The following is a 177,841-nucleotide window of genomic DNA, read 5'->3' on the forward strand; positions in this document are numbered from 1 at the left end:
AACCCCTGAACAGTTACTATTTCCGCTGCCCGCATTTCGCGGCGTACAGCCCCGCATAAACAAAAGGAGCCGTGGCGCCCGGAATTCGGGGCGCCACGGCTCCGTCGCGATTTATTCGCCCGGCCGAGTAGTCAGACCGTCTCGGGAAGCTCGTCCAGGCCCTCGGAGACCAGCTTCGCCAGGCGGTCGAGAGCGGCGTCGGAGCCGTCGGCCTCGGAAGCCAGCACGATCTCTTCGCCACCCTGCGCGCCCAGGCCGAGCACCGCGAGCATGGAGGCGGCGTTGACCGGGTTGCCGTCGGCCTTGGCGATCGTCACGGGCACACCCGAGGCGGTCGCGGCGCGAACGAAGATGGAGGCGGGCCGGGCATGGAGGCCTTCGGCCCAGCCGACGGTGACACGGCGCTCAACCATGGTGTTGCCCTTCATGTTCTAACGGTTGTCTAGACCAGTCTCTCACGGTGCGCGGAGCAGCCGTGCCCTCGGCCCTGTGCCGCCTCGCGCCGAGGTCCAGTCTGCCGCCTCAGCCTGCCTCGCCCCGACCGGGGTCGCGACCCGTAGGCTTTCGTCATGCAGCCCCCGCTGGAGCAGGCCCCGCCGGATCGGAACGGGCACCACGCGTACCCGGCTCACTGGGAAGCCGACGTGGTGCTGCGTGACGGGGGTACGGCGCGGATCCGGCCCATCACCCCCGACGACGCCGAGCGCCTGGTCAGCTTCTACGAGCAGGTGTCGGACGAGTCGAAGTACTACCGCTTCTTCGCGCCGTACCCGCGACTCTCCGCCAAGGACGTCCACCGCTTCACCCACCACGACTACGTGGACCGGGTGGGCCTGGCCGCCACGGTGAGCGGTGAGTTCATCGCCACCGTCCGGTTCGACCGCATCAACGCGCAGGGGCGCCCCTCCTCCGGCCCCGACGCCGACCTGGCCGAGGTCGCCTTCCTGGTCCAGGACGCGCACCAGGGGCGCGGTGTCGCCTCCGCCCTCCTCGAACACATCGGCGCGGTCGCGCGGGAGCGCGGCATCCGGCGCTTCGTGGCGGAAGTACTGCCCGCCAACTCCAAAATGATCAAGGTCTTCACGGACGCGGGCTACACGCAGAAGCGCAGCTTCGAGGACGGCGTCGTCCACCTCGAATTCGACCTTGAGCCGACGGACCGTTCCGTCGCGGTGCAGCGCGCCCGCGAGCACCGCGCCGAGTCCCGCTCCGTGCAGCGCCTCCTCGGACCCGGTTCCGTCGCCGTCGTCGGGGCGGGGCGCGCGCCGGGCGGCGTGGGGCGCACGGTCCTGCGCAATCTGCTCGCCGCCGGATTCACCGGTCGCACGTACGCCGTGAACCGGGCCTTCCCCGAGGACCTCACCGAGCTGGACGGCGTGCCCGCCCACCGCTCCGTCGCCGGCATCGGCGAGGCCGTCGACCTCGCGGTCGTGGCCGTACCGGCCGAACGGGTGCCGGAGGTGGTCCGGGACTGCGGCGAGAGCGGTGTCCAGGGGCTGGTCGTCCTGTCCGCCGGATACGCCGAGAGCGGGGCCGAGGGGCGGGCGCGCCAGCGGGAACTGGTGCGGCAGGCGCGTTCGTACGGCATGCGGATCATCGGCCCGAACGCCTTCGGGATCATCAACACGTCGGAGGCGGTACGCCTCAACGCCTCGCTCGCGCCGGAGCCGCCGGCGCGGGGCCGCATCGGGCTGTTCACGCAGTCCGGCGCGATCGGGATCGCTCTGCTGTCGGGGCTCTACCGGCGGGGCGCGGGCCTTTCGTCGTTCATCTCGGCCGGTAACCGGGCGGACGTGTCGGGCAACGACTTCCTCCAGTACTGGTACGACGATCCGGACACCGACGTCGTCCTCCTCTACCTGGAGTCGATCGGCAACCCGCGCAAGTTCACGCGCCTTGCCCGGCGCACGGCGGCGGAGAAGCCGGTCGTCGTGGTGAAGGGCGCGCGCCACAGCGGGAGTACGCCGCCGGGGCACGCGGTGCCCGCCACGCGCATCCCCGACGCGACGGTGTCCGCGCTGCTGCGGCAGGCGGGGGTCATCCGCGTCGACACGGTGACGGAACTCGTCGACGCGGGGCTGCTGCTGGCGGGCCAGCCGCTGCCGGCCGGGCCGCGGGTCGCGATCCTCGGCAACTCGGAGTCCCTGGGCCTCCTGACGTACGACGCCTGCCTGGCGGAAGGCCTTCGCCCGCTCCCGCCGCTCGACCTCACGACGGCCGCGACTCCGGCGGACTTCCGCGCGGCACTGGCCGAGGCGCTGGCGGACGGGGCGTGCGACGCGGTCGTGGTGACGGCGATCCCCTGGGTCGGCGAGGGCGGAGTGACGGAATCCGGCGACGGAGAGGTGCTGGCGGCGGCGCTGCGGGCGGGGGCGGCGACGGGGCCGGCGAAGCCGGTGGCGGTGGTGCACGTGGAGATGGGCGCGCTGGCGGACGCGCTCGCCGCGGCGACGAGCACGGTACGCCAGGCTCCTGCGGCGGGTGCGGGGGCCGCCGCGCGGGGCTCTTCCCCTACCCGCCCCTTCCCGAACCGGGGCGCTGCCCCGGACCCCGGTCCTCAAACGCCGGACGGGCTGGATTCGGCAGCGGGGGAAGATTCGCCCGCCGGGCGGCGCATCCCCGCCTACCCCGCCGCCGAGCGCGCCGTGCGCGCCCTCGCCGAGGCCGTCAAGTACGCGCAATGGCGGCGCCAGGCCGCCGAGCCCGGGCGGGTGCCCGAGTACGACGACATCGACGAGGCCGGGGCGGCGGACCAGATCCACGCACTGCTGGGCGCGGGCGGGCGCGCGGACGGCACCGGCCCCCGCTCCATGCCCCTGACCGGCGACGCCGCCCGCGAGCTCCTCGGGCGGTACGGCATCGACGTACGGCCCACCCTGCCCGCGCCCCGGCCCGACGACGCCGTCGCGGCGGCCGGCCGGATCGGTTACCCCGTCGCTCTCAAGACCACCGCCCCGCACCTGCGCCACCGCCCCGACCTCGGCGCCGTACGCCTCGATCTGGCCGACGAGACGGAACTTCGCAGGGCCTACGACGAGTTGACCGGAGCCCTCGGCAAGCCGGAAGAGCTCCAGCTCGTCGTCCAGGCCATGGCCCCCCGCGGCGTCGACACCGTCGTCAAGGCGTCCATCGACGCGGCGGCCGGCGCCGTCCTGTCCTTCGGGCTCGCCGGAGCCGCCTCCGAGCTGCTGGGAGACATCGCGCACCGGCTGGTTCCGGCCACCGACCGGGACGCCGCCGAGCTCATCAGGTCGATCCGGACCGCTCCCCTCCTCTTCGGCTGGCGCGGCTCCGACCCCGTCGACACCGCCGCACTCGAAGAGCTCCTGCTGCGCGTGTCACGGCTCGTCGACGATCACCCGGAAGTGGTCGGGGTCGCCCTGGAGCCCGTGGTCGTCGCCCCGCACGGCCTGTCCGTCCTCGGCGCGACCGTACGTCTCGCACCCCCGCCCGCCCGCGACGACCTCGGCCCCCGCCGCCTCCCCAGCTACTGACCGGGACCGCTCATCCACAGACCCGGCATCGGGGCCCCCGGAGCCCCGTAGGATGGAGGGCATGGCGAAGACCGGTACGACGACCCAGGGGCTGCGCGCGGCGATCGAGCGCAGCGGCTACTACCCGGCCCTCGTGGCCGAAGCGGTGGAGGCCGCTGTCGGCGGCGAGCCGGTCTCTTCATACCTGGTGCACCAGGAGACGACCTTCGACTCCAACGAGGTCCGCCGGCATGTCACGGTCCTCGTCCTGACCGGCAACCGCTTCATCGTCAGCCACACCGACGAGCAGGCCGCCGACACCACCTCCCCGGCGCCGTACGCCACCACCTCCACCGAGTCGGTCAAGCTCGACCGCATCTCGTCGGTCGTGGTCAGCCGCGTCGTCGCCAACCCGGAGAAGTACGTGCCGGGCACGCTGCCCCGCGAGGTCGTCCTGACCATCGGCTGGGGCGCCGTATCCCGTATCGACCTGGAGCCCGCCGCCTGCGGCGACCCCAACTGCGAGGCGGACCACGGCTACACCGGCAACAGCACCGCCGACGACCTGAGCCTGCGCGTCAGCGAGGCCGGTGACGGGCCGGACACCGTGCGCCAGACGCTCGCGTTCGCCCAGGCGCTCTCCGAAGCGACCGCCGCGGCCGACCGCTGATGGCACTGCCCGCCTGGTCCGACCCGGTTCCGCTCGCCCTGGGCACCGCGCCCGTGCCCGAGTACGGCAGCGGTTCGCTCGCGGACCTGCTGCCGACCCTCGCGGCAGGCATGGACGTACCAGGGATGACGGCGACGATCCCCGAGCTGACGCCCGCCGACCGGAACTGCGTGTTCCTCATCGACGGTCTCGGCTGGGAGCAGATCAAGGAGCACCCGGAAGAGGCCCCGTACCTCCACTCCCTCCTCGGCAGCTCGCGCGGCGGTACCGGCCGCCCGCTCACGGCCGGGTTCCCCGCCACGACCGCGACCTCGCTCGCCTCGGTCGGCACCGGACTGCCGCCCGGCGCGCACGGCCTGCCCGGTTACACCGTCCGGGATCCCGACACCGGCTCGCTGATGAACCAGCTGCGCTGGAAGCCGTGGACCGACCCGCACCTGTGGCAGCCGTACCCCACGGTCTTCCAGCTCGCCGACGCCGCGGGCGTGCACACCGCGCAGGTGTCCTCGCCGGACTTCCAGCACACCCCGCTCACCAAGATCGCGCTCAGCGGCGGCACGTTCCGCGGCAAGCTGACCGGCGAGGAGCGCATGGACCTGGCCGCCGGGCAACTGGCGGCGGGCGACCGGTCGCTGGTCTACACGTACTACAGCGAGGTCGACGGCAAGGGCCACCGCTTCGGCATGGACTCCGACGCCTGGCGCGGCCAGCTGATGTACGTCGACCGGCTCGCCCAGCGCCTGGCCGAGCAGCTGCCGCCCCGCGCCGCGCTGTACATCACCGCCGACCACGGCATGATCGACATCCCCTTCGACGAGGAGTCGCGCATCGACTTCGACGAGGACTGGGAGCTGAGCGCCGGCGTCGCCCTGCTGGGTGGCGAGGGACGGGCCCGTCATGTGTACGCCGTCCCCGGTGCCGAGAACGACGTGCTCACCGTCTGGCGCGAGGTGCTCGGCGAGCAGTTCTGGGTGGCGAGCCGGGACGAGGTGATCGCGGCCGGCTGGTTCGGCCCGGTGGTCGACGAGCGCGTGTACGGACGCATCGGTGACGTCGTCGCCGCGTCCCACGACGACGTCGTGGTCATCGCGTCGCGCCGTGAGCCGCACGAGTCCGCGATGGTGGGCATGCACGGTTCCATGACGGCCGCCGAGCAGCTCGTTCCGCTCATCGAAGTCCGCTCGTAACCTCAGCAGCAGCACGCGCGCCCCGCCCCGCACAGACCCGAAAGGCCCCCAACCCCTCATGCCCGAGCTGGTGTTCTTCTCCGGAACGATGGACTGCGGAAAGAGCACCCTCGCTCTTCAGATCGAGCACAACCGGTCCACGCGCGGCCTCCAGGGCATGATCTTCACGCGCGACGACCGGGCCGGCGAGGGCAAGCTGTCCTCCCGCCTCGGCCTGGTCACCGACGCCGTCGAGGCCGCCGAGGGCTTCGACTTCTACGCGTACCTCGTCGCCCACCTCTCCCAGGGCAACCGCGCCGACTACGTGATCGTGGACGAGGCGCAGTTCCTCGCCGGCGAGCAGATCGACCAGCTCGCCCGCGTCGTCGACGACCTCGACCTCGACGTCTTCGCCTTCGGCATCACCACCGATTTCCGCTCCAAGCTCTTCCCGGGATCGCAGCGCCTGGTCGAACTCGCCGACCGGGTGGAGGTGCTGCAGGTCGAGGCGCTGTGCTGGTGCGGGGCGCGGGCCACGCACAACGCCCGCACGATAGGCGGTGAGATGGTCGTCGAGGGCGCCCAGGTCGTCGTCGGTGACGTCAACCAGTCGCCGGACGAGGTCGGTTACGAGGTGCTGTGCCGCCGCCATCACCGGCGCCGGATGACTGCCGCGGCCGCGCACGCCGGGGCCCTGTCGCCCGACGTGCTGCCCGTCGACCCTTTCTCCCCCGCCGACCCCGTCAGCCGCTCGGCGTCGTCGCAGTAGCCGTAGTGGCCGTAGCGGCCGACCGTACGATCGTGAACACCGCGCCCTCCGGATCCGATACGGTCGCCACCCGGCCGGCGGCCGCGTCGTGGGGCGGCTCCAGCACATGCCCGCCGAGCTCCGTCACCAGCCGGGCCCACTCGTCGGTGTCCTCGACCTCGAAGTACGTCATCCAGTGCGCCCCCCTGTCGCGCGGCAAGGCCTGTCCCACACCGCGCACGGAGGCCACCGGCCGGCCGTCGAGGCGCAGCGTCAGATGGCCGAAATCGGCCGGTGCCCCCGCTGCCCCCGCTTCCACGGCGTAGCCGAACACCGCCTCGTAGAACTTTCCGACCGTCGACGTCTCGCGTGTCAGCAGCTCGTTCCAGACCGGCGTGCCATGGGTGCCGGCCAGCGCGGTACCGAGATGGGACGAGGCCTGCCAGATGCCGAAGACCGCGCCCGCCGGGTCCGAGCCGATCGCCATCCGGCCGGCGTCCGCCGCGTCGAGCGGCCCGACACCGACGGTGCCGCCGTGGCTCCTGATGGACTCGGCCGTGACATCGGCGTCGTCGGTGGCGAGGTACGGCGTCCAGGCGATCGGCAGATGCCGGTCGGGCGGCAGCTGTCCGATGCCCGCGATCTCCTTGCCGTCGAGCATCGCCCGTACGTACGGGCCCAGCTGCTGCGGTCCCGGCCGGAACTCCCAGCCGAACAGCGCTCGGTAGAACTCCTGCGTGGTGGCCAGGCCGTGCACCATCAGGCTCACCCAGCAGGGCGCACCGGGCGTCGGCCGCCGGGTCGCTGCCTCGGTCATCGTCACTCTCTCCTCGGACCATCGTGGTGGTGGCCGTGCGGGAACGGGCGCCCTGTTGTGAAGCCGTGAAGCAGTGGAGGGGCGCGCCCGTGCAGATGCTTGCACCAACCGTCGTGCCGCGCGTCCCGGCCGCGCCGCTTTCTGTGAGTTCCCGTGGGAGAATGCCCGATTTGGCATTTCCCCACTCGTTTCGGCGCCATGGCCGTACGGTGCCGGTCGTACTGGAGGCTGCGCGAGGATGGCACTTATGAATGCCATCATCACCGCAGCCGAACTCGCGGGCGAGCTCATGGGAGACCGGCCGCCGGTCCTCCTGGACGTCCGCTACCAGTTGGGCGGACCGCACGGCCGCGCCGCGTACGAGGCCGGTCACATCCCCGGAGCGGTCTTTGTCGACCTCGAAGCGGAACTCGCCGGTCCGCCCGGCTCCGGCGGCCGCCACCCGCTCCCCGACGTCGAGGCCTTCGGCGCCGTCATGCGCCGCGCGGGCGTCCGTCACGACACCCCTGTCGTCGTGTACGACGGCGGGCAGGGCTGGGCAGCGGCGCGCGCCTGGTGGATGCTGCGCTGGACGGGCCACCCCGGCGTAAGGGTCCTGGACGGCGGTCTCGCGGTGTGGGAGGGCCCGGTCGAGTCCGAGGTCCCGGTCCCGGCCACCGGCGATTTCCAGCCAGTTCCCGGCGCCGTACCGCTTCTTGACGCCGACGGCGCCGCCGAGCTGGCCCGCGCCGGGCTGCTGCTCGACGCGCGGGCGGGGGAGCGGTACCGGGGCGAGGTCGAGCCGATCGACCGGGTCGCCGGCCACATCCCGGGCGCGGTCTCCGCCCCCACCACGGAGAACGTCGGTCCCGACGGCCGCCTGCTCCCCGCGCCGGAGCTGGCCGCCCGCTTCAAGTCGCTGGGCGCCGAAGAAGCCCCGGCGGTCGGCGTCTACTGCGGCTCGGGTGTCTCCGCGGCCCAGCAGGTGCTGGCGCTGGAGGTCGCGGGCATCCCGGCGGCGCTGTACGTGGGGTCGTGGTCCGAATGGTCGGCCGACGAGTCCCGCCCCGTGGCGACCGGAGCCGACCCCCGGTAACCCGGCGGGCCGTAACTCAGGCCGTAACCCGGGATGTAACTCCGCATGCCGAGGGGCCCGTACGCGATCCGTACGGGCCCCTCCGCTCAAAGCCTCTAGTCCTGCTTCTTGCGGCGCGTACCGAAGACGATCTCGTCCCAGCTCGGTACGGCCGCCCGCCGCCCGGGGCGGACCCCGTCGGCCTCGGCCTGGCGGTCCGTCGTGCCGGTGAGCCGTTCGCGGTGGCCGGCGACAGCGCGCGGCATGAGCACGTCGGCGTACGCCGAACCGGCTCCGGAGGCGGCGGACGCCGCGGGCTCCTCGGCCTCCGGTTCCTGCGCGGCGTCGGGTTCGGTCGTCGGCGGCTCCGGCGGCGGCGCGGGACGTTCGGGCACCACCATGTCGCCGCGGAAGCTCGGTACCGCCTCCAGCAGGCTGGTCAGCGAATCCCGCTCCTCCTCAGGATCGGGCACGGGCGCGGTGGGCCGCTCCAGTTGCCGGTCCATCTGCCGGTCGAGCGCACGGTCCAGTGGCCGGTCGCGGGGCAGCCTGGCGATCCGCGGTACGAACGGGAAGCTCGGCTCGGGCGCTGCCGCCATCGCCGTGTCGTCGGTCTCGCCGATCAGCGCGCGCGCCTCGTCGTCCACGGCCTGTACGAGCCGCCGGGGCGGGTCGTACGTCCAGCTCGCGGAGTGGGGCTCGCCCGCGACGCGGTAGACCAGCAGCACTTCCCACGTACCGTCGTCGCGCCGCCAGGAGTCCCACAGGACCGTTTCCTTGTCGGCGCCGCGCAGCAGCAGCCGCTCCTGCACCGCCTCACCGAGCTGGGGTCCGGTCCCGGTGTTCTCACCGGGGCGGCGTACGGGCGTCTTCCTGGCGCGCTCGGCCATGAAGGCGCGCTCGGCGAGTACGGGTCCTTCGAACCGGCGGACCCTGTCCACCGGGATGCCGGCGTGCTGCGCGACCTCTTCAGCAGAGGCACCGGCGCGTATACGCGCCTGGATGTCGCGAGGACGGAGGTGGCTCTCCACCTCGATCTCGATCTGGCCGAGACGTGCGCGGTCGTTGCGCACCGCGGCACGCAGCCGCTCATCGATCGGAAGCGTGTACTCCGTGCTGTCAGCAGCCTTCAGCACCAGTCGTGTGCCGTCATTCGAGACGGCCACGACACGCAGTTCGGGCATGGGAACCTCCCGGGTGGTGCCTGCCGACGTCACGTGCGTCGCTGCTTCCGCTAGTCGAGTGTGGCCTGCCCGGGTGCAGCCTGCCACAACCTTGCCCAGTTGCCCGGCGTGTCGGGCATCAACCCGGGATTGCCGTTATGGCACGGTTACCATTTCGCCACTCATAGTGACCACCTCGTCACTATCAGCGGCGGGCGTCCGCGATGAAGGCCGGACCCAGGGCTCGCCACAGTACTCCATTCGGGCCATGGGGGTGGACCGGCGCGCCACCGAAGTTCTCATGGGGTACGGGAGTTGAGCCCGCCGGTTTGCCGCCGAGTGCCCTCTGTGGTGGCCTGCTTCACAGAATCGCCCGAAACGGAACTGTCTACTTCCCCCAAATGTCCCTTCATGTTGTGAGGTTGAACAAATGGGCCAGATGGGTGAGGCAGGCGAGATGGGCCTAGTCGCCCAGGACTCGGCGCAGGTAGTCGTTGGCGAAGAGCCGCTGCGGGTCCAGCCGGTCGCGCAGCGCCGTGAACTCCGCGAAGCGTGGGTAGGCCCCGGCCAGGTACTCGGAACCCCGCGTGTGCACCTTCCCCCAGTGCGGACGGCCGCCGTGCGCGATCATGATCCGCTCCACCGCGGTGAAGTACGCCTTGTACGGGGTGCCCCGGCTGAGGTGCACCGCGATGTACGCCGTGTCCCTGCCGTATGCCGTGGACAGCGTGATGTCGTCCGCCGGGGCCGTGCGCACCTCGACCGGGAAGCTGACGCGCAGCGGCGAGCGTTCGACCATCGCCTTCACCTCGCGCAGCGCCGTCACCGCCGCCTCGCGCGGAACGGCGTACTCCATCTCCATGAAGCGCACCCGGCGCGGGCTTGTGAAGACCTTGTAGGGAATGTCCGTGTAAGTACGAGCGGACAGCGCGCGGCTGGAGAGCTTGGCGATTGCGGGCACGGCTGCGGGGATGGCCCGGCCGACCGAACAGGCCACCTGGAAGAGCCCGTTGGAGAGGAGTTCGTCCTCGACCCAGCCGCTGATCCGGCCGGGTGGCGCCGCGGGGCCCGCGCTGCGGTTGTTGCGCTTGGTGTTGCAGTTGTCGGTGTGCGGAAACCAGTAGAACTCGAAGTGCTCGTTCTCGGCGTGCAGTGCGTCGAAGTCGGCGGTGACCCGGTCGAAGGTCATCGGCTCTTCGCGGGCCGTCAGCAAGAAGACGGGCTCCACAGCAAGGGTGATCGCGGTGGCGACGCCCAGGGCGCCCAGACCGATCCGGGCGGCCGCGAAGACGCCGGCATTCTCCTCCTCGGAACAGGTCAGCAGCGACCCGTCCGCCAGGACCAGTTCCATGGCACGGATCTGCGCGGCCGTCGAAGCCGAGTCGCGGCCCGTGCCGTGCGTACCGGTGCTCGTCGCACCGGCCACCGTCTGCTCCATGATGTCGCCCATGTTGGTGAGCGACAGGCCCTCCCGAGCCAGGGCCACGTTCAGGCGCTTGAGCGGAGTGCCGGCCTCCACGGTCACCGTCCCGGCCGCGCGGTCGATGTCGCGGATGCCGGTCAGCAGGTCGGGGCGGATCAGCACACCGTCCGTCGCGGCGGCCGCCGTGAACGAGTGGCCCGTACCGACCGGCTTCACCCTCAGGCCGTCCTGCGCGGCCCTGCGTACGGCCTCCGCGAGCTCCTCGGCCGAAGCGGGCGTCACTTCGCGCGCCGGACGGGCGGTGACGTTCCCCGCCCAGTTACGCCACGTGCTCGCCGTCCTGGACGCCGCCCTTGATGTGCTCGCCATCTCTGCCGTGCCCTCCCCGTGTCGGCGCCGGCGTCCGAAGCCGGCGGTACCCCAGGAACGCCACCAGGGCCGCGAGCGCTCCCGCCGCGACGGGCACCGCGTACCCCGCGTCCGCCCCCGCCGCGTCGATCACCCAGCCTGCGGCCGAGGAACCGAGAGCGACTCCGACGGCGAGCCCGGTTCCTGTCCAGGTCATGCCCTCGGTCAGTTTGGTGCGCGGTACGTGCTGCTCGACGAGAGCCATGGTGGTCACCATCGTCGGTGCGATGGAAAGGCCCGCGACAAAGAGCGCCACGGCCAGCAACGGCAGGTTCCCGGCCAGTTGGAGGGGGATCATACTCACGGCCATCGCGCAGACGCCCACCAGCCACCTGGTGGACGCCCGGCCCTTGAGATGCAGCAGCCCGAAGACCGCTCCCGCGAGGCAGGAACCGAGCGCGTACACGGCGAGGACGAGGCTGGCCGCCGCCTTGTGGCCCTGCTCCTCCGCGAACGCCACCGTCACCACGTCGATCGACCCGAAGATCGCGCCGACCGCCACGAAGGTGGCCACCAGCACCTGGAGCCCGGGGGAGCGCAGCGCCGAGCCGCCGGTGTGCTCGTCGCGCGGGTGCGCGACGGGCTCGGTGGCGCGCTGCGCGGTCAGCCAGAAGACGCCGACGGCCAGGAAGACGGCGGCGAGCAGCGGACCGGCCTCGGGGAACCACGCGGTCGACAGCCCGATGGCGATGATCGGTCCGAAGATGAAGCAGACCTCGTCGGCGATCGACTCCCAGGAGTACGCCGTGTGCAGCTCGCGCGGGGAGCCCCGGTAGATCTCCGCCCAGCGGGCCCTGACCATCGAGCCGACGCTCGGTACGCAGCCGGCGCCCGCCGCGAAAACGAACAGCGTCCAGTCGGGCGCGTCCTGCTGGGCGCAGATCAGCAGCCCCGCGACGGCCGCGACCGCGACCAGGGTGGCGGGGCGCAGGACGCGGCGCTGCCCGTACCGGTCGACGTACCGCGATATCTGCGGACCCATCACGGCGGCCGCCATGGCGAGGGTGGCGGAGAGGGCGCCCGCGAGCCCGTACCGGCCGGTGAGCTCGGAAATCATGGTGACGATGCCGATGCCCATCATGGAAATCGGTATCCGGCCGAAGAAGCCGGCGACGGAGAACGCCTTGGTGCCTGGGGCGGCGAAGATCGCGCGGTACGGGCTGGGCAAGCTGGCGCTCCGGTAAGGCGTACAGATGGGACCTGCATCTTACGGCTGCCCTGCGGCGTGCCGCACGGCGTTTTACCGCCGCCGCGCGCGAGTGGCAGGATCGTTCCCATGCCCGATCAGCGCGATCCCGCCCCTTATGACGCCCTGCTGCTTCTCTCCTTCGGCGGTCCCGAAGGCCCGGACGACGTGGTCCCGTTCCTGGAGAACGTCACCCGTGGCCGCGGCATCCCCAAGGAGCGGCTCAAGGAGGTGGGGCAGCACTACTTCCTGTTCGGCGGAGTCAGCCCGATCAACGAGCAGAACCGCGCGCTCATCGACGCCCTGCGCAAGGACTTCGCCGAGCACGGTCTGGACGGCCTGCCGGTCTACTGGGGCAACCGCAACTGGGCGCCGTACCTCGTGGACACCCTGCGCGAGATGGCCGCGGACGGCCGCCGCCGGATCGCCGTGCTCACCACGAGCGCGTACGCCTCCTACTCCGGCTGCCGCCAGTACCGGGAGAACCTCGCCGAGGCGCTCGCGACACTGGAGGCGGAGGGGATCGAACCGCCGCGCGTCGACAAGCTGCGGCACTACTTCAACCACCCGGGTTTCCTGCGTCCGATGGTCGACGGGGTCGTCAGGTCCCTGGCGGAGCTGGACGAGGGCGTCCGGGCGGGGGCGCACCTCGCCTTCACGACGCATTCCATCCCCACGGCGGCGGCGGACACGTCCGGGCCCGTGGAGGCGCACGGTGACGGCGGCGCGTACGTCGCCGAGCATCTGGACGTCGCACGGGTGATCGCCGAGGCCGTGCGCGAGGAGACCGGGGTGGCGCACCCCTGGCGGCTCGTCTACCAGTCGCGCAGCGGGGCGCCGCACATTCCGTGGCTGGAGCCGGACATCTGCGACCACCTGGAGGAGCGGCACGGCGCGGGTGTGCCCGCGGTGGTGATGGTTCCGATCGGGTTCGTCTCGGACCACATGGAGGTGCTGTACGACCTCGACACCGAGGCCACCGCCAAGGCCGCCGAACTCGGCCTGCCGGTGCGCCGGTCCGCGACCGTCGGCGCCGATCCGCGCTTCGCCGCCGCCGTGCGGGAGCTGCTGCTGGAGCGGGCGGCCGCCGAGCGGGGGCTGCCGGTGGAGCGGTGCGCTCTGGGGGCGCTGGGCCCCAGCCACGACCTCTGCCCGGTCGGGTGCTGCCCGGCCCGGGCCCCCAGGCCCGCGGCGGCGGGTGCCGACAGTCCGTACGCCTGACCTTCGCCCTTTCGCCAGCTAGGAGAGCCGTGACTGATCCCCTCTTGTCCGAGCTGCTCGAACTCGCCCTGGAGGCCGCACGGCGGGCCGGTGCGCTGCTGCGGGACGGGCGGCCGGCCGATCTCGGGGTGGCCGCGACCAAGTCGAGCCCCATCGATGTCGTGACCGAGATGGACATCGCCGCCGAGAAGCTGATCACCGGCTTCCTCGCCGAACACCGGCCCGATGACGGCGTCCTGGGCGAGGAGGGTGCGAGCAGCGAGGGCACGAGTGGGGTGCGGTGGGTGATCGACCCGCTCGACGGCACGGTCAACTATCTGTACGGGCTGCCGACTTGGGCGGTGTCCATCGCGGCCGAGCGTCGTGACGGCGAGACGTTGGCGGGGGTGGTGGAGGCGCCCATGCGGAGTGAGACGTTCCGTGCCGTGCGGGGTGGTGGGGCGTACTGCAATGGCGCCGCGCTGCGGGTGCGGCCTTCGCCGCCGCTCGACCAGGCACTGGTCTCCACCGGCTTCAACTACGTCGCGACGGTGCGCAGCCATCAGGCGGATGTCGTGCAGCGGCTGATTCCGAGGCTGCGGGACATCCGGCGGGGCGGGTCGGCGGCGATCGACCTGTGCGATGTGGCTGCGGGGCGGCTGGACGGGTATTACGAGCGGGGGCTCAGGCCCTGGGATCTGGCCGCGGGGGACCTGATCGCGCGGGAAGCGGGGGCGTTGACGGGTGGGCGGCCCGGTGAGCGTCCGTCCGGTGAGCTGGCCATTGCGGCGTCGCCGGCCGTGTTCGAGCCGTTGCAGGCACTGCTGGAGGACTTCGGGGCTTGGCACGACTAGCAAAATCAAGCCCGTCCGGCGATTGAGGACCGGGGTCCGGGGCGGAGCCCCGGGGGACGCGCAGAGGCCCCGGCGCCTTCCCCGGCGCCGGGGCCCTGCTCGCACTCCGTACGGTCGACCGGCAGGGGGTCACGCGCTCGGGGCGGTTACCTTTACGCCGTGTTCCGCGGCGAGGCGGTGCAGGTCGTCCAGCTCCGCCTGCTCCACCTCCGCCAGGAAGTCGTCGCCCGTTTCTCGAGCCATCGTGAGGTCGGATTCCGTGGCCTTTATGCGCTGCAGCAGGCCTGCGGTGAAAGCGTCCATGGGTTGCGCCCCCTCGTCATGGGTCGGTGGCACGGGGGTGTGCCGGGGGTGGGTGGTTCGATCACGTGGCGTGCCGAATACAGGGCGTGATCGCGGGGTGTGAAGTCGTCCTCCCCACCCCCCGCCTCAGGAAAACCTCAACTCGCCCAGGAATCATAGAAATCCCCACCCATGTCAGCCCTCCGGCCCCTTCGCGGTGTATCGCCTTACCGCCGGTTTATGGCCGAAAGGGGCAGGATGGCTGCACACAGCCAACGGGAGACACCTGCCCGCCTGGGCAAATCAACGGAAGGACTGCGACGTGCGCGTACTCGTCGTCGAGGACGAGCAGCTGCTCGCCGATGCGGTGGCCACCGGACTGCGCCGGGAGGCCATGGCCGTCGACGTCGTGTATGACGGCGCGGCAGCCCTGGAACGTATCGGGGTCAACGACTACGACGTCGTCGTGCTCGACCGTGACCTCCCCCTCGTCCACGGTGACGACGTCTGCCGGAAGATCGTCGAGCTCGGCATGCCCACCCGTGTCCTGATGCTCACCGCTTCCGGTGACGTCAGCGACCGCGTGGAGGGGCTGGAGATCGGCGCCGACGACTATCTGCCCAAGCCGTTCGCCTTCAGCGAGCTGACCGCACGCGTACGCGCCCTCGGACGGCGTACGACCGTTGCTCTGCCGCCCGTGCTGGAGCGCTCCGGCATCAAGCTCGACCCGAACCGTCGCGAGGTCTTCCGCGACGGCCAGGAGATCCAGCTGGCGCCGAAGGAGTTCGCGGTGCTTGAGGTGCTGATGCGCAGCGAGGGTGCCGTCGTGTCCGCCGAGCAGCTGCTCGAAAAGGCCTGGGACGAGAACACCGACCCGTTCACGAATGTGGTGCGCGTCACGGTCATGACGCTGCGCCGCAAGCTCGGTGAGCCGCCGGTCATCGTCACGGTGCCCGGCTCCGGCTACCGGATCTGACGCGCGATGGCATCCACCCCGGCACCGCCCCTGGCGCCACCGAAACCGACCTGGGACCCGAGGGAGCAGGAACCGTCGTTCCCCTGGTTGCGCCCGACCATCCGGATACGGCTCACGCTGCTGTACGGCGGCATGTTCCTGATCGCGGGCATTCTGCTGCTCTCGATCATCTACCTGCTCGCCGCCCAGGCTCTGGCGGTGGGCAGTGAACTGCCGTTCAAGATCGTGAGCGGTCAGGTCAAGAGCACGGTCTGCGACCTGCCCGACGAGGCCACGCCGGACCAGTTCAACGCGGCCATGAACGACTGCGTCAACCACCAGCGCCAGCAGGCGCTCGACGAGCTGCTCAGCCGTTCGCTGCTCGCCCTGCTCGGGCTCAGCGTCATCGCCTTCGCCTTCGGATACGCGATGGCGGGACGCGTCCTTTCGCCGCTCGGCAGGATCACGCGTACGGCCCGCAGGGTGGCCGGCACGGACCTGACCCGGCGGATCGAGCTGGACGGCCCTGACGACGAGCTCAAGGAGCTTGCCGACACCTTCGACGAGATGCTCGACCGCCTGGAGCGGGCGTTCACCGCCCAGCAGCGGTTCGTGGGCAACGCGTCGCACGAGCTGCGCACACCGCTGGCGATCAACAGGACGCTGCTGGAGGTGCATCTTTCGGACCCCGAGGCGCCCCCGGAGCTTCAGCAGCTCGGCAAGACGCTGCTGGCCACCAACGAGCGCAGCGAACAGCTGGTGGAGGGCCTGCTGCTGCTCGCCCGCAGCGAGAACCAGATCGTCGAGCGCAAGCCGGTGGACCTGGCCGAGGTCGCCTCCCGCGCCATCGACCAGGCGCACGGCGAGGCGGCGGCGAAGGGCGTGGAGATCCGTGGCGAGCGCGCTCCCGCCGTCGTGCAGGGCAGTGGCGTACTGCTGGAGCGGATCGCCCTTAACCTGGTGCAGAACGCCGTGCGCTACAACATCCCCGAAGACGGCTGGGTCGAGGTCACCACCGAGATTCAGCACGGCCAGGCCCTCCTGGTGGTTTCGAACACGGGTCCAGTGGTTCCCGCGTACGAGATCGACAACCTCTTCGAGCCGTTCAGGCGCCTGCGTACGGAGCGAACCGGCAGCGACAAGGGCGTCGGTCTCGGCCTCTCCATCGCGCGCAGCGTCGCGCGGGCCCACGGAGGCCGTATCATCGCGGAGCCCCGCGAGGGCGGTGGCCTCGTGATGCGTGTGACGCTCCCGATCTGAGACGTTTCGCGCAGCCACGCGGCTGTTCGCTTTAAGCGGAATTTTCGGGACCCGGCGCTGACCGGTCTGTGTGTGATCGATCACAGGCTCGAATTTTCCTCCATCCACTCTCCGTGATCGCGAACTTCCCCGGAAAACCGGGAAAAGTCCGGGTTTCCTGGGGGTGAGATGACGGGAAGTACACGAGGTGGCGCTCGTGAAGTGCGACATTCGGACCGTGTACGGTCCCGATCGCCATCCAAACCGATCACCCCAGAGGGGATCGGTTGGGTGTCGATTGAGTAACAGACCTTGATGTGAGGCAAAATCTCCGCCTCAGGTCGGGCACAAGTCCGGCCTCTCACGCGTTACGTGCGCTGAGACACCGCAACTACCCAGAGGGGGAGAGCGACAGTGGCAACGGATTACGACACCCCACGCAAGACCGATGACGACGTCGATTCGGACAGCCTTGAAGAGCTCAAGGCGCGTCGGAGCGACAAGACCGCATCGGCCGTTGACGTGGATGAATTCGAGGCGGCGGAAGGGCTTGAACTGCCCGGCGCCGACCTCTCCAACGAAGAGCTCGCCGTACGTGTCCTGCCCAAGCAGGCCGACGAGTTCACCTGCATGAGCTGCTTCCTCGTGCACCACCGCAGCCAGCTGGCCAGGGAGAAGAACGGTCAGCCGATCTGCCGCGACTGCGACTAGGTCGGGCCGGCCGTGGCAGGCGCGACACCGTCCAGGAGGAAGCGCTTCCGGCGGAAGGACTCCCCGGAGGCGCCGCACGGCGTGAGCGCGGCCGTCGGCGCACGTGACGACGAGCGGGGCCTGCCGGCCTCGCTCGAAACGGCGGAAGGGCCCCCGGCACGGGCCCGGCGTCTGGCGGCTGTCAGGCAGGGCGTACGGAAGGGCGGCGAGAGCGCGAAGGCCGGCATCGGCTATCTCGCCGACCGGGTCATCGAGACCGCGCCGCGCGTTCCCGTACGTGACCTGCCGACCCTGCGCAAGCAGTTCCCGGGCCTCGGCCCGGAGCAGATCGCCGACAAACTGGTGGCGGGTGCGGCCAACGGCACCTCCACCGTGGGGGCGGGCATCGGCGCGGCGGCCATGCTGCCCGTACCCCCCGCCATGCCGGCCGAGCTGGCTGCCGAGATCATCGGCGTCGCCGCGATCGAGCTGAAGCTCATCGCGGAGCTGCACGAGGTCTACGGACTGCGGCCGCCCGGCGGGTCGGCCCAGCGCAGCACGGCCTACCTCACGTCCTGGACCCAGGAGCGGGGCATCGACGTGACGAAACCGGGCACGTACAACACGGCGCTCGGCACTCAGATGAAGCGCCAGCTGCGGCAGCAGATCATGAAACGCATGGTCCGCAATCTGCCGAACCTCATGCCGTTCATGGTCGGCGCCGTCGTCGGCGCCGCGATGAACCGGCGCGACACCAGAGCGCTCGCCGAGCGGGTCCGCAAGGACCTGCGCAGCCACCAGATCCCCTGGGACGCGCTGTCCGAGCTGCCTCCCCTTGAGAAACCGGAAAGACCCGAGGAGCCGCAGGCCGAGCCGAAGCCCGGCCGCAAGGAGCTGGGGAGCTAGCGCGCCCGTACGGCCGCGAGAGCCGCGGCCAGCCCCTCGGGATCGCGCGTCGAGAGGTAGAGGTACGGCGTCGGGTCGTCCGGGTCGGTGACCTCCACGCGCAGCGCCCCCGGAATGTAGCTGCGCAGCAGCATGTGGGCGCGCGTATCGGCCTTGTACGACCGCCAGGCGCGGGCCTCTTCGGCGTCCAGCACCTCGGCCTCGCCGAGCGCGGAGACCGGGATACGGGCGTCGCCGGCGATCAGCGCGTCCCCGACCACCCGGATCCGCTGGGAGCCGTACGAACTCACCGCGGCCGCGGCGAGCGCGCCGGCGCAGATCAGTCCGCCCAGCATCGGCAGGACGCCCAGGGGCAGCAGCATCAGCCCGCCCGCGACACCGAGAAGCCCGGCGATGATCCACCAGGAGCGGGGGACGGTCAGACGTTCTGCGTACTGCGGGGCGGAAGGCTGCATGAAACCAAGCTTGGCACGGCGCGACCTGCGCGTACCCGCGCGGGTAAGGTCTGCGCCTGTGAGTACTGAGAACTCCCGGGAGACGGCCCCCGGGTCCGCGGCCCTCAAGCCCCCGGCCGACGCCATAGCCCCGGTCAGGCACCCCGGCGCACCCCCGCCCGGAGAGCTGCTCGGCGCGCACTACGAGCACTGCTTCGGCTGCGGCGGCGGCCAGCCCCACGGGCTGCACCTCCAGGCACGCGCCGGTGAAGGCGTCCGCGTCTCGGCCGAGTTCACGGTCAAGCCCGCCCACCAGGGCGCCCCCGGCCTCGCGCACGGCGGCGTACTGGCCACGGCACTCGACGAGACGCTCGGCTCGCTGAACTGGCTGCTGCGGGTCATCGCGGTGACCGGCCGGCTGGAGACCGATTTCGTACGTCCCGTGCCGGTGGACACCGTGCTGCACCTCGACGCCGAGGTGACCGCGGTGCACGGCCGCAAGATCTACTCCACGGCGACCGGCCGGATCGGCGGGCCCGACGGGCCCGTGGCCGTCCGCGCCGACGCCCTCTTCATCGAAGTCAAGGTCGACCATTTCATCGAGAACGGACGCCCGGAGGAGATCCGGGCGGCGATGGCCGACCCCGACCAGGTCAGGCGTACTCGCGCCTTCGAGGTGAACCCGTGACCCGTAACCCTGTCGACGTGCTGATCCGCCGGACCGACCCCGGCGTCCCCATCCCCTCGTACGGACATCCGGGCGACGCGGGAGTCGACCTGGTGACCACGGAGGCCGCCGAACTCGCTCCGGGTGAGCGCGCGGTCCTCCCGACCGGGGTGTCTGTCGCACTGCCGGACGGGTACGCGGCCTTCGTGCACCCGCGATCCGGTCTCGCCGCCCGCTGCGGAGTCGCCCTCGTGAATGCCCCCGGGACGGTGGATGCCGGGTACCGTGGGGAAATCAAGGTGATCGTGGTCAATCTCGACCCGCGCGAAAGCGTGCGGTTCGAGCGCTTCGACCGGATTGCCCAACTGGTCGTCCAACAGGTCGAGAAGGTGCGCTTCCACGAGGTCGCGGAGCTTCCCGGCTCGGCGCGGGCCGAGGGGGGCTTCGGTTCCACCGGCGGTCATGCCGCCGTGGACGGCCGGGCGGGTGGGAATCGATACGCATCGGTCGTATCCGACCGGGAAGGACAGTGACGTGTTCGGACGTCGCAAGAAGAGCGAATCCGCCGACGAAGTAGTGGCGGGCGAGGCCGAGCAGGTCGTCGACGACGTCGAACCTGACGAGGCCGCCGACGGCGACGGGTCGCTGCGCAGGGTGAACCTGCCGCCGGCACCCCGCCCGGACGGTCCGTGGGACGTGTCCGAGGTGATGGAGCCCGGCGAGGGCCGGGTCGACCTGGGCGGAATGTTCGTGCCCGGGGTCGAGGGCATGGAACTGCGGGTCGAGGTGGCGGGCGACGCGATCGTCGCGGCGACCGTCGTACTGCGCGACAGCGCCGTACAGCTCCAGGCCTTCGCGGCGCCCAAGAAGGAAGGCATCTGGGGCGAGGTCCGCGAGGAGATCGCGTCGGGCATCACCCAGCAGGGCGGCGTCATCGACGAGATCGAGGGCCCGCTGGGCTGGGAACTGCGGGCCCAGGTGCCCGTACAGCTGCCGGACGGCACGGGTGGCGTGCAGATGGTGCGCTTCGTCGGCGTCGACGGGCCGCGCTGGTTCCTGCGCGGAGTGATCTCCGGTCAGGGCGCGGTGCAGCCCGAGGCCGCGGGGGTGCTGGAGCACGTCTTCAAGGACACCGTGGTCGTACGGGGCGAGGGGCCGATGGCGCCGCGTGACCCGATCGTGCTGAAGCTGCCGGACGACGCGCAGATGGTGCCCGAGGGCGTCCAGCAGGAGGAGCAGGAAGGCTCGCGCTTCTCCGGCGGGATGGGACAGCTGCAGCGTGGACCGGAGACCACTGAGGTGCGCTGACCCGAACCGACGTGAACCGACGTGGCCGGTGGGCCGTACTCCCCGAGACGGGAGTGCGGCCCACCGGCTTTTCGCCCGTCAGGGTCGGGGCCGTCAGAGTTGCGTCAATACGCCCGTGAAGTAGGCCCCCGCGTCCGTTTTGCCTGGAGGCGGCGCAGACAATGGGGCCATGGGACGCGGCAAGCTTCGGATATACCTGGGTGCGGCGCCCGGTGTAGGCAAGACGTACGCCATGCTCTCCGAGGCCCACCGGCGGGTGGAACGCGGCACCGACTGCGTCGTCGCGTTCGTCGAGCACCACGACAGGCCGCGCACCGAAGTGATGCTGCGGGGACTTGAGCAGGTCCCGCGCCGCGAGATCGAATACCGCGGCTCCGTCTTCGCCGAGATGGACGTCGACACCGCCCTCGAACGCCGGCCCGCCGTCGCACTGGTCGACGAACTGGCCCACACCAACGTCCCCGGATCGCGCAACGCCAAGCGCTGGCAGGACGTCGAAGAGCTGCTCCAGGCCGGCATCGACGTCATCTCGACCGTCAACATCCAGCACCTGGAGTCCCTCGGCGACGTCGTCGAGTCGATAACCGGCGTACGGCAGCGGGAGACCGTACCGGACGAGGTCGTACGGCGCGCCGACCAGATCGAGCTGGTCGACATGTCGCCCCAGGCCCTGCGCCGCCGCATGGCCCACGGCAACATCTACAAGCCGGACAAGCTCGACGCCGCCCTGTCCCACTACTTCCGGCCGGGCAACCTCACCGCGCTGCGCGAGCTGGCGCTCCTGTGGGTCGCGGACCGCGCCGACGAATACCTCCAGCAGTACCGCGGTGAGCACAACATCCGCTCCACCTGGCAGGCCCGCGAGCGCATCGTCGTGGGCCTCACCGGCGGGCCCGAGGGCCGTACGCTCATCCGCCGCGCCTCGCGCATGGCGGCCAAGGGCTCCGGCAGCGAGATCCTCGCCGTCTACATCGCCCGCAGTGACGGCCTGACCTCGGCCTCGCCCAAGGAACTCGCCGTACAGCGCACCCTCGTCGAAGACCTCGGCGGCACCTTCCACCACGTCATAGGCGACGACGTGCCCTCCGCGCTGCTGGAGTTCGCGCGCGGCGTCAACGCCACCCAGATCGTGCTCGGCTCCAGCCGCCGCAAGGCGTGGCAGTACATCTTCGGGCCCGGCGTCGGCGCCACGGTGGCCCGCGACTCCGGGCCGGACCTGGACGTACACATCGTCACGCACGACCACGTCGCGAAGGGGCGGGGCCTGCCGGTAGCCCGCGGAGCCCGTCTGAGCCGCGCCCGGATCGTCTCCGGATGGCTGGTCGGTGTCGCGGCGCCCGTCCTGCTCTCGCTGCTGCTCACCAGCCTGGAGAACGGTCCCGGCCTCGCCAACGACGTCCTGCTCTTCCTCTTCCTCACCGTGGTCGCGGCCCTGCTCGGCGGGCTGCTGCCCGCGCTCGCGTCGGTCGCCGTCGGCTCGCTCCTGCTGAACTACTACTTCACGCCGCCCACCCACACCCTCACCGTCAGCGACCCCGAGAACCTCGTCGCCATCGTGATCTTCTTCGCGGTGGCCGTTTCGGTCGCCTCCGTGGTCGACCTGGCGGCCCGCCGCACCCACCAGGCCGCCCGGCTGCGCGCCGAGTCCGAGATCCTCTCCTTCCTCGCGGGCAGCGTGCTGCGCGGCGAGACGACCCTGGACGCCCTCCTGGAGCGGGTCCGCGAGACCTTCGCCATGGAGTCGGTGGCGCTGCTGGAGCGCGCGAGCGACGTCGACCCGTGGACCTGCGCGGGCAGTGTCGGCCCCAGGCCGGTCAGCCGCCCCGAGGACGCCGACGTGGACATGCCCGTCGGCGACCACATGGCGCTCGCGCTGTCCGGCCGCGTGCTGCCCGCCGAGGACCGCCGGGTGCTCGGCGCCTTCGCCGCCCAGGCAGCCGTCGTACTGGACCGGCAGCGCCTGGTGGGGGAGGCCGAGGGGGCGCGCAAGCTCGCCGAGGGCAACCGCATCCGCACCGCCCTGCTCGCCGCCGTCAGCCACGACCTGCGTACGCCGCTGGCCGCCATCAAGGCCGCAGTATCGTCCCTGCGCTCCGACGACGTGGCCTGGTCGGACGCCGACGAGGCCGAGCTGCTCGCGGGCATCGAGGACGGCGCCGACCGCCTCGACCACCTCGTCGGCAACCTGCTCGACATGTCCCGGCTCCAGACCGGCACCGTCACCCCGCTCATCCGCGAGACCGACCTCGACGAGGTGGTCCCGATGGCGCTCGTCGGCGTACCCGCGGAAAGTGTCGGCCTCGACATCCCCGAGAGCCTGCCGATGGTGGCCGTCGACCGGGGGCTGCTTGAGCGCGCCGTCGCCAACATCGTCGAGAACGCCGTCAAGTACAGCCCCGGCGACACCCCCGTCTCGGTCGCCGCCAGCGCGCTCGGCGACCGCGTCGAGCTGCGCGTCGCGGACCGCGGGCCCGGCGTCCCGGACGACGAGAAGGACCGGATATTCGAACCGTTCCAGCGCTACGGCGACGCCCCGCGCGGCGCCGGAGTGGGCCTCGGCCTCGCCGTCGCCCGCGGCTTCGCCGAATCCATGGGCGGCACCTTGACCGCCGAGGACACGCCCGGGGGCGGCATGACGATGGTTCTCACCCTCAAGGCGGTCCCCGGTCATGCGCCGCCGGTACGCCCGGATCCTGCCGACGTCCGGGTCACCGCTTCATGACCCCGGACTCCATTTCCTTCCGTACGTCCCGTAGAAAGGCAGGCACTCCATGACCCGGGTGCTCGTGGTCGACGACGAGCCGCAGATCGTACGCGCCCTCGTGATCAACCTGAAGGCGCGCAAGTACGAGGTGGACGCGGCCCCCGACGGCGCGACCGCGCTCCAGCTCGCCGCCGCCCGCCACCCCGACGTGGTCGTCCTGGACCTCGGCCTGCCCGACATGGACGGCGTGGAGGTGATCAAGGGGCTGCGCGGCTGGACCCGTGTACCGATCCTGGTGCTGTCCGCCCGCCACACCTCCGACGAGAAGGTCGAGGCGCTCGACGCCGGGGCCGACGACTACGTCACCAAGCCGTTCGGCATGGACGAGCTGCTGGCCAGGCTCCGCGCGGCGGTCCGCAGGGCCGAGCCGGCCGGCGCCGCCGAGGACGACGTGCTTGTCGACGTGGGGGGCGACTTCACCGTCGACCTGGCCGCGAAGAAGGTGCACCGCGAGGGCAGGGACGTACGGCTGACGCCCACCGAATGGCACCTCCTGGAGGTGCTCGTACGGAACACGGGCCGCCTGGTCAGCCAGAAGCAGCTCCTCCAGGAGGTCTGGGGCCCTTCGTACGGCACCGAGACGAACTACCTGCGGGTCTACATGGCGCAGCTGCGCCGCAAACTGGAGGCGGACCCCTCGCACCCCAGGCACTTCGTCACCGAACCCGGAATGGGCTACCGCTTCGAGCGGTAGCGGCGGCCGTGGCGGTGGCCGGGTCCGGGGTGATCCAGGCGGGCCCGCTCCCCGGTACCCTTCGGGTATGAGTGCCGTACCACGTTCGGAGAAGCCTGCCGGCCGGTTCCGCCGGATGCTCGACCGGCTGTCCACCTCGCAGGAGGACCTGCACCACGCGGAGCTGCAGGAGGACGCGCAGGCCGCGGGGTGCTCACGCATCTGCGACTGCGACGACCGCCAGGTGGTGAAGGTGACTGGTACGTTGCGCACGGTCACCCTGCGACCGCGGGCCGGTGTGCCCGCCCTGGAGGCGGAGCTGTTCGACGGCACCGCACCCCTGGACGTGGTGTGGCTGGGCCGCCGTTCCATTGTGGGCATAGAACCGGGCCGCAGGCTCATCGCCTCGGGCCGGATCTCCATGAGCCACGGCCGCCGGGTGCTTTTCAATCCCAAATACGAGCTCCGACCGCTCGGACAGGAGTAGCCGGTGACGTCTCTCGACAAGCCGACCGCGACGGACCACGACAGCAACGACAGCGGCGAAGAACGGCCCGAAGCCGGCGCCGCCCAGGACACGAAGGCCGTCACCGAGGCGGCCCTGTTCGAGGCCTTCGGCGGCCTCAGGGGCGTGGTGGAGACCGTCCTGCCCGGTCTGCTGTTCGTGACCATCTTCACGATCAAGAAGGACCTGCACGTCTCGGCCATCGCCGCCCTCGCAGTGTCCTTGCTGCTCGTCGCCGTACGGCTGATCCGCCGGGACACCGTCAAGCACGCCTTCAGCGGCGTCTTCGGAGTCGCCTTCGGTGTCGTCTTCGCGATGATGACCGGCAACGCCAAGGACTTCTATCTGCCGGGCATGATCTACACCCTGGGTCTCGCCCTCGCGTACATCGTGACCACGCTCGCGGGCGTCCCGCTGATCGGCCTGATCCTCGGCCCGATCTTCAAGGAGAACCTCTCCTGGCGGACACGGAACCCAGGACGTAAGAAGGCGTACGCCAAGGCCAGCTGGGCCTGGGGCCTGATCCTGCTCGCCAAGTGCGCGATCCTCTTCCCGCTGTACTGGTGGGCCGACACCGCCCAGCTCGGCTGGGTCCTGGTAGCGCTGAAGATCCCGCCGTTCCTGCTCGCTGTCTATCTGACGTGGGTCTTCCTGGCGAAGGCTCCGCCGCCCATCGACGTATTCGCGGAGATGGAGGCGCAGGAGAAGGCCGAGAAGGAGCGCAAGGCGGCCGCTGCCGCCGCCGCTGCCGCTTCGGCGCAGCGCGAGGCCTGATTTCCCGTACGCACATGAGTGGGGCCCGGAACCGTCTTGCCGTCTCGGTTCCGGGCCCCACTTACGTAGCCAGTACGTACCGCCGTCAGCTCGCCGCGTCTTCCCTGCGGACCGACAGCAGGTCCTCCAGCTGCTCCTCGCGCGCCTGAGCGGCCACGAACAGCAGCTCGTCACCCGCCTCCAGCGTCTCCTCCGCGCCGGGAGTGAGCACGCGCGAACCGCGGATGATGGTGACCAGCGAGGTGTCCTCGGGCCATGCCACATCGCTGACCTGCGTGCCGGCCAGCGCCGACTCCGGCGGCAGCGTCAGCTCGACGAGGTTGGCGTCGCCGTGGCTGAAGCGGAGCAGCCGTACGAGATCGCCCACGCTCACCGCCTCCTCGACCAGCGCCGACATCAGACGCGGTGTGGAGACCGCGACATCGACGCCCCAGGCCTCAGTGAACAGCCACTCGTTCTTGGGGTTGTTGACGCGGGCGACGACCCGCGGCACGCCGTACTCCGTCTTCGCGAGCAGCGAGACGACCAGGTTGACTTTGTCGTCACCGGTCGCCGCGATCACCACGTTGCAGCGCTGGAGCGCCGCCTCGTCGAGCGAGGTGATCTCGCAGGCGTCGGCCAGCAGCCACTCGGCGAGCGGCACGCGCTCCACCGAGATGGCGGTCGGCGCCTTGTCGATGAGAAGGATCTCGTGGCCGTTCTCCAGCAGTTCGCCCGCGATGGAACGTCCCACCGCGCCCGCACCGGCAATAGCGACCCTCATGCGTGACCGCCTTCCTCAGGGCCCTGCGCGCAGGCCGCCTCGACCTTCGCGATCTCGTCCGTACGCATCATCACGTGGACGAGGTCGCCCTCCTGGAGCACCGTCTGGGAGGTCGGCAGTACGGCCTCGCCCAGCCGGGTGAGGAAGGCGACGCGTACGCCCGTCTCCTCCTGAAGCCGGCTGATCCTGTGGCCGATCCAGGCGGGAGAGGTGTGCACCTCGGCGAGCTGCACACCGCCGCTCGGGTCGCGCCACAGCGGCTCGGCCCCCGACGGCAGCAGCCGGCGCATCATCTGGTCGGCGGTCCAGCGGACCGTGGCGACGGTGGGGATGCCCAGGCGCTGGTAGACCTCGGCGCGGCGCGGGTCGTAGATACGTGCCGCGACGTTCTCGATGGCGAACATCTCGCGGGCCACCCGGGCCGCGATGATGTTCGAGTTGTCACCGCTGCTCACCGCCGCGAACGCGCCGGCGTCCTCGATGCCGGCCTCGCGGAGGGTGTCCTGGTCGAAACCGACGCCGGTGACCCTGCGGCCACCGAAACCGGACCCCAGGCGGCGGAAGGCCGTGGGGTCCTGGTCGATCACCGCGACCGTATGCCCCTGCTGCTCAAGGTTCTGCGCGAGAGCGGCTCCCACTCGCCCGCAGCCCATGATGACGACGTGCATCGTCCCGTTACCCCGCACTCCTGGTCGCCCCGCTGACCCGCACAAACACCCTGCTCACATCTTCCTTCTCGGCTCACCGGGGGAGGCGCGGGCACCCGTGCCCGGTACTGCCTCGCCCCTGTCTTCGTCCACCGTAGCGGCAACGCCGAACGCGCCATCGATCACCTCGGGCATCTCCGGGTTCATTCAGGGGTACGGGCGGTGGTTCGCGGGTGGTTCACGTGGCGGACTTGTGGCGGACCGGGAAGTTTCCGCAGCCAAGAGGGGTGGTGGGTGGGCGGTGTCCTTTTCGAACGCTTACGATCCTCTGCGTGTCCAAACTGACCGACGTGCCCAAACGGATCCTGATCGGCCGGGCGCTGCGCAGCGACAGGCTGGGAGAGACTCTTCTCCCCAAGCGCATCGCACTTCCCGTCTTCGCCTCCGACCCGCTCTCGTCCGTGGCGTACGCACCGGGAGAAGTGCTCCTCGTGCTCTCGATCGCGGGCGTGTCGGCGTACCACTTCAGCCCGTGGATCGCGGTCGCTGTCGTGGTGCTGATGTTCACCGTGGTGGCCTCGTACCGCCAGAACGTGCGCGCGTACCCGAGCGGAGGCGGCGACTACGAGGTCGCCAACACCAACCTCGGTCCCAAGGCGGGCCTGACCGTCGCCAGCGCCCTGCTCGTCGACTACGTCCTCACGGTCGCCGTGTCGATCTCGTCGGGTGTGGAGAACCTGGGCTCGGCGATTCCCTTCGTCGTCGAGAACAAGGTGTCGTGCGCCATCGGCATCATCGTGCTGCTGACGCTCATGAACCTGCGCGGCGTGAAGGAGTCGGGCAAGCTCTTCGCGATCCCGACGTACGTCTTCGTCACGGGCGTCTTCCTCATGATCGCCTGGGGCGCCTACCGCGGAATCGTCGCGGGCGAGACCATGCACGCCCCGACCTCCGACTTCGAGATCAAGGCCGAGCACCAGGGCCTGGCCGGCTTCGCCCTCGTCTTCCTTCTGCTGCGGGCGTTCTCCTCCGGCTGTGCGGCGCTCACGGGTGTCGAGGCGATCAGCAACGGTGTGCCGGCCTTCCGCAAGCCGAAGAGCAAGAACGCGGCGACGACGCTGGCCCTGATGGGCGGCCTGGCCGTCACGATGTTCTGCGGCATCATCGGTCTCGCCATGGCCACCGACGTGAAGATGGCCGAGAACCCTGAGCACGACCTGCTCCACAACGGCACCGCCGTCGGCCCCGACTACGTACAGGACCCGGTGATCTCGCAGGTCGCGGCCGCCGTCTTCGGTGACGGTACGTTCTTCTTCGTGCTGCTCGCGGCGGCCACCGCGCTCGTGCTGTTCCTGGCCGCGAACACGGCGTACAACGGCTTCCCGCTGCTCGGCTCGATCCTCGCGCAGGACCGCTACCTGCCGCGCCAGCTGCACACCCGAGGCGACCGCCTCGCCTTCTCCAACGGCATCGTGCTGCTGGCGGGCGCGGCCATCCTGCTCGTGTGGATCTACGGCGCCGACTCGACCCGGCTCATCCAGCTCTACATCGTCGGCGTCTTCGTCTCCTTCACGCTCAGCCAGATCGGCATGGTGCGGCACTGGAACCGCCACCTGCGGACGGAGAAGGACAAGGCCACGCGCGGCCGCATGATCCGCTCCCGCGCGATCAACACCTTCGGTGCCTTCTTCACGGGCCTGGTGCTCGTCGTCGTACTGGCCACGAAGTTCACGCACGGCGCGTGGGTCGCGCTGCTCGGCATGGTGATCTTCTACGGGACGATGAGCGCGATCCGTAAGCACTACGACCGCGTCGCCGAGGAGATCGCCGCCGACGAGGGCCCGTCCGACGACAGCGTGCGCCCGTCGCGCGTCCACTCCATCGTCCTGGTGTCCAAGGTCCACAAGCCGACGCTGCGGGCGCTCGCCTTCGCGAAGCTGACGCGCTCGGACAAGCTGGAGGCGCTCAGCATCAGCGTCGACCCGGCGGAGACGAAGGCGCTCAAGGAGGAGTGGGAGCGGCGCGGCATCAATGTGCCGCTGAAGATCCTGGACTCGCCGTACCGCGAGATCACGCGGCCGATCATCGATTACGTGAAGGGGCTGCGGCGGGAGAGCCCGCGGGACGCGATCAGCGTGTACATCCCGGAGTACGTGGTCGGGCACTGGTACGAGCACCTGCTGCACAACCAGAGCGCGCTGCGGCTCAAGGGCCGACTACTGTTCACGCCGGGGGTGATGGTGACCTCGGTGCCGTACCAGCTGCGGTCCTCGGAGGTCGCGAAGGAGCGGGCGAAGAAGCGCCAGGAGTGGAACCCGCCGGGTGCGGTGCGGCGCGGTCCGGTGGACGACCGCCGGCCGAAGGAGCCGACCGGCAAGCTCTGACGTGGTGAACGGCCGGACGACACCCACGTAGACTGGAGGGCTGAAGTCCGGCCGTACCCCTTAGATCCCTGGAGTCACCCCGTCATGCAGTCAGAATCCAAGGAAACGGCCGACACCTCTCTGGTCGGTACCGAGTACGAGGTCGAGGTCGGCCCCGTCGCCCACGGCGGCCACTGCATCGCCCGTACCGACGAGGGCCGGGTGCTGTTCGTACGGCATGCGCTGCCCGGCGAGAAGATCCGCGCCCGCGTGACGGACGGCGGGGAGACCTCGCGCTACCTGCGCGCCGACGCCGTCGAGGTCATAGAGGCGTCGAAGGACCGCATCGAGGCGCCGTGCCCGTACGCCGGACCCGGCATGTGCGGCGGCTGCGACTGGCAGCACGCCAAGCCGGGCGCGCAGCGGCGCCTGAAGGGCGAGGTGGTCGCCGAGCAGCTCATGCGCCTCGCCGGCCTCACGCCGGAGGAGGCGGGCTGGGACGGCACCGTCATGCCGGCGCCCGGCGACAAGCTGCCGCAGGGCGAGGTGCCGGCGTGGCGCACGCGCGTGCAGTACGCGATCGACCCCGACGGCCGCGCCGGACTGCGCAAGCACCGCTCGCACGAAGTGCAGCCCATCGACCACTGCCTGATCGCCGCACCGGGCGTGAGCGAGCTCGGCATCGAGAAGCGCGAGTGGCCGCAGATGGCGTCGGTCGAGGCGATCTCGGCCACCGGCTCCGGCGACCGCCAGGTCGTCCTCACCCCGCAGCCGGGCGGCCGCCTGCCCCTCGTCGAACTGGACAAGCCGGTCTCGGTCCTGCGCGTGGAGGAGAAGGACGGCGGGGTGCACCGGGTGCACGGCCGCGCCTTCGTGCGCGAGCGGGCGGACGGGCGTACGTACCGCGTCGGCATGGGCGGCTTCTGGCAGGTCCACCCGCAGGGCCCGGACCTCCTGATCAAGGCGGTCATGCAGGGCCTGATGCCGAGGAAGGGCGAGTCCGCGCTCGACCTGTACTGCGGCGTGGGCCTCTTCGCGGGTGCGATCGCCGAACGCATCGGCGACAAGGGCGCGGTGCTCGGCATCGAGACCTCGAAGCGCGCCGTCGAGGACGCCAGGCACAACCTCCAGGACATGGAGTACGTACGCATCGAGCAGGGCAAGGTCGAGCAGGTGCTGCCGCGCACGGGCATCACCGAGACCGACCTGATCGTCCTGGACCCGCCGCGCGCGGGCGCGGGCAAGCAGACGGTGAAGCACCTGGCGTCCCTGGGCGCCCGCCGCATCGCATACGTCGCGTGCGACCCGGCGGCGCTGGCACGGGACCTGGCGTACTTCCGCGACGCGGGCTACAAGCCGCGCACGCTGCGCGCGTTCGACCTGTTCCCGATGACGCACCACGTGGAGTGCGTGGCGATCCTTGAACCGGCCTCAAAGGGCGTCTGACCTGCTGTTTCTTCTGTTCTTCAGGTTTCGGGCGGGGCAGGTCGGCCTGTTTTCATGGGTGCACAGCGTGGACCGTGCCGAGGGGGTGGCCAATATCGAGCACGACGTAGGCCGCCCACTCATCTCCTTGACCGCCCTCGCTGGGCGATGCTCCACGTCACGGAGGTTGTCCGGTCCTCGGGTTCATGACCGGACATGACGTGGCGTCGGTTTCAGGTGTCGTTCCGACGAGTGCGCACTTTCACTGCTGGAGATTGGGCTTCAAGCAATCCAGCCTTGGCCATATCGTGCGGGTCTCGCGGCACCCCGCCCCGGACAGGTGAGTACAGGTGACCCAAGAACCTCCCTCCGAGTTCCGCCCGACTGCGTAGGGGATACAACGAAGCGCCTCACGGCGCACACCCGCCGTACGAGTTTCCCCGTAACGGGCTCTCCGATGACCTATTTCTCGATGCTGCTGGGTCCGCAGCCGGCCCGGCCCGAGGCGGGGCACGCGTAGCGATTCCATCACCGCGGTGACCGGCCGCAGTCGTTGGTGTTCCCGCCGGTCAGGACGAACGCAAGCGGGCGGCTGGCCCCGTCATAGGCCAAGTCCATCTGCTGGTCAGCTCGCCCCGGGACCGGCCGAGGGCCGGGCTGTGGTGCCCTCTCAGGCGCCAGCCGCGTGCTGGTGGGCGCGGAGATGCTGGAATCGACCGACACCAGCCAGTCGATGTCGCCCGCCGCGTCCCCGTTGGCGACCCCGGTCCCGTACTTCACACGATCCGGTTCAAGACCATCCGGTCCTCCAGCTGTGGCCGCCCCAGCGCGATCCGCGTCGACGACTGGCCCGTGTCAGAACGTCGACCTCGCCGCTGAGGACACCCGCCACACATGGCGACAGTGGTCGTCCCCCTGGACGGCTGCTCCGGGCACGCACATGCGCCAGCGGATGGCACTCCGTCGTCGTCACCGCCGCGAAGTGCGCCCCCGGAACGCGCCGGGCGTACTCCTCCGTACCACGAATGGGGGAAGCTCGATTGGCCTCAGGCAGGACAGGATCAGGGTTGGAGATCTTGTCCGGTGGGCGTTCTGCCTGCTGCCCACCATGAGTCCTGCGTAGGTGCGACGCGGAACGCGTCCGGCCTGCGTGTGGGTCGCGGTCGGTCCTGGCACAAGCTTCGAACGTACTCGGTCATCACAGCCCAAGAGCAACCATCCCAGCACAGCAGGAGGAAATTCATGACCAAGGGACTGTCGATCCACATCGGTGTCAACGAGATCGACGAGAAGAGGTACGGCACCAAGGCCGAGCTGAAGAATCCCGAGAACGACGCCGTCACCATGACGGACCTCGCCAAGGCCAACAACTTCGACGTCGTCGCCACGCTGCTGACGAACGACGCGACGAGCGAGAAGGTGACGGCCGCGCTGAAGGAGGCGGCTTCGCAGCTCTCCTCAGGGGACAAGCTGCTGCTCACCTATGCCGGGCACGGTGCTCAGGTGCCGGACAAGAATGGTGATGAGCCGGACCGGCGGGACGAGACCTGGGTGCTGTACGACCGTCAGCTGATCGACGACGAGCTGTACGCGCTCTTCGGTACGTTCGCGGAAGATGTGCGGATCGTGCTGCTCTCTGACAGCTGCCACAGCGGCACGGTCGCGCGGGATCTGTCCCTGTTTCTCAACGGCGCTGAGCTCGAGCGGAACTTCGACACCAGCGAGCCGGCACAGGTCCGGGCCCGGGTAAGGGCCCTGCCGCAGGACGCGCAGTTCCGGAATTACCAGCGCGACCAAGAGCTCTACGACGAGATCCAGCGCACCGTACCAGCCGCGGAGCAGCAGGAGATCAAAGCCGATGTGCTGCTGCTCTCCGGTTGCCAGGACAACCAGAGCTCCAGCGACGGCACGGGCCCCAACGGCCTGTTCACCGAGACACTGCTCCGGACCTGGAAGAACGGCGCCTTCCGGGGCACGTACTCCAGCCTGCACCGGCAAGTGGTGGAACAGATGCCGTTCTACCAGAGCCCGAACCTGTTCCAGACGGGCAAGTCCAGTGCGGGCTTCCTCGCCCAGAGGCCCTTCTCCATCTGACATCCGCCCGTCCCGCCAGTCGGGGCTCTTCGGGGCATCCAGGAATGCCCCGGCTCAGAACAGGCTGCACAGTGCGACACAACTCCGGTGTGTGACACCGCGCGGCCTCGCATCACGGGGGCTTAGGCAACGTGGGATCTCCGCCACCGAAGGGGGTCCGCTGCGCGGAGCGCTTTCCGGTAGCAAGAGGCCAACAAGTGGGAGGGGTCTACATCTCTTGCGCATCACCTACGTGACTGCCTCGCGCCGAGCAGCGGGGATCGCGATGGTCACACCCGTACCGACGTGCGTGCGGCCGGACTCCTCGATTCCGGCGGCGAGCCCTCGAGAAGCCACACGGCTCTCGACATGTGCGGTGGGTCCGGCGGTGGGGCACTGCCAGAGCGCCAGTGGCGGGCTGGTGGGCTGGGTTGCCCGTGGTTTGGGAGCCGCAGTCCGACCTTGGGCTCCGCCGCGCGGCAGGTGGGTGTACTGCCTCGCAGCAGTCCGGGTAGGGCCTCTCCGCTCAGTGGCTGTGACGCCGGCAGGCCGCTGGCGGGACCGCAAAAACCGGCCTGACCTGTGCGTTCAAGCGGGGGCGGCCGTGTCGGCCCATTCGCCGGTCCAGCTGCCTTGCCGTCCCCACGCTCGGCAAGGAGTTCCCCGCCCGGAAGTGACCGGCGCCAAGCTGTCCGTTGCGCGGGGCAGCTCGCTGCTCAGATCTTGATCACGGTGGCGCGTGCGCCGCACAGTGTGACGATGTCCTCCGGGTCGGAGGTGAGGATTGTGACGGGGCCAGGTGCGGCGAGGGCGGCGGCGCTGAGCATGGCGTCGATGGCGTACTTGTGCCCGTGTAGTCCGGCATCGGCGAGCAGTGTGCCGGCGTGGCGGGCGATCGGCTCGGTGACCGGCTCGACCACGAGGCGGGACAGTGTCCATTCCAGGGCCGGGCGGTTGATCCGGGGGTGGACCACCTCGACGAGGGTGGCTGCGGATGTGATCACCCGCAGGTCGTCGGCGCGGGCGAGGGCCAGCCACGCGGTGACCGTGCGGTCGCGCAGTACGGCCTTGGCCAGCCCCTCGCTGTCCAGGACGAGGGTGCCGCCCGGCGTGGAGGCGGGGGCGCGGGTCACGCGGCGTTCGCCCCGCCCTGTTGTGCCTGCGCCTGGTGGAGTTGATCGCGCAGAGCCTGGATCTCCTCATCGGTGATGGTGCCGTGTTCCGCCTCGGCGACCGTGATGAGTTCGTTGAGGTTGTCGCGTTCGATCTGGCGGGCGACGGCGGCGGTGACGTAGGCGGACAGGCCGGAAGGGCCGCCGCGAGCGCGGGCGGCTTCCGCGATGTCTCGGGGCATCGTGATCGAGTACTTGCCGGTAGCCTCACTCATGCTACCTATCCTACCCCTCATCCTACTTCTGGATGCTCGTCGGCGTGGACTGGGCGGTGTCGCTGGTCACCGCCATGTGCCCGGTGCGCGGAACGCCGGGTGTGGCCAGGGGGGTCGGCCCGGGTCGGTTCCGGTGCGTGCGGTGGCGGGTGTGTGCGGGGCGCGGGCGCGGGCGAGCAGGACGGCGGTGAGTGCGGCAAGTTCGGTGGCATCCGGGGCGCCGCGTTCCACGGTGAACAGCGGTATGTCGTTCAACTCTCCTCCAGGCGGGCTATACGGGCGGGTTGCCGTGCTTGCGCTCCGGCAGGGGCGCGTGCTTGGCACGCAGCATGGCGAGTGAGCGGATGAGGATCCGGCGGGTGTCGGCCGGGTCGATGACGTCGTCAACCAGCCCGCGCTCTGCCGCGTAGTAGGGGTGCATCAGCTCGGAGCGGTACTCCTCGATGAGCCGGGTGCGCGTGGTTTCGGGGTCCGGTGACGCGGCGATCTCGCGGCGGAAGACGACGTTTGCGGCGCCTTCCGCGCCCATCACCGCGATCTCGTTCGATGGCCAGGCGAAGGAGAGATCGGAGCCGATCGAGCGCGAGTCCAGGACGATGTACGCACCGCCATAGGCCTTGCGCAGGATCACCTGGATGCGTGGCACCGTCGCGTTGCAGTACGCGTACAGCAGCTTCGCACCGTGGCGGATGATGCCGCCGTGCTCCTGGTCGCGGCCCGGGAGGAAGCCCGGCACGTCGACCAGCGTGACGAGCGGGATGGAGAACGCGTCGCAGGTCTGCACGAAGCGCGCGGCCTTCTCGCTCGCGGAGATGTCGAGCACGCCGGCGTAGGACGACGGCTGGTTGGCCACGATGCCGACCACCTGTCCGTCCAGCCGGGCCAGCGCGCACACCACATTGGCGGCCTATTGCGCGTGCACCTCGGTGTAGTCGCCGTCGTCGGTGATCTCGGTGATCACGTCCTTGACGTCGTAGGACCGGGCGGGGTCGGCCGGTACCAGGTCGAGGAGGGCCTCGGTGCGGCGGTCTGCGGGGTCGTCGGTGCTCTCGTGGGGCGGGAGTTCGCGGTTGTTGGAAGGCAGCAGTGACAGCAGGTGGCGTACCTCCTCGAGGCAGGACTCCTCGTCATCGTGGACGAATGCTGCCACTCCTGTAGCAGTGGCGTGGATGTCGGCGCCGCCGAGGCCGTTGTGGTCGATCTTTTCGCCGGTGACGGCCTGCACCACATCGGGTCCTGTGATGAACATCTGCGAGGTGCCCCGCACCATGAAGACGAAGTCGGTGAGCGCGGGAGAGTAGGCCGCGCCGCCGGCGCAGGGGCCGAGCATCACGCTGATCTGCGGAATCACCCCGGAGCAGCGGGCGTTGCGGCGGAAGATACCGCCGTATCCGGCGAGCGCGGTGACGCCTTCCTGGATCCGGGCCCCGGCACCGTCGCAGAGCGCCACCAGGGGTGCGCCGGCCGACTCGGCCAGGTCCATCACCTTATGGATCTTCTCCGCGTGCGCCTCGCCGAGTGCTCCGCCGAAGATGCGGAAGTCATGGGCGTAGACGAAGACCGTACGGCCGTGCACCGTGCCCCAGCCGGTGACGACGCCGTCGGTGTACGGGCGTTTGAACTCCAGGCCGAAGCCGGTGGCCCGGTGCCGCCGCAACGGCTCCACCTCGGTGAATGAACCCACGTCGAAGAGGAGGGCGATCCGCTCGTGGGCGGTCAGCTTGCCGCGGGCATGCTGGCGCTGGGTGGCTTTCTCGTCCGGGCCGCGCCGTGCCTCCTCGTGGCAGCTGCGCGATTCGGCGGTGCGCGTGGCAAGGTCCGGCCTTTCGGCGAGCTGGGGCAGCGGCGGACCGATGGACGGCTCTGCGGCGAGGGTCATGCCGGGTGCTCCTCGGAAGAGTTGACGGTGCACATCAGCATTCAGGGAACAGGCCCTCACCTTTACTTCTTCTACAAACGGCGTTCACGGCGGTCCCTAAGCGGAACGAGCCGAATCGAATGAACCGGTGTCAGGCTACTGCCAACGCAGCACCCTGACACACATTTCCCCTGGTGGGAGGTGTGGGAGCCCGACAAGAATCTCATTCATCGGGAGGCGCCCACCGAAGGGTGTCGACTCAGTGATCGAATTCGGATGAATCCGCAGAAGCTAAATGGGGGGTGCTTCTTCATGAATCTAAGGAATATGCACATGAGAATTGCCGTCGTGGTCGCCGCCGCCGCCGTGCTCGGCGGGACGGCCGCCACGACGGTTGCCCAAGCTGCGTCGGGGGGCATTGTGGCGACGCTGTCGGCGAGCGCGGAGGATCCGAGCTGGGACAGCCGCATGCTCCTGCCGGAGGACCCCAGCTGGGACTGAATGCACGATTTCGGCAAGCCGGTTTTCACCAGTAAGCCCGCCCTCCTTGAGGGGCGGGCTTACTGCTGTCTATCCTCGCCCCACGCTGCGGCTGTCTGCGCGGTATTGTTGACGAGTCTCGCACTCGGGCTTGCCGGGGGGCGGCCGCGGGACGCACTGGGGGGTAACGCATGCTGGAACTGCTGGGATTGGGGACGTACCCGGCAGCGCTCTACCGCACCGTACTGGCCCACCCCGGAGCCTCGGTCGAGGACCTGGTCGAGTACCTGCACTGGCCCATCGAGCGAGTCCGTTCCGCCCTCGACGAATGCGTACGACTGTCGCTGATCAGACCCACCTGGGAGGCTCCGGGAAGTCTGAGACCCGTCCATCCGGATATCGGATTGCAGGCGCTGCTGTTGCGTCAGGAAGCCGAGATTCTGGAGCGGCAGAAACAGTTGGCTGAGGCACGTATCGACGTCGCCCGGCTCGTGGACGAATATTCGGGGCAGCAGCGGGACTTGCGGCACAGCGAGATCGAACGCCTCGACGGTATCGAGGAAATCCGGGACCGCATCGAAGAACTCACTCATTCCTGCAAGTCCGCGCTGATGGCGTTTCACCCCGGAGGCGGCCAGTCCGCATCGAGCCGGGCCGCCGGCCGGCCGCTGAGCGAGGTACTCGGGGACCGCGGTGTCGTGATGCACACCGTCTATCTCGACAGCATCTACAACGACCCGGAATCCGTGGACTACGCGCGCTGGCTGGTGCGTTCCGGCAACCATGTGCGGACCGCGGCCTCGCTGCCCTGCCGACTGATCATTTTTGACCGGGAGTACGCCATCGTCCCGGTCGACCCGGACGCCTCCGCGTCCGGCGCCATGGTGTTCCACAGCGCGGGAATCCTCGCCAGCCTCTGTGAACTCTTCGATCACGTGTGGGAGAAGGCCGTGCCGCTCACCGGCGGCAAGCGGGTGCGCCAGCCCGTGGACGAGGAGGAGCTCACCAGCCAGGAGACTGCCGTTCTGCGGTTGCTCGGTGAGGGCTTCACCGACGAAGTCGTCGCCCGCAAGCTGGGCGTCTCGGTCCGTACGGGACGACGGATCACCGCGGATCTGATGGGGCGACTCGGCGCGAAGAGCCGGTTCCAGGCCGGTATGCGCGCCGTCGAGTCCGGCTGGCTCGGCGAGGAACAGGACGCGGGGCAGGACCGGGAACAGAACGAGGAGCCTGGCCCCGAGCTGCGGGAACCGTCCGTATAGAGATGGCATAGCCCCCCGCTTCAACATCGACTCACCGAACAGACGGCCGGAGTCGCACGACTCCGGATCATCACCGATCTCTCAGGGAGTCGACATGACCAAAGTGACCGCAGGCCTGGATGCCGCTCGTAAGCAGGAGATCAAGGAGATCGTCTGCGACATCCTCGAGATCGACGAGGACGAGGTCAGCGAGACCAGCCTGTTCAAGGAGGATCACGACGCCGACTCTCTGCGCGCCATCGAGATCCTCGCTGCCCTGGAGCGCACCCAGCACGTCACGATCGACCAGGCCGAGCTGAGCCGCATGGTCAACCTCACCGGCGTCTACACCGTGGTCGACGAGGCCTCCCGCAACTGACCGGTGCCCCGATGAGTCAGCCAGAGGGTGAGCTTCGATGAACACAGATTTGCCAGGCACCGGCGTCGCGCCCCGCAGGGTGGTCGTCACCGGTCTCGGCGTCATCACCAGCATCGGGATCGGTATCGAGGGGTTCACCGCCGGACTCCGCGAAGGGCGCGGCGGAGTCAAGCCGATCACCGCGTTCGACACCACCGGATTCGATTACGCCAACGGGTGCGAGGTCACCGACTTCGACCCGGCGCGCTGGATCCACCGGCTGGACCCCGACGAGCTCGGCCGGGCCAGCCAGTTCTCCGTCGCCGCCACCCGCATGGCCATCGAGGACGCGGGTCTGACCGTGGACGATGTGCGGGCCCGCCGTTCCCTGGTGTCCGTGGGCACCACGGACGGCGAGTCCCGCGACCTCGACCAGTTGGTCGAGACCGGCCTGGAGACCGGCCCCGAAGGATACGACCCGGTCATCGCCGGCCGTGTGCCGGCCGGCCGGCTCTCCTCCGGCATCGTCCGCGAGTTCGCTCTGGAGGACGTCGAGGCCGTGACCATCCCGACCGCCTGCGCGGCGGGCAACTACGCCGTCGGATACGGGTACGACGCCCTGCGCAGCGGCGATGTGGAGCTCGCCCTGGTCGGCGGCGCGGACGCGCTGTGCCGGAAGACCTTCACCGGCTTCTACCGGCTGGGCACCATCGCCCCGGAGGTCTGCCAGCCCTTCGACAAGGACCGCAAGGGCATCCTCACCGGCGAAGGCGCGGGCATCCTCCTCCTGGAGAGCCTGGACTCCGCGCTCGCCCGCGGCGCCCGGATCTACGCCGAAGTGCTGGGTTACGGGCTCGCCTGCGACGCCCTGCACCCGGTCGCCCCCGACCGGGACAGCATCGCCCGTACGATCGAGATCGCCCACCGCAACGCGGGCGTGACCCCCGACCAGATCGACTTCGTCTCCGCGCACGGCACCGGCACCAAGGCCAACGACATCACCGAGGCCGGGGCCATCCGCCAGATATTCGGCGCCGACACCATGCCGCGGACCGTCTCCATCAAGTCGATGATCGGCCACAGCATGGGGGCCGCCAGCGCGGTCGCCGCCGCGGCCTGCGCCGTCGCCCTCACCGAGGGCTTCATCCCGCCGACCGTCAACCACCACGAAACCGATCCCGAGTGCGGCGTGGACTGCGTCCCGAACGAGGCCCGCACCGCTGAACTCGACATCGTCCAGAACAACGCCCTGGCCTTCGGTGGCAACAACGCCGTGGTCGTCCTGGGCAGGTACCGGCCGGAGCGCCGCCGGGCCGAGCGGGACCGGAGCGTGGCATGAGCTGGATCGTGACCGGGATGGGTGCGATCGCCAGCATCGGCGCAAGCACCACCGAGATATACGAATCGCTGGTCGCCGGCCGCAGCGGTCTGGCCGGGCTCCGCGGCTACGACCGCGCCAAGTTCCGCGCCCAGGTCGCCTACGAGATCGACGACCGGCCGGCGCCGGGCGTCGACGAGCCGCTGCGCGCCACCCGCTGGCTGGAGCAGGCCGTCGCCGCCGCGGCGGTGGACGCCGGGCTCGGTGACGACCTGTCCCGTACTCCGGTACTGATCGGCACGACCCTGCGCGAACTGCGCTCCGTCGAGTTGTCCTGGCGTGACTCCGTTCCGGTCGAGGTCTCGGATCTGCACTTCGGCACGATGCTGAAGGCGCGCTTCGGCGCCGCCGACACGCACACCGTCGCCAATGCCTGTTCGGCCTCGCTCTACACGCTCGCGCTCGCCGCCGACATGCTCGACCTCGGCCACGCGGAGACGGTCGTGGTCGCCGGCGTCGACACCATCTCGGAGAGCACGTACGGACTGCTCGACCGCTGCTACCCCGAAGCCCCCGACCGGGTACGGCCCTTCGACCGGGCCCGGCGCGGGATGCTGCAGGGCGAGGGCGCCGTCGCCATCGTGCTACGCAGGGAGGCGGACGGTCCGGGACCCGCGACCACCGTGCACGCCAGAGTGCGGAGCGTGGCCGTCAACTGCGACGCCCACCACCCCTCCGCGCCCGAGCCGAAGAGCATCACCGCGGTGGTGCGCGAGGCGCACCAGCGGGCCGGGGTCCGCTCCGGCGACATCGACCTGGTGATGCTGCACGGCACCGGCACACCGCTCAACGACGAGGCGGAATCGGAGGCACTGGGCGCGGTCTTCGCGGGCGTCGAGCCGTCCCCGTACATGACCGCGATCAAGTCGATGACCGGACACACCGCGGGGGCGTCCGGGCTGCACAGCCTGGTCGCCGCCGTCGATGTGATGCGGCGCGGCAGTGTGCCACCGGTCGTCGGACTCGACGACCCGGTGGAGTCGGTGGCCGGATTCCGGCTGGTACGCGGTGAGGCGGCGCGACCCGATGAGCCGATGCGGCTCGCGCAGATCGACTCCTTCGGTTTCGGCGGGCTCAACGCCGTCGCGGTCATCGAGCGGTACGAGACAGCAGGGGAGGGACAGTGAACACCGTACGCATCGTGGTCACCGGACTCGGTGCGGCGGTCCGCGGCCTCCACGCCCCCGAGGAGCTGCTGAAGCCGTCGGCGGCCGGCGGGCCGGGAACGGATCCGGTCGGGCGGCTCACCGGACGCGGGCTGCGCTACCGCGACCGTGCCACCAAGCTCGCCATGGTTGCCGGGCGCGATGCGCTCGCCTCGGCCGGCCTGACCGGCGCGGACGGCGGGCTGACCGTGCCCAGCCAGTCCGTCGGCACCGTGGTCAGCACCAATTTCGGCAACGTCGACACGGTCTGCGAGACGGTCGAGACCATCGCCCGCGAAAGCTATCTGGGCACCAGCCCCATGCTGCTGCCGGCCACCTCCAGCAATGTGGTCGCCTCCTGGCTCGCCATCACGCACTCACTGCGCGGGGCCAATCTGACGCTGTGCAACGGCCGTACCTCCGGGCTCGACGCGGTCAACTGGGCCCGGCTGCTGGTGGGTTCCGGCCGGGTCGAGCGGGTGCTGGTGGCCGGAGTGGAGCCCGACAACCCCGCGGTGCGCCATCTCGCCCCGGAACAGACCGAGTTCTTCGACGGTGCGGCTGCCCTGGTCGTGGAGTCCGTCGAGTCCGCGGCCTCGCGCGGGGTGCGGCCGCTTGCCGAACTCGGACCCTATGCGCGGCGGGCCGGGCATGCCGGCGCCGTCGCGGACGTACGGGAACAAGATCCCCGCACCATCGGGCTGTGGTGCGTGCCCGAGCATCCCGAAGGCATCGGGGCCCCGGCCCCCACGCTCGGCGCCGGTGCGGGTACGGCGCAGGTGCACGATCTGTCGCAGCTGTTCGGACCCAGCTCGGGCGCGCTCGGCGTGCTGCAGTGCGTGGCCGCCACCGCCTGGCTGGATTCCGCGGACAGCTCCGGGCGGGACGCCGGCTCCGTGGTGCTCGCCACCGCCGGAACCGGCGACGCGGGCCAGGACGACGCCGCTGCCGCGCTGATCCTCGCACCGGCGGGGAGCGCGTGATGGACAGTGTCCCGGTACGGCTGCGCAGGGCCGCGCGCGCCACGGACCGCCGTCCCGTGCGGGTGCTGATGCTCCACGGACTGGCCGGATCCACCGCCGTCTGGCGGCGCTTCACCGAACTGGCCGCCGACGAACTGGAACTGTGGGAGGCCGCACTCCCGTGGGCCGCCGACGGCGACACCCGCTGGAGCCACGACCCGGACCCGGTGGCCCTGGTGGCGCAGGCGCTGGCCGGAGTGCCGGACGGTGTCGATCTGCTGATCGCGCACTCCTTCGCCGCCAATGCCGCACTTGAGCTGCTCGCCGGCCGTCCGGCCCCGCGGCCGGGCGCCGCGGTGCTGGTGTCTCCGTTCCACCGCAGGTCGCCCGAGGACTTCGACTGGGACACCGCCACGTATTACCTGGGCGGCTTCCAGCGCATTGTCGACGAGGGGCTGCGGGTCGGATCCGACGGCAGGCTTCCCACCGAACTGCGCGCGGCGATGGCCCTGCGGGTACGGGACCGGATCGGCCCGTACGGCTGGATGCGGTTCTTCGACGCCTATCTGCGCAGCCCCTTCCTGGACACCGCCGCCATCGGTCTGCCCGCGCTGGTCCTGACCGGTGAGCACGATTTCGCGGCACCGCCCGACGACGCCCGCGCGCTGGCCGGGGCGCTGCCGGACGCCCAGCTGCGGGTGTTCGAGGAGTCCGGGCACTTCCCGATGGCCGAGCAGCCCGAGTTGTTCGCCGAGAGCGTGCGCTCTTTCCTTCCCGCCCTTCATTCCTCCTACGTACCGGAGTCGACGTGAGCACGAACAATCCCGCCCTCAGCCTCCAGGAGCCGAGCACCCTGGAGATACGCCCCCGCTACGAGGGCTCCAACATCTGCACCTGGATCGGCTTCAAGCACGTCAACTACCTCGTCGAGGAAGCCGTGCTGAACCATCTGAGACAAGGCGGCCTGCTGCCGGGCACGGTCTATGAGACGTACGGACTGTGCACCGACATCGTCGACATCGACACCCGCATCCTGCACGCCTTCCACATCGACGACGTCGCCGTCGCCGAGGTCCGGCCGCACCGCAGGGCCAAGGACGGCGAGCTGCTGCTCTCCGTGGTGCTGCACGTCCAGCGCGAGACCCTGCTCAAGGCGGTCACCTCCACCGTCCGCGTACAGCTGCGTCTGGACCCGCGCGGTGGCGGCGCCGAGCCGGTGCCCGCGCAGCTGGCACCGTACGCCGTCGAGCGGCTGGCCGCCGTCCCCGGCTGGGAGCCGGAGCCGCCCGAGGCCAACGCGGACTCCGCGGACCTGGTGAAAGAGCTGACGGCGGGGCGCAACGCCCACGCCTGGAGGTTCCGGATCCCGTACTGGTACTGCCACTTCACCGAGCGCATGCAGATGTCCGGCTATCTGCGGCTGATGGAGGAGGCCAAGGACCGGCTCGTCGCCGACCGCGGCGTCTCCATCAAGACACTGCTCGACGAGCAGAACTGGATCCCCGTCGTCCCGCATTCGCGCATCACTGTCCTCGACGAGGCCCGGATGGAGGAGGACCTGTACGTCGTCTTCACCGTCGAGGACGTCTTCAAGGGCTTCACCTACACCTCGCGGATGGACACCTACGTGGTGCGCGACGGGGCCCTGCTGCAGACCGCGACCGGGCGGATCACGCACGGCTACGCGGTGATCGAGAACCGCCGTGACTGGAGTCTGGTCTCCTTCGACGACCGCATGAACGCGGCACTTGAGGGTCAGTCGGCATGACGAGGGAGGTCGTGGTCACCGGAGTCGGCGCCGTCACCTGCCACGGTGCCGGTGCGGACACGCTGTGGCAGGCCATGAAGGCGGCCGGGGTCCGCCGGCCGGACCGGCCGGCGGACCCGCTCGCCCGGATGGAGCTGCCGCTCATCAACCTGGTGCCCGACCCGGATCTGTCTGCGGCGCGCGCCACCCGGTTCGCCGTGGCGGCTGCCCGGGAGGCGCTGGCCGACGCGGGCCTCACGGCTTCGCGGGCCGCCGTCGTGATCGGCAGCTGCATGGGCGAGGCGGGACTCAACGAGCGCGGCCGGGGTGGCGAGGAGTGGGTGGCGCCGTTCCGGCTGGCCTCCGAAGTCGCCACGGAACTCGGCCTTGTGGGCGCCGCCCACGATGTCGGCAACGCCTGTTCGGCCGGAGGTTACGCCCTCGGCATGGCGCTGGACATGGTCCGTGCGGGAGAGGCCGACGTGGTGCTGGCAGGCGGCTCCGACGCGTACTCCCGCGTGGCGCTCGGCTGTTTCAACCGGCTTGGCGCGGTCGACCCGGTGAACTGCCGGCCCTTCGAGGCCGACCGGGCCGGCACGGTGTTCGCCGAGGGCGCGGGGATGCTGGTCGTCGAGTCGGCCGAGCACGCACGGGCGCGCGGAGTGGCCCGGCCGCTGACTCTGGCCGGCTCCGGATGGAGCTGCGACGCGGGCCATGTGACGGCCCCGAACGCGGACGGCGAGCAGATCGTACGGGCCATGCGCGAGGCCGTCGGCGGCGATGAAGGCGCCGGACGCATCGGGTGCGTGGTCCCGCACGGGACCGGGACACGGCTGGGCGACGAGGTGGAGAGCCAGGCCCTGCACAGCGTCTTCGGCGCACGGACCGGGCGGGTACCGCTCTACAGCCTCAAGGCGCTGCTGGGCCACGCGGGCGGGGCATCGGCCGCGCTCGGCGCGGTCGCCGCCGCGCTGATCCTGCGGCACGGGCACGTACCGCGGAACATTCGCCTGGAGCGGCAGGACCCCGGCTGCGCCGTGTGGCTGCCACAGGACGGAGCGGTGCCGCTGCGGGCGGACCGGCGGCGGGTGCTGGTGAACGCGTACGGCTTCGGCGGGAGTAATTCCTCGGTCGTACTGGAAGGAGCGGCGCCATGATCGGGGCGGCGCTTGCCGTGACGGGCGCCGGGGCGGTCCTGCCGCCGCCGGACGCCGGGGGCGAGGAGTGGTTCGACCACCGCGAACGGCTCGGGCCGCGCGGCTACAAGTACCTTCCGGCAGCGGCCCAGTACCTGCTGGCCGCCGCGCGCGAGGCGGTCGAGGACGGTGGCCGGCTCGATGGGGTGCCCTGCGACCGCAGGGGCGCGGCGCTGGCACTCAACGGCGGTTTCGCGGAGCTCTTCGACACCATGGACCGGCAGGTCGCGGTGGACGACGGCGCGGCCGCGCTGTCCCCGGCGACCGCACCGTACTTCGCGGTGAGTCTGCTCGGCTCCCGCCCGGCGGCCGAACTCGGCCTCAAAGGCTTCGCGCTGACCCTGGCGACACCGCGGGTCGCGGCGCTGGAGGCGCTGGAGGCGGGCAGCCGGGCGGTTGCTGCGGGGCGGTGCGATGTGCTGCTGATCGGCGCGGCGGAGCACCGCGTGCCGGGGGCCTTGACGGGGGGCTGCGCCCCCGGCCCCCCGGACGGTCGATCGCCGGACGGGGTTGAAGCGGAACAGGGCTCCGTCGCTCTTGTCCTGGAGCCGCAGGCCGCCGCCGACGCGCGCGGCGCCCGCGTGCACGGGACGGTCCGGGCACGGTCGCTCTTCGTGCCACCCGGGCGCCCGTTGCCCGGGGATCTCATCGCCGGGGCCCTGGAACGGCTCGGCGCTCCGCCGGCCCTGGATGTCCACTGCGTCCTGGACGACTCCGAATTCTCCGACCGCATCGCGGACGCGGTGGCAGCGGCGACGGGCACCGGCTCCCTCACGACCACGCCCGCCGGGCCCGGAAGCCTCGCGCCCGCCGTCCGGCTGGTGCGGCTGCTCACCGGACCGCCCGGAGCACGGCTGCTCGTCGCCGCCACCCGCGAAGGTCATGCCGCGCTGGCCCTCGTACGCACCGGCTCCGACACGCCCCTTCCGCCCCAGAAACGGGAGATCCACTCATGCTGAAGTCCCTTGAAGGCAGCTGGTGCCTCGTACTCGGCGCCTCCAGCGGAATCGGCCGGGCCATTTGCCTCGGCCTGGCGCGCGAGGGGGTCAATGTCATCGGCGTGCACTTCGACACCGCCGCCCGGACCGACGAGGTCGCGGCGCTCGTCGAAGAGATCCGCGGATACGGCGTCCAGGCGTCGTTCCACAACACGAACGCCGCGGCCCGCCGGTCCCGCGAGCAGATCCTCCCCGAGATCGCCGAACTGACCGGCGCCACCGGCGGGGTACGGATCTTGGTCCACTCCCTTGCCTTCGGCACCCTGGTGCCCTTCCTGTCCCGCGAGGGCTGGGAGAAGCCGATCGCGTCCCGGCAGCTGGAGATGACCCTCGATGTGATGGCGCACAGCCTCGTCTACTGGACCCAGGACCTGACCGAGGCGGGCCTCCTGCGCAGCGGATCCAAGATCTACGCGATGACCAGTGCGGGCGTGGTCCAGGCGCTGCCCAGCTACGGCGCGGTGTCCGCCGCCAAGAGCGCGCTGGAGGCCCATGTCCGCCAGCTCGCCTGCGAGCTGGCGCCGCGGGGCATCGCCGTCAACGCCATCCGGGCCGGGGTCACGCTGACGCCCGCCCTGCAGGCCATCCCCGAGCACGCCGGCTACGTCGCGCGCGTCGCGGAGAACAACCCGCACGGCCGGCTGACCCGGCCCGACGACGTGGCCGAGGCGATCGCACTGCTCTCGCGCACCGATTCGTCGTGGATCAGCGGCAACACCATCGGCGTGGACGGCGCCGAACTCCATGCCGCCGCAGGGGCCTGGGGCCCCGACGGCGCCGACCAGAGGGGCGAAAGGCAGTGACCACAGTGACCGGAGACAGTCTCGTCGTGTCGGGGTGGTCCGCCGGATCGCCCTACGGACTCGGCGCCGAGGCGTTCGCCGACGGGGTCCGCGAGAACCGGGACGCGACCAGCGCATCGGGCCAGGGGCCGTACGAACGGGCCGGTACGATCCCGGACTTCGACATCCGGGGGATACTCGGCCGCAAGGGCACCCGCTCCATGGACCGGGCCACCGCCATCGCCGTGGCCACCGCGGGCATGCTGCTTCGGACGGCCGGACCCGGGCTTGCCCAGGACCGGCCGGAGGACGTCGGCATGGTGCTGGGCACCGGGCACGGCAGCGTACAGAGCATCATGGACTTCACCCGCGACGCGCTCACCGGGGAGAAGCCCTTCCACGTCGACCCGGCGCTGTTCCCCAACACCGTGATGAACCGGGCGGCCGGGCAGAGCGCCATCTGGCACACCCTGCGCGGTCCCAACACGACCGTCGCGGGCGGCGCGCTCACCGGGCTGCTCGCCCTCAACTACGCTTCCCGGCTGCTGCGGCAGGGCCACTGCGAGGCCGTGCTGTGCGGAGCGGTGGAGGAGTACTCGGCCGAGCGTGCCTGGCTGGAGTACCACGGCAGGCGCGACGAGACGCGGCGCTCGGCGGGCCCGCTCGGCGAGGGCTGCGCACTGTTCCTGCTGGAGCCGCGCCGCCGCGCCGAGTCGTACGGCAGGACACCCGTCGCCACCCTCCTGGGCAGCCGTTTCATCGGCTTCCCGGAGCCGGAGCAGGCCCAGCACGCCGTCGTCAGGGCCGTGACCGAGGCGCTCAAGGAGGCCGACGTCCGGCCGGAGGACGTGGCGCTGATCGTGCCCAGCGACAACGGCGGCAGCCTCGGCGGACGCGAAGAGGTCGCGCTGAGCGAGGTGTTCGGCCCGCACCGGCCGCCCCGGCTCCGGCTGCGCCGGCTCATCGGCGACGCCTCCGCCGCGGCCGCCGCCTTCCAGGTGGCCGCCGCGCTGTCGGTGGCCGGCCCCGGCGACCTGGCACTGGTCACCTCCGTCGCCCCGGACGGGCAGGCGGGCTGCACCCTGCTCCGGCTCGGGCGGACGTGACCGGGCGGTGATCCGCGCCACCCGCCGCCGTACCTACCGCACGCGCCGACTGCTCGTACAGGCCCTGTACGCCAACCACCTCGACCAGGAACGGAAGACCGACATGTCCGAGATCACCGTCACCACCGGCAGTCAGACCCTCGACAAGGAAGAACTGCGCCTCCTCGTGGCCGACATCCTCGACCTCGACCCCGCCGAGGTCACCGACGAGGCCCACTTCGTCGACGACCTCGACGTCGACTCGCTGATGGCCCTGGAGATAGCCGTGCGCCTGGAGCGCGAGTACGAGGTGAAGCTGGCCGAGCCCGAACTCGCCTCCGTCACCTCCCTCCAGAGCACCCACGCGCTGCTTCAGGACAAGCTGCAGGAGAAGGCGTGAGCCCGCAGGGCGCCGGGGCGGGCGCGAGTGCGCTGGGTGTCGACGGGCTGAAGCTGCTGCACAGCGATTTCGCCGGCGCCGTCTGCGAGTTCACCGCGGAGTCCGACGACCCTGTGCTCATGGGGCACTATCCGGGCTTCCCGGTGCAGCCCGGCGTCTATGTGATCGAGGCCGCCGACCGGACCGCCCGGCTGTGGGCGGCGGGCGCGGGAATCACCGACGGCCTGGAGCTCGTCTCCATGGACCGCTGCCGCTTCCACCGGCCGGTCTTCCCCGGCGAGACGGTCTCCACCGAGGTGGCGGTCGTGGCGGCCGAGGACGGGGAACGGCTGACCGCCAAGGCCGCGGCCGTCACCTCGGGCGGACGCGTCGCCGACATCAGGCTGCGCTACCGGCGCAGGACTTCGCGAGGAGAGACCCAGTGAACGTGTCCGCAGCCGAGCCGGATCACGGGCTCCACCGGATCAAGAACACCATTCCGCACCGCACCCCGATCCTGCTCGTCGACCAGGTCGTCGAGGCCGTGCCGGGGGAGCGGATGAGCACCCGCAAGGCCGTGTCCGCCAACGAGCCCTGCTACGCGGCGCTCGACCCGGACGCGTCACCCGCCGCCTACGCCTATCCGACGGCCTTCGTCGTCGAGTCCTGGGCACAGTCCGCGGTACTCCTGTCCACCTGGGAGAACCCCAACCCGGACGTACTCGCCGGAAAGGTCGAACTGGCCGGCTCCATCAGTGATGTGGCCTTCGACGGCCACGCCTATCCGGGCGACGTCCTGGAGCACACCGTGCGCTTGGTGAAGCAGGCCGGGGACACCGCGATCCTCGCGGGCGAGACCCATGCCGGCGGCCGCAGGCTGCTGAGCGTCGGCTCCTTCGTCGTCACGCTGAAGGACGTCACCGAACTGCTGCCCGCGCCCGCGGCGCTGAGCATGTGAGAGGAGGACCCCACCATGACCGCTGCCGAAGCAAGCGAAACGAAGGTCGCGCTGGTCACCGGCGGTTCGCGCGGCATAGGCCGCGCGATCGTCGACCGCCTCGCGCGGGACGGCTACGACATAGCCTTCTGCTACCGCTCCGACGAGGAGTCCGCCGCCCTGGTGGCCAAGGACGTCGTGGCCACCGGACGCCGGGTGCTGGCTCGCCGGGCCGATGTCGCCGACAGAGCTCAGGTCAAGGACTTCGTGACCGCGGTGGAGGACGAACTGGGGCCGGTCACGGCCGCGGTGACCTGCGCCGGGATCACCCGTGACAATCCGCTGGTGCTCATGGCGGACGAGGACTGGGACGCGGTGATACGGACCAACCTGGACGGCACGTACCACGTCTGCCGCTCGGTGATCTTCCCGATGATCAAGCGGCGCGGTGGCTCGGTCGTGACTCTTTCGTCCATCGCCGGGGTCACGGGCAATTACGCACAGACCAACTACTCCGCCTCCAAGGCCGGGATCATCGGCTTCACCCGCTCCCTCGCCAAGGAGGGCGGCCGGTTCGGCATCCGCGCCAACACCGTCGCGCCCGGCATGATCGAGACGGACATGACCTCCGTTCTCCCCGAGAAGGTGGCCAAGGAGCTCCTCGGACGGATTCCGCTGGCGCGCTTCGGCAGGCCCGAGGACGTCGCGGCGCTGGTGTCCTTTCTGGTCTCCGACCAGGCGTCGTACGTCACCGGGCAGGTGTTCCAGGTGGACGGCGGGATCGCACTGTGACCGGCGGCCGGGCGAGGAAGCGGGTGACGCCGCGTTTCTACTTCTCGCTGCGCAGCCCGTACTCCTGGCTCGCCTACCGTGAACTGCTCGCCAGTCACCAGGAGCTGGCGGAGCGGATCGAATGGATCCCGTTCTGCGAGCCGGACGAGCTGAGCCGGAAGATGCTCGCGGCGGCGGGCGGAGAGTTCCCGTACGTTCCCATGTCCGCGGCGAAGCACCGCTACATCCTCCAGGACGTGCGGCGGCTGGCGGCGCGACGAGGGCTGCGGTTCGGCTGGCCCGTGGACCGGGCCCCGGTGTGGGAGGTGCCGCACCTGGCCTATCTCGCCGCCGTACGGCACGGCAAAGGGCCCGAGTTCATCGCTCTGGCGGCCCGCGCCCGCTGGGAAGAGGGCCGGGACATCTGCGATCCGGCGACCATCGGCTCCTTCGGACCGGAACTCGGCATCCCCGGCGAGGAGCTGGCAGGGGCGGCCGACGACCCCGAGCTGCGCGAGGAGGGTCTGCAGGCACTGCTCGCGGTGCACCGCGACGGGGTCTTCGGGGTGCCCTTCTTCACCGTCCACTACGACAAGTTCTGGGGCCTGGACAGGCTGGCGGACTTTGCCGCGGCGGTTGCCGCGCGCGAGACCGACGGCGCCGGGTCCCCGCCCAAAGCAGCCCCGGGCCACCCCCCGGACCTGGGGCTCCCGCACGGCCTGTCGGCGGACGACGGCCATGCGGGCGGCTGCGGCTGACGCGGCCGGGCGGCCGCCGCACGGGAACCCCCTTGTCGTGCGGCGGCCCTGCGCCATGGGGCGTGGGGGACCTCTCAGCCCTCGGTCGCCGGGCGGGCCGGCCTTCGGCCCAGCCCGGCGACCGAGGACCCATCCAGCCAAGGACGGACCGTCATGACCGCGATCAGCAATCGTGCCGTCGCCAACGCCACCGACCTCGAAGTCATCCGGCTGGGCGCGGACAGCGCCGCCGTCGCCTTCTCCGTCGCCGCCGCATCGGCGGACCCGGCCGTCGCCGGCCACTACCCCGGTTTTCCGGTCCTCCCCGGCCTCTTTCTCGTCGAGGCCGTCGACCACGCCGTCCGGCAGTGGGCCCCGCCCGGTCGGATCCCGGAGCTCGCGGGCATGGACCGCTGCCGGTTCCACCAGCCCGTCCACCCGGGCGACCGGGTCTTCGCGGAGGCGGCGGTGTCCCGGGACGGCGACGGACTCGTGGTGCGCGGCTCCGTCGCCACCAACCGCGGTCGCGCCGCCGATCTCCGGCTGCGCTACCGGCTCGTGGACGGGCCGCCCGCAGCGACACATATAGGGGCGGAATAGCCGTGCGAGCGAGGGTCGGGCCAGCAGTCGGCGACGGACGAGGGGAGAGTGCCGCGTGATCAGCTTCGACGGGTATGTGAGCGGGTTCCGGCGCCGGGTCGCGGAACATCCGCACCGGGTCGCCGTACGGTTCTGCCCTGCGGGCTCCACTGCCGACGAGGAGGCGCTGAGCTACGCCGAACTGGACCGCGCCGCACGCTCGGTCGCCCAGTGGCTGCGGCCGCGCACCGCCCCCGGCCAGCGGGCCCTGCTGTCGTTCCACCCCGGCACCGGGTTCATCCGGGCCTTTCTCGGGTGCCTGTACGCGGGGGTGATCCCCGTGCCCGTACCGGCGCAGGGCGGACACCGCAGGCAGGATTCCCGCGCCCACGGCATCGAGGCCGACAGCGGGGCCGGCCTCATCCTCGACGACGCGCTGCTCGAAGAGGCCGCGGCCGCCGATCTGCTGGGCTGGACGCCGCCCGCCGTCATGCCGAGGATGCCCGCCTTCCTCCAGTACACCTCCGGGTCGACCAGCGACCCCAAGGGGGTGATCGTGTCCCACGCCGCGCTGGTCCACAACATCGGGCTGATGAGCCGCAGCCATGGCTGGCAGGCCGGCCAGACCTGGTGCAGCTGGCTCCCCGCGTACCACGACATGGGGCTCATCGCGATGATGCTCACGCCCCTCTACCTCGGTGGTACGGCGGTGCTCATGCCGCCCACCGAATTCCTCAAACGGCCCGTGTCCTGGCTGCGGCTGATCGACCGTACCGGCGCGGCCATCAGCTGCGCCCCCAACTTCGCGTACGAGCTGTGCGCGCGGCAGGCCACCGACGAGCAGATCGCCGAACTCGACCTCTCGCGCTGGACCCACGCCTGCAACGGAGCCGAGCCCGTCGACGCGGCCACACTGGAGCGGTTCGCGGAGCGCTTCGCCCCGGCGGGATTCCGGCCCGAGGCGCTGCTGCCGGGATACGGGCTCGCCGAGTCGACGCTGTTCGTGACCGGGACCCGGGTGGAGACACCCCCGGTGGTCACCGAGGTGGACGCCGCCGCGCTCGCCGCCGGCCGCGTCGAACGGGCCGGGCGGCAAGGATCCGGACAGCCGCTGGTGAGCAGCGGCATCATCCGCGAACTGGAGGTCCGGATCGTCGACCCGGAGACCAGCCGGGTGCTCCCGGACCACGAGATCGGCGAGATCTGGATCCGCGGCGACAGCCTCGCCGAGGGCTACTGGGGTCGCCCGGAAGAGACTGCCCGCACTTTCGGCGCAACGGCCGAGGGTCACGGCGGGGGCTTCCTGCGCACCGGGGACCTCGGCGCACTGAGCGACGGCGAACTCTATGTCACCGGCCGCATCAAAGAAATGATCATTGTGCACGGGCGGAACCTCTACCCGCATGACATCGAACGCGAACTCACCGCCCTGGACGAGGAGTTCGGCACTCTGCCGGCCGCCGCCTTCGCCGTGCCGGACGGCCCGCACGAGGAGATCGTGGTCGTGCAGGAACTGCGCGCCCGCCGCCGGGAAGGCAGCGAACTGTCCCGCCTCGCCACCGGCGCCAGGACCCGGCTCGCCCAGCGGCTGGGAGTCAGGGTCGGCGCGGTGCAGTTCGTCCGGGTCGGCGAGGTCCGGCGTACCACCAGCGGAAAGATCCAGCGCACCCTCATGCGCGAGCTGTACCTCAAGGGCGCGCTGGCACAGGCCGGTTCGCCGCGCCCCGGGAAGGCAGGCGCCCAGTGACGACCACACCGGCACGGTCCACCTACGCACTCACCGAGGAACTGGAGGGCCGGCTCGGCGATCCCCGTGACGCGGCCCGCACCCTCTCCTTCGCACGCCTAGCCGAGCTGGACCGGGCCGAGGCATTCCCGGCCGCGGCGTGCCGCGAACTGGACGCCATAGGGCTGCCGAAGTGGTTCGTGCCGGAGCGGCTCGGCGGTGCGCTGCGCTCCGGCGAGGAACTGTCGCAGATCATCCGTACGCTGGGCCGGCGCGACTTCACCGTCGCCCTGGCCCACACCAAGACCTATCTGGGCGCGGTCTGCGCATGGGTGGCGGGCACGCCCGAACAGGCACGGCACCTCGCAGGCCGCGTACTCGACGGCGCGGTCGTCTCGCTCGCGCTCACCGAACAGGCCCACGGCAGCGATCTGCTGGCCGGTGAGCTGACCGCCGTGCCCACCGCACGGGGCGGCTACCGGCTCGACGGCGAGAAGTGGCTGATCAACAACGCCACCCGGGCCGACCTGGTGACCGTACTCGCCCGCACCGGCCCGAAGGGCGGCGCCCGCGCCTTCAGCCTCTTACTCGTCGACAAGTCCCGGCTGCCGAAGACCGTTTGGCACCCGGTCCCCGCGCTCCCCACCCACGGTGTGCGCGGCGCGGACATCAGCGGCATCTCCTTCACCGGTGCCGAGATACCCGCCGACGCCCTCATCGGCGCCGAGGGCGAGGGCCTGGAGATCATCCTCAAGGGATTCCAGATCACCCGCACCCTCTGCTCCGCGATGACCCTCGGCATGGCCGACCAGGCCCTGCGCATCGGGGTCGGCTTCGCCGAGGACCACCGGCTGTACGGGCGCCCGCTCGTCGAGCTCCCGCAGGCCGGCCGCACCCTCACCGAGGCGTACGCGGATCTCCTCGCCGTCGAGGCCGTGAGCCTGGTCGCCACGCGTGGCATCCAGACCCTCACCGCTGAGCAGAGCGTGGTGTCGGCGGTCGTGAAGTACCTGGTGCCCACCATCGGGGACGAGGTGATCGCCACCGTACGGCAGGTGCTCGGCGCGCGGGCGATGCTGGTCGCGGACCACGCCGACGGCACCTTCCAGAAGATCGAACGCGACCACCGCATCGTCGGCATCTTCGACGGCAGCACGGTCGTCAACCTCAACTACCTCATCAACCAGTTTCCGGTACTGGTGCGCGGGTGGCGCGACTCCCACTGCGACAGCGCGGGCGTCGAGGCCGCTGCCCGGCTCGACGCACCGGCGCCGGAGCTCGACCCGGCGCTGCTCACCCTGTACGCCAGAACGGGCTGCAGCATCGTGCAGTCGCTGCCCTCCGTCGTCCCGAAGGTGTGCGAACGAGCGCCGGGTACCGCCGTCGCCGCACAGGCCGAGCAGATCCTCGCACTCGCCGTGGAACTGCACCGCGAACTCGCCGCGTGCCGCCCGTCCGCGCGCAAGGTGCCCGAGCGGGCCTTCGCGCTCGCCCGCGAATACACACTGCTGTACGCGGCTGCCGCCGCACTCCACCTCTGGCTGCACAACCCCGCCGGACGCTTCTGCGACAGCGGCTGGCTGGAGGCCGTACTGACCCGGCTGATACGGCGGTTGACCGGCGACCCGGACCTCGACGACGCGGACGGACCGGCACTCGACCGGCTGCTGCCGACGCTGCGCCGCCAGCACGCCGAAGGGCTGCTGTTCTCGCTGCTGCCCTGCGAACTGGCCGAAGCGGCCGACCGCACGAGAACACAGGAGCCGGCATGACGCACCCGACGGTCCACGCGCCCGCCCCCGGTTCCCCGCCCGTCGCGCGGCCGGGGCCCCAAGAACGCGCCGCGCGACTGGAACGCCTCCTCGGCCCTGCCGCCGACCCGGACAATCCGCTGGGCACGGCGGCCGTGCTCGCCGCCGACGAGCGCGGTGAGCTGCTGCCCGAGGGCGAGCGGATGCTGGCCGGGTACGGGTTGAACGCCGAGTTCGTTCCCCGCTCGCTGGGCGGCCGGTTCGAGCAGGCCGACGCCTTCGCGCACCTCATGCGCTCCGTGTTCCGGCGCGACTGCTCGCTCGGCATCGGCCACGGCGTCACCAGCTTCATCGCGGGCCTGCCCGTCTGGGCCTCCGGCTCCCCCGAGCAGCAGCGGCGGGCCGCCTCCCTCCTGCTCTCCGGCGGCCGGATCGTCGCCGCGTACACCGAACTCGCCCACGGCAGCGACTTCTCCCGCACCGGCCTGGCCGCCACCCCCGGCCCGGACGGCTCCGGCTCGCTGCGGCTCCACGGCGGAAAGCAGCTCATCAACAACATCGCGCGAGCCGAGGCCGCCGTCCTCTTCGCCCGCACCGACACCAGGACCGGCAGCCGCAGCCACTCCCACCTCCTGGTCGACCTCACCGGGCTGCCGCCGGGCGCCGTGCGACGGGACTTCCGCTACCCCACCTCTGGCGTACGCGGCTGTCTGCTCGGCGGCATCGAGTTCCAGGACTGCCCCGTCCCCGGCGACGCGGTGCTCGGCGAGCCCGGCGACGCCATGGAGACGGTGCTGCGCGCCTTCCAGGTCACCCGCAGTGTGCTGCCCGGCATGGTCGTCGGCGTCGGCGACACCCAGCTGCGCGCCGTGCTGGGCTTCGCCCTCGAACGGCAGCTGTACGGCGGGCCGGTCACCGAACTGCCCTACCCCCGCGCCACCTTGACCGGATCCTTCGCGGACCTGCTGGTGTGCGACGCGCTGGCGACGGTCGGCGCGCGGTCGCTGCATCTGCTGCCGGGAGAGACGAGTGTGCAGTCCGCCGCCGTGAAGTACCTGGTTCCCAAGCTGCTGCAGGACTCTTCCTACCGGCTGTCGGTGCTGCTCGGCGCCCGCAGCTACCTCAGGACCGGCCCGTACGCCCTCTTCCAGAAGGCCGCCCGCGACCTCCCGGTGGTGGCGCTGGCCCACGCGGGCAGCGCCGTCTGTCTGGCGACGATCGTGCCTCAGCTGCCCCGCCTCGCCGCCAACGGCTGGCCGCGGCAGGCCACCGACACGGCCGGGCCGGCCGGTGAGCTCTTCCGGCCGGGTGCGCCGCTGCCGCCGCTGGACTTCTCGCGGCTGGAGCTCAACTCCCGCGGCCGGGACACCCTCAGCCAGGCGGTGACCGCCACGGCGTACGGCCATCCGCACGTCGCGGCGCTGGCCCGGCTGTTCGCCGAGGAACTGCACCGGCTGGCGCCGCGCGCCGCCGCACTGCCGCCGCGCGACCGCACGGTCATCGCGTCCCGGCGCGGCTTCCTGCTCGCCGACCGGTACGCGCATGTGCTCGCCGCCGCGGCCTGCCTCGGCGTCTGGCAGCACGGCGACGGCTTCGCCGGCGACCCCGCCTGGGTGATCTGCGCCCTGCACCGGCTCGCCGAGCGGCTCGGGCTGCGGCCGGGCCCGCCGCCCGAGGAGGCCTCCGACGCGCTCTTCGCCGAGCTGCTGCGCCGCCACGAAGAGAACCTGACCCTGGATCTCATCCGTACCCCGCTCGTCTGAACGGGCTTTCCCGAAGCAAGGAGTCCACCATGTCCACCGCCCGCCCGGTCGTCGACACCACCGTGATACGCGACTGGCTCGTCGAGCGCATCGCCTTCTATCTGGAAACCGGCCCGGAAGACATAGGCACGCAGACGGAGCTGGTCGACCTCGGCCTCGACTCGGTCTACGCGCTCACCCTCTGCGGTGATGTCGAGGACCGCTTCGGTCTCGCCCTGGAGCCCACCATGGCCTGGGACCACCCGACCGTCGACGCGCTCACCGCCCATCTCGCGCAGGAGCTGAGCCGGAAATGACCGGCAGTGGCCTTCCGGTGTCCGCCGGACAGGAGTCCATGTGGTTCCTCCACCGGCTCGCACCCGAAAGCGCCGCGTACAACGTGGTGCTGGGCGTACGGGTGCACAGCCCGCTCGACCCGGACAGACTGCGCTCCGCCACGGCGGCGCTCGCCCGCCGCCACGAACTGCTGCACTCCCTCCACCTGGAGGAGGACGGCGTCCCGCTGCGCCGCCTCGCGCCTTCACTCGCCGTGCCGTTCGAGGTGCGCGAAGTCCCCGGCGTCACCGATGAGGAACTGACCGTGCTCGCCCGCGAGGCCGGCGCCCGGCCCTTCCGGCTGCGCGAGGAGTGGCCGTTGCGGGTGGTGCTGCTCAGGCGCGGGCCCGCCGACGCCGCCCTCGTCGTGGCCGCGCACCACATCGCCAGCGACGCCACCAGCCAGTGGCTGATGCTGCGCGACCTGCTGGACGCGTACGCCGGCGGATACGGCGGTACGGAACTGCCCGCGGCCCCCGTGCTGTACAGCGAGCACGTCGCCGAGGAGCGGCGGCTCGCGGCCACCCCCGCGCGGGAGCGCGCCGAACGTTACTGGGCCGGGCTCGGCGAGGGGACCACCGCTGCGACGCTCGTGGCGGACCGGCCCAGGACCGGGGCGGCGGCGCTGCGTGGAGCGACGTACGAGCACCGCGTCGCCCCCGAGCTGGCCGCGCGGCTGCCCGGCGCCGCCGCCCGCGCGAAGGTGACCCCCTTCGGGCTGCTGCTCGGCGCTTTCCAGGCCGCGGTGCACCGCTCCACCGGACTGGACGACTTCGTCATCGGCTGCCCGGCCTCCGTCCGGATCGGCAGAGGCAGAGCCGACATGGTCGGCTATCTCGTCCAGTCGCTCGCCCTCAGGGCGCGGTTCGCCCCCGACACCACCATCGGCGACACCGTCGGGGCGGCCCACCGCGGACTGCTGCGGGGCATGAGCCATCTGCGGCATCCCGTGCCCGTACCGCAGTTCGCCATGACCGTGACCCTGCTCGCCGTCGACAGGCTGCCGGTTCCGGGTCTGGTCGGGACCGAGCAGGGCGCCGACTACGCGGGACTGCGGCTCACCCTCCTCGATCTGCCGCACATGGAGGGCCAGTTCGACTTCAACGTAGAGCTGCGCTCAAGCCCGGACAGCCTCACGGTCGTGCTGCGTTACGCCGACGATCTGTTCGACCTCCAGACCGTACGGCGGTTCGCCGAGGTCCATGTGCGCATGATCGAGGCCGCGCTGGACGAGCCCGGCGCGGCCGTCTCCCGTATCCCCCTGGTCTCCACCGGCGAGCTGGCAGACCTGCTCAGCTTCGGTGCCGGCCACGACGACTGGTAGCCGTAGCCGTCCCCCTCGCACGCCGCCGACTTATGGGCAGATACCGACTGATATAGGCCGCCTATGAGATGGCGCTGCCAGCGTGTGTCCACCACCCCAACCCACGAGGTCATCATCATGAATCAGCTAGCCGGGGCCAGGCGACGGCCGTTGGTCGAACGCGTCACACGATGGAGCGTCCACAACCGGAAGCGGGCAGCCTTCGGATGGCTGGGTCTGGTTGTCCTCATCATCGCGCTGGGTGCGGGCCTCGGCTCCACCAGCCTGGACGAGCACGCGCCGGGCGAGACCGGCCGTGCCCAGAAGATGCTCGACGACGCCGCGGTCTTCTCCCCGCCCCAGGAGAACGTGCTCATCGAGGCGAAGTCCGGGGACCCGGCCTACGCCCAGAACCCACAGATGCAGGCCGCCGCCAAGGATGTCGCCGAGGCGCTGCGCGGACTCGGCAAGGACGAGACGGGCGCCGCATGGGCGTCCGACATCGTCTCGCCGACCGACAGCGCTGAAGCGGCCAGGAACCTGGTGTCGGAGGACGGGCGTTCGCTGCTCGTCCGTTTCTCCGTGACCGGATACTCCATGGAGCCGATGGAGAAGGCCGTCACCGAACAGGCCACGTCCCACCCTGAGGTGGCCATCGCCCAGACCGGCAAGGTCAGCGTGAGCCAGGCCATCGACAAGATCCAGGACGACGACTTCCTGCGCGCCGAGATCCTGTCGATCCCCCTCACCGTCATCATCCTGGCGGTCGTCTTCGGCTCGCTGATCTCGGCCGGCCTTCCGGTGCTGATCTCGCTGGTGTCCGTCGTCGCGGCGATGGGCTTCCTGACGTTCTTCGGCAACTGGATCGCGATCGGCGACTCCACGCCCTCGGTGGTACTGCTGATCGGTATGGCCGTCGGTGTCGACTACTCGCTGTTCTACCTGCGCCGGGCCCGTGAGGAGCGCGCCGCGGGACACGACAACGACACCGCACTGATCATCGCCGGCCGTACCTCGGGCAAGGCGGTCGTGGTCTCCGGTCTCACCGTCATGGTCGCGCTGGCCGGGCTCTTCTTCACCGGCATCGAGACCTTCACGGGCATGACCGTCGGCACCATCTCGGTCGTCGGCATCGCCATGATCGGCGCGGTCACGGCACTGCCCGCCACGCTGGCCTGGCTCGGTGAGCGCGTCGACCGCTGGAAGGTGCCGTGGCTGGGCGTCCGCCGCACCGCGGTCAAGGACTCGCGCGTGTGGGGCGCCGTGGTCCGCCAGGTCGTCAAGGCCCCCGTTGTCTGGGCCGTGGTCGGTGCGCTGGCGCTCGCCCTGCTCGCCGTTCCGGCCGCCGGGATGAAGCTCTCGGACCCGGACCTCAAGCACCGGATGCCCACCGACGTACCGGCGCTGCAGGCATTGGAGCGGGTGGAGAAGGCGTTCCCGGTGGACACCCAGCCGGCCGAGATCGTGGTCCGTGGATCGGATCTGAACGGCGCCGAGGTCAAGGCCGGTATCGCGGAGCTCAAGCAGCAGGTCGCCGACAGCGGCGGCAAGCTGAAAGAGCCCGTCGAGGCCAGTCTGATCTCCGGCGGCAAACTGATGGTGGTCCGGGTCCCGCTGGCCGGCGACGGCAAGAACGCCGTATCCACGGCCGCACTGAAGGAGCTGCGCGACACGGCACTGCCCGCGTCGCTCGGCAAGGTCGACGGACTGGAGTTCGCCGTCGCGGGTGACACCGCGAAGCAGGAGGACTTCAACTCGGCCCTGGACAACAGCGCCCCGTGGGTCTTCGGCTTCGTCATCATCCTGGCCTTCGTGCTGCTGGCGGCGGCGTTCCGGTCGCTGATCATCCCGGTGGTGTCGATCATCCTCAACCTGCTGTCGATCGGCGCGGCGTACGGCGTACTGACCCTGGTCTTCCAGGACGGACACCTCGCCTCCGTCCTCGACTTCCGCTCCTACGGCGCGGTGGTCAGCTGGCTGCCGCTGTTCATGTTCGTCACGCTCTTCGGACTGAGCATGGACTACCACGTGTTCATCCTCAGCCGGGTGCGCGAGTACCGCGGCCGCGGACTGTCCACCAAGCAGGCCGTGGTGGAGGGCATCACCAAGAGCGCGGGTGTCGTCACCAGCGCGGCCGCCGTGATGATCGCCGTCTTCTCGGTCTTCGGCACGCTCTCCGCCATCGACTTCAAGATGGTCGGTGTCGGGCTCGCGACCGCCGTGCTCATCGACGCCACGATCGTCCGCGGTGTCCTGCTGCCGGCCATGCTGACCATGTTCGGAGACGCCACCTGGAAGATGCCGCGCTGGCTGCAGTGGCTGCCCGGCATCAGCCTGGAGGGTGCCGACGAGCCGGTGGCGGGCCGGGACGAGCAGGACGGGCTGATCCCGGCGCCGCGTCCGGCGGCCGTCGAGCACGGTCAGGCGGACCCGGTCGAGGTACGCCGCTGATCCTTCCCCTCCCTCCCCCCGGGGGGAAGAAAAGAAAAGAAGAAGGCCGTGGTGCCCCGCAACGGGCGCACCACGGCCTTCCGCTGTTCCGGGACGGCCGATCCCCAAGAACCGTATAGGGGGCGTATAGCGAGGTCGCGCAGGATTCAAACGTCAGGTCAAAGGTTTCCGAACAGTGCCTGCCACGAAGGGACAACTGTGCCCGATAAACCGTACTCAGGAATTCTGGAGACCATAGGGAACACCCCTCTGGTCCGGCTGGAAAACCTGCTGCCCGGCTTCGGGTCCAAGGTCTTCGCCAAGGTGGAGCGATTCAACCCGGGCGGCAGCATCAAGGACCGGTCGGCGCTTCGCATGCTCATCGGCGCCGTGCGCAGCGGAGAGCTGCAGCCGGGCAAGTCAGTCGTCGTCGAGTCCAGTTCGGGCAACCTCGCCGTCGGACTCGCCCAGATCTGCCGCTACTTCGGACTGCGCTTCGTCTGCGTGGTCGACGCCAAGACCACCGGCCAGAACCTCGCCATCCTGCACGCCTTCGGCGCCGAGGTCGAGGTCGTCACCGAACGGGACGCGGCCACCGGCGAGTATCTGCCGGCCCGGCTGCGCCGGGTGCGCGAGCTGGTCGCCCGTACCGCCCACGCGTACTGGCCCAACCAGTACGCCAACCCCCTCAATCCGCGCGCCCATGAGATCACCATGCGGGAGATCGCCGAGTCCCTGAACGGCCGGGTCGACTATCTCTTCGCCTCCGTGAGCACCTTCGGCACCCTGAAGGGCTGCTCCGACCACATCCGCGCCGAAGGCCTCGGTACCACCGTCGTCGCCGTGGACGCCCTGGGCAGCGCCATCTTCGGACAGGAGTCCCGTGCGCGGCTCATCCCCGGCCACGGCGCCTCGGTGGTGCCGCCGCTGATGGACCCGGACGCCGCCGACGACGTCGTTCACATCTCCGAAGTCGAATGCGTCGCAGCGTGCCGCAGGCTCGTGAACCGCGAGGCGATTCTGGCCGGGGGATCGTCCGGTGCCACCGTCGCCGCACTGCGCAAATACGCGGACCGCATTCCGGCCGGATCGCGGTGTGTCCTGATCTTCCCGGACGGCGGAGACCGCTATCTCGACACCATCTATTCCGACGAATGGGTACGCCGCAATTTCGGCGAGGTCTCCCATCTCTGGAAGGACTGAAAGCCCATGATTGTCATCCGGCATGCCGATGTCGAGGAAATCCTCGAAGGCCGCGAGGCGGACAACATCCGTACCGTGTCCGAGGCCTACCGGCTGCACGCCTCGGGACAGACCGCGGTCCCGCACTCCGTCTTCCTCCGTTTCCCCGGACGGGACCGGGACCGCATCATCGGCCTGCCGGCCTACCGCGGCGGCGACCGCCCCGTGGCCGGCATGAAGTGGATCTCCTCCTTCCCGGCGAACATCGACTCCGGGCTGCAGCGCGCCAGTGCGGCGATCCTCCTCAACTCCCTGGCCACCGGCCACCCCGAGGCCCTGGTCGAGGGCTCGGTGATCTCGGCCCGGCGCACCGCGGCGAGCGCCGCGCTCGCCGCCGAGCTGCTGACCCGCGAGGCCCGCCCGGACGGTGTCGCGCTGATCGGCTGTGGGGTCATCAACGCCGAGATCCTGCGCCATCTGCGGGCCGCGCTGCCCCGACTCGCCGAGGTCACGCTGTACGACCAGTCCCCCTCCCGCGCCGATGAGTTCGCGACGCGCGCGCTCTCGTACGCGCCCGGCCTGCGGATCTCCCGCGCGGACACTCTGGACGAGGCGCTCGGCGCCCACCGGCTGGTCTCCTTCGCGACGACGGCGGGGGTGCCGCACACCGGCCTCGACGCCGTCCGGCCCGGCACCGTCGTGCTGCACGTCTCGCTGCGCGACCTGTATCCCGAGGCACTGCTGGGCGCCCACAACATCGTGGACGACGCCGACCATGTGTGCCGCGAACGCACCTCACCGCACCTGGCCGAGCAGCTCACCGGCGGACGCGGCTTCATCGACGCGTCCATCGGCCAACTGATCACCGGTGAACGGGAGTTCAACCCGCAGCCCGAGCGCACGGTGATCTTCTCCCCGTTCGGGCTCGGCGTACTGGACCTGGCCCTTGCCGACTTCGTGCACGACGTGGCGGTGCGCAAGGGCCTGGGTGTGGCGGTCGACGGCTTCCTGCCGGGACCCGGCGCCTGACCACCGCACCGCTTCTCAACAACCCATGGACCCAAGGAGCAGATATGGCCACCGAGCAGACCGACGACCGCACCTACCGCGTCGTCCGCAATGACGAGGAGCAGTACTCGATCTGGTGGGCCGAGCGCGAGCTGCCCGCCGGCTGGACCGCCGAGGGCACCGAGGGCACGCGCGAGCAGTGCCTGGCCAGGATCGCCGAAGTCTGGACCGACATGCGCCCGCGCAGCCTGCGCGAGCGCATGGACTCCACTGCGGCCTGACGCCCTTTCCGCCCTTTCTCCGCGCATTTCTTTCTTGACCGGAACAGGAGACCTCGTGAACGCCGAACAGCGGTCGGGTGACGTCCCCGACATCCGTCCCCGGCCGTCGGCGGCCGGAGGCACCCCGCTTCTGCACGAAAGCTTTGCTGAGCAGGCCCTTCGTACCCCGCGTGCCGTCGCCGTCGTCGACGGCGGACGCACCATGACGTACGAAGAGCTGGACCGGGCGGCCAACCGCATGGGGCACTACCTCCGGGGCCTGGGCGCCGGTCCGGAATCGGTGGTCGGGGTCAGCCTCGAACGCGGCGGCGACCTGGTCGTGGCGCTGCTCGGGGTATGGAAGGCCGGGGCGGGCTATCTGCCCCTGGACCCCGGTCAGCCGCCCGCGCGGCTGACCGGTCTGGTCCGCGAGTCGGGGGCCCGGACGGTTCTCGCGGGCCCGGCCCTCGAAGGGGCCGTACGGGACGCCGGAGCACGCCGGGTCGGTCCCGATGAGGTGCCCGCCGGTCTGCCGGCGACCGCGCCCCAGCACGGGACCGGCCCGGACAACACGGCGTACACCGTGTTCACCTCGGGCTCGACCGGCACGCCCAAGGCCGTCGTCATCACCCACGCCGGCATCGCCAACCGGGTCCTGTGGACCGTACGCAAGCACGGCCTCGGCCCCGCCGACCGGATCCTGCAGAAGACCTCCATCGGCTTCGACGCGGCCGGCTGGGAGGTCTTCGCCGCCCTGGTCAGCGGCGGCAGCGTGGTGCTCGCCCCGCCCGGCGCCGAACGCGACCCCGCGTCGCTGCTGCGTTCTGTCGCCGACACCCGCAGCACGGTGCTGCAGGTCGTGCCCTCGGTACTGCGGATCCTCGTGGAGGAGGGCGACTGGAGCGGCTGTGCGTCGCTGCGGCTGCTCTTCTCGGCGGGCGAGGCGCTGCACGGCGAACTCGTCGCCCGGCTGCGCGAGCGTGCGGGGGGCAGCCTCGAGGTCTGGAACACCTACGGTCCGACCGAGTGCTCCATCGACATCACCGCCCAGCGCGTGGACCCGGCCCTGAACAGCGGGCCGATACCGATCGGCCGCCCCATCCCGGGCCTGCGGGTCCTGGTGCTCGACCCGAACGGCGACCCCGTGCCGATCGGCACGACCGGTGAGCTGTATGCGGGCGGCGTCGGCGTGGCCCGCGGCTATCTGGGCCGCCCCGACCTGACCGCCGAACGGTTCGTCCCCGACCCGTACGCCACCGAGCCGGGCGCGCGCCTCTACCGCACCGGTGACCTGGTCCGCTGGCGGGCCGACCGCACCCTCGACTACATCGGCCGCATCGACCACCAGGTCAAGGTGAACGGTGTGCGGATCGAGCCCGGCGAGATCGAGACCGCGCTCGCCGCCCACCCCTCGGTCACCGGTGCCGTCGTACTGCCCTACGAGGCCGACGGTGGCAGGAAGCGGCTCGCCGCCCATCTTGCGACCACGGCCGACCTCACCGCCGACGAGCTGCGCGGCTTCCTGCGTGAAACGCTCCCGGAGAGCCACATTCCGTCGTTCTTCCACACCGTCGATGCCTTCCCGCTCACCCCGAACGGCAAGGTCAACCGGGCCATGCTGCCCACGCCCGGTGAGATCGCCGCCGCCGACCAGCCGGCCTTCGTCGCCCCGCGCACCCCCGCGGAACAACTCGTCGCGGACGTCTGGGCCGGCCTCCTCGACGTGGACCGGGCCGGCGCCCACGACGACTTCTTCGCACTCGGCGGCACCTCGCTGCAGCTGACCCGCCTCGCCGCCCGGCTGCGCGACGCCTCCGGCGAGCAGATCTCGCTGCGCGGACTGCTCGTGGCGACGACCGTCGAGGCACAGGCCGCGCTGATCGGCGCACCCGGCGCGGACGAGCCGCCGATCCGCCCCGTGCCGCGCGACGGCGAACTGCCGCTTTCCTCCGGGCAGCGCCGGCTCTGGTTCCTGGACCGGATGCACCCCGGCAGCCCCGAGTGGGTCGCACCGTTGTTCCTGCGGCTCCCCGCCACGACCGGCGCGAATACCGTCCGGCGTGCCCTGGACACCCTCGCCGCCCGCCACGAGTCGCTGCGTACCCGCTACCCGGACCGGGGCGGCGAGCCGTACCAGGTGATCGGGGAGGCCGGGGCGGACAGCATCGAGCTGCGGGTCGTGGACACGGCCCGCGACCGGCTCGACAGCCTCTTCCGCGAGCAGTTCGAGCGCGGCTTCGACCTCGCCCGCGGGCCGCTGTGGCGGGGCCTGCTCGCGCGGACCGACGGCGAGGACCACGTCCTGCTGCTGACGCTGCATCACATCACTGTGGACGGCTGGTCCACAGTGATCCTGGAGCGCGAACTGCGCGAACTGTGCGCCGCGTACGACGCGGAGCGGGAGCCCCGGCTGGCCGCCCCCGTCGTGCAGTACGCCGACTACGGAGCATGGCAGCACGCCCGCCACACCGATGAGTTCATCGCACGCGAACTCGGCCACTGGCGTACGGCGCTGGCCGGCATCGAGCCCCTCGACCTGCCCACCGACCGGCCGCGACCCGCGGAGCGCGATCCGCGCGGCGCCGTCGTCCCCTTCCAGGTCGCACCTGAGCTGGCCGCGCGCCTCACCGAGCTCGGCCGGGCGCACGGCGCGACGCCCTTCATGACCCTCCTCACGGCCTACGCCACGCTGGTCGCCCGCTACAGCGGCCAGTGGGACGTTCCGGTGGGCACCCCCGTCGCGGGCCGGGGCCGGCCCGAGACCGAGGGGACCGTCGGCTTCTTCCTCAACTCCCTCGTGGTGCGGTGCGGCCTCGGTGCCGGCCTGACCTTCGCCGACGCCCTCGACCGGGTACGCGACACCGCGCGGGCCGCTTTCGCCCACCAGGAACTCCCCTTCGAGAGGCTCGTCGACGAGCTCCAGCCCGAGCGCGACCTCTCCCGCACCCCGCTCTACCAGGTCGCCTTCGACCTGCACAGCGAAGGAGTGACCAGCGTCGCCACCGAGGAAACGGACATGGCGGCCTTCACCGCGGCCTGGCAGGTCGCCAAGACCGATCTGTCCCTCTTCATGCGCCGTACGGACAACGGGGCATTCGACGGCGTCCTGGAGTACGCGACCTCCCTCTTCGACCACGCCACCGTTCAGCGGATGGCCGGGCACTTCCTCGCCCTGCTGCACGAGATCACCACCCGGCCCGAACTGGCCCTGGGAGAAGTCGAGTTGCTCACCGCCGACGAGCGGCGGCAGCTGCTCGCAGGGTGGAACGACACCGACGTCCCCCTGGAGACGGAGACCGTCCCGGCGCTCATCGAGGCGTGGTCCGCCGCCGACCCCGACGTCACGGCCCTCGCGTACGGCTCCCTGACCGTCCCGTACGCCGAACTGGACGCCCGTGCCAACCGGCTCGCGCACGAGCTGCGGGCACAGGGCGTCGGGGCGGAGTCCCGGGTCGCGGTACTTCTCGACCGGGGACCCGATCTCGTTGTCGCACTGCTCGCGGTATGGAAGGCGGGCGGCGCGTATGTGCCGGTCGACCCGACCTCCCCGCCCGGCCGGATCGCGGCGATGCGCCAGAGCGCGGGCGCGCGGACCGTGGTGACCAGCGCCGGCCATGCCGGGCGCGCCGGAGACGGCGCGGTCCTGGTGGACACGGACGCGGCCCGGATCGCCGCCCGGCCCGCGACCCCGCCCGAGCGCACCGACGACCTCGACCGGCTGGCGTACGTCATCTTCACCTCGGGCTCGACCGGAACGCCCAAGGGCGTCGAGGTCACCCACCGGGGCCTGGTCAACCATGTGGCCTGGGCGGCGCGGGAGCTGGCGCCGCAGGACCACGGCGGCGCACCGCTCTTCTCGTCGGTCGCCTTCGACCTCGTCGTCCCGAACCTCTGGGTGCCGCTCGTCACCGGCCAGCGCCTGTTCCTGCTCCCTCAGGACACGGACCTCGCGGAGCTCGGCAAGCACCTCGCGGACGCCGAGCCGTTCAGCTTCGTCAAGCTGACGCCGGGCCACCTGGACGTGCTGTCGCTCCAGCTGACACCGGCCGAGGCGGGGGCCCTGGCCCCGGTCCTGGTGGTGGCGGGCGAGGCGTTCTCGCGGGCGACGCTGGAGCGGTGGCGTGCTCTTGCTCCGGAGACGCGGCTGGTCAATGAGTACGGTCCGACCGAGGCGTCCGTCGGCACCTGCGTCTTCGAGGTGCCGGCCGATACCGCTGGGGAGGTGCTGCCGATCGGCAGGCCGCTGCCCAATATGACGATGTACGTCCTGGACGCACTGCTGCGGCCCGTTCCGGTGGGCGTGGCGGGTGAGCTGTATGTCGGCGGCACGGGTGTGGCGCGCGGTTATGCGAACCGCCCCGACCTGACGGCCGAGCGGTTTCTGCCCGACCCGTACGCCGCCGAGCCCGGTGCCCGTTTCTACCGCACCGGTGACCTGGTGCGCCGGCTGCCCGACGGCAATGTCGAGTTCCTTGGCCGGATCGACGACCAGGTCAAGATCCGCGGCTTCCGTATCGAACTGGGCGAGATCCAGGCCGTACTGGCCGAACACCCCGCCGTACGCGAGGTCTTCGTCACCGCCCACGAAACCGCCAATGGCGAGAAGCAACTCCTCGCCTACTACGTGCCCGACGGGCCCGCGGACGACCTGGCCGAGCACTGCGGCCGCCGGCTGCCCGACTACATGCTCCCCGCCGCGTACTTCGCACTCGAGACGATGCCGCTGAACGCCAACGGCAAGGTCGACCGGCGGGCGCTGCCCGCCCCCGGCGGCGAGCAGGACACCGAAGGTCACGTCCCGCCGAGCGGCCCCGTCGAGGAGCGCATCTGCGAGATCTGGACCGAGCTGCTGGGCGCCCAGGTCGGCGCGCACGACAACTTCTTCCACATCGGCGGCAATTCGATCCTCGCGATCAGGCTCATCTCCCGCATCCAGGAGGAGTTCGAGATCGATTTCGCGGTGCGGACGGTATTCGAGGGACCCACGGTCGCCCGGCTGGCGGCCACCGTCGAGGAGCGCATCAGGGCGGAAATCGCCGCGCTCTCCGACTCGGAGCTTGTGAATGACCAACTGCTGGTGAAGGAGCACGAAGCATGACCACCGGTGAGACAGACCAGACGGTCCCGGGCGACGGCACGGGCGCGAACGCCGGCACGAGCGACGCCGGGAGCCTCCGACAGGAGCTGCTGCGCCGCCGCCTGGCCGGGCGCCGCGGAGCCGGCCGCCGTGCCGCCATTCCGCGCGCCGACCGCGGCGCCCCGCTGCCGCTGTCGTACGGGCAGCAGCAGATGTGGTTCCTCAACCGGCTGGAGCCCGACAGCATCGAATACCTTGTGCCGCTGGTCCTCAGGCTGCGTGGCCCGCTGGACGCCGACGCGCTCGGCCGGGCCTGGCAGGCACTGCTGGACCGCCATGAGATCCTCCGCACCCGCTACGCCCTGGACGGCGAGGAGCCGGTCCAGGTCATCGACGCCCCGCGCCCCGTGCCGCTGCCGGTCACCGAGGTGGCGGACGAACGGAGCATCCGGGAAGCCGTCGAGAGCGACATGGCCCGCCCCTTCGACCTGGCGGCCGACTGGCCGGTACGGGCCAGGCTGCTCCGCCACGCGGACGACGACCACGTGCTCGCCGTCGTCTTCCACCACATCGCCTGCGACGCCTGGTCCACCGGCGTCTTCGGGCAGGAACTGTCCACCCTGTACCGGGTGTTCACCAGCGGCGCCGAAGATCAGCCGCTCGCCCCGCTACCCGTGCAGTACGCCGACTACGCGGCCTGGCAGCGCGCCGAGCTGAACGCCGGCGCCCTCAAGCGCCAGCTCGGCTACTGGAAGGACCGGCTGGCGGGGCTGGAGGCGCTGGAGCTGCCGACCGACCGGCCGCGCCCGGTCGTGCGCGACGCGTCCGGCGGCTCGGTGGCCTTCGCCCTGCCGGCCCCACTGGCCGGGCGAATACGCGAGCTGGCCGCACGCCATGACGCCACCCCGTTCATGGTGGTGCTCGCCGCGTTCCAGAGCCTGCTCGCCCGATACAGCGGTCGCACGGACATCCCGGTCGGCACCGTCGGTTCCGGCCGCAGCCACCCCGACCTCCAAGGGCTTATCGGCTACGGCATCAACAGCCTCGTCCTGCGCGGCAGCCTCGACGGCGACCCCGCCTTCGACGAGCTGCTTTCCGCCACCCGCGCCACCGTGCTCGACGCCTTCGACCACCAGGCCGTGCCGTTCGCGCAGCTCGTGGACGAGCTGCAGCCGGACCGCGACCTGTCCCGGACGCCGCTGTTCCAGGTGGCGTTCACCATGCACGGCGACCGCACGACCGCCTTCGAACTGGCCGGCGTGCGCGCGGAGCCGTACCTCGGCACCAACCGCAGCGCCAAGTTCGACCTCGACCTGCAGCTGCACGAGGCGGCCGACGGCTCACTCGGTGGCCAACTGGACTACGCCACCGTCCTGTTCGACCACTCGACGGCTGAGCGCATGGCCGGGCATCTGCTGCGGCTGCTCGACGCCGTCACCGCGGCCCCGGCCGTCCGGTTGTCGCGTGTGGAGATCCTTGGGCCGGATGAGCGGGCGCTGCTGGTGGGTGGTCCGGAGATCGGGTGGCCGGTGACGCGGCGGGTGCATGAGTTGTTCGAGGAGCAGGTGGGGCGTACGCCGGATGCGGGGGCGGTGACGTTCGGTGGACGGACGCTGTCGTACGCCGAGTTGAATGCCCGCGCCAACCGTGTCGCCCATCTGTTGCGTGCCAAGGGTGTGGGTCCGGAGGATTTGGTTGGTCTGTGTCTGGAGCGGGATGGGGAGTTGTTGCCCGCGTTGCTTGGTGTGCTGAAGGCGGGTGCGGCCTATTTGCCGTTGGATCCGGCGAATCCGGCGGACCGTCTGGCGTACATCGTGCGGGATGCCGGGGCTCGGGTGGTGCTGTCCACGTCGGCGGTGGCCGGTGTTCTTGAGGGCCGGTACGAGGGTGAGCTGGTTCTTCTGGACCGGGACGCGGGGCTGATCGCCGCTCAGCCGGACAATGATCCGGCGGTGGGGGGCAGTCCGCAGAACCTGATCTACACGATCTACACCTCCGGTTCGACGGGGAAGCCCAAGGGCGTCGCCCTGACCCACGAGAACGTCGCGCGGCTGATGGAACGCGGGCGGGAACACTACGCCTTCGGCGAGAGCGACGTCTGGCCGCTGTTCCACTCGTACGCCTTCGACGTCTCTGTCTGGGAGATGTGGGGTGCGCTGCTGCACGGCGGACGGCTGGTCGTGGTGCCGTTCACGGTCACCCGCTCGCCGGACGAATTCCTGGACCTGCTCGTCGAGCAGGGCGTCACCGTCCTCAACCAGACGCCGTCCGCGTTCCGTTCGCTGGTCGGCGCGGCGCGCGAGGGTGATCCCCGAGTGGACCGGCTCGCTCTGCGTGCCGTGGTGTTCGCGGGCGAGAAGCTGGAGGTCCCGGAGCTGAAGCCGTGGACCGACCGGCTCGGCCTGGACCGGATCGCACTGGTGAACATGTACGGCATCACCGAGACCACCGTCCACACCACCTACCGGCGCCTGGCCGGTGCGGACCTCGACCCGCAGGCGGGTAACCCGGTCGGCCGCCCACTGGGCGACCTGACCGTGCGTCTGCTGGACGGTCATGGTGAGCTGGTGCCGATCGGGGTGGCGGGGGAGATCCATGTCGGCGGGCCGGGTGTGGCGCGTGGCTATCTGAACCGCCCCGAGCTGACCGCCGAGCGCTTCGTGCCGGACCCCTTCGGCCCTGCGGGCGCGCGCCTGTACAAGAGTGGCGACCTGGCCCGCCGGCTCCCGGACGGGCAGCTGGAGTTCCTGGGCCGGATCGACGACCAGGTCAAGATCCGCGGTTTCCGCATCGAGCTCGGCGAGATCGAGAACGTCCTCGCCGGGCATCCCGCCCTGCGGGACGCCGTCGTCGTCGTACGCGAGGACGAGCCCGGTGACGTACGCCTGGTCGCGTACGTCGTACCGGTGGATCACGCTCCGGGGCCGGGTGAGCTGCGGGCGCATCTGGCCGCGTCGCTGCCCGAGTACATGGTCCCCTCGGCCTTCGTCGTGCTCGACCGGCTCCCGCTGACCACCAACGGCAAGCTCGACAAGCGTGCCCTGCCCGCCCCTGGTGAGGATGCTCTGGGCAGCGGCCGGGCGTACGTCGCCCCGCGCACTGTCGTCGAGGAGCGCATCGCCGAGGTCTGGCAGGAGGTGCTCGGCCTGGACCGGGTGAGCGTCGAGGACGGCTTCTTCGATGTCGGTGGGCACTCCATCCGCGCGGTCACCCTGGTCGGGCGGCTGCGTGCCGCCGGATACGACCTGGCCGTACGGGACGTTTTCGAGTACCGGACAGTCGCCCGCCTCGCCGAACTCGTCACGGGGCGCCCGGCGCCGGCCGCCGTGCACAGCGCCGTGGAGCCGTTCGAGCTGGTCGCGGACGAGGACCGGGCCAAGCTGCCGGAGGGGCTCGCGGACGCCTACCCGCTGTCGCAGGTGCAGCTCGGCATGGTCGTCGAGATGCTGACGGACGACGGACGGCACCCGTACCACAACGTGACCTCGTTCCGTATCCGCGACGAACAGGCATTCTCCGCGCCGGCGCTGCGGGCAGCCGCGGCGCTGGTCGCCGCGCGGCACGACGTACTGCGTACCTCGGTGGACCTGGCCGCGTACTCCGTACCCATGCAGCTGGTGCACGCGACGGCGGAGCTGCCGGTCGGGGTGCGTGACCTGACGGACCTGGGCGAGGAAGAACTCCTCGCGTCCCTGCGTGAGTTCACGGCCACCGAACGGGCCGACATCTTCGACCTGACGAAGGCACCGCTGCTGCGACTGCACGCGCACATCGCGGGCGACGGCAGCTGGTGGCTGACCAACACCGAGTGCCACGCCATCCTGGACGGCTGGAGCCACCACTCCTTCCTGATGGAGGTACTGGAGGAGTACCGGCGCATCCGTGACGGCGAGCCGGTCGCCGAGCCGGTCGACGGGACGGGCACCGCTGCCGCCCGGTTCGCGGACTTCGTCGCCGCCGAGCTGGACACGCTCGCCTCGGACGAGTCCCGCGAGTACTGGCGGAACATCGTCGACAGCCACGCCCGCCTGGTCGTGCCGACGGCCTGGGCCGGCGATCCGCAGGACGACGGTCAGCCCTACCGCGTGCCCGTGCCCTTCCACGACCTGGAGGACCGGCTGCGCGCCCTGGCCACGAAGGCCGGTGCCTCGCTCAAGAGCGTGCTGCACGCGGCCCACCTCAAGACGCTCAGCCTGATCACGGAGGAGGACCGCTTCTTCTCCGGGCTGGTGTGCAACGCCAGGCCGGAGGTGCTGGGCGCTGACCGTGTGTACGGCATGCACCTCAACACGCTGCCCTTCGCCCACGACCGGACCGCCCGCACGTGGCGCGAACTGGTCGCGCAGGTCTTCGCCCGCGAGATCGAACTGTGGACGCACCGTGCTTACCCGATGCCGGTCATCCAGCGCGAACTGAGCGACGGTGAGCGGCTGATCGACATGCGGTTCAGCTACCACGACTTCGACCAGGTGGACCGCGACCGCGTGGACTACCTGGCCAGTATCGACGACAGCCCGACCGAGTTCCCGCTGGGCGTCTCGGCCCGGATCGGGCACTTGGTGCTGACGGCGAGTCCACGCGCGCTGAGCCGGGCAGGTACGGACCGACTGGCCGCGATGCTGCGCGACGTCCTTGAGGCGATGGCGTCGGATCCGGACGGGTCGGCGCGGGAGTCGCACCTGCCCGAGCAGGAGCGCCGGCGTCAGTTGGTGGAGTGGAACGACTCGTCGTACGAGGCGGAGTCGGCGAGTGTTCTTGAGTTGTTCGAGGCGCAGGCGGTCCGGACGCCGGGGTCGGTGGCGGTTCGTGGCTCGGATGTGAGCCTGACGTACGGCGAGCTGGACGTGTGGGCGAATCGGATTGCGCATTGTCTTCGGGCGCGGGGGGTGGTTGCGGAGTCTCGGGTCGCGGTGAGGCTGGACCGTGGTCCGGAGCTGATCGCGTCGCTGCTTGGTGTGTGGAAGGCGGGGGCGGCGTATGTGCCGGTCGATGTGTCGTATCCGGCTGAGCGGGTGGCGGCGATCGTCGGGACCTCTGGTGCGAAGGTGCTGCTGGATGAGCCCGGCCTGCCCGTGGAGGGTTTCCCCGCTACGGCGCCGTCACGGGTCGGGGATCTGGACGGGCTGGCGTATGTGATCTTCACGTCCGGTTCGACCGGCACGCCGAAGGGTGTCGAGGTTCCTCACCGGGGGCTGGTCAACCATGTCGCTTGGGCCGCACGGGAGCTGGCGTCGCGGGGGACTGGTGGTGCGCCGTTGTTCTCGTCCGTCGCCTTCGATCTGGTGGTGCCGAATCTGTGGGCACCGCTGGTCACGGGGCAGTCGGTGCACACTGTCCCGCAGAGTGTCGACATGGCCGACCTGGGCCGGCATCTGGCCGCCGAGGCCCCGTACAGCTTCATCAAGCTCACCCCCGGCCACCTGGAGATCCTGGGCCACCAGCTGGACGCCACCGCTGTGGCCTCGCTCGCCGAGGTCGTCGTGGTCGCCGGTGAGGCGCTGCCCGGTGAGGTCGCCAACCGGTGGCTGGAACTGCTCGGTCCGGGCGCACTGATCAACGAGTACGGCCCGACCGAGGCGTCCGTCGGCAGTTGCACCTTCCCCGTGACAGAGGGACAGCCGTCCGAGGTCGTTCCGATCGGCAGGCCGTTGCCCAATATGACGATGTATGTGCTGGACGGGTGGCTGGAGCCGGTTCCGGTGGGGGGCGTGGGTGAGTTGTATGTCGGTGGTACGGGTGTGGCGCGTGGTTATGCGAGCCGTCCTGATCTGACGGCGGAGCGGTTCTTGCCGGACCCGTATGCCGGCGAGCCGGGTGCGCGTTTCTACCGGACCGGTGACCTGGTGCGGCAGCGCGAGGACGGGAATGTTGAGTTCCTTGGCCGCAGTGACGACCAGGTCAAGATCCGTGGTTTCCGTGTCGAGCTGGGGGAGGTCCAGGCCGTACTGGCGGAACACCCCGCCGTACGCGAGGCCTTCGTCACGGCGCATCAGCCGACGAGCGGCGACAAGCAACTCGCCGCCTACCACGTCTCCGACGAGCGGGACGTGCACGACCTGGCCGCGTACTGCGCGCTGAGGCTGCCCGACTACATGATCCCCGCCACCTTCACCGCCCTGGAGGCCATGCCCCTGACCGCCAACGGCAAAGTCGACCGCCACGCCCTGCCCACCCCCGACCACGACACCCAAGGCGCCCAGGACACCTGCATCGCACCCCGTACCGACACCGAGGAGCAGATCGCCGCAGTCTGGCGCAAGGTACTCGAGCGCGAACGCGTCAGTGTCCACGACGACTTCTTCGACATCGGCGGCCACTCCATCCGTGCCGTCGCCCTTGTCGGCGGACTGCGCGCGGCCGGTTTCGACATCGGCGTCCGCGACGTCTTCGAGTACCGCACCGTCGCCCGTCTCTGCGAGCTGCTGACCGGCCGTCCCGCCCCCGACAGCACCGCTTTCACCGGCGTCGAGCCGTTCGCGCTCATCTCCGGGGAGGACGCGGTGGCCCTGCCCGCCGACGTCCAGGACGCGTATCCGCTGTCCCTGGTGCAGACCGGCATGGTCGTCGAGATGCTCGCCGAGGAAGGCGGCAACAAGTACCACAACGTCAGCCTCTTCCGGATCCAGGATCCGGACGGCGCCCCGTTCGACGCGGCGGCGCTGCGTGCCGCCGCCCGTACGGTTACCGTCCGCCACGACATCCTGCGCACCTCGGTGGACCTGGCCTCGTACTCCGTGCCCATGCAGCTCGTGCACACCACCGCCGACGTTCCGGTCGCGGTCCACGATCTGCGCACCATGACCAAGGACGAACAGGCCCGGTCACTGAGCGAGTTCCGTAACGACGAAGGCTCCCGCCTCTTCGAGCTGACCGAGGCCCCGCTGCTGCGCATTGCCGCGCTGATCGACGGCGACGACTCCTGGTACCTGGGCCTGACCCAGCCGCACCTCGTCACCGAGGGCTGGAGCCACCACTCCCTCCTCATGGAAATCCTCGACTGCTACCGGCAGCTGCGCGACACCGGCACGGCGGCCGAGCCCGAGCCGGTCGCCGTCCGGTACGCCGACTTCATCGCCGGGGAGCTGGAGTCCCTGGACTCGGCGGAGGACCGCGCCTACTGGCAGCAGACCCTCGACAGCCACGTTCCGTTCACTCTGCCCGCCTCCTGGGCGGACGGCCCCGGCACCCCTCGCCGGCCCTCCCGCGCCCGGGTGGATCTGCGCCCGCTCGAACGTGGGCTGCGGGCGTTCGCGGCCGCTGCCCGGGTCTCGTACAAGAGCGTTCTGCATGCCGCGCACCTGAAGGTGATGAGCATGCTGACGGACGAGCCGGCGTTCTTCACCGGCATCGTCTCGCACGGCCGCCCCGAGGCGCTGGGGGCCGAGCGGGTGTACGGCATGCACCTCAACACGCTGCCGCACGCGTACGACCGGCGTTCCGCCCGCACCTGGCGCGAGCTGGCCCAGCGGGTCTTCGACCGCGAGGCCGGGACCTGGCCGCACCGCCGCTATCCGCTGCCCGCGATCCAGCGTCTCGCCGGTGGCAACCGCCTCATCGACGTGGTCTTCAACTACCTGGACTTCCACCAGGTCGACTCCGACCGGGTGGACATGGCGGGCGCGGTGCACGACGCCGCCACCGAGTTCGCACTGCACGTCTCCGTGCTCGGCGGCCACCTCGGACTGAGCACCCACACCCACGCCCTCAGTCAGCACAGTGCCGACCGCCTCGCCGCCCTCTACCAGGCGGTGCTCGAAGCGATGGCCGCCGACACCGACGGCGACACCCGCGCCGTCCAGCTCCCCGCCGGGGAGCTGGAGCTGCTGGCACCGCTGGCCGGGCCCACGCCCGCAGCCCCGGACACCGTGCCCGGACGGTTCGCCGCGCACGTCGCCCTGACCCCGCACGCCGCCGCGGTCGTGTATGAGGACACCATCCTCACCTACGCCGAACTGGACGCCCGTGCCAACCAGTTGGCGCACCACCTCACCGGCCTCGGGGTCGGCCCGGAGACCCTGGTCGGCATCAGCGCCGAGCGCGGCCCCGGCCTGGTCGTCGGGCTGCTCGGCATCATGAAGGCCGGGGGCGCGTATGTCCCGCTGGACCCGTCATACCCGGCCGACCGGCTCGCGTACATGCTCGCCGACTCCGCCGTGCCCGTGCTCGTCACCGAGGAGCATCTGCTGGAGCGGCTGCCCGCGCACCGGGCCGTCGCCGTCTGCCTGGACCGGGACGCCGACATCCTCGCCACCCGGCCCACCACCGCACCGGCACCCGGACTGACCGCCGACAACGCCGCGTACGTCATCTACACCTCGGGCTCGACGGGCCGCCCCAAGGGCGTCGTCGTGACCCACCGCGGCACCGGGAACCTGGCGGCGGCACAGGCCGGCGCCTTCGGCATCGGGGCGGGCGACCGCGTCCTGCAGTTCGCGTCGGCCAGTTTCGACGCGGCCTTCGCCGATCTCGCCCAGTCGGTCCTCTCCGGAGCGACCCTGGTCCTCGCCCCCGCCGAGCGGCTGCTGCCGGGCCCCGAGCTGACCCGGCTCACCTTCGAGCAGCGCGTCACCCACGTAACCCTGCCGCCGACCGCGCTGTCCGTGCTGCCGCCGGACGGCGGACTGCCGGCCGGTGCGACCCTGGTGGTCGCAGGCGAGGCATGCACCCCTGATCTGGTGGCCGCCTGGTCACCGGGACGCCGCATGATCAACGCCTACGGGCCGACCGAGACGACGGTCTGCGCCTCGATGAGCGACCCCCTGACCGACACCGCCCGGCCGCCCATCGGCCGGCCCATGCCGGGCTTCGCCCTGCGGGTGCTCGACGCGGACCTGCGGCCCGTGCCCGCCGGTGCGCCCGGTGAGCTGTACATCGCCGGAGTGGGCCTCGCCCGCGGCTACCGGGGCCGCCCCGACCTGACCGCCGAACGCTTCCTGCCCGACCCGTACGGCGACGAGCCCGGCGCCCGCCTCTACCGGACCGGCGACTCGGTCCGGCTCCTGCCCGACGGGCAGCTCGACTTCCTCGGCCGTGTCGACAACCAGGTCAAGCTGCGCGGCTTCCGCATCGAACTCGGCGAGATCGAAGGCGCGCTGGCGCGCCTCGACGCGGTCCGGGACGCGGTCGCGGTCGTACGTGAGGACAGCCCGGGCGACAAGCAGCTGGTCGCGTACGTCTCCCCGGCCGACGGACACGAACCGTCACCCGTCGCGCTGCGCGAGGCGCTCTCCGCCGCACTGCCCGGCTACATGGTCCCGGCCGCCTTCGTCGTCCTGGACAGCATTCCGATCACCGCCAACGGCAAGGCCGACCGGCGTGCGCTGCCCGCCCCCGAGCGCTCGGCGCTCGCCGCGGCCGCGGCCCATGTCGCGCCGCGCACCCGCGCCGAGGAGCGGATCGCCGAGATCTGGCAGGACGTGCTCGGCGTCGACCGGATCGGGGTGCATGACGGCTTCTTCGAACTGGGCGGTGACTCGATCCGCGCGGTGTCGCTGATCGGTGCGCTGCGCGAGGCCGGATTCGACATCGGCGTTCGCGAAATCTTCGAAGGCCGTACGGTCGCCGCCGTCGCCGAAATCGCCACCGGCCGGCCCGCGCCCGCCGAGCCGCAGCCCGGGGTCGCGCCGTTCGCGCTGATCACGGACGAGGACCGGGGGCTGCTGCCCGCAGGCACCGACGACGCGTACCCGCTCTCCCAGGTGCAGATCGGCATGGCCGTCGAGATGCTCGCCGACGAGACGGGCGCCAAGTACCACAACGTCAGCGTCAACCGGATCCGCGACGGCGTGCCCTTCGACGCCGAAGCGCTGCGCGAGGCGGTACGGCTGGTGGCGGACCGGCACGATGTGCTCCGTACCTCCTTCCGGCTCACCGGCTTCTCCGTGCCGATGCAGCTCGTGCACACCACTGCGGAAACCCCCGTCACCGTGCGTGACCTGCGCGGTCTGGACGCCGACGCGCAGAACGAGGCGCTGGGGGCCTTCGTCGCCGCGGAGAAGGCGGACCTCTTCGACCTGGCCACCGCCCCGCTGCTGCGGGTCGCCGCCCTCGTCGAGAGCGACCAGGCGTGGCATCTCGCGCTCACCGAGTCCCACGCCATCACCGAGGGCTGGAGCTATCACGCGCTGATGATGGAACTGCTCCACACCTATGAGCAGATCAGGGACGGGCAGGCCGCACCCGTCACCCCGGCCGCTCCGCCGGTCCGGTTCGCCGACTTCATCGCCGCCGAGCTGACGTCACTGGAGTCCGCGGAAGACCGTGACTACTGGCAGCGCGTCACCGGGGAGTACGAGAAGTTCGAACTCCCCGAAGGCTGGGGCGAGAACGCCGAGCGGCCCGAGCCCTACCGGACAAGGGTCCCACTGGCCGACCTGGAGCCGCGGCTGCGCGCACTCGCCACCACGGCACAGGTCTCCCTCAAGGCGGTGCTCCACGCAGCCCATCTGAAGGTGATGAGCCAGCTCACCGCCGAGGAGTCCTTCTTCACCGGCCTGGTCTCCGACACCCGGCCGGAGGCGGCGGGCGCCGACCGCGTCTACGGCATGTACGTCAACACCGTGCCGTTCGCCTTCGACCGCTCGGCCCGCACCTGGCGCGCGCTGGTCCAGCAGGTCTTCGCCCAGGAAGTCGCGCTCTGGCCGCACCGCCAGTACCCGCTGCCCGCCATGCAGCGGCAGGCCGGCGGCCGCCGCCTCGTCGATGTCGTCTTCAACTACCAGGACTTCCGGATGGTCGACACCGACCTGGTGGACGTCGAATCGGGCATCGGCTCCGGCGGCATCGAGTTCGGTCTCGCGGTCACCACCCTCGCCGGACACCTCAACCTGAAGACGAACACCGCCACCCTCTCCCGGGCCAACGCTGACCGGCTTGCCGCCATGTACCGGGCCGTGCTGGAGTCGATGGCCGCCGGCGCCGACGGCGACGCGCAGGCCGCGTACCTCCCGGCGGGGGAACGCGAGCTGCTGCTCGCCGACTGGGCCGCGGGCACGGCCCCCACGACGGGCGATCCCCGCACCGTCCACCAGGCCTTCGAGGAGCAGGTCCGCCGCACGCCCGACGCGGTGGCCGTCAGCCACCAGGGCACCCGCCTGACCTACGCCGAACTGAATGCCCGGGCGAACCGGGTGGCGCATCTGCTGCGCGCCCGGGGCATCGGCCCTCAGACCCTGGTCGGCGTCTGCCTGGAACGCGGCGTCGAGCTGGTGCCCGCACTCCTCGGAGTACTGAAGGCCGGCGGTGCGTACGTCCCGCTCGACCCGTCCTACCCGGCCGACCGGCTGGCGTACATCGCGGCGGACGCCGCCGCACCCGTCGTCGTCACCGAACACGCGGCGTCCGGCGTCCTGGAGGGCCGGTACGAGGGCGAGCTGATCGTCCTCGACGACCCCCGATTCGCCGCGGAGCTGGCCGCGCAGCCGGACTCGGATCCCGAGCCGCTCGGCAGCGCGGACGACCTGATCTACGTCATCCACACCTCCGGCTCCACCGGAAAGCCCAAGGGTGTCTGCCTCAGCCACGCCAACGTGCTGCGTCTGTTCACCGTGACGGAGGACCAGTTCCACTTCGGCCCGGCCGACGTGTGGACGCTGTTCCACTCGTACGCCTTCGACTTCTCGGTCTGGGAGCTGTGGGGAGCCCTGCTGTACGGCGGCCGACTGGTCGTCGTCCCGCAGAGCGTCACCCGCTCGCCCGACGACTTCATCGGCCTGCTCGCCGACGAGGGCGTCACCGTCCTCAACCAGACGCCGTCCGCGTTCCGCTCACTGGCCGGCGCGGCCCGCGACGGCGACCCGCGCATCGAAAGCCTGGCTCTGCGAACCGTCGTCTTCGGCGGCGAGAGACTGGAGGTCGGCGAACTCGCCCCGTGGACCGACCGGTTGGGCCTCGACGCCCCTGAGCTGGTCAACATGTACGGCATCACCGAGACAACCGTCCATGTCACACACCACCGCCTGGACGCGGCCGACCTCGCCGCGCCGCTGCGCAGCCCGGTCGGCGGCCCGCTCGGGGACCTGCGCACCGTTCTGCTCGACCGCAACGGCCGGCTGGTCCCGCTCGGAGTGCCCGGCGAGATCCACGTCGGCGGACCGGGCGTCGCCCGCGGCTACCTCGGGCGTCCCGGGCTGACTGCCGAGCGGTTCGTCCCCGACCCGTACGGCGACGAGCCCGGCGCGCGGCTGTACCGGGCCGGTGACCTGGCCCGCAGACTCCCCGACGGCAGCCTCGACTTCCTCGGCCGGATCGACGACCAGGTGAAGATCCGCGGCTTCCGCATCGAACTGGGCGAGATCTCGGCCGCGCTCGGCTCGCACCCCCAGGTGCGGGACGCCGTGGTCGTGGTCCGCGAGGACCTCCCCGGCGAGAAGCAGCTCGTGGGCTACTTCGTACCGGCGGGCGGCCCCGCCCCCTCACTGAGCGAGCTGCGCGAGCACCTCGCCGCCTCGCTGCCCGCGTACATGGTCCCGGCCGCCTATGTGCCCATCGAGCGCATCCCGCTGAACGCCAACGGCAAGCTCAACCGCCGGGTCCTGCCCGCCCCCGCGGAGGCGGCGCTCGCCTCGGACGCCACGTACGTCGCCCCGCGCGACGAAACCGAACGGCGGATCGCCGAGATCTGGCAGGAAGTCCTCGGCGTCGAGCGGATCGGCGTCCACGACGGCTTCTTCGACCTCGGCGGCGACTCGATCCGGGCCGTGCCGCTGGTCGGCGCACTGCGCGCCGCCGGATTCGACATCGGCGTACGGGAGGTCTTCGAGTACCGGACTGTCGCGCGCACGGCCGAGCTCACCACCAGGCAGGACACGACCCGGGAGGAGGCGGCGGTGCTGCCGTTCGCACTGATCACGCAGGAGGACCGGGCAAAGCTGCCCCCGGGCGTCGACGACGCCTACCCGCTTTCCCAGATCCAGGCCGGCATGGTCGTCGAGCTGCTGAACGACGGTGGCCGCAGCAACTACCACAATGTGACCTCGTTCCGCATCAAGGACGAAGCACCCTTCGACGGCGGGGCACTGGCCGCGGCCGTACGTCTGGTGGTCTCCCGGCACGACGTGCTGCGCACCTCCGTACACGCCACCGGCTACTCCGTGCCCATGCAGCTCGTGCACACCGCCGTGGACATCCCCGTCCCGACGCACGATGTGACCGGCCTCGACCGGTCCGGCCTGGAGAGCGCCCTGCGCACCTACGTCGCCGGGCAGCGCGAGGACCTGTTCGACCTCTCCACCGCGCCGCTGCTGCGCGTCGCCGCCCACATCGAGGGCCCGGCGGCCTGGTGGCTCAGCCTCACCGAGTCACATGTGATCCTGGAGGGCTGGAGCCATGCCTCGCTGGTCATGGAGATCCTGGAGACCTACCGGGCGATCCGTGACGGGGAGCAGCCCGCCCACGAGCAGCTCGACGTCAGGTATGCCGACTTCATCGCCGGGGAGCTGGCGGCCCTCGCCTCCGACGAGGACCGCGCCTACTGGTCCGGCATCGTCGCCGAACACACCAAGTTCGAACTCCCGGCGGGCTGGGCCGAGTCCGCAGGAAAGCCGTCCGGCTCGCACCGCGTCAGGGTCGACTTCGGCGACCTCGCCGACGAGCTGCGCGCCCTGGCCACCGCCACGGGAACGTCCTTCAAGAGCGTGCTGCACGCCGCCCATCTGAAGGTGCTGAGCCAGCTCACCGGCGAGGCGGCCTTCTTCACCGGACTGGTGTGCCACGCCAGGCCCGAGGTCGCGGGTGCCGAGCGGGTCTACGGCATGCACCTCAACTCACTGCCGTTCGCCCACGACCGCCGCGCACGCACCTGGACCGAGCTGGTGCGCCAGGTCTTCGAACGGGAGCTGGAGGTCTGGGACCACCGGCGCTACCCGATGCCCGCCATCCAGCGCGAGGCACGTGCGGGCCGGCTCATCGACGTTCTGTTCAACTTCGTCGACTTCCATCAGGTGGACGGCGAGCTGATCGACTCGGACGTACGGATCAGCGAGACACCCACCGAGTTCGGCCTCTCGGCCCATGCCACCGCTGACAACATCGTGCTGTCGACCACCACCCAGGTGCTCGGCAAGGCCCACGCCGAACGGCTCGCCGGGATGTACCGGGCGGTCCTGGAGTCGATGGCCGCCGACGCCGGGGGCGACGCCCGCGCGATGTACCTTCCCGCCGGTGAGCGTGAACGCCTCCTCGGCGAGCAGAGCACCGACGCCGCGGAACCGGTTACACGCCGGGTGCATGAGCTGTTCGAGGAGCAGGTGGGGCGTACGCCGGATGCGGGGGCGGTGACGTTCGGTGGACGGACGCTGTCGTACGCCGAGCTGAATGCCCGCGCCAACCGTGTTGCCCATCTGTTGCGTGCCAAGGGTGTGGGTCCGGAGGACCTGGTCGGTCTGTGTCTGGAGCGGGACGGGGAGCTGTTGCCCGCGTTGCTTGGTGTGCTGAAGGCGGGCGCGGCCTATGTCCCGCTGGATCCGGCGAATCCGGCGGACCGCCTGGCGTACATCGTGGGCGACACCGCGGCTCCGGTGGTGCTGACCACGTCGGCGCAGGCCGGTGTTCTTCAGGGCCGGTACGAGGGTGAGCTGGTCCTGCTGGACCGGGACGCGGAGCTGATCGCCGCTCAGCCGGACACCGATCCGGCGGTGGAGGGCAGCCCGCAGAACCTGATCTACACGATCTACACCTCCGGCTCGACCGGGAAGCCCAAGGGCGTCGCCCTCACCCACGCCAATGTGGTGCGCCTGCTCAGCACCACGCAGGAGCACTACGCCTTCGACGAGACCGATGTGTGGTCGCTGTTCCACTCGTATGCCTTCGATGTGTCGGTCTTCGAGATGTGGGGTGCGCTGCTGCACGGCGGACGGCTGGTCGTGGTGCCGTTCACGGTCACCCGTTCGCCGGAGGAGTTCCTGGACCTGCTGGTGGAGGAGGAGGTGACGGTCCTCAGCCAGACGCCGTCCGCCTTCCGCGCCCTGGTCGCGGCCGCGGCCGACGGGGACCGGCGGGTCAAGCAGCTTCTCGTACGTGCCGTGGTGTTCGCGGGCGAGAAGCTGGAGGTCTCCGAGCTGAAGCCGTGGACCGACCGGCTCGGCCTGGCCAGGACGGCCCTCGTCAACATGTACGGCATCACCGAGACCACCGTCCACACCACCTACCACCGGCTCACCAGGCGCGACCTCGAACCGGGAGCCGGCAACCCCATCGGCCGTCCGCTGAGCGACCTCAGCGTCCATCTGCTCGACAGCAACGGGGACTTGGTGCCGATCGGGGTACCGGGGGAGATCCATGTCGGTGGCCCGGGTGTGGCCCGTGGCTATCTGAACCGCCCCGAGCTGACCGCCGGGCGTTTCGTGCCGGACCCCTTCGGTCCCGCCGGCGCGCGGCTGTACAAGAGCGGTGACCTGGCGCGGCGGCTGCCGGACGGGAGTCTGGAGTTCCTCGGCCGGATCGACGACCAGGTCAAGATCCGCGGTTTCCGTATCGAGCTCGGCGAGATCGAGAGCGCGCTGGCCGGGCATCCGGCGGTGCGGGACGCGGTCGTCGTCGTACGCGACGAACGGCTGGTGGCGTACGTCGTACCGGCCGGTCACGCACCGAGTCTTGGTGAGCTGCGGGCGCATCTGGCAGCCTCGCTGCCCGAGTACATGATCCCGGCCGCGTTCGTGCCTCTGGACGCGCTGCCGCTGACCACCAACGGCAAGCTCGACAAGCGCGCCCTGCCCGCCCCCGAAGGCAGTGCGCTCGGCAGTGACCGGGCGTACATCGCCCCGCGCACCGCCGTCGAGCAGCAGATCGCCGCCATCTGGCAGGAGGCGCTGGGCGTCGACCGGGTCGGCGTCGAGGACGGCTTCTTCGACCTCGGCGGCGACTCCATCCGGGCCCTGGTCGTGGTGGGCGCCCTGCGCGCCGCGGGCCACGATCTCGCGGTACGCGACGTCCTGGCCGCCCGCACGGTCGCGGCACTCGCCGAACTGGCCACCGGCCGCCCGGCGCCGGCCGCCGTCGGGACCACCCTGGCCGACGCGTTCGGCCTGGTCGCGGACGAGGACCGGGCGAAGCTGCCGCAGGGGCTCGCGGACGCCTACCCGCTGTCGCAGGTGCAGCTCGGCATGGTCGTCGAGATGCAGAGCGGCGATGCCCGGCACAAGTACCACAACGTCGTCTCCGTCCGGATCCGTGACGAGGAGCCGTTCTCGGCCGAAGCGCTGCGCACTGCTGCGGCGCTGATCGTCGAGCGGCACGAGGTCCTGCGCACCTCCCTCGACCTCAGCTCGTACTCCGTACCGATGCAACTGGTGCACGCCCACGCCGGACTGCCCGTCGCGGTCCGCGATCTTCGCGGGCTCAGCGAGAGCGAACTGGCCGACTCCATGAGGCAGTTCACGGCCGACGAGCGGGCGGAACTCTTCGACCTGGCGGCCGCCCCGCTGCTGCGGATCGGCGCCCATGTGGAGAGCGACAGCGCCTGGTGGCTGTCGGTGACCCAGTGCCACGTCATCCTGGACGGCTGGTCTCACAGCAACCTCCTGATGGAGGTGCTAGGGGAGTACCGGCGCGCCCGGAGCGGTCAGGAGCCGGACGGGAGGGGCGAGAGTGCCGGGGGCGAGGTGAGGTTCGCGGACTTCATCGCCGCCGAGCTGAACTCGCTCGCCTCGGACGAGGACCGTACGTACTGGAAGGGAATCGTCGAGGGCTACGACCGGTTCGCCCTGCCGGCGGTCTGGGCCGACCCGGCGGACACCCCGCCGGTGGCCTGCCGGAGCAGGATCGCGTACGCCGACCTGGAGGAACCGCTCCGTGCCCTGGCGAGTGCGGCGGGCGCCTCGCTCAAGAGCGTGCTGCACGCCGCCCACCTGAAGACCCTGAGCCTGCTCACCGAGCAGCAGTCCTTCTTCTCCGGGCTGGTGTGCAACGCCAGGCCGGAGGTGCTGGGCGCTGACCGTGTGTATGGCATGCACCTCAATACGCTGCCCTTCGCCCACGACCGGACCGCCCGCACCTGGCGCGAACTGGTCGCGCAGGTCTACGGCCGGGAGACCGAGCTGTGGGCGCACCGCGCCTACCCGATGCCCGTCATCCAGCACGAACTGGCCGGCGGAGACCGGCTCATCGAAGCCCCGTTCACCTACCAGGACTTCCGGCAGATCGACCACGACCTGATCGACACGCAGGCCACGGTCGGTGAGGGAGCGCTCGAGTTCGGGCTGCGGGTCTCCGCGCTGGGCGGCTCGATCAACCTCCACGCCAACAACCACACGGTGAACCAGCGCCATCTGCACCGCATCGCCGGCCTCTTCCGCTCGGTGCTTGAGGCGATGGCGTCGGATCCGGAGGGGTCGGCGCGGGAGTCGCACCTGCCCGAGCAGGAGCGCCGGCGTCAGTTGGTGGAGTGGAACGACTCGGCGTTCGAGGCGGAGTCGGCGAGTGTTCTTGAGTTGTTCGAGGCGCAGGCGGTCCGGACGCCGGGGTCGGTGGCGGTACGCAGCGGGGACCTGACGGTCTCGTACGGCGAGCTGGACGTGTGGGCGAATCGGATTGCGCATTGTCTTCGGGCGCGGGGGGTGGTTGCGGAGTCTCGGGTCGCGGTGAGGCTGGACCGTGGTCCGGAGCTGATCGCGTCGCTGCTTGGTGTGTGGAAGGCGGGGGCGGCGTATGTGCCGGTCGATGTGTCGTATCCGGCTGAGCGGGTGGCGGCGATCGTCGGGACCTCTGGTGCGAAGGTGCTGCTGGATGAGCCCGGCCTGTCCGTGGAGGGTTTCCCCGCTACGGCGCCGTCACGGGTCGGGGATCTGGACGGGCTGGCGTATGTGATCTTCACGTCTGGTTCGACCGGTATGCCGAAGGGTGTCGAGGTTCCTCACCGGGGGCTGGTCAACCATGTCGCCCAGGCGGCACGGGAGTTCACCCAACGGAGCACCGGCGGCACGGCGCTGTTCTCGTCCGTCGCCTTCGACCTGGTCGTCCCCAACATCTGGGTACCGCTCATCATGGGCCTGTCGGTGCACACCGTCTCCCAGGACGTCAGCCTCGCGGACCTGGGCGCACACTTGGCCGCCGGTGCTCCGTACAGCTTCCTCAAGCTGACACCCGGCCACCTGGAGCTACTGGCCCATCAGCTGGACGCCGAGGCGCTCGCGGCGCTGACCGGGACGGTCGTGGCCGGCGGTGAGGCGTTCCCCGGTGAGGTCGCCAACCGGTGGCTGGAACTGCTCGGCCCGGGCGGACTGATCAACGAGTACGGCCCGACCGAGGCATCGGTCGCGACCTGCGTCTACGCCGTCATGGAACCGCAGCCGTCCGAGGTCGTTCCGATCGGCAGGCCGTTGCCCAATATGACGATGTATGTGCTGGACGGGTGGCTGGAGCCGGTTCCGGTGGGGGTCGTGGGGGAGTTGTATGTCGGTGGTACGGGTGTGGCGCGTGGTTATGCGAGCCGTCCTGATCTGACGGCGGAGCGGTTCTTGCCGGACCCGTATGCCGGCGAGCCGGGTGCGCGTTTCTACCGGACCGGTGACCTGGTGCGGCAGCGCGAGGACGGGAATGTTGAGTTCCTTGGCCGCAGTGACGACCAGGTCAAGATCCGTGGCTTCCGTGTCGAGCTGGGCGAGGTCCAGGCCGTACTGGCGGAACACCCCGCCGTACGCGAGGCCTTCGTCACGGCGCATCAGCCGCGGAGCGGCGACAAGCAGCTCGCCGCCTACTACGTCTCGGACGAGCAGGACGTGCACGACCTGGCCGCGTACTGCGCGCTGAGGCTGCCCGACTACATGATCCCCGCCACCTTCACCGCCCTGGAGGCCATGCCCCTCAACGCCAACGGCAAAATCGACCGCCACGCCCTCCCCACCCCCGACCGCGGCATCCGAGGCGGCGAGGAGGAGCGGGAGTACACCGCCCCCGCGACGGAGACCGAGAAGACGCTGGCCGGTCTCTGGCAGCGGACGCTCGGGCACGACCGGATCGGCGCGAACGACAACTTCTTCACCCTCGGCGGCCATTCGATGCTGGTCATCAAGGTGATGGCGGCCGCCAGGAAGCTGAAGCTGCCCGTCTCGCTGCAGATGCTCTACCAGACGCAGACCCTGGCCGAACTCGCCGCGGAGATCGACGCCGAGGTGGCCCGTACCCAGGGGGCCGCCACGGTCGAGCGGCAGTCCGGGACGGGGGCGCGGCCCGCGGAACAACCGACCACGGACCGGCTGCCCGCCATGACGGAGCACCACATCCCCGGCGTGAGCCTCGCGGTGCTCCGCGGCGGCGAGGTCTCCGAGCTGCGAGGCTACGGCGTACTGGAGGCGGGTGGCACCGATCCGGTCAGCCCTTCGACCCTCTTCCCGGCCGGGTCCATCAGCAAGCACATCACGGCCCTGGGCGTGCTGCGCCTGGTGGACGCGGGCCGGCTCGACCTCGACACGAACGTCAACACCTACCTCACCGGCGGTCGGCAGGTCGCCGACCGGGACGGCACACCGGTCGCCATCACCCTCAGGCAGTTGCTGTCCCACTGGTCGGGTCTTGTCTCCGTGCCGTACGCCGGTGTCGCACCCGGCACCGAACTGCCGCCGCTCTCGGACCTGCTCGCGCAGACGCACAGCGAGGTCGGACCCGGCACCAGGTTCCTGGTCTCCAACACCAACTACTGGGTGATCCAGCAGGTGCTGGAGGACGTGACCGGGACCCCGTTCGCCGAGCTGATGCGGACCACGGTCTTCGAACCGCTGCGCATGGCGTCCAGCAGCTTCGAGCCGGCCTTCCCGGAGATCTCCGGCAAGCCGGTGGCCGTGGGCCACGATCCCGTCGGCCGCCCGGTGGAGGGCGGCTGGCGCGTCGGGCCGCATCTGGCCTCGTCGGGCCTCTGGTCCACCGCCGCCGACCTCGCCAAGGTCGCCGTGGAACTGCGCCGGGCCTACCTGGGCGAGCCATTCGCCGTACTGTCCCGGCCGCTGGCCGAGCAGCTGCTCACTCCCGTCGGCGAGGGCACGTTCTACGGCCTCGGCACGGTGGTGGACGGGGAGGCCCCCGACCTGGAGGCGGGCCACGGCGGGGAGCCGCACGGCTACCGCAACATGCTGATCGTCCGGATCTCGGACGGCACGGGCTTCGTGGTTCTCACCAACGCCGAGTCGGGCCGCGCGGCCATCAAGGCCGTCTCCGCGCAGCTGCGGGAGCAGTCCCGCCTCGGCGGCGGCGAACTCGCCGGCCAGTGGGCCCAGGACCAGTGATGACGAACACCGACCCACTCATGGAAGGACGTCTGCCGTGCGCCATCTGATATCCGTCGACGACCTCAACGACGAGGACCTGTGGTCCGTCGTCGCCCGCGGCACCCAGTTGTCGGCCGACGGCCGGGGCGGGGCCCGCCCGCTGGAGGGTGATGTCGTCGGCATCTACTTCAGCAGGACCTCGACCCGTACCCGTACCGCCTTCTCGGCCGGAGCGCTGCGCCTCGGCGCGCAGATCGTTTCGTACGGCCCAGGGGATCTGCAGCTCAACACTGGTGAGAGCAGCGAGGACACCGGCCGGGTCATGTCCGGGATGCTCGATGTCCTGGTCGCCCGGACCGCGGACGACCCGGCCGAAATGCGGGCCTGGGCCGCCCAGAACCGGATGTCCGTGGTGAATGCGATGAGCGCCGACGAACACCCCACACAGGCGCTCACCGATCTCACCACGCTGCTGCTGCAGTTCGGCCGGATCGAGGGGCTGCGCGTCCTGTACATCGGCGAGGGCAACAACACCGCCTCCGCCCTGGCACTGGCCCTGACCCGGTTCCCGGGCGCGGAGCTGGAGCTGCGTACGCCGCCCGGCTACGGGCTGGAGGACCGGTTCCGTAAGCGCGCCGAGGAACAGGCCGCCCACTACGGCAGCCGGTTCTGCGAGCGGCACGACATGGCCGGCCTGCCCGCCGGCCAGGACGCGATCTACACCACCCGCTGGCAGACCACCGGCAGCACCAAGCCCGACCCGGACTGGCGGCGGATCTTCGCACCCTTCCAGGTGACCCGGGCACTGTGGGACGACAGCCCCAAGGCGGTCTTCCTCCACGACCTGCCCGCCCACCGGGGCGACGAGGTCACCGCCGACGTCCTGGACGGCCCGGCGAGCATCGCCTTCGGCCAGGCCGAGAACAAGATGCACAGCGCCATGGCCGTGCTCGAATGGTGCCGCCGCGGACCGGTGGGCCCCGGCGGGGCGGACGGGCGGCAGCCGTGACCCTCGCCCCGCAGGCCGCGGCCGAAGCCAGGCCGTCGCCGCCCCCCCTGCGCAGGAACCGGGACTTCGTGCTCCTGTGGTCCGGCGCGGGGATGTCCTTCCTCGGCTCCAGGGTCACTGCGGTCGCCTATCCGCTGCTGGTGCTCTGGCACACCGGGTCGCCGATGTCCATGTCCCTGGTGACCTTCGCCGCGCTGCTGCCGGCGCTGCTCGTACAACTGCCCGCCGGAGCACTGGTGGACCGCTGGGACCGGCGGCGGCTGATGATGGTCTGCGAGGCGGGGCGGACGCTGGCGCTGGGCTCGGTCGCGGCGGCGGTGCTCACCGGCAGGATCTCGGTGGCGCACATCGCCGCCGTGGCCTTCGTGGAGTCCTGTTTCAGCGTCTTCTACCGGCTGGCGGAGCGGGCGGCGGTACGCAATGTGGTGCCCGGAGAACAGCTGCCGCAGGCGCTCGCGCAGAACGAGGCGCGGGGCCGCGCGGCCGGCATGCTCGGTCAGCCCGGCGGGATCCTGCTCTACACCGCGGTGCGCTGGGTGCCCTTCCTCTTCGGCGCGGTCGCCTATCTCGTCTCGCTGCTGACCCTGCTGTTCATCAGGAAGGACTTCCAGGGAGAGCGGACGGGCGAGCGGCAGCGGCTGCACCGGGAAGTCGCCGAGGGCATGCGCTGGTTGTGGCGGCAGCGGTTTCTCCGTACGGCACTGGGTTTCGTGGCCGGCACCAATGCCCTCTTCCAGGTGCTCAGCCTCGCCGTGATCCTGATGATCAAGGACGAGGGCCGTTCGGAGGCCGTCCTGGCCGTCGTCGTGACGGGCGGCGGCATCGGCGGCATGCTCGGCGCGCTCACCGGCGGCTGGTGGCTGCGCCGGTGCAGCCAGCGCGCCATCCTCATCGGCGGCCTGGCCGCTTGGGCGGCACTGATGACGGGCATCGCCTTCACCAACGCCGAGCCCCTGCTGCTCGGACTGCTGTTCGCCGGTACGAGCCTGGTCGGCGCGGTCTTCAATGTCGCCGCCGCCGTCTACCAGGTCCGCACCACGCCCGACGAGTTCCAGGGCCGCGTCGCCAGTACGGCGAATCTGATCTCTTCCGGCACCAACTCGCTGGGCGCGCTGCTCGCAGGACTCGCCCTCGAACTCTGGGGAGCCGCCGACTCGGTACTGCTGACCGGTGGCGCGATGGCGGCCCTCGCGCTGGCGGCCGCCGTGAGCCCGGCGCTCCGTACCGAGGAAAAACATGACAACGACGGGGGAAAGGCCCATGACTGACACCGCGGCCGGGTGGTTCCGCATCCATCGAAGGGCCGTCGAGCCACGGCTGAGGCTGGTGTGCTTCCCGCACGCCGGCGGCACCGCACAGCTCTACCACGGCTGGCCGGCCCGGCTGCCCATGGACATCGAACTGCTCGCCGTCCGCTACCCCGGCCGGCAGGACCGGCTCAGCGAGCCGTGCGTCGAGGACATGACGGTCCTCGCCGACCGGATCACCGACGCCCTCGTTCCGTATCTGGACCGGCCGGTGGCGCTGTTCGGTCACAGCATGGGCTCTGCCGTCGCCTATGAGGTGGCGCACCGCCTGGAGGCCCGCCACGGCACCACCGCCGCCCGGCTGATGGTCTCCGGCCGGGCCGCGCCGCACCGGGCCAGGACCAGCGGGCTGCACGAAGGGGACGACGACGCGCTGGTCGCCGGGGTGCGCAGCCTGGGCGACCTGGGTTCGGAGGTCTTCGACATCCCGGAGCTGCGAGAGCTTCTGCTCCCCGCCCTGCGCGCCGACTACCGGCTCATCGAGACCTACCGCCCCGAACACCCCACGCCCCTGCGCGCGCCCGTCACGGCGTACATCGGCGATGACGACCCCGGCTCCGGCCGGGTGCGCGAGGACGTGACGGCCTGGGCGGAGCTGACCACCGCGGGCGACTTCGCGCTGCGGGCCTTCCCCGGTGACCACTTCTATCTCGCCCCGTGCGAGGCGGAGCTGACCACCGACATCGCTCAACGCCTGGAAGGCGTGGGGCGGAATAGAAAATTCATAGCTTCCCCCTAGACAGTCATCGCATAGTGAAGGGATCGGCCCATGACCGAAGAGCAGATCTGGACGCCGCTGGAGATCGAGGCGGAGCTCGCAGGCGGCACGGAGGAGCTCACCGACCGGCTCAAAGACCTCGGTGATGAACTCGGAAGCCTGCTGGCGCAGGAGAAGGCCCTGGTCTTCCGGGGGTTCGGGGTCACACCGGGCAGACTCGACGCGGTGCTGGACCTGCTGTTGCCGAACCGGCTCGCCTATGTGCACGGCAACTCACCGCGCACCAAGGTCGGGAGCAACGTCTACACCTCGACCGAGTACCCGCAGGAATTCACCATCTCGATGCACAACGAGATGAGCTACGCCCACGCCTGGCCCGCCCGGTTGGCCTTCTACTGCCAGATCCAGCCCGGCGGCGGCGGTGCCACGCCCGTCGTCGACTCCGAGCTGTGGCTCAACTCCCTCGACGCCGAGATCCGGGAGGCCTTCGCGGGTGGAGTCCGCTACGTCCAGAACCTCCACGACGGCTACGGCCTCGGCAAGAGCTGGCAGGACACCTTCGAGACCGACAAGCGCCACGACGTGGAGTCCTTCCTCGACGGCACCGGAGCCACCTGGGAGTGGAAGGCCGACGGCAGCATCCGGGTCGAGTCCGTGCGCCCGTCCACCACCAAGCACCCGCTCACCGGCACCGAGGGCTGGTTCAACCAGGCCGACCAGTGGCACCCGGCCGGTCTCGGTGACGACACCGCGGCCGCCCTCTCCCAGATCCTCCCCGAGGACGAACTGCCGCAGAACGTCACCTTCGCCGACGGAAGCCCGATTCCCGCGGAGTACGTCGTCCAGATCCGCGACCGGGGCCTGGACAACGCGGTCGACGTGGACTGGCGCACCGGCGATCTGCTTCTCATCGACAACGTGCTGCTCGCCCACGGCCGCCGGCCCTTCACCGGTGACCGCCGCGTGCTGGTGGCGATGTCGGACTGATGACGCCATGACTGCCGAATACGAACGTCTGCGGACGCGGGACGGCGTCCACATCTGGCAGGGCCGGGCGCCGGACCTGCTGGGCCCCGGGAACGCCGCCCTGCTCTCCGCCGCCGAACTGGAGATCGTACGACGCAGGTCGGAGCGGGCCGCGGTCCGGTACGCGGGAGCGCACGCCGCTCTCCGCAGGATCCTGGCCGGGTATCTCAGCGTGCCGCCCGAGCGGATCAGGCTCGGGCGGCAGCCCTGCCCCCGCTGCGCCCACCCGGAGCACGGCCGGCCACGCGTCGACTGGCCGCACACCGCACTGGACTTCAACCTCTCCCGGTCCGGCTCGCACTGGCTGGTCGCCGTCGCGGTCGGCAGCCAGGTCGGGGCCGACATCGAGGACGGCCGGGCCGTGGACGTCGAGGGCTCTTCCACGCTGGTGCTGGCCGACGGAGAACTCGCGCACATGCGGGCCCAGAAGGACGAGAAGCACCGGCTGGACGTCTTCTTCCGCTGCTGGACGAGGAAGGAGGCCGTGGTCAAGGCGAGCGGCGTGGGCATCGCCGCCGATCTGACGTCGATCGACGTACGGCCGGCCGCGGAGGGACCCGTCCGCGTCATCCACACCGAACCGAACGGCCCGGACAACTGGCTGGTCCAGAACCTGCCGGCCGCGCCCGGACTCTTCGCCGCGCTCGCCCGGGAGGCCACGAGCACCGGCCCCGTACGGCTGCGCGACTACCTCCGGGAGATCCACGGCCAAGACAGCCACCACAACGAGAAGGAAGAAGCCCGCGCCGCATGACCGTCACCGAATTCACCGGACCGCCTGGCACCCCCATCCACGCGTACCTCACCGAGAACCGCGACAAGCTGCGCACCGTCCTCGCCGAACAGGGCGCGATCCTGCTGCGCGGCTTCGAAGTCGGCGGCGTGGACGGATTCGACCGGGTGGTCCGCGTCCTCTCCGGCTCCGCGCCCCTGACCTACGCGGAACGCTCGTCACCCCGCTCCACCATCAAGGGGCAGGTCTACACCTCGACCGACTACCCGCAGGGCGAGGAGATCTTCCTCCACAACGAGAACTCCTACCAGGCCGTCTGGCCGCGCACCCTGTACTTCCTCTGCATAGAACCGGCCCACACGCTGGGCGCCACCCCGCTCGCCGACATCCGCGACGTCTACCGGCACATCGACCCCGGCGTACGGGAGGAGTTCGAGCGCAGAGGCTGGCGGGTCGTCCGCAACTTCCACGCCGAGTTCGGTGTGCAGTGGCAGGAGGCATTCGGCACCGACGACCGGGACGCCGTCGAGGAGTACTGCCGCGGCAAGGGCATCGAACCGCACTGGCGGCCGGACGGCGGACTGCGCACCACCGCCGTACGCCGGGCCGTGCACACCCACCCCGAGACCGGCAGCCGCGTCTGGTTCAACCACGCCACCTTCTTCCACGTCAGCTCGCTCGCCCAGGAGGTCCAGGAGGGCCTGCGGGAGATCTTCGCCGAGGAGGACCTGCCCACGAACACGTACTACGGCGACGGCGGGCGCATCCCCGACGAGGTGATGGACCATCTGCGGGCCGCCTACCGGGCCGCGTCCACCCGCTTCGACTGGCAGCGCGACGACGTGCTCGTCGTCGACAACATGCTCGCCGCGCACGGCCGCGAACCGTTCACCGGACCCCGGAAGATTGCCGTCGCCATGGCCGAACCGTGGGACGGCTGACAGCCGGTGCGCGCGAGGCGACAGCGGACGGGCCGGCTCCGCTGCGGCGGAACCGCGACTTCCTGCTGCTGTGGTCCGGCGCCGCCGTGTCCCTCCTGGGCACCAGGGTCGCGGGGGTCTCGTATCCGCTGATCGTGCTCTGGCACACCGACTCGCCCCTGGTGATGTCGGCGGTGTCGTTCGCCGCCCTGCTGCCGCTGCTGCTGGTGCAGCTCCCCGCCGGAGTCCTCGTCGACCGCTGGGACCGGCGGCGGCTGATGATGGTCTGCGAGAGCGGCCGGGCCCTGGCGCTCGGCAGCGTCGCAGTCACACTCGCCACCGGCCGGTTCTCCGCGGTCCAGCTGGCCGCCGTGGCGTTCCTGGAGACCAGCCTCGCGATCCTGTACCGCCTCGCCGAGCGCGGAGCCGTACGCAATGTCGTCCACGCCGGCCAACTGGCGGCCGCCCTCTCGCAGAACGAGGCGCGCGGGCGCGCTGCGGTGCTGCTCGGTCAGCCCGGCGGTGTACTGCTGCAGAGCGCGGCCCGCTGGGCGCCCTTTCTCTTCTCGGCGGCGGCCGGACTCGCTTCGCTCGGCAGTCTGCTGCTGATCCGCAAGGACTTCCAGCAGCAGCGGAAGGCACCGCCGAAGTCCCTGCGCGCCGAACTCGCGGAGGGACTGCGCTGGCTGTGGCGGCAGCGTTTCCTGCGCGCGGCGCTCGCCTTCGTCGCCGGCAGCAACCTGCTCCTCCAGGTGCTGCCGCTCGCACTCTTCGTGCTCGTCAAGGAGTCGGGCCGGCCCCAGACGGCCGTTGCCGTCATCGTGGCCGCGGGCGGCATCGGCGGCATCGCCGGGGCGCTGAGCGGAAGCTGGTGGCAGCGCAGGATCAGCCTCCGCGCCGTCCTTGTCGCCGGACTGTTCGGCTGGGCGGCCCTGATCACCACCATGGCCCTCGCCCGCCAGCCGCTCGTACTCGGTGTCCTGTTCGCCGGGACGGGATACATCACCGGCGTCTTCAACGTCGTCGCCGCCGTCCATCAGGTCCGTACCACCCCCGACGCCCTCCAGGGCCGGGTCGCGGGCACTTCGCACCTCATCGCCACCGGAGCCAATGTGCTGGGCGTCCTGCTCGGGGGTCTGGCCCTCTCCTCCTGGGGCGCTGCCCCCGTCTTCCTGCTGCTCGGCGGCGCCATGGTGGCACTGGCCACGACAGCGACGACGACACCGGCGCTGCGGGGCGAACACGCCGCCACGGCCGACAAGTCCACCGAGACAAGGGAGACCGAGCATGGGCACGAGCGCGCACGGTGACCGGGACGGCCTCCGGGCCGAACTGCTCAGGCAGAGACTCGCCGGAAAAGGCCGCGGCCACAAGCGTAGGGAACCCGCCCGCGCCGACCGGAACGGCCCCCTGCGCCTCTCCCACGGCCAGCAGCAGATGTGGTTCCTGAACCGGCTGGAACCCGACAGCCCCGAATACCTGGTCCCGCTGGCCCTGCGGCTGCGAGGCCCTCTCGACGTCCCGGCCCTTGCCCGGGCCTGGGACCGCTTCCTGGCCCGGCACGAGATCCTGCGCACCCGGTACGTATGGGAGGGCACGGAGCCCGTCCAGGTCATCGACCCCGTGCGCCCGGTGGAACTCCCGGTCGAAGACCTCTCACGGCTCGCCGGCACGGAACGGGAGGCAGCGGTACGCGAGCGTATCGCCCGTGCCTCCAAGCGCCCCGTGGACCTGGAGCGGGAATGGCCGGTCCGCGGACGTCTGCTCCGCTGCGCGGCCGACGAACACGTACTGATCGTGGTCGTGCACCACATCGCCTGCGACGCCTGGTCGGCGCACCTCTTCGCGCAAGACATCAGCGCGTTGTACGCGGCAGGCCCGGAGGACGGCCCGGAGCCGCTCACTTTCCAGTACGCGGACTACGCGGCATGGGAGCGCGAGCAACTCGCGGGCGAGGGCGGACAGCGCCATCTGGAGTACTGGCGGCAGCAACTGGCGGGCCTCACCCAGCTCGCCCTGCCGACGGACCGGCCCCGGCCCGCCGTACGCGACCACCGGGGCGACTCGGTGGTCCGCGACCTGTCGGACGAACTCGCCGACGCCGTAAGAGACCTGGCCAAGCGGCACGAAACGACCCCCTTCACCGTGCTGCTCACCGCCTTCCAGGCACTTCTGGCCCGGTACACCGGTGCCGACGACATCGCCGTCGGCACCCTGCTGTCGACACGGAACCGCCCGGAATGGCAGAGCCTCTTCGGCTACGGCATCAACAGCCTCGTCCTGCGCGGCCGCCTCGACGGCGACCCCGCCTTCGACGAGCTGCTGTCCGCCACCCGCGCCACCGTGCTCGACGCCTTCGAGCACCAGGATGTTCCATTCCCCCAGTTGGTCACGGAACTCGAACCCGAGCGCGATCAGTCACGCACCCCGCTCTTCCAAGTGCTGTTCACCCTGCGCGAGGAGACGGTCGACGACTACCGACTGCCCGGTGTCTCCATGACGGGCATCCCGCCCGCCGAGCCCCCGGCACGGTTCGACCTCTCCCTGGTGATGAACGAGGGGCGGGACGGAGCGCTGTCCGCGCGGCTGGAGTTCGCGACGGCGCTGTTCGACCGTGCGACGGCCGAGCGGATGGTGAGCCATTTCGTACGTCTCCTCGCTGCCGCCGTCGCCCGGCCGGAGACCCGGTTGTCGCGTGTGGAGATCCTTGGGCCGGATGAGCGGGCGCTGCTGGCGGGTGGTCCGGAGATCGAGTGGCCGGTGACGCGGCGGGTGCATGAGTTGTTCGAGGAGCAGGTGGGGCGTACGCCGGATGCGGGGGCGGTGACGTTCGGTGGACGGACGCTGTCGTACGCCGAGTTGAATGCCCGCGCCAACCGTGTCGCCCATCTGTTGCGTGCCAAGGGTGTGGGTCCGGAGGATTTGGTTGGTCTGTGTCTGGAGCGGGACGGGGAGTTGTTGCCCGCGTTGCTTGGTGTGCTGAAGGCGGGTGCGGCCTATTTGCCGTTGGATCCGGCGAATCCGGCGGACCGTCTGGCGTACATCGTGCGGGATGCCGGGGCTCGGGTGGTGCTGTCCACGTCGGCGGTGGCCGGTGTTCTTCAGGGCCGGTACGAGGGTGAGCTGGTTCTTCTGGACCGGGACGCGGGGCTGATCGCCGCTCAGCCGGACAATGATCCGGCGGTGGGGGGCAGTCCGCAGAACCTGATCTACACGATCTACACCTCCGGTTCGACGGGGAAGCCCAAGGGCGTCGCCCTGACCCACGAGAACGTCGCGCGGCTGATGGAGGCGGCACGGCGCCATCTCGCGTACGGCGAGAGCGATGTGTGGTCGCTGTTCCACTCGTATGCCTTCGATGTGTCGGTCTTCGAGATGTGGGGTGCGCTGCTGCACGGCGGACGGCTGGTCGTGGTGCCGTTCACGGTCACCCGTTCGCCGGAGGAGTTCCTGGACCTGCTGGTGGAGGAGGAGGTGACGGTCCTCAGCCAGACGCCGTCCGCCTTCCGCGCTCTGGCGGCGGCAGCGGGGGAGCGGCAACTCGGTTTACGTGCCGTGGTGTTCGCGGGCGAGAAGCTGGAGGCCTCGGAGCTGAAGCCGTGGACCGACCGGCTCGGCCTGGCCCGGATCGCACTGGTGAACATGTACGGCATCACCGAGACCACCGTCCACACCACCTACCACCGGCTGAATGAGCAGGACCTGCTGGCCGGAGCAGGCAATGCCATAGGCCGCCCACTGGGCGACCTGACCGTGCGTCTGCTGGACGGACATGGTGAGTTGGTGCCGATCGGGGTACCGGGGGAGATCCATGTCGGTGGCCCGGGTGTGGCCCGTGGCTATCTGAACCGCCCCGAGCTGACCGCCGGGCGTTTCGTGCCGGACCCGTTCGGTCCGGCGGGCGCGCGGCTGTACAAGAGTGGTGACCTGGCGCGGCGGCTGCCGGACGGGAGTCTGGAGTTCCTCGGCCGGATCGACGACCAGGTCAAGATCCGCGGTTTCCGTATCGAGCTGGGCGAGATCGAGAGCGCGCTGGCCGGGCATCCGGGGGTGCGGGACGCGGTCGTCGTCGTACGCGACGAACGGCTGGTGGCGTACGTCGTACCGGCCGGTCACGCTCCGAGTCTTGGTGAGCTGCGGGCGCATCTGGCCGCGTCGCTGCCCGAGTACATGATCCCGGCCGCGTTCGTGCCTCTGGACGCGCTGCCGCTGACCACCAACGGCAAGCTCGACAAGCGTGCCCTGCCCGCCCCTGGTCAGGATGTTCTGGGCAGCGGCCGGGCGTACGTCGCCCCGCGCACCGTCGTCGAGGAGCACATCGCCGAAGTCTGGCAGGAAGTGCTCGGCCTGGACCGGGTGAGCGTCGAGGACGGCTTCTTCGACCTCGGTGGCGACTCCATCCGGGCGGTGGCGCTTGTCGGCGCCCTGCGGGCGGCCGGGCTGGACGTCGCCGTACGGGACATCTTCGACCACCGCACGATCGCCGGGCTGGCCGGACTCGTGGCCGGGCGGGGGCGCGCCGTCGTACAGGCAGCGGTGGAGCCGTTCGAGCTGCTGGCCGACGGGGACCGTGAGCGGCTGCCGGCCGAGCTGGCTGACGCGTACCCGATGTCGCAGACGCAGATCGGCATGGTCGTCGACATGCTCGCGCACGACCGGCACAGCAACTACCAGAACGTTGCCTCCTCCCGGATGCGCGACGACGTTTCTTTTGACCTCGATGCGCTGCGGGCAGCCGCGGCAGTGGTCGTCGAACGGCACGACGTACTGCGCACGTCCTTCGACCTCAAGTCCTCTTCCGTACCAGTGCAGTTGGTGCATCCGACGGCGGAGATCCCGGTGATGGTGCGTGATCTGCGCGGACTTGACGCCAAGGAGGTGGAGCGTAGCCTCGGCGCCTTCCACACCGAGGAGAAGGCCCGCCTCTTCCACCTCGCCGAACCCCCGCTGTTGCGGCTGACGGCACACCTGGTGGACGGCGGCTGGTGGCTGTCGGTGACCGAGTTCCACGGCATTGTTGAAGGGTGGAGCTACCACTCCCTGGTCCAGGAACTGCTCGCCTGCTACCGGCGGTTGCGCGAAGGCCGGGAACCGGCTCCCTATACGCCGCCCGGTGTCAGGTTCGCCGACTCCATCGCCGGGGAACTTCGCGCGCTGGCCTCCGACGAGGACCGCGCGTACTGGACGCGGACGATCGCAGGCCCTCAGCGGTTCTCCCTCCCTGAGGGCTGGGGCGAGCCGGACCGGCCGGCCGAGCACTTCTGGGTGTCCGTGCCCTTCGACGACCTGGAGGACGGGCTGCGTGCCCTGGCCGCGAAGGCCGGTGCCTCGCTCAAGAGCGTGCTGGTCGCGGCGCACGGCAAGGTGCTGAGTACGCTCACCGACCAGCGGGAGTTCACCAGCGGCGTCGTCGTGCTCACCAGGCCCGAGGCGGTGGATGCCGACCGCATCTACGGCATGCACCTCAACACCGTTCCGCTCGCCTTCGGCCGGACGGCCCGCACCTGGCGCCAACTCGTCGCGCAGGCCTTCGCCCGCGAGGCCGAACTGTGGCCGCACCGGCGGTTCCCCATGCCGGAGATGCAGCGACTGGCGGGCGGCCGGCGACTGGTGGACGTGCTGATCAACCATGTGGACTTCGACCGCCTGGAGAGCGACGCGGCCGACTTGGACAGCGTGATGGCACCCGGGACGACGGAATTCGACCTCGCTGTCACCACGATCTCCCGGCGCATCGGCCTGAAGACCAACACTCACGCCCTGAGCCGGCCCAACGCGGCGCGGGTGGCGGCGCTGTACAGATCGGTGCTTGAGGCGATGGCGTCGGATCCGGACGGGTCGGCGCGGGAGTCGCACCTGCCCGAGCAGGAACGCCGGCGTCAGTTGGTGGAGTGGAACGACTCGGCGTACGAGGCGGAGTCGGCGAGTGTTCTTGAGTTGTTCGAGGCGCAGGCGGCGAAGGCTCCGGAGGAGGTGGCGGTACGCAGCGGGGACCTGACGGTCTCGTACGGCGAGCTGGACGTGTGGGCGAATCGGATTGCGCATTGTCTTCGGGCGCGGGGGGTGGTTGCGGAGTCTCGGGTCGCGGTGAGGCTGGACCGTGGTCCGGAGCTGATCGCGTCGCTGCTTGGTGTGTGGAAGGCGGGGGCGGCGTATGTGCCGGTCGATGTGTCGTGTCCGGCTGAGCGGGTGGCGGCGATCGTCGGGACCTCTGGTGCGAAGGTGCTGCTGGATGAGCCCGGCCTGTCCGTGGAGGGTTTCCCCGCTACGGCGCCGTCACGGGTCGGGGATCTGGACGGGCTGGCGTATGTGATCTTCACGTCTGGTTCGACCGGTACGCCGAAGGGTGTCGAGGTTCCTCACCGGGGGCTGGTCAACCATGTCGCTTGGGCCGCACGGGAGCTGGCGTCGCGGGGGACTGGTGGTGCGCCGTTGTTCTCGTCGGTCGCCTTCGATCTGGTGGTGCCGAATCTGTGGGCACCGCTGGTCACGGGGCAGTCGGTGCACACTGTCCCGCAGAGTGTCGACATGGCCGACCTGGGCCGGCATCTGGCCGCCGAGGCCCCGTACAGCTTCATCAAGCTCACCCCCGGCCACCTGGACGTGCTCTCGTACCAGCTCACGCCCGCCGATGCCGCCGCACTCGCCCCGGTCCTCGTCGTCGCCGGCGAGGCGTTCTCGCGGGCGACGCTGGAGGGGTGGCGTGCTCTTGCTCCGCAGACGCGGCTGGTCAATGAGTACGGTCCGACCGAGGCGTCCGTCGGCACCTGCGTCTTCGAGGTGCCGGCCGAGACCGATGGAGAAGTCCTACCGATCGGCAGGCCGTTGCCCAATATGACGATGTATGTGCTGGACGGGTGGCTGGAGCCGGTTCCGGTGGGGGTCGTGGGGGAGCTGTATGTCGGTGGTACGGGGGTGGCGCGTGGTTATGCGAGCCGTCCTGATCTGACGGCGGAGCGGTTCTTGCCGGATCCGTATGCCGGCGAGCCGGGTGCGCGTTTCTACCGGACCGGTGACCTGGTGCGGCAGCGTGAGGACGGGAATGTGGAGTTCCTTGGCCGCAGTGACGACCAGGTCAAGATCCGTGGCTTCCGTGTCGAGCTGGGCGAGGTCCAGGCCGTACTGGCGGAACACCCCGCTGTACGCGAGGCCTTCGTCACGGCGCATCAGCCGCGGAGCGGCGACAAGCAGCTCGCCGCCTACTACGTCTCCGACGAGCGGGACGTGCACGACCTGGCCGCGTACTGCGCGCTGAGGCTGCCCGACTACATGATCCCCGCCACCTTCACCGTCCTGGAGGCCATGCCCCTGACCGCCAACGGCAAAATCGACCGCCACACCCTCCCCACCCCCACCGAAACCGCCCAGGACACCTACATCGCGCCCCGTACCGACACCGAGGAGCAGATCGCCACAACCTGGCGCGAGGTCCTTCAGCGCGAACGCGTCGGGGCCGAGGACAGCTTCTTCTATCTCGGCGGAGACTCGATCCGTGCCGTCGCCCTCGTCGGCGCCCTGCGCGTGGCCGGGTTCGATCTGGACGTACGGGACGTCTTCGACTGCCGTACGGTCGCTGCTCTCGCCGTTCTCGTCGCGGATCGCGCACCCGCGGCCGTGATGGCCCCGGTGACGCCGTTCGAGCTGCTTGCCGACGAGGACCGTGAGCGGCTGCCGGCCGGTCTCGTCGACGCGTATCCGATGTCGCAGACGCAGACCGGCATGGTGGTCGAGATGCTGGCCGACGAGAGGCTGCACCGGTACCACAGCGTGACGTCGTTCCGTATTCGAGACGAGCTGCCCTTCGAGCCCGCCGCCCTGCTCGCCGCCGCCCGCACGGTCGTGGAGCGGCACGAGGTGCTCCGTACCTCCTTCGACCTCACCTCCTTCTCCCTTCCTGTGCAGCTGGTGCATCCCACCGCCGAGATCCCGGTGTCCGTGCACGACGCCACGTCCCTGGACATCCAGCAGACCCTCCGTGACTTCCAGGCCGACGAGCGTTCGCGCCCGTTCGTGCTCTCGTCCCCGCCGCTGCTCCGCCTCGCCGCTCACCTGGAGGGCGAGGGGGCATGGTGGCTGTCGATGGTCCGCTGTCACGCGATCACCGAAGGCTGGAGCCACTACAACCTCCTGATGGAGTTGCTGAACTGCTACCGGCGGTTCCGCGACGGCGGGCGTGCCGAGGCCACCGAACCGGCCGACAGGCCCGAGGTCCGGTACGCCGACTTCATCGCGGCCGAGCAGCGCTCCCTGGCCTCCGACGAGGACCGGGCCTACTGGGCCAGGACCGTCGAGGAACACCCCACGTTCTCGCTGCCGGCCGGCTGGGGAGAACCGGACGGGCCCGCGGGAGAGAGCCGGGTCAGGCTCCGCATCCCGATTCACGACCTGGAGCCCGGACTGCGTACCCTCGCGAGCCGGGCCAGGGTCTCGCTCAAGAGTGTGCTGCTCGGCGCCCACCTCAAGGTGCTGAGCGGTCTCACCGGCGAGCGTTCCTTCACCACCGGGCTTGTCTGCGACGCCCGGCCGGAGGCGGTGGGCGCGGACCGGGTCCACGGCATGTACCTCAACACCGTGCCGTTCGTCCACGACCGCGGCCGGGCGGCGGGCAGCTGGCTGGACCTGGTGCGGTCGGTTTTCGGCCGCGAGGTGGAGCTCTGGCCGCACCGCCGCTTCCCGATGCCGCAGATGCAGCGCATGGCGGGCGGCCGCCGCCTTGTCGACGTGTCGTTCAACTACCTCGACTTCCACCAGGTCGACCAGGAGCTGGTGGACGTGGCGCCGACCCTCGCCGAGGGCGGCACCGAGTTCGACCTCGCCGTGACGACACTCGCCGGACACCTCGCCCTCAGCAGCCGCACCGGCGTCCTGAGCCCCGGCGCCGCGGAGCGGATCGGGGCGATGTACCGACAGGTACTCGAAGCCATGGCGGCCGACCCCGACGGTGACGCGGACGAGGAGGTCTTCCTCTCCGCCGACGAGCGGTCACTGCTCGCGGAGCTCGGCCGCCCGGCGCACCGGAGCGGCCCGCAGCCCACCCTGCCCGCCCTCTGGGAGGAGCAGGCCGCCCGGACCCCGCACGCGGTCGCCGTCGTCCACGGTGCGACCACCGTCTCGTACGCACAGCTGGAGGCCCGCGCCAACCGCGTCGCACACCACCTGCGTGCCCGTGGCGTGAGCGCCGGGACTCCCGTGGGCGTGCTCCTGGACCGGGAGCCGGACCTGGTGGCGTGCCTGCTCGGAGTGTGGAAGGCGGGCGGGGCGTACGTCCCGCTGGACCCCGCGTCCCCGCGCGAGCGGCTGGAGTTCATGCTCTCGGACGCGGGCGCGCGGATCCTGCTGACCCGGCGTGAGAACGCCCCCCAGGGTTTCGGCCGGCCGGGGACCCTGTTCCTGGAGGACGTGCCCCTGGGCACCTACCCGGCCACGGCGCCCGCCCGGGAGACCGATCCGGAGCACCTCGCGTACGTCGTCCACACCTCCGGCTCCACCGGCCGCTCCAAGGGCGTCCAGATCACCCACCGGGGGTTCGCGCACCGGGTCGCCTGGACGGTCCGCGAACACGGCCTCGGCCCCGCCGACCGCATCCTGCACAAGACGTCGATCGGCTTCGACGCCGCCGGCTGGGAGCTGTTCGCCCCGCTGGTCTGCGGCGGTGCGGTGGTGCTGGCGTCGGCCGGGGTGGAACGGGACCCGGCCGCGCTGCTGCGTTCCGTCGCCGACCACCGCGTGACGGTGCTGCAGGTGGTGCCGTCCGTGCTGCGCCTCCTGGTGGAGACGGAGGGCTGGGCCGCGTGCACGGCGCTGCGGCTGCTGTGCTCGGCGGGCGAGCAGCTCGACGGTGAACTCGCCGGTCGCTTGCAGGCGTTGTGTCCGGCCGTGGAGCTCTGGAACACCTACGGCCCCACCGAATGCACCATCGACGCCACCGCGCACCGGGTCCCGTCCGGCCTCACCGCGGGGCCGGTGCCGATCGGCCGTCCCCTCCCGCACGCCGGCGCCCGGATCCTGGACGCCGGCATGCGCAGGGTGCCGGTCGGGGTGACCGGTGAACTCCACATCGGTGGCGCCGGGCTGGCGCGTGGCTACGCGGGCCGGCCGGACCTGACCGCGGACCTCTTCGTACCCGATCCGTACGGTCCGCCGGGCGCCCGCCTCTACCGGACCGGCGACCTGGCGCGGGTACTGCCGGACGGCACGATCGAGTACGCCGGACGGACCGACGACGAGGTCAAGATCAACGGTGTGCGGGTCGCCCCGGCGGAGACCAGAGCCGCGCTGCTCGCCTTGCCGGGCGTACGGGACGCGGTCGTCGTCCCGTGGCGGGACCGCCGGGGCGAACAGCGTCTGGTGGCCTACGTGGTGGCCGACGACATGGAGCCGGCCGGGCTGCGCCGCCGACTCTCCGCCACCGTGCCCGCGGCCCTCGTCCCCGGAGCCTTCGTCGCACTCGACCGCATCCCGCTCACCGTGAACGGCAAGCCGGACCGGGCCGCCCTCCCGGCGCCCGAACCGGCCGAGGACCGCACGTACCTGGCCCCGCGCACCCCCGTCGAGCGGGCGATCGCCGAGATCTGGTCCCAGGTGCTCGGCCTGGAGCGGGTGAGCGCGCACGACAACTTCTTCGACTACGGCGGGGACTCCCTGCTGGTCATCAGGGTGATCGGCGCGGCACGCCGCCGCGGTCTGCCGCTGACCCTGCGGATGCTGTACGAGTACGACACCCTGGCCGCCCTGGCCGAGGCCGTCGACTCGCTGACGGAAGGACCGGGCATGACGACCGACGTACATCCGACCGCGGAGCCGGCCCGGGCCGTCCCCGTACCGCGGATCTCCCGGAGCGAACTCCAGGAGGTCATGGCGGCCCACCACGTCCCCGGCGTGAGCATCGCGCTGTTGCGCGGCGGCGAAGTGGTGTCTGTGGAGGGGTACGGAGTGACGGCCGCCGACCGCCCCGAACCGGTCACCCCCCGCACCGCCTTCCAGGTGGCCTCGGTGAGCAAGCACGTCACGATGCTTGCCGTGCTCCAGCTGGTCGGCGACGGTGTGCTCAACCTCGACGCCGACATCAACCGGTACCTCACCACATGGCAAGTCCCGGACGGCGCCCGGATCACCCTGCGCGAGCTGGTCAGCCATCAGGCGGGCCTCAGCCATGTCGCCCCGACCAACTACCTGCCCGCCGAACTCATGCCGGATATCCCCGAGATCCTCGGTGGTCGCCCACCCGCCACCAATGCGCCGGTGCGCGCCGAGCATCCCGCGGGAACCGTCTTCAAGAAGAGCAACATCAACTTCTCGGTCCTGGAGCAGCTGCTCGCCGACGTCACCGCAGAGCCCTTCGAGGCGATGATGCGGCGCCTCGTCCTGGACCCGCTGTCCATGGCCGACAGCACCTTCGACCAGAACCGCCCCGCCGTCGCACCCGTCCCGGTGGCTGTGGGCCACGACCCCGACGGCACGCCGATACCCGGGCGCTGGCGCGTCCGCAACGAGGTCGCGGCCGGCGGGCTGTGGGCGAGCGCCGAGGACCTCGCCAAGGTGGCGCTGGAGATCCGCCGCGCGTACCTCGGCGAACCCGGCACCCTGCTGAGCCGCCCGCTGGCGCAGCAGATGCTGACGATATGGCACCCCGGCAGCTTCTACGGCCTCGGCACCGTCGTCGACACCACCGGAGGCGATCTGGAGTACGGCCACGGCGGCCGCACCGTCGGCTACCGCGTCGGCACCTTCACCCGCGTGGACAGCGGCGAGGGCCTCATCGTGCTGACCAACTCCGAGAACGGCAAACAGGTCAACACCTTTGTCGCGGACGCCGTCCGACGGGCGGACGGCGGCCTCGGCACCGGGGAGATGATCGCCACCTGGGCGCACGCCGACGACGAGCCGGTGGAACGGGCGGCATCCGGTGAATGAGGCGCTCGCACAGGCCGTGGGAAAGCGCCCGGACGACGAGGCCACCGCGGTACTCGTACGGGTCGAAGGACCGGAGGGCGCCCGGTCGGCGGCGACCGGGGTCGCCGATCTCACCACCGGCGAACCGGCCCGCCACGACCACAGGTTCCGCATCGGCGGAGTCACCAAGACCTTCGTCGCGGCGGTCGTGCTCGCACTGGTCGACGACGGCCTGATCGGCCCGGACGAACCGGTCGAGCGCCACCTGCCCGGGCTGCTGCGGGCGCCCGTGACCGTACGCCAGCTCCTCGACCACACCAGCGGGCTCGTCGACGACAGCGACGTCCGTTACAACGACACAGCCTGGTTCCTGCGCCACCGCTTCGACGTCTTCACCCCCGCACAGCTGATCGGCCTCGCCCTGCGGGAACCGCTCACCTTCGCCCCCGGAACGCGGCAGCAGATCACCCGTGCCAACTATGTGGTGGCCGGGATGCTCGTCGAGCAGCTCACCGGACGCCCGTACGCGCAGGAGATCGAGGAACGCGTCCTGCGCCCCCTCGGGCTGACCGCGACCACGCTGCCGGGCGCCGACCCCACCATGCCCGCACCGCACATCCATGGGTACGAGAACGGGGCCGACATCACCGAACACAGCCCGACGATCCACGGCGCCGCGGGCGAGATGATCTCGTCCGTCCCCGATCTGGACCGGTTCCTGACGGCCCTGTTCGGCGGTGAACTCCTCAGCGCGGAAAGCCTTGCGCACATGTTCCGGGTCCCGGACGTCCCGTACATCAGGGGCGGCATGGCCTTCTGCGGCGCGGGACTCGACAGCATGGTCCTGCCCGGCGGCACCACGGTGTGGGGCATGGCGGGCGTCGTCCACGGATACCTCTGCGGCATCGGGGCCACCCGGGAGCTGGGGCGCCGCGCCGTCTACATGATGAGTCCGCGCACCCGGGGGAACCTGCGGGTGCCGCCGGCGGTCCAGTCGCTGCTCACGGCGGCCCTGGAACCCGGCCACTGACACACCGGGCGAGCCCGGCACCGGTAGGGGTGCCGGGCCGCTGACGGTCACGACCGTCGTCTCTCACACGGAGGTCAGCTGCACGTTGCCGCCGTCCGTGTGCAGCGTGATCTTGCGGCTGGACGCCGGGTCCGTCTTGACCGAGACCTTCTCGGAGCCGCCCTTGCTCGTGGCCTTCACGGCGTACGCCTCCGCGCTCGGCACCTGCACCGTCACATTCCCGGAGTGCGTATTGATGTCCACGGTCTCCGGCGCAGCGGCGAACTCGGCGTTGATCGCACCGCCGTTGGCATCCACCGTGAGCCGCTTGGCCGCGAGCCGGTCGGCCGTCACCTTGCCGCCGCCCGCCTTCACGTCCAGCGCGCCGGCGAGCCCGGTCACATCGACGTCTCCGCCCCGGCTGTCCAGCTCGGCCGCGACAGCCTTGGGTACCTCCAGGGTGTAGTCCACCTTGCACTTGGACGCCTCGCCGTCCTTGGCGCAGCCCTCTCCCACGCCGAGGCGCAGGGTGCCGCCGGAGCTGGTGTGCTCGGTCTTCGGCTTGTCGCCGCTGTAGGTGAGCTTCTCGGTGACCTTGATGGTGTCCCCGTCACCGGCGACGACCTTGATGTCGCCGCCCGGGGTCTTGACCTGGAGCGCCGTGACCTTGTCCGTGATCTCGTACGACGAGCTCGTGCTCTTGGAGCCCTCCTCGTCGACATTGCAGCCGGTGAACAGGAAACCGGTGGTGACGGCGACGGCGACGGCGGTCAGGTGGCGGGTGCTGAGCTTCATGGTGGCCTCTTCTTCTGAGAATTCTGCGTTGTCTGCTGGGAAGTGCGAAGTCAGGAATCGAAGTGCGGGGTCAGGAATCGAGGTGGCGGGTCACGGTGCGGCCGGCGGCCCGGTGGGTGGCGTGTGCGAAGGAGCCCGGAGTCCGGGCTATCCACACCCGGCCGAACACCTGAGCCCGTACGACGGAGCGAGTGGAGCCCGTGCCGGGGAGCGGGCCGGAGAACACCACGGTCAGCCCGTCCACTCCTGCCGGCAGCCGCCCGGACACCACGGAACGCGGTCCGTTCGCCTCGACAAAGCACTGGGTGTTCTCGACTGCCACCATCTGCACTCCCGGATGACTTGGCCCCGCGATCGCGGCGCTCCGACTGCTGACACAACCAAACCGTCAGCGGGGGGGTCGGCGCATTGCGGCGGAACCGAGTCTTCGGGGTAGGGCCAGACATACCCCCGAAGTAGAACTGGGGTGCTGGGCAGGGTGACCACGTGATTTCTACGGTGGACTCATGGCATCCAAGGCATCGAAAACAGTCTGGGCGGCACTGCGGCGCCCCACATTCCTGCTGACTTCCTGGCCCTGGCGGGCGGTGGCCTATCTGCTGAGCAGCACCCCGGTGGGTGTGCTCGGCCTGATCGCGGTCGTGACCGCGATCGCGGTGGGCGGAGCGCTCGCGATCGTGGTCGTCGGAGTGCCCCTGCTGATGGCGGCGTTCCTGTCGGGCGTACCCATGGGCGCGATCGAGCGGCGGCGGCTGTCTCTCCTCGACCGGCGGGCCGCCCGCACTCCACACGGTGAGCCCGACAGGCCGGGCCTGCGCGAGTGGTGCTGGACTCGCTTCCGGGAGCCCGCCAGCTGGCGCGAGCTCGCCTACACACTGCTCTTCGTCACCGTGCTGTGGCCGCTGGACCTGCTTGCGGTGGTCTTCGCACTCACCGTGCCGGTGGGGCTGATGGCGACCCCGTACATGCTGGTCGCCTATGGCGACGGCGAGTCCGTCATGGCGCTGAAGCAGTGGCTCGTCACCTCCTACCCCGAGGCATGGGCGATGGCCGCGCTCGGCCTGGTGCTGCTCCCCGCCGCGGCCTACGCCCTGACGGTCGTCGCGGGGTTCCGGGCGTACTGGGCCCGGACGTTCCTCACCTGATCCGGGCACTGCCCTCCGCCTCCACTCCACGTCGCTCACATTGATCCATTCAATGGGGCGGCGCGGAGGCGTGTCCGGAGTGTCGCCTGGCAGCAGCCTGCGGTGGCAAGAGGCTGCACCCCACGCCCGCCGGGGCACAGGAGAAGGGGCCCGGGGCACAGCCCCGAACCCCACCGGCCCGCTACCGCACCGAAACCCCGCTACCGCACCGAAACGCCCTTGCCCGCCGGCTCCTTGACCGTCCGCGCACCCGGCAGCGAGTGCGCGTACACCAGCACCAACTCGTGGAACCGGTACTGCGGCAGCCCCGACGCGTCAACCCCCGCCATGTCCAGCAGCGATACGTCGACCAGCCGCTCCAGGAACTCCTCCGCCGCGGACTCCGGCAGACCGGCGAGCACCGCCGCGGCGCCCGCCGGGAACGGGCTGCGCCCGAGCGCCGCCAGTTCGCGCAACAGCCCGTGCTCGGCCACCGTGAAGCGGCGCATCGACGACCGCAGGGTCTGCCGCACATCGAGGTCGCCGAAGCGCAGCTCGTGCAGCCGGGTGCCGTTGTCCGCGAGCCGCCCGGCAAGCCGGGTCACCGACCAGTACGGGCGGGAGGCCAGCCGGGCGCCGGCGATCCGCAGCGCCAGCGGCAGCCCGCCGCAGTACGCCGCGATCGCGTCGGCCGCATCGGGCTCGACCGCTATGCGCCGTACCCCTGCGACCGCCGACAGCATGGCCAGCGACTCGCCCCGGCCCATCGGTTCGCACACCGTGGTGTGCGAACCGGCCACCGCGCTCAGGCGCGTACGTCCGGTCACCAGCACGGCGGCCGTCATGGTGCCCGGCAGCAGCGGGCCGAGCTGGAGGTCGCTCGCCGCGTTGTCCAGCAGGATGAGCAGCCGCCTGCCCGCGGTGCGGGTGCGGTAGAGGCGGATCAGCTCGTCCAGGTCGCCGACAGGGGCGCCCGGCTCGGCCGTCCGTGCCAGGGGCTCACCGAGCGCCCGGAGCAGCTGCACAAGCACCTGGGCCGGGTCCTTGGGCCTGCCGTCGGCGTGGCACAGGTTCGCGTACAGCTGTCCGTCGGGGAAGAGCGGGGCGGCGGCGTGCGCGGCATGGACGGCGAGCACCGTCTTGCCCACCCCCGCCATGCCGGTGATCAGCAGCCGCTGCGGCCGGAAGCGCGAGGACTGCCGCTCTCCCCGCGGGGGCGGAACCAGCCTGGCCAGCAGACCCGCCAACTCCCCCTCACGACCGGTGAAATCGCTGATGTCCGCAGGCAGCATCGCGGGTACGGCCGCCTCCTGGGGGCGAGGCACCGTGCCCGCGGCCGTCGGTTCGCCGCTGTGCGACGCGTGCGAGCCGTGCGGTGCGGATGTCGTGACCGACGCTGGATCCCGTGCGAGGGCGAGCGAACCGTCGAGTACGGACTGGTACGTCGCGTTCAGGTCGGCGCCGGGATCCACTCCCAGCTCCTCCGCGAGCGCCTCGCGGCCCTCGTTGTACACGTGCAGCGCGTCCGCCTGCCGCCCGCACCTGTACAGCGCGGTCATCAGCTGGGCGCGCAGCCGCTCCCGTACCGGGAACTCCGCGACCAGACCGATGAGTTCGGGGATCAGCTGCTGGTGCCTGGCGAGCGCCAGATCCGTTTCGATGCGGTGCTCCAGAGCGGCGGTCCTGGTCTCCTCCAGCTGCGGCAGCTCCGCGTCCGCGAGGTGGGGCGTCACATTGGCGAGCGCCGGGCCGCGCCACAGGTTCAGCGCGCCGCGCAGCGACTCGTCCGCGTCCTCGTACCGCCGCTCGGCGAGCGCGGCCCGGCCCAGCCGGTGCAGTCGCTCGAACTCCATGGTGTCGATACGGCACGTGGGCGTGTGGATCAGATAGCCGGGCTGCCGGCGGACGAGCTCCACCTGCGGGCCCAGCAGTTTCCGCAGCCTGGAGATGTACGTGTAGATCTGCGCGTTCATCGTGGCGGGAGGGTCCCAGCCCCACAGCAGCGCACTGAGACGGGAGTCGGTGACGACCTTGCCCCTCGCCAGCAGCAGGGCGGCGAGAACCGTGTGGATCTTCGCCCCTGACATGGAGATGAGCCGTTCACCTTCTCTCGCCTCCACCGGACCGAGAAGTTGGAAATCCATGAGTCCCCCAGTGATTTCGATGGTGGTGCCGAAGTGCTGGAACGTCCCGCCCGCCCATCTTTCGAGCCGCTGATCCGGGATGTCAGCAGCTGCGGATGGCAGGTGGCTGCGGTGGCAGGACGCTGCAGCCTCGGTCTCCTCGTTCACGGGAGCGGGGCATAGCCCATTGCGTACCCGACGAGTACGAAGACCGGCGCCCACACCGCGCTGCTCAGAACGGACCAGGCCACGTAGGAGCGCAGTGACATCCCCGACATGCCGCAGAGGGTCGGTACGAGCGTGCGCAGCACGGCCGTGAACCGGCCCACGAACACCGCGCGCCCGCCGCTACGCTGAATCAGGGACAGGGCGCGGGCGGTGTGCCGGGGGCGCAGCAACCGCTGCGGTATCCGGTCCAGCAGACGGGTGTTCCAGCGCCGCCCGGCCGCGAAGCCGACGACGTTGCCGAGCACCGCGCCGGCGAGAGCCATGGCCAGCGTCGCGTACAGCGGAACCTGTCCGTGGCAGGCGAGCATCCCGCCCATGACCACCGCGGTCTGGCCCGGCAGCAGCGTGCCGAGCAAGGGCAGCGCCGACTCCAGCGCGGGCAGCAGCAGAACCGCCGCCAGCACGCCCCAGGTCCCGTACATCACCGTGTGCTCGGTCAGCCAGACCATCATCGCGGGCCCCCTCTTCGTGTCCCCCAACACAACCGCGCCCAGCCGCGCCAATCACGACCGCTGGACCGAGTCCTGGGGTAGGGCAGGCCATACCTCCGGCCCTCGGTCTGGAGGGATGGCTCCAGCAGAGACCGGGCTTCTACGGTGGTCCCATGCGCTCACTCAACGTGTGGCAGGCCATGGCCCGCCCCGGATACCTGCTTTCCGCCTGGCCCTGGCGGTCGGCCGGCTATCTGCTCAGCAGTACGCCGATCGGCATCGTGGTGCTGCTGGCGATCCTCATCGGGGTGGCGGTGGGCAGTGCGCTCGCCATCGTGCTGGTCGGGCTGCCGCTGCTCGCGCTGCTGGCGTTCTCCGGAGTGCCGGTGGCCGCGCTGGAGCGCCGCAGGCTGCGGATGGTAGACCTCAGGCCCGCCACGACACCGCACCAGGAGCCGTCCGAACCGGGGCTGCTGGCCTGGGCCCGCACCCGCTTCCGCGAGCAGGCGACCTGGCGGGAACTGGGCTACACGCTGGCGTTCGCGACCTTGCTGTGGCCGCTTGACCTGCTGGTGGTCGCAATGGCGCTGAGCGTGCCGCTGGGCCTGCTCGCCACGCCCGTGATGATGGCGACGCTCCATGAGGGCACCGAGGCGCCCGTACTCAAGCTCTGGACGGCGACCACCTGGCCAGAGGCGATCGGCGCCGCGTTCGTGGGACTGCTGATGCTCGGTGCGTGCGGTTACGCGCTCGGCATCGCGGCCGTCGCCCGCGCCGAACTGACCCGGATGCTCATCGCCCCGGTGGAGCCGGAGCTGGGGGAGCGGGTCACCGAACTCGTCCGTTCGCGCGTCCGGTTGGTGGACGCCTTCGAGGCGGAGCGGCGCCGGATCGAACGCGACCTCCACGACGGCGCGCAGCAGCGTCTGGTCGCCCTCACCATGACGCTGGGCCTGGCCCGCCTCGACGCCCCGCCCGGCCCTCTCGCGGACCAGCTCGCGAAGGCCCACGACGAAGCGGGCAAGGCCCTGTCCGAACTCCGTGACCTGATCCAGGGCATCCACCCCAAGGTCCTCGCCGACTTCGGCCTCGGTGAAGCGATCGCCGACGCGGCCGACCGGTCCGCGGTCCCCGTGGACGTCGGCGTCGACCTGCCCGGGCGCCTTTCCGAAGCCGTCGAGGCCGCCGCGTACTTCGTGGTCTGCGAGGCGCTGGCGAACGTGGGCAAACACAGCCGGGCGAGCCGCGCCGAAGTGACCGGCCGGCACGAGGACGGCCGCCTGACCGTCGAAGTACGCGACAACGGGCGGGGCGGAGCGGACGCGGGCAGGGGCACCGGCCTGACCGGACTCGCGGACCGGGTGTCCGTACTGGATGGCAGACTTGCTCTGTCCAGCCCTCCCGGCGGACCGACCCTGCTGCGTGTGGAGATTCCTTGCGAGTGGACCAAGACCGAGAGCTCCGCGTAGTTCTGGCCGAGGACAGCGTGCTGCTGCGTGAGGGGCTGATCGGCCTGCTCGGCCGGTTCGGTCACGAGGTCGTCGCCGCGGTCGGCGATGCCGACGCCTTGGTGGCGGCGGTCGCCGAGCACGGACCCGACATCGTGGTCACCGACGTCAGGATGCCGCCGGGCTTCCAGGACGAGGGCCTCCACGCGGCCGTACGCCTGCGCACCGTCCAGCCCGCGCTCCCGGTCCTTGTCCTCAGCCAGTACGTCCAGCGCACGTATGCCTCGGAGTTGCTCGACTCCGGGGACGGCTCGGGCATCGGCTATCTCCTCAAGGACCGCGTCGGCCAGGTCGAGGAGTTCCAGACCGCGCTCCAGGATGTCGCCGCGGGCGGCACGGTCGTCGACCCCGAAGTCGTACGCCAGCTGCTGCGCCGCCGCCGCGATCCGCTGGAGCGCTTGACGGTCCGCGAACGGGAGGTGCTCGGCCTGGTGGCGGAGGGCAAGTCCAACGGGGCGATCGCACGCCAACTGGTGGTCTCCGAGGCGGCGGTGGGCAAGCACATCGGCTCGATCCTCACCAAGCTGGACCTGCCGCCGGCGGACGAAACGCACCGGCGGGTGCTGGCGGTGCTGGCGTTTCTGCGGGCGTGAGGGACCGGCAGGGTCCACAGGTCACGCAGCGCCTGGCGCACGCCCGCGCGCACATCCTCCTCGCGTACACCGCCACTTGAGCCGGCTCGCCCAAGTCGCCGCGTACAGCGCCGATATGGCCGCGTCGTAGCTCCCTCCTCAACGCTGGGCCGACCCTGCGGAATCCCGCGGGCACCGTCCAGCAGCCCGCTCGGAGGAGCTCGATGCGCCGTCGTCTCACCACCCCCCTGACCGCTGCCGCCCTCGCCCTGCCCCTTCTGCTCGGCCTGGCCGTCTCCCCGGCGTTGGCCGCCCCGGCCGACAAGTCCCAGGTCCTGAGCGGATTCACGCAGACCAGCGCGAGCAGCTACAACGCCTGGTTCGCCGCCCGCCAGAACCAGTCCGCGTGGAGCGCGTACGGCTTCGACTGGTCCACCGACTACTGCACTACCTCCCCCGACAACCCCTTCGGCTTCCCCTTCCAGAACTCCTGCGCCCGCCACGACTTCGCCTACCGCAACTACAAGGCCGCCGGCACCTTCACGGCCAACAAGGCCCGCCTGGACGACGCCTTCTACGCCGACCTGAAGCGGGTCTGCGCCAACTACAGCGGCCTGAAGAAGTCCTCCTGCGACGCCGCTGCCTGGACGTACTACAGGGCCGTTGACGAATTCGGCTTCGCCGCCTCCACCACGTCGGCGTCAAGGCGGTCTACAGCGGCGTAGGAAACGTACGCCAGGGCCTTCGCGTGTGCGGTTCGGTGGGACTGGACAGTGAGACCCCTCCAGGTTAACTTAGGTAAGCCTAACTTAACCTGGAGGGGTGGCTCGGATGGATGTTACGGACGCGTGCGCGGGCCAGCCGACCAACGGCGAGCGGGTCCGCACCGTGGTGGCCGCCGCGGGATCGCTGATGGTGGTAACGGACGGACACTCCTGCGAGTTGGCCGGTCTGCACACCCTGGACGACAGGGGACGGCTGCTGCTGCGGGTGCCGGACGATTGTGCGCTGGCCGCCGAGGCCGCCCTCGCACCGCGCGGGATCCTGGCCGCAGTGCTGAAGTTCACCGACATCGCACCCACCGCGGTACGCGACCGAGTGCGCGCCCGCGTGACGCTCACCGGCTGGTTCGCTCCGGTCGACGGGAACTCCCAGGAGCCCGGCGTCCAACTGCGTCTGGACTTCGCACACGCCGAACTGGAAACGGCGGGAGGAACGGAAACCGTCGGCCTCGACGAACTCACCCTGGCCCGCCCCGACCCCCTGGCCGCCTACGAGGCCGACATGCTCACCCACCTTGTCGACGGCCACAGCGACGTCGTGGCCCTGCTCACTCGACTCGTGGACCCGCGGCTCGTGCAGGGAGTGCGGCGCGTCCTCCCCGTGTCACTGGACCGGTACGGGATGACGCTGCGGCTCGAACACGCCAGCGCGCACCACGACGTGCGGCTGCCCTTCCCCGCTCCGCTGAGTGACGCGGCAGAGGCCGGCGGCCGGATCCAGGCACTGCTCGCGGCGGCACCCGCCTGCTGCCGTCGGCACGAGTCACCGAGCCGACCGTGATCGACCGGCTGCTCATGCCGGGTTCGGAACCTGGTCGAGGTGACTCAACCGGAGCGGGAAAGCCTCCGCCATACGGCGCCAGCCGTGGCCGCCGAAGTGGACCGAGCACCACGAACCGTCGACGAAGCCGATCTCGTGGACGCCGCCCGCCACATCACTGCGGTCCCGGATCCAGGTCACGTTGCGAACATCCGTGGCCCAGCCCACCTCGGCGGGACCGGGTACGCCGGTGAAGGAGCGCGCCTGGGACACGTACACGAGCTGCAGGCGGCGGTCGGTGACCTGCAGCATCACGGCCCTGTTGTTCTTGGTCCGGGGCACCAGGGCGCGGGCCAGTTGGCCGGCCATGCTGCTCCAGCCGCCGTGGAGCGGCTTGCCCGGCTTCTTCTCCTCACGCTCCGTGAACGCTTCGACGAGCCTCTCGACCGGGTTCCAAGTGGCGGTGGTGAGTCTCGCGGCCCAGTACAGAGGGAGCATCAACCAGCTCCCGAGCGTGCGGCGCTCGGATCGCAGAGCGCGCGGGCGGCGGAAATAGCCGGGCAACGGCGCCCGTTCGGCCAATGCGACCCCGTGATCAGCGCGCAGCACCTCACCCGCCGGTACCAACGCCCTCGCCCGCTCGACCGTGTCCCGGCCGCGTTCCATCCTGCTCACCAGAATTCGTCCCTTACTGTCCTGGCCGCCTGCCGGTCAGGGGCGGGTGGTGAGGTATCCGCCCATCGAGGTGAAGTAGTCGGTCGCGGCCATCTCCTCGCCGTCCTCCGTGCGTACGCGCTTGATCGCCAGGCCGTGGTTGCGGCCGGTGCGGGCGTCGGCTCCGGCGACGATCACCACGCCGTCGCCCTCGCGGTAGAAGATGCGGCCAGGGGTGCCGCCGTAGCGGCCTTCGGACACGACCGCCGCCAGGATCTCCAGGCGCTTGCCCTTGTGGTGGGTGAACGCGCTCGGGTACGGGGCGGACTGGGCGCGCACGAGGCGTTCGAGGTCCTCGGCCGGCCAGTTCCAGTCCATGCGGATGTCCTCGGCGGACCGCTTGTGGAAGAAGGTCGCCTGCGACCGGTCCTGCTTGGTGAATTCGGTCTCGCCGGCGGCGATGCGGCCGAGTGCGCCGACCGTGACCGGGGCGATGAGGTCGACGGTCTTGTGGAACAGGTCGGTGGCCGTGTCCGTCGGTTCGACCGCCACCGCGCGCTGCACCACGATGTCTCCGGCGTCGAGCTCGCCGTCCATCATGTGCGCGGTGACGCCCACTTCACGCTCGCCGTTGATCAGGGCCCAGATCAGCGGGGAGAAGCCCGCGTACTTCGGCAGCAGCGAGTCGTGCACGTTCAGCGTGCCGTGGCGGGGGAGGTCGAAGATGCGCGGCGGAATCCACGTCCGCCAGTTGTTCGCCACGATGATGTCCGGGGCGGCCTCCTTGAGGGCCAGGAACAGTTCCTCGTCGTCCGGCCGGTTGCGGATCAGCACGGGTACGCCGTGCTCCTCGGCGAGGTCGGCGACCGAGTCGCTCCAGATCTTCTCGTACGCGTGCTCGCTCTTGGGGTGCGTCACGACCATCACCACGTCGTGCTCGGAATCCAGGAGAGCTTGCAGGGTGCGGTGCCCCCAGGTCTGATAACCGAACATGACGACCCGCATGGGGTTCCTCCTCAGAGCAGTAATGGACGAACGCAAGTAAAGCAAGCCTTACCTAAGGATGCAACGGCGCATGATTTTGGGCTGTGTTTGCCTCCATGACCCACTGCTTGTCCGATTTGCCCCGTCGACAGGTTCGCCAGATCAGGTTAGCTTTACCTAAGTTCCGCTCGGCCCGCCGCTCAGTCGGCTTGCCCTGTTCTCGTTTGCCCAACGCCTGACAAGCGGCTGCCCCGCACGATGGGAGTGACATGTCACAGGCTCTTCCTGACGACGCACCACCGATCCACGACCTCATAGGAATCGGCTTCGGCCCCTCCAATGTGGCCATGGCGATAGCGCTCAGCGAGCACAACGCACGCGTCGGCAGGCAGGAGGCGGTCACTGCTCACTTCTTCGAGCGTCAGCCGTCCTTCGGCTGGCACCGCGGCATGCTCATCGACGACGCGACCATGCAGGTCTCCTTCCTCAAGGACCTGGTGACGCTGCGAAACCCGTCGAGTGAGTACAGCTTCCTGTGCTACCTCCAGAGCAAGGGGCGGCTGGTCGACTTCGTCAACGGCAAGAGCCTCTTCCCGTTGCGGGTGGAGTTCCACGACTACTTCGAGTGGGCGGCGGCGCAGGTCGACGACATGGTGTCCTACGGGCACGAGGTCATCGCCGTGCGGCCCGTCGTGCGCGACGGAGTGGTGGAGTACGTCGACGTGACGGCCCGTTCGGGGTCGGAGGTCGTGGTCCACCGGGCCCGTAACCTCGTGATCGGCACGGGCCTGCGGCCGCAGATGCCGGAAGGCGTCGACCGTACCGACCGGATCTGGCACAACTCGGACCTGCTGGCACGCGTGGATGGCCTGGACGACGCCGAGCCGTCCCGCTTCATCGTGGTCGGAGCCGGCCAGAGCGCCGCCGAGAACGTGGCCTTCCTGCACCGCCGCTTCCCCGACGCCGAGGTGTGCGCCGTCTTCGCCCGCTACGGGTACAGCCCCGCGGACGACAGCAGCTTCGCGAACCGGATCTTCGACCCCGCTGCGGTCGACGACTACTTCACGGCCCCCGACGAGATCAAGCGCAAGCTGATGAACTACCACGGCAACACCAACTACGCCGTGGTGGACATCGACCTGATCGACGACCTGTACCGCCAGGCGTACCAGGAGAAGGTCCTGGGCACCGAGCGTCTGCGGTTCCTCAACGTGTCCCGCATCACGGACGTCGTCGAGACCCCGGACAAGGTCCGTACGACGGTCGAGTCGCTGGTCACCGGCGAGAAGACTCCGCTGGACGCCGATGTGGTGGTCTACGCCACCGGCTACCGGTCCGCCGACGCCCTCGGGCTCCTCGGTGAGATCGGCGAGCAGTGCCACCGTGACGACGAGGGACGGGTCCGCGTCGAGCGTGACTACCGCGTCGCCACCGACCCCGAACTGCAATGCGGTATCTACCTCCAGGGCGGCACCGAGCACACGCACGGCATCACGTCGTCCCTGCTGTCGAACACCGCGATCAGGGTCGGCGAGATCCTCGACTCGATCGTGGACCGGAGCCAGGCGCCCTCCGCCGGCCCGCTCCGCAACGCCGCCGACGAGGTCAGCACGCCCCTCTAGAGACACCGTCTCCTTCGAACTCCCCCACAAACGCGCCTTCTCCGGTGGACGTCTCCCGCCGGTGGGCGTGGCACTCGCACCGTGAAAAACCCCGTGAAAGGAAGCACCGTGTCCACTGGTACACGCCCCGCGCTGACGAGGATCGTCAGAAACGTCCCCCGCGTGGCAGTCGCCGCTGTCGCCGCGCTCGCCCTGACCGCCTGTGGGGGAGGGGCCGACAAGCCGGAGTCCAAGTCGTCCGGGGAGGCGGACGCGAAGTCCGCCGCATTCCCGGTCACGGTGGAGCACAAGTACGGCAGTACGTCGATCGAGACGGAGCCGAAGAAGGTCGTCACCCTCGGTCTGTCGGACCAGGACGCGGTGCTGGCGCTCGGTGTGAAGCCGGTCGGTTCGGTTGACTGGTTCAAGGAGAAGCCGTACGGCAAGTGGCCGTGGGCCAAGGATCTGTGGGGTTCCTCGAAGCCGCAGATCGTCGGTGAGCGCGACGAGTACAACATGGAGAAGATCGCGGCCCTCAAGCCGGACCTGATCGTCGCTCAGTACTCGGGCATGAAGAAGGAGCAGTACGAAACGCTCTCCGAGATCGCCAAGGTGGTCGCCCAGCCTAAGGGCCACGAGGACTACCAGGCGCCGTGGCAGGTCATGACCAAGCAGATCGGCAAGGCGCTCGGCAAGGACGCCGAGACCGAGAAGCTGATCTCCGGCATCGACGCGCGCTTCAAGGCCGTCCGCGACAAGCACCCGGAGTGGAAGGGCAAGACGGTCACCGTCGGCGAGCCCTACGAGCCGGGCAAGTTCTCCGCGTTCTCGCCCAAGGACCCGAAGGTCATCTTCCTGAGCGAGATGGGCTTCACCACCTCCGAGGCGTACCGCAAGGCGCTCGGCAAGGAGAACATCGCCGACCTCAGCTCGGAGCGCCTCGACGTCATGGAGGCCGACCGCACGGTCTGGCTGGGCACCCCTGAGACGGAGAAGGCCATGAAGGCCGACCCGCTCTACAAGAAGACCAAGGTCCACAAGGAGAAGCGGGACCTGTTCCTGCCGTACGACAGCCCGGACATCGGCGCCGCGCTGTCCTTCAACACCGTGCTGAGCATCCCGTACGCCGTCGACCAGGTCGTACCGATGCTCGAAGCCATCAAGTAGCTCCCCACCGTCGCGCCTGTCCGGTAACCGTCCCCACCGGGCAGGCGTGGCGCGCGCACGCGACCCCGTACGCCCATCGACGACTCTTCAATGACGCACCACCAGGGAAAGGCCCCTTCGACGATGTTTGACGCCGAGTCGGACCGGACATCCGCTGCCGGGATACCCGTCACCGGTGGGCAATCCGGCATCTGGCTTGCCCAGCAGATCGAGCCGGACAGCTCGGCCTACAACGTCTCCTTCCTCCTGGACCTGCGCGGCGACGTCGACCTTTCCCGCCTGACCGACTCCGTGCGGCAGGCGGTCGAAGAGGCGCAGTGCCTGCATGTGCGCGTGAGCCCCGAGGGCGCGGCTCCGCGCCAGACACCCACGCGGTTCGCCGTCGACGTTCCCACCATCGACCTGCGGGACGAGCCGGATCCCGAAGGCGCTGCCGCGCAGTGGACCGAAGCCGAACGTGACCGGCCCGCCGACCTCCAGCACGGTCCGCTGTTCGCCCATGCCCTGCTCCGGCTCGCCGACGACCGCGTCCTCTGGTACCAGCGCTACCACCACATCGTCAACGACGGCGCAGGCATCGCGCTGATCACCCACCGGGCCGGCGAGCTCTACACCTCCGGCGCGGAGGCCGGTGACACGGACTGGGCGCTGTCCCGGCTGGTGGACGCCGACCGCACCTACCGGGAGTCGGAGCGCTACCAGGCGGATCGCGCGTACTGGCTGAGCCGGCTTGCCGACCGGCCGGAGCCCGTACGCCTCGTCGAACGCGCGTCGGCGCCGATGACGCGGCGGATCCGCCGCACGGCGGAGCTGTCAGCGCAGGACACCGCCCGGCTGCGGGGCGCGGCCGCAGGCGCGGGCGTCCGGCCTTCCCGTCTGCTGGTGGCTGCCGTGGCCGCCTACCTGCACCGGGTCACCGGCGAGCAGGACCTGGTGCTCGGCCTGCCGGTGACGACCCGGCAGGACGCCGGGTCGAGGGATGTCCCCGGCATGGTGTCCAACGTCCTCCCGCTGCGGGTGGCGGTCCGCGGGAGCATGACCGGCTCCGAGCTCGTGGAGGCGGTGCGCTGCGCGGTCGCCGAGACGGTGGAGCACGGCCGATACCGTGCCGAGGACCTGGCGAGGGACCTCGGGCTGGTCGACGGCGTACCGGAACTCGTCGGCCCCACGGTCAACATCCTGCCCGGCGGCGAAGGACTGCGCTTCGGCGACCACGAGGCCGACCTCAAGCCCGGCTGGCTCGGCCCGGTCAGCGATCTGGCGGTCACCGTCGACGAGTCCCGCGCGGGCGAGAACATCCGTATCCACTTCGACGCGGACGCGGCGGTGTGCGACCAGCGGACGCTGACCGACCACGAGCGCCGTTTCCTCATGCTGCTGGACGCCCTCGTCGAGGGGATGGACCGCCCCATCGGTCACATCGAGCTGACGTCCGGCGCGGAGCGGGCGCAGCTGCTCGACGTGTTCGGAGCCGCGCCGTGCGACGCCCCCGAACTGTCCTGGCCCGCCGCGTTCGAGCGGCAGGTACGCCGCTCGCCGGACGCCGTCGCGCTCGTGTGCGAGGACCAGGAGCTGTCGTACGCCCAGCTCAACGCAGCGGCGAACCGGCTGGCCCGCCTGCTGATCGCGCGCGGTGTGCGCGACGAGGACGTCGTCGCCGTGGCCGTGCCGCGCTCGCCCGAGCTGGTGGTCTCCCTGCTGGCGGTGATGAAGGCGGGAGCGGCGTATCTGCCGCTGGACGCCGACCACCCCCAGGACCGGATCGCCTACATGCTGTCCGACGCCGGCGCGCGGACCGTCGTCACCACGCGCGAGCTGGCCGGTGCACTGCCCACCGCGCCCGGCGTCGGCCACGTACTGCTCGACGACCCGTCCGTGGCCGCCGAGTCCGCCGCGCTGGACGGTTCGGACCCCGGCCTGCCGATCGCCCTGGACCAGGCCGCGTACGTCATCTACACCTCGGGCTCCACCGGCCGTCCCAAGGGCGTCGTGGTCTCGCACGACGGGGTCGGCAGCCTGATCGCCACAGCAACCGAGCGGATCGGCATCGACGCGGACAGCCGCGTCGTGCAGTTCGCCTCGGTCGGCTTCGACGTGACGGTCTGGGACCTGATCATGTCGCTGTGCGTCGGCGGCCGGATCATCGTCGTCCCCACCGAGCGCCGCGTCGCCGGGCCCGCCCTGACGGATTACATCGCGGAACACCGCGCCACGCACATGATCCTGCCGCCGTCGCTGGTGTCTGCGCTGCCGCAGGAGTGCGAGCTGCCCGACGGGGCGGTGCTCGTGGTGGGCACCGAGTCGGTGCCGAGCGAGCTGATCGCCCGCTGGGGCGGGCGGCTGCGCGTCGTCGTCGCGTACGGACTGACCGAGGCCACGGTCAACTCCACGCTGTGGCTCGCCGAGCCCAACTGGCAGGGGCCCGCGCCGATCGGCGTACCCGACCCCAACACCCGTACGTACGTGCTCGATTCGGCGCTGCGTCCCGTCCCCGTGGGAGTCGAGGGTGAGCTGTACGTCGGTGGCCGCGGCCTGGCCCGCGGCTACCTGGGCCGGCACGGTCTGACCTCGGAGCGGTTCGTCGCCGACCCGTTCGGGCCGTCGGGTGCGCGGATGTACCGCACCGGCGACCGGGTGCGCTGGAGCGCCGACGGTGACCTGGAATTCCTCGGCCGCGCGGACGGCCAGCTCAAGATCCGCGGTCACCGGATCGAACCGGGCGAGATCGAGAGCGCGTTCATGGCGTGCCCGGGCATCGCCCAGGCAGCGGTCCTCGTACGGGAGGACCACCGGAGTGTGAAGCGCCTCGTCGCCTATCTGGTGGGTGGCGGGCACGCGGATGCCGACGCTTCCGTCGCGGCGGCGCGGGTACAGGTGGCGGAGGCGCTGCCGGACTACATGGTGCCGTCGGCACTCGTCGTACTGGACGGGCCTCTTCCGCTGACGCCCAACGGAAAGCTCGACACCCGGGCGCTGCCCGAGCCGCAGTGGACGGCGATGACCGGTGACGCCGAGCCGACGACGCCGGCCGAGGCGGCTCTGGCCAAGCTGTTCGCCGAGCTCCTCGACCTTCCGTCGGTGGGCGTGCACGACAGCTTCTTCGAACTCGGCGGCGACAGCATCGTCGCCATCCAGCTGGTCACCCGCGCCCGTGCCGAAGGGCTGACGATCAGCCCGCGCGACGTGTTCCGGCACCGCACGGTGGCGGCGCTCGCGCGCGTCACTGACGGTGCGGACGCGCCGTCGGGTGAAGCCGGTGCGGTGGCCGAGCCCTTCTCCCTGGTTCCGCTGACCGGCGCCGAGCGTGCCGAGTTCGATGCCGCCGTCCCGGATCTCCTCGACGTCGTACCGGCCACTCCGCTTCAGGAGGGCTTCTTCTTCCACGCCGCCGTCGACGAGGGCGGGTCGGACGGCTATGCCGTGCAGGACACCCTCGAACTCGCCGGTGACGTGGACGCCGAGGCGCTGCGGGCGGCCACGCAGCGGCTACTCGACCGCCACCCGCTGCTGCGCGCCGCCTTCCGGCAGCGCACGGACGGTCAGATCGTGCAGCTCATCGGGGAGCGGGTGGAGCTGCCGTGGCGCTTCACCGATCTGTCAGGACGAGGTGGGGCGGAGCAGTCCACGGCTGTCGACGAGATCACGGCGCAGGAGCGGGCCGAGGGATTCGACCTCGGAGTACCGCCGCTGATGCGTGCCGCGCTGATCCGGCTCGGCGAGCAGCGGTCCCTGCTGGTGCTGACCATGCATCACATCGTCGTGGACGGCTGGTCCGTCTCGCTCATCATGCGGGAACTGCTGGACGGCTACCGTCCAGGCGCGGCGGTCGAACCGTCGGTGCCGGCCGAGTCCGTCGCGACCTACAGGTCGTACGCCGGGTGGCTGGCCGGCCGCGACCGGGAGCCGGCGCTGAGCGCGTGGCGCGAGGCGATGGCGGGGCTCGACGCTCCGGCCAGGCTGCCCGTACGCGGCGGGGAGCCTAATCCTTCCGAGACGGGCAAGGTCATCCTTGAGCTGTCCGCGCAGGACACGACAGCGCTCATGGCGCGGGCCCGCCAGCTCGGGCTGACCCTGAGCACCGTCGTGCAGGGCGGGTTCGGTCTGGTGCTCGGTGATGTGGTTGGTTCCCACGACCTGGTCTTCGGCAGCACCGTCTCCGGCAGGCAAGCGGCCGTCGAGGGCGTCGAAGCACTGGTCGGTCTGCTGATCAACACCGTGCCCGCCCGGCTGCGGTGGCGTCCGGAGCAGCCGCTCGCCGAGGTCCTGGCGGGATTCCAGGACGGTCAGGCCGACCTGCTGGACCACCAGCACCTCGGACTCGCCGACATCCAGCGAGCCGTCGGCCGGGGCGAACTGTTCGACGCGCTGGTCGTGGTGGAGAACCTGCCCGACGCGGGCGAGCCGACCGATCCGGAGGGGCAGGTCCGTATCGTCGGATCGCACATCCGCGACGCGGTGCACTACCCACTGGCGCTCACCGTGCTCCCCGGCGAGCGACTTGAGCTGAGGCTCGAACACGATCCCTCTCGACTGGATGCCGCTTCTGCCGAGCGGTTCGCCGCCCGCCTGCGGGCGGTGTTCGACCAGGTGATCGCCGACCCCGGGCTCCCGGTCGCCCAGCTGACCACGCAGACGGCAGACGAGCTGCGGAGCACGCTCGACCGCCTCACCGGGCCGGATCACGCTCTGCCCGTCGGCACGGTGCACGGAGCGTTCGCCGAGCAGGTACGTCGTACCCCTGACGCGACAGCTCTGATCCAGGACGGCCAGCGGACGACGTACGCCGAGCTTGAGGAGCGGGCCGAGGCGCTGGCGCAGCGGCTGTTGGCCCAGGGTGTGGGACATGAGTCCATCGTGGCCGTGGCTGTTCCCCGGTCCGCCGAGACGCTTGTCGCCCTGCTCGGTGTGCTCAAGGCGGGTGCGGCCTACCTGCCGGTCGACGTCGACTACCCGGCCGACCGGGTTCGCTACATGCTCGCGGACTCCGGGGCACGAACGGTCGTCGCCACCGAGGAGTCGTGGGCGCGTCTGCCCGAACTGGCGGACGTGGCACGGGTCCTCCTCGGCGAGGGGCACAGCACGGACCCTGTCCCGGCCGTACTCGTCCATCCGGACAGCGCCGCGTACCTGATGTACACCTCGGGATCGACCGGCCGGCCCAAGGGCGTCGTGGTGACGCACCGGGCGGTCGTAGGCCAGCTGGCCTGGACGGCCGAGGAGTTCGGGTTTTGCCCCGGCGAGCGGGTGCTGCACCAGTACTCGACCAGCTTCGACCCGTCCGTGCAGGAGATCTTCGCCCCGCTGCTGACCGGCGGAACCGTCGTCATCGCCAGGCCGGACGGCCACCGCGATCCGGCGTACCTCGCCGAGCTCATCCGCGACGAGCGGGTCACCAACGTCGATCTGGTGCCTTCGCTGTACGGCGCGCTGCTCGCCGAGGAAGAGGCCGGTCAGTGGTGGACGAGTCTGCGCAGGGCGTTCAGCGGGGGAGAGGCACTGCCCGTCCCGCTCGCGCGGCGCTGGCACGAGCGCACCGGAGTGCCGCTCTTCAACGTCTACGGGCCGACCGAGGCCGTCATCCAGGTCACCAGCTGGGAGGCGGGCTCCGAACCGGCTGAAGCGGGCACCGTACCCATCGGGCGTCCGGTGTGGAACACCCGGCTCTACGTGCTCGACCGGTACCTCCGCCCTGTTGCCGAGGGTGAGTCCGGCGAGCTCTACATCGCGGGCGCACAGTTGGCCCGTGGTTACCACGGACGCACCGCGCTGAGCGCGGAGCGCTTCGTCGCCGATCCGTACGGCGGGCCCGGAGAGCGGATGTACCGCACCGGAGACATGGTCCAGTTCAGTGGAGACGGTGTGCTCACCTACCTCGGGCGCACCGACCACCAAGTCAAGATCAGGGGAAACCGGGTGGAACTCGGTGAAATCGAAGCGCGGCTGCGCGATGAGCCGGCCGTCGGCGATGTGGTCGTCGTGGCCCGCGACGACGACCGTGGAGTCAAGCAGCTGGTGGCCTACCTGGTCGCCGCTGCCGGAGCGGCCCTGGATGTCGCGGCCGTACGGACCGCGTTGAGCGGTTCGCTTCCCGCGCCCATGGTGCCCAGCCACTTCGTGGAGCTCGACGCGCTGCCGTTGACGCCGGGCGGGAAGATCGACCACAAGGCGCTGCCCGCCCCCGAGGTCCGGAGCAGGCGGCAGGGACGTACGGCGCGCGAGGGCCGCGAGCGGCAGCTCTGCGCGATCTTCGCCGACGTGCTCGGGATCGACGAGGTCGACGCGGACGAGGACTTCTTCGTACTCGGCGGAGACAGCATCCTGTCCATGTCGGTCTCCAGCCGCGCCCGCAAGGCCGGCCTGTCGATCAGCCCCCGCGACGTGTTCGAGCACCGCACGCCGGCCGCGCTGGCGGCCACCGTCGTCGGCACGGAGGACGCCGGGGACGCCGCACCCGCGGTCGTCGCCGACTCCGACGGTGTGGGCGACGTACCGCTGCTGCCCATCGTTCACCAGCTCCGCGAGGACGGTGGAACGGTCAGCCGCTTCAACCTGTCCATGCTGCTCCAGGCGCCCGCCGCGGCGGACGCCGTCGCGCTGGCGCGGGTCCTGCAAGCGGTCCTGGATCACCACGACGGTCTGCGGCTCACGCTCTCCCGGATGGATCTCGGCCCGGCGATTCCCGCGCTGTGGTCGGCTCAGACGCTTGCCGTGGGGTCGGTGGCCGCGGCCGCTCTGCTGCGGCGCGTCGACGTACGCGACCTCGACGACGCCGGACTCCGTACGGTGATCGCCGAGGAGTCCGACGGTGCGGCTTCCCGGCTCGACCCTGACAGCGGCGTCATGCTGCAGGCCGTCTGGTTCGACGCGGGCGGCGAGCGGCCGGGCCGACTGCTGCTCGTCGTCCACCACCTGGCGATCGACGGCGTGTCCTGGCGCGTGCTGCTCGGTGACCTCGCCGCCGCGTGGGACGCCGTCGCGCAGGGCGAGCGACCTGTCCTGGAGCCGGTGCCCACGTCGCTGCGACGCTTCGCACGGGACGTCGCCGAGCAGGCGACCTCACCGCAGCGGCAGGCGGAACTGCCGTACTGGGCGAAGACCCTGGCGCCCGGAGCCGAACTGATCGCCGGTGCGACACGTGCTGGAACGGCCGGTTCGGCGCGGGAACACGTTGTGTCGCTTTCCGCCGAGGACACCCAGGCGCTGCTGACGTCGGTGCCTGCCACGGCCGGAGCCGATGTCACCGAGGTGCTGCTCAGCGCGCTGCGGATCGCCGTGTCGCGCTGGCGCGGAGGGCGGGACGCCGGGTCTGACGGCGATCTGCTGGTGGATCTTGAACGGCACGGACGCGACGGCACCGACATGGACCTGTCGCGCACCGTGGGCTGGTTCACCAGCCTGCATCCCGTACGGCTCCCCGCCGCCGACGGCGCCCTCGACGTACTCAAGCTCGTCAAGGAGTCCGTGCGGTCGGCGCCGGACTCCGGTGCGGGCTACGGCATGCTGCGCTACCTCAACCCGCAGCTCGCCCCGGTCTTCGCCCAGCTGTCCAGCGCCCAGGTGCTGTTCAACTACTTCGGCCGGCTCCCCGCCGAGCAGACGCACGACTGGGCGCCCGCCGTCGAGGCCGACGCCCTGTCCGTGGAACCCGACGCCGACCTGGTCATGCCGTACCCGCTCCAGGTCAACGCGGTGTGCGCCGACACCCCGCACGGCCCCGAGCTGCGCGCCACCTGGACCTGGCCGGCGGGCGACACGCTGACCGAGGAGGACGTACGGGCGCTCGGCCGTGAGTGGGCGGCCGCATTGCGCGAACTCATCGCGCAGGCGACACAGTCCGGCCCGCAGGGGCGGGCTCTCACGCCCTCGGACGTGCCGCTGGTCCAGCTCGATCAGGCCGACATCGACCTGATCGAGCGCGTCAGCCCGGTGCCCGTCGCCGACATCTGGCCGCTTTCCCCGCTGCAGGAAGGCATCCACTTCCACGCCAGCTACGACACGTCCGCGCTCGACGTCTACACCGCGCAGGACAACTTCGATTTCGATCACCGCCTCGACGCCGACCGCCTCCGTGCGGCCTGCGCGACGCTGCTGCGCAGGCACCCGAGCCTGTGCGCCGGCATCACCAGTGACGGCCTGCCCGCGCCCGTGCAGTTCGTCTGCTCAGCGGCCGAGCTGCCGGTGCCGCTGACCGAGGTGGACCTGACCGGCCTGAGCGAGCAGCAGCGGAAGGCACGCCTCGACGAGATCGCCGAGGCCGGCCGGCGCGAGCGGTTCGACCTGGCCGCGCCCCCGCTGTTCCGGCTCAAGCTGATCCGGCTCACGGAGAACACCGACCGTCTGATGCTGAGCCACCACCTGGTGGCCTGGGACGGCTGGTCGCAGTCCGTCTTCCTCGACGAACTGCTCGCTCTCTACGCCGCGGCGGGCGACGACAGCGCGCTGTCCGTACCCGGCAGCTACCGCGACTACCTGAGCTGGCTGGCCGAGCAGGACTTCGACGCGGCCCGTGAGACGTGGCGCCACGCCCTGGCGGGACTCGACGAGCCCACGCTCGTGGCGCGGACCCGCCGACAGAGCAGTGACGAGCCGACGATCCCCCGGCGCCGTACCTTCGAACTGTCCCCGGAGTTGAGTGACCGCCTGCGGGCAGCCGCCCGTGAGCACGGACTGACGATCAACGCGGTGCTGTCCGCCGCGTGGGCGCTCGTACTGTCCGCGACGGTGGGACGCAACGATGTGGTGTTCGGCGCCACGGTCGCCGGACGGCCGGCGGACGTGTCCGGAGTCGACACGGCGATCGGCATGTTCCTCAACACCGTGCCCCTGCGCGTCACGCTCGACCCCGACGAGCCGGTCGCGGACCTGCTGCGCCGTATGCAGTCCGAGCGGGTCGAGCTGATGGGCCACGAGTACCTCGGCCTGGCCGAGCTGCAGCGAGCCGGTGGCCACACCACCCTCTTCGACACCCTGTACGTACTCCAGAACTTCGCCGACGAAGGCGCGTTCAACCAGCTGACCGCCCGGCACGGCATCACCGGCGTGGGCAGCGTGGACGCCACCCACTACCCCATGACGCTGATCGTCAACCCGGCCGGGTCCGTCCAGGCGAAGCTGGAGTACCGCCCGGACCTGGTCGACGACGAGCAGGCCGCGGCCACACTGGAGCGCTTCGGCACGCTGGTGGAACGCCTGATCGGCGACCTGTCGGCGCGCGTCGGCGCCCTGGACCTGCTGCTGCCCGGCGAGCGCGCCGAACTGCTCTCCGCGTGGGAGTCCAGCGTCAACCCGGTGCCCAACGAGACCGTCGCGGACATGCTGGCGGCTCAGGTCGCCCACACGCCGGACTCGGTGGCGCTGGTGTTCGGCGAGACAGCCCTCACGTACGCGGAGCTGGACGCGCAGATCAACCGGCTCGCCCGGCTGCTGCTCGCCCGTGGCGCGGGACCGGAGAAGGTCGTCGCCCTCGCCCTGCCGCGTTCCACCGAGATGGTCGTCGCGCTGTTCGCGGTGCTGCGCACCGGCGCCGCCTACCTGCCACTCGACCTCGACCACCCCGCCGACCGGCTGCGCCTGATGGTCGAGGACACCGGGCCCCTGTGCCTGCTGTCCACGACGGCCGTCGCCCCGACCCTGCGCGGCGAGACGGGAGCCGTCGCCCCCGAACTCCTGCTGGACGACCCGTCCGTCGCCGCCGAACTCGCGGCCCTCCCGTCCGGGGAGGCCACCGACGCCGAGCGGCCCGCGTTCGCGCACGAGGTGGAGAACCGGCTGGAGCACCCGGCCTACGTCATCTACACCTCCGGCTCGACCGGCAAGCCGAAGGGCGTCGTCACCCCGTACCGCGGTCTGACCAACATGCAGCTCAACCACCAGAAGGAGGTCTTCGACCCGGCCATCGCCTCGGCGGGCGGCCGACGGCTGCGCATCGCGCACACCGTCTCCTTCGCCTTCGACATGTCCTGGGAGGAGCTGCTCTGGCTCGTCGAGGGACATGAGGTGCACGTCTGCGACGAGGAGCTGCGCCGCGACGCCGAAGCCCTCGTGGCGTACTGCGACGAGCACCGCGTCGACGTGGTCAATGTGACGCCGACGTACGCCCAGTTGCTGATCGAGGAGGGCCTGCTCGACCACGACGAGAGCGCCGGCAAGCACCGGCCTGCCTTGGTCCTGCTCGGCGGCGAGGCCGTGTCCGACACGGTGTGGACGCGACTGCGCCGCACGGAGGGAACGTACGGCTACAACCTGTACGGGCCGACCGAGTACACGATCAACACGCTCGGCGGGTCCACCACGGACAGCCCGACCCCGACCGTCGGCATGCCGATCCGCAACACCCGGGCGTACGTGCTCGACGCGATGCTGCGCCCGGTCCCGCCGGGCTGCCCCGGTGAGTTGTACATCGCCGGCACCGGCCTCGCCCGTGGCTACCACGACCGGCCCGGCCTGACGGCAGAGCGGTTCGTCGCCGACCCGTTCGGCGCTCCCGGTGAGCGGATGTACCGTACGGGCGACCTCGTCCGGCAGCGCCCGGACGGCCTCATCGACTTCCTCGGCCGTACCGACGACCAGGTCAAGATCCGCGGCTACCGGATCGAACTGGGCGAGATCTCCTCCGTCCTGGCCGCCCACCCCGAGGTCGCACACGCCGCGGTCGTCGTGGCGGAGACCGCCGGGACGAAGCGGCTGGTCGGCTACGTCGTACTGGAGGAAGGCTCTGAGGAGGGTGACGCGCTGCTCCAGCGGCTGCGCGAGCACCTGAAGGCCGGCCTGCCCGACTACATGGTCCCCGCCGCGTTGGTCACCGTGGAGACCCTGCCGCTGACCGTCAACGGCAAGCTCGACGTCAAGGCCCTGCCCGCCCCTGACTTCGCCGGGCCGAGCACCAGCCGCGCGCCCCGGTCGCCGCAGGAGGAGACGCTCTGCGCGCTCTTCGCCGAAGTGCTCGGACTGGCCGTCGGCAGCGTGGGAATCGACAGCAACTTCTTCGACCTGGGCGGCCACTCGCTCCTGGCCACCCGCCTGATCAGCCGCGCACGTACCGCGCTGAAGGCCGAGCTGGCGATCCGCGACCTCTTCGAGGCGCCGACCGTCGCCGAGCTGGTGGTGCGCGCGACCGGATCACAGGCCGCCGAGCGCCCGGCGCTGACGGCCGGCGAGCGGCCCGCCGAGCTGCCGCTGTCCCACGCCCAGCAGCGGCTGTGGGTCATCCAGCAGATCGAGTGCACCTCGGCCGCGTACAACTTCCCGCTCGTCATGCGACTGCGCGGCACGCTCGACGTGGACGCGTGGCGGGCGGCGCTGGCCGATGTGACGGCACGTCACGAGGCACTGCGTACGTTGTTCGGCGAGCGCGACGGCCAGGCGTACCAGCGCGTCCTGCCCGCCGAGCAGGCGCACCCGGTGGTGGAGTGCGTCCGCGCCGGTGAGGCGGAGGTGAGCGGCATCGTCGACGCCGCCATCAACCGCCCGTTCGATCTCGCCGCCGAGCTGCCGCTGCGGGCGACCATCATCGAGGTCGCGCCGGACGACCACGTCGTCGTCATCCTGCTGCACCACATCACCACCGACGAGTGGTCGGACCGTCCCTTCCTGCGTGACCTGGCCGCTGCCTACGCCGCCCGCCGGTCCGGCTCGGCGCCCGAGTGGGAGCCGCTGCCCGTCCAGTACGCCGACTACGCGCTGTGGCAGCAGCGGCTGCTCGGTGACCCGGCCGACGCCCAGAGCCTGGCCGCCCGGCAACTGGAGTACTGGCGTACGACGCTGGAGGGTGCGCCGGAGGAGATCGAGCTGCCGGCCGACCGGCTGCGGCCCGCACGGCCGGCCTTCACCGGAGCCGAGCTCGACATCGAGTTCGACACCACGGCCTACCAGGGGCTCAAGCGGCTGTCCCGCGAGAGCGGCGCCAGCATGTTCATGGTGGTGCACGCGGCCGTCGCCGCGCTGCTCCACCGGATGGGCGCCGGTACGGACATCGCTCTCGGCTCGCCCATCGCGGGGCGCAGTGACGAGGCGCTCGACGAACTGGTCGGCTTCTTCGTCAACACGCTCGTTCTGCGGACCGACCTCAGCGGCGACCCGAGCTTCACCGAACTGCTGGCGCGGGTCCGCGACACCGACCTGGCAGCGTTCTCCCACGCGGACGTGCCGTTCGAGTCCGTCGTCGAGAAGCTCAACCCGACGCGCTCGCTCGCCCGTAACCCGCTGTTCCAGGTGATGGTGGGCTACCACAACCGCACCGGCGACGAGCTGGAACTGCCCGGTCTCGGTGTGGAGTACGTGCCGTTCCGGATCAAGTCGGCCAAGTTCGACCTCGTGTTCAGCTTCACCGAGCAGGTCGGCGCCGACGGGAACGACGGCGCGCTCAGCTGCCGCCTGGAGTTCGCCACCGAGCTGTTCGACCAGGAGACCGCCGAGCGGCTCGGCGACCGCCTGCGGCGGCTGGTCTCGGCGCTGGTCGCCGAACCCGAGGCCCCGGTCTCGGCGGCGGACGTACTCGCCGCCGACGAACGGCAACTGGTCCTGGAGGGCTTCAACGCCACCGAGCGGGTGGTCGACGAGTCCTCGCTGCCGGCCCTGTTCGCCCAGCGGCTCGCGGAGCGGCCCGACGCGGTCGCCGTCGTGGAGCGTTCCAGGTCGGTGAGCTACGCCCAGCTGGACGCCCGGTCCAACCGGATCGCACGCCTGCTGGCCGCACGCGGTGTGGGCGCAGAGAGCGTGGTCGGCGTGGCCGTGCCCCGCTCGGTCGACATGATCGCGACGGTGCTCGCCGCCCTCAAGCTCGGGGCCGCGTTCCTGCCGCTCGACCTGGTCCACCCGGCCGACCGGCTCTCGTACATGATCGAGGACTCCGGTGCCGCCCTCGTCGTCGGCACCGAGCCGGTGGCCGGGAAGATCCCGGAGGTGGCGGGCGTACCCGTGGTGCTGCTCGACGCACCGCAGACCACGGCCGAACTCGACGGGCTGCCCGAGTCGCGGGTGGACGGTCTGCCGGTGAGCCTGGACCAGGCCGCCTACGTGATCTACACCTCCGGTTCGACCGGCCGGCCCAAGGGCGTCGTCGTCCCGCACGACGGCATCTCCAGCCTGGTGGCCACCGCGGTCGACCGGATGGGCCTGGAACGCGACAGCAGGGTGCTCCAGTTCGCGTCGATCGGCTTCGACGTCTTCGCCTTCGAACTGTCGATGGCGCTGTGCCACGGCGGCCGCCTCGTGCTCATATCCGACGAGGCACGCGTCGCCGGACCGGCGCTGACCGACTTCCTGGCGGACCAGCGGATCAGCCACATGATCCTGCCGCCCTCGCTGGTGTCGGCGCTGCCGGCGGGATGCGAGCTGCCCGAAGGATCGACCATCCTGGTCGGCACCGAGACCGTGCCGCCGGACCTGTTCGAGCGCTTCGGCGCCTCGGCCAACCTGATCTGTGCGTACGGTCTGACCGAGGCGACGGTCAACTCCACGCTCTGGCCCGCCCGCGAGGCCGGTGGACGGCCCACCGGGCGCGTGCCGATCGGCCGGCCGGACCCCAACACGGTCTGCTACGTACTGGACGCCAACCTGAGCCCGGTCCCGCCGGGCGTGGTGGGGGAGCTGTACGTCGCCGGTCGCGGACTCGCCCGCGGCTACCTCGGCAAGTCCGCGCTGACCTCGGAGCGGTTCGTCGCCGACCCGTTCGGCCCGCCCGGCACCCGGATGTACCGCACCGGTGACCGCGCACGCTGGCGCACCGACGGCAACATCGACTTCCTCGGCCGGGTCGACACCCAGGTGAAGATCCGCGGATTCCGCATCGAGCTGGGCGAGATCGAGGCGGCGCTCGCCGACCACCCGGCGGTCAGCCAGGCCGCCGTCGTGCCCGATCATGAGGGCGATATCGTGCGGCTGGTGGGTTACGCCGTCCCGGAGCGCGGCGATCTCGAAATCGACCCGCAGGCGCTTCGTACGCACGTAGCCGGGCTGCTGCCCGAGTACATGGTGCCCGCCCTGGTGGTGCCGCTGGACGGTCCGTTGCCGCTGACCCCCAACGGCAAGCTGGACCGGAAGGCGCTGCCCGCGCCTGACTGGTCCGGGATGACCGGTGACGCGCGCCCCGCCACCGAGACGCAGATCCGGCTGGCCGGGCTGTTCGGCGAGATCCTGAAGCTGGAAGATGTCGGCATCCACGACAACTTCTTCGCGCTGGGCGGCCATTCGATGGCCTCGATGCGGCTGCTCGGCCGGATCCGCTCCGAATTCGGCGTCGAGCTGAGCATCCGCGACGTCTTCGACGCGCTGACCGTCGCCGGAATCGCCGCCAAGCTCGACGGAGCGTCGGCCGCCCGGCCGCCGCTTCGCCCGGTCGAGCACCGCGCGGAGGGTGCTCCGCAGCTGGCCGCGCCCGTACAGCGGTGGCAGTGGTCGTCGTACCGACGGCACGCCGGCTTCGACCACGCACTCGTGCTGCGCTCGCCCGGAGGGCTGGACGCCGACGCGCTGTCGGCCGCGCTGGGAGATGTGGTGGCACGGCACGAGCCGCTGCGTACGGTCTTCACCGAGCGGGACGGGGCCGTACACCAGCAGGCCGCGCAATCGCCGGTCCTGGAGCGGGAGCAGTGCGCCGATGTGGACGCACGGCTCGCCGAACTCGCCGCGCAGGCCCCGGAGCTGTCGCTGGAACCGCCCCTGCGGGCCCGGCTGCTCACGTCGCCGGACGGCACCCAGGCGGTGCTGCTGACCATGCACTACCTCGCGGTGGACGAGTGGTCGGTGGTGCCTCTGTTCCGTGACCTCACCACGGCGTACGAGGACCGGACGCACGGCCGGGAGCCCGCGTGGGAGCCGCTGCCGGTCACGTACGCCGACTACACCACCTGGGCGCACGAGGTGCTCGGCGATCTCGCCGACCCCGACAGCCTGGGCGGGCGGCAGCTCGCGTACTGGCAGCAGACGCTGAAGGACCTGCCGCAGGAGCTGGCGCTCCCGACGGACCGGCCGCGTCCCGCCGCACCCGGCCTTCTCGGCCACGGTGGTGACTACGTAGGATTCGTCCTCGACGAGCAGCTCCACGCCGACGTGGACCAGCTCGCCCGGGCGACCGGCACCAGCATGTTCATGGTCCTGCACTCGGCGCTGTCGGCCCTGCTCACCGCGCACGGTGCGGGCACCGACCTGCCGATCGGCACCATGGTCGCGGGCCGTACCGACGACCAGCTGGCCGACCTGGTCGGCTGCTTCTTCAACACCGTGGTGCTGCGCACCGACACCGCGGGCGACCCGACCTTCGCCGAGCTGCTGACCCGGGTGCGGGAGACGACGCTCGGGGCGCTGGACCGGCAGGACGTTCCGTTCGACGAGGTCGTACGGGCGACGGGCCTGCTCCCGGAGGGACCGCAGCTCATGGTGATCCACCATGAGCAGGCGGACCTCGGGGAACTTGAGGGCGGCATGGGCTCGTTCCACGCTGTGCCCACCGGCTCGGTGCAGGCCGAGTTGACGCTCAGCTTCTACGAGCCGCGCGGCGACGGGCCGGTGCACTGTGAGCTCATCTACGCGACCGACCTGCTCGGCAGGGCCAAGGCGGGGCAGCTCGCCGACGAACTTCAGGTGCTGCTGCGGAATGTGGCAGCCGACCCGGAACAGCCGCTCTCGGAGCTGTTCACCGTAATGTCCATGAGGAGTGAGAACGCATGACCACCAACCCGTTCGAGGACCCGCAGGGCCGCTTCCTGGTCCTGACGAATGATGAGAACCAGCACTCGATGTGGCCGTCCTTTGCCGAGGTGCCGGCGGGGTGGCGGGTCGTGTTCGGTGAGGACACGCGGGAGGCGTGCCTTGCGTATGTGGAGGCGAACTGGACGGATCTGCGGCCCGCTAGCCTGATTGCGCAGCAGGGCTAACGGTCGCGCTGCTGAAGCCAAGTCGCCGCCTGTGATGAGGGACCACCTCACCACAGGCGGCGACGCGCGTTTCACCCCCGCCCGCCCCAGGCGCCAATGTGTAAGGCCCGCCGGGATACCCGGCGGGCCTTACACAAGCCTGGTGCGGCGGCGCTCACGCCTCCGACGGCTGCCGCCGCGTGTCCGACCACGCCGCCCACAGCGCCGCATAGCGCCCACCCGCCGCCACCAACTCCGCGTGCGTACCCGTCTCGACGACCCTCCCCTGGTCGAGCACGACAACCCGGTCCGCCGTCGCCGCCTGCGGCAACCGGTGGGCCACCATCAGGCCCGTACGCCCCTCCAGCGCCTGAAGCGCAGCCATCTCCAGCACCCGCGCCCCCGCGCTCCCCGCGTCCGCCGTCGCCTCGTCCAGGATCGCGACCGGCGGGTCGGCGAGGACGAGGCGGGCCAGGGCCAGATGCTGGGCCTGGGTCACCGTCAGCCGGTGGCCGCCCTCGCCGACCACCGTGTCCAGCCCGTCGGACAGCGCCTCCACCCAGTCCAGCGCACTGACCTTGGCGAGCGCGGCCCGCAGTTCCTCGTCGGTGGACTCCGGCCGGGCGAGCCGCAGGTCCTCGGACAGCGGCCCGGCGAACACGTGGACTTCCTGACTGATCAGCGTCACCGCCCGCCGCATGCCGGCGGGTCCGAGCTCCTGGGTATCCACACCACCCAGGGTGATGACCCCCTCGGACGGCTGGTGGATGCCGGCGATCAGCTTCGCCAGCGTGGTCTTGCCTGCCCCACTCGCGCCGACCAGCGCCACCCGCTCCCCGCTGCGCACCTCCAGGTCCACCTCGCGCAGTACGGGATGCCCGGACACGTACGCATGGCTGAGCGCCGAGACCTTGACGGAACCGTCCACCGGCACGGAGGGCTGGTCCGGCTCCCGCTCGCCCGGCAGATTCGACACGCCGACCAGCCGAGCCAGGCTGGCGCCGGCGGACTGCGCCTCGTCGATGAGGAAGAGAGCGGCGTTCACGGGATTGAACAGGCTGTGGAAGTACAGAGCCGCCGCGGTCGCCGTGCCGATGCTCACGGAACCATTGCCGACCAGGAAGAACCCGGTGACCAGGACCGACGTCAGACCGACGAACTCGGCGAGGTTGAGCCGCGAGAAGAACCCGGAAACGAGCCGGATGGCGCGCAGGGCGAGGCTGACGGATTCCTGCGACCGCTGTTCCAGCAGCTCCGCGTGCCGGTCGTTCAGCCGGAACGCGCGCACGGTCCGGACGCCGCCGAAGCTGTCGAGGAGCTGGTGCTGGAGGGCGCCGGTGGCCACCCCGTGCTGGGCGTACAGGGGGGTGGCGCGCGGCATGTACCACCGCACGGTGAGGACGTGGATCGGCATGGCCACCAGGACGGCGGGAAGGAAGCGCCAGTCCAGCACGGTGAGGCCGACCAGCGTCAGCGCGATCGTGAGCAGGGCACCGGCGAACTCGGGCAGCGCCTGGCGTACCGCCTTCGCTATCCGGGTCACATCGCCGGTCACCCGGGAGGTCAGATCGCCCGAACCGGCCTCTTCCACGCGTTCGAGCGGAAGTCGCAGCGCCCGCTCGATGAACCGCTCACGCAGGCTCGCGAGTACGGTCTCGCCGAGCCGGGCGACGAGCGACGTGCCGATAGCGGTCGCGACGCCCCTGGCCACCGCCACCGCGAGGAGGAGGACCATCGGCACCACCAGCGCCCCGGCGCCCCGCTGCTCGACGACCAGGTCGACGATGCGGCCGAGCAGCGGGGCGGTCAGCAGACCGATGCCCGTTCCGACGACCAGTACGGTCACGGCGGACACCGTCAGCAACCGGTGACGGCGCAGCAACGTGCCGACGACGGCGAGCGTCTGGGCGCCGGTGGCGATCGGCAGGAGTTCGCGTTCCGGCGCGCTGGTTTCGCTCATCGTCCGTCCTTCGTCGTTCGCGCGTTCTGTATGGGCGGACGTCACGTCAGTACCACCGAGCGGTACGCCGCGTCCGTGGCCACAAGCTCCGGATGGCGGCCGTCCGCCGTCACGGCGCCGTCGTCGAGCACCACGACGCGATCCGTCACGGCGAGCAGAGCGGGGCTGGTGGTGACCAGGATCGTGGTGCGGCCACGGCGCAGTTCCCGCAGGCGGGCGGCGATCCGGGACTCGGTGACCGTGTCGACGGCGGTGGTCGGGTCGTGGACGACCAGCACCGGGTGATCCGCGGCGAGCGCCCGCGCCAGCGCGACCCGCTGTCGCTGCCCGCCGGACAGCGACCGGCCGCGCTCGGTGAGCATGGTGTCGACGCCCTGGGGCAGGGCGCGTGCGACGTCGTCCGCCGCCGAGGCCTTCAGCGCCGGCTCAACATCCGCCGTACCGCCGTCCGTTCCGGCCAGTACGTTGTCGAGCAGGCTGCTCTCGAACAGCGCCGCGTCGTGATGCGCGACCAGGATCATGCTGCGTACGCCGTCGGGGTCGAGCCCGGCCAGAGACACGCCGTCGAGCTCGATCGTCCCTTCGGCGGGGTCGATTTCCCGGCCCAGGCACAGCAACAGGTCGGCTGCGGCCGCCGGGTCCTTGGCGACGACGCCGACCAGACTTCCGGGGCCGATGTCGAGGTCGACCCCGCGCAGCGCACCGTGCGTGACGCCGCGCAGCCGGAGCCGCCCGGCGACCTGGTCGGGCAGCGCGTCCGACCCCGCTGTCACGGCGGGGGCCGACGCCAGCACCTCCGCGATACGGTCGGCGGACGCGCGGCCCTGGGCGAATTCGCCATTGACGTACGTGAGGAGCTGGAACGGCCCCAGCAGGAACTGTGCGAGTCCGACCGCCGCCACCAGCTCGCCGACGCTGATCGATCCGCGCATCGCCAGATGCGCGCCGACCAGCCCGATGACGGCGATGAAGATCCCGGTCAGGGCCAGGATCGCGCCGTCGTGCCAGGCGCGGCTCCCGGCGGCCCGCAGTGCGGCCGCCAGCGAGTCCTGGCTGGTACGCCGGTACCGGGACACCGCGGCCTGTTCGGCGCCGATGCCCTTGAGTACGCGCAGTCCCGCGACCAGGTCGGCGGCGACACCGGAGGCGTGCGCGGCGCGTTCCTGCTCGACCTCGCTGCGCCGTTCGAGGGGTTGGCTGATGCGGTGACCGAGCCACAGCAGGGGCGGGATGCCGAGCAGTACGAGCAGCCCGAGCGGCACCGAGATCCGCAGCAGTACCACCGCGCTGATGACCAGTCCGGCGACCGCCGATATCCCGTAGGGCAGCGCGGCCGCGACCGCGCCCACCCGCGCGGCGTCACCGGTGGCGATGGAGGTCAGCTCGCCCGGGAGCCGGCCCGCGTCCGCGCCGCCGCTCGGGTTGAGCACCCTGGCGCCGAGATCGAGCCGCAGCCGGTGCGCGGCGCGTTCGCCGGCCCCGTCGGTGATCCTCGCGGAGGTGCGGTAGCACGTGGACAGGACGAAGAAGAGTACGGCGAGTACCACCAGCCAGCGCAGCAGGGCGCTGGAGGAACCGGTCGCGACCGCTTCGTCGATGATCAGGCCGATGACGACGGGGACCATCGCCTCGCACCCCTGGTGGGCCATGCCGAGCAGCGATGCCCCGGCGACTTGACGACGCTGGCCCCTGATCGCCCTCCGGAGGACTTGGCCCCCCGTCGGTCCTCCATCGAGCATGCGGTACCTCCGCGAAGACGGTCGAATAGTTAGGTAAGGCTACTCTAATCAGCGTTCCGGCCAAGGGGTCGGGGTAGCCGCCGCCCGGGCGCCGTACTGGCGGGATATGCCCGCTCGTTGACCGTGCGGAGCAGTTCGGTTAGGCTCACCTAAGTCACTGCTTGTTGTGCGTACGTGACATCTTTTCGCGTGATGCGCACTCTGCCGCCGGGGGGTAGGTCTTGTTGTCGGTCGAGGCGCAGGCGGCATCCGACAGCGTTGCCGACGACCCACCCGTGTCCCCGAACCGCCGGGCCGCAGCGACGGCACTGCGCGGCCTGGGACTGCTCGTGGCCCTCGGCGCGCTGCTCCTGATAGCCCTGCTCGGGGTGTGGATGGGCACCAAAGACATCCCGTTCACCTCGACGTGGAACGTGCTGTGGCACAACGACGGGTCGGACACCGCCGTCATCATCCACGACTACCGGATACCCCGGACCCTGCTCGGCCTCCTGGTGGGCATCGCGCTGGGACTCTCGGGCGCGCTGATGCAGGCGCTGACCCGCAATCCGCTGGCCGACCCCGGTCTGCTCGGCGTGAGCCTGGGTGCCTCGACCGGCGTGGTCGTGGCCATCGCGTTCCTGGGTGTGGGATCGGCCCTCGGCTATGTGTGGTTCGCCTTCCTCGGTGCGGCTCTCGCATCCGTCGTGGTCTACGTGCTCGGCTCGTCCGGCCGGACACTGGCGACCCCCGACCGGCTGGTTGTCGCGGGAGCGGCGGTCACAGCGGTGCTGTTCGCCTTCAACTCAGCCGTACTGCTGCTCAACCCGCGGGCGTTCGACCAGTTCCGGTTCTGGACGGTGGGTGCGCTCGCCGGCCGTAACTTCGAGATCGTGTACGTCACGCTGCCCTTCGTCGTGGTGGGCCTCGTGATCGCCCTCGGGCTCGCCCCCTCCCTCAACGCGCTCGCCATGGGCGACCAGTTGGGACGCGCCCTCGGGGTCAACGTCGGCCGGACCCGCGTACTCGGCGTCGTCGCGGTGATGCTGCTGTGCGGCGCCGCCACCGCCGCGGCCGGGCCGATCAGCTTCGTCGGGCTCGCGGTGCCGCACGTGGCGCGCCTCCTGGTCGGCCCCGACCAGCGGTGGGTGCTGGCGTACTCAATGGTCCTCGCGCCGATCCTGCTGATCGGCGCGGACGTCGTCGGCCGCGTTCTGGGCGCTCCCGGAGAGCTCCAAGTCGGCATCATCACCGCGTTTCTCGGTGCACCGCTGTTCATCGCGCTGTGCCGCCGTCGAAAGCTGGCCATGCTGTGAGCACTGTCCGGGAGGCCGGGACCTCCGCCACCGACACGACCCGTGTGGTCAGCGGTCGGGTCATCCGTACCCGGAGCGGGCGTCTGTCTCTGCGAGTTCAGGGGCGCGCAGTCGCTGTGACGGTGGTGCTGCTGGTCGCGCTCACCACGGTCATGGGGATCGCCCTCACCACCGGGGACTTCGAGCTGTCGATTGCCGAGGTGCTCCAGGCCCTGGCCGGCAAGGGCTCGGGAGGCGCGGACTTCATCGTCAACACGCTGCGCATGCCACGACTGCTCACCGCGCTGTGTGTCGGAGCGGCGCTGGCGGTCAGCGGCGCGATCCTGCAGAGCCTGACCGGCAACTCGCTCGGCAGCCCGGACATCATCGGCTTCACGAGCGGGTCGGCGACCGGAGCACTGGTCGTCATCGTCGTGCTCCACGGAAGCATGACCGAGATCGCGTTCGGGGCACTGATCGGCGGGCTGGCCACGGCCGCCGCGATGTACCTGCTGGTCTTCAGCGGCGGCCTGCAGGGATTTCGGCTCGTCGTCATCGGCATCGGCGTGAGCGCCCTGCTGCTCGCCGTCAACTCCTACCTCATCACCCGGGCGAGCTGGCAGGAGGCGCTGGAGGCCCAGGCATGGCTGATCGGCAGCCTCGGCAACAGGGGCTGGGACCACGCGCTCGCCATCGTCATCGCCGTCGCGATCCTGCTACCGGCCGCTTTCTTCCTCGCCCGCCGACTGTCCATGGTGGAAATGGGCGACGACACGGCGAAGGCACTCGGCGTCGACGTGGCGCGCAGCCGACTTCTCCTGCTCGGGATCAGCGTCGCGCTGGCCGCGTTCGCCACCGCGGTGACCGGTCCCATCTGGTTCATCGCACTCGCTGCCCCGCAGCTCGCCCGGAGGCTGACCCGGTCGTCCGGCCCCGCACTCGTCCCGGCCGCCCTGATGGGCGCCGTACTGCTGGCCGGGAGCGATCTCGCGGTGCAGCGGATCTTCTCACCCGCTCTCCTCCCGGTGGGTACGGCGACCGGCACCATCGGTGGGTTGTATCTCATCTGGCTGCTGGTCACAGAATCGCGAAAGAGCCGCGCATGACAGGAACGATGTCCCCGACGGCCCGGCTGCGCGCCGAGGACCTGACGCTCTCCTACGATCAGCGGACCGTGGCCACCTCCCTCGGTGTCGTCATCCCCGACCACTCCTTCACGGTGATCGTCGGCCCGAACGCCTGCGGCAAGTCCACCCTGCTCAAGGCGCTGGCCCGGATGCTCAGGCCCAAGGCGGGAGAGGTGTATCTCGACGGGGCCGCCATCTCGTCGTACCGCTCCCGCGAAGTCGCGCGCAGGCTCGGCCTGCTCCCGCAGTCGTCGACCGCGCCGGGCGGCATCACCGTGGGAGACCTGGTGGCCCGCGGCCGCTATCCGCACCAGCGGATGCTCAAGCAGTGGTCCGCGGAGGACGAGTCCGCGGTCGCCGAGGCGATGCGGCAGACCGGCGTACTCGAACTCGCCGACCGCCCGGTCGACGACCTCTCCGGCGGTCAGCGACAACGCGTGTGGCTGTCCATGGTGCTGGCGCAGCAGACGTCGATCCTGCTGCTGGACGAACCGACCACCTTCCTCGACATCGCACACCAGGTCGAGGTGCTGAACCTGTGCGCCGATCTGCATGAGCGCAAGGGCCACACCATCGTCGCGGTGCTGCACGACCTCAACCAGGCCTGCCGCTACGCCACCCACCTGGTGGTGATGAGGGCCGGCGGCACGGTCGCCGCCGAAGGCGACCCGGCGACGGTCATGACCGCCGAGCTGATCGAGGACGTGTTCGGCCTGCCCTGCCGGATCATCGACGACCCCGAAACCGGCACGCCGCTCATGGTGCCCACGGCCCGCAAGCGCCCTGCCATGGCAGGCGAAGCGCTCGCGGATTCACCATAGAGACGGGACTGACTGCCCATGCTCTGTACGCGGCTGACGAACGCCCACTTCATCACCATGGACCCGGACCACCCCGTCGCCCACGACCTGGGCATCTGGCGCGGCCGGATCGTGGGCCTGGACGACGCGGTGACCTCACTGCCCGCCCGCGAGGTGATCGACCTCCAGGGCGCGGCCGTGCTGCCCGGGTTCATCGACAGCCATGTACACCTGGCATGGACGGGGCTGAAGGCCACCACCCCGAGCGTCGCACCCTGCGAGCGGGTCGAGGACGTACTCGCGGTCGTGGAAGAGGCCGTCTCCCGGAAGACTTCCCCCGGCGCCTGGGTGGACATCGCCGGGTACGACCAGCGGGCCCTCGGACGCCATCTGACCGCTGCCGAGCTGGACCGGGTCAGCCACGGGCGCAAGGTGTTCCTGATGCACGACTCGGGACACGCCTGCGTGGTCAACAGTGCCGTCCTGGACCTGCTGCCCGCCCATGTCCGCCACGAGGACGGCTACCTCGCCGAGAGCGCCATGGGCGCCGCACGGAAGCTTCGACCGCCCTACTCCCAGGACGAGTTGGCGGACGCGATCGCGCACGCCGGGCGGATCTGTCGCTCGGAGGGAGTGACGGCCTGCGCCGAGGCGGGCATCGGTGGCGCTCTGTTCGGCCACAGCCCGGTCGAGCTGGCCGCCTATCAGCTGGTGCGGGAGCAGGGCCGACTGCCGCTGCGGGTACAACTCATGGTCGCCGCGGACACGCTGCACCCGGTCGGCTCGCCCGAAGGCGGCGGCATACCCCGCGGCCTCGACCTCGGCCTGCGCACCGGGTTCGGCGACGACTGGCTGTCTGTAGGCGCGCTCAAGCTATGGACCGACGGCGGCATGATGGCCCGCACCGCCGCACTGAGCAGCCCGTACCACGGCATGGAACACGCCGGGGAGCTCCAGGACGATCCCGAACTCCTCACGGACACCATCGTCGACGGCCATCTCGCCGGGTGGCAGCTCGCCGTCCACGCCATCGGCGACCGCGCGGCCGACGTCGCGCTGGACGCACTGGAACGGGCACAGACCATCCGGCCCCGCCCGGAGGCGCGGCACCGCATCGAACACGCGGGGCTGATCCGGCCGGACCAGCTTCCGCGCTTCGCGCGACTCGGTGCGATCGCCGTGGTCCAGCCTAATTTTCTGCGGTACTTCGGCGACGACTACGCGTCGATCATGGGCGAGGACAGGGCGCCCTGGCTGTACCGGGGCAAGGGGTTCCTGGACCACGGCATCACGCTGGTGGGCAGTTCGGACCGTCCCGTCACGGACGGATCGCCGCTGCGGGCCATTCAGTTCATGGTCGAGCGCGCCTCTGCGTCGGGCCAGGTCATCGGCCCGGACGAGGGCATCACGGTCGACGAGGCCCTGCGCTCGTACACCGTCGGTGGAGCCTTCGCCTGTCACTGGGACGACAGCGCGGGCAGCCTCACCCCCGGAAAGCGTGCCGATCTGGTCGTACTGGGAGACGACCCACGGCGCGTCAGCACCTCACGCATTGGTGACATCGAAGTGGTCGCGACGTTCGTCGACGGCCGTGAGAGCGAAAAGGCGGCGCTATGAGCACGAAGTTGGCAGTCATCGAGCGGTACGCGTACCTGTGGCAGGCGTCCTCGTACCGGCATCAGTGGGTCATCTGGAACACCGCTGCGGAGACCATGGTCTTCGACACGCAGATCAACTGCCCCGTGGACATCGCCGGGGAGGCGACCCTGCGCGAGGTCCTGCGCAGAATGCGCGAGGCCGGCGTACCGGAGACCTTCGACTATCCCGGCCGCCCTTGCGCCGCGTAGGGCGTGCACGTTTTGGCTGAGGGCTTAGGTGAGGCTACCCTTACTTCATCTGGTGTCCCAGGTGCTGCGGTGGCTCAGCTGCCTCCGTGCACGGGTGGGACCGAAGGAAGGGAAACCCTTGATCACGGCCGCCCCGCGCCTCGGCACACTGTCGTCACGCACCATCCTGCCTGCCCCGCTGCCGGTACGATCCGCGCTCCGCGGAGATGCGGCGTCCCTTGCGGCCCTTTCCCGGCCGTTCGTACGCTCTGGCGCGCTGCGTGAGCGCTCCCCTTCCCTCTACGCCTCGGACGCTTCCGACTTCCTCGTCGTGGAGTCCAACGACGGCACCCTCGACGGCTGTCTGGGCCTGCGAGTACACCCCGCCGACCCGGCAGGCGGCCGCGGGCCCACGGGCGTCCTCTACAACTTCTGCGTCGCGCCGCGCAGGCAGGGCTGTGGACTGGGGGGTCAGCTCCTGCGTGCGGCGCTCGCCAAGGCGACGGCCCATTCGCTGGATGCCCTCTTCACCGCGACGACCGGTGGCGGCGACCTCTTCCTCCGGTACGGTTTCGCGCCCGCCCGCGCCGGTCTCGCGCCGAAGGCGTGGGCGAACTCCTTGGACCCGCGCCGTAATTCGCGGGTACTCGCCCGCGTGCTTTGAGGAGCGGGGTCTGGGGGCGGAGCCCCAGTACGGCCTGCGGGACCAGCCCTGCTCTGCCGCCACGACACGTGGCGCCCGCTCAGGCGTCGAGGATGCCCGGCAGCGCCGCGATCAGCTCATCCACCTGCGTCGCACCGACGGTCAGCGCCGGAGCCAGCCGCACCGTCGTGGGGCCGGTGGCGTTGACGAGGAAGCCGGCGTCCTGCGCCGCCTTTTGTACGCGCGGTGCGACCGGTTCGGTGAGGACGACCCCGAGCAGCAGCCCCGCCCCCCGGACATGGCTCACCAGGGGATGCTTCACCCCCTCGACGCCGCAGCGCAGCCGCTCACCCACGCGCGCCACGTGGGCGAGAAGCCCCTCGCGCTCGATCGTCTCCAGTACGGCGATCCCGGCCGCGCATGCCACCGGGTTGCCGCCGAAGGTCGAGCCGTGCTGGCCCGGCGCCAGCAGGTCGGCCGCCGCGCCGAACGCCACCGTGGCGCCGATCGGCAGGCCCCCGCCCAGCCCCTTGGCCAGAGTCACCACATCGGGGTCCGCACCCTCCATCGCCTGATGGGCGAACCACCGACCCGTACGACCGATCCCGGTCTGGACCTCGTCGAGCACCAGCAGCGTGCCGGTGGACCGGGTGATCTCACGGGCCGCCCGCAGGTATCCCTCGGGAGCCGGCAGCACGCCGGCCTCGCCCTGTACCGGTTCGAGGAAGACGGCCGCCGTCTCCTCCGTGACCGCCGCCCGCAGCGCCGTCACGTCACCGAACGGCACATGGGACACCTCACCGGGCAGCGGCAGGAACGGTTCGCGCTTCGCCGGTTGCCCGGTGAGGGCGAGCGCGCCCATGGTGCGGCCGTGAAAGCCACCCTGGGTCGCGACCAGACGCGGCCGCCCCGTCCGACGGGCGATCTTGAACGCCGCTTCGACCGCTTCCGTCCCGGAGTTGGCGAAGAACACCCGCCCCGGCCTCCCCATCAGCCGCACCAGCCGTTCGGCTAGCGCGACCGCGGGCACGGATACGTACAGATTGGAGACGTGCCCCAGCCTGGCGACCTGGTCGCTCACAGCCGACACCACGGCAGGGTGGGCGTGCCCCAGCGTGTTCACGGCGATCCCGCCGGTGAAGTCGACGTACGCGCGCCCGGACTCGTCCCACACCGTGCTGCCCTCGCCCCTGACCAGAGCAAGGGGCGGCGTACCGTAGTTGTCCATCATCACGGCACGCCAGCGATCCGTGAGGACCGGGCGGCGCGCTGTCCCGGCGCTCATGCGCCGCCCTCCTCGTCCGGAACCACGGTGGTGCCGCAGTGGCCGTCGCCGCCGAACACTCCCCGCAGCGAGTGCGGCACCCGGCCGTCCAGCACGTGTGCCATGGGCACGCCGGCCCGGGCGGCCCGCAGACACCCCTCCATCTTGGGGAGCATCCCGCCCGCCAGCTCCGGCAGCAGTTTCTCCAGCTCATCCGCCGTCAGGCGGTCGATCACCTCGGTGTCGTGCGGCCAGTTGGCGTACAGACCCTCGACATCGGTGAGCATGACCAGCTTCTCCGCGTCGAGGGCCACGGCCATGGCCGCCGCCGCGAGATCGGCGTTGACGTTGTAGACCTGTCCGTCGGCGCCCCGGGCCACGGGGGAGACCACCGGGATACGGCCCTGCTCCAGCAGGGTCCGCACGGTGTCCGGGTTCACGTCGACGATGTCGCCGACCAGGCCGATGTCCACCGGCTCGCCGTCGACCCAGGCCGGTCGCCGCACGGCCGTCATGGTGTGCGCGTCCTCGCCCGACATCCCCACCGCGAACGGCCCGTGACTGTTGATGAGTCCGACCAATTCCCGCTGGACCTTGCCCGTGAGCACCATCCGGACCACGTCCATGATCTCGGGCGTGGTCACCCGCAGGCCCGCCTCGAAGCGGACCTTCAGATCCAACCGGTCGAGCAGCGCACTGATCTGCGGCCCGCCGCCGTGTACGACGACAGGGCGCAGCCCCGCGTGCCACAGCTCCAGCACATCCTGGGCGAACGTCCGCTTCAGGTCCTCGTCCACCATGGCGTTGCCGCCGAACTTGATCACGACCGTCCGGCCCTGGAACTCCTCCAGCCAGGGGTGGGCGCTCATGAGCTGTACGCGCTGTTCTCGTGGACGTACTCGGCGGTGAGGTCATTGGTCCAGATCACCGCCGACTCGGCACCGGAGCGCAGGTCGATCGTGACCGTGATCCGACGCCCCGCCAGGTCGACCTTGTCGCGGGATTCGCCCGCCGCGCCGTCCCGACATACCCAGACGCCGTTGATGGCCACATCCAGGCGGTCCGGGTCGAAGACCGCTGACGTCGTACCGATCGCCGACAGCACGCGTCCCCAGTTCGGGTCCTCCCCGTGCAGCGCGCACTTGAGCAGGTTGTTCCTGGCCACCGAGCGGCCCACCGTCACGGCGTCCTCCTCCGACGCCGCGCCGACGACCTCCACCTCGATCTCCTTCGAGGCGCCCTCCGCGTCCGCGACCAACTGCCGTGCCAGGTCCAGACAGACCGCGTGCACGGCCTCGGCGAAGGCGTCTGGGACCGGTGTAACCCCGGAAGCGCCCGACGCCAGCAGCAGCACTGTGTCGTTGGTGGACATGCAGCCGTCCGAGTCCACCCGGTCGAAGGTGGTACGGACAGCCTCCCGCAGCGCCGAATCGAGACCCGCCGACGTCACATCGGCGTCCGTCGTGAGCACCACCAGCATGGTGGCGAGACCGGGCGCGAGCATGCCCGCGCCCTTAGCCATACCGCCCACCGTCCAGCCCTCCGGTCCGGAGACCACCGCCGTCTTGTGCACCGAATCCGTCGTCCTGATCGCGACGGCCGCCTCCACACCCCGCTCGGGCGACAGCCGCTCGGCGGCAGCGTCGATTCCCGCCGTGACCCTGTCCATCGGCAGCGGGACGCCGATGAGTCCGGTGGAACACACCGCGATCTCGTCCGGATCCACTCCCACGGCCCGCGCCGTGTGCTCGGCCATCACGCGCGCGTCCGCGGCGCCCGCCGGTCCCGTACACGCGTTGGCGCCACCGGAGTTGAGTACGACGCCGCATACCCGGCCATCGGCCAGCACCCGCCGCGACCAGCGGACGGGAGCGGCCTGGACCCGGTTGGAGGTGAACACACCGGCAGCCGCGCGTGACGGGCCGAGGTTGACCACCAGGGCCAGGTCGGGATCACCGGACTCCTTGAGCCCGGCGGCCACACCGCTCGCGAGGAATCCCTGTGCAGCGGTTACGGTCACGGAGCCACTCCATTCGTGGGCAGGCCCAGCCCTTCCGGCAGGCCGAGGGCGACATTCATGCTCTGCACCGCGCCACCGGCGGTGCCCTTCGTCAGGTTGTCGATCGCGCTCACGGAGATCAGGCGACCGGTCTGCTCGTCCACCGCCACCTGCACCTGCGTGGTGTTGGAGCCGAGTACGGCGGCGGTCGACGGCCACTGCCCGGACGGCAGCAGCCGCACGAACGGCTCGTCGGCGTAGGCGGCTTCGTACGCGGCCCGGACTTTCGCCCGGGCTTCGCGAAGTCCGGTACCGGCCTCCGGGCGCAGGCGCGCCGAGCAGGTGGCGAGGATGCCCCGGGGCATCGGAGCCAGCGTCGGCGTGAACGACACGGCCACTCGCTCGCCCGCCACCCGCGACAGGTTCTGCGTCAGCTCCGGCGTGTGCCGGTGGCCGCCTCCGACTCCGTACGGGCTCATCGAGCCCATCACTTCGGAGCCGAGCAGATGAGGCTTGGCGGCACGCCCTGCACCGGAGGCCCCGCTCGCCGCGACGATCACTGCCTCCGGTTCCACCAGGCCCGCGGCGAAGGCCGGGTACAGCGCCAGGGTCACCGCCGTCGGATAGCAACCGGGTACGGCCACCCGCGTCGCGCCTTTCAGCTCTTCTCGTACGCCGGGGAGCTCGGGCAGCCCGTAGGGCCAGGTGCCGGCATGAGCCGAGCCGTAGAACCGCTCCCAGTCGACGGGGTCGCGAAGCCGGAAGTCAGCGCCGCAGTCGACGATCAGCGTTTCGGCGTCCAACTGCTCCGCGAGCGCCGCCGACTGGCCGTGCGGCAGGGCCAGGAACACCACGTCATGGCCGCTGAGCGAGGCGGCCGAGGTCTCCACGAGTACCCGGTCCGCGAGGGCGGCCAGGTGGGGCTGTACCTCTCCGAGCGTGCGGCCCGCGCTGCTGTGCGCGGCGACCATCCCGATCTCCACGCCGGGATGGGACACCAGCAGGCGCAGGACCTCCCCTCCGGCATAGCCGCTCGCTCCGGCCACCGCGACCCGTACCGTCATGTTCTTCGTCTCTCTTCGTGCCTGCCCGGCGCCCGCCCGATTCCCGGGCCCGGCTTCTGGTTGACCGTCATGCACCGTGTGCCGCCCTGCCGATCAGGAGGTCGCGCAGCAGTCCGTCGGTGGTGGACACGACTCCACTGCGCGCGGCCCACCGCAGTGCCATGGAGTGTTCCTCGGCCGAGAAATCGGCCACCGCGTCAGCGACGACGAAGGGCTGGATGTCGTTCATGAAGGCGTCGGCCGCCGTCAGCAGTACGCCGAGATGTGCGTACACGCCACAGATGATCAACTGGTCGCGGCCCGTGGAGCGCAGCAGCCTGCCGAGATGGCTGCGGAGGAAGGCGTTGTGACGCACGTTGGCCAGCAGATGCTCGCCGGGCCGGGGGGTGAGCGCCGGGACGATCGCGGCGGCGTCGGGTTCATGGCCGATACCGGGCCCCCAGATGTCGGCCAGCAGCCCGCGCTGGCCGGGGGGCTGACCGGCCGGTTCGGCGCTGAATACGACCGGCATGCCGAGCGTGCCCGCGAGTTCGCGCAGGGCGGCGATGTTGTCGACGAGCTCCACCACGGGGGAGCGGCCTGCCGGAAACGTCCGGACGAAGTGGTTCTGCATGTCATGGACCAACAACGCGGCCCGTGCCGGATCGATCGTCCAGGGAACGCACGACGGAGGGATCGAGGAGCGGTCGGGCATGGGGTAGGAGCCGATGGCCGGCAAGCCCATGGGCAATCTCCTCCCTGATGACATGCCCGCCCAGTCGGGCCACGGGCGCGGTTCGCTGCCCGATGTCGGGAGACTTAGCTTAGCCTAACCTAAGCGTCGATGGGTGGCCTGGCCTGCCCTGGCCTGCTCCGTCAGCCCTCGATCCAGCCATGGCCCTTCGCGAACTTCGCAAGGCCTGCGCGCACGGCGAGGATCTGCTCGCCGGTGAGCGAGGGTGCGGTCCGCAACAGCACCTCGGTCACCTCCCTGAGGTGCTCGTTCGCGCTGAGCACATCGCACATCGCGTCAGTGTCGGCCGCCGGCAACGCGGGCGGCGTCAGCGGCTCGCCATCGGCTCCCCGCGCGAGCCTTACGCCGGACGCCTTGGGGCCGCGGTCCCCCTCGTCGAGCTCGAACTCGACGGCCAGGCCCGAGCGTACGATCGCCTCGGGGATCAGCATGTCGTTCACGTGCAGGAACACATCCTCGCCACCGCCCTCCGGAGCGATGAACCCGTACCCCCGGGCGCCGTCGAAACGCACCACACGACCTGTAACCACCACGGCAACCCCCAACCAGAACGGGCCCCTTGCCCGGAAACCTGAATCAGAGCGTAGTCGGTCGCCCGGACAGCTGATCAGGGAAATCGAGGCAACGCCGCAGTCGTTCGCAGCCGCACCCCGGCTCAGCGGCGCCCTCCGGCTACCTCCGGTCCGGCGCCGCGGCCGGCAGGATCCGGCGGGGCGGCACGGTGCGCCGGTGGCCGGGCCTGCGCCACTCGCGCGGGTAGCCGACCGAGACCTCTTCGAAGGGGACCCCGTCGTAAACGGTCGACCGGGGGATGTGCAGATGTCCGTACACCATCGCCGCGACATTGAACCGCCGGTGCCAGTCGGCGGTCCGTTCCGTACCGCACCACAGGGCGAATTCGGGGTGGTGCAGCACGTCCATCGGCTCACGTACCAGCGGATAGTGGTTGACCAGCACCATGGGTGTCGCCGGATCCAGCGCGGCCAGCCGCACCTCGGTCTCCTTCACCCTGCTCTCGCACCACGCCTGCCGGCTCTCGTACGGATCGGGGTGCAGCAGGAACTCGTCCGTGCACACCACGCCCTTGTCGTACGCGGCCGCCAGGGCCTCCTCCCTGCTGAGCCCGGGGCCGGTGCGGAAGGTGTAGTCGTACAGGAGGAAGAGCGGGGCCACGGTCACCGGCCCCTGCGGGCCGGGCCAGACCGGATAGGTGTCCTCGGGCGTGACGACCCCCAGGCCTCGGCAGAGCTCCACCAGATGCTGGTAGCGCTCGACGCCGCGCAGCTGGAGCGGGTCCTCGCGCGGCGTCCACAGCTCGTGGTTGCCGGGAGCCCAGATGACCTTGGCGAAGTTCTTGGCGAGGGTGCGCAGCGCCCAGTCGATGTCGTACGACTTCTCACCGACGTCTCCCGCAACGAGGAGCCAGTCGTCGTCGGACTCCGGGCGGAGGTCGGCGACGATCCTGCGGTTCTCCTTGTAGGCGATGTGGAGGTCGCTGATGGCCAGAAGACTTCCGGGCGCGTGTGCCACCTGCTCTTCCTCTCTTCGCGTCTTTGCACAAGGGGCAACCCCCGGCGCACACTAACCTGTTCCTTCTTGTTTCCTTGTGTGCGCGGCGCGGCTCGAAGGGGTCCTCGCGTACACGACTGTCGTCGTCATTCTTCCGCGCACCATCCCGTCCGTGTCGCTGTTGGGCCGAACGGGTGAGGCGCGGGAGGATGGCCGGATGCAGACACAGCACGTGAGCGGGGTGGTCCGGTGAGCAGGTACGACGTCACCGATGAACAGTGGGCCGGGCTCGCTCAAGTCGTGCCACTGCGCAGCAGGAACGAGTGGCCTTCCAGAGTCGATCACCGCGCGATGCCGGAGGAGGAGGCCGCCCAGCAGCGGCGGATGATCGTGCTGCGCGTGCAGGTGTTCTCCGACGCGCGTGAGGTGGCGGAGTACCTGATCGCGCAGGTACCGGTACTCCTGGACCTGACCGCGGCCGACACCGATGTGGCCAAACGCATCCTTGACTTCAGCAGCGGTGTGGTCTTCGGGCTCGGCAGCGGCATGCACAGGGTCGACCGGAACGTCTTCCTGCTGTCGCCGGCCGACATGGAGGTCGAGGGGGCCGAGGCGGCCGCGGTCCCTCAATCGTAGGAAGGTCCCTCAGGCGTAACGGTTCGTCAGCCGAGGCGGTGCATACGGTCCGGCCATGACTGTGCCTTCGCCGGGGACGCGCCCCGGACCTCCGGCCGACGACCGTGGCGTCCCCACGGTCACCGAACTGCGGCTCTCGGCCTTCAGATCGCACCGCGGCGCGGTCTTCCCGCTCGGCCCGGTGACCCTGTTCGCGGGGGCCAGTGGCAGCGGCAAGTCGAGCGTCCTGGAGGTGTACGACGCGCTGGCCCGGCTCGGCGGGGGCGCTGAGCTGGGCGCGGTGTTCCGGGACCCGGTGGGGTGCGTGCCGGAGCGGGCGGGGCCGGACGCCGAGGGGCGGCGGGGGTTCAGGATCGGCTGCACCGTCGAAGGGCCCGCCGGTCCCGTACGCCTCGATCTCGCCGTACAGGCCGAACCCGAGCTGCGCATCGTCGGCGAGCGGCTGACCTGCGACGGGCAGACGCTGCTGGCGACGGCGCTGCGCGATCCGGGGCGCAGCACCGTCCAGGCGGCCTGGTACACGGCCGGCACGGCGCCGGTGACGCGGGCGCCACTGCCCGACGACCTGCTGGGTACGGCGCTGCTGCCGCTGCGGGTGGCGGGCAAGACGGCGGGGCAGCTGCGCGTACTGGCGGCCGCCGAGCAGGTGGTTCTCGCGCTGCGTTCGGTGTTCGCGTGCGATCCGCAGCCCTCGCGCATGCGGGAGCCGGTGGCGCTGGGCGATGCCCGGCTGCTGCGCGGCTGCGACAACCTCGCGGAGGTGCTGCGGCGTACGCACCACCAGTGCGCGAAGCGTCATGCGCGGCTGGCGGCGATGGTGCGGTCGGGGTGCGCGGGCCCGGTGGAGGCGCTGACCGTGGAGGAGCTCGCGGACGGGAGGGTACGGGCCATGGTGGGCCGGGGCGGGCCGTGGGCCACGCCGGTCGGGCGGCTCGGGGACGGCGAACTGAGGTATCTGGCGCTCGCGCTGGTGCTGCTGACCGGTCCGGGGGTGCTGGCCATGGACACCGTCGCCGAAGTGCCCGCGGCGATGCAGGCGCTGACGGTCCTCGCGGACGGTTTCGACCGGTCCCTGGACGGGCGGCAGACGCGGGACCTGGTGGCGCTGGCGGCATCGGTCTGCGGCGAGGGGCACATCCGGCTGGTGGGAACGCTCACGGACGCCTCGGCGCCGTACGCGCGCGGGGTGGACGGCGTGGCGGTGGTAGACCTGGGCCCGTGACTGAACTTGATGTGGCGGGACTGCAACGGCGGCTGGCGGACTTCGCGGCGGCCCGGGGATGGGAGCCGTACCACACGCCGAAGAACCTGGCCGTGGCGCTGAGCGTGGAGGCGTCCGAACTGGTGGAGATCTTCCAGTGGCTGACGCCCGAGGAGTCGGCGCGGGTGATGGAGGATCCGCGGACCGCGCACCGGGTGGTGGACGAGGTCGCCGATGTCCTCGCGTACCTGCTGCAGTTCAGTGAGGTGCTCGGGATCGATGTGCTGGCGGCTCTGGCGGCCAAGATCGACCGGAACGAGCTGCGCTTTCCGGTGCCGGAAAACAAGGATCGTCACTCTGCGGAGTGATGGATATATCCAAAACCGCTTTTCTGTCCACAGATTTCGCCATAGCCCTGGCTTTCCGGGCCCCTGACCCTCACTCTGGGTAGTGGGTAGGAGACGGTGCGCGAAAGACGCGGGCCATGGTATGGACGGGGGCGGCGCATGGACGCGGTGAGGCTCATCGGGCAGAGCCGGCACGCACTCGCGAAGAGCCGGGCGGCACGGGACATCCTGGCGGAGGCCTGGCAGGCGCAGGCGCTGACCCAGGCGATCGGCGGACAGCTGGTGCTGGACGGGCCGGCGGAGCTGAGAGGTGAGGCGCGCGGGCTCAGCGAGACAGGAGGACGGGGCTGCGGGGTGCTCGACATCCCGGCGCTGTGGGCGGGCGGGGTGGACGACGCCGGGGGACCGCCCCCGGACGCCCGTCCGCGTGCCGCGCAGCTGTCCCAAGTGTCGGACGCGCGAGCGGCGTTGATCGGGTTGAGCGGACTTCTCGGGGAGGTGGGAATCGCGCTCGTCGGGGTCGCGTGCGCCACCGACGAGGAGGGGCTCTACTGGCAGTGCATCGAGGGCATCGACGCCGCCGACGAGTCGAGCGACCGGGTGCGCGGGATATTACGCCGGCTCACGGTGCGGGAGCAGGACAGACGTCGCAGCGCTGCCCGCGACTCGGCGACGGAGCCGTTATGACCGTGGGGTTGACGGCAGTCCAGCGGTGCAGGATGGAGGCATGGATCTTCGAATCTTCACGGAGCCCCAGCAAGGGGCGAGCTACGACACCCTGCTCACCGTCGCCAAGGCCGCCGAGGACCTGGGCTTCGACGCCTTCTATCGCTCCGACCACTATCTGCGCATGGGGTCGGGCGACGGCCTGCCCGGGCCGACCGACGCCTGGATCACACTGGCCGGGCTCGCCCGCGAGACCAAGCGGATCCGGCTCGGCACGCTGATGACCGCGGGCACCTTCCGGCTGCCGGGCGTGCTGGCCATCCAGGTGGCGCAGGTCGACCAGATGTCGGGCGGCCGGGTGGAACTGGGGCTGGGGGCAGGCTGGTTCGAGGAGGAGCACCGGGCGTACGGGATCCCGTTCCCGAAGGAGAGGTTCGGTCGGCTCGAGGAGCAGCTGGCCATCGTCACCGGGCTGTGGGCGACGGAGACTGGCAAGACGTTCAGCTACGACGGGACGTACTACCAGCTGACGGACTCACCGGCGCTGCCCAAGCCCGCGCAGGCCAAGGTGCCGGTGCTGGTCGGCGGGCACGGCGTGAGCCGCACGCCGCGGCTGGCCGCGCGGTACGCCGACGAGTTCAACATCCCGTTCGCTTCGCTGGAGGACAGCGAGCGGCAGTTCGGGCGGGTCAGGGCGGCGGCGCAGAAGGCCGGGCGCAAGGCGGACGACCTGGTCTACTCCAACGCGTTGGTGGCATGCGTGGGTAAGGACGACGCGGAGGTGGCGCGCCGGGCGGCGGCCATCGGGCGGGATGTGGCGGAGCTGAAGGCGAACGGGCTGGCGGGCTCGCCGGCCGAGGTGGTCGACAAGATCGGCCAGTACGCCGCGATCGGCGCGTCGCGGGTCTACCTCCAGATCCTGGACCTGGACGATCTCGAACACCTGGAGCTGATCTCCTCGCAGGTCCAGTCCCAGCTGAGCTGAGGCGTGTCCGACGAGTAAAGGAGTCGTGCCGTGAAGCCCGTCCGTCCACTTGCCGCCGCACTCGGAGCCGGGGCCCGGGGGGCCGTTGTCCTTGACGGCGGTCTGTCCAACCAGCTGGAGGCACAGGGCTGCGATCTGTCCGACGCGCTCTGGTCGGCGCGGCTGCTCGCCGACGGGCCGCAGCAGATCGCGGCGGCGCACGCGGCGTACGTGCGGGCGGGCGCACAGGTGCTGATCACCTCCAGCTACCAGGCGACGTTCGAGGGCTTCGCGCGGCGGGGGCTCGGCCCTGGCAAGGCCGCGGAGCTGCTGGCGCGCAGTGTCGAACTGGCGCGTGCGGCGGGGGAGTCCGTGGACCGGGAGGTCTGGGTGGCCGCCTCGGTCGGGCCGTACGGGGCGATGCTCGCCGACGGCAGCGAGTACCGGGGACGGTACGGGCTCTCGGTGCGCGAGCTGGAGCACTTCCACCGGCCGCGCGTCGAAGCGCTCGTCGCGGCGGCCCCCGATGTGCTGGCGCTGGAGACGGTGCCCGACACCGACGAGGCCGAGGCGCTGTTGCGGGCCGTCGAGGGGTCCGGGACGCCGGTCTGGCTCTCGTACAGCATCGCGGGCGGACGGACCAGGGCCGGCCAGCCGCTGGACGCGGCCTTCGCGCTCGCGGCGGGGAACGACCAGGTGATCGCCGTGGGGATCAACTGCTGCGAGCCGCGCGACGCGGACGCGGCGGTGGAGGTCGCGGCCTCGGTGACCGGGAAACCGGTCGTCGTGTACCCGAACAGCGGTGAGCGGTGGGACGCGGAGGAGAGGCGGTGGAGCGGCGGGGGCACGTACGACCCGGCGCGGGTGCGAGAGTGGCGGGCGTCCGGGGCCCGGCTGGTGGGCGGTTGCTGCCGGGTCGGGCCCGCGGAGATCGCGGAGCTGGCCCGGCTGGTCGCACCGGACGCTTGAACCACCGGCCGCTTAAACCCCTGGTCAGGGATGGGCCGGGCCGACGATACTCGGGCGTGTGTTCCTGACGATCAGTACTACCGGCAACCAGGAGCGTCCCGCGACCGACCTCGGCTTTCTGCTGCACAAGCACCCCGACAAGGCGCAGACGTTCACCACTTCCCACGGCACGGCGCACGTCCTCTACCCCGAGGCGTCCGTCGAGCGGTGCACGGCCGCGCTCCTGCTGGAGGTGGATCCGGTGGCGCTCGTGCGGCGCGGCAAAGGCAAGGGGCGCGGTGGCTCACCCGATTCCGCGCTCGCGCAGTACGTCAACGACCGGCCGTACGCCGCGTCGTCGCTGCTGGCCGTCGCGCTGAGCACGGTCTTCAAGACCGCGCTGCAGGGTGTGTGCAACGCCCGGCCCGAGCGCGCCGGGGCTCCTCTGCCGCTGCGCATCGAGGTGCCCGCGCTGCCCGCGCGGGGCGGCGCCGAGCTGGTGGCGAAGCTGTTCGCGCCGCTGGGCTGGACGACGGTGCGGGCCGAGCCGGTGGGGCTGGACGAGCAGTTCCCGCAGTGGGGCGACTCGCGGTACGTACAGCTGGTGCTCGAGGGCGAGTTGCGGCTCGCGGAAGCGCTGCGTCAGCTGTACGTCCTGCTGCCGGTGCTGGACGACTCCAAGCACTACTGGGTCGCGCCGGACGAGGTGGACAAGCTGCTGCGGGCCGGCGAGGGCTGGCTGGCCGCGCACCCGGAGCAGAAGCTGATCACCAGCAGGTACCTGTCGCGCCGCTGGAGCCTTACCCGGCAGGCGATGGAACGTCTCGAACTGGTGCGCCTCGCCGAGGCCGACGACCTGGAGATCGAGGAGATAGACAACGCCGTCGACGAGACGACGGACACCGACGAGCGGCCGGTGCCGCTCGCCGTGCGGCGGCGCGACGCGATCCTCCAGGCGCTCGGTGCGGCCGGGGCGAGCCGCGTGCTCGACCTGGGCTGCGGACAGGGCCAGCTGGTACAGGCGCTGCTCAAGGACGTGAAGTTCACCGAGATCGTGGGTGTGGACGTGTCGATGCGCGCGCTGACCATCGCCTCGCGGCGGCTGAAGCTGGAACAGATGGGTGAGCGGCAGGCCGGGCGCGTGCAGTTGATGCAGGGCTCTCTCACGTACACCGACAAGCGGCTCAAGGGGTACGACGCCGCCGTGCTCAGCGAGGTCATCGAGCACCTCGACCTGCCGCGGCTGCCGGCCCTGGAGTACGCCGTGTTCGGCTCGGCGCGGCCCCGTACCGTGCTCGTGACCACGCCGAACGTCGAGTACAACGTGCGCTGGGAGACCCTGCCCGCCGGGCACGTACGGCACGGCGACCACCGCTTCGAGTGGACGCGTGAGGAGTTCCGCGGCTGGGCCGACCGGGTGGCCCAACGGCACGGGTACGAGGTTCAGTTCGTGCCCGTCGGGCCCGAAGACCCTGAGGTGGGTCCGCCCACCCAGATGGCCGTCTTCACCGTGATCGTCCAGGACAAGCAGGTCGGGCAGGACAAGAAGGAGGCGAAAGCCGCATGAGCACCACCCCCCGCACGCTTCCCGTCACCGACCTGTCCCTCGTGGTCCTGGTCGGTGCCACCGGATCCGGCAAGTCCACCTTCGCCCACCGGCACTTCAAGCCCACCGAGGTCATCTCCTCCGACTTCTGCCGGGGCCTCGTCGCCGACGACGAGAACGACCAGAGCGCGAGCCGTGACGCCTTCGACGTCCTGCACTACATCGCGGGCAAGCGGCTGGAGGCCGGGCGCCTGACCGTCGTCGACGCGACCAATGTGCAGCAGGAGAGCAGGAAGCAGCTCGTCCAGCTGGCCAGGAAGTACGACGTACTGCCGATCGCGATCGTCCTCGACCTGCCGGAGGAGGTGTGCGCGCAGCGCAATTCCGTACGCCCCGACCGGGCCGGGATGCCCCGCCACGTCATCCAGCGGCACCGGCGCGAGCTGCGCCGTTCGCTGCGGGGCCTGGAGCGCGAAGGCTTCCGCAAGGTGCACGTCCTGCGCAGCGTGGAGGAGGTCGACGCGGCGGAAGTGGTGCTGGAGCGCCGCTACAACGACCTCAGCCACCTCACCGGCCCCTTCGACATCATCGGCGACATCCACGGCTGCCGCTCCGAGCTGGAGACCCTGCTCTCCAAGCTCGGTTACGTCGACGGGTCGCACCCCGACGGGCGTACGGCCGTCTTCGTCGGCGACCTCGTGGACCGTGGTCCCGACAGCCCCGGCGTTCTGCGCCGCGTGATGGGCATGGTCGCCTCCGGCGACGCGCTGTGCGTCCCCGGGAACCACGAGAACAAGCTGGGCCGTTACCTCAAGGGCAGGAACGTCCAGCACACGCACGGACTCGCCGAGACCATCCAGCAGCTGGAGAAGGAGGACGACACCTTTAAGGAGCAGGTGCGGGAGTTCATCGACGGGCTCGTCAGCCACTACGTCCTCGACGGCGGCAACCTCGTCGTGTGCCACGCGGGTCTGCCGGAGAAGTACCACGGCCGTACCTCGGGCCGGGTGCGTTCGCACGCGCTCTACGGCGACACGACCGGCGAGACCGACGAGTTCGGCCTGCCCGTGCGCTACCCGTGGGCCGAGGACTACCGCGGCCGCGCCGCTGTTGTCTATGGCCACACACCTGTTCCGAACACGTCTTGGATCAACAACACCATCTGCCTGGACACCGGCGCGGTCTTCGGCGGCAAGATGACCGCGCTGCGCTGGCCGGAGCGCGAGCTCGTCGACGTACCGGCCGAGCGGGTCTGGTACGAGCCGGCCAAGCCACTCACCACCGAGGCCCCCGGCGGGCACGACGGCCGTCCGCTGGACCTCGCCGACGTGCACGGGCGCCGGGTCGTCGAGACGCGGCACATGGGACGGGTCGCCGTACGCGAGGAGAACGCGGCGGCGGCGCTCGAAGTCATGAGCCGTTTCGCCGTCGACCCGCGCCTGCTCGCCTACCTGCCGCCCACGATGTCCCCGACCGGTACGTCACACGTCGACGGCTACTTGGAGCACCCCGCCGAGGCCTTCGCGACGTACAAGGCGGACGGAGTCGGGCGCGTCGTGTGCGAGGAGAAGCACATGGGCTCGCGGGCGGTGCTGCTGGTCTGCCGGGACGCGGACGTGGCGCGCGAGCGGTTCGGCGTGGACGGTCCGACCGGTGTCATCCACACCCGCACCGGCCGCCCGTTCTTCGATGACGAGACCGTCACCGAACTGATCATCAGCCGGTTGCGCACCGCCGTCACCGAGGCCGGGCTCTGGGACGACCTCCAGACCGACTGGCTGCTGCTCGACGCCGAGCTGATGCCTTGGTCGCTCAAGGCCTCGGGGCTGCTGCGCAACCAGTACGCCGCGGTGGGCGCCGCGGCGCGGGCCGTCTTTCCCGGTGCCCTGGCCGCGCTCGAAGGGGCGGCGGCCCGCGGTGTCGAGGTGGCGGGGCTGCTGGCGACGCAGCGCGAACGGGCCGCCGACGCGGCCGCGTTCACCGACGCCTACCGGCGCTACTGCTGGCCGACGGAGGGGCTGGACGGGGTGCGGCTCGCACCGTTCCAGGTGCTCGCCGTCCAGGGGCGGTCGCTCGCGGGCGTACCGCACGACGAGCAGCTGGCCTGGCTCGACCGGCTGGTCGAACACGACCCGACCGCGCTGCTCCGGACCACCCGCCGGCTGATCGTCGACACCGGCGACCCGGCGTCCGTCCAGTCCGGCGTCGACTGGTGGCTGGAGATGACCAGCCGGGGCGGCGAGGGCATGGTCGTCAAGCCGGTCGAGGCGCTCGTACGGGACGGCAGGAACCGGCTCGTGCAGCCGGGCATCAAGGTGCGCGGCCGCGAGTACCTGCGGATCATCTACGGTCCCGAGTACACGCGCCCCGAGCAGCTCGAAAAGCTGCGCCACCGCTTCCTCGGCCACAAGCGTTCGCTCGCCCTGCGCGAGTACGCGCTGGGCCTTGAGGCACTGGACCGGCTGGCCGACGGGGAGCCGCTGTGGCGGATCCACGAGGCCGTGTTCGCGGTCCTGGCGCTGGAGTCGGAGCCGGTCGACCCACGGCTGTGACGTGGCGTGGCCCGGCGCCCCGGTCGAAAACGGCCGGGGCGCCCGCCTCATCCCGGCGCCGCGCGGTGCCGGGAAGTCCTCCGAGCTGCTCTGAGCGAAAGCATTCCGCCGTACGGACGCGTGTGCGGCCGCACTCGGCCAGGATGGAGCCATGGGATTCCATGTCGATTCCGAGACCGGGCGGCTGCGCCGCGTCATCCTCCACCGACCGGATCTGGAGCTCAAGCGCCTCACCCCCAGCAACAGGGACGCGCTGCTCTTCGACGACGTGCTGTGGGTGCGCCGCGCCCGCCAGGAGCACGACGGTTTCGCCGACGTCCTGCGCGACCGCGGCGTAGAGGTGCACCTCTTCGGTGACCTGCTGCGCGAGTCGCTGGAGATCCCGGCGGCCAAAAACCTTGTCCTCGACCGGGTCTTCAACGAGAAGGAGTACGGCCCCCTCGCCACCGGCCACCTGCGCGACGCCTTCGACGACCTGCCGGTGGCCGATCTGGTCGAGGCGCTCGTCGGGGGCATGACGAAGCGGGAGTTCCTGGCGGGCCACGGCGAGCCGACCTCCGTCCGCTTCCACGTCATGGACCTGGACGACTTTCTGCTCGGGCCGCTGCCGAACCACCTCTTCACGCGGGACACCTCCGCCTGGATCTACGACGGTGTGTCCATCAACGCGATGCGCTGGCCGGCCCGGCAGCGCGAGACCGTCCACTTCGAGGCGATCTACAAGCACCACCCGCTCTTCACGGGCCCGGAGGCCGGCCCCTTCCACCACTGGTCCGAGGGGCAGCCCGACTACCCCTCCACCATCGAGGGCGGCGACGTCCTGGTCCTCGGAAACGGCGCCGTCCTCATCGGGATGAGCGAGCGCACCACTCCCCAGGCGGTGGAAATGCTCGCCCGTGGGCTCTTCGAGGCGGGCTCGGCCACCACCATCGTGGCGCTCGACATGCCCAAGCACCGGGCGTTCATGCACCTTGACACGGTGATGACTATGGTCGACGGCGACACCTTCACCCAGTACGCCGGACTCGGCATGCTCCGCTCGTACACCATCGAACCGGGCGTCGGCGAGCGCGCGTTGAAGGTCACCGACCACCCGCCCGAGCACATGCACCGCGCCATCGCCGCCGCGCTCGGCCTGGACCGCATCCGGGTGCTGACCCCCACCCAGGACGTACACGCGGCCCAGCGCGAGCAGTGGGACGACGGCTGCAATGTGCTGGCGGTCGAGCCGGGCGTGGTCGTGGCCTACGAACGCAACGTCACCACCAACACCCACCTGCGCAAGGAAGGCATCGAGGTCATCGAGATCAAAGGCAACGAACTGGGCCGGGGACGGGGAGGCCCCCGGTGCATGAGCTGCCCCGTTGAACGCGACGCCGTATAGTGATGCGCTCTTCTGTATATACTTCCACCGAGCCCGCATGTGCGACGACCGACGTCCGACGACCGATCCAGGAGCAGCCACCATGGCGACAGACCTCGCAGGCCGCCACCTCCTCAAGGAGCTCGACTTCACCGCCGGGGAGTTCCGCGGCCTGATCGACCTCGCGGCCGAGCTCAAGGCGGCCAAGAAGGCCGGCGCCGAGGTGCCGCGGCTGCGTGGCAAGAACATCGCGCTGATCTTCGAGAAGACGTCCACCCGCACCCGCTGCGCGTTCGAGGTCGCCGCCGCCGACCAGGGCGCGTCGACGACGTACCTGGACCCCTCCGGCTCCCAGATGGGGCACAAGGAGTCGGTGAAGGACACGGCGCGCGTGCTGGGCCGGATGTTCGACGGCATCGAATACCGGGGCGGCAGCCAGGCCGCCGTGGAAGAGCTGGCGGCGTACGCCGGCGTCCCCGTCTTCAACGGGCTCACCGACGACTGGCACCCCACCCAGATGCTCGCCGACGTGCTCACCATGACCGAGCACTGCGCCAAGCCCCTGGAGCGGATCGCCTACGCCTACCTCGGTGACGCCGGCTTCAACATGGGCAACTCCTACCTCGTCACCGGCGCCCTGCTCGGTATGGACGTACGCATCGTCGCGCCCAGGGCCTACTGGCCGGCCGAGGAGATCGTCGCGCGGGCCCGCAAGGCCGCCGAGCTGAGCGGCGCCCGTATCACCCTCACCGAGGACGTGGCCGAGGGCGTGCTGGGGGCGGATTTCGTCGCCACCGACGTCTGGGTGTCGATGGGCGTGCCCAAGGAGGTCTGGGGCGAGCGGATCGAGGCCCTCGCTCCGTACGCCGTGACCATGGACGTCCTGCGCGCCACCGGGAACGCGGACGTGAAGTTCCTGCACTGCCTGCCGGCCTTCCACGACCTCGGCACCAAGGTCGGCCGTGAGATCCACGAGCAGTACGGCCTCAGCGAGCTGGAAGTCACCCACGAGGTCTTCGAATCGTCCCACTCGGTCGTCTTCGACGAGGCCGAGAACCGCATGCACACGATCAAGGCCGTGCTCGTCGCGACCATGGCGGGCACCCGTTAGCCAGGGGCTGTATCGCGCACTCGTGACGACAGTCACACATCGGTGATACCTTCGAGGGGCAGGCACCAGCCGCACGGCTGAAGGAGGCCCGGCCCCATGAGCCCCTTTCCCGGCTCAGCACCGCGCACCGAGCACTGGCACCACCTGCGGCTGACCATCGAGGACGGCGTCGCCACCGTCACCCTGGCCCGGCCGGAGAAACTCAACGCGCTGACCTTCGGCGCGTACGCCGACCTGCGTGACCTCCTCGCCGAGCTGGCCCGCGAGCGCGCCGTGCGCGCCCTGGTCCTCGGCGGCGAGGGGCGCGGCTTCTGCTCGGGCGGCGACGTCGACGAGATCATCGGCGCCACGCTCGCCATGGACACCGCCCAGCTCCTCGACTTCAACCGGATGACCGGGCAGGTCGTACGGGCGCTGCGCGAATGCCCCTTCCCGGTGATCGCCGCCGTGCACGGGGTGGCGGCCGGCGCGGGCGCAGTCCTCGCCCTCGCCGCCGACTTCCGGATCGCCGACCCCTCCGCGCGTTTCGCCTTCCTCTTCACCAAGGTCGGCCTCTCGGGCGGCGACATGGGCGCGGCGTACCTGCTGCCGCGCGTCGTCGGGCTCGGGCACGCCACCCGGCTGCTGATGCTCGGCGATCCGGTGCGCGCCCCCGAGGCGGAGCGGATCGGCCTGATCAGCGAAATGACGGAGGAGGGGCAGGCGGACACCCGCGCCGCCGAGCTGGCCCGGCGCCTCGCCGACGGCCCGGCCCTGGCGTACGCGCAGACGAAGGCGCTGCTCACCGCCGAGCTGGACATGCCGCTCGCAGCCGCCGTCGAGCTGGATGCGGCCACCCAGGCGCTGCTGATGAACGGCGACGACTACGCCGAATTCCACGCGGCCTTCACGGAGAAGCGGCCCCCGAAGTGGCGGGGGCGATAGCGATGCCGGTGCTGCGCGTCGCGGTCATCGGCGGCGGGCCCGGTGGGCTCTACGCCGCCGCCCTCCTCAAACGGCTCGACCCGGCGCGCGAGATCACCGTCTGGGAGCGGGGCGCCCCCGACGACACCTTCGGCTTCGGTGTCGTCCTCTCCGACGAGACCCTCGGCGGCATCCAGCACGCCGACCCGGTCGTCTACCGCGCGCTCCAGGAGGAGTTCGTACGGTGGGACGACATCGACATCGTCCACCGCGGCCGGACCCTGACCTCCGGCGGCCACGGCTTCGCGGCCCTCGGCCGCCGCCGGCTCCTGGAGATCCTGCACGAGCGGTGCCGCTCGCTCGGCGTCGGCCTGCGCGTCCGCGAGGAGGCGCCGCCCGCCGCCGAGCTGTCGGCGGCGTACGACCTGGTGATCGCCGCGGACGGCGTGCACAGCCTCACCCGTCAGTCGTACGCCGATGTGTTCGGCCCCCGCGTCACCTCCCACCGCTGCCGCTACATCTGGCTCGCCGCCGACTTCGCCTTCGACGCGTTCCGCTTCGAGATCGCCGAGACCGAGCACGGCGTCATGCAGCTGCACGGCTACCCCTACGCGAAGAACGCGTCGACCGTCATCGTCGAGATGCGCCAGGAGGTCTGGCGGGCCGCCGGTCTCGACCGCTGCGACGAGGCCGAATCCACCGCGTACTGCGCCAAGGTCTTCGCCGACGCGCTCGGCGGCCGCTCGCTGCGCGGCAACACCTCATCGTGGATCGCCTTCCGTACCGTCGTCAACGACCGCTGGAGCTACGGCAATACGGTCCTGCTCGGCGACGCCGCCCACACCGCCCACTTCTCCATCGGCTCGGGAACCAAGCTCGCCGTCGAGGACGCCCTGGCGCTGGCCGCGTGCGTCGAGGAGCAGCCCGACCTGCCGGCCGCCCTGGCGGCGTACGAGAGCGAGCGCCGCCCCGTCGTCGCGTCCACGCAACGCGCGGCGGCCGCCAGCCTGCGCTGGTTCGAGGAGCTCGGGACGTATCTCGATCAGCCGCCACGGCAGTTCGCCTTCAACCTGCTCACCCGCAGCCGCCGCGTCACCCACGACAACCTGCGGCTGCGCGACGCGGCCTTCACCGGCGCCGTCGAGGACGACTTCGGCTGCCCGCCCGGCACACCCCCGATGTTCACCCCCTTCCGGCTGCGCGGCCTGACCCTGCGCAACCGGGTCGTCGTATCACCCATGGACATGTACTCGGCGGCCGACGGTCTCCCCGGTGACTTCCACCTCGTCCACCTGGGCGCGCGGGCCCTCGGGGGAGCGGGCCTGGTCATGACCGAGATGGTGTGCGTCAGCCCGGAGGGGCGCATCACGCCCGGCTGCGCCGGCCTGTACACGGCGGAACAGGCCGCCGCCTGGCGCCGGATCACCGATTTCGTGCACGAGCGGTCGCCCGGCACGGCCGTCGGCGTCCAGCTCGGCCACTCGGGCCGCAAGGGCTCGACGCGGGTGATGTGGGAGGGCATCGACCAGCCACTCGACGACGGCAACTGGCCCGTCGCGGCCGCCTCCCCGCTGCCGTACCGCGCGGGCGTCAACCAGATCCCGCGCGAGCTCGACCGGGACGGGCTCACCGGCATCCGCGAACAGTTCGTATCGGCGGCGAGGCGCGCGGCCGACTGCGGCTTCGACCTCCTCGAACTGCACTGCGCGCACGGCTACCTGCTCTCCGGCTTCCTCTCCCCCCTCACCAACCAACGGACGGACGCCTACGGCGGTTCCCTCGCCGGCCGCCTCGCCTTCCCCTTGGAGGTGTTCGACGCGGTACGCGACGTCTGGCCCCACGAGCGGCCGATGACCGTCCGTATCTCCGCCACGGACTGGGCGCAGGGCGGTACGTCGGCCGAGGACGCGGTGGAGATCGCCCGCGCTTTCGCCGCGCACGGGGCCGACGCGATCGACGTCTCGACCGGGCAGGTCGTCGCGGACGAAGAGCCGGAGTACGGCCGTTCGTACCAGACGCCGTACGCCGACCGCATCCGCAACGCGGTGGGCGTGCCGGTCGTCGCGGTCGGCGCGATCTCGTCCTGGGACGACGTGAATTCGCTGCTGCTGGCGGGGCGCGCGGACCTTTGCGCGCTGGCGCGCCCGCACCTGTACGACCCGCACTGGACGCTGCACGCGGCGGCCGAGCAGGGCTACACGGGCCCGGGCGCGCCGTGGCCGTTGCCGTACCGGGCGGGCAGCCGCACCCCGCCGACGGGGCGCACGGACGCGCCGAAGCCGAGGCTGAGCCTGACGTGAGGGCGGGGCCCTGCGGGGCTTTCCCCTACCCGCGCCTTCCCGAAGCTGGGGGCATGCCGCCAGACCCCCGGGACGCCCTGCGGGCGTGGCCTCAAACGCCGGCCGGGCTGGATTTTGCCGCTTGCGGCAACTCTCAGCCCCTCCGGCGATTGAGGAGCGGGGTCTGGGGCAGCGCCCCCACGCGGCGGAGGCGCAAAGTGTCACAGCGGGAAGGGGCGGGGTGGGGGGATAAGGCCCGCCGCAGGCGACGGGACGCGCTAACCCGCCACCGCGAGCTCGACCCGGTCCGCCACGGCCCGTACCCGACGCGCCGGTACACGCCGTTGCTCGTCGGGTTCGCGAGGTCCATGAACAGGAGCACCTCACCCGCCCCCGCTTACCCCCGCCACTGGGGCGGCGTATAAACCAGCAGCCGCACCTCGCCCCCGGACGTCCAGGGGGCAACGGAATCCACGGCATCCCAAGCTACGGTGCCAGGAGGGGACGTGTCGGGGCGCTCCCCGCAGGGCGGTGAACGCAACCACCCAGAAGAACCCGACTTACCCGAACGTTCGACGCCCGAGGAGACGCCCCGGCGCGGCACCGACCCCAGCGCCCCGGAAGCCATGCCGCGCAAGGCCCCGCCCCAGAAGGCACGCCAACCCAAGCCACCGCGCCCGGAGCCACGCCGACGACCGCGTGGGAGCAGCTAGTCACCACCGCTCTGCTAGGCACTGACCGCCGGCCTGCCGAGCGCCACGCACGCCTCCGCCAGCGGCCCCACCGCCTCCGCCGGCACGGCCCCCACCAGCACCGCGTGCGGCGGCGTCCACAGCAGCGCCCCCGCCACGGCGCCGTCTGCGCCGCGCCACCAGCCGTACCGGGGGGCGCCTTCGCCGTACGCGTCGCTGCCGCGCCGGCGCAGCGTCTCGGCCACGGTCAGCAGCGCCACATGGTGCCCAGTGGCCAGCAGGTTCAGCCACCGTCACCGTGCACGAACTCCGCCCCCGCGTCCCGCAGCCGCGCGTGCAGCTCCGCGAACACCTTCGCCGACCGCACACCCGGCCAGTCCGCCGGCAGCAGCTCGGCCGGGAGGCCGGGATCGGCGTACGGCAGACGGCGCCAGGAGTCGAGCGCCAGCAGGTAGTCCCGGTAGGCGTGCTCCGGATCCGGCGGCGTCTCCTCACCCCGCGCCACCCACGCCCGCAGCACCGGCTCGTGCAGATCCAGGAACTGCTCGTGCTGCTTGGCGATCGCCGTCAGGTCCCACCACCGCGCCACCGACTCCTCCGTCGCCGCGAAGCCGAGGTGGTCCCCCCGGAACAGATCGACGTACGGAGCGAGCTGCAGGCGCTCCAGCGTGTGGCGCGTCTCCTCGTACAGCCGCGCGGGCGCGATCCACACCCCCGGCGCCGCCGACCCGAAGCCGAGGCGGGCGAGACGGGAGCGCAGCACGTGACGCTTGGCGCGCTCGGACTCGGGCACCGAGAAGACCGCCAGCACCCAGCCCTCCGACAGCTGCGGCGCCGGGTGCTCGTAGATGCGGCGGTCGCCGTCGTCCAGGAGCTGGTGGGCGTCGTCGGACAGCGCGTATCCGGCGGCGCCCCCCGGCGTACGGGCGGCGACGAGCAGCCCGCGCCGCTTGAGCCGGGACACCGACGAGCGCACCGAAGGCGCGTCGACACCGACGGCGGCCAGCAACCGGATGAGCTCGGCCACCGGCATGGGTTCCCCGCCTCCCCCTGGGGTGCGTCCGTACGCGCCGTAGAGGGAGACGATCAGGGAACGGGGGGTGTGCTGCTCGGCCACCTGATCACTCTACGGCCGCCCGCAGCCGGAAGCGCTGGAGCTTTCCGGTCGGCGTGCGGGGAAGGGCGTCGAGGAAGACGATGTCGCGCGGGCACTTGTACGGCGCCAGCTCGGCCTTGACGAAGTCGCGCAGCACCGCCACGGTCGCTTCCCCGCGCACGACTCCGTCCCGCAGGACGGCGTACGCCACGACCACCTGGCCGCGCAGCTCGTCGGTCCGGCCCACGACCGCCGCCTCCAGCACATCCGGATGGCGCAGCAGCGCGTCCTCGACCTCCGGGCCCGCGATGTTGTACCCGGCCGAGATGATCATGTCGTCGGCGCGGGCGACATAGCGGAAATAGCCGTCGGGCTCGCGGACGTAGGTGTCGCCGGTGAGGTTCCAGCCGTCCCGCGCGTACTCCGTCTGGCGGTCGTCCGCGAGGTAGCGGCAGCCCACGGGCCCGCGCACCGCCAGCAGCCCCGGCTCGCCGTCGGGCACGGGAAGGCCGGAGCTGTCGATCACCCGCGCCTCCCAGCCCGGCACGGGAACCCCCGTCGTACCCGGCCTGACCGCCTCGTCCGCCGCCGAGATGAAGATGTGCAGCAGCTCGGTCGCGCCGATGCCGTTGATGATGCGCAGCCCGGTGCGTTCGTACCAGGCCTGCCACGTCGCGGCGGGCAGATTCTCACCCGCCGAAACGCAGCGGCGCAGGGCGCTCAGGTCGTACCCGTCGAGGTCGTCGAGCATGGCCCGGTACGCCGTCGGAGCGGTGAACAGCACCGACACCCGGTGCTCGGCGAGCGCCGGCAGCAGCTGCCTGGGTCCCGCCTGTTCGAGCAGCAGCGCCGACGCGCCCACCCGCATCGGGAAGATCACCAGGCCGCCGAGCCCGAACGTGAAGCCGAGCGGCGGACTGCCCGCGAACACGTCCTCGGGCTCCGGCTTCAGCACATGGCGCGAGAAGGTGTCGGCGACCGCCAGCACATCGCGGTGGAAGTGCATGCAGCCCTTGGGGCGCCCCGTCGTCCCCGAGGTGAAGGCGATCAGCGCGACATCGTCGGCGGACGTCTCCACGGCGGCGTACCGCGACGGCTTGCCGGCCGCCGCCCGCAGCAGATCGTCGGGCGCGTCGCCGCCGTACGCCGTGACGCGCAGCCCCGGCACCTCGGCCTTCACCAGGTCGTCGACCGCCCGTACGTCGCACAGGGCGTGGCCGACCCGCGCGATCTCGCACATCGTCGCCAGCTCGGACGCCCGCTGCTGCGCCAGCACCGTCACCGCCACCGCGCCCGCCTTCATCACCGCGAGCCAGCAGGCCGCCAGCCACGGTGTGGTGGGTCCGCGCAGCAGGACGCGGTTGCCGGGCACGATGCCGAGGTCGGTGGTGAGGACGTGCGCGATGCGGTCGGCGCGGCCGAGCAGTTCGCCGTACGTCCAGACCTCGCCGGCGGCGGTACGGAAGACGGGCCGGTCCGGGCCGAGGCGTTCGACCGTACGGTCCAACAGCTCTGCCCCGCAGTTGAGCCGGTCGGGATAGCGCAGCTCAGGACGGTCGAGGAGCAGCTGCGGCCACTGATGAGCGGGCGGAAGCTGTTCGCGGGGAAAGGTATCGATGTGCGCTGAGGTCTTCAGCTCCATGACGGGATCGCCCCCTTGTCGCCTCTTGAGCGTATCGTTTGGGTGACGACAGTCAACAGTTCGCGATAAGAGCGAATGTCGAAATGAGAGCGAGGTGCGAGGACATGACGGGATTCGCGCTGGAACCTCAGCAACTGGAGTGGTGCGAGCGACTGCGCGCCCTCGCCGCCGGCCATCTGCGCCCTCTCGCCGAGAAGGGGGAACAGGGCAGGGTGAACCGCCCGTTGGTCGCCGCCCTCGGAGAACACGGCCTGCTTGCACGCCTGTTCGACTCAGGGGCCCTCGACCTGTGCCTGATGCGTGAATCCCTCGCCCGCGCCTGTACCGAGGCCGAGACCGCCCTCGCCCTGCAAGGGCTCGGAGCCAGTCCCGTGGCCAGGGCGGGCACGGACGAACAGCGGGCGCGCTGGCTGCCAGAAGTGACCGCGGGACGTGCGGTCGCCGCCTTCGCGCTCAGTGAGCCGGGCGCCGGATCGGACGCCGCGGCGCTCTCGCTCCAGACCGTACCGGAGGGTGAGGGATGGCGCCTCTTCGGTGAGAAGTGCTGGATTTCCAACGCGCCCGAGGCCGACTTCTACACCGTGTTCGCCCTGACCACCGAGGGGGCGGGCGCCCGCGGCATCACCGCGTTCCTGGTCCCGGCCGGACGCCCCGGCCTCACCGGCACCCCGCTCGACATGCTCTCGCCGCACCCCATCGGGGCGCTGGCCTTCGACGGCGTACCCGTCACCCGTGCCGACGTGATCGGCGAGGTGGACCGCGGCTTCCGCGTGGCCATGGACACCCTCAACCTCTTCCGGCCCAGCGTCGGCGCCTTCGCCGTCGGCATGGCGCAGGCCGCCCTCGACGCGGCCGTCGCGCACACCGCGAGCCGCTCCGCCTTCGGTGGGCCGCTCAAGGACCTCCAGTCGGTGGCCCACCAGGTCGCCGAGATGGCGACCCGCACGGAGGCCGCGCGCCTGCTCGTGTACGCCGCGGCCTCCGCCTACGATGCGGGCGCACCCGGCGTCCCGCGGCGCGCCGCGATGGCGAAACTGTTCGCCACCGAGACCGCGCAGTACGTCGTCGACGCCGCGGTCCAGCTGCACGGTGCCCGCGCCCTCCAGCGCGGCCACCTCCTCGAACACCTCTACCGCGAGGTGCGCGCGCCCCGTATCTACGAAGGCGCGACCGAGGTCCAGCGCACGATCATCGCGAAGGAGCTGTACCGATGACCCTGCACAGCCCGCACCTTCCGCACCGCCCGCACCACCTGCAACGCGTCAACCCGGCCGAGCTCTCCCCGCCCACCGGTTTCTCGCACGCGGTCACCGCCACCGGGTCCCGGCTGGTCTTCCTGGCGGGGCAGACGTCACTGGACACGGACGGCAAGGTCGTCGGCGATACGCTCCCGGCCCAGTTCGAGAAGGCGCTCAGCAACCTCCTCACGGCGCTGCACGCCGCCGGCGGCGCCACCGCCGACCTGGCCCGCGTCACCGTCTACGCCACCGATGTCACCGACTACCGCGCCCACGCTCCCGAACTGGGCCACATCTGGAGCCGGCTGGCCGGCCGCGACTACCCCGCGATGGCGGTGATCGGCGTGGTCCGCCTCTGGGACGAGCAGGCACTGGTCGAGCTGGACGGGGTCGCCGTACTGCCCTGAGCACCCGGCGTGGCATCGTGAGCCGATCCGGTTACTGGAGCAGGGGGCGTTCATGCCAGAGATCCAACTCACCGCGGGAACCGTCGAGTACGAGGACACCGGGGGCCCGGCACCCGTCGTCGTACTGCTGCACGGTCTGGTCCACGACGCCACCGTCTGGCGCAGGGTCGTCGCGAATCTGCGGACCGATCACCGCTGCGTGGTCCCGACGCTTCCGTACGGCTCGCACCGCACGCCGATGCGGCCGGACATGCCGCTGAACCCCGACTCCGTTGTGGAGCTGATCGCCGAATTCCTGGAGCGTCTGGATCTGAGCGACGTCACGCTCGTCGAGAACGACTGCGGCCGCGCCCAGAGCGTCGCCGCCAGGCACCCCGAACGCCTCGCCAGGCTCGTCCTCACCTCGTGCGAGGCCTTCGACAACTACCCGCCCGGCGTACCCGGCAAGATGATCTCGCTGGCCTGCAAGGTACCGGGAGGCATCACCCTCCTCGCCCGTACGCTCGCCCTGCGCCCGCTGCGGCGCCTGCCCATCGGCCTCGGTGCGCTCACCAAGCGGCCCGTACCCGACGAGATCCTCGAAGGCTGGCTGAAGCCGCTCCTCACCGACCCGGCCATCCGCGCCGACTTCCGCCGCTACAACAAGGGCGTACGCAAGAGCGAGCTGCTTGAGGCGGTCGACGGGCTGCGGAAGTTCGACAAGCCGGCGCTCGTGGTGTGGGCGACGGAGGACCGGATGATGCCGCGCGCCCACGGGCGCGGGCTGGCCGACGTACTGCCGCAGGGGCGGCTCGTCGAGATCGAGGACAGCTGCACGCTGATCGCCGAGGACCAGCCGGAGGTACTGTCCGCGACCCTGCGGGACTTCATCGCCGAAACGCGGTGAACTCCCGCAGGGCGCGCGGCGCTACTTCTTCTGCCTGGGCCCGTACCCGGACTTCATAGCCGGCGACGGGCGTAGGGATTGGTGGGATGTGAGGCTATGCGTGTGGGGGGTCGCATCGGCTCGTCCCACCATCTGAACCACCCTCGAACGCGAGCGCGACGAGCGCCACCTCCGGATTTGGTCACGTATATGGCCGGGAATGAGGAATCCAATGAGCAGCAGCGCCTGGTTCGAACGCCCCACTCTCACCGGCCGTTACGTGCGCCTGGAGCCGCTGACCACCGATCACGCCGAGGGACTCTTCGACGCGCTCAAGGACCCCGACATCTGGACCTGGCTGTCCAAGAAGCAGCCCGCCGACGCCGCCGGGATGCGGAAGATCATCGAGGAACTGCTGGAGAAGCAGGAGGAGGGCGACAGCATCGCGCTCGCGCAGATCGACGTCGCCACCGGCGAAGTGGCGGGCTCCACCTCGTACTACGAGATAACGCCGGCCGACCGGGGCATCGCCATCGGCTCGACCTGGCTCGGCACCCGCTACCACCGCACCGGCATCAACACCGAGGCCAAGCTGCTGCTCCTCGGCCGCGCCTTCGACGACCTCGGCGCGCGGCGCGTCACCTGGCACACCGACCACCGCAACGAGCGCTCGCAGCGGGCCATCGAACGACTCGGCGCGCGGCACGAGGGTGTCCTGCGCAGCCACCGGACCAGGCCGGACGGGACCGTGCGCGACACCGTCGTGTACTCGATGCTGCAAGACGAGTGGCCGGCCGCGCGCGAAGCACTGACCACCCGCCTTCTGCGCCGCTGAGGGGGCACTGAGGGGGCACTGAGGCGGAGTGGGCTGGTCGAGTGGTGGGCCGCGGGCCCCTGCCGTACGGTCGAATGGTGGGCGAAACCGCCCACCAGTGTGCCTCTCGTGAGGGCCACGCCTCATGACGACTCCACAACCGACACCAGCGCAACCGACGGCAGCCGACCGGGGCCCGGGTGGCAAGAACGGCCTGGCCCTGCTGGTCATCGCCTCGTGCCAGCTGATGGTGGTCCTCGACATCACCATCGTGAATATCGCTCTGCCACACATTCAGAGCGATCTCGCATTCTCCACCACGAGCCTTTCGTGGGTGGTCAATGCCTACACGCTGACCTTCGGCGGACTGCTGCTCCTCGGCGGCCGCGCCGGTGACATCCTCGGCCGCCGAAGGGTCTTCATCTTCGGCGTCCTGCTGTTCGTCCTCGCCTCCCTGCTCGGCGGTCTCGCGCAGAACGCGGGCCAACTCCTCGCCGCGCGCGCCCTCCAGGGCGTCGGCGGCGCCATCGCGTCACCGACCGCGCTCGCCCTGATCGCCACCACCTTCACCGAAGGCCCGGCCCGCAACCGCGCGTTCGGTGTCTTCGCCGCGGTCTCCGCGGGCGGCGGCGCGATCGGCCTGCTGGCCGGCGGCATGCTCGTCGAATGGCTCGACTGGCGCTGGGTGCTGTTCGTGAACGTACCGATCGGGCTGCTCATCGCCGTCGCCACGCCCCGCGTGATCAAGGAGTCCGAGCGGCATCCCGGCAACTTCGACGTCACCGGAGCCCTGACCTCCACTCTCGGGATGGTGTGCCTGGTCTACGGCTTCATCCGGGCGGCACAGGACGGCTGGAGCGACGGCTACACGCTGGCGTCCTTCGGCGCCGCGGTGGTACTGCTCGCCGTCTTCTTCCTGGTGGAGCGTCGCTCCAGGCAGCCGATCACGCCGTTGCACATGTTCGCCGACCGCAACCGGGCGGGCACGTACGGCATCATGCTCGCCCTCGCCGCCGCGATGTTCGGCATGTTCTTCTTCCTCACGCTGTTCGTCCAGAACGTGATGGACTTCAGCCCGCTGGAGGCCGGTCTGGCCTTCCTCCCGGTCAGCGCGGTCATCGCGGTGGGCGCGGGAATGGCCTCACAGCTCCTGCCCAAGTACGGCCCGAAGCCATTCATGGTGACGGGCTCGATCCTGGCCGCGGCGGGCCTGTCCTGGCTGACCCTGACGGAAGTCCACTCGACGTATCCGGGCAGCATCCTGGGCCCGATGCTCGTCTTCAGCCTCGGCATGGGCATGAACTTCGTCTCGCTGACGCTGATGGCGGTCTCCAACGTGCCCGCGCACGAGTCGGGCGCCGCCTCGGGCCTGCTCAACGTCACGCAGCAGGTGGGCGGCTCGCTGGGCCTGTCCATCCTGGTCACGGTCTTCGGTACGGCCAGCCGCCATGAGGCGGACGACCAGGTCCCGCGCTTCCTCTCGCAGGCAAACCCGGCGGAACGCGCACAATTCGAGCAAACCGGCCAACTCCCGCCGCCGTGGGCGGACGAAGTGCTCACCTCGGGAGTCTCCGCGGCGTTCATCGTCGCCGCGGTGCTCGCCGTGCTGGCCGCGATCGTGGCGCTGATCGCCATCCAGGTACGCCCGTCCGACCTGGAACGCCTCCAGGGTGGATTCACCCCCGGCCCCTGAGACCCGGCCCCGAGACCGCCGCCAGGGGCCACCCGGGACGGACTCCGCCCCGGAACGGTACCCTCCACATCACCGTCGTCCGTCTCGATGCACTCGCACAAGGAGTGCGACATCCTGCCCCGCTCACGACAACGGCGGGGCCCCTGCGATTGCGACAAAGACTCTTGCCTGCACGTTCAGCCCCCGGGATGACGCTCACGCCCCTGACCGCCCGCGAAATCTCGCTCGTACGCGCCGGTCTGGCGATAGTCGAACCACATACAGCCGACCTGACGGTCTACTTCTACACCATCCTCTTTGCGCGCTACCCGCAGGTCAGAGGGCTCTTCCCGGACAATATGGACGGGCAGCGGGACAGACTGCTGCGCGGGTTGCTGCGCATAGTCGACCTGGTCGACGACCCGGAGAACCTCGTGCGCTTCTGCACGCTCCTGGGACGCGACCACCGGAAGTTCGGAGCCCTTGAGGCTCACTACCCCGCGGTCGGCGAATGCCTGCTGGCCGCCCTGGCCCGTTACGCCGACACCGCGTGGACCGCCGAGGTCGAGGCCGCCTGGACCCGCGCCTACACCACCGCGGCGCAGGTCATGATTTCGGCCGCCGCGGACGACGCCCGCTCGCACCCCGCCACCTGGGCGGCACAGATCGTCCGTCATGAACACCGCGGCCACGGCATCGCCGAAATCACCGTCCAGCCGGAGCTTCCCTATCCGTACCTGGCGGGCCAGTACGTATCCGTACTGACGCCCTGGCAGCGCAAGGCCTGGCGCCACTACTCGCCGGCCAACGCGCCCCGGCAGAACTCCACGCTCACCTTCCACATCCGTGCCGTGCCCGGTGGCCGCGTGAGCAGTGCCCTCGTCCACCGCGCGGCCGTCGGTGACGTCGTCACGCTGGGACCGCCGCAGGGCGACATGACGCTGGAGGCCGCAGAGGACCGCGACCTGGTGTGTGTCGCGGGCGGGACCGGCCTCGCACCGATCCGCGCCCTTCTGGAGGAAGCGGCCCACAGCGACATGCGCCGTTACGTCGACCTTTTTGTGGGGGCCCGCACCGCGGAAGAGCTCTATGGTCTGGACGACATGCTGCGGATGGCTCAGCGCCAGCACTGGCTCACCGTACGAGCCGCGGTCTCTCACCAGCACATACCGGGCAGGCAGGGCACGCTGCCGCAGGTGCTGCGGGAGTTCGGCCCCTGGAGCCAGCACGAAGCGTTCCTCTGCGGGCCCCCCGGCATGGTCGAGGCGGCCGCCCGGATCCTGAGACAGGACGGAGTGCCGATGGCCAGAATTCACCACGACCCGCTGAGTGACCCTGTCCTGAACACGTCCCTGGTACCTGCCCCACCCGAGCCGGAGAGCGAATACCTGTGAACAGCCCTGTGAACAGCCACGACGCCGCCCCCTCCCGCGGGGAACGCATGCTGCAAGACCACCTCGGCACCTCGGAGCGCGCCGAGGCCTTCTACGACCGGCAGGTCCGGCCCCGTCTCACCACGGTGATGCGGGACTTCATCAGCCGTCAGTCGATGGTCTTCCTCGCCACAGCGGACGCCCGTGGCCACTGCGACTCCAGCTTCCGGGCGGGCCCGCCGGGATTCGTCACCGTGCTGGACGCCGACACCCTCGCCTACCCGGAGTACCGCGGGAACGGCGTCATGGCGAGCGCCGGCAACATGGTGGAAAACCCGCACATAGGGCTGCTGTTCATGGACTTCGCCCAGGACCACATCGGACTGCACATCAACGGAACGGCCCGGCTGCTCGGCGACCAGGAATTCCGCGCCGCGCACCAGGCCAACCCGCTGATACCGGTCGACACGGCGCCGGGACGGCAGCCCGAACTCTGGGTCCAGATCACCGTTGTCGAGGCGTACATCCACTGCTCCAAGTACATACCCCACCTGGAACCGGCCCGCCGCCCCCAGGGCGCCTCCCTCAAACGCCCCAAGGACGCGGACTACTTCACCACCGCCCCGGCGGACAGCCTCCTCACGGACCGGTAACCGATCCGCGCCCGCGCCCGCCTCAGATGTCGCGGAACTCCTATACGACGTCTCTGACCTGCACAAACGAACCCGCCCGAAGATCATCTTGCACGGTCGTTGCACAAGCCGAACAGTGCAGCAGTCACGCGGCCCTTGTGTAGGCGCTCCGGACCGCGATGCGGATTTTGGAACCGGCTCCCACGATCCGGTGCACGTACTTACGCAGAGTAAACGCAGGATCGGCGTGTCCGAGCCGATCCGCGAGTGTGTACACGTCTACCCCGCCATTGATCATCATCGACGCGTACAGGTGTCGGAGGGCGTGCATCATCATGTCGCGGGACTTCTCCCAGCGCCGTCCCTTCGTATTGGGGTCGAGGGGCGCAATGAGGCCGACCGACGCCAGAGCAGGTTTCCAGCGGTAGGAGTTGAACCAATTCGACTGAATGGCGGTCTTTTCTCGAGTGTAGAAGATCAGCTGCACCGTGACCGGGTCGCCGCCTTTCCTGCCCCACGGCCGGGTCACCTCGACGGGCGGGTACTTCTCCATGTGCTCGCGCAGGGGGATGGCTACGTCGTCGGTCAGTTCGACCCACCGGTCCTTTGGGTCCTCGTCGTCGCCGCCCTTGGGGAGGGCGTATACCAGGAACGAGCCGTCGTGGACTACTTGCCGTTGCACGTGCACCATGGCGCCGTCCGGATGTGCCCAGTCGATGTCCTCTGGTGACAGACCAAATATCTCTCCTTGACGAAGGCCCAGGCCGCGACCGCAGTCGACGAGTGCCTTGTAGCGGTCGGGAAGTTCGGCACGGACTTTCTCGGTGTCCTCCCATGTCAGGGTCAGCTCTGCCCGGCCGCCACCTCCTCGCTTCGACTTGGCGTCCTGCACCGATTTGGCGAGGCATGGATTTTTGGGTATCAGGCTGTCGTCCACGGCCAGGTCAAAGACCGCTCGAAGATTGTCGAAGACCAGGCGCAGTGTGGAACTTTCGAGCAGTCGACGACGGTCGTGCAGCCAGTCCAGCAAAGACGACGCGTTCACGTCCTTTACGCGCATCTTCCCAACTGCGGTAGGAACGATGTGTAGGTGAACCCGCTCCCTGTGGCGTCGGTATGTGCGCGGATTCTTGTGTTCGTGCCCCTTGAGCCACGTCAGGGCGAGTTCACCGACCCTGACCTCTCCGGCGCGAGGGTTGATGTATGACCCGTCGTCCACTCCGGACCGCATTTTGGTCTCGTGCCTGCGGGCTTCGGCCTCGGTGCGGAACAACTCCGTCTGCTGGACATCTTCCTGGTTACGCCAGCGAGCCTGCCACCGCTTCCCGGCCCCGTGATCCCTCGTCGGAACCTTGCCGTGTTCCCTGCAGGTCGACTCTCCGGCTTTCGGGCGTGACTTGTGCCAGCGGTCGTATGGCATGGACGCAACTCCTAGTTTTCGGCAGGCCTTGAAGTTTCTTTATGGGGTCTCTCGTGTCAGGGTCGTAATCGACGGCGAGATCGTGTGCCCGTTCATCGCACCCTGGGTGAATGGGATGTTGATCCAGACGAGCCGAAAATGTCAAACGCATTCTTGGGATCTTCACGGCAAAGGGGTACAGGGCGATAGGGAAGATCTCACCTAGACGAATCCTCGCTGAGACGTCGGCGAATCCTCGACGAGCCCTCGCCGAGGATTCGCTGGCTTCTTTCGAGAGTTCGGAAGAGTTGTAGGAGTTTCGCCGCAAACTCTTCTATTTGGTCCGGCTGGAATTTCATGTCAATGTTCCGTGGGTCACCGGAGCGGACTACCGCTCACGTGGTTCTTTCCTGCCCGTTCTGAGCCGTTATGGAGTACCCATGCGTCGAACCACTGCCCGTGCGGCAGAAGCCGCCAGTGGCACGGAGGGCCGTTGTCCGTTGATGAGTGCTGAGGAACTGGCCGACTTCCTCGGCGTACCTTTGAACACGGTCTACATATGGAATCATCGACACCAGGGTCCGCGAGCTCACAAGGTCGGCCGCTATTTGCGCTACCGCTGGCCGGAGGTGGAGGCATGGCTGGAAGCTCAGGCGGTGGATCGCACGGTCTGATTGGCCGTGAGCCTTTTGTATCTTGATCA

125 protein-coding genes and 1 pseudogene are annotated in these 177,841 nt (G+C 70.7%); 94 read left to right on the forward strand and 32 right to left on the reverse strand.

Annotated elements, in window-relative coordinates:
- Window positions 1–131: 131 nt before the first annotated feature.
- The gene (locus tag J7E96_RS25665) at window positions 132–413 is read right to left on the reverse strand and encodes an HPr family phosphocarrier protein (protein ID WP_069930388.1); all 282 of its coding nucleotides are present in this window, start codon (window positions 411–413) and stop codon (window positions 132–134) included.
- A 156-nt stretch (window positions 414–569) separates the two neighbouring features.
- Between J7E96_RS25665 and J7E96_RS25670 the strand changes: the two genes are divergently transcribed.
- From J7E96_RS25670 to J7E96_RS25685, 4 genes are all read left to right on the forward strand, one after another.
- Entirely contained in the window at window positions 570–3,494 is a 2,925-nt protein-coding gene (locus tag J7E96_RS25670; protein WP_215134288.1) for a bifunctional GNAT family N-acetyltransferase/acetate--CoA ligase family protein, read from the forward strand.
- Window positions 3,495–3,555: 61 nt separating this feature from the next.
- Window positions 3,556–4,143: a DUF5998 family protein gene (locus J7E96_RS25675; RefSeq protein WP_214972944.1), complete on the forward strand. Its 588-nt coding sequence runs from the start codon at window positions 3,556–3,558 to the stop codon at window positions 4,141–4,143.
- Window positions 4,143–5,330: an alkaline phosphatase family protein gene (locus J7E96_RS25680; protein ID WP_215134290.1), complete on the forward strand. Its 1,188-nt coding sequence runs from the start codon at window positions 4,143–4,145 to the stop codon at window positions 5,328–5,330. The genes J7E96_RS25675 and J7E96_RS25680 overlap by 1 nt, the downstream gene beginning before the upstream one ends.
- Window positions 5,331–5,388: 58 nt before the next feature.
- A complete protein-coding gene (locus tag J7E96_RS25685; RefSeq protein ID WP_215134292.1) occupies window positions 5,389–6,078 on the forward strand; it encodes a thymidine kinase in 690 nt (229 codons plus the stop codon).
- On the opposite strand, the gene J7E96_RS25690 is transcribed toward J7E96_RS25685, so the two are convergent.
- On the reverse strand, window positions 6,053–6,874 hold the full coding sequence (locus J7E96_RS25690) for a VOC family protein (protein ID WP_215134294.1): 822 nt from the start codon (window positions 6,872–6,874) through the stop codon (window positions 6,053–6,055). The two genes, J7E96_RS25685 and J7E96_RS25690, sit on opposite strands and share 26 nt — an antisense overlap.
- 247 nt (window positions 6,875–7,121) lie before the next feature.
- On the opposite strand from J7E96_RS25690, the gene J7E96_RS25695 reads away from it, so the two are divergent.
- A complete protein-coding gene (locus J7E96_RS25695) occupies window positions 7,122–7,949 on the forward strand; it encodes a sulfurtransferase (RefSeq protein ID WP_215134506.1) in 828 nt (275 codons plus the stop codon).
- 95 nt (window positions 7,950–8,044) lie between these two features.
- Here J7E96_RS25695 and sepH read toward each other — a convergent pair whose 3' ends face one another.
- The 3 genes from sepH to J7E96_RS25710 form a co-directional block, all read right to left on the reverse strand.
- The gene (gene sepH, locus J7E96_RS25700) at window positions 8,045–9,112 is read right to left on the reverse strand and encodes a septation protein SepH (protein WP_215134296.1); all 1,068 of its coding nucleotides are present in this window, start codon (window positions 9,110–9,112) and stop codon (window positions 8,045–8,047) included.
- 442 nt (window positions 9,113–9,554) lie between these two features.
- Window positions 9,555–10,883: a D-arabinono-1,4-lactone oxidase gene (locus tag J7E96_RS25705; RefSeq protein WP_215134298.1), complete on the reverse strand. Its 1,329-nt coding sequence runs from the start codon at window positions 10,881–10,883 to the stop codon at window positions 9,555–9,557.
- Window positions 10,834–12,090 carry an MFS transporter gene (locus tag J7E96_RS25710; protein ID WP_215134300.1) on the reverse strand — a complete coding sequence of 419 codons (1,257 nt, stop codon included), beginning with the start codon at window positions 12,088–12,090 and terminating at the stop codon, window positions 10,834–10,836. Before J7E96_RS25710 ends, J7E96_RS25705 begins: the two co-directional genes overlap by 50 nt.
- 108 nt (window positions 12,091–12,198) lie before the next feature.
- Here J7E96_RS25710 and J7E96_RS25715 point away from each other — a divergent pair, with 108 nt between their 5' ends.
- Complete coding sequence (locus J7E96_RS25715) at window positions 12,199–13,329, forward strand: ferrochelatase (RefSeq protein WP_215134302.1); 1,131 nt, start codon at window positions 12,199–12,201, stop codon at window positions 13,327–13,329.
- 29 nt (window positions 13,330–13,358) lie between these two features.
- The gene (locus J7E96_RS25720) at window positions 13,359–14,162 is read left to right on the forward strand and encodes an inositol monophosphatase family protein (protein WP_215134304.1); all 804 of its coding nucleotides are present in this window, start codon (window positions 13,359–13,361) and stop codon (window positions 14,160–14,162) included.
- A gap of 129 nt (window positions 14,163–14,291) precedes the next feature.
- On the opposite strand, the gene J7E96_RS25725 is transcribed toward J7E96_RS25720, so the two are convergent.
- Window positions 14,292–14,465: a hypothetical protein gene (locus J7E96_RS25725; protein ID WP_215134306.1), complete on the reverse strand. Its 174-nt coding sequence runs from the start codon at window positions 14,463–14,465 to the stop codon at window positions 14,292–14,294.
- A gap of 301 nt (window positions 14,466–14,766) precedes the next feature.
- On the opposite strand from J7E96_RS25725, the gene J7E96_RS25730 reads away from it, so the two are divergent.
- The 4 genes from J7E96_RS25730 to J7E96_RS25745 all read left to right on the forward strand — a co-directional run bounded on the left by J7E96_RS25730 (window position 14,767) and on the right by J7E96_RS25745 (window position 18,234).
- Window positions 14,767–15,420, forward strand: a complete 654-nt coding sequence (locus tag J7E96_RS25730) for a response regulator transcription factor (protein ID WP_028814147.1) — start codon at window positions 14,767–14,769, stop codon at window positions 15,418–15,420.
- Between the two features lie 6 nt (window positions 15,421–15,426).
- Window positions 15,427–16,659, forward strand: a complete 1,233-nt coding sequence (locus tag J7E96_RS25735) for a HAMP domain-containing sensor histidine kinase (RefSeq protein WP_215134308.1) — start codon at window positions 15,427–15,429, stop codon at window positions 16,657–16,659.
- Window positions 16,660–17,052: 393 nt separating this feature from the next.
- Window positions 17,053–17,349 (forward strand): DUF4193 domain-containing protein, encoded by a 297-nt coding sequence (locus tag J7E96_RS25740; protein WP_028814145.1) that lies wholly within the window; start codon window positions 17,053–17,055, stop codon window positions 17,347–17,349.
- A 12-nt stretch (window positions 17,350–17,361) separates the two neighbouring features.
- Window positions 17,362–18,234: a hypothetical protein gene (locus J7E96_RS25745; protein ID WP_215134310.1), complete on the forward strand. Its 873-nt coding sequence runs from the start codon at window positions 17,362–17,364 to the stop codon at window positions 18,232–18,234.
- On the opposite strand, the gene J7E96_RS25750 is transcribed toward J7E96_RS25745, so the two are convergent.
- Window positions 18,231–18,689: a DUF3093 domain-containing protein gene (locus tag J7E96_RS25750; RefSeq protein WP_215134313.1), complete on the reverse strand. Its 459-nt coding sequence runs from the start codon at window positions 18,687–18,689 to the stop codon at window positions 18,231–18,233. The two genes, J7E96_RS25745 and J7E96_RS25750, sit on opposite strands and share 4 nt — an antisense overlap.
- Window positions 18,690–18,813: 124 nt before the next feature.
- On the opposite strand from J7E96_RS25750, the gene J7E96_RS25755 reads away from it, so the two are divergent.
- The 7 genes from J7E96_RS25755 (at window position 18,814) to J7E96_RS25785 (ending at window position 25,359) form a co-directional block, all read left to right on the forward strand.
- Window positions 18,814–19,356 carry a PaaI family thioesterase gene (locus J7E96_RS25755; protein ID WP_215134508.1) on the forward strand — a complete coding sequence of 181 codons (543 nt, stop codon included), beginning with the start codon at window positions 18,814–18,816 and terminating at the stop codon, window positions 19,354–19,356.
- On the forward strand, window positions 19,353–19,868 hold the full coding sequence (dut, locus tag J7E96_RS25760; protein ID WP_215134315.1) for a dUTP diphosphatase: 516 nt from the start codon (window positions 19,353–19,355) through the stop codon (window positions 19,866–19,868). Before J7E96_RS25755 ends, dut begins: the two co-directional genes overlap by 4 nt.
- Before the next feature lies 1 nt (window position 19,869).
- Window positions 19,870–20,643, forward strand: a complete 774-nt coding sequence (locus J7E96_RS25765) for a DUF3710 domain-containing protein (RefSeq protein WP_215134316.1) — start codon at window positions 19,870–19,872, stop codon at window positions 20,641–20,643.
- 169 nt (window positions 20,644–20,812) lie between these two features.
- Window positions 20,813–23,365 carry a sensor histidine kinase KdpD gene (locus tag J7E96_RS25770; RefSeq protein WP_215134318.1) on the forward strand — a complete coding sequence of 851 codons (2,553 nt, stop codon included), beginning with the start codon at window positions 20,813–20,815 and terminating at the stop codon, window positions 23,363–23,365.
- A 49-nt stretch (window positions 23,366–23,414) separates the two neighbouring features.
- Window positions 23,415–24,101, forward strand: coding sequence for a response regulator (locus J7E96_RS25775; protein WP_215134320.1), 687 nt, complete (start codon window positions 23,415–23,417; stop codon window positions 24,099–24,101).
- Window positions 24,102–24,168: 67 nt separating this feature from the next.
- Window positions 24,169–24,567 (forward strand): OB-fold nucleic acid binding domain-containing protein, encoded by a 399-nt coding sequence (locus J7E96_RS25780; RefSeq protein WP_215134322.1) that lies wholly within the window; start codon window positions 24,169–24,171, stop codon window positions 24,565–24,567.
- Window positions 24,568–24,570: 3 nt separating this feature from the next.
- Window positions 24,571–25,359, forward strand: a complete 789-nt coding sequence (locus J7E96_RS25785; protein ID WP_215134324.1) for a DUF3159 domain-containing protein — start codon at window positions 24,571–24,573, stop codon at window positions 25,357–25,359.
- 85 nt (window positions 25,360–25,444) lie between these two features.
- On the opposite strand, the gene J7E96_RS25790 is transcribed toward J7E96_RS25785, so the two are convergent.
- A complete protein-coding gene (locus J7E96_RS25790) occupies window positions 25,445–26,122 on the reverse strand; it encodes a TrkA family potassium uptake protein (protein WP_215134326.1) in 678 nt (225 codons plus the stop codon).
- On the reverse strand, window positions 26,119–26,790 hold the full coding sequence (locus J7E96_RS25795) for a TrkA family potassium uptake protein (protein ID WP_215134328.1): 672 nt from the start codon (window positions 26,788–26,790) through the stop codon (window positions 26,119–26,121). The genes J7E96_RS25790 and J7E96_RS25795 overlap by 4 nt, the downstream gene beginning before the upstream one ends.
- Window positions 26,791–27,101: 311 nt before the next feature.
- Between J7E96_RS25795 and J7E96_RS25800 the strand changes: the two genes are divergently transcribed.
- The 3 genes from J7E96_RS25800 to J7E96_RS25810 all read left to right on the forward strand — a co-directional run bounded on the left by J7E96_RS25800 (window position 27,102) and on the right by J7E96_RS25810 (window position 32,651).
- Window positions 27,102–29,153 (forward strand): APC family permease, encoded by a 2,052-nt coding sequence (locus J7E96_RS25800; protein ID WP_215134330.1) that lies wholly within the window; start codon window positions 27,102–27,104, stop codon window positions 29,151–29,153.
- Window positions 29,154–29,237: 84 nt separating this feature from the next.
- Window positions 29,238–30,578, forward strand: a complete 1,341-nt coding sequence (locus J7E96_RS25805) for a class I SAM-dependent RNA methyltransferase (protein WP_215134332.1) — start codon at window positions 29,238–29,240, stop codon at window positions 30,576–30,578.
- Between the two features lie 1,221 nt (window positions 30,579–31,799).
- The gene (locus J7E96_RS25810) at window positions 31,800–32,651 is read left to right on the forward strand and encodes a caspase family protein (RefSeq protein WP_215134335.1); all 852 of its coding nucleotides are present in this window, start codon (window positions 31,800–31,802) and stop codon (window positions 32,649–32,651) included.
- Window positions 32,652–33,346: 695 nt separating this feature from the next.
- On the opposite strand, the gene J7E96_RS25815 is transcribed toward J7E96_RS25810, so the two are convergent.
- From J7E96_RS25815 to J7E96_RS25830, 4 genes and pseudogenes are all read right to left on the reverse strand, one after another.
- Window positions 33,347–33,763: a DNA-binding protein gene (locus J7E96_RS25815; RefSeq protein WP_215134337.1), complete on the reverse strand. Its 417-nt coding sequence runs from the start codon at window positions 33,761–33,763 to the stop codon at window positions 33,347–33,349.
- A complete protein-coding gene (locus J7E96_RS25820; RefSeq protein ID WP_215134339.1) occupies window positions 33,760–34,017 on the reverse strand; it encodes a CopG family transcriptional regulator in 258 nt (85 codons plus the stop codon). The genes J7E96_RS25815 and J7E96_RS25820 overlap by 4 nt, the downstream gene beginning before the upstream one ends.
- Before the next feature lie 66 nt (window positions 34,018–34,083).
- Entirely contained in the window at window positions 34,084–34,272 is a 189-nt protein-coding gene (locus tag J7E96_RS25825) for an acyl-CoA carboxylase epsilon subunit (RefSeq protein ID WP_215134341.1), read from the reverse strand.
- 16 nt (window positions 34,273–34,288) lie between these two features.
- Window positions 34,289–35,896 (reverse strand): annotated as a pseudogene (locus J7E96_RS25830) (acyl-CoA carboxylase subunit beta).
- 312 nt (window positions 35,897–36,208) lie between these two features.
- On the opposite strand from J7E96_RS25830, the gene J7E96_RS25835 reads away from it, so the two are divergent.
- From J7E96_RS25835 to J7E96_RS26020, 38 genes are all read left to right on the forward strand, one after another.
- Window positions 36,209–36,376 (forward strand): hypothetical protein, encoded by a 168-nt coding sequence (locus tag J7E96_RS25835; RefSeq protein WP_215134343.1) that lies wholly within the window; start codon window positions 36,209–36,211, stop codon window positions 36,374–36,376.
- 170 nt (window positions 36,377–36,546) lie between these two features.
- Window positions 36,547–37,617, forward strand: coding sequence for a LuxR family transcriptional regulator (locus J7E96_RS25840; protein WP_215134345.1), 1,071 nt, complete (start codon window positions 36,547–36,549; stop codon window positions 37,615–37,617).
- A gap of 94 nt (window positions 37,618–37,711) precedes the next feature.
- The gene (locus tag J7E96_RS25845; RefSeq protein WP_215134347.1) at window positions 37,712–37,975 is read left to right on the forward strand and encodes an acyl carrier protein; all 264 of its coding nucleotides are present in this window, start codon (window positions 37,712–37,714) and stop codon (window positions 37,973–37,975) included.
- Between the two features lie 37 nt (window positions 37,976–38,012).
- The gene (locus J7E96_RS25850; protein WP_215134349.1) at window positions 38,013–39,293 is read left to right on the forward strand and encodes a beta-ketoacyl synthase; all 1,281 of its coding nucleotides are present in this window, start codon (window positions 38,013–38,015) and stop codon (window positions 39,291–39,293) included.
- Window positions 39,290–40,459: a beta-ketoacyl synthase N-terminal-like domain-containing protein gene (locus J7E96_RS25855; protein WP_215134351.1), complete on the forward strand. Its 1,170-nt coding sequence runs from the start codon at window positions 39,290–39,292 to the stop codon at window positions 40,457–40,459. Before J7E96_RS25850 ends, J7E96_RS25855 begins: the two co-directional genes overlap by 4 nt.
- Window positions 40,456–41,460 (forward strand): beta-ketoacyl synthase N-terminal-like domain-containing protein, encoded by a 1,005-nt coding sequence (locus tag J7E96_RS25860; RefSeq protein WP_215134353.1) that lies wholly within the window; start codon window positions 40,456–40,458, stop codon window positions 41,458–41,460. Before J7E96_RS25855 ends, J7E96_RS25860 begins: the two co-directional genes overlap by 4 nt.
- Complete coding sequence (locus J7E96_RS25865) at window positions 41,460–42,251, forward strand: alpha/beta fold hydrolase (RefSeq protein WP_251070428.1); 792 nt, start codon at window positions 41,460–41,462, stop codon at window positions 42,249–42,251. Before J7E96_RS25860 ends, J7E96_RS25865 begins: the two co-directional genes overlap by 1 nt.
- Complete coding sequence (locus tag J7E96_RS25870; RefSeq protein WP_215134355.1) at window positions 42,248–43,207, forward strand: thioesterase family protein; 960 nt, start codon at window positions 42,248–42,250, stop codon at window positions 43,205–43,207. Before J7E96_RS25865 ends, J7E96_RS25870 begins: the two co-directional genes overlap by 4 nt.
- A complete protein-coding gene (locus J7E96_RS25875; RefSeq protein ID WP_215134357.1) occupies window positions 43,204–44,343 on the forward strand; it encodes a beta-ketoacyl synthase in 1,140 nt (379 codons plus the stop codon). The genes J7E96_RS25870 and J7E96_RS25875 overlap by 4 nt, the downstream gene beginning before the upstream one ends.
- The gene (locus J7E96_RS25880) at window positions 44,340–45,341 is read left to right on the forward strand and encodes a beta-ketoacyl synthase N-terminal-like domain-containing protein (RefSeq protein ID WP_215134359.1); all 1,002 of its coding nucleotides are present in this window, start codon (window positions 44,340–44,342) and stop codon (window positions 45,339–45,341) included. The genes J7E96_RS25875 and J7E96_RS25880 overlap by 4 nt, the downstream gene beginning before the upstream one ends.
- Window positions 45,335–46,183: an SDR family oxidoreductase gene (locus tag J7E96_RS25885; protein ID WP_215134361.1), complete on the forward strand. Its 849-nt coding sequence runs from the start codon at window positions 45,335–45,337 to the stop codon at window positions 46,181–46,183. The genes J7E96_RS25880 and J7E96_RS25885 overlap by 7 nt, the downstream gene beginning before the upstream one ends.
- Window positions 46,180–47,268 (forward strand): beta-ketoacyl synthase N-terminal-like domain-containing protein, encoded by a 1,089-nt coding sequence (locus tag J7E96_RS25890; RefSeq protein ID WP_215134363.1) that lies wholly within the window; start codon window positions 46,180–46,182, stop codon window positions 47,266–47,268. The genes J7E96_RS25885 and J7E96_RS25890 overlap by 4 nt, the downstream gene beginning before the upstream one ends.
- A gap of 7 nt (window positions 47,269–47,275) precedes the next feature.
- On the forward strand, window positions 47,276–47,647 hold the full coding sequence (locus J7E96_RS25895; RefSeq protein WP_308296140.1) for a phosphopantetheine-binding protein: 372 nt from the start codon (window positions 47,276–47,278) through the stop codon (window positions 47,645–47,647).
- Window positions 47,644–48,072, forward strand: a complete 429-nt coding sequence (locus J7E96_RS25900) for a hotdog domain-containing protein (RefSeq protein WP_215134365.1) — start codon at window positions 47,644–47,646, stop codon at window positions 48,070–48,072. Before J7E96_RS25895 ends, J7E96_RS25900 begins: the two co-directional genes overlap by 4 nt.
- Window positions 48,069–48,584: a 3-hydroxyacyl-ACP dehydratase gene (locus J7E96_RS25905; RefSeq protein ID WP_308296141.1), complete on the forward strand. Its 516-nt coding sequence runs from the start codon at window positions 48,069–48,071 to the stop codon at window positions 48,582–48,584. The genes J7E96_RS25900 and J7E96_RS25905 overlap by 4 nt, the downstream gene beginning before the upstream one ends.
- 15 nt (window positions 48,585–48,599) lie before the next feature.
- The gene (fabG, locus tag J7E96_RS25910) at window positions 48,600–49,355 is read left to right on the forward strand and encodes a 3-oxoacyl-[acyl-carrier-protein] reductase (protein ID WP_215134367.1); all 756 of its coding nucleotides are present in this window, start codon (window positions 48,600–48,602) and stop codon (window positions 49,353–49,355) included.
- A gap of 23 nt (window positions 49,356–49,378) precedes the next feature.
- Window positions 49,379–50,092 (forward strand): 2-hydroxychromene-2-carboxylate isomerase, encoded by a 714-nt coding sequence (locus J7E96_RS25915; RefSeq protein ID WP_215134369.1) that lies wholly within the window; start codon window positions 49,379–49,381, stop codon window positions 50,090–50,092.
- A gap of 153 nt (window positions 50,093–50,245) precedes the next feature.
- Entirely contained in the window at window positions 50,246–50,671 is a 426-nt protein-coding gene (locus J7E96_RS25920; protein ID WP_215134371.1) for a MaoC/PaaZ C-terminal domain-containing protein, read from the forward strand.
- A gap of 55 nt (window positions 50,672–50,726) precedes the next feature.
- Window positions 50,727–52,397, forward strand: a complete 1,671-nt coding sequence (locus tag J7E96_RS25925; protein WP_215134373.1) for a fatty acyl-AMP ligase — start codon at window positions 50,727–50,729, stop codon at window positions 52,395–52,397.
- Window positions 52,394–54,148: an acyl-CoA dehydrogenase family protein gene (locus J7E96_RS25930; RefSeq protein ID WP_215134375.1), complete on the forward strand. Its 1,755-nt coding sequence runs from the start codon at window positions 52,394–52,396 to the stop codon at window positions 54,146–54,148. The genes J7E96_RS25925 and J7E96_RS25930 overlap by 4 nt, the downstream gene beginning before the upstream one ends.
- Window positions 54,145–55,890 (forward strand): acyl-CoA dehydrogenase family protein, encoded by a 1,746-nt coding sequence (locus tag J7E96_RS25935; RefSeq protein ID WP_215134377.1) that lies wholly within the window; start codon window positions 54,145–54,147, stop codon window positions 55,888–55,890. Before J7E96_RS25930 ends, J7E96_RS25935 begins: the two co-directional genes overlap by 4 nt.
- Before the next feature lie 29 nt (window positions 55,891–55,919).
- Entirely contained in the window at window positions 55,920–56,186 is a 267-nt protein-coding gene (locus J7E96_RS25940; RefSeq protein ID WP_215134379.1) for an acyl carrier protein, read from the forward strand.
- The gene (locus J7E96_RS25945; RefSeq protein ID WP_215134381.1) at window positions 56,183–57,529 is read left to right on the forward strand and encodes a condensation domain-containing protein; all 1,347 of its coding nucleotides are present in this window, start codon (window positions 56,183–56,185) and stop codon (window positions 57,527–57,529) included. The genes J7E96_RS25940 and J7E96_RS25945 overlap by 4 nt, the downstream gene beginning before the upstream one ends.
- A 117-nt stretch (window positions 57,530–57,646) precedes the next feature.
- Window positions 57,647–59,959 carry an MMPL family transporter gene (locus J7E96_RS25950; RefSeq protein ID WP_215134382.1) on the forward strand — a complete coding sequence of 771 codons (2,313 nt, stop codon included), beginning with the start codon at window positions 57,647–57,649 and terminating at the stop codon, window positions 59,957–59,959.
- 198 nt (window positions 59,960–60,157) lie between these two features.
- Window positions 60,158–61,141, forward strand: a complete 984-nt coding sequence (gene sbnA / locus J7E96_RS25955; RefSeq protein ID WP_215134384.1) for a 2,3-diaminopropionate biosynthesis protein SbnA — start codon at window positions 60,158–60,160, stop codon at window positions 61,139–61,141.
- 6 nt (window positions 61,142–61,147) lie between these two features.
- Window positions 61,148–62,149: a 2,3-diaminopropionate biosynthesis protein SbnB gene (gene sbnB / locus J7E96_RS25960; RefSeq protein ID WP_215134386.1), complete on the forward strand. Its 1,002-nt coding sequence runs from the start codon at window positions 61,148–61,150 to the stop codon at window positions 62,147–62,149.
- Window positions 62,150–62,193: 44 nt separating this feature from the next.
- Complete coding sequence (locus J7E96_RS25965) at window positions 62,194–62,409, forward strand: MbtH family protein (protein WP_215134388.1); 216 nt, start codon at window positions 62,194–62,196, stop codon at window positions 62,407–62,409.
- Between the two features lie 55 nt (window positions 62,410–62,464).
- The gene (locus J7E96_RS25970; RefSeq protein ID WP_308296142.1) at window positions 62,465–67,486 is read left to right on the forward strand and encodes a non-ribosomal peptide synthetase; all 5,022 of its coding nucleotides are present in this window, start codon (window positions 62,465–62,467) and stop codon (window positions 67,484–67,486) included.
- Window positions 67,483–87,678: a non-ribosomal peptide synthetase gene (locus J7E96_RS25975; protein WP_215134391.1), complete on the forward strand. Its 20,196-nt coding sequence runs from the start codon at window positions 67,483–67,485 to the stop codon at window positions 87,676–87,678. The genes J7E96_RS25970 and J7E96_RS25975 overlap by 4 nt, the downstream gene beginning before the upstream one ends.
- A gap of 37 nt (window positions 87,679–87,715) precedes the next feature.
- Window positions 87,716–88,669: an ornithine carbamoyltransferase gene (locus J7E96_RS25980; protein WP_215134393.1), complete on the forward strand. Its 954-nt coding sequence runs from the start codon at window positions 87,716–87,718 to the stop codon at window positions 88,667–88,669.
- Window positions 88,666–89,937, forward strand: a complete 1,272-nt coding sequence (locus J7E96_RS25985) for an MFS transporter (protein WP_308296143.1) — start codon at window positions 88,666–88,668, stop codon at window positions 89,935–89,937. The genes J7E96_RS25980 and J7E96_RS25985 overlap by 4 nt, the downstream gene beginning before the upstream one ends.
- Complete coding sequence (locus tag J7E96_RS25990) at window positions 89,930–90,715, forward strand: thioesterase II family protein (RefSeq protein WP_215134397.1); 786 nt, start codon at window positions 89,930–89,932, stop codon at window positions 90,713–90,715. The genes J7E96_RS25985 and J7E96_RS25990 overlap by 8 nt, the downstream gene beginning before the upstream one ends.
- Window positions 90,716–90,745: 30 nt before the next feature.
- A complete protein-coding gene (locus tag J7E96_RS25995; protein ID WP_215134399.1) occupies window positions 90,746–91,681 on the forward strand; it encodes a TauD/TfdA family dioxygenase in 936 nt (311 codons plus the stop codon).
- 7 nt (window positions 91,682–91,688) lie between these two features.
- Window positions 91,689–92,474 (forward strand): 4'-phosphopantetheinyl transferase superfamily protein, encoded by a 786-nt coding sequence (locus J7E96_RS26000; protein WP_215134402.1) that lies wholly within the window; start codon window positions 91,689–91,691, stop codon window positions 92,472–92,474.
- Complete coding sequence (locus tag J7E96_RS26005) at window positions 92,471–93,394, forward strand: TauD/TfdA family dioxygenase (protein ID WP_215134404.1); 924 nt, start codon at window positions 92,471–92,473, stop codon at window positions 93,392–93,394. Before J7E96_RS26000 ends, J7E96_RS26005 begins: the two co-directional genes overlap by 4 nt.
- Entirely contained in the window at window positions 93,382–94,683 is a 1,302-nt protein-coding gene (locus J7E96_RS26010) for an MFS transporter (RefSeq protein ID WP_308296144.1), read from the forward strand. The genes J7E96_RS26005 and J7E96_RS26010 overlap by 13 nt, the downstream gene beginning before the upstream one ends.
- Window positions 94,661–105,286 carry a non-ribosomal peptide synthetase gene (locus tag J7E96_RS26015; protein ID WP_215134407.1) on the forward strand — a complete coding sequence of 3,542 codons (10,626 nt, stop codon included), beginning with the start codon at window positions 94,661–94,663 and terminating at the stop codon, window positions 105,284–105,286. Before J7E96_RS26010 ends, J7E96_RS26015 begins: the two co-directional genes overlap by 23 nt.
- A 16-nt stretch (window positions 105,287–105,302) precedes the next feature.
- A complete protein-coding gene (locus tag J7E96_RS26020; RefSeq protein ID WP_215134409.1) occupies window positions 105,303–106,295 on the forward strand; it encodes a serine hydrolase in 993 nt (330 codons plus the stop codon).
- Window positions 106,296–106,358: 63 nt separating this feature from the next.
- On the opposite strand, the gene J7E96_RS26025 is transcribed toward J7E96_RS26020, so the two are convergent.
- Entirely contained in the window at window positions 106,359–107,069 is a 711-nt protein-coding gene (locus tag J7E96_RS26025) for a DUF4097 family beta strand repeat-containing protein (RefSeq protein WP_215134411.1), read from the reverse strand.
- A gap of 70 nt (window positions 107,070–107,139) precedes the next feature.
- Entirely contained in the window at window positions 107,140–107,394 is a 255-nt protein-coding gene (locus J7E96_RS26030; protein ID WP_215134413.1) for a hypothetical protein, read from the reverse strand.
- A gap of 181 nt (window positions 107,395–107,575) precedes the next feature.
- Here J7E96_RS26030 and J7E96_RS26035 point away from each other — a divergent pair, with 181 nt between their 5' ends.
- Window positions 107,576–108,214: a sensor domain-containing protein gene (locus J7E96_RS26035; RefSeq protein ID WP_215134415.1), complete on the forward strand. Its 639-nt coding sequence runs from the start codon at window positions 107,576–107,578 to the stop codon at window positions 108,212–108,214.
- Between the two features lie 200 nt (window positions 108,215–108,414).
- On the opposite strand, the gene J7E96_RS26040 is transcribed toward J7E96_RS26035, so the two are convergent.
- The gene (locus J7E96_RS26040) at window positions 108,415–110,337 is read right to left on the reverse strand and encodes an AfsR/SARP family transcriptional regulator (protein ID WP_215134417.1); all 1,923 of its coding nucleotides are present in this window, start codon (window positions 110,335–110,337) and stop codon (window positions 108,415–108,417) included.
- A 143-nt stretch (window positions 110,338–110,480) separates the two neighbouring features.
- Complete coding sequence (locus J7E96_RS26045) at window positions 110,481–110,996, reverse strand: DedA family protein (RefSeq protein ID WP_215134419.1); 516 nt, start codon at window positions 110,994–110,996, stop codon at window positions 110,481–110,483.
- Window positions 110,997–111,148: 152 nt separating this feature from the next.
- Here J7E96_RS26045 and J7E96_RS26050 point away from each other — a divergent pair, with 152 nt between their 5' ends.
- From J7E96_RS26050 to J7E96_RS26065, 4 genes are all read left to right on the forward strand, one after another.
- Window positions 111,149–112,444 carry a sensor histidine kinase gene (locus tag J7E96_RS26050; RefSeq protein WP_251070429.1) on the forward strand — a complete coding sequence of 432 codons (1,296 nt, stop codon included), beginning with the start codon at window positions 111,149–111,151 and terminating at the stop codon, window positions 112,442–112,444.
- Window positions 112,417–113,076, forward strand: coding sequence for a response regulator transcription factor (locus tag J7E96_RS26055; RefSeq protein WP_215134421.1), 660 nt, complete (start codon window positions 112,417–112,419; stop codon window positions 113,074–113,076). The genes J7E96_RS26050 and J7E96_RS26055 overlap by 28 nt, the downstream gene beginning before the upstream one ends.
- Window positions 113,077–113,279: 203 nt before the next feature.
- On the forward strand, window positions 113,280–113,780 hold the full coding sequence (locus J7E96_RS26060; protein WP_215134423.1) for a phospholipase: 501 nt from the start codon (window positions 113,280–113,282) through the stop codon (window positions 113,778–113,780).
- Window positions 113,781–113,886: 106 nt separating this feature from the next.
- On the forward strand, window positions 113,887–114,618 hold the full coding sequence (locus J7E96_RS26065; RefSeq protein ID WP_215134425.1) for a DUF2470 domain-containing protein: 732 nt from the start codon (window positions 113,887–113,889) through the stop codon (window positions 114,616–114,618).
- A 12-nt stretch (window positions 114,619–114,630) separates the two neighbouring features.
- On the opposite strand, the gene J7E96_RS26070 is transcribed toward J7E96_RS26065, so the two are convergent.
- Together J7E96_RS26070 and J7E96_RS26075 are read right to left on the reverse strand one after the other, a co-directional pair.
- On the reverse strand, window positions 114,631–115,272 hold the full coding sequence (locus J7E96_RS26070) for a hypothetical protein (protein ID WP_215134427.1): 642 nt from the start codon (window positions 115,270–115,272) through the stop codon (window positions 114,631–114,633).
- Window positions 115,273–115,308: 36 nt separating this feature from the next.
- Window positions 115,309–116,256, reverse strand: coding sequence for a methionyl-tRNA formyltransferase (locus J7E96_RS26075; protein WP_215134429.1), 948 nt, complete (start codon window positions 116,254–116,256; stop codon window positions 115,309–115,311).
- 248 nt (window positions 116,257–116,504) lie between these two features.
- Between J7E96_RS26075 and J7E96_RS26080 the strand changes: the two genes are divergently transcribed.
- The 4 genes from J7E96_RS26080 to J7E96_RS26105 all read left to right on the forward strand — a co-directional run bounded on the left by J7E96_RS26080 (window position 116,505) and on the right by J7E96_RS26105 (window position 134,875).
- Complete coding sequence (locus tag J7E96_RS26080; protein WP_215134431.1) at window positions 116,505–117,857, forward strand: lysine N(6)-hydroxylase/L-ornithine N(5)-oxygenase family protein; 1,353 nt, start codon at window positions 116,505–116,507, stop codon at window positions 117,855–117,857.
- A gap of 108 nt (window positions 117,858–117,965) precedes the next feature.
- On the forward strand, window positions 117,966–119,003 hold the full coding sequence (locus J7E96_RS26085) for an iron-siderophore ABC transporter substrate-binding protein (protein WP_215134433.1): 1,038 nt from the start codon (window positions 117,966–117,968) through the stop codon (window positions 119,001–119,003).
- 90 nt (window positions 119,004–119,093) lie between these two features.
- Window positions 119,094–134,669, forward strand: a complete 15,576-nt coding sequence (locus tag J7E96_RS37680; RefSeq protein WP_251070431.1) for a non-ribosomal peptide synthetase — start codon at window positions 119,094–119,096, stop codon at window positions 134,667–134,669.
- Window positions 134,666–134,875: an MbtH family protein gene (locus tag J7E96_RS26105; RefSeq protein ID WP_215134435.1), complete on the forward strand. Its 210-nt coding sequence runs from the start codon at window positions 134,666–134,668 to the stop codon at window positions 134,873–134,875. The genes J7E96_RS37680 and J7E96_RS26105 overlap by 4 nt, the downstream gene beginning before the upstream one ends.
- Before the next feature lie 154 nt (window positions 134,876–135,029).
- Here the strand turns inward: J7E96_RS26105 and J7E96_RS26110 are convergent, their stop codons facing one another.
- Together J7E96_RS26110 and J7E96_RS26115 are read right to left on the reverse strand one after the other, a co-directional pair.
- A complete protein-coding gene (locus J7E96_RS26110) occupies window positions 135,030–136,814 on the reverse strand; it encodes an ABC transporter ATP-binding protein (RefSeq protein ID WP_215134437.1) in 1,785 nt (594 codons plus the stop codon).
- 41 nt (window positions 136,815–136,855) lie between these two features.
- Window positions 136,856–138,553 carry an ABC transporter ATP-binding protein gene (locus J7E96_RS26115; protein WP_215134439.1) on the reverse strand — a complete coding sequence of 566 codons (1,698 nt, stop codon included), beginning with the start codon at window positions 138,551–138,553 and terminating at the stop codon, window positions 136,856–136,858.
- A gap of 275 nt (window positions 138,554–138,828) precedes the next feature.
- Here J7E96_RS26115 and J7E96_RS26120 point away from each other — a divergent pair, with 275 nt between their 5' ends.
- From J7E96_RS26120 to J7E96_RS26145, 6 genes are all read left to right on the forward strand, one after another.
- Window positions 138,829–139,848, forward strand: coding sequence for an iron chelate uptake ABC transporter family permease subunit (locus J7E96_RS26120; RefSeq protein ID WP_308296145.1), 1,020 nt, complete (start codon window positions 138,829–138,831; stop codon window positions 139,846–139,848).
- A 116-nt stretch (window positions 139,849–139,964) separates the two neighbouring features.
- Window positions 139,965–140,933 carry an iron chelate uptake ABC transporter family permease subunit gene (locus J7E96_RS26125; RefSeq protein ID WP_308296146.1) on the forward strand — a complete coding sequence of 323 codons (969 nt, stop codon included), beginning with the start codon at window positions 139,965–139,967 and terminating at the stop codon, window positions 140,931–140,933.
- A complete protein-coding gene (locus tag J7E96_RS26130) occupies window positions 140,930–141,775 on the forward strand; it encodes an ABC transporter ATP-binding protein (RefSeq protein ID WP_215134443.1) in 846 nt (281 codons plus the stop codon). Before J7E96_RS26125 ends, J7E96_RS26130 begins: the two co-directional genes overlap by 4 nt.
- Window positions 141,776–141,793: 18 nt before the next feature.
- The gene (locus J7E96_RS26135) at window positions 141,794–143,371 is read left to right on the forward strand and encodes an amidohydrolase (protein WP_215134445.1); all 1,578 of its coding nucleotides are present in this window, start codon (window positions 141,794–141,796) and stop codon (window positions 143,369–143,371) included.
- Window positions 143,368–143,601 (forward strand): hypothetical protein, encoded by a 234-nt coding sequence (locus J7E96_RS26140; RefSeq protein ID WP_215134447.1) that lies wholly within the window; start codon window positions 143,368–143,370, stop codon window positions 143,599–143,601. The genes J7E96_RS26135 and J7E96_RS26140 overlap by 4 nt, the downstream gene beginning before the upstream one ends.
- Window positions 143,602–143,719: 118 nt before the next feature.
- Window positions 143,720–144,244 (forward strand): GNAT family N-acetyltransferase, encoded by a 525-nt coding sequence (locus J7E96_RS26145; protein WP_215134449.1) that lies wholly within the window; start codon window positions 143,720–143,722, stop codon window positions 144,242–144,244.
- A 79-nt stretch (window positions 144,245–144,323) separates the two neighbouring features.
- Here the strand turns inward: J7E96_RS26145 and J7E96_RS26150 are convergent, their stop codons facing one another.
- The 7 genes from J7E96_RS26150 to J7E96_RS26180 form a co-directional block, all read right to left on the reverse strand.
- The gene (locus tag J7E96_RS26150; RefSeq protein WP_215134450.1) at window positions 144,324–145,508 is read right to left on the reverse strand and encodes an acetylornithine transaminase; all 1,185 of its coding nucleotides are present in this window, start codon (window positions 145,506–145,508) and stop codon (window positions 144,324–144,326) included.
- Window positions 145,505–146,356, reverse strand: a complete 852-nt coding sequence (gene argB, locus J7E96_RS26155) for an acetylglutamate kinase (RefSeq protein WP_215134452.1) — start codon at window positions 146,354–146,356, stop codon at window positions 145,505–145,507. Before argB ends, J7E96_RS26150 begins: the two co-directional genes overlap by 4 nt.
- Window positions 146,353–147,507 (reverse strand): bifunctional glutamate N-acetyltransferase/amino-acid acetyltransferase ArgJ, encoded by a 1,155-nt coding sequence (gene argJ, locus J7E96_RS26160; RefSeq protein WP_215134454.1) that lies wholly within the window; start codon window positions 147,505–147,507, stop codon window positions 146,353–146,355. Before argJ ends, argB begins: the two co-directional genes overlap by 4 nt.
- A complete protein-coding gene (gene argC / locus J7E96_RS26165; RefSeq protein ID WP_215134456.1) occupies window positions 147,504–148,550 on the reverse strand; it encodes an N-acetyl-gamma-glutamyl-phosphate reductase in 1,047 nt (348 codons plus the stop codon). Before argC ends, argJ begins: the two co-directional genes overlap by 4 nt.
- A gap of 67 nt (window positions 148,551–148,617) precedes the next feature.
- On the reverse strand, window positions 148,618–149,274 hold the full coding sequence (locus tag J7E96_RS26170; RefSeq protein WP_215134458.1) for an isochorismatase family protein: 657 nt from the start codon (window positions 149,272–149,274) through the stop codon (window positions 148,618–148,620).
- Between the two features lie 131 nt (window positions 149,275–149,405).
- Complete coding sequence (locus J7E96_RS26175) at window positions 149,406–149,813, reverse strand: cold-shock protein (protein WP_215134522.1); 408 nt, start codon at window positions 149,811–149,813, stop codon at window positions 149,406–149,408.
- 142 nt (window positions 149,814–149,955) lie between these two features.
- On the reverse strand, window positions 149,956–150,813 hold the full coding sequence (locus J7E96_RS26180; protein ID WP_215134460.1) for a metallophosphoesterase: 858 nt from the start codon (window positions 150,811–150,813) through the stop codon (window positions 149,956–149,958).
- Between the two features lie 228 nt (window positions 150,814–151,041).
- On the opposite strand from J7E96_RS26180, the gene J7E96_RS26185 reads away from it, so the two are divergent.
- From J7E96_RS26185 to J7E96_RS26240, 12 genes are all read left to right on the forward strand, one after another.
- Window positions 151,042–151,428, forward strand: a complete 387-nt coding sequence (locus J7E96_RS26185) for a cell division protein SepF (RefSeq protein ID WP_215134462.1) — start codon at window positions 151,042–151,044, stop codon at window positions 151,426–151,428.
- 55 nt (window positions 151,429–151,483) lie between these two features.
- Window positions 151,484–152,650: an AAA family ATPase gene (locus J7E96_RS26190; protein WP_215134464.1), complete on the forward strand. Its 1,167-nt coding sequence runs from the start codon at window positions 151,484–151,486 to the stop codon at window positions 152,648–152,650.
- The gene (locus J7E96_RS26195) at window positions 152,647–152,997 is read left to right on the forward strand and encodes a nucleotide pyrophosphohydrolase (RefSeq protein ID WP_215134466.1); all 351 of its coding nucleotides are present in this window, start codon (window positions 152,647–152,649) and stop codon (window positions 152,995–152,997) included. Before J7E96_RS26190 ends, J7E96_RS26195 begins: the two co-directional genes overlap by 4 nt.
- A gap of 138 nt (window positions 152,998–153,135) precedes the next feature.
- Window positions 153,136–153,663: a DUF6099 family protein gene (locus J7E96_RS26200; RefSeq protein ID WP_215134468.1), complete on the forward strand. Its 528-nt coding sequence runs from the start codon at window positions 153,136–153,138 to the stop codon at window positions 153,661–153,663.
- A gap of 40 nt (window positions 153,664–153,703) precedes the next feature.
- The gene (locus J7E96_RS26205; RefSeq protein WP_215134470.1) at window positions 153,704–154,627 is read left to right on the forward strand and encodes an LLM class F420-dependent oxidoreductase; all 924 of its coding nucleotides are present in this window, start codon (window positions 153,704–153,706) and stop codon (window positions 154,625–154,627) included.
- 30 nt (window positions 154,628–154,657) lie between these two features.
- Window positions 154,658–155,575, forward strand: a complete 918-nt coding sequence (gene mmuM, locus J7E96_RS26210; protein ID WP_215134472.1) for a homocysteine S-methyltransferase — start codon at window positions 154,658–154,660, stop codon at window positions 155,573–155,575.
- 58 nt (window positions 155,576–155,633) lie between these two features.
- The gene (locus J7E96_RS26215; RefSeq protein WP_215134474.1) at window positions 155,634–157,121 is read left to right on the forward strand and encodes a 3' terminal RNA ribose 2'-O-methyltransferase Hen1; all 1,488 of its coding nucleotides are present in this window, start codon (window positions 155,634–155,636) and stop codon (window positions 157,119–157,121) included.
- The gene (locus J7E96_RS26220) at window positions 157,118–159,652 is read left to right on the forward strand and encodes a polynucleotide kinase-phosphatase (RefSeq protein ID WP_215134476.1); all 2,535 of its coding nucleotides are present in this window, start codon (window positions 157,118–157,120) and stop codon (window positions 159,650–159,652) included. The genes J7E96_RS26215 and J7E96_RS26220 overlap by 4 nt, the downstream gene beginning before the upstream one ends.
- 151 nt (window positions 159,653–159,803) lie before the next feature.
- Window positions 159,804–161,036 carry an arginine deiminase gene (locus J7E96_RS26225; RefSeq protein ID WP_215134478.1) on the forward strand — a complete coding sequence of 411 codons (1,233 nt, stop codon included), beginning with the start codon at window positions 159,804–159,806 and terminating at the stop codon, window positions 161,034–161,036.
- Between the two features lie 82 nt (window positions 161,037–161,118).
- Window positions 161,119–162,126: an ornithine carbamoyltransferase gene (gene argF / locus J7E96_RS26230; protein WP_215134480.1), complete on the forward strand. Its 1,008-nt coding sequence runs from the start codon at window positions 161,119–161,121 to the stop codon at window positions 162,124–162,126.
- Between the two features lie 96 nt (window positions 162,127–162,222).
- The gene (locus J7E96_RS26235; RefSeq protein ID WP_215134482.1) at window positions 162,223–163,050 is read left to right on the forward strand and encodes an enoyl-CoA hydratase family protein; all 828 of its coding nucleotides are present in this window, start codon (window positions 162,223–162,225) and stop codon (window positions 163,048–163,050) included.
- Between the two features lie 2 nt (window positions 163,051–163,052).
- A complete protein-coding gene (locus J7E96_RS26240; RefSeq protein ID WP_215134524.1) occupies window positions 163,053–165,329 on the forward strand; it encodes a bifunctional salicylyl-CoA 5-hydroxylase/oxidoreductase in 2,277 nt (758 codons plus the stop codon).
- 706 nt (window positions 165,330–166,035) lie between these two features.
- On the opposite strand, the gene J7E96_RS26245 is transcribed toward J7E96_RS26240, so the two are convergent.
- The 3 genes from J7E96_RS26245 to J7E96_RS26255 are packed head-to-tail and all read right to left on the reverse strand — an operon-like array spanning window position 166,036 to window position 168,738.
- Entirely contained in the window at window positions 166,036–166,260 is a 225-nt protein-coding gene (locus J7E96_RS26245; RefSeq protein WP_215134484.1) for a hypothetical protein, read from the reverse strand.
- Window positions 166,261–166,283: 23 nt separating this feature from the next.
- Entirely contained in the window at window positions 166,284–167,117 is an 834-nt protein-coding gene (locus tag J7E96_RS26250) for a PaaX family transcriptional regulator C-terminal domain-containing protein (RefSeq protein ID WP_215134486.1), read from the reverse strand.
- A 4-nt stretch (window positions 167,118–167,121) separates the two neighbouring features.
- On the reverse strand, window positions 167,122–168,738 hold the full coding sequence (locus J7E96_RS26255; protein ID WP_215134488.1) for an AMP-binding protein: 1,617 nt from the start codon (window positions 168,736–168,738) through the stop codon (window positions 167,122–167,124).
- Window positions 168,739–168,842: 104 nt separating this feature from the next.
- Here J7E96_RS26255 and J7E96_RS26260 point away from each other — a divergent pair, with 104 nt between their 5' ends.
- From J7E96_RS26260 to J7E96_RS26290, 7 genes are all read left to right on the forward strand, one after another.
- Window positions 168,843–169,952: an acyl-CoA dehydrogenase family protein gene (locus J7E96_RS26260; RefSeq protein ID WP_215134490.1), complete on the forward strand. Its 1,110-nt coding sequence runs from the start codon at window positions 168,843–168,845 to the stop codon at window positions 169,950–169,952.
- Window positions 169,949–170,383: a RidA family protein gene (locus tag J7E96_RS26265; RefSeq protein WP_215134492.1), complete on the forward strand. Its 435-nt coding sequence runs from the start codon at window positions 169,949–169,951 to the stop codon at window positions 170,381–170,383. Before J7E96_RS26260 ends, J7E96_RS26265 begins: the two co-directional genes overlap by 4 nt.
- 52 nt (window positions 170,384–170,435) lie before the next feature.
- Window positions 170,436–171,269, forward strand: a complete 834-nt coding sequence (locus J7E96_RS26270) for an alpha/beta fold hydrolase (RefSeq protein ID WP_215134494.1) — start codon at window positions 170,436–170,438, stop codon at window positions 171,267–171,269.
- A 211-nt stretch (window positions 171,270–171,480) separates the two neighbouring features.
- On the forward strand, window positions 171,481–172,083 hold the full coding sequence (locus tag J7E96_RS26275) for a GNAT family N-acetyltransferase (protein ID WP_215134496.1): 603 nt from the start codon (window positions 171,481–171,483) through the stop codon (window positions 172,081–172,083).
- A gap of 124 nt (window positions 172,084–172,207) precedes the next feature.
- Entirely contained in the window at window positions 172,208–173,755 is a 1,548-nt protein-coding gene (locus tag J7E96_RS26280; RefSeq protein ID WP_215134498.1) for an MFS transporter, read from the forward strand.
- Window positions 173,756–173,943: 188 nt separating this feature from the next.
- Window positions 173,944–175,128, forward strand: a complete 1,185-nt coding sequence (locus tag J7E96_RS26285) for a globin domain-containing protein (RefSeq protein ID WP_215134500.1) — start codon at window positions 173,944–173,946, stop codon at window positions 175,126–175,128.
- A 47-nt stretch (window positions 175,129–175,175) separates the two neighbouring features.
- The gene (locus J7E96_RS26290) at window positions 175,176–175,760 is read left to right on the forward strand and encodes a pyridoxamine 5'-phosphate oxidase family protein (RefSeq protein WP_215134526.1); all 585 of its coding nucleotides are present in this window, start codon (window positions 175,176–175,178) and stop codon (window positions 175,758–175,760) included.
- A 124-nt stretch (window positions 175,761–175,884) separates the two neighbouring features.
- On the opposite strand, the gene J7E96_RS26295 is transcribed toward J7E96_RS26290, so the two are convergent.
- Window positions 175,885–177,159: a tyrosine-type recombinase/integrase gene (locus tag J7E96_RS26295; protein WP_215134502.1), complete on the reverse strand. Its 1,275-nt coding sequence runs from the start codon at window positions 177,157–177,159 to the stop codon at window positions 175,885–175,887.
- Between the two features lie 419 nt (window positions 177,160–177,578).
- Here J7E96_RS26295 and J7E96_RS26300 point away from each other — a divergent pair, with 419 nt between their 5' ends.
- Window positions 177,579–177,812: an AlpA family transcriptional regulator gene (locus J7E96_RS26300; RefSeq protein WP_215134504.1), complete on the forward strand. Its 234-nt coding sequence runs from the start codon at window positions 177,579–177,581 to the stop codon at window positions 177,810–177,812.
- Window positions 177,813–177,841 lie beyond the last annotated feature (29 nt).

Source organism: Streptomyces sp. ISL-96 (assembly GCF_018614035.1).
In the GTDB taxonomy this organism is placed as follows: Bacteria; Actinomycetota; Actinomycetes; order Streptomycetales; family Streptomycetaceae; genus Streptomyces.

Bases quoted from the DNA above. Each gene is read 5' to 3' on its own strand.
- J7E96_RS25690 (WP_215134294.1), bottom strand. From the start codon at position 6,874: ATGACCGAGGCAGCGACCCGGCGGCCGACGCCCGGTGCGCCCTGCTGG.
- J7E96_RS26190 (WP_215134464.1), top strand. From the start codon at position 151,484: ATGACTGTGCCTTCGCCGGGGACGCGCCCCGGACCTCCGGCCGACGAC.
- sepH (WP_215134296.1), bottom strand. From the start codon at position 9,112: ATGCCCGAACTGCGTGTCGTGGCCGTCTCGAATGACGGCACACGACTG.
- J7E96_RS25805 (WP_215134332.1), top strand. From the start codon at position 29,238: ATGCAGTCAGAATCCAAGGAAACGGCCGACACCTCTCTGGTCGGTACC.
- J7E96_RS25945 (WP_215134381.1), top strand. From the start codon at position 56,183: ATGACCGGCAGTGGCCTTCCGGTGTCCGCCGGACAGGAGTCCATGTGG.
- J7E96_RS26295 (WP_215134502.1), bottom strand. From the start codon at position 177,159: ATGCCATACGACCGCTGGCACAAGTCACGCCCGAAAGCCGGAGAGTCG.
- sbnB (WP_215134386.1), top strand. From the start codon at position 61,148: ATGATTGTCATCCGGCATGCCGATGTCGAGGAAATCCTCGAAGGCCGC.
- J7E96_RS25665 (WP_069930388.1), bottom strand. From the start codon at position 413: ATGGTTGAGCGCCGTGTCACCGTCGGCTGGGCCGAAGGCCTCCATGCC.
- argC (WP_215134456.1), bottom strand. From the start codon at position 148,550: ATGACGGTACGGGTCGCGGTGGCCGGAGCGAGCGGCTATGCCGGAGGG.
- argB (WP_215134452.1), bottom strand. From the start codon at position 146,356: ATGAGCGCCCACCCCTGGCTGGAGGAGTTCCAGGGCCGGACGGTCGTG.
- J7E96_RS25940 (WP_215134379.1), top strand. From the start codon at position 55,920: ATGTCCACCGCCCGCCCGGTCGTCGACACCACCGTGATACGCGACTGG.
- J7E96_RS26275 (WP_215134496.1), top strand. From the start codon at position 171,481: ATGAGCAGCAGCGCCTGGTTCGAACGCCCCACTCTCACCGGCCGTTAC.
- J7E96_RS26220 (WP_215134476.1), top strand. From the start codon at position 157,118: ATGAGCACCACCCCCCGCACGCTTCCCGTCACCGACCTGTCCCTCGTG.
- J7E96_RS25840 (WP_215134345.1), top strand. From the start codon at position 36,547: ATGCTGGAACTGCTGGGATTGGGGACGTACCCGGCAGCGCTCTACCGC.
- J7E96_RS25750 (WP_215134313.1), bottom strand. From the start codon at position 18,689: ATGCAGCCTTCCGCCCCGCAGTACGCAGAACGTCTGACCGTCCCCCGC.
- J7E96_RS25820 (WP_215134339.1), bottom strand. From the start codon at position 34,017: ATGAGTGAGGCTACCGGCAAGTACTCGATCACGATGCCCCGAGACATC.
- J7E96_RS25835 (WP_215134343.1), top strand. From the start codon at position 36,209: ATGAGAATTGCCGTCGTGGTCGCCGCCGCCGCCGTGCTCGGCGGGACG.
- J7E96_RS25780 (WP_215134322.1), top strand. From the start codon at position 24,169: ATGAGTGCCGTACCACGTTCGGAGAAGCCTGCCGGCCGGTTCCGCCGG.
- J7E96_RS26105 (WP_215134435.1), top strand. From the start codon at position 134,666: ATGACCACCAACCCGTTCGAGGACCCGCAGGGCCGCTTCCTGGTCCTG.
- J7E96_RS25995 (WP_215134399.1), top strand. From the start codon at position 90,746: ATGACCGAAGAGCAGATCTGGACGCCGCTGGAGATCGAGGCGGAGCTC.
- J7E96_RS26265 (WP_215134492.1), top strand. From the start codon at position 169,949: ATGACCCTGCACAGCCCGCACCTTCCGCACCGCCCGCACCACCTGCAA.
- J7E96_RS25920 (WP_215134371.1), top strand. From the start codon at position 50,246: ATGACCGCGATCAGCAATCGTGCCGTCGCCAACGCCACCGACCTCGAA.
- fabG (WP_215134367.1), top strand. From the start codon at position 48,600: ATGACCGCTGCCGAAGCAAGCGAAACGAAGGTCGCGCTGGTCACCGGC.
- J7E96_RS26135 (WP_215134445.1), top strand. From the start codon at position 141,794: ATGCTCTGTACGCGGCTGACGAACGCCCACTTCATCACCATGGACCCG.
- J7E96_RS25935 (WP_215134377.1), top strand. From the start codon at position 54,145: ATGACGCACCCGACGGTCCACGCGCCCGCCCCCGGTTCCCCGCCCGTC.
- J7E96_RS26235 (WP_215134482.1), top strand. From the start codon at position 162,223: ATGAGCCCCTTTCCCGGCTCAGCACCGCGCACCGAGCACTGGCACCAC.
- J7E96_RS25775 (WP_215134320.1), top strand. From the start codon at position 23,415: ATGACCCGGGTGCTCGTGGTCGACGACGAGCCGCAGATCGTACGCGCC.
- J7E96_RS26150 (WP_215134450.1), bottom strand. From the start codon at position 145,508: ATGAGCGCCGGGACAGCGCGCCGCCCGGTCCTCACGGATCGCTGGCGT.
- J7E96_RS37680 (WP_251070431.1), top strand. From the start codon at position 119,094: ATGACGCACCACCAGGGAAAGGCCCCTTCGACGATGTTTGACGCCGAG.
- J7E96_RS25875 (WP_215134357.1), top strand. From the start codon at position 43,204: ATGACGAGGGAGGTCGTGGTCACCGGAGTCGGCGCCGTCACCTGCCAC.
- J7E96_RS26270 (WP_215134494.1), top strand. From the start codon at position 170,436: ATGCCAGAGATCCAACTCACCGCGGGAACCGTCGAGTACGAGGACACC.
- J7E96_RS26110 (WP_215134437.1), bottom strand. From the start codon at position 136,814: ATGAGCGAAACCAGCGCGCCGGAACGCGAACTCCTGCCGATCGCCACC.
- J7E96_RS25850 (WP_215134349.1), top strand. From the start codon at position 38,013: ATGAACACAGATTTGCCAGGCACCGGCGTCGCGCCCCGCAGGGTGGTC.
- J7E96_RS26280 (WP_215134498.1), top strand. From the start codon at position 172,208: ATGACGACTCCACAACCGACACCAGCGCAACCGACGGCAGCCGACCGG.
- J7E96_RS26170 (WP_215134458.1), bottom strand. From the start codon at position 149,274: ATGGGCTTGCCGGCCATCGGCTCCTACCCCATGCCCGACCGCTCCTCG.
- J7E96_RS25725 (WP_215134306.1), bottom strand. From the start codon at position 14,465: ATGGACGCTTTCACCGCAGGCCTGCTGCAGCGCATAAAGGCCACGGAA.
- J7E96_RS26030 (WP_215134413.1), bottom strand. From the start codon at position 107,394: ATGGTGGCAGTCGAGAACACCCAGTGCTTTGTCGAGGCGAACGGACCG.
- J7E96_RS25770 (WP_215134318.1), top strand. From the start codon at position 20,813: ATGGGACGCGGCAAGCTTCGGATATACCTGGGTGCGGCGCCCGGTGTA.
- J7E96_RS26290 (WP_215134526.1), top strand. From the start codon at position 175,176: ATGCTGCAAGACCACCTCGGCACCTCGGAGCGCGCCGAGGCCTTCTAC.
- J7E96_RS26040 (WP_215134417.1), bottom strand. From the start codon at position 110,337: ATGGATTTCCAACTTCTCGGTCCGGTGGAGGCGAGAGAAGGTGAACGG.
- J7E96_RS25990 (WP_215134397.1), top strand. From the start codon at position 89,930: ATGACTGACACCGCGGCCGGGTGGTTCCGCATCCATCGAAGGGCCGTC.
- J7E96_RS26075 (WP_215134429.1), bottom strand. From the start codon at position 116,256: ATGCGGGTCGTCATGTTCGGTTATCAGACCTGGGGGCACCGCACCCTG.
- J7E96_RS26255 (WP_215134488.1), bottom strand. From the start codon at position 168,738: ATGGAGCTGAAGACCTCAGCGCACATCGATACCTTTCCCCGCGAACAG.
- J7E96_RS26060 (WP_215134423.1), top strand. From the start codon at position 113,280: ATGCGCCGTCGTCTCACCACCCCCCTGACCGCTGCCGCCCTCGCCCTG.
- J7E96_RS26000 (WP_215134402.1), top strand. From the start codon at position 91,689: ATGACTGCCGAATACGAACGTCTGCGGACGCGGGACGGCGTCCACATC.
- J7E96_RS25685 (WP_215134292.1), top strand. From the start codon at position 5,389: ATGCCCGAGCTGGTGTTCTTCTCCGGAACGATGGACTGCGGAAAGAGC.
- J7E96_RS25845 (WP_215134347.1), top strand. From the start codon at position 37,712: ATGACCAAAGTGACCGCAGGCCTGGATGCCGCTCGTAAGCAGGAGATC.
- J7E96_RS25855 (WP_215134351.1), top strand. From the start codon at position 39,290: ATGAGCTGGATCGTGACCGGGATGGGTGCGATCGCCAGCATCGGCGCA.
- J7E96_RS26015 (WP_215134407.1), top strand. From the start codon at position 94,661: ATGGGCACGAGCGCGCACGGTGACCGGGACGGCCTCCGGGCCGAACTG.
- J7E96_RS26025 (WP_215134411.1), bottom strand. From the start codon at position 107,069: ATGAAGCTCAGCACCCGCCACCTGACCGCCGTCGCCGTCGCCGTCACC.
- J7E96_RS26260 (WP_215134490.1), top strand. From the start codon at position 168,843: ATGACGGGATTCGCGCTGGAACCTCAGCAACTGGAGTGGTGCGAGCGA.
- J7E96_RS26065 (WP_215134425.1), top strand. From the start codon at position 113,887: ATGGATGTTACGGACGCGTGCGCGGGCCAGCCGACCAACGGCGAGCGG.
- J7E96_RS25735 (WP_215134308.1), top strand. From the start codon at position 15,427: ATGGCATCCACCCCGGCACCGCCCCTGGCGCCACCGAAACCGACCTGG.
- J7E96_RS26285 (WP_215134500.1), top strand. From the start codon at position 173,944: ATGACGCTCACGCCCCTGACCGCCCGCGAAATCTCGCTCGTACGCGCC.
- J7E96_RS25670 (WP_215134288.1), top strand. From the start codon at position 570: ATGCAGCCCCCGCTGGAGCAGGCCCCGCCGGATCGGAACGGGCACCAC.
- J7E96_RS25885 (WP_215134361.1), top strand. From the start codon at position 45,335: ATGCTGAAGTCCCTTGAAGGCAGCTGGTGCCTCGTACTCGGCGCCTCC.
- J7E96_RS25865 (WP_251070428.1), top strand. From the start codon at position 41,460: ATGGACAGTGTCCCGGTACGGCTGCGCAGGGCCGCGCGCGCCACGGAC.
- J7E96_RS26200 (WP_215134468.1), top strand. From the start codon at position 153,136: ATGGACGCGGTGAGGCTCATCGGGCAGAGCCGGCACGCACTCGCGAAG.
- J7E96_RS26005 (WP_215134404.1), top strand. From the start codon at position 92,471: ATGACCGTCACCGAATTCACCGGACCGCCTGGCACCCCCATCCACGCG.
- J7E96_RS25715 (WP_215134302.1), top strand. From the start codon at position 12,199: ATGCCCGATCAGCGCGATCCCGCCCCTTATGACGCCCTGCTGCTTCTC.
- J7E96_RS25790 (WP_215134326.1), bottom strand. From the start codon at position 26,122: ATGAGGGTCGCTATTGCCGGTGCGGGCGCGGTGGGACGTTCCATCGCG.
- J7E96_RS25810 (WP_215134335.1), top strand. From the start codon at position 31,800: ATGACCAAGGGACTGTCGATCCACATCGGTGTCAACGAGATCGACGAG.
- J7E96_RS26240 (WP_215134524.1), top strand. From the start codon at position 163,053: ATGCCGGTGCTGCGCGTCGCGGTCATCGGCGGCGGGCCCGGTGGGCTC.
- J7E96_RS26300 (WP_215134504.1), top strand. From the start codon at position 177,579: ATGCGTCGAACCACTGCCCGTGCGGCAGAAGCCGCCAGTGGCACGGAG.
- J7E96_RS25965 (WP_215134388.1), top strand. From the start codon at position 62,194: ATGGCCACCGAGCAGACCGACGACCGCACCTACCGCGTCGTCCGCAAT.
- J7E96_RS26035 (WP_215134415.1), top strand. From the start codon at position 107,576: ATGGCATCCAAGGCATCGAAAACAGTCTGGGCGGCACTGCGGCGCCCC.
- J7E96_RS26080 (WP_215134431.1), top strand. From the start codon at position 116,505: ATGTCACAGGCTCTTCCTGACGACGCACCACCGATCCACGACCTCATA.
- J7E96_RS25705 (WP_215134298.1), bottom strand. From the start codon at position 10,883: ATGGCGAGCACATCAAGGGCGGCGTCCAGGACGGCGAGCACGTGGCGT.
- J7E96_RS25695 (WP_215134506.1), top strand. From the start codon at position 7,122: ATGAATGCCATCATCACCGCAGCCGAACTCGCGGGCGAGCTCATGGGA.
- J7E96_RS25795 (WP_215134328.1), bottom strand. From the start codon at position 26,790: ATGCACGTCGTCATCATGGGCTGCGGGCGAGTGGGAGCCGCTCTCGCG.
- J7E96_RS26050 (WP_251070429.1), top strand. From the start codon at position 111,149: ATGCGCTCACTCAACGTGTGGCAGGCCATGGCCCGCCCCGGATACCTG.
- J7E96_RS26140 (WP_215134447.1), top strand. From the start codon at position 143,368: ATGAGCACGAAGTTGGCAGTCATCGAGCGGTACGCGTACCTGTGGCAG.
- J7E96_RS25675 (WP_214972944.1), top strand. From the start codon at position 3,556: ATGGCGAAGACCGGTACGACGACCCAGGGGCTGCGCGCGGCGATCGAG.
- J7E96_RS25975 (WP_215134391.1), top strand. From the start codon at position 67,483: ATGACCACCGGTGAGACAGACCAGACGGTCCCGGGCGACGGCACGGGC.
- J7E96_RS26045 (WP_215134419.1), bottom strand. From the start codon at position 110,996: ATGATGGTCTGGCTGACCGAGCACACGGTGATGTACGGGACCTGGGGC.
- J7E96_RS25880 (WP_215134359.1), top strand. From the start codon at position 44,340: ATGATCGGGGCGGCGCTTGCCGTGACGGGCGCCGGGGCGGTCCTGCCG.
- J7E96_RS25950 (WP_215134382.1), top strand. From the start codon at position 57,647: ATGAATCAGCTAGCCGGGGCCAGGCGACGGCCGTTGGTCGAACGCGTC.
- J7E96_RS26130 (WP_215134443.1), top strand. From the start codon at position 140,930: ATGACAGGAACGATGTCCCCGACGGCCCGGCTGCGCGCCGAGGACCTG.
- J7E96_RS26225 (WP_215134478.1), top strand. From the start codon at position 159,804: ATGGGATTCCATGTCGATTCCGAGACCGGGCGGCTGCGCCGCGTCATC.
- J7E96_RS26205 (WP_215134470.1), top strand. From the start codon at position 153,704: ATGGATCTTCGAATCTTCACGGAGCCCCAGCAAGGGGCGAGCTACGAC.
- J7E96_RS26115 (WP_215134439.1), bottom strand. From the start codon at position 138,553: ATGCTCGATGGAGGACCGACGGGGGGCCAAGTCCTCCGGAGGGCGATC.
- argF (WP_215134480.1), top strand. From the start codon at position 161,119: ATGGCGACAGACCTCGCAGGCCGCCACCTCCTCAAGGAGCTCGACTTC.
- J7E96_RS25680 (WP_215134290.1), top strand. From the start codon at position 4,143: ATGGCACTGCCCGCCTGGTCCGACCCGGTTCCGCTCGCCCTGGGCACC.